Annotated in this window: 199 protein-coding genes (1 of these 199 cut by a window edge); 122 read left to right on the forward strand and 77 right to left on the reverse strand. The window is 31.8% G+C overall.

The genetic code is table 11. From position 1 onward, the window contains the following. Nucleotides 1-131 precede the first annotated feature (131 nt). Together J8L88_RS14125 and J8L88_RS14130 are read right to left on the reverse strand one after the other, a co-directional pair. Entirely contained in the window at nucleotides 132-647 is a 516-nt protein-coding gene (locus tag J8L88_RS14125; protein WP_118385631.1) for an N-acetyltransferase, read from the reverse strand. After that, complete coding sequence (locus J8L88_RS14130; protein WP_027391959.1) at nucleotides 644-877, reverse strand: hypothetical protein; 234 nt, start codon at nucleotides 875-877, stop codon at nucleotides 644-646. Before J8L88_RS14130 ends, J8L88_RS14125 begins: the two co-directional genes overlap by 4 nt. Nucleotides 878-1,043: 166 nt before the next feature. On the opposite strand from J8L88_RS14130, the gene J8L88_RS14135 reads away from it, so the two are divergent. Further along, nucleotides 1,044-1,454 (forward strand): Lrp/AsnC family transcriptional regulator, encoded by a 411-nt coding sequence (locus J8L88_RS14135; RefSeq protein ID WP_118385630.1) that lies wholly within the window; start codon nucleotides 1,044-1,046, stop codon nucleotides 1,452-1,454. A 112-nt stretch (nucleotides 1,455-1,566) separates the two neighbouring features. On the opposite strand, the gene J8L88_RS14140 is transcribed toward J8L88_RS14135, so the two are convergent. Further along, nucleotides 1,567-1,995, reverse strand: a complete 429-nt coding sequence (locus J8L88_RS14140; protein ID WP_118385629.1) for a VOC family protein — start codon at nucleotides 1,993-1,995, stop codon at nucleotides 1,567-1,569. A gap of 418 nt (nucleotides 1,996-2,413) precedes the next feature. Beyond that, entirely contained in the window at nucleotides 2,414-2,869 is a 456-nt protein-coding gene (locus J8L88_RS14145; RefSeq protein ID WP_118385628.1) for a hypothetical protein, read from the reverse strand. 160 nt (nucleotides 2,870-3,029) lie between these two features. Here J8L88_RS14145 and J8L88_RS14150 point away from each other — a divergent pair, with 160 nt between their 5' ends. The 3 genes from J8L88_RS14150 to J8L88_RS14160 are packed head-to-tail and all read left to right on the forward strand — an operon-like array spanning nucleotide 3,030 to nucleotide 4,636. Further along, nucleotides 3,030-3,707, forward strand: a complete 678-nt coding sequence (locus J8L88_RS14150) for a DUF4386 domain-containing protein (RefSeq protein WP_211061034.1) — start codon at nucleotides 3,030-3,032, stop codon at nucleotides 3,705-3,707. Then, on the forward strand, nucleotides 3,704-4,156 hold the full coding sequence (locus tag J8L88_RS14155) for an MBOAT family O-acyltransferase (RefSeq protein WP_118385627.1): 453 nt from the start codon (nucleotides 3,704-3,706) through the stop codon (nucleotides 4,154-4,156). The genes J8L88_RS14150 and J8L88_RS14155 overlap by 4 nt, the downstream gene beginning before the upstream one ends. 12 nt (nucleotides 4,157-4,168) lie before the next feature. Beyond that, nucleotides 4,169-4,636, forward strand: a complete 468-nt coding sequence (locus tag J8L88_RS14160; protein WP_211061035.1) for a nuclear transport factor 2 family protein — start codon at nucleotides 4,169-4,171, stop codon at nucleotides 4,634-4,636. A gap of 17 nt (nucleotides 4,637-4,653) precedes the next feature. Here J8L88_RS14160 and J8L88_RS14165 read toward each other — a convergent pair whose 3' ends face one another. From J8L88_RS14165 to J8L88_RS14240, 16 genes are all read right to left on the reverse strand, one after another. Then, the gene (locus tag J8L88_RS14165) at nucleotides 4,654-5,235 is read right to left on the reverse strand and encodes a Crp/Fnr family transcriptional regulator (RefSeq protein ID WP_118385626.1); all 582 of its coding nucleotides are present in this window, start codon (nucleotides 5,233-5,235) and stop codon (nucleotides 4,654-4,656) included. Nucleotides 5,236-5,333: 98 nt separating this feature from the next. After that, a complete protein-coding gene (locus J8L88_RS14170; RefSeq protein WP_118385625.1) occupies nucleotides 5,334-5,975 on the reverse strand; it encodes a DUF998 domain-containing protein in 642 nt (213 codons plus the stop codon). 519 nt (nucleotides 5,976-6,494) lie between these two features. Then, the gene (locus J8L88_RS14175; RefSeq protein ID WP_211061036.1) at nucleotides 6,495-7,145 is read right to left on the reverse strand and encodes a suppressor of fused domain protein; all 651 of its coding nucleotides are present in this window, start codon (nucleotides 7,143-7,145) and stop codon (nucleotides 6,495-6,497) included. A gap of 81 nt (nucleotides 7,146-7,226) precedes the next feature. Further along, nucleotides 7,227-7,967: a hypothetical protein gene (locus J8L88_RS14180; protein ID WP_211061037.1), complete on the reverse strand. Its 741-nt coding sequence runs from the start codon at nucleotides 7,965-7,967 to the stop codon at nucleotides 7,227-7,229. Nucleotides 7,968-8,046: 79 nt separating this feature from the next. Continuing rightward, nucleotides 8,047-8,604, reverse strand: a complete 558-nt coding sequence (locus J8L88_RS14185) for a hypothetical protein (RefSeq protein WP_118385622.1) — start codon at nucleotides 8,602-8,604, stop codon at nucleotides 8,047-8,049. Nucleotides 8,605-8,730: 126 nt separating this feature from the next. Further along, the gene (locus J8L88_RS14190) at nucleotides 8,731-10,755 is read right to left on the reverse strand and encodes a DUF262 domain-containing protein (protein WP_211061038.1); all 2,025 of its coding nucleotides are present in this window, start codon (nucleotides 10,753-10,755) and stop codon (nucleotides 8,731-8,733) included. A 313-nt stretch (nucleotides 10,756-11,068) separates the two neighbouring features. After that, complete coding sequence (locus J8L88_RS14195; protein WP_211061039.1) at nucleotides 11,069-11,476, reverse strand: DoxX family protein; 408 nt, start codon at nucleotides 11,474-11,476, stop codon at nucleotides 11,069-11,071. A gap of 85 nt (nucleotides 11,477-11,561) precedes the next feature. Further along, a complete protein-coding gene (locus tag J8L88_RS14200) occupies nucleotides 11,562-12,065 on the reverse strand; it encodes a Crp/Fnr family transcriptional regulator (protein ID WP_211061040.1) in 504 nt (167 codons plus the stop codon). Nucleotides 12,066-12,288: 223 nt separating this feature from the next. Then, entirely contained in the window at nucleotides 12,289-14,049 is a 1,761-nt protein-coding gene (locus J8L88_RS14205; protein ID WP_211061041.1) for a hypothetical protein, read from the reverse strand. Next, nucleotides 14,042-16,255, reverse strand: coding sequence for a DUF4175 family protein (locus J8L88_RS14210; protein WP_371813670.1), 2,214 nt, complete (start codon nucleotides 16,253-16,255; stop codon nucleotides 14,042-14,044). Before J8L88_RS14210 ends, J8L88_RS14205 begins: the two co-directional genes overlap by 8 nt. Beyond that, nucleotides 16,255-17,553, reverse strand: a complete 1,299-nt coding sequence (locus tag J8L88_RS14215; RefSeq protein WP_211061042.1) for a BatA domain-containing protein — start codon at nucleotides 17,551-17,553, stop codon at nucleotides 16,255-16,257. The genes J8L88_RS14210 and J8L88_RS14215 overlap by 1 nt, the downstream gene beginning before the upstream one ends. 1 nt (nucleotide 17,554) lies before the next feature. Continuing rightward, nucleotides 17,555-18,451 carry a DUF58 domain-containing protein gene (locus J8L88_RS14220; protein ID WP_211061043.1) on the reverse strand — a complete coding sequence of 299 codons (897 nt, stop codon included), beginning with the start codon at nucleotides 18,449-18,451 and terminating at the stop codon, nucleotides 17,555-17,557. A 12-nt stretch (nucleotides 18,452-18,463) separates the two neighbouring features. Then, complete coding sequence (locus J8L88_RS14225) at nucleotides 18,464-19,465, reverse strand: MoxR family ATPase (RefSeq protein WP_211061044.1); 1,002 nt, start codon at nucleotides 19,463-19,465, stop codon at nucleotides 18,464-18,466. 14 nt (nucleotides 19,466-19,479) lie between these two features. Continuing rightward, a complete protein-coding gene (locus J8L88_RS14230; RefSeq protein WP_118385613.1) occupies nucleotides 19,480-20,100 on the reverse strand; it encodes a DUF4159 domain-containing protein in 621 nt (206 codons plus the stop codon). A 199-nt stretch (nucleotides 20,101-20,299) separates the two neighbouring features. Continuing rightward, a complete protein-coding gene (locus tag J8L88_RS14235) occupies nucleotides 20,300-21,616 on the reverse strand; it encodes a TldD/PmbA family protein (protein ID WP_118385612.1) in 1,317 nt (438 codons plus the stop codon). Between the two features lie 31 nt (nucleotides 21,617-21,647). Then, the gene (locus J8L88_RS14240; protein ID WP_027391978.1) at nucleotides 21,648-23,288 is read right to left on the reverse strand and encodes a TldD/PmbA family protein; all 1,641 of its coding nucleotides are present in this window, start codon (nucleotides 23,286-23,288) and stop codon (nucleotides 21,648-21,650) included. 538 nt (nucleotides 23,289-23,826) lie between these two features. Between J8L88_RS14240 and J8L88_RS14245 the strand changes: the two genes are divergently transcribed. Continuing rightward, nucleotides 23,827-24,408, forward strand: a complete 582-nt coding sequence (locus tag J8L88_RS14245) for a uracil-DNA glycosylase family protein (protein WP_211061045.1) — start codon at nucleotides 23,827-23,829, stop codon at nucleotides 24,406-24,408. A 3-nt stretch (nucleotides 24,409-24,411) separates the two neighbouring features. Here the strand turns inward: J8L88_RS14245 and J8L88_RS14250 are convergent, their stop codons facing one another. Further along, entirely contained in the window at nucleotides 24,412-24,930 is a 519-nt protein-coding gene (locus J8L88_RS14250) for a DinB family protein (protein WP_211061046.1), read from the reverse strand. Nucleotides 24,931-25,343: 413 nt separating this feature from the next. On the opposite strand from J8L88_RS14250, the gene J8L88_RS14255 reads away from it, so the two are divergent. Continuing rightward, a complete protein-coding gene (locus tag J8L88_RS14255) occupies nucleotides 25,344-25,565 on the forward strand; it encodes a hypothetical protein (RefSeq protein ID WP_027391981.1) in 222 nt (73 codons plus the stop codon). Between the two features lie 65 nt (nucleotides 25,566-25,630). On the opposite strand, the gene J8L88_RS14260 is transcribed toward J8L88_RS14255, so the two are convergent. The 6 genes from J8L88_RS14260 to J8L88_RS14285 form a co-directional block, all read right to left on the reverse strand. Further along, nucleotides 25,631-27,469: a YfiR/HmsC family protein gene (locus tag J8L88_RS14260; protein ID WP_211061047.1), complete on the reverse strand. Its 1,839-nt coding sequence runs from the start codon at nucleotides 27,467-27,469 to the stop codon at nucleotides 25,631-25,633. Continuing rightward, complete coding sequence (locus tag J8L88_RS14265) at nucleotides 27,466-30,171, reverse strand: TonB-dependent receptor domain-containing protein (protein ID WP_247666486.1); 2,706 nt, start codon at nucleotides 30,169-30,171, stop codon at nucleotides 27,466-27,468. Before J8L88_RS14265 ends, J8L88_RS14260 begins: the two co-directional genes overlap by 4 nt. A gap of 126 nt (nucleotides 30,172-30,297) precedes the next feature. Next, entirely contained in the window at nucleotides 30,298-30,708 is a 411-nt protein-coding gene (locus J8L88_RS14270; protein ID WP_211061048.1) for a response regulator, read from the reverse strand. After that, nucleotides 30,674-31,126, reverse strand: coding sequence for a response regulator (locus J8L88_RS14275; RefSeq protein ID WP_027391984.1), 453 nt, complete (start codon nucleotides 31,124-31,126; stop codon nucleotides 30,674-30,676). The genes J8L88_RS14270 and J8L88_RS14275 overlap by 35 nt, the downstream gene beginning before the upstream one ends. A 170-nt stretch (nucleotides 31,127-31,296) precedes the next feature. After that, nucleotides 31,297-31,698 carry a two-component system response regulator gene (locus J8L88_RS14280; RefSeq protein WP_027391985.1) on the reverse strand — a complete coding sequence of 134 codons (402 nt, stop codon included), beginning with the start codon at nucleotides 31,696-31,698 and terminating at the stop codon, nucleotides 31,297-31,299. Between the two features lie 46 nt (nucleotides 31,699-31,744). Further along, nucleotides 31,745-32,170: a response regulator gene (locus J8L88_RS14285; protein ID WP_027391986.1), complete on the reverse strand. Its 426-nt coding sequence runs from the start codon at nucleotides 32,168-32,170 to the stop codon at nucleotides 31,745-31,747. Nucleotides 32,171-32,391: 221 nt separating this feature from the next. Between J8L88_RS14285 and J8L88_RS14290 the strand changes: the two genes are divergently transcribed. Together J8L88_RS14290 and J8L88_RS14295 are read left to right on the forward strand one after the other, a co-directional pair. Beyond that, nucleotides 32,392-33,624 (forward strand): hypothetical protein, encoded by a 1,233-nt coding sequence (locus J8L88_RS14290; protein ID WP_247666487.1) that lies wholly within the window; start codon nucleotides 32,392-32,394, stop codon nucleotides 33,622-33,624. 2 nt (nucleotides 33,625-33,626) lie between these two features. Then, nucleotides 33,627-34,637 (forward strand): metal-dependent hydrolase, encoded by a 1,011-nt coding sequence (locus J8L88_RS14295; protein WP_211061049.1) that lies wholly within the window; start codon nucleotides 33,627-33,629, stop codon nucleotides 34,635-34,637. A gap of 53 nt (nucleotides 34,638-34,690) precedes the next feature. On the opposite strand, the gene J8L88_RS14300 is transcribed toward J8L88_RS14295, so the two are convergent. Together J8L88_RS14300 and J8L88_RS14305 are read right to left on the reverse strand one after the other, a co-directional pair. Continuing rightward, nucleotides 34,691-35,191: a DUF1761 domain-containing protein gene (locus J8L88_RS14300; protein WP_211061050.1), complete on the reverse strand. Its 501-nt coding sequence runs from the start codon at nucleotides 35,189-35,191 to the stop codon at nucleotides 34,691-34,693. A gap of 57 nt (nucleotides 35,192-35,248) precedes the next feature. Continuing rightward, complete coding sequence (locus J8L88_RS14305; protein WP_211061051.1) at nucleotides 35,249-35,848, reverse strand: LysE family translocator; 600 nt, start codon at nucleotides 35,846-35,848, stop codon at nucleotides 35,249-35,251. Between the two features lie 301 nt (nucleotides 35,849-36,149). On the opposite strand from J8L88_RS14305, the gene J8L88_RS14310 reads away from it, so the two are divergent. The 4 genes from J8L88_RS14310 (at nucleotide 36,150) to J8L88_RS14325 (ending at nucleotide 40,097) form a co-directional block, all read left to right on the forward strand. Then, entirely contained in the window at nucleotides 36,150-36,635 is a 486-nt protein-coding gene (locus J8L88_RS14310) for an acetyl-CoA carboxylase biotin carboxyl carrier protein subunit (protein WP_118385603.1), read from the forward strand. A 51-nt stretch (nucleotides 36,636-36,686) separates the two neighbouring features. Continuing rightward, nucleotides 36,687-38,129, forward strand: coding sequence for an acetyl-CoA carboxylase biotin carboxylase subunit (accC, locus tag J8L88_RS14315; protein WP_118385602.1), 1,443 nt, complete (start codon nucleotides 36,687-36,689; stop codon nucleotides 38,127-38,129). A gap of 3 nt (nucleotides 38,130-38,132) precedes the next feature. Continuing rightward, nucleotides 38,133-39,674, forward strand: a complete 1,542-nt coding sequence (locus J8L88_RS14320; RefSeq protein ID WP_027391993.1) for an acyl-CoA carboxylase subunit beta — start codon at nucleotides 38,133-38,135, stop codon at nucleotides 39,672-39,674. Between the two features lie 66 nt (nucleotides 39,675-39,740). Further along, nucleotides 39,741-40,097, forward strand: coding sequence for a hypothetical protein (locus tag J8L88_RS14325; protein ID WP_211061052.1), 357 nt, complete (start codon nucleotides 39,741-39,743; stop codon nucleotides 40,095-40,097). Nucleotides 40,098-40,223: 126 nt separating this feature from the next. Here J8L88_RS14325 and J8L88_RS14330 read toward each other — a convergent pair whose 3' ends face one another. Further along, on the reverse strand, nucleotides 40,224-41,114 hold the full coding sequence (locus J8L88_RS14330; protein ID WP_211061053.1) for a hydroxypyruvate isomerase family protein: 891 nt from the start codon (nucleotides 41,112-41,114) through the stop codon (nucleotides 40,224-40,226). 328 nt (nucleotides 41,115-41,442) lie between these two features. Between J8L88_RS14330 and J8L88_RS14335 the strand changes: the two genes are divergently transcribed. The 7 genes from J8L88_RS14335 to J8L88_RS14365 are packed head-to-tail and all read left to right on the forward strand — an operon-like array spanning nucleotide 41,443 to nucleotide 49,073. Then, nucleotides 41,443-43,134, forward strand: a complete 1,692-nt coding sequence (locus tag J8L88_RS14335) for a GMC oxidoreductase (protein ID WP_211061054.1) — start codon at nucleotides 41,443-41,445, stop codon at nucleotides 43,132-43,134. A gap of 10 nt (nucleotides 43,135-43,144) precedes the next feature. Further along, entirely contained in the window at nucleotides 43,145-43,783 is a 639-nt protein-coding gene (locus J8L88_RS14340; protein ID WP_211061055.1) for a gluconate 2-dehydrogenase subunit 3 family protein, read from the forward strand. A 25-nt stretch (nucleotides 43,784-43,808) separates the two neighbouring features. Further along, on the forward strand, nucleotides 43,809-44,795 hold the full coding sequence (locus J8L88_RS14345) for a sugar phosphate isomerase/epimerase (protein WP_118385598.1): 987 nt from the start codon (nucleotides 43,809-43,811) through the stop codon (nucleotides 44,793-44,795). Between the two features lie 18 nt (nucleotides 44,796-44,813). Then, nucleotides 44,814-46,046 carry an MFS transporter gene (locus J8L88_RS14350; protein ID WP_027391999.1) on the forward strand — a complete coding sequence of 411 codons (1,233 nt, stop codon included), beginning with the start codon at nucleotides 44,814-44,816 and terminating at the stop codon, nucleotides 46,044-46,046. Between the two features lie 2 nt (nucleotides 46,047-46,048). Next, on the forward strand, nucleotides 46,049-47,194 hold the full coding sequence (locus J8L88_RS14355; RefSeq protein WP_027392000.1) for a Gfo/Idh/MocA family protein: 1,146 nt from the start codon (nucleotides 46,049-46,051) through the stop codon (nucleotides 47,192-47,194). A gap of 6 nt (nucleotides 47,195-47,200) precedes the next feature. Then, a complete protein-coding gene (locus tag J8L88_RS14360; RefSeq protein ID WP_118385596.1) occupies nucleotides 47,201-48,253 on the forward strand; it encodes a sugar phosphate isomerase/epimerase in 1,053 nt (350 codons plus the stop codon). A gap of 16 nt (nucleotides 48,254-48,269) precedes the next feature. Next, nucleotides 48,270-49,073, forward strand: a complete 804-nt coding sequence (locus tag J8L88_RS14365; RefSeq protein ID WP_211061056.1) for a DUF1080 domain-containing protein — start codon at nucleotides 48,270-48,272, stop codon at nucleotides 49,071-49,073. Here the strand turns inward: J8L88_RS14365 and J8L88_RS14370 are convergent, their stop codons facing one another. The 12 genes from J8L88_RS14370 to J8L88_RS14425 form a co-directional block, all read right to left on the reverse strand. After that, a complete protein-coding gene (locus tag J8L88_RS14370; RefSeq protein ID WP_035084520.1) occupies nucleotides 49,074-49,955 on the reverse strand; it encodes a carbohydrate kinase in 882 nt (293 codons plus the stop codon). Nucleotides 49,956-50,124: 169 nt separating this feature from the next. After that, nucleotides 50,125-51,402 carry an argininosuccinate lyase gene (gene argH / locus J8L88_RS14375; protein WP_211061057.1) on the reverse strand — a complete coding sequence of 426 codons (1,278 nt, stop codon included), beginning with the start codon at nucleotides 51,400-51,402 and terminating at the stop codon, nucleotides 50,125-50,127. Beyond that, nucleotides 51,399-52,463, reverse strand: a complete 1,065-nt coding sequence (locus tag J8L88_RS14380; protein ID WP_211061058.1) for a M20 family metallo-hydrolase — start codon at nucleotides 52,461-52,463, stop codon at nucleotides 51,399-51,401. The genes argH and J8L88_RS14380 overlap by 4 nt, the downstream gene beginning before the upstream one ends. Nucleotides 52,464-52,465: 2 nt before the next feature. Continuing rightward, on the reverse strand, nucleotides 52,466-53,248 hold the full coding sequence (gene argB / locus J8L88_RS14385; RefSeq protein WP_211061059.1) for an acetylglutamate kinase: 783 nt from the start codon (nucleotides 53,246-53,248) through the stop codon (nucleotides 52,466-52,468). Beyond that, nucleotides 53,245-54,195: an N-acetylornithine carbamoyltransferase gene (locus J8L88_RS14390; protein WP_211061060.1), complete on the reverse strand. Its 951-nt coding sequence runs from the start codon at nucleotides 54,193-54,195 to the stop codon at nucleotides 53,245-53,247. The genes argB and J8L88_RS14390 overlap by 4 nt, the downstream gene beginning before the upstream one ends. Continuing rightward, nucleotides 54,188-54,976, reverse strand: coding sequence for a glutamate 5-kinase (gene proB, locus J8L88_RS14395; protein ID WP_118385591.1), 789 nt, complete (start codon nucleotides 54,974-54,976; stop codon nucleotides 54,188-54,190). The genes J8L88_RS14390 and proB overlap by 8 nt, the downstream gene beginning before the upstream one ends. Continuing rightward, nucleotides 54,960-56,156 carry a glutamate-5-semialdehyde dehydrogenase gene (locus J8L88_RS14400; RefSeq protein WP_211061061.1) on the reverse strand — a complete coding sequence of 399 codons (1,197 nt, stop codon included), beginning with the start codon at nucleotides 56,154-56,156 and terminating at the stop codon, nucleotides 54,960-54,962. Before J8L88_RS14400 ends, proB begins: the two co-directional genes overlap by 17 nt. A 2-nt stretch (nucleotides 56,157-56,158) precedes the next feature. Next, complete coding sequence (locus tag J8L88_RS14405; protein WP_027392010.1) at nucleotides 56,159-57,298, reverse strand: aspartate aminotransferase family protein; 1,140 nt, start codon at nucleotides 57,296-57,298, stop codon at nucleotides 56,159-56,161. A 6-nt stretch (nucleotides 57,299-57,304) separates the two neighbouring features. Further along, nucleotides 57,305-58,099, reverse strand: coding sequence for a pyrroline-5-carboxylate reductase (proC, locus tag J8L88_RS14410; protein ID WP_211061062.1), 795 nt, complete (start codon nucleotides 58,097-58,099; stop codon nucleotides 57,305-57,307). Between the two features lies 1 nt (nucleotide 58,100). Further along, nucleotides 58,101-59,078, reverse strand: coding sequence for an N-acetyl-gamma-glutamyl-phosphate reductase (gene argC, locus J8L88_RS14415; protein WP_118385588.1), 978 nt, complete (start codon nucleotides 59,076-59,078; stop codon nucleotides 58,101-58,103). Further along, nucleotides 59,075-60,265 (reverse strand): argininosuccinate synthase, encoded by a 1,191-nt coding sequence (locus J8L88_RS14420; RefSeq protein ID WP_118385587.1) that lies wholly within the window; start codon nucleotides 60,263-60,265, stop codon nucleotides 59,075-59,077. The genes argC and J8L88_RS14420 overlap by 4 nt, the downstream gene beginning before the upstream one ends. Further along, nucleotides 60,253-60,894: a GNAT family N-acetyltransferase gene (locus J8L88_RS14425; protein WP_118385586.1), complete on the reverse strand. Its 642-nt coding sequence runs from the start codon at nucleotides 60,892-60,894 to the stop codon at nucleotides 60,253-60,255. Before J8L88_RS14425 ends, J8L88_RS14420 begins: the two co-directional genes overlap by 13 nt. 889 nt (nucleotides 60,895-61,783) lie before the next feature. On the opposite strand from J8L88_RS14425, the gene J8L88_RS14430 reads away from it, so the two are divergent. From J8L88_RS14430 to J8L88_RS14495, 14 genes are all read left to right on the forward strand, one after another. Continuing rightward, on the forward strand, nucleotides 61,784-62,497 hold the full coding sequence (locus tag J8L88_RS14430) for a FadR/GntR family transcriptional regulator (RefSeq protein ID WP_118385585.1): 714 nt from the start codon (nucleotides 61,784-61,786) through the stop codon (nucleotides 62,495-62,497). A gap of 325 nt (nucleotides 62,498-62,822) precedes the next feature. Next, entirely contained in the window at nucleotides 62,823-65,969 is a 3,147-nt protein-coding gene (locus tag J8L88_RS14435; protein WP_211061063.1) for a SusC/RagA family TonB-linked outer membrane protein, read from the forward strand. 85 nt (nucleotides 65,970-66,054) lie between these two features. Next, complete coding sequence (locus J8L88_RS14440) at nucleotides 66,055-67,548, forward strand: RagB/SusD family nutrient uptake outer membrane protein (protein ID WP_035084532.1); 1,494 nt, start codon at nucleotides 66,055-66,057, stop codon at nucleotides 67,546-67,548. Continuing rightward, the gene (locus J8L88_RS14445) at nucleotides 67,548-69,965 is read left to right on the forward strand and encodes a polysaccharide lyase 6 family protein (protein WP_247666488.1); all 2,418 of its coding nucleotides are present in this window, start codon (nucleotides 67,548-67,550) and stop codon (nucleotides 69,963-69,965) included. The genes J8L88_RS14440 and J8L88_RS14445 overlap by 1 nt, the downstream gene beginning before the upstream one ends. An 18-nt stretch (nucleotides 69,966-69,983) precedes the next feature. Further along, nucleotides 69,984-71,534, forward strand: a complete 1,551-nt coding sequence (locus J8L88_RS14450; protein WP_211061064.1) for an IPT/TIG domain-containing protein — start codon at nucleotides 69,984-69,986, stop codon at nucleotides 71,532-71,534. 35 nt (nucleotides 71,535-71,569) lie between these two features. Beyond that, entirely contained in the window at nucleotides 71,570-73,834 is a 2,265-nt protein-coding gene (locus J8L88_RS14455) for a heparinase II/III family protein (RefSeq protein WP_211061065.1), read from the forward strand. Nucleotides 73,835-73,837: 3 nt separating this feature from the next. Then, nucleotides 73,838-74,206 (forward strand): cupin domain-containing protein, encoded by a 369-nt coding sequence (locus tag J8L88_RS14460; protein WP_027392020.1) that lies wholly within the window; start codon nucleotides 73,838-73,840, stop codon nucleotides 74,204-74,206. Between the two features lie 4 nt (nucleotides 74,207-74,210). After that, the gene (locus J8L88_RS14465) at nucleotides 74,211-75,485 is read left to right on the forward strand and encodes an MFS transporter (protein WP_027392021.1); all 1,275 of its coding nucleotides are present in this window, start codon (nucleotides 74,211-74,213) and stop codon (nucleotides 75,483-75,485) included. A gap of 71 nt (nucleotides 75,486-75,556) precedes the next feature. Continuing rightward, nucleotides 75,557-76,318 carry an SDR family NAD(P)-dependent oxidoreductase gene (locus J8L88_RS14470; RefSeq protein WP_027392022.1) on the forward strand — a complete coding sequence of 254 codons (762 nt, stop codon included), beginning with the start codon at nucleotides 75,557-75,559 and terminating at the stop codon, nucleotides 76,316-76,318. Between the two features lie 18 nt (nucleotides 76,319-76,336). Continuing rightward, a complete protein-coding gene (locus tag J8L88_RS14475) occupies nucleotides 76,337-77,341 on the forward strand; it encodes a sugar kinase (protein WP_211061066.1) in 1,005 nt (334 codons plus the stop codon). A 1-nt stretch (nucleotide 77,342) separates the two neighbouring features. Continuing rightward, the gene (locus J8L88_RS14480) at nucleotides 77,343-78,023 is read left to right on the forward strand and encodes a bifunctional 4-hydroxy-2-oxoglutarate aldolase/2-dehydro-3-deoxy-phosphogluconate aldolase (RefSeq protein ID WP_211061067.1); all 681 of its coding nucleotides are present in this window, start codon (nucleotides 77,343-77,345) and stop codon (nucleotides 78,021-78,023) included. Nucleotides 78,024-78,198: 175 nt separating this feature from the next. After that, nucleotides 78,199-79,395 carry a T9SS type A sorting domain-containing protein gene (locus tag J8L88_RS14485; protein WP_211061068.1) on the forward strand — a complete coding sequence of 399 codons (1,197 nt, stop codon included), beginning with the start codon at nucleotides 78,199-78,201 and terminating at the stop codon, nucleotides 79,393-79,395. Between the two features lie 106 nt (nucleotides 79,396-79,501). Beyond that, the gene (locus tag J8L88_RS14490) at nucleotides 79,502-80,623 is read left to right on the forward strand and encodes a T9SS type A sorting domain-containing protein (RefSeq protein WP_051335990.1); all 1,122 of its coding nucleotides are present in this window, start codon (nucleotides 79,502-79,504) and stop codon (nucleotides 80,621-80,623) included. A 29-nt stretch (nucleotides 80,624-80,652) separates the two neighbouring features. Beyond that, nucleotides 80,653-81,474, forward strand: a complete 822-nt coding sequence (locus J8L88_RS14495; protein WP_211061069.1) for a heparin lyase I family protein — start codon at nucleotides 80,653-80,655, stop codon at nucleotides 81,472-81,474. A gap of 43 nt (nucleotides 81,475-81,517) precedes the next feature. Here J8L88_RS14495 and J8L88_RS14500 read toward each other — a convergent pair whose 3' ends face one another. Together J8L88_RS14500 and J8L88_RS14505 are read right to left on the reverse strand one after the other, a co-directional pair. Beyond that, on the reverse strand, nucleotides 81,518-82,372 hold the full coding sequence (locus J8L88_RS14500) for a DUF5777 family beta-barrel protein (RefSeq protein WP_211061070.1): 855 nt from the start codon (nucleotides 82,370-82,372) through the stop codon (nucleotides 81,518-81,520). Nucleotides 82,373-82,403: 31 nt separating this feature from the next. Then, complete coding sequence (locus tag J8L88_RS14505; protein WP_211061071.1) at nucleotides 82,404-82,787, reverse strand: hypothetical protein; 384 nt, start codon at nucleotides 82,785-82,787, stop codon at nucleotides 82,404-82,406. A 163-nt stretch (nucleotides 82,788-82,950) separates the two neighbouring features. Here J8L88_RS14505 and J8L88_RS14510 point away from each other — a divergent pair, with 163 nt between their 5' ends. From J8L88_RS14510 to J8L88_RS14550, 9 genes are all read left to right on the forward strand, one after another. Beyond that, a complete protein-coding gene (locus tag J8L88_RS14510; RefSeq protein WP_247666489.1) occupies nucleotides 82,951-83,280 on the forward strand; it encodes a hypothetical protein in 330 nt (109 codons plus the stop codon). A gap of 12 nt (nucleotides 83,281-83,292) precedes the next feature. Then, nucleotides 83,293-83,832, forward strand: a complete 540-nt coding sequence (locus tag J8L88_RS14515) for a YceI family protein (protein ID WP_118385579.1) — start codon at nucleotides 83,293-83,295, stop codon at nucleotides 83,830-83,832. A gap of 281 nt (nucleotides 83,833-84,113) precedes the next feature. Then, nucleotides 84,114-85,013, forward strand: coding sequence for a hypothetical protein (locus J8L88_RS14520; protein WP_027392030.1), 900 nt, complete (start codon nucleotides 84,114-84,116; stop codon nucleotides 85,011-85,013). After that, nucleotides 85,006-86,469, forward strand: a complete 1,464-nt coding sequence (locus J8L88_RS14525; RefSeq protein ID WP_027392031.1) for a radical SAM protein — start codon at nucleotides 85,006-85,008, stop codon at nucleotides 86,467-86,469. Before J8L88_RS14520 ends, J8L88_RS14525 begins: the two co-directional genes overlap by 8 nt. Then, nucleotides 86,462-87,253 carry a class I SAM-dependent methyltransferase gene (locus tag J8L88_RS14530; protein ID WP_118385577.1) on the forward strand — a complete coding sequence of 264 codons (792 nt, stop codon included), beginning with the start codon at nucleotides 86,462-86,464 and terminating at the stop codon, nucleotides 87,251-87,253. The genes J8L88_RS14525 and J8L88_RS14530 overlap by 8 nt, the downstream gene beginning before the upstream one ends. Continuing rightward, complete coding sequence (locus tag J8L88_RS14535) at nucleotides 87,250-88,626, forward strand: B12-binding domain-containing radical SAM protein (RefSeq protein WP_211061073.1); 1,377 nt, start codon at nucleotides 87,250-87,252, stop codon at nucleotides 88,624-88,626. The genes J8L88_RS14530 and J8L88_RS14535 overlap by 4 nt, the downstream gene beginning before the upstream one ends. Before the next feature lie 27 nt (nucleotides 88,627-88,653). Then, nucleotides 88,654-89,640 carry a glycosyltransferase family 2 protein gene (locus J8L88_RS14540; protein ID WP_211061074.1) on the forward strand — a complete coding sequence of 329 codons (987 nt, stop codon included), beginning with the start codon at nucleotides 88,654-88,656 and terminating at the stop codon, nucleotides 89,638-89,640. Between the two features lie 28 nt (nucleotides 89,641-89,668). Further along, entirely contained in the window at nucleotides 89,669-91,351 is a 1,683-nt protein-coding gene (locus tag J8L88_RS14545; RefSeq protein WP_211061075.1) for an ABC transporter ATP-binding protein, read from the forward strand. Next, nucleotides 91,348-92,400, forward strand: coding sequence for a glycosyltransferase (locus J8L88_RS14550; RefSeq protein ID WP_211061076.1), 1,053 nt, complete (start codon nucleotides 91,348-91,350; stop codon nucleotides 92,398-92,400). Before J8L88_RS14545 ends, J8L88_RS14550 begins: the two co-directional genes overlap by 4 nt. On the opposite strand, the gene J8L88_RS14555 is transcribed toward J8L88_RS14550, so the two are convergent. After that, nucleotides 92,373-93,476, reverse strand: a complete 1,104-nt coding sequence (locus J8L88_RS14555) for a glycosyltransferase family 4 protein (protein WP_211061077.1) — start codon at nucleotides 93,474-93,476, stop codon at nucleotides 92,373-92,375. The two genes, J8L88_RS14550 and J8L88_RS14555, sit on opposite strands and share 28 nt — an antisense overlap. A gap of 211 nt (nucleotides 93,477-93,687) precedes the next feature. On the opposite strand from J8L88_RS14555, the gene J8L88_RS14560 reads away from it, so the two are divergent. Next, on the forward strand, nucleotides 93,688-94,821 hold the full coding sequence (locus J8L88_RS14560; protein ID WP_211061078.1) for an SGNH/GDSL hydrolase family protein: 1,134 nt from the start codon (nucleotides 93,688-93,690) through the stop codon (nucleotides 94,819-94,821). A 38-nt stretch (nucleotides 94,822-94,859) separates the two neighbouring features. Next, nucleotides 94,860-95,993, forward strand: coding sequence for an SGNH/GDSL hydrolase family protein (locus J8L88_RS14565; protein WP_211061079.1), 1,134 nt, complete (start codon nucleotides 94,860-94,862; stop codon nucleotides 95,991-95,993). 6 nt (nucleotides 95,994-95,999) lie between these two features. Here the strand turns inward: J8L88_RS14565 and J8L88_RS14570 are convergent, their stop codons facing one another. The 14 genes from J8L88_RS14570 to rpmH form a co-directional block, all read right to left on the reverse strand. Beyond that, nucleotides 96,000-96,680, reverse strand: a complete 681-nt coding sequence (locus tag J8L88_RS14570) for a sulfotransferase (RefSeq protein WP_211061080.1) — start codon at nucleotides 96,678-96,680, stop codon at nucleotides 96,000-96,002. 55 nt (nucleotides 96,681-96,735) lie between these two features. Continuing rightward, nucleotides 96,736-97,278, reverse strand: coding sequence for an adenylyl-sulfate kinase (gene cysC / locus J8L88_RS14575; RefSeq protein ID WP_211061081.1), 543 nt, complete (start codon nucleotides 97,276-97,278; stop codon nucleotides 96,736-96,738). A 56-nt stretch (nucleotides 97,279-97,334) separates the two neighbouring features. After that, nucleotides 97,335-97,493 carry a DUF5989 family protein gene (locus J8L88_RS23570; RefSeq protein WP_256439425.1) on the reverse strand — a complete coding sequence of 53 codons (159 nt, stop codon included), beginning with the start codon at nucleotides 97,491-97,493 and terminating at the stop codon, nucleotides 97,335-97,337. A gap of 2 nt (nucleotides 97,494-97,495) precedes the next feature. Continuing rightward, nucleotides 97,496-97,903, reverse strand: a complete 408-nt coding sequence (locus J8L88_RS14580) for an SxtJ family membrane protein (RefSeq protein ID WP_211061082.1) — start codon at nucleotides 97,901-97,903, stop codon at nucleotides 97,496-97,498. Continuing rightward, nucleotides 97,890-99,641 carry a carbamoyltransferase N-terminal domain-containing protein gene (locus J8L88_RS23780; RefSeq protein ID WP_211061083.1) on the reverse strand — a complete coding sequence of 584 codons (1,752 nt, stop codon included), beginning with the start codon at nucleotides 99,639-99,641 and terminating at the stop codon, nucleotides 97,890-97,892. Before J8L88_RS23780 ends, J8L88_RS14580 begins: the two co-directional genes overlap by 14 nt. A gap of 3 nt (nucleotides 99,642-99,644) precedes the next feature. After that, nucleotides 99,645-100,631, reverse strand: a complete 987-nt coding sequence (locus J8L88_RS14590) for a hypothetical protein (RefSeq protein WP_211061084.1) — start codon at nucleotides 100,629-100,631, stop codon at nucleotides 99,645-99,647. A 77-nt stretch (nucleotides 100,632-100,708) separates the two neighbouring features. Beyond that, a complete protein-coding gene (locus J8L88_RS14595) occupies nucleotides 100,709-101,215 on the reverse strand; it encodes a nuclear transport factor 2 family protein (protein WP_211061085.1) in 507 nt (168 codons plus the stop codon). 158 nt (nucleotides 101,216-101,373) lie between these two features. After that, nucleotides 101,374-101,508 (reverse strand): hypothetical protein, encoded by a 135-nt coding sequence (locus J8L88_RS23670; RefSeq protein WP_256439426.1) that lies wholly within the window; start codon nucleotides 101,506-101,508, stop codon nucleotides 101,374-101,376. Nucleotides 101,509-101,562: 54 nt separating this feature from the next. After that, the gene (locus tag J8L88_RS14600; RefSeq protein WP_211061086.1) at nucleotides 101,563-101,979 is read right to left on the reverse strand and encodes a hypothetical protein; all 417 of its coding nucleotides are present in this window, start codon (nucleotides 101,977-101,979) and stop codon (nucleotides 101,563-101,565) included. After that, nucleotides 101,969-105,685 carry a DUF6443 domain-containing protein gene (locus J8L88_RS14605; RefSeq protein WP_211061087.1) on the reverse strand — a complete coding sequence of 1,239 codons (3,717 nt, stop codon included), beginning with the start codon at nucleotides 105,683-105,685 and terminating at the stop codon, nucleotides 101,969-101,971. The genes J8L88_RS14600 and J8L88_RS14605 overlap by 11 nt, the downstream gene beginning before the upstream one ends. Nucleotides 105,686-105,688: 3 nt before the next feature. Next, nucleotides 105,689-109,225 (reverse strand): RHS repeat protein, encoded by a 3,537-nt coding sequence (locus J8L88_RS14610; RefSeq protein WP_211061088.1) that lies wholly within the window; start codon nucleotides 109,223-109,225, stop codon nucleotides 105,689-105,691. A gap of 9 nt (nucleotides 109,226-109,234) precedes the next feature. After that, a complete protein-coding gene (locus tag J8L88_RS14615; RefSeq protein ID WP_211061089.1) occupies nucleotides 109,235-110,386 on the reverse strand; it encodes a hypothetical protein in 1,152 nt (383 codons plus the stop codon). A 369-nt stretch (nucleotides 110,387-110,755) separates the two neighbouring features. Further along, complete coding sequence (carB, locus tag J8L88_RS14620) at nucleotides 110,756-113,608, reverse strand: carbamoyl-phosphate synthase large subunit (protein WP_118385563.1); 2,853 nt, start codon at nucleotides 113,606-113,608, stop codon at nucleotides 110,756-110,758. 109 nt (nucleotides 113,609-113,717) lie between these two features. Continuing rightward, entirely contained in the window at nucleotides 113,718-113,876 is a 159-nt protein-coding gene (gene rpmH, locus J8L88_RS14625) for a 50S ribosomal protein L34 (protein WP_081414554.1), read from the reverse strand. Between the two features lie 174 nt (nucleotides 113,877-114,050). Between rpmH and J8L88_RS14630 the strand changes: the two genes are divergently transcribed. Both J8L88_RS14630 and J8L88_RS14635 read left to right on the forward strand, forming a co-directional pair. Further along, nucleotides 114,051-114,566 (forward strand): DUF2892 domain-containing protein, encoded by a 516-nt coding sequence (locus J8L88_RS14630; RefSeq protein ID WP_211061090.1) that lies wholly within the window; start codon nucleotides 114,051-114,053, stop codon nucleotides 114,564-114,566. A gap of 148 nt (nucleotides 114,567-114,714) precedes the next feature. After that, the gene (locus J8L88_RS14635; protein WP_211061091.1) at nucleotides 114,715-115,539 is read left to right on the forward strand and encodes a redoxin domain-containing protein; all 825 of its coding nucleotides are present in this window, start codon (nucleotides 114,715-114,717) and stop codon (nucleotides 115,537-115,539) included. A 23-nt stretch (nucleotides 115,540-115,562) separates the two neighbouring features. Here the strand turns inward: J8L88_RS14635 and J8L88_RS14640 are convergent, their stop codons facing one another. From J8L88_RS14640 to J8L88_RS14650, 3 genes are all read right to left on the reverse strand, one after another. Continuing rightward, nucleotides 115,563-115,931, reverse strand: a complete 369-nt coding sequence (locus tag J8L88_RS14640) for a sulfite exporter TauE/SafE family protein (RefSeq protein ID WP_211061092.1) — start codon at nucleotides 115,929-115,931, stop codon at nucleotides 115,563-115,565. 70 nt (nucleotides 115,932-116,001) lie between these two features. Further along, nucleotides 116,002-116,949: a lytic transglycosylase domain-containing protein gene (locus J8L88_RS14645; protein ID WP_211061093.1), complete on the reverse strand. Its 948-nt coding sequence runs from the start codon at nucleotides 116,947-116,949 to the stop codon at nucleotides 116,002-116,004. A 72-nt stretch (nucleotides 116,950-117,021) separates the two neighbouring features. Beyond that, entirely contained in the window at nucleotides 117,022-117,681 is a 660-nt protein-coding gene (locus J8L88_RS14650; protein WP_211061094.1) for an alpha/beta hydrolase, read from the reverse strand. A gap of 294 nt (nucleotides 117,682-117,975) precedes the next feature. Here J8L88_RS14650 and J8L88_RS14655 point away from each other — a divergent pair, with 294 nt between their 5' ends. Continuing rightward, a complete protein-coding gene (locus J8L88_RS14655) occupies nucleotides 117,976-118,278 on the forward strand; it encodes an N-acetyltransferase (protein WP_027392050.1) in 303 nt (100 codons plus the stop codon). Between the two features lie 139 nt (nucleotides 118,279-118,417). Here J8L88_RS14655 and mtaB read toward each other — a convergent pair whose 3' ends face one another. Then, on the reverse strand, nucleotides 118,418-119,731 hold the full coding sequence (gene mtaB, locus J8L88_RS14660; RefSeq protein ID WP_211061095.1) for a tRNA (N(6)-L-threonylcarbamoyladenosine(37)-C(2))-methylthiotransferase MtaB: 1,314 nt from the start codon (nucleotides 119,729-119,731) through the stop codon (nucleotides 118,418-118,420). Nucleotides 119,732-119,867: 136 nt separating this feature from the next. On the opposite strand from mtaB, the gene J8L88_RS14665 reads away from it, so the two are divergent. Continuing rightward, nucleotides 119,868-121,493, forward strand: coding sequence for an ABC transporter substrate-binding protein (locus tag J8L88_RS14665; RefSeq protein ID WP_247666490.1), 1,626 nt, complete (start codon nucleotides 119,868-119,870; stop codon nucleotides 121,491-121,493). A 116-nt stretch (nucleotides 121,494-121,609) separates the two neighbouring features. Beyond that, entirely contained in the window at nucleotides 121,610-122,692 is a 1,083-nt protein-coding gene (locus J8L88_RS14670; protein ID WP_108803785.1) for a hypothetical protein, read from the forward strand. A gap of 64 nt (nucleotides 122,693-122,756) precedes the next feature. Here the strand turns inward: J8L88_RS14670 and J8L88_RS14675 are convergent, their stop codons facing one another. The 3 genes from J8L88_RS14675 to J8L88_RS14685 all read right to left on the reverse strand — a co-directional run bounded on the left by J8L88_RS14675 (nucleotide 122,757) and on the right by J8L88_RS14685 (nucleotide 124,957). Beyond that, nucleotides 122,757-123,935, reverse strand: a complete 1,179-nt coding sequence (locus tag J8L88_RS14675; RefSeq protein ID WP_211061096.1) for a GlmU family protein — start codon at nucleotides 123,933-123,935, stop codon at nucleotides 122,757-122,759. 107 nt (nucleotides 123,936-124,042) lie between these two features. Next, nucleotides 124,043-124,294, reverse strand: a complete 252-nt coding sequence (locus J8L88_RS14680; protein ID WP_027392055.1) for a type B 50S ribosomal protein L31 — start codon at nucleotides 124,292-124,294, stop codon at nucleotides 124,043-124,045. Between the two features lie 189 nt (nucleotides 124,295-124,483). Beyond that, nucleotides 124,484-124,957 (reverse strand): hypothetical protein, encoded by a 474-nt coding sequence (locus J8L88_RS14685; protein WP_211061097.1) that lies wholly within the window; start codon nucleotides 124,955-124,957, stop codon nucleotides 124,484-124,486. Nucleotides 124,958-125,191: 234 nt separating this feature from the next. Here J8L88_RS14685 and J8L88_RS14690 point away from each other — a divergent pair, with 234 nt between their 5' ends. The 9 genes from J8L88_RS14690 to J8L88_RS14730 all read left to right on the forward strand — a co-directional run bounded on the left by J8L88_RS14690 (nucleotide 125,192) and on the right by J8L88_RS14730 (nucleotide 134,313). Further along, on the forward strand, nucleotides 125,192-125,722 hold the full coding sequence (locus tag J8L88_RS14690) for a DUF4199 domain-containing protein (RefSeq protein ID WP_211061098.1): 531 nt from the start codon (nucleotides 125,192-125,194) through the stop codon (nucleotides 125,720-125,722). Between the two features lie 110 nt (nucleotides 125,723-125,832). After that, a complete protein-coding gene (locus J8L88_RS14695; protein ID WP_211061099.1) occupies nucleotides 125,833-126,360 on the forward strand; it encodes a DUF4199 domain-containing protein in 528 nt (175 codons plus the stop codon). Nucleotides 126,361-126,479: 119 nt separating this feature from the next. Further along, nucleotides 126,480-126,989, forward strand: coding sequence for a DUF4199 domain-containing protein (locus J8L88_RS14700; protein ID WP_211061100.1), 510 nt, complete (start codon nucleotides 126,480-126,482; stop codon nucleotides 126,987-126,989). A 1-nt stretch (nucleotide 126,990) separates the two neighbouring features. Continuing rightward, nucleotides 126,991-127,938, forward strand: coding sequence for a glycosyltransferase family 2 protein (locus tag J8L88_RS14705; RefSeq protein ID WP_211061101.1), 948 nt, complete (start codon nucleotides 126,991-126,993; stop codon nucleotides 127,936-127,938). Between the two features lie 143 nt (nucleotides 127,939-128,081). Further along, a complete protein-coding gene (locus tag J8L88_RS14710) occupies nucleotides 128,082-129,809 on the forward strand; it encodes a phospho-sugar mutase (RefSeq protein ID WP_211061102.1) in 1,728 nt (575 codons plus the stop codon). Nucleotides 129,810-129,840: 31 nt separating this feature from the next. Next, nucleotides 129,841-131,667 carry an ABC transporter ATP-binding protein gene (locus J8L88_RS14715; RefSeq protein ID WP_027392062.1) on the forward strand — a complete coding sequence of 609 codons (1,827 nt, stop codon included), beginning with the start codon at nucleotides 129,841-129,843 and terminating at the stop codon, nucleotides 131,665-131,667. Nucleotides 131,668-132,646: 979 nt separating this feature from the next. Continuing rightward, complete coding sequence (locus tag J8L88_RS14720; protein ID WP_369899416.1) at nucleotides 132,647-133,186, forward strand: RNA polymerase sigma factor; 540 nt, start codon at nucleotides 132,647-132,649, stop codon at nucleotides 133,184-133,186. A 31-nt stretch (nucleotides 133,187-133,217) separates the two neighbouring features. Continuing rightward, a complete protein-coding gene (locus tag J8L88_RS14725; RefSeq protein ID WP_211061103.1) occupies nucleotides 133,218-133,859 on the forward strand; it encodes a hypothetical protein in 642 nt (213 codons plus the stop codon). A gap of 10 nt (nucleotides 133,860-133,869) precedes the next feature. Beyond that, nucleotides 133,870-134,313: a hypothetical protein gene (locus J8L88_RS14730; RefSeq protein WP_147404251.1), complete on the forward strand. Its 444-nt coding sequence runs from the start codon at nucleotides 133,870-133,872 to the stop codon at nucleotides 134,311-134,313. A 43-nt stretch (nucleotides 134,314-134,356) separates the two neighbouring features. Here J8L88_RS14730 and J8L88_RS14735 read toward each other — a convergent pair whose 3' ends face one another. Further along, nucleotides 134,357-135,430 carry an oxidoreductase gene (locus J8L88_RS14735; RefSeq protein WP_211061104.1) on the reverse strand — a complete coding sequence of 358 codons (1,074 nt, stop codon included), beginning with the start codon at nucleotides 135,428-135,430 and terminating at the stop codon, nucleotides 134,357-134,359. 76 nt (nucleotides 135,431-135,506) lie between these two features. Here J8L88_RS14735 and J8L88_RS14740 point away from each other — a divergent pair, with 76 nt between their 5' ends. From J8L88_RS14740 to J8L88_RS14780, 9 genes are all read left to right on the forward strand, one after another. After that, on the forward strand, nucleotides 135,507-136,715 hold the full coding sequence (locus J8L88_RS14740; RefSeq protein WP_211061105.1) for an RsmB/NOP family class I SAM-dependent RNA methyltransferase: 1,209 nt from the start codon (nucleotides 135,507-135,509) through the stop codon (nucleotides 136,713-136,715). Between the two features lie 20 nt (nucleotides 136,716-136,735). Further along, nucleotides 136,736-138,553, forward strand: a complete 1,818-nt coding sequence (locus J8L88_RS14745; protein WP_211061106.1) for an endonuclease — start codon at nucleotides 136,736-136,738, stop codon at nucleotides 138,551-138,553. A gap of 156 nt (nucleotides 138,554-138,709) precedes the next feature. Further along, on the forward strand, nucleotides 138,710-142,375 hold the full coding sequence (purL, locus tag J8L88_RS14750; protein WP_211061107.1) for a phosphoribosylformylglycinamidine synthase: 3,666 nt from the start codon (nucleotides 138,710-138,712) through the stop codon (nucleotides 142,373-142,375). Nucleotides 142,376-142,544: 169 nt separating this feature from the next. Further along, nucleotides 142,545-144,944: a M14 family metallopeptidase gene (locus tag J8L88_RS14755; RefSeq protein WP_211061108.1), complete on the forward strand. Its 2,400-nt coding sequence runs from the start codon at nucleotides 142,545-142,547 to the stop codon at nucleotides 144,942-144,944. Nucleotides 144,945-145,219: 275 nt separating this feature from the next. After that, nucleotides 145,220-146,992 carry a long-chain fatty acid--CoA ligase gene (locus J8L88_RS14760; protein WP_118385542.1) on the forward strand — a complete coding sequence of 591 codons (1,773 nt, stop codon included), beginning with the start codon at nucleotides 145,220-145,222 and terminating at the stop codon, nucleotides 146,990-146,992. A 193-nt stretch (nucleotides 146,993-147,185) separates the two neighbouring features. Further along, nucleotides 147,186-147,641: a MarR family winged helix-turn-helix transcriptional regulator gene (locus J8L88_RS14765; RefSeq protein WP_027392072.1), complete on the forward strand. Its 456-nt coding sequence runs from the start codon at nucleotides 147,186-147,188 to the stop codon at nucleotides 147,639-147,641. A 19-nt stretch (nucleotides 147,642-147,660) separates the two neighbouring features. Next, nucleotides 147,661-150,066: a 3-hydroxyacyl-CoA dehydrogenase/enoyl-CoA hydratase family protein gene (locus J8L88_RS14770; RefSeq protein ID WP_211061109.1), complete on the forward strand. Its 2,406-nt coding sequence runs from the start codon at nucleotides 147,661-147,663 to the stop codon at nucleotides 150,064-150,066. A 15-nt stretch (nucleotides 150,067-150,081) separates the two neighbouring features. Beyond that, nucleotides 150,082-151,272, forward strand: coding sequence for an acetyl-CoA C-acyltransferase (locus tag J8L88_RS14775; RefSeq protein ID WP_027392074.1), 1,191 nt, complete (start codon nucleotides 150,082-150,084; stop codon nucleotides 151,270-151,272). A gap of 32 nt (nucleotides 151,273-151,304) precedes the next feature. After that, nucleotides 151,305-153,122, forward strand: a complete 1,818-nt coding sequence (locus tag J8L88_RS14780) for an acyl-CoA dehydrogenase family protein (RefSeq protein ID WP_027392075.1) — start codon at nucleotides 151,305-151,307, stop codon at nucleotides 153,120-153,122. Nucleotides 153,123-153,234: 112 nt separating this feature from the next. Here J8L88_RS14780 and J8L88_RS14785 read toward each other — a convergent pair whose 3' ends face one another. Next, the gene (locus J8L88_RS14785; protein ID WP_108803766.1) at nucleotides 153,235-154,026 is read right to left on the reverse strand and encodes a hypothetical protein; all 792 of its coding nucleotides are present in this window, start codon (nucleotides 154,024-154,026) and stop codon (nucleotides 153,235-153,237) included. Between the two features lie 747 nt (nucleotides 154,027-154,773). Here J8L88_RS14785 and J8L88_RS14790 point away from each other — a divergent pair. Together J8L88_RS14790 and J8L88_RS14795 are read left to right on the forward strand one after the other, a co-directional pair. After that, nucleotides 154,774-157,068, forward strand: coding sequence for a starch-binding protein (locus tag J8L88_RS14790; protein ID WP_211061110.1), 2,295 nt, complete (start codon nucleotides 154,774-154,776; stop codon nucleotides 157,066-157,068). 225 nt (nucleotides 157,069-157,293) lie between these two features. Then, complete coding sequence (locus J8L88_RS14795; protein ID WP_245591187.1) at nucleotides 157,294-158,088, forward strand: CBM9 family sugar-binding protein; 795 nt, start codon at nucleotides 157,294-157,296, stop codon at nucleotides 158,086-158,088. Nucleotides 158,089-158,135: 47 nt separating this feature from the next. Here the strand turns inward: J8L88_RS14795 and J8L88_RS14800 are convergent, their stop codons facing one another. Further along, the gene (locus J8L88_RS14800) at nucleotides 158,136-159,938 is read right to left on the reverse strand and encodes a glycoside hydrolase family 15 protein (RefSeq protein ID WP_027392078.1); all 1,803 of its coding nucleotides are present in this window, start codon (nucleotides 159,936-159,938) and stop codon (nucleotides 158,136-158,138) included. A 92-nt stretch (nucleotides 159,939-160,030) separates the two neighbouring features. Between J8L88_RS14800 and J8L88_RS14805 the strand changes: the two genes are divergently transcribed. The 30 genes from J8L88_RS14805 (at nucleotide 160,031) to J8L88_RS14950 (ending at nucleotide 190,041) form a co-directional block, all read left to right on the forward strand. Continuing rightward, complete coding sequence (locus J8L88_RS14805) at nucleotides 160,031-162,244, forward strand: bifunctional alpha,alpha-trehalose-phosphate synthase (UDP-forming)/trehalose-phosphatase (RefSeq protein ID WP_118385539.1); 2,214 nt, start codon at nucleotides 160,031-160,033, stop codon at nucleotides 162,242-162,244. A 46-nt stretch (nucleotides 162,245-162,290) separates the two neighbouring features. Next, nucleotides 162,291-163,418, forward strand: a complete 1,128-nt coding sequence (locus J8L88_RS14810; RefSeq protein ID WP_371813675.1) for an MFS transporter — start codon at nucleotides 162,291-162,293, stop codon at nucleotides 163,416-163,418. 61 nt (nucleotides 163,419-163,479) lie between these two features. Continuing rightward, on the forward strand, nucleotides 163,480-164,661 hold the full coding sequence (locus J8L88_RS14815) for a nuclear transport factor 2 family protein (RefSeq protein WP_118385537.1): 1,182 nt from the start codon (nucleotides 163,480-163,482) through the stop codon (nucleotides 164,659-164,661). A gap of 215 nt (nucleotides 164,662-164,876) precedes the next feature. Further along, nucleotides 164,877-165,548, forward strand: coding sequence for a DUF6624 domain-containing protein (locus tag J8L88_RS14820; RefSeq protein ID WP_211061111.1), 672 nt, complete (start codon nucleotides 164,877-164,879; stop codon nucleotides 165,546-165,548). 138 nt (nucleotides 165,549-165,686) lie between these two features. Beyond that, nucleotides 165,687-166,619, forward strand: coding sequence for an NAD-dependent epimerase/dehydratase family protein (locus J8L88_RS14825; RefSeq protein ID WP_211061112.1), 933 nt, complete (start codon nucleotides 165,687-165,689; stop codon nucleotides 166,617-166,619). Between the two features lie 13 nt (nucleotides 166,620-166,632). Further along, on the forward strand, nucleotides 166,633-166,968 hold the full coding sequence (locus J8L88_RS14830; protein WP_211061113.1) for a n-acetylglutamate synthase: 336 nt from the start codon (nucleotides 166,633-166,635) through the stop codon (nucleotides 166,966-166,968). A 115-nt stretch (nucleotides 166,969-167,083) separates the two neighbouring features. Continuing rightward, a complete protein-coding gene (locus J8L88_RS14835) occupies nucleotides 167,084-167,644 on the forward strand; it encodes a hypothetical protein (protein WP_027392089.1) in 561 nt (186 codons plus the stop codon). Between the two features lie 157 nt (nucleotides 167,645-167,801). After that, entirely contained in the window at nucleotides 167,802-168,185 is a 384-nt protein-coding gene (locus tag J8L88_RS14840; protein WP_211061114.1) for a VOC family protein, read from the forward strand. Nucleotides 168,186-168,372: 187 nt separating this feature from the next. After that, nucleotides 168,373-169,509 carry an AraC family transcriptional regulator gene (locus J8L88_RS14845; RefSeq protein ID WP_211061115.1) on the forward strand — a complete coding sequence of 379 codons (1,137 nt, stop codon included), beginning with the start codon at nucleotides 168,373-168,375 and terminating at the stop codon, nucleotides 169,507-169,509. 93 nt (nucleotides 169,510-169,602) lie between these two features. Beyond that, nucleotides 169,603-171,243, forward strand: a complete 1,641-nt coding sequence (locus J8L88_RS14850; RefSeq protein WP_211061116.1) for a serine hydrolase — start codon at nucleotides 169,603-169,605, stop codon at nucleotides 171,241-171,243. Between the two features lie 256 nt (nucleotides 171,244-171,499). After that, nucleotides 171,500-172,063 carry a Crp/Fnr family transcriptional regulator gene (locus J8L88_RS14855; RefSeq protein ID WP_211061117.1) on the forward strand — a complete coding sequence of 188 codons (564 nt, stop codon included), beginning with the start codon at nucleotides 171,500-171,502 and terminating at the stop codon, nucleotides 172,061-172,063. Nucleotides 172,064-172,128: 65 nt separating this feature from the next. After that, nucleotides 172,129-172,500 carry a hypothetical protein gene (locus tag J8L88_RS14860; protein ID WP_118385527.1) on the forward strand — a complete coding sequence of 124 codons (372 nt, stop codon included), beginning with the start codon at nucleotides 172,129-172,131 and terminating at the stop codon, nucleotides 172,498-172,500. Between the two features lie 245 nt (nucleotides 172,501-172,745). Next, complete coding sequence (locus tag J8L88_RS14865) at nucleotides 172,746-174,416, forward strand: DUF4832 domain-containing protein (protein ID WP_211061118.1); 1,671 nt, start codon at nucleotides 172,746-172,748, stop codon at nucleotides 174,414-174,416. A 99-nt stretch (nucleotides 174,417-174,515) separates the two neighbouring features. Further along, complete coding sequence (locus J8L88_RS14870; protein WP_211061119.1) at nucleotides 174,516-175,223, forward strand: DUF3667 domain-containing protein; 708 nt, start codon at nucleotides 174,516-174,518, stop codon at nucleotides 175,221-175,223. 54 nt (nucleotides 175,224-175,277) lie between these two features. After that, nucleotides 175,278-176,141, forward strand: a complete 864-nt coding sequence (locus J8L88_RS14875; RefSeq protein ID WP_027392097.1) for an alpha/beta fold hydrolase — start codon at nucleotides 175,278-175,280, stop codon at nucleotides 176,139-176,141. Between the two features lie 166 nt (nucleotides 176,142-176,307). Then, on the forward strand, nucleotides 176,308-176,742 hold the full coding sequence (locus J8L88_RS14880) for a DUF1801 domain-containing protein (RefSeq protein ID WP_211061120.1): 435 nt from the start codon (nucleotides 176,308-176,310) through the stop codon (nucleotides 176,740-176,742). 90 nt (nucleotides 176,743-176,832) lie between these two features. Continuing rightward, a complete protein-coding gene (locus J8L88_RS14885) occupies nucleotides 176,833-177,210 on the forward strand; it encodes a DUF2200 domain-containing protein (RefSeq protein WP_035084569.1) in 378 nt (125 codons plus the stop codon). A 28-nt stretch (nucleotides 177,211-177,238) separates the two neighbouring features. After that, on the forward strand, nucleotides 177,239-177,964 hold the full coding sequence (locus J8L88_RS14890) for a DUF2071 domain-containing protein (protein ID WP_211061121.1): 726 nt from the start codon (nucleotides 177,239-177,241) through the stop codon (nucleotides 177,962-177,964). Between the two features lie 233 nt (nucleotides 177,965-178,197). Continuing rightward, a complete protein-coding gene (locus tag J8L88_RS14895) occupies nucleotides 178,198-179,151 on the forward strand; it encodes an SDR family oxidoreductase (protein WP_211061122.1) in 954 nt (317 codons plus the stop codon). Nucleotides 179,152-179,178: 27 nt separating this feature from the next. After that, a complete protein-coding gene (locus J8L88_RS14900; protein WP_211061123.1) occupies nucleotides 179,179-179,691 on the forward strand; it encodes a hypothetical protein in 513 nt (170 codons plus the stop codon). A gap of 1 nt (nucleotide 179,692) precedes the next feature. Next, the gene (locus J8L88_RS14905) at nucleotides 179,693-180,604 is read left to right on the forward strand and encodes an AraC family transcriptional regulator (RefSeq protein WP_211061124.1); all 912 of its coding nucleotides are present in this window, start codon (nucleotides 179,693-179,695) and stop codon (nucleotides 180,602-180,604) included. 224 nt (nucleotides 180,605-180,828) lie between these two features. Then, the gene (locus J8L88_RS14910) at nucleotides 180,829-181,707 is read left to right on the forward strand and encodes a sialidase family protein (RefSeq protein ID WP_211061125.1); all 879 of its coding nucleotides are present in this window, start codon (nucleotides 180,829-180,831) and stop codon (nucleotides 181,705-181,707) included. Nucleotides 181,708-181,781: 74 nt separating this feature from the next. Then, on the forward strand, nucleotides 181,782-182,429 hold the full coding sequence (locus tag J8L88_RS14915; RefSeq protein WP_211061126.1) for a DUF2459 domain-containing protein: 648 nt from the start codon (nucleotides 181,782-181,784) through the stop codon (nucleotides 182,427-182,429). A gap of 307 nt (nucleotides 182,430-182,736) precedes the next feature. Continuing rightward, a complete protein-coding gene (locus J8L88_RS14920; RefSeq protein WP_211061127.1) occupies nucleotides 182,737-184,497 on the forward strand; it encodes a type VI secretion system Vgr family protein in 1,761 nt (586 codons plus the stop codon). Nucleotides 184,498-184,517: 20 nt separating this feature from the next. Next, nucleotides 184,518-185,447, forward strand: coding sequence for a hypothetical protein (locus J8L88_RS14925; RefSeq protein ID WP_211061128.1), 930 nt, complete (start codon nucleotides 184,518-184,520; stop codon nucleotides 185,445-185,447). A gap of 4 nt (nucleotides 185,448-185,451) precedes the next feature. Then, complete coding sequence (locus J8L88_RS14930) at nucleotides 185,452-186,015, forward strand: hypothetical protein (protein WP_211061129.1); 564 nt, start codon at nucleotides 185,452-185,454, stop codon at nucleotides 186,013-186,015. Between the two features lie 7 nt (nucleotides 186,016-186,022). After that, the gene (locus J8L88_RS14935; protein WP_211061130.1) at nucleotides 186,023-187,369 is read left to right on the forward strand and encodes a hypothetical protein; all 1,347 of its coding nucleotides are present in this window, start codon (nucleotides 186,023-186,025) and stop codon (nucleotides 187,367-187,369) included. A 272-nt stretch (nucleotides 187,370-187,641) separates the two neighbouring features. Continuing rightward, entirely contained in the window at nucleotides 187,642-188,049 is a 408-nt protein-coding gene (locus tag J8L88_RS14940; protein ID WP_211061131.1) for a hypothetical protein, read from the forward strand. Further along, a complete protein-coding gene (locus J8L88_RS14945) occupies nucleotides 188,046-188,345 on the forward strand; it encodes a hypothetical protein (RefSeq protein WP_027392110.1) in 300 nt (99 codons plus the stop codon). The genes J8L88_RS14940 and J8L88_RS14945 overlap by 4 nt, the downstream gene beginning before the upstream one ends. A gap of 649 nt (nucleotides 188,346-188,994) precedes the next feature. Next, nucleotides 188,995-190,041: a beta/gamma crystallin-related protein gene (locus J8L88_RS14950; RefSeq protein ID WP_211061132.1), complete on the forward strand. Its 1,047-nt coding sequence runs from the start codon at nucleotides 188,995-188,997 to the stop codon at nucleotides 190,039-190,041. Nucleotides 190,042-190,284: 243 nt separating this feature from the next. On the opposite strand, the gene J8L88_RS14955 is transcribed toward J8L88_RS14950, so the two are convergent. From J8L88_RS14955 to J8L88_RS14970, 4 genes are all read right to left on the reverse strand, one after another. Next, complete coding sequence (locus J8L88_RS14955) at nucleotides 190,285-192,030, reverse strand: hypothetical protein (protein WP_211061133.1); 1,746 nt, start codon at nucleotides 192,028-192,030, stop codon at nucleotides 190,285-190,287. A gap of 78 nt (nucleotides 192,031-192,108) precedes the next feature. Beyond that, nucleotides 192,109-193,353: a DUF4249 domain-containing protein gene (locus tag J8L88_RS14960; protein ID WP_211061134.1), complete on the reverse strand. Its 1,245-nt coding sequence runs from the start codon at nucleotides 193,351-193,353 to the stop codon at nucleotides 192,109-192,111. 2 nt (nucleotides 193,354-193,355) lie between these two features. After that, a complete protein-coding gene (locus tag J8L88_RS14965; RefSeq protein ID WP_211061135.1) occupies nucleotides 193,356-196,121 on the reverse strand; it encodes a carboxypeptidase-like regulatory domain-containing protein in 2,766 nt (921 codons plus the stop codon). Between the two features lie 4 nt (nucleotides 196,122-196,125). Continuing rightward, on the reverse strand, nucleotides 196,126-196,845 hold the full coding sequence (locus J8L88_RS14970; protein WP_211061136.1) for a hypothetical protein: 720 nt from the start codon (nucleotides 196,843-196,845) through the stop codon (nucleotides 196,126-196,128). A gap of 515 nt (nucleotides 196,846-197,360) precedes the next feature. Here J8L88_RS14970 and J8L88_RS14975 point away from each other — a divergent pair. The 9 genes from J8L88_RS14975 (at nucleotide 197,361) to J8L88_RS15015 (ending at nucleotide 205,227) form a co-directional block, all read left to right on the forward strand. Beyond that, entirely contained in the window at nucleotides 197,361-198,701 is a 1,341-nt protein-coding gene (locus J8L88_RS14975) for a M28 family peptidase (RefSeq protein ID WP_118385509.1), read from the forward strand. Between the two features lie 45 nt (nucleotides 198,702-198,746). Further along, nucleotides 198,747-199,685 (forward strand): alpha/beta hydrolase, encoded by a 939-nt coding sequence (locus tag J8L88_RS14980; RefSeq protein WP_211061137.1) that lies wholly within the window; start codon nucleotides 198,747-198,749, stop codon nucleotides 199,683-199,685. 10 nt (nucleotides 199,686-199,695) lie between these two features. Continuing rightward, a complete protein-coding gene (locus J8L88_RS14985) occupies nucleotides 199,696-201,336 on the forward strand; it encodes a M1 family metallopeptidase (RefSeq protein ID WP_211061138.1) in 1,641 nt (546 codons plus the stop codon). Then, the gene (locus J8L88_RS14990; protein WP_211061139.1) at nucleotides 201,336-202,145 is read left to right on the forward strand and encodes an arginase family protein; all 810 of its coding nucleotides are present in this window, start codon (nucleotides 201,336-201,338) and stop codon (nucleotides 202,143-202,145) included. Before J8L88_RS14985 ends, J8L88_RS14990 begins: the two co-directional genes overlap by 1 nt. A gap of 5 nt (nucleotides 202,146-202,150) precedes the next feature. Beyond that, on the forward strand, nucleotides 202,151-202,447 hold the full coding sequence (locus tag J8L88_RS14995; protein WP_035084572.1) for an ankyrin repeat domain-containing protein: 297 nt from the start codon (nucleotides 202,151-202,153) through the stop codon (nucleotides 202,445-202,447). Between the two features lie 29 nt (nucleotides 202,448-202,476). Then, nucleotides 202,477-203,202, forward strand: a complete 726-nt coding sequence (locus J8L88_RS15000; RefSeq protein WP_211061140.1) for a sulfite exporter TauE/SafE family protein — start codon at nucleotides 202,477-202,479, stop codon at nucleotides 203,200-203,202. Between the two features lie 85 nt (nucleotides 203,203-203,287). Next, nucleotides 203,288-203,455 carry a Lacal_2735 family protein gene (locus J8L88_RS15005; RefSeq protein ID WP_035084574.1) on the forward strand — a complete coding sequence of 56 codons (168 nt, stop codon included), beginning with the start codon at nucleotides 203,288-203,290 and terminating at the stop codon, nucleotides 203,453-203,455. A 21-nt stretch (nucleotides 203,456-203,476) separates the two neighbouring features. Continuing rightward, nucleotides 203,477-204,010: a CIA30 family protein gene (locus J8L88_RS15010; RefSeq protein ID WP_051335999.1), complete on the forward strand. Its 534-nt coding sequence runs from the start codon at nucleotides 203,477-203,479 to the stop codon at nucleotides 204,008-204,010. 86 nt (nucleotides 204,011-204,096) lie between these two features. Then, entirely contained in the window at nucleotides 204,097-205,227 is a 1,131-nt protein-coding gene (locus tag J8L88_RS15015; RefSeq protein WP_211061141.1) for a glycoside hydrolase family 26 protein, read from the forward strand. A 31-nt stretch (nucleotides 205,228-205,258) separates the two neighbouring features. Here the strand turns inward: J8L88_RS15015 and J8L88_RS15020 are convergent, their stop codons facing one another. Next, nucleotides 205,259-206,896, reverse strand: a complete 1,638-nt coding sequence (locus J8L88_RS15020) for an ABC-F family ATP-binding cassette domain-containing protein (protein WP_027392118.1) — start codon at nucleotides 206,894-206,896, stop codon at nucleotides 205,259-205,261. A gap of 350 nt (nucleotides 206,897-207,246) precedes the next feature. On the opposite strand from J8L88_RS15020, the gene J8L88_RS15025 reads away from it, so the two are divergent. The 9 genes from J8L88_RS15025 (at nucleotide 207,247) to J8L88_RS15065 (ending at nucleotide 220,287) form a co-directional block, all read left to right on the forward strand. After that, entirely contained in the window at nucleotides 207,247-208,116 is an 870-nt protein-coding gene (locus tag J8L88_RS15025; protein WP_211061142.1) for a hypothetical protein, read from the forward strand. Between the two features lie 117 nt (nucleotides 208,117-208,233). Beyond that, nucleotides 208,234-208,812, forward strand: coding sequence for a YdeI family protein (locus J8L88_RS15030; protein ID WP_027392120.1), 579 nt, complete (start codon nucleotides 208,234-208,236; stop codon nucleotides 208,810-208,812). A 115-nt stretch (nucleotides 208,813-208,927) separates the two neighbouring features. Further along, complete coding sequence (locus tag J8L88_RS15035) at nucleotides 208,928-212,224, forward strand: amidohydrolase family protein (RefSeq protein WP_211061143.1); 3,297 nt, start codon at nucleotides 208,928-208,930, stop codon at nucleotides 212,222-212,224. Nucleotides 212,225-212,254: 30 nt separating this feature from the next. Further along, nucleotides 212,255-212,716 carry a DUF3291 domain-containing protein gene (locus J8L88_RS15040; protein WP_118385502.1) on the forward strand — a complete coding sequence of 154 codons (462 nt, stop codon included), beginning with the start codon at nucleotides 212,255-212,257 and terminating at the stop codon, nucleotides 212,714-212,716. Further along, entirely contained in the window at nucleotides 212,688-214,091 is a 1,404-nt protein-coding gene (locus J8L88_RS15045) for an amidohydrolase family protein (RefSeq protein WP_233557563.1), read from the forward strand. The genes J8L88_RS15040 and J8L88_RS15045 overlap by 29 nt, the downstream gene beginning before the upstream one ends. 58 nt (nucleotides 214,092-214,149) lie before the next feature. Beyond that, nucleotides 214,150-215,166 carry a pirin family protein gene (locus J8L88_RS15050; protein WP_211061144.1) on the forward strand — a complete coding sequence of 339 codons (1,017 nt, stop codon included), beginning with the start codon at nucleotides 214,150-214,152 and terminating at the stop codon, nucleotides 215,164-215,166. Nucleotides 215,167-215,296: 130 nt separating this feature from the next. Then, entirely contained in the window at nucleotides 215,297-217,390 is a 2,094-nt protein-coding gene (locus tag J8L88_RS15055; RefSeq protein ID WP_211061145.1) for a response regulator, read from the forward strand. A 3-nt stretch (nucleotides 217,391-217,393) separates the two neighbouring features. Next, the gene (locus J8L88_RS15060; RefSeq protein WP_211061146.1) at nucleotides 217,394-219,457 is read left to right on the forward strand and encodes a response regulator; all 2,064 of its coding nucleotides are present in this window, start codon (nucleotides 217,394-217,396) and stop codon (nucleotides 219,455-219,457) included. Between the two features lie 8 nt (nucleotides 219,458-219,465). Further along, nucleotides 219,466-220,287: a DUF1853 family protein gene (locus J8L88_RS15065; RefSeq protein WP_211061147.1), complete on the forward strand. Its 822-nt coding sequence runs from the start codon at nucleotides 219,466-219,468 to the stop codon at nucleotides 220,285-220,287. 11 nt (nucleotides 220,288-220,298) lie between these two features. Here J8L88_RS15065 and J8L88_RS15070 read toward each other — a convergent pair whose 3' ends face one another. Continuing rightward, nucleotides 220,299-221,762, reverse strand: a complete 1,464-nt coding sequence (locus J8L88_RS15070; RefSeq protein WP_027392127.1) for a hypothetical protein — start codon at nucleotides 221,760-221,762, stop codon at nucleotides 220,299-220,301. A gap of 38 nt (nucleotides 221,763-221,800) precedes the next feature. Continuing rightward, the gene (locus J8L88_RS15075; RefSeq protein WP_027392128.1) at nucleotides 221,801-222,931 is read right to left on the reverse strand and encodes a VWA domain-containing protein; all 1,131 of its coding nucleotides are present in this window, start codon (nucleotides 222,929-222,931) and stop codon (nucleotides 221,801-221,803) included. Nucleotides 222,932-223,135: 204 nt separating this feature from the next. Between J8L88_RS15075 and J8L88_RS15080 the strand changes: the two genes are divergently transcribed. From J8L88_RS15080 to J8L88_RS15090, 3 genes are all read left to right on the forward strand, one after another. Further along, on the forward strand, nucleotides 223,136-224,602 hold the full coding sequence (locus J8L88_RS15080; RefSeq protein WP_211061148.1) for a M28 family peptidase: 1,467 nt from the start codon (nucleotides 223,136-223,138) through the stop codon (nucleotides 224,600-224,602). 24 nt (nucleotides 224,603-224,626) lie between these two features. After that, the gene (locus J8L88_RS15085) at nucleotides 224,627-225,772 is read left to right on the forward strand and encodes a serine hydrolase (RefSeq protein WP_211061149.1); all 1,146 of its coding nucleotides are present in this window, start codon (nucleotides 224,627-224,629) and stop codon (nucleotides 225,770-225,772) included. Nucleotides 225,773-226,039: 267 nt separating this feature from the next. Beyond that, on the forward strand, nucleotides 226,040-226,393 hold the full coding sequence (locus tag J8L88_RS15090; RefSeq protein WP_035084578.1) for a hypothetical protein: 354 nt from the start codon (nucleotides 226,040-226,042) through the stop codon (nucleotides 226,391-226,393). Nucleotides 226,394-226,404: 11 nt separating this feature from the next. Here the strand turns inward: J8L88_RS15090 and J8L88_RS15095 are convergent, their stop codons facing one another. Then, nucleotides 226,405-226,638, reverse strand: coding sequence for a hypothetical protein (locus J8L88_RS15095; protein WP_027392132.1), 234 nt, complete (start codon nucleotides 226,636-226,638; stop codon nucleotides 226,405-226,407). Nucleotides 226,639-226,752: 114 nt separating this feature from the next. Here J8L88_RS15095 and J8L88_RS15100 point away from each other — a divergent pair, with 114 nt between their 5' ends. Further along, nucleotides 226,753-227,526: an MBL fold metallo-hydrolase gene (locus J8L88_RS15100; protein ID WP_211061150.1), complete on the forward strand. Its 774-nt coding sequence runs from the start codon at nucleotides 226,753-226,755 to the stop codon at nucleotides 227,524-227,526. 17 nt (nucleotides 227,527-227,543) lie between these two features. Next, nucleotides 227,544-230,686, forward strand: partial view of a hypothetical protein gene (locus J8L88_RS15105; protein ID WP_211061151.1) — the 5' portion only. The gene runs 76 nt beyond the window's last position; 3,143 of the gene's 3,219 nt are visible here — the first part of the coding sequence; its start codon is at nucleotides 227,544-227,546; its stop codon lies beyond the right edge, outside the window.

The raw sequence follows: 230,686 nt of genomic DNA on the forward strand, positions 1-230,686 counted from the left end.
CTACAACTGTCTCTAGTTGCCAACTAGCGATAGCAGGGTTTTCTTATTCATTATCGGAAATAGTTCATTTCCTTTATCCTAGTTTTTCATAAATCAATTCCTGTTCATCGATTTTAAATAGTATTGAATACTTATATTTTTTTTGAGAAAACTATATTTTCATACGCTTTTCCATTGACAAGAAAGTTTAATTCTCCTATATTTTTGAATTCATTTCTTTCATAGAATCTAATGGCTCTATTATTTTTTATGTAAACCGTAAGCCACATCGTATCTAATTGTAATGCTTTTATTCTTTCTTCAACAAAAGTTAGAAGTTGCTGTCCAATTTTTAATGGAATAAATTCATTTTGAATAAAGATTCTTTCTAATTGACAACTATTTTGAGAGGCAATATTTTCATTTTTTGCGTTTACCACCAATTTTGCATAACCAGCAGGTAAATCATCTACATAGATAATATAGAAAAGGTTTTTAGGATTGCTTATATCTCGTTTCATTTTAGAAACTGAAAAATTCTCGTTTAGATATTTTAATAAGTTGTTTTTATCCTCTATATAATGCCCATGAGATTCGGCCCAGGTTACTCTTCCTAAAAGTGCTAAAATCGTTATATCCGTTTCTTTAGCTTTTTCTATTCTAATCATTTTCCATCCTTTTTAATTGTCAATCGTCTTAAATGATATCCATGCAGAAATACAGCAATAGTGCATCCTACAATTATTGGAGTTGCACTAATTATTGTGCCGTATAAAATGTAGACTGCATTAGCGATTAACGAGATTAGTCTTAGTTTATACTCACCTTTAGTGGACATTGAGTATAAGTTTATAACTAAACCTCCATAACCAATACAATCAATTAAAAATGGATTCATGTTTTATCTTTTTTCTATTTGAATATTTAAAATTGGAAACTACCTATCCAAAATCAACAAAACAAATATAGAACGTAAAAATTCATTTTTACATTACAATCAAATTAATTGAACTATATTTACATTCGATTGTATCGAATAACACATAAAATAATTTTGATTACAAATGGATATATTAGACAGAAAAATATTAGAAATGCTGCATATCAATGCTAGAGAAAGCTTTGCTACTATTGGAAAAGAAGTTGGGTTGTCTGCTCCCGCAATAGGTAAACGTGTTAGACAAATGGAAGAAGAAGGCATAATCGAAGGTTATGTTTTAAAGGTGAATCACGAAAAATTAGGTATTGAGACTAAAGCATATATAACATTAGTAATGCACCGAGGACCTGCAGGAACATCTGATGCTATAAAACAAATAAGTACGATGGAAGAAGTACAAAGTTGTGATAGAATTACTGGTGATGATTGTTTATGCATTTTAGGTTATTTTAGAAACAATAAGCATCTTGTTTCCTTTCTTGAAAAAATCGCTGAGTATGGTGCTTCTAAAACGAGTATTATTTTAGAAGTATAATACATTTCTTATGAAGGGTAAAAGGGATGTATTCTTTTAGAAATATCATATTAACTTTAATGGACAGAAACGTTCGGTTTTATTGGGTTATGGTTTTATCATTCTTAATTTTTTAGTTTGTTGAAAGATAATTTACCATCCATTGCACTCCGAATTTATCAGTAAATGTTCCAAAGTATGCTCCCCAAAATGTATCCTCTAATGGTGATGTTATTGTTCCTCCTAATGAAAGCCCATTAAACAACTTAATAGCTTCTTCTTTACTCTCTGGACTGATTGATATATAATAATTATTTCCAAACGTTAGTGATTGTCCGTTGGATTCAAGTACATCAGTCCCCATAAGGAAATTCCCAGGTCCTATTGGTAATCCAACATGCATTACTTTTCTCTTGTCTTCTTCCGACATTAAATCATTTTCAGGCATATCTCCAAAACGTCTTATTCCACCAACGAATTCACCACCAAATACAGATTTGTAAAAATTAAATGCTTTTTCAGTGGTCCCCATAAAGCTTAAATAAGTATTGATTGTTGCCATATTCTATTTTATAAGCAATTAATATGCAATGTTTTACAAATTATTTCATTATGTATTTAAGTTACTAATTTAGCAAATACAATCTCAATTCTTTGTTCTTGGAGCATTAATTTAACTTCTATTATTAGTTATTTAAAGATCTGTCTATTTTTATAAATCAAAAATGATAGCCTATAAAAAACCAAAAATTGTTTACGAATTTATGCGATGAAATTGCAGTCTCTCCCCACTTTGTTTCGGGAATATCATTGACGTAATATCTCTAAGCTGACGTTAAGTTTACAACTAGTGTACCACGCAACTTTAAGCATATCATTTATCAAAAATGTATCAAACAAGATTTAAGACTCTTTAGTGTGTTTTATCACGAATATTGCCACTAGTTAGAAACTAGCGGGAGTGAAGGTCGCTAATTTCTTTAATGAATTGGAATAGTGCTAAGAAAAGTCCAGATTATAAACAGAAATTGTAGAGGAATTCTAAACCATAAATATGCCAGACCGCTTCCGTCAAATGTTCCTTTTTGGTAATTTATATTATTTATTGAAGCATAAATATTAGCTGGTAACATTAGTAGAAGAAAAATAATTAGTGTCCAACCAGATATATATTTCAATCGCGGAATAAGAAGGCTTATTGCAAGTAAAATTTCAAATACACCTGTTAGATGAACGAATACCCCTTTATATGGAATAAATTTAGGTATCATCATAGACATTCCTTTGGTAAATATAAAATGTCCAATTGCTGTAAACACCAACATTATCGACATTGCAATTCTTCCTGATAATGCAAAATCATATTCCTTGTTTATAATTTTGATAGCAAACAAGGAAATTACAAAACTTGATAAAAGTATAATTAAAGGTTTCATATAATAAGATTATTGAAGTACAAAAGTCAACAAGGAATTCCTAAAAAAAATTGACTTTGGTTAAGTAATAGGTTTCTTATTTATTTCACTTCTTAACCAAAGTCAATTTATAACTTTATAGATGGCTATAGATTTGTATTACTATGTAAAATACAAAACTATGAAAGCAATGACCAAAGCTTCGGGGATTGCATACCTATTAATTTTCATTTCCGGTTTCTACGCAAACTTTGCAATTCTAGAAAATCTGGTAGATTTAGATAATAGTGAACAAACAACCTTGAATATTATAAATGATTCCATTCAATTTAGACATGGGTTGATTGCTTTTTTTATAATGCTAATTTCAGATGTGTTTTTGATCTGGTCATTATTTAAAATCACAGAACCAACTCAAAAAATAGTACCATATATAGCTTCCTTATTTAGAGGTTTACACGCTTCATTTTTTTTAGTTGCTCTAGTCCAATTAAATAAGATCTATACTATTACTTCTGGCAAAACAAACTCTTCAGAGTTACAAACTAGGGTAATTGATTTGTTCAAAAAATTCGATGAATTTTGGACTATCGGTCTTCTATTTTTTGGAATCCATTTATTATCACTTGGTTTTTTGGCTTTTAAATCTAATTACATAAATAGATTTATTAGTTTTTTATTGATTATAGCCGCTTTAGGTTATTTTATTGATGGATTATCAAAACTATTTTTAGTTAGCTATAATGAATATCAATCTTATTTTCAGGCAATTGTTGTTTTTACTGGTGTAATTGGTGAGTTGTCATTTACGATTTGGTTATTGGTTAAAGGCTTTTCACAAAAAACCTTTAATATATGATATCTTTAAATAACTATGTAAAAAAGCGAAATGGTGTTCCGCTTGGACATTCGAATTCTTTAGGTAATATGTTTAAAAGGTCTTTGGGCGCCAACTCTTTTGATTTGTTTTGGGTACACTGGAATCCAATATGGAACTACTACCTCAATAAATATATTTATAAACCATTAAAAAGAGTATGTCATTCGTATGTAGCTCTAGTCTTAACGTTTGGTTTTTCAGGATTTGCACACGATTTAGCTGGTCTTTTAATTTACACAGAATTATCTTTCCTATTTACCATTTGGTTTATAATTATGGGAGTTTTAGCAGCTGTTTTTAAAAGGAATAAGATTTATTATAAAACACAAAAGAAAGAAGTTAACTATGGTTTTAATGCAATATTAATTGTCAGCAGTTTTTTACTAGCAAAGTGCATACTAAATGGAATTTATTTTTTTAATACGTAACCAATATCAATTATGAAAACACTTATTAAAATATTAATAATCTCGATACTCATACTTTTTACAACAACTCAAACTATAGCGCAGAATGTTACTAAGGCGCATAAGGACTCATTAGAAATTGGAGTCCAAAAATACTATGATGTAAACCTTAAGACATTTCAAGCTAATTCTACAATAAAAGATATTGACTTAATTTTTGAGCTTTTTACTGATGATTTCACATATGTTCATCCAAAATATGGAGGTATTTATTCTAGAGAAAACTTGTACAACGGTTATGTTCGAAATCAAAAAAATGGAGCGTATAATGGAGAAATCGTGGATATTAAAATAAAGAATAAAATTGTTGGACTCAATGTTGTCATGGTTAAAAGAAGCTATATGTTAAAAAACAATGGAAGAATTGAAGAAGGAGAACCGCAAGTGACACTTTTTGAATTTAGAAAAGGTAAAATCTCTAAAATATTTGAATATTGGTAGTAAAGTAAAAACAACTATTAGGATCTATTTTTCATAATCCTTTTTCTAATTCTACTTAATGATTCTGGTTTTACACCGATGTAACTTGCTAAATAATATAATGGAACTCTATTTAACAGCTTTGGTTTATCATTAAGTAAACTTACATAGCGTTGTTCGGGTGAAGAGATTAAATAAGCAGCCAAAGAATCCTGTTGTTTGCCCAAGTCTTCTTCTACTGAAGTTCTACACAAGGCTTCATACTTTGGCACTTTTTCTATAAGCTCCTTTTCTTTATCCTTATTTAAAACAGCAAGTTTACAATCTTCTATACATTCAAAATAGTGTTTAGCAGGAGATTGTTGATGCAGACTTGTAAATGAAGCGATTGATGTGCCTTCCTCGTAAAAATTAGTTGTTATTTCATTACCATCGATGATATAATATTTACGAACTAATCCAGATAAATTTTGATATGATTCTTTTGAGACTTGACCTTCTTTTAATAATATTGTCCCTTTCTCAAAGGTTTTGATTGGAATACAATCTTCAACTATTTTAGCTTCTTCATCAGAAATCTCTATTGCTTTTCTAATAAGTTCTACTATTTCACTAAACATTATGCTATTTTTATCTTATTTCAGTTTTATAGCCAAATTAAAAATTTGGCGGTCTTTGTTAAAAGTTCTAAAATTTTGGTCAAGAACTGAGCCCTGAATTAATTATAGCCCTTGTTACTTATTGGTTTTTTATTTTTTATTACAATAGCACAAAAGATTACCCATATAACAAACACCAACTCTACCATTCTTTGATAAAGTCCGATATATTCAGATTTTGAGTTAGAAACTAATATATATACAAGCAACATACTAATTGCGCCAAACACAATTGATTGTAAAGAAAACGTATTATTGAGCCCTTTTTTTAATTCAAATCCAATTAAAATCATAAAAACAGGAACAAATAAATAAGTTAGTATACCCACAAAATTATGAATTAGCTGAGAAGAACTAGGATCAATTAATTCTTTATTACAACCAATGTCACAAGGAAATATTCCAACAACTACTGTAGCTAACCCATAAAATATTCCGATTCCGCGAAATCCTATTTTCAGTAGTTTAGACGGTGGAAAATATCTCACTCCAAGAAAGCAAAATAAAGCAATAAGAATACCACTTGGAATATAACCAAATATTCTAAAAAAAATTCCATATTTAGTATCAATTGCATAAGATTCACTTATATATTGACTGAATATGTTATAATTTTCAATTAGAAATCCACCTAAAATAGAAGAGACTACAAAAAGACTAACTCCTAGTATTCCTATAAAAAAAGTGATTTTATTGTTCATTCACTATTATTTTAGGTCTCTTTTATGCACTTGCAGGTAAGGTCTTCGTATATGACTAGTTCCAGCCCAGGTACTTAGTACTAGCTACACGAAAAATTAATTGTTTTTATAAAACTAGTAATTTTTTAGGTAGGAAGCCTGATATTAGTTCTATGTGTTTTTATTAGCAGTTGATTCAATTACACCTGACCAATCTTGAGATCGAATCCGGATATTTTCTAAGATTAAAGTAAAACGGATAGTTTTTGACTTTAATTAGTTTATACCTATCGTAATGCAGCGAGTCCAAATTTATTTGAAATCTGCGATTAGTTTCACATTTAAAGAGGCTCAAATTGTAGTCCCAGCTGTTGTTAGATTATAACTAGTGTGCTACGTAATTTAGATATATCATTTATAAAAAATGTATCAAATAGGGTTTAAGACTCTTGGTTATGTTTTCTCATGAGTATTGCCACTAGCCGAAGATTAGCGGTAGCGAGTGGAGCAAATGAACTATACGAATTGTTAGCAGTTGTATTATTTTCTTTTTAGGTCAGTTATCAATAATGGATTTTCTTTTTTTAACCTATCTAGCACAATCTTAGTTTCACCAGTCTTAGGGTTTTGCTTCAATTGCTCATATTCTTCCGTTGTAATTCCTACCATCTGTAAAAACTGAACATTTCCATTAGGTGTCTTAATTGTTCCCATTTCAGGGTCTTCAACGAAAGCAATTGCGGTAATATTAGTTTCCGTGTTTAATCTAATAGGTCCATTTGCAGGTATAAAATGATATTCTTCAAACCATTTTTTACTATTAAAAACATATTTTGCAAGATTTTGCATTAAGGAAATCACCCATTTAGGATCTTCGTTATCTTCCTCAAATGGGATTAGTCTAAATGTAAACTCAAATCCCCATCCACTAAATTCCTCTTCACAATTATCCAGATCATAGTACAAGTTAGACATTCCGTAAGACACAAAATGATAATGGTTATTTTGATTTTTACTTTCATAAATACTAACTCCATCTAATGGATCTTCGCCACCAAGCATATATTTGATAACTGTTCCATAATGTTTAGGTTCTTGGTTTGGGTATAGTTTTTCTGTCAATTTATCCAAACTTAACCACCCAACAGCTTCATCTTCTTCAAATTTTCTTTTATATTCTTCTTTAGTCATTTCTTGTTATAACTACTAACGTTTTATATATGTTGTATTTACTTCCCAAAGGGAGGATATGAACTATACAAACTGTTACACCTAGTTTTCATTTTTTTTGAATTTCAAAATAGATTCATTTTTAGGATTGTAAAGATGAAGTTCTTTACCGTCAAGTTTTACAATTTTTATGAATTCAGTTTTGTTTTCACTTTCAATGACAAGAGTCTTTTTATCTTTTTCGATTTTCCAAATACCAATAAGTTCTATATCAAGTGGTGCATTGTTTATGAACATTCCATCTTTTTTGAATTCGTAATTAACGACCTCATCTTTATTGTGTTTAAGTATTACCCCACTCTCTTTTCCATCTTTTATTCGTCCATTATAAAACCATTTTCCAAGTAAGTTTTTCGCAATTATTTTTAAGCCTTCTATTTTATCTAGTGAATTCTGTTGAATCTCAATAGCAGCCTTTTGGTCAGATTTTATTAATTGCCATTCTCTATTTTTCTGTTTGAATATGATTTGATTTTTACTAATCTTTTTAATTATAACTTCATATTTATAACCTTTTGATGAACTGAATTCGTAAGTACTTTCGCTAATTAAAGACCATGTTCCGCTTTCTGATTTCCCCATTACAATTTGAGTATAATTATTTTGGTCGAATGAAAGAGTCATGTCTTTAAAAAATTCATTAGCCATTTTAAGTCCTTGTTCATCTATTTCAATATGGTCAGGGATTTTTTCATATTTCCATTTTCCTGCTAAAAAATCCTTCTGCGCAAAAGAAAATGAAGTTATTAGTAGTAGCGTTAAAATTAATAATCCTTTTTTCATGTTGTTTATTAAGGTTAGGTGTAACGTCCATTCTATGATGCGTTTGCATCCTCGGGATGCTTATACATTATACAAATTGTTAGCAATAGATTTTGTTATATTTATTTAGTAAATAATCTTCATTATCATCTTTTCCATAAGCATCCGCTTCTGTTATATGTCCGTCAATTCCACTAATTCGTGTGATCATTTTACCTTGTCTGAAAACTATTTGAAGTCCATGCTCTTCTTCCCACTCACAATTACATTTTATACTCACATAAATATCCTTATCAGACCATATTCTTCGCTCTACGTGAATCTCATTAAAAGTTATGTAATTCCATATTTCTGTTTTATTCTTTATGTCAAGAAACTCTTGAAATTCATCTCGATATTCTTCTTCAATTCCATTTACAAATTCAATACAACTTTTATGTATCAAATTCGTAATGGTTTCATAGTCCTCTATTTTTGTCAAATTCTCTAATGCACTATCAGCTTCTGTTATAAAATTCAAGTCTTTTTCAGGAACAAATCCAGTGAATGTAACAGGTAATTCCTCATTTTTTAAAATAGGGGCTTTTAAATTCCCACCATACCACCATTCATCAAATTCTTCATCCTGTTCAAGTTTTCCCACAATGTTCGAGTTCATTGATTTGTTTTTCAAATTATTACTAACGTGTTGTATATAAAAAGTAGGAGGTTGTGAAGTAATAAACTTTAGTTCAAGTTCAAAGTTTGACGAGAACCACAAAACTTGATTTTATTATTATACCTCCTATTTTTTATATACGTTGTTGGCAGTAGTTAAGTCTGCTAACTTAATTTTTTCTTTTTCAAGTACAAACCCTAGATTTAAAAACTCAATTTTTTGTTTAATGTTTCCAATCGGTAATTCCCATCTTTTTTCTAAGAAGCTTAATAGCCTTATTCCACGTTCTAATATTTGAGTTGCAGTCCATTCTGTATTTTCCGTTAATTCATTTTCAGAATATGAACCAAATCTAAAGCCAACCGTATTTTCTGAATTTGCTATTTTGTCTTTAAAGCATTTATTCTGAAAACTAGAGTTCTTGGGTTGTGAAAGTGGAACTAAATTTCCAAGAGAATGTCTTAAAATACGTCTTTCTTTAGAAGTATATTTAGAGAAATGTTTTTTCCAACATTCTTTTCGTCCGTTTTGCGGAAAAATATGCTCTACCGTTTTATAATCACTATCGTTGAATTGATCCCAGTTTAATTTTTCTCTTTTTGTTTTAGATTTTTCATAAAGAGTTAAATCATATTCATATAAGAAATAGTGAATACCATCCCATTTGTAAAAACCATTGTTTTTAAAAGATTTTCTTATATCTTTTTTGTTTTCGGAATCATTATATGATTTATTGTTTCTATCTACTATTAATTGAATTAATTTGTCTGATGATATTTTATTTTCAATCAAATCAGTTGATAACATAACAAAGTTTGCGTGTTGAAGTGAATATCTATATAAATAGGTCATTGTTTTAATGAAAGAAAACCTCTCAAGTGCTTTTAACAATTTTACTCTTTTCTTTTCTGATTTTTCTATTTCGAAGAAAACCATTATCAAAACAGCAACTGTAGTGATTGAACGTCTATTCAATTTGCTTAACCATTTAGTTTCCTCTAGTGTGAAATAATTTTCAAGTTTAGGGTTGAAAATTTTATACCAAGTCTCTACCGATTTTTGTAAACTATTGACGTATTCATAAACATTTTTAATAGTTATTCCTGTTGGTAAATTATCGCAAAGGATATTTTTGGTTACAAAATGTTTTTCTAATAAAAATATCGGATATTCTAGATTTTTTCTTGTTCTTCTTGACATGAGAAAATATTGAAAAGATATCTCTTCTGTAAAATCAGTTTTAACTTCATCAAAGATTTTTCTTCCAAAATAGATTAAGAAATGATTACGTAAAAATTGGTCATCATCTAATGGTTGGTTTTTGTTTCTACCTAAATTATGATATATAGATTTCCAACATTCATTCACTCTTTTACGAAGTTTATTTTTCTCTGATTCTGAAACTTCAAATTTAGTAGATAAATATATAAGCCTATTTTTTAATAATTCTAAATATGATAGAGGTTTTCCTCTATTATTCATTGTTTCAAATGCAATAAAAACATCGATATCTGATGATATTGAATATGAATTAAAAAGAAAATTTTGAGTTAATTTTTTATATATATCTTCAATCTGTTTGAAATTTAAAAGGGAAAGTTGTTCTATAAAATACTCCTTCGCTTTTTCTAAGTTATTTGTGTAAATAGTTTCAGGCTCTGAGGAGAACTCCTCTAAATTTTCTTTAAATATTTTTAACTTTAAATAATCATAGCTTGGGTTATCTTTTTCATATCCAAAGATATACGATCTTGAAATTCCTTCATCTTTTGATTCATAAATATATTTTTTTCGAATTTCATTGACTGTATTATAATTTAATTTTTCGTTTTCTGGAATAAACTCTGTAATAGCTTGGATTAAAATTATTGATGTTGTTAATCTTTGCTGTCCATCTACTATATAAAGTGGTCGGTAGCTTTTGGATTCAATAATCCATAAATCGTCATCCCATTTTTTATATTGTCCTTCGGATACCTCTTCTACAGTCAATACTCCTATATAATGATTTTTACCTTTATCTAGTTGTACCAAATCAGCCCAAAAATCTTTTAGTTGCTTATTAGTCCAAGCATATCCTCTTTGATAATCAGGTATCCTATAAATTCTTTCAGTAAATAATTTAGATAAAGATTCTAATGATGACTCCATATAAGTTTTTTGTAATTCTGATTATGGTTAAATTTAATATAAAGTTACTACACAAAATTTAAATTGGTAGTAAAAGAAATTAATAAAGTTTCTTTATTTAGGGAATTACTGCCAACGTCTCGTATAAGAAACGTAGGGCAGGTGATAAGCAATACGTTTCGTGTTGGTACTAAGCTAAATATAACATTTTGCTTTTATCTTTTTTGTTGAAAATGTCAAATTTTATATTTGGCGACTTTATGAACAAGCATAGGCTTTCAAATTAAGCCTAAACCGCCCTATGTTTTTTTATACATTGTTAGCTGCTGCCTTTTTATTTTTTTGGTTCAATAGGTATTTTCTTTAATCTTCCCCAAGCCACATAAACTGCCATTCCGAGAATCAAGAAGTTGAATATTATGGAAGAGTATTCCCCTCTGTAGGTATGCAAAACAGAAGCTAAAAGCATAATTATTGAAATTCCAATACCTGCGTACGCTGTTAGTTTTGGTTTTATACGTAGCAAAGCAGGTAGGACAAATCCAATTCCACCCAATAACTCACTTAATCCTATAAATCTAATTAAAAATTCAGGTGTATCAGTAGTCCAAGGAAGCGAAATGGATAATTCACTAATGGGTTGGCTTAATTTCATTAAACCTGCCATAATGAACATAATAGATAGTAGTACTTGTACTATCCAAAGGGAAATGTTTAAAATTCTATTTTTTGTACTTGCCATAATTTTGCTTTTTAATTTATAAGTGCAAAGTTGAGAAGTATTTATGCAATGAAAATTAAGGTATCTTAAGAAATGAGTTCGCTAATTACTTTTTTGAAATATTTCTTCTTATTTCACTTAAGTATTCAGGAGTAACACCAATGTAAGCAGCAATTAATTTTAAAGGAAGTCGGTTAGTTAAAGAGGGATAAGTATGTAAAAAGTCAATATATCTTTCTTCAGAATTGGACGCTAGTTGACTGATTAATCGCTTGTTTAAGGAAATGATTGAATTAGTCAGTTTTTTATAGAAATTTTCTTGAATCGAACTTTCAATGTCATTAATATTCTCTAAATCTTCAAAACTTATTTTTTCTACAATTGAATTTTCTATTGCTTCAATAAAAGTTTTCGAAGGAACTCCGTTTACCAAACTATCTAAGTCAGAAATATACCATCCTTCTGGGGCAAATTGAATAATATGTTCTTTCCCATTTTTATCGATTACATAGCTTTTTAAGCAACCTTTTATAACTTGATAGGCACTTTTACAAACATCACCTTCATACAGAATTATAGTACCCTTTTTTATTTCAGTTTTTTGTTTCAATGAAGATTGTGTTTTGGTTGTAGGTAACATGCGGATATAGTTACCTTATTAAAAGTATATTTTCATTTGTAAATGATTACAAACACTTACAAATGATTATTACTAATACTTATCTTTCTTTGTTAAGATCTAAAAATAGGGTAAAATTTCCCTAAAATCCAAATAAGATATATTCTTTTTATCAAGAAATCAGCTTTTATAAAATAGGGAAATAAGCATCTAGTTAGGTAGTTTCTATTTTGGGCACTAGCCATAGATATCCCATACAACATAGAAAGAAGATATATAACCCTATTGGATTTATGGGTGCTACAGGAGCCCTTGTTGCTGTGGCTGTAGGTATGGATCGATCAAAGAAGCGACTGTTTTGTTGCATCTTATCATATACCAACTGTGATCGCCAAGCGATGGTATCCGTCACATAATACTCCAATACCGTAGTGCTGTCTTGTGCAATCGAGATTTGGTGCCAACCTAGCTTTTTAGGATAGGTGGTTCCCTGCCAACGATTGGGTATGTGTATGTCTTGCTGCATCGCTATGCGATATCCATCTGCTATTATTACTTCTGGTGTAGCTACTTTGGTTCTAAGCGTAGCAATATAGGGTTGATCTTTTATCGCTAATAATTGGTTGGTATCCCAATCTACCTCAGCAATTTCTTTTTTAGCAATTGCTGTAAGTATTCCTGCCCATAGTTGTTGATACTCTTGGGTATTGCCATCCAAAATCAATTCATAAGTACCCCCTATTACCGTAGTGCCTACTTTTCCTTTTCCTATATATTTATATCCAGAAATGATCTTCTTATCTGTATTGCGATGTACGGCTAGAATCTCTGTTTGATTATTAAAAACAAAGGGATAAGTTGTTATCTTGGTTTTTGGTGCAATAGGCAGCTTCGTTTCTGTACGTTTTACCGATATATAATCAAATCCTGCAAATCCTTTTCTGGATCTAAAGGAGGTTTCATCGGGCTGGATAAACACGCCCAATCCTTGTTGTCTTACTGCATTCTCTAACGCTGTGGTCGCATTTCTTCCAAGATTCTTGATGGTATTAGCATCTAAGATCACCAGATCAAAGGGACTCAGGTTTTTCTCAGTAAAAGCACCCATCGGTGTTCGGTCTCTATTAAAATACTCGAACTTAAACTTTCCTTTGGTTATTTTACTCTTTACCAATACCTCGTGGCCCATTTCGGAGAGGTAATTTTTTAGATACTTGGTCTCAAACGTAGGAAAGTCATTAACGATCAACACTTGTAATTTTTTACGATCCTGCACCTTCATTGGAATTGGATCCTTAGCTACTATTTTTCCTGTAGCGTCTTTTTCGGTTACCCAAAAGATATAGGTACCACTCGCTTTTAATTTGGCACGTAAACTAAAAGATTGTTCTGCATCTGCAACCAAGTTAATAGAATCCAGGCCATTGCCTTCAGGTCCTTCTAGTACCAATCTATTTCCTTTTATTGGATTGTTATAGATCCCTTCTAGTCCAAACTCTGCTCCTACTACTTTTTCTTGATCATATGTATATCTAATGATTCCTGTGGGAATATCTCCAGACACATACTGTACCTGATTATTCGCTAGCTGCCAAAAATCAAAAGGCGCTACACCAGATCCCAATACAAAAACGGTATCAGAAGTTGTTGCTTTCCCAAAAATGGGTTGATTCTCTATATAATCAACCGTCTGTAATCGTTTATATATTTTTTTTAAACTGTCTAACTGTGATCGCTCATATCCTGGAGTTAGTAGTGCTACTTTGGTGTTTTTAGGCAGTATCGATCGAGCAGGTTTTAGCGCGATGATCGTTATAGATATCACGGCAAGAAGCGCAACCGTGATTCTGATCCAAAACTTTGGTTTTCCCCAGAGAGATAATTCTTTCCAAACAAAAACTAACCATAGTACCAGCGCACCACACCCAATCTGCCACATCCAATTACTATGTAAAAAAGTAATATTCTCAATCATGAATTTCTAACTCTTTTACTAATAAATCATTTATTTCGCTCGATTGCTGTGCTGTTTTTACAGGATTTGGTGATACTGCTGGTAGTGCCATAAATAGTCCTTTTTGCAATGCAATCAATGCTTCTTGTGGGACTGTTACATCTTCAGAAATCCATTTTAGCTGTTGTAATGTTTCTAGGTATTTTCCTGGATCTTCTATCGCTTTTATGGCTAGCTCATTTCCGGCTTTGCCAAAAAGTTTTTTATCATCCTCCGTAATCCCCGTTTTTTCTGAGATGAGTGCTTCTAATCTAGCGATCGATTCACGTATTGCGGGATACAGATCTTCTTGTTCTAGTTCTTCTGTTTTTCTATACCCAGGTACTTTATCAGTTTCGCCCGTCAATCGTTTATCTTCTTTGATGGGTGGCGGATCAAAACCGATGCGATGTACATAAATACGCGCACTGTTTTTTATATCCTGGATTAGTTTTAGCGCTCTGTTCTGATAAGGCAATGATTTTTCTGGTGTGTATAATCGTAAATACAGTTCTGCATCCCACATTTCATTCAGTGCTTGGCGTAACTTGCTCTTTAGTGATTGCGTAAAGAGTGTAGACTCTTCTGGATCATCATGATTATGTAAATATTCTTCTAGAGGATCTTCCTTTTTTTCTTTTTCCTCTACCAGATTATGTTCATTATGACTATCGTGTTTATGGGTGTATTTTGCTAATGGATCTTCTTCCTCGTGTCCTTCTTCATGACCGTGTTCTTCTTCGTGCTCGTGCTCATCATCATGTTCATCACCTTCTGACTCTGATTCATCTCCCATAAATTCCGCATACTTAAGGCGCAATACTTTCTGATCAAAACCTAACTCGTTACTTCTGGATTTATACTCTTGGGTAGTCATTTTAGATTTGTCCTTAAGAAGTTTTTCGGTATCTATAATCAATTGTCGTTGGCTTCTAAAATAATCTGGCATCAGGTCTACTCCCATCGTTCCTTCTACCGCAAAAGTATCGGAAATGGTATCCTTAATTACTGCAAAAAAGGTTTCGCTTCTGGAAATATTGGCTTTAGGTCTTTTGCGATCCAAAGCTTCTACATAAAAATACAGCTCATCACCTGGTTCCATATTCATCTGATCTAGGTCAATCCTTTTGGATAGGTTTAGATTTTTATTTCCTGTAGTTACGTTGCTAAAATTGAGTTTCTCTTCTCTAAATTTTACCGATTCACCAGAACCTTTGCTCACTGTAGCAATAATATAGGCATCTTCAATCCCATAATCATCTTTAATTTCTGTGATAAAGGATACTTTTTTAGATTGCTCATAATCAAAAGAAGTAAATTGTTTTATTCCTTTAATGGCCACAGTAGGACTCTTATCTTTTGTCACTTCGATAGCATACAAATCTGACACATACGAGTTGTTTTGGTGATCTGTAAACTTAAAATTATAAAATCCAGAAGTGCTAAGCACAGTGTTCCCTTTATATACTCCATCGATCTGTTCCATAGCATACCTATTGTCTGCACTTTCTATAGTCACTTCTTTAATCTCTTTATCAAACTGTATCTGCCAAGATATGCGCGATCCTTCTACCGCTTTGATATCCATTGTGGTTGTTTTGGCAGCAGGAAGTTGTGTATATCGTGGATATGTAATAAGTAGTTCTTGCTTTAGAATTTTTGGCGGTGCTGTTGAAATCTCAGTAGAATCCGTGGCTGTAAAAACAATGGTTTCTGGAATAGTTTTGGGCTGCTGAGATTTTTGTATTGCTCCAAATAGATCAAATTTGTATAACACAAAACCGATCAACACACATACACTTACCAATACAATTCCTCTAATCAAATGATGCGGAGGTTTGATGGTTTTTAGCTTTGTGATCAATACATCCTGGATTCTGTGTTGCTGTATTCTGGCTAAACCAGATAAATGTTCTTCTGATGCTAATAGCAGACTCGTACTATATTCTGTACCCTCTAAATGCAGATCGATATAACTAGCAATATTTTGTAAACTCTTTTTCCATGGTTTTATGATCATTGCAGCAATACTTGCTACCACAAGTAGCGCAATCACAGTCCATAAAACACTAGAGGAGACAACATATACAAGAATTGCAGGACCTGCGGCATATAAGACCACTTCTAACCAAAGCATCAGTTGCCATCGTTGTCTAAATCCAACTAATATATTATATCCTGATCTCACTATTGTTTTCTATATTTTGCGATACTTCGTTCTGCTATCAATCCAATTGCTACTAATAACCATAACCATTTAGAAATATCTAACAATTCATATTGTTTTTTATCTCCTGCACTCACAGAAGTTATGGGTTCTAATTCTGATATATCAATACTTCGCATATCATAGTTACCGATATCCAATTTTTCTTCTTTATAAAAATCAAACAATTGTAAAAGTTGTTCTGACAGGTGTTTATCAATACTATTCTCTCTATTCAACGGTTCTGTGAGGTAAAAAATGGTGCTCGAAGTCCCTGCTTCAATAATAGTATTAGCAAATGTATCTGGACGATATACCAATAATTTTGTTATCGTATTAGGAGCAATCGCTGTAGATAACCAAACTACCAAATCATATTCTAAATACGCTATGTCTTCTGTTGCTGTTCGTATTTCGATATCTATAGTTCTCTTTAGATATTTTGATATTGCATTTAGCGATGCTTCAATATATTTTTTTTGAGTTTTTAGACTATCTGTATACACCAACATCACCTTCGCTGTTCGTTCCGCTGTAAGTGCTACTGTTTGCTCTTTTCCTTTAGCCGAAAAGAGTAAACTATCATTTGTTATAGTATACCCGAGTGTATTGCTATTCTTCGCTACTCTTTCTTTACTAAAAGATGCTACATTTTGATCACTTGTAATTGACAGTATTTCTACTGTATCTTTTGTTTTAGTTACGCTGAGGACTCTTTCTACAGGTTCGTTACTATCCAATGCGATCCAAGTACTATTTTTAGAAATCGTTGGTCGAGCTCCTTTTAACCCGGTTATCTTTGCGCTTGTAAAAACAACAATACTATCGGAACGCAATGTTTCCATATCTTTTGCTAATTGCCAATAGTTAGGTGTTTCGTCATTTTTAAAATCAAACTCATCTTTATCCAACTCAGGGAAACCAGTCTGTAAGAGTCGCAGCGATGCTCCACTCTCTAGAGTATCTACAATGGTTTGTATCCTCTGATCTTGTACCAACGTAGGCTCTATGATATATGTTATTGGAGTCGAATTCGCTCTTTTCTTAATTTGAAATCCAGCAATTAGGAAAACTAACATTGCTATTAATACCATTCTAAGAATTAGTAGTAATAATTCATTCAATTGGATGCTTCTGGATTGTTTAGAGTCTGATTCGCTTAATAATTTAGTACTACCTACTTTTATTGTTTTTCCTTCTTTTTTACTCCAAAGGTGTATGGCCAAAGGTACCAAGAGTCCTAATAATGCCCATAAATATGTAGGATATAAGAAAGACATATCAGATTAGATTATTTCGTTTTTTAAGGAACACTTGTAACGCCTCTCCGATATGATCATTTAATTTAAACATATGATAACTAATATCGTTCATCAATAAAGTATCTTTTGTAGTACTGATCATGGCCTCTAAAGCCTTTAAGTATTCTTTTTTAGCGGTCTTCGTATCTATTTTTAGCTTTGCTCCTGTCTCTAAATCCTCGAATGTTACAGTTCCTTTATAAGAAAACTCTAATTCATTATTTCCCATAAGATGTAATACCACCACCTCGTTTCTAGGGGTTTTTAATCGTTTTATAAAAGAAGTTAACTCTTCATCATGCTCGTATAAATCTGTTATAAAAAAAATGAGTTCTTTATGATTGCGGTCATGTAAGCTTTTTGATGCATTTGGATTCGCAGGCCACTTGCCTTTATTCTCTATATTGGCCAGTTCTAATAAAAAGCGATTGTAATGCTGTTTCTGGATTTTAGGATATAAATCATATAAACGATCTTCGTTTAATCCAAACAATCCAATAGCATCGCCTTGTTTTTGAGACATATATCCTAATGAAGCTACTAATACTCTGGCATAATCCATTTTAGAAAGTTCCTGCTCTTTGTGTAACATAGAGTTACTAGCATCCAAAATAAATTTTATAGAAATATTGGTTTCTACCTCCGATTGTTTGATATAATATCGCCCTGATCTGGCCAGCATTTTCCAATCCAGCAATCTTAGATCATCTCCTGGTTCATAATTACGAAATTGCGTAAACTCCATTCCCGAACCTACATTACGACTATTGTTTAATCCAGACAAATACCCATCGACTAATACCCGCGCGATTAGCGATAAGCCAGAAACGCTTTTAATAAGTTCTGGTTTTAATAATTGATGATAATCCTGTCTCACGCGCTTCTTTTTCTAAGCTCCTACTTTTATATCTTCTAATAGATGATGTGTTACATTATCAGAAGTAATCCCTTCTGATTCTGCTCTAAAATTAACGATAACTCTATGTCTTAAAACGGGAATAGCCACGTGTTTAAGATCCTCTAAAGTCACCGATAATCTTCCTTGTGCTAATGCTCTTGCCTTAGCTGTTAATATCATTGCTTGACCAGCACGTGGTCCTGCTCCCCAATTGACCCATTCCTTTACATAAGAATTCGTTGTTGTTTCTGGTCTGGTAGCTCTTATAACTTTACTGACAAAAGAGATCAGATCATCGCTTATAGGGACTTCTCTAACCAAATGTTGTAACCTAATAATATCGTCCCCCGAAATTACTTTATTCAAGGTTTCTTTTTTCGAACCTGTCGTATTTTTTAGAATTGTTGTTTCGTCTGACTCCGTAGGGTATCCAATTTTTATGTACAATAAAAAACGATCTTGTTGTGCCTCTGGCAGTGAAAATGTTCCTGATTGTTCTATTGGATTTTGCGTAGCAAGAATAAAAAATGGTTTGTCTAATTCATATGTTTTTCCAGAATAAGTTACTTCAAACTCTTGCATTGCTTCTAACAAAGCCGCTTGTGTTTTTGGTGGTGTACGATTGATCTCATCCGCCAATATGATATTAGAAAAAATAGGTCCTTTATTAAATTTAAAAAACTTCTTTCCTGTGCTATAATCTTCTTCTAGTATCTCTGTACCAATAATATCAGACGGCATTAAATCAGGCGTAAACTGTATCCTCTTAAAGTTTAAATCAATGGCTTGAGCCAAAGTTCTAATCATTAAGGTTTTGGCTAAACCAGGAACTCCTTCTAATAGTGCATGACCACCTGCAAGAAAGGTAATTAATAGTTGTTCTATAGTTTCTTCTTGGCCTGTAATAACCTTCCCTATTTCCTTCCTTAATTTCTGAAGTTTTTCGGTAAGAATATGTACTTCTTGTTCTATATCTACTAACTCTTTATCCATATGAATTCTATCTTTTATGATGTTAATGCATACATCACGATATTAACACCAAATCGGGTATTGTCTATTTTATACCACCGTTTATTTCTAAAATCATAATCCCATTCGCAACCATAATCCTTGTTACTGAATAAAACTCCTATCCTTCCGTTAATAACTATTGCTTTTAAATAATCATGTACAATATCATCTCCCCATCCATTTAATTCCTGAGATGTAGTTGGAGGTCCATCTTCAAACTCAAAAAACACCTTATAAATTTCGTGATTATTAGGTATCTTTTTTAACGCTTGTGGACCGAAAATATCCCCCATCTGCCTAACAAAAGACTTAGAAAATAACCCATCAATATCGTGATTACAATCATCTGCAAAAACAAAACCACCGTTGTTTACATACTTTTTAAAGTTTTCTCTTTCCTTTTTAGTGAACTGTACTAACTTATGTCCAGAAATATAACAAAATGGGCTTTTGAAAATTTCATCACTACTTAATGAAATAATCTTCTCCTGAGTATCTACCTTTAATGTAGTATACTCCACAAGAGAATTTAACAGGTTAGAAGGCATCCTTTGGTCTACATCCCAATCTCCTGATTCGTATTGTAATCGTGTAAAGAAAAATTTATTGCTCAATATGAAATTAACTAGGTATACTAACGAAACAATATAGATCATTAAATACTAAATGATCTAAAATTAAAGTTAATTAGGATTCTCTTAAACCAATTACTACCATTAGAGCGCAATTAAAAAATATGTGATTTACACTATACATTTTAACTACGCTCTATCTGATAGTTTCTAATTTTTAGTTAAGACAGTACTTATAAGATTATACTGCATCAGAAAGACTGGTAAAGGTAAAGTCTCGTATCTTCATATAAGGCACCAGATTTCCGTCAATCCTAACCTGCTTCCCTAGAGTTTCTAGGTTATTTAGCATAATGATTGGGCTCTCGTTAAATCTGAAATTCTTAACTGGATATTTAATCTTTCCGTTTTCTATATAGAAAGTTCCATCTCTGGTTAGTCCTGTGTATAATAATGTTTGTGGATCTACAGTTCTGATATACCATAATCGCGTAACTAAAATACCTTTCTTAGTTCCTTTGATAAGATCTTCTAATGAAGCATCACCGCCTTGCATAATAAATCCATTAGGAAAAGGAACAGGATCTACTCCTTTTTTCTCTGCCCAATAACGACTATATGCTAGGTTTTTCACTACTCCATTTTCTATCCAACTTGTCTTTTTAAGTGGTTGTCCTGAACCGTTCCAAGTTCCTGTAGGCACTTCTGGATTTAAAGGGTCTGACCATATATTCACTCGCTCATCTACGATCTTTTCTCCCATTTTGGTTCCTCCTCCTTCTTTAGACATAAAACTACGTCCTTCATCTGCCGTACGTGCATTAAATGCAAACGCCATATTACCTAAAAGACCAACTGAAGCTGCTGGCTCTAAAATAACCGTATATTTCCCTGGTTCTATTGCCTTTGCTTCCTTAGACATTACTGCTTTATTGATCGCTACGTTTGAGGCTTCTACTGCATCAAACTTAGAAATATCATTGTAATCTCTAGTCACCCAACCAGATCCAGTACCATCATTACTACGCATAGTTACTGTAAAACTAGCATCTGTAAATTGGTTGTATGCAAACAAACCACTAGAGTTCATCATTGCGCTAAAACCTGCGGAGTCGTTAAAAAACCCCGCTGCAGTAACATCCTTAGCAGCAGCTGGTTCGATACTGCTATTAGCAACTTCTGCACGATATTCTGGTGATACCTTTGCTGTGGCTTCTTTATATGTAATCGATTTATCGTATGTCTGTGGTCCCAGTGGGGCCATAAATTCTGGATTCTCTGGAGAGAGTTTTGCCAGTTCTTCGGCTCTTTTTACCACTTTTTTTAATGATTCATCATCAAATTCATCAATCGTAGCTGTACCCGATTTTTTTCCAAAATTAGATTGTACAACCAAGGTTTGATTCGATCTGTGTCCTGCTGTAGACACTGTATTTCTAGCATAACGGATATTACCGCTTTCGCTTCCGCTTAAATTTACTTCACAAGCATCTGCAGTAGAAAAGCTCAATGCCTTTTCCATAATCTGTTTTGCTTCTTCTTTGGAATATATTGCCATGATATTTTTTATTTGTAAATAAGACTGTGATTTAAATTTTTCTACCTGTGTTGATCACATTCACACCATTAAAACGTGTAGTAGAACTTCCGTGAGATACAGCACTTACTTGTGAAGGCTGTCCTTTACCATCAAAGAATGATCCGAACATTCGGTAATCATCTTTGTCACATATCTTAGCACAAGAATTCCAGAACTCCTGTGTATTAGATTGATACGCTACATCATCTAGCATACCTACAATTTTTCCGTTTTTGATTTCAAAAAATACAGTTCCACCAAATTGGAAATTATATCGTTGCTGATCTATAGAATAAGAACCTCTACCTGCTATGTAGATTCCTTTTTCTACATCTTTGATCATATCGTCTATAGAATACTTCTCTTTTCCTGGTTCTAAAGAAACATTAGGCATACGCTGGAATTGTACATCATTCCAACTCTGAGAATAACAACATCCATGAGATTCTTTTTGGTCTATCATATGAACCTGATCACGTATTGCCTGGTAATTGGTTAATACACCGTTACGAACTAAATCCCATTTCTTAGTTTTTACTCCTTCATCATCATAGCCTACAGCTCCTAAGGATCCTACTTGGGTTTTATCTGCTACTAAGTTTACAATATCACTACCGTATTTAAAGTTTTTAGTCTTCCATTTATCTAAGGTAGCAAAACTTGTTCCTGCATAATTGGCTTCATATCCTAAAACTCTATCCAACTCTAATGGATGTCCAACAGATTCGTGAATTGTTAACCCTAAATGATTTGGTTCTAGTACTAAATCGTATTTACCAGCTTCAACAGATTTAGCAGTTAACCTTTGCTTCGCTTGCTTAGCTGCCAATGTTGCATCTTCTATAATATCATAACTTCCACGATATAGTTTGAGACCTTCAGGGCCTTTTAATTTTTCTGAAGCTAATCCGTCCATATACTCATACCCCATACCCATTGGAGCACTCATTGCTTGGCGTGATTTAAATTTACCAGTACCTTTATCAATTGCGGTAACTGTAAATGTTGGCCAGATACGATGTACATCTTGATCAATATATGATCCATCTGTAGATGCAAAATATTTCTGTTCATTTACCATAAAGAGTCCAGAATTAACATAATTAGCTCCGTTCTCCAATGCTGCTGCATTTGCCGATAATAGTAAGTCTACTTTTTCGGAAACTGGTACATCTTTAAAATCCTTTTTTATAGGAGTTTTCCAAGATACTTCTCCATGTGATTTTACTGGAGCCAGTTTTACTTCTTCTTTTTGAAATTTAGAATTTGCTTTTGCTATTGCTACTGCTTGATCTGTAGCTTTCTTAATTCCGTCTTCGGTAACACTATTGGTAGATGCAAATCCCCAAGTACCATTAACAATTACTCGAATTCCGATACCAAATGATTCTGTATTAACTACGTTTTGTACTTTATCTTCTCGAGTAAATACATATTGGTTTAAATACCTACCTATTCTGGCATCGGCATATGTTGCTCCCAATGATTTTGCAGTATTGAGTGCAACATCCGCCATCTTTTTCTGAATGGCAATATCCATTCCCGGATTAAGCAATGCTTCTGCGGGAATATCATTTCCCAGAAGTAATGAAGGCATCATTAAAGCGCCTGCTCCTAATCCTGTGTATTGAATAAAATCTCTACGTTTCATAAACCTCTTTTTTGATTGAGTGAATATTAAAATAAGTCTGATGAACTTTTTCCTGTAAAAAATACTTTAACTAATCAATTACTAGAAGAGATTACTAAAGTTTTGTTACAAGACTAACTTCCGTTAGCTTTAAAAGTAGAAAAATAATATTAAACTTCCATACTCTGAAAGAGGACTACGATTAAATCCACAACGTAGGATTCCGCAAAGTAGCTCTTTCAACCAACCAACCATAAACAACTGACAAACAATTAATTAACTTTGTTTTAATAATTAAATAATTCTCAAAGAAACACACCAAAAACAACGAAAAAATCATTAAAAACACACATACTTAAACTTTTGTTAAACTTTTAAGCTCTTCCTTATTAAATACACAAAAACACGACTAAATAGATCATATTGAATAATACAAACCACAAGTTAGGGCAATACGTTCTAAAAACGGAGATGAATGTATTGTCTTTATAATAAGCTTATTATTAACATGAACTGTTAGAACATTTTGTAATTTAACCTTCTAAATTTCCAACACTATATGGATACTCTTTTATCTTCAATTTCAAAATGTGACGTATGCGCCCAAAAATTAGAATTAGGTCCGAGACCTATTATTTCTGCTAATACACGAAGTAAAATTGTAATTATAGGACAAGCTCCAGGAAGTGTTGTTCATAAATCCGGAATTCCTTGGGATGATAAAAGTGGACAAAATTTAAGAGCGTGGATGGGAATTGATAATGACACTTTTTATAATTCTGAAATCACAGCTTTAATTCCAATGGGTTTTTGTTACCCTGGAAAAGGAAAATCTGGTGACCTACCTCCTACTAAGGAATGTGCTCCATTATGGCATCAAAAATTACTAAGCAATATGAAGGATGTAGAACTTATACTATTAATTGGTACCTATGCACAACAATATTACTTAGGAAATAAACTTAAAAGAACACTTACAGAATCTGTGAAAAATTATAAAGAATACCTACCTAATTATTTTGTACTACCACATCCATCGCCAAGAAATAATATATGGCAAGCAAAAAATGAATGGTTTAAAAAAGAGGTAATTCCTGAATTACAGAACAGTATTAAATCTATAATTACCAAACGAAATTAAATTTTATAAATATCTTTCTTTTATAATATCCATATGCCAAATCTCATGACCAATTATGGTAAAAGCTGCAGCTCTAGCTGACATATCACCACCATTAGCGTTACCGATATACATCAACTGATCATTACTAATACTATTTAGGAATGAAATAGAATTTTGTCTTACTATTTTGAATTCACCAATCAATTCGCTCATAGATTTTTGATTTGCTCCTGAAGGATCTATATAAATATTTTGATCATAACCTGCTAAAGGAGTTAGATCATTTCTGGCAATACGAAAACACCTATACATAAATATGCGTTCGGTATCTATTAAATGTTGTAAAACTTCTTTAATACTCCATTTATTAATATCATATCTATATTCTTGTTTTTCCGGAGGAATAGACTCAAAAAAAATAATTACATCATCTTTTCCTATTTCGAAACCTTTTATTATACTAACTTGTGGAGACAACTTTTTAATATATCTACCATAATATTCATCATATTCTTTGGGCTCCAAATCTGTACTATTCATTTTTCTTGATTTATAATATACATACAATGATATCAAATCATATTAAAAGAATAGTAGTCCAGTTTTTATAAACTGAAGATTCCAGTAATCTTTATTTTTAATAAAATGTTTATCGCTTTATTTAAAAAAAATAACAAATCACCGAAATCAAAAAACAGATAAAAACCTAAAAAACAATGTATTTAATTCGTTAAATATTTGAAGTAAATACAACATTTGCTAAAAAAACATCTATTTATTAAAACTGAGTATAATGATCATTTATCATTTCATTTATTTCCGTTATATATAAGAGACAATAAATGTCGATTTTTTTTATATATTTACCCCAAAAGTGTTAAATTAAAGACTAAATAGTTTATTTTTTATAAAGTAGTCTAAAACATTTTTATTATTACAATAAATACTGAGTTATGGAATTAATGGAGAAAGCACGTGAGTTTGAGGGCAGAAGTATGAGCAATATGTCCACTAGTGATCGAGTTGAAGCATCAAGAGAAGCAAAAGATCTCGTTTTGAGTCTTAATGAAATCTACAAACAAAATAAAGATCCGGAAATCATGGAAATGATGAAGATCATTACTGCTAAAAAACAAAAAATAGAAAAAAGACTTAAGGGTAGACCTGAAGTTTAGAAAAACTACATACCTCATAAGTAATTATAGATTACAGTTACTTATGAGGTACTATTTATGTATTGCTATTCGGGAATTGTAAAGTAAAAAGTAGTTCCCTTTCCTTCCGTTGATTCTAACCAAATTGCGCCGTTGTGAGATTCTACAATTTTCTTGCAGTGCGCTAATCCTATTCCAGTACCTTGATATTTTTCTCTAGAATGGAGTCTTTGGAAAATTGCAAAAATCCTATCTTGGTGAATTTTAGGAATACCTATTCCATTATCCTTTACCGAGAACTGCCAATATTTTTTGGAAGGTTCGTCTTTTCTTCCTTTTTTAATTGCCTCTATATGAATTTCGGGGATGATACCTTCTTCTGTAAATTTAATCCCATTACTAACCAAATTTTGCAACAATAATCTTAGCTCTAAAGGATTTCCTTTAACAACAGGCAACTTTTTCGAATAGATTTTAGCATTAGTCCTTTCTAAAATATTAGTGAAATCGCCTTTTAGTTCGTCTAAAACTGTATTCATATCCACTTTTGTAAACTCTCTAGTTCTTCCTAATCTAGAATATTCTAATAAAGAATCAATCAGTTTCTTCATCCGAATACTAGCATCCTTTATAAAATTCAAACTTTCCTTTCCTATGTCATCAAAAACACCTCCATAATCCTCTGATATTAAACCTATAAAACTGGAAATTGTATTTAAAGGTTCTTGCAAATCGTGACTAGCGATATACGCAAATTGTTCTAGTTCTTTATTTTTTGATTCTAGCACTAATGATTGCTCGTATATTTCTTTATTCTTCTCCTCTAAGGAAGCATTCAATCTTTTTTTATTAAGATAACTTCTATAGATAAAAAAACCTCCAATTAGAATTAGAGCGATCAACGCAATTAAGTACCAATTAATCTTTTTTTGATTATCTAGCTCCGAACGTTGTTCTTCTAAAATCTTTTCCTTTTCCTTAATTTCTTCATTCTGTTGTTCTAAATATTCTTGTTGTTTTTTAATCTCTTGAATACTTGTTTCTATCTTTTTTTCCTGATTTTTAATAAATGCAACCTGATCCTGAATATTTTTCTCTAACTCTTTTTCTATTAGGAGTTTTTCTTCGTATTTTTTTTCTTGTATTTTACTTTCACTTGATAGCTTTTCAATCCAATTATTTCTATCTACAATACTCCCTTGGATTGTATCAATAGCCCTTGCTTGATTTGATATTTTTTCTTCTTGTTGTTTTATTTGTTCTTCATTATCCCTAATAGCAACCTTCTGCTCCTCATTCTCATCTAAAGCTTTTTCTAAAGATTCTTCTGCCGTTTTAAATAAACCTTTCCATTTTTGAGAAGAGGTAATTGCGTATTGTTCTAATGAGGGAGCTATTACAAAACCTTCATTTTTAATTCGACTTACATTAATCTCGTATTCAAAAGAATCCCCAACATTAACCATGTTGACCATAGAAGAATTATAAAAGTAATCTTCTGTAACTAGTAATATATTTTTTTCTGAAATTTTGCCAAGAATATAATTTATATCATAATTATACTTATTATGAACATATAACAACTGAACATCTTTAATACTTTTCACAAATTGAAAACGAACAATTTCTACCGGCTTTCCAAAAATCTTTCTTTTTTGAGCCATTGATTTTAGGTCGATAATTGTTCTATCTGGCCCCAAAACCCCTATTTTAAAAGTATCTATCTTATCTATTTCTGGCCAGCCTACTTGTTGCGCAAAATTGTATACGAATATAGCACGTTGTACTCTTTTCACTTCTTCATTAGCTGTCTCCTGAGCAATAAGGTTGTTAGCCCCAAATGCAGAAAACCAGGCTAAGAATGCAATTAAAACATATTGCCTATTCAATTGAATACATAAAAAACTACACAAATTATTATTCATAACTTTAACAATAACCGAAGATAATAATTAGCACCATTAACTCCGAATTGTTGTACTCTTCTACTGTAAACAAAATTGCCGTTACTAGTATTTGCTGAATGTTTATGTCTATCTGGATAGACATTAAAAATGTTGTTCCCTCCTAGTGTACATTTCACATAATCGTTAATCTGGTAAGAAACCGCTAGGTCGGTTGTTAATTTTGGAGAAAATGTTTGATCACGAGATTCTATATTTCCGGTATAATTATTTAGCACCCAATTCGATTGATCTCCATCATCTGGATGTACAAACTTTACTTCTCCAAACAACGTATTGACCATTTGCAGCCTAAACTTACCAAACTCATATGACAACAAAGAATTTATCTTATAATTAGGCTGTGCAGATTCTACCCTAGCAATCTCTTCTCTATTAAACAACACGTCTTCTTGTCCTACTAAAGAAGGAGATACTTTTATATTTCCTTTTACTTTAGTACTTGTAATATTACCACCTAAAGAGGCTCCCAGTTTACCAATTCCCAGGTCCGTTTTATAATGTATTGCAACATCTCCACCTGATGTTTTAGAATCAATAGCATTAGTGAAAAATTGGGCCGCACCTACTCCAAAAGGTTCGAGAATTGTTTCATACCCTTCAGCAAATCTCCCGGAAAGCACTATTCTATCATCAATATTAATTAAGTAATAATCAAAGGTATAAGTGAAATTATCATTTAATTTCCCACTAATTCCAGCGCTAAAATGTTTTGACAATTCGGGCTTTAACTTGTCAATCTGAAATGCTTCTGTAGCTACTGCACTTTCATTATTAAACGTTCCTACTTGAATACTTTCGCCGTTTACGAACTGCGTACTAATATTTTGGAAAAACACTTGATGCAATGATGGTGCTCTGAAACCTGTAGAAAACCCTGCTCTAACACTTACATTATCATTAATCCTATATCTACTAGACAGTTTCCAGATAGCTTGTCCTCCAAAATCATTATAAGCTTCATATCTTGCTGCGGCTTTCACCAATAATTTGTCTGAGATATTAGTCTCTACATCAAAATAAGCGGAACTATTTGTTCTAAAGCGATTTAATTCATTTTCTGGTTGAAAACCCGGAAACACCTGAGCTCCAGCTGCTCTAGGAAGCTCATTTCCAAACTCATCAAAATATGTACTCTCACCATTGATATATGATGCCTCCTCACCTGCTACGATTTGATAATTTTCCACTCGTAATTCCGCTCCAAATGCTATGTTAACTCCTTTTAACCAATCAAAGGTTTTAGAAATATCCAAATTGGTGGTGTTTTGTTGATACTCGAACCCACCCGCATAAAAAGTTCTAGGCGAAGCAACACCTAATGAAGCGTTGTTAGAATTATTCACCGTGTAATCTAAGCTATTGATACCGATGGAGTGACTAAAATCTACATTCCACCCATTCTTAACTCCCCTAATTCCACCTGCAACGACATCATCCTGAATATCAGTTAATATCTGGGGCGAAAAACCATTAGGAAATAACTCTGGCACTACTCTATCCTGATCCTTTGGAAAACGGTAAAATCCAGCCGCCATACCTTCTCTATAATTTCTTCCTCCTTGTAAGTAAAATGTTGCTTTTTCGGACATCTTGATTTCTCCATTAAATGCCAACGTAAGGTTTTGTGTTTCTGCACTTCCAATTTCCATAACCCTATTCCCGGAATACCCTGTTTGATCAAAGAAATTATTTTCTTGGATTAACCTCTGATCTTCTGCTAAATCATCTGTATAAACCGTTCCTGTATAATCTCCTGCTCTATTTATTGATTCTCTATCTCTATATTCTGCAGTCACATTAATATAACCTTCCTTACCAATTTTTAATCCAAAATTAGCCGAAGAATACGTAGTAAAACCATCTCCTTCTGTCGTAATACCAACCCTATTATCTATATTAATAACTTCTGTTTGTTTCTTTAAAATAATATTTATCACACCTGCTATTGCATCTGATCCATATTGAGAAGTTGCACCATCACGTAATATTTCTATTCGTTCTATAGATGCTATAGGAATCGCATTAAAATCAGTCCCCACTGTACCCCTACCAACAGTTCCATTTACATTTAACAACGAGCTATTATGCCTACGTTTGCCATTCACTAATACTAAGATTTGATCAGGTCCTAAACCACGTAAAGTTGCTGGATCAATATGATCCGTACCATCCGCTATGGTTTGATTGGTAGAGTGAAAAGATGGAACTAAATAATGTAAAATATGGCTTAACTCTATTTGTGAGGAATTAGTAATCTCCTGAGGAGAAATAATATCCACAGGTGCCGTTGTTTTAAGTAAAGATCTTGGTTTTGCTCTGGAACCAACTGAAATGGGTTGATCTATAGAAAACCCTGTTTCTAGTACAAAATCCAACTGGGCAGTTTCTCCAACTTTTACCATTGTAGTCTTGGAAACTGAGTTATACATCACAAATCCAGCGGTAAGAACATACTCGCCTTCTTCTACATCAAACGTATAGTTTCCATTTACATCTGTTGTAGTATTTTGATTAGTCCCTTCTATACTAACTCTTGCTCCCGGTAAACTACCAAATTGATCGGAAACATTCCCGGAGATAGTTGCTCTAGATTGTGATAAAGTTATTTGGCAAAAAAAGAGTATTGAGGCGATACAGGATATAGTCTGTAATCTAACCATAAAGGTAATTTTAAATTTATTTACAACTAAAACGTTTGTGCTATTAAACCGTTTGTGCAATATAAATAATAAAAAACAAAAGTTTCTTAAAACTAATATCCTTTGGTGGATTTAGAGACCAAATAATTATTCTATCGAAGTCAATTCTTTATTAAAATACTTCTGTCTGATAGCATCTACACCAACTCTAGACAACATTTTACCACTAAATTCTTTAATTTGATCGATAGATCTTGCTAATTCTTTATCTTCTTTTGTCAGTTCTGCGCCAATCATTAAAATGATGGTTGTATTCTTTAAAGAGTTTTCTAAGTCTTGAAATTTTGATAAAAATTCCCAACCATCCATTACCGGCATGTTAATATCTAAAAAGATAATCTCCGGAACTATTCCTGATTGGATAATCTGTAAAGCCTCTAAACCATTTTTAGCGATCAATATGTCATCAACATATCCAGTTTTTGAAAGTACAATCTTATTAAAAAAAATGGTTGCATCACTATCATCGACTAAAAGTACTTTTGCTATTGTTTTCATTGGAGTGGGGTTTAAAAAAATGTCTTTTAACTACTTTATTTAATGTTGGGAATGATAATGGCTTATTAACAAGATCTTTTACAAAATGATTTTCTTTGGACTTCTCTACATCTCTAACATCAGAAGATGTGGTAAGTATTATAATCTTAATACCTTCTATCACTTTTTGATTTAGTTTGGAATACTCAATTAAGAACTCCCAACCATTCATAGCAGGCATATTAAGATCAAGAAAGATTAGATTAGGTTTTAATTCGGTTCCTTTATCAACATCAGCTAAGTATTCCAAAGCAGCCTTTCCGCTTTGTCGTACCCTTATTGAATTGAAACTATCATGTTTTGATAAAATCTTACTATTGAAGAAATTGGTAGGTTTATCATCATCAATCAATAAAACACAATCAATTGGATTATACATAATATATTTTTGTTGGTTTCGAACAAAAGAACCACATCAATACAAGAAAACTAATCTTAATAAAATTTTAGATAAGTATTTTACGATAAAATACAAAAACAAACGATAAAGCGCATTTTTAATTTAAAATAGTACTTTTGAAAAAGATAATTGGAATACCATATATGATATTATTTTATAGCATTCTTAAAATACTTAGAAATAATATCTAGAACAACTTCCTTAGTTAACATCTTATCTCTGAACTCCATAACCTGCGGAAAAGATTTTAGTTTTATCTCTTGCTCTTCACTTAACTTGGCTCCTAACAACACTACTATTATTGTGTTCTTACAAGAATCTGACAATGTATCATATTGCTCTAGAAACTCCCACCCATTCATTATAGGCATATTCAAATCCAAGAAGATTATTTCTGGAATAGAAGCTGTCTGAATATTTTCCAGTGCATTCTCACCATTAGTAGTTAAAACAACTTCTTCAACACAATTTGTTTTTAAAATTATTGTTTTATTAAAGAAATTGGTTGCTTTACTATCATCAACTAAAAGAATCTTTTTTAACTTATTCATTTAAGCAAAAATATAAAAACACTTAAACAATAAAGGTGATCTTAACTCAACTTTTTATCACACGTTTAGAAAAATGTTTTTGCATTACATTATCTAATAAATCTAATGATAATGGTTTATTAATAAAATCATCCACTGAATGATTCTTTATCGATTCATTAACATCATCAGGGTTAGAAGATGTTGATAATAAAATTACTTTAATTCCTTCGGTAATAGCTTTGTTCAGTTTCGCAAACTCTATCAAAAACTCCCATCCATTCATGGCTGGCATATTGATATCTAAAAAAATAAGATCAGGTTTTATTACTTCTCTATTTTCTACTTTAGAAAGGTATTCTAATGCAGCTTTCCCACTCTGCACTGTATTTACATTATCAAAACTATTATGTTTTGTAACTACCCTTTCATTAAAGAAATTTGTGGCCTTATCATCATCAATTAAAAGCACACAAGTGACTGATTTCCCCATAAAATTTTCCAATTACAATCAAAAAAACTAAACTTATTTGAAATATGCATCATAAAATCAGACTTTTCATGGCATTTTTCGTTTAAAAACGTGATTTACACGACAAAACAACATTAAATGTTTTTCCGTATCCAACTTACGGTATTAAAGCCTTTTAAAATTGTAAAATTAAAATTGACAATCGTTTAACAAACTACTATTAAAAATAAATGTAAATTTGAATGCTATTCAGACAACAGTTTGTCAAAAACATTGGTAAGGGATTTATGCTTGACAAAATAAAAAATAGTTGTAGAACAACTAAACTTCATTATTCAATATTTCAGAGTACTAATGATGTTCCTTCTAAAGATTGGAATAGTGTAAATAATGAAAATAATCTTTTTCTTACACTAAACTATCTTAACACTTTAGAACAGACATTATCAGAAACTATTGGATTTCGATATGTTTTATTCTATGATCAAAATATCCCTGTAGGAATTGCTGTAACACAACTTATAAAATTTAACACTGAAGATTTAAAGTTTCAGGAGTTCCCTTGTCGAATAAGTGACGCAATCAAAAATACTTTTATGAAAAGTATGGATGTGAGAGTACTTATCTGCGGAAATCTTTTTTCTTGTGGAGAACATGGTTTTCTATATGCACCTCACATTAGTTCTAAAGAAGTGTTTGAAAGTTTATCAGATGCGTTACGAGAAATTCGAAAATCAGAAAAATCAGAAAAGCCATCATTTATATTATTAAAAGAATTTTGGCCTTCTTCATTTAATCAAAGTGATTATATTAAAAGACAAGATTTTAGAGAGTTTAGCATCGACGTCAATATGGTATTAAAAATACAACAAGACTGGAATAGCTTTGATGATTATCTGGATAGTATGAAAACTAAATTTAGAACAAGAGCTAAAAAGGTTTTTAAAAAGTCTGCTGATATCATTGTCAAAGATTTTACGGATGAAGATATTAATACATATCATAAAGAAATAGACGCCTTATATCTTTCTGTTCTGGATAAAGCTGATTTTAAAATTGGAAAACTTAATGCAATTACTTTTGAAAATTTAAAAAAGACGCTTCAGGATTCGTTTATTTTTAAAGCGTACTTCTTAAAAGATACCCTTGTTGGTTTCACCACTTCTTTTATTCTTAATAAAATTGTAGAAGCAAATCATATTGGTATTGATTACAAATACAATAAGTCTTATGATATTTACCAACGTATGCTTTATGATTATGTAGATCTTGCTGTATCTAAAAAAGTAGACGAATTAAGATTGGGTAGAACAGCAGAAATCATAAAAAGTTGCGTAGGTGCAAAACCCGTAGAAATGAAATTATATGTTCGTCATGGAAATTCAATTTCTAACAAATTATTAAAACCTTTGGTTGATTTCATTTCTCCCAGCGAATATGAAGTAAGAAATCCGTTTAAACTTCAGTTAAGTTAATAATGGATTCATTAACTCAGATTGTACTCGGTGCTGCTGTTGGTCAAGCTGCTATAGGAAAAAAAGTAGGAAATAAAGCTATGCTTTGGGGCGCAATTGCTGGAACGATTCCTGATCTAGATGTTTTAGCTAAATTATTTTTTGACAGCGTTACTTCTAATGAATTGCATAGAGGTTTTTCACATTCTATTTTGTTCAGTATACTTATGGCTCCACTTCTGGGATGGCTAGTGAGTAAAATATATAAAAACAAAGAAGCAGATTGGAAAGATTGGACCAAGCTTATGTTTCTTAGTCTATTTACCCACCCTATTTTAGACGCATTTACGACTTGGGGAACACAATTATTTTGGCCTTTAGATTATAAAGTGGCTTTTCATAATATTTTTGTAGCAGATCCTTTATATACTGTCCCGTTTTTAGTTTTTGTACTCATAGCTATGTTTTATAAACGTACAAATCCTAAAAGAAAGTTTTTTAATAATCTAGGATTGTACTGTAGTAGTTTTTATATGTTGCTTACTTTGGTATTACAACAAATTGCAGAATCTAATTTTACCACTAATTTAGAAAACCAACATCTTACATATAATCAAATACAAACTCGACCTACTGCATTAAATAGCATTTTATGGACAGCCAATATAGAAACTGACGAATCCTTTCTTATCGGATATTATTCCTTACTTGACGAACCAGATATTATTAATTTTACTGAGTTTCCTAAAAACCATTATTTACTAGGTGAAGCAAAAAATGATCCTTTAATTCCGCGTCTAATTAAATTAAGTGAAGGTTGGTATACGATCGAATCTGATACCGATAAATTATACTTTAATGATCTTAGATTTGGACAATTAGGAATGGGTAAAGATGCGAGTCGTTTTGTCTTTAGCTACGAATTGTATTATGATCAAAATGGTAATTTACAAGCTAAAGAACGTGAACGTAATGTGGAAGAAGCTTCTCCTATGCTTAAAAAACTCTTTTCTCGCATACTTGGGAATAAATAAAAAAAAGAGGATTAATAATAGGTATAAACCCTCTTTTTTTATTGTTAAATACATTAGGTAAACTCACAAATAATGCCTCCCATTAATGCTAGGCACACAGTCCAATACCCAACATTTACTAGTATATACTTCACTTCCTTTCTTTCGAATAAAGCATTTGTTCCCAACACAGGTAAAACTAAAAATATTCCAGCCATTGCACCGTGCAAAGCACCATGCTTAAATGTTCTAAAGTTGGTTCCATATTTATTCATAAAATCCTGAGTATACTGATAGATTTCTGTCCCTTCCTTAGTTAAGTCCGGCTCATTCATTAAGCTCTGAAAAAAACCATTTTGATGTATTACCATAGTCGGAAGAGAAGAAGCCAACATAAGGCTTAGAATAAGAGAAACAATAAAAATTACAGCCATGTTCCCTCCTTTTAAATCTTCTGTTGTAAATCCACAAGCATTCATCCAAGCAGTACCGAAAACCTTTGGGTTATACCATATAAACCCTAATACTATAGGTACAAGAGCAGCGATTGCAACTATTAATAAATTAAATTCCATATTGGTTTGTTTTTTAAGTTGTTACTCAAATATAGCAAAAATGAATTTTATCAAATATTACAAAACTAGGTAGGCTAAACGGAAAGAAAAGATTAGCAAAACTACTCCAGTTATCCTAAAGAATATTTTCAATCTATAAGGAGATATGAATGGCTTAAGCTTATCTGAAAGAAAAACTTTCAGTAAATCTATAGTCAATATACCGGTTAGAACAGCTGTCAAAAAAACTAAAAACGCTATGGAATCTGAATATTTTTCATGTCCATATTTAAACACTGCAATCCAAACAATAAATACAAAAGGATTAAAAAAATTAACGCTAAATCCTTTGATAAAAAAAGAAGTCCATTTTTTAGAATTAATAGATATATCATTAGTAATTACAGCTTTTTTAAGCAGATAATTAATTCCCAATCCAAAAAGTATAACACTTCCTATAATACCAATCCAAAATTGATTCTGAGTTGCTGTCATAAAAGTAGAAAGTCCATAATAACATAATAAAACACATATGACATCACTGACTATAATACCAAAAGCAACAGAAAACCCTGCTTTCACACCATACTGAAAACTACTATTGAGTAACAAAAAAAATACTGGACCAACAAAAATGATCATCGCTATACCAATAAAAAATCCTTCAATAAATGACATACATTAAAATTGTTCCAGAACATACATAATTATATATGTTATGTAAATATAGATATAATCGTCTGCTTTTTTAACCAACTATTTTAAGAATATAAAAGTACAAAGTGATCTCTCTGAAACCACAACAAAACCTTTTTGACACCTTTTTACAACCCTATTCTTTAAATATTTCAACCTTCTCTTTTTTTTTCATTTTCTTAGAAAAGACACCCTTTATCAAACATTTTTTAAAAATTTCACAAGAAATACCTATGATGAATATAAATACCTATATTTATCGACCAAATTGAATGGTTTATTTATGAGTACAAACTATAAAGTAAAAGTAAATAAGGACTTTGAAACTAGCTTATCTGAAGATACTATTTTGAAAGCCAATATTATTGAAACTTCCAATTCAAAATTTCATGTTATTAACAATAATCAATCCTATCATACAGAAGTTATAAAATCTGATTTTGTTAATAAGAACTATACAGTAAAAGTAAATTCTAATATCTATGAGGTCGATATATCTAACTCATTGGATATGATGATTTCGGAAATGGGTTTTTCTATTGGTGCGTCGAAACAAGTAAACTCTATAAAATCTCCAATGCCTGGGTTAATTATAGATATACAGGTAGAAATTGGTCAAACCGTTAAAGAAGATGACTATTTACTAGTTTTAGAAGCAATGAAAATGGAAAACATTATTACTTCTCCAAGAGAAGGAACTATTAAATCCATAGCTATCTCTAAAGGAGATGCAGTAGACAAAGGAAAATTATTGATTGAATTCGAATAAAACCTCAAAGTAAGTTTAAATCAAAAGACATATCATAAGTTCTAATACATTATGAAAAAAATACTTGTTGCAAATAGAGGAGAAATTGCCATTAGAGTAATGAAAACCGCTCAAAAAATGGGAATTAAAACAGTGGCTATATATTCTACTGTAGATCGAGATGCTCCTCACGTAAAATTTGCTGATGAAGCAGTTTGCGTTGGTGAAGCACCTTCTAACGAATCCTACTTGTTAGGTTCCAAGATTATTGCATTTGCCAAAGAATTAAATGTGGATGCAATACATCCTGGTTATGGATTCTTAAGTGAAAATGCTGATTTTGCAGAGGAAGTAGAAAAAAATAACATCACTTTTATAGGACCAAAATCCAAAGCTATTAAAGTTATGGGTAGTAAGCTTGCTGCTAAAGAGGCAGTAAAAGCATATGACATACCTATGGTCCCAGGTATTGATGAAGCAATTACTGATGTTGATAAAGCTAAAAAAATTGCACTAGAAATTGGGTTTCCCATTCTAATAAAAGCTTCTGCTGGTGGTGGTGGAAAAGGAATGCGTGTAGTAGAGAAAGAAAGCGAACTAGAATCACAAATGCAACGTGCTATAAGTGAAGCTATTTCTGCTTTTGGTGACGGATCAGTATTTATCGAAAAATACGTAGCATCTCCAAGACATATTGAAATACAGGTGATGGCGGATACTCATGGAAACGTTATTCATCTTTTTGAAAGAGAATGTAGTGTACAACGAAGACATCAAAAAGTAGTGGAAGAAGCTCCTTCTGCTGTCTTAAGTCCAGCTTTGAGATCCGCAATGGGCGAAGCTGCTGTTAGAGTTGCACAAGCCTGTGATTATGTTGGCGCAGGAACTGTAGAATTCTTATTAGATGAAAACCATAATTTCTATTTCCTAGAAATGAATACTCGTTTACAAGTAGAACATCCTGTAACAGAACTAATAACGGGCACTGATCTTGTAGAGCTACAAATAAAAGTAGCAAGAGGAGAAGAACTTTCTATTAAACAAGAAGATTTAAAAATAACTGGACATGCATTGGAATTAAGAGTATATGCAGAAGATCCATTAAATGATTTTTTACCTAGTGTAGGGCACTTAGATACTTACACAATTCCGACAGGTAATGGTATTAGAGTAGACAATGGTTTCGAAGAAGGAATGGATATTCCTATTTATTATGATCCTATGTTGTCAAAATTAATCACTTATGGTGATAGCCGAGAAGAAGCTATTCAATTAATGATTAAAGCCATTGATCAATATCATATAGAAGGTGTGCAAACAACCTTATCCTTTGGCAAATTTGTGTGCAAACACGAAGCGTTTGTATCCGGTGCTTTTGATACTCATTTTGTAAAAAAATATTACACCCCAGAAGTGTTAAAATCCGAAATGGAGATAGAAGCAAGAATAGCAGCGCTCACAGCCCTAAAACAATATAAAAAAGATCAACAAGTATTACGTTTACCAATTCGCTAACATATGAACTCTAAAATAAAAACTTTACAAGAAAAAATTGATCTAGCACATTTAGGTGGCGGTAAACAACGTATTGAAAAACAACATCAAAAGAAAAAATTAACCGCTAGAGAACGTGTAGATTATTTCTTAGACGAAGGATCTTTTGAAGAAATCGGAATCCTAGTTACTCATAGAACAACCGATTTCGGAATGGAAAAAGAAATCTATTATGGTGATGGTGTAGTAACAGGTTATGGTACCGTACATGGAAGATTAGTATATGTATTTGCTCAGGATTTCACCGTTTTTGGAGGTGCACTATCGGAAACACACGCTGAGAAAATTTGTAAAGTAATGGATCTGGCAGTCAATGTTGGAGCACCTATTATTGGATTAAATGATTCTGGTGGAGCTAGAATTCAAGAAGGAGTGCGATCCTTAGGTGGTTATGCTGATATTTTTCATAAAAATGTACAAGCTTCCGGAGTAATTCCACAAATTTCTGCTATTATGGGACCTTGTGCCGGTGGAGCAGTTTATTCTCCAGCTATTACCGACTTTACTATTATGGTAGAAGATACTAGTTATATGTTCGTAACTGGACCAAATGTAGTGAAGACTGTAACCAATGAAGAAGTAACTTCTGAAGAATTAGGTGGAGCTAGCACACATTCCTCAAAATCGGGAGTAGCTCATATAACTTCATCAAATGATATAGAATGTCTAGAAGATGTAAAAAAGTTACTGAGTTATCTTCCTCAAAATAACCAAGAAACACCAAAAGCTCTTTCCTATGAATTATCTGATGAAAAAAGAGAAGTTCTAGCAGAAATAGTACCGGATAACCCAAATAAACCTTATGACATGCATGAGGTTATTGAAGGAATTATTGACGAAGATTCTTTTTACGAGATTCATAAAAATTATGCTGAGAATATCATCGTAGGTTTTGCCAGAATTGGTGGAAGAAGTGTTGGAGTTGTAGCTAATCAACCTATGTTTTTAGCAGGTGTTTTGGATGTAAATAGTTCTAAAAAAGCTGCACGTTTTACACGTTTTTGTGATTGTTTCAATATTCCATTACTTGTTTTGGTTGATGTTCCGGGATTCTTACCTGGTACAGATCAAGAATGGAATGGAATCATAGTACATGGAGCAAAATTATTATATGCACTAAGTGAAGCAACAGTTCCAAAAGTAACGGTAATAACCCGTAAAGCATATGGTGGTGCTTATGATGTAATGAACTCTAAGCATATTGGAGCAGACCTTAATTTTGCTTGGCCGACTGCAGAAATAGCTGTAATGGGGGCAAAAGGCGCCAGTGAAATAATTTTCAGAAAAGAGATCAAAGCTTCGGATAACCCTGAAGCAAAACTTGCAGAAAAAGAAGCTGAATATGCAGATAAATTTGCAAATCCATATAGAGCAGCACAACGAGGGTTTATAGATGAAGTAATTCTTCCAGAAGATACTAGAAGAAAACTAATTAAAGGATTTAGTATGCTAGAAAAAAAATCTGTTGATCATCCAAAAAGAAAGCACGGTAATATTCCTCTATAATATGTATAGGTAGTTTACATAACATTTTTCTATTTTTACGATATTATAAAAATAGATGAAGACCCCATGAATAATAGACAGCTTACTAAATTTGCAATCTATGCAATTGCTGTACTTTGTGCAGCACTTATTAATGAGTTCGTGATTAAGTATGTAAAAAAGCATATTCATGAACAAGGATATCTTTTGGTAATCATAGATATGCTAATAGTGGTGTTAATTTTTGCACCGGCTTTTGCGCTAGTTTCTAAATACACTAAGAAACTATCCAAAGCCTATTTAAAAACATCTAAGAAAGTTTCAAGTAGCAAAAATGGAAATCTATTAGGTTTTACCGTAGCAATAATTATTCTGTTTATTCTTTTTGCCTATTTACGGCATAATATTAATGTGGTTCAGGATTTAAAAACTATTATACCATAGTTTACAAAATTACCAATCTGAGCTTGTCGGAGACTATATAATCTTTGTTTTATTAATTTTACTTCGACAAGTTAGGTGTAACAGAAATGGAAGCATTACTTTTTATTAGATGGTGATAATACAAGGTTAAACATCACAAATCGTTATTCCTTCTTTTAGAGCCTCTAAACTATCTTGATACGTCGGAATAAACTCTTGAGCTACATAACCTGTAAACTTATTAGCTACAATAGCTTTCATAATAGCTGGATAGTTTAGTTCTTGAGTGTCATTTATCTCATGTCTTCCCGGAACACCACCCGTATGATAATGAGAGATATAATTTTTATATTTATTAATGGTAGCAATAATATCTCCTTCCATAATTTGCATATGGTAAATATCATAGAGTAATTTAAAATTAGTAGAACCAATTTTATCAACCAATTGAACTCCCCAAGGCGTATGATCACATTGATAATCTTTATGATCTACCTTACTATTAAGTAATTCCATTACTAAAGTAACATCATTCTTTTCTGCATGTTTTACAAGTGGTTCTAATCCCACAGAACACTGTTCTAACCCTTGATCAGAAGAAATACCATTCCTATTACCCGAAAAAACGATAACCTGTTTTATACCCGAGTTAGACGCTTGTGAAATGAGATTGAAATATTTTTTCTGAAGTTCCTCATGATTCCTAGGATCATTAAACCCTTTAGTAATACTAGCAAAGGTATCTGTTGCCAAAGAACACTTAAGTCCTTTTTTTATAACAACTTCCCATTCATCCGGTTTTAAAAGATCTATCGCCTTAATGCCTATATCGTTTGATTTTTCTGCAAATTCTTCCAATTCGATATTACCATAACACCACCTACATACCGCGTGATTTATATTTCCTTTCAAACTGTTTTGAAAGGAATTAGAAATGTCTCCTGATATGGACTGCGGTATTACAACACCTCCAAGACCAATAGCACCAATACTAAGAGAAAGATTCTTAATCGCTTTTCTTCTATTTAATTTTGACATTAGCTTTGAATTTTTTTTTAATGTATCACTAATTTAATTAATGATTTGTTAATTGTATTGTTAAAAAACAAACAAACTTCTTATATTAGAACCTGAATTTGATGATATTAATTTTATAACTATTAATTATTATCATTTTTAGCTAAAACACCTTTCTTCCAGAACAAGAAGAAAACAGACAAACAAAACTACTATCAGAGCTAACAATAGTGCTTGTAAAATCACTATATGAGTTATATAAATTAATAGAAGTCTAATACTATTTCTATTGATTTATCCTATTCATTATTATTTAATTTATAGACTGTCTGTAAACATCAAAAAAAGTATGGAACAAGAACCTCAATATGACGCAATTGTCGTAGGAACAGGAATTAGTGGTGGCTGGGCTGCCAAAGAGCTTTGTGAGAAAGGGCTTAAAACACTGGTATTAGAGCGTGGCCGTATGGTTACCCATATCGATGATTATACCACTGCCAATGATGATCCTTGGGATTATGATTTGAAAGGTGAACCTTCAAGATCTGAAATCGCCGAACAGCCAAAACAACATCGTACAGGATACGTAACTGATAAGGCGCATCGTCATTTCTTTGTTAATGACCTAAAACACCCCTATAATGAAACCAAACGTTTTGATTGGATACGAGGCTATCACGTTGGAGGTCGATCATTAATGTGGGGAAGGCAAAGTTATAGATTATGTGATTTTGATTTTGAAGCAAATAAAAAAGAGGGGATTGCCGTTGATTGGCCAGTTCGTTACAAGGATATTGCTCCTTGGTATGATAAAGTAGAAGAATTTATTGGTGTTAGTGGAGAAAAGCTAGGATTAGAACAACTACCAGATGGACAATTTCTTCCTCCAATGGAACTAAATTGTGTAGAAGATCACCTAAAAAAGAATATTGCTGAGAATTATGAAGATAGACTTTTAACTATTGGAAGAACTGCACATATTACTGGCACCAAGACGTTTGAAGGAAGGATGAATTGTCAATACCGTAATCGTTGTATGAGAGGTTGTCCTTTTGGAGCATATTTTAGTAGTAACTCCTCTACTCTACCAGCGGCAGAGAGAACTGGAAATATGACTTTACGTCCTAATTCTATTGTTCATCAAGTATTATATGATGATAAGACAGGAAAAGCAACTGGGGTAGAAGTAATAGATACGATCTCCAAAGAAAAGATACAATTTACTGGCAAAGTTATATTTCTATGTGCATCAGCAATTGCTTCAGCGAGTATATTAATGCAATCGAAATCAGAACGTTTTCCGAACGGAATGGGTAATGACTCTGGAGAATTGGGTCATAACATTATGGATCATCACTTTAAAGCTGGTGCTTTTGGAAAATATAATGGGTTTGAAGACAAATATTTCAAAGGTAGAAGACCTAATGGAATTTATATCCCTCGTTTTAGAAACATAGGAGGAGAAACTGACCAAAAGAATTTTAAACGTGGATATGGGTATCAAGGAGGCGCTAGTCGTTCTAATTGGGAAGAAACTATTGCCGAGCTTGGGTATGGTAAAGAACTAAAGGATAAAATTTTAGAACCTGGTGGATGGCGTGTTGGACTTATGGGATTTGGCGAATGCTTACCATATTACGAAAACAAAATGAGTTTAGATTATAATAATTTAGATGAGTGGGGATTACCAACAGTAACATTCGATGCAGAGTTTAAAGAAAATGAACTCGAAATGCGAAAAGATATGATAAAACAAGCAATGGATATGCTTACCAAGGCTGGTTTTACAGATATACAACCTTGGGACGATATTGGAGCTCCTGGTTTAGGAATTCACGAAATGGGAACTGCTAGAATGGGTAAAGATCCAAAAACATCAGTTCTAAATGCAAACAATCAAATCCACGCAGTACCTAATGTATATGTTACTGATGGAGCATTTATGACTTCTGCCAGTTGTGTAAATCCATCATTAACCTATATGGCATTTACCGCAAGAGCTGCAGATCACGCAGCAACACAAATCAAAAATAACGCTTAATCTTAGTACTATGAACAGAAGAGAAGCATTAAAAAACATAGGGTTATCAGCTGGATATATTGCCGCTACCCCAACAATACTAAGTCTATTACAAAGCTGTCAAAAAGAATATGTATTGGATTGGACTCCAGAGCTACTATCAATAGATGAAGGAAAAGCTTTAGAACAAATAGTAGATCTTATTCTTCCGGAAACGGATATTCCTGGCGCAAAATCATTACATGTACCAATGTTTATTGACAAATTTATCAATCAAGGTGTAGAAGAAGCTGAGGAAGCACAAATGTTTAAGTACGGTGCAGGAGTTATCTTAGATGAACTGGGCGTTAACGAAGAAAAAAATGTTGACGATGTAACCATAGAAGAATATGATGCATTGCTAGCTAAATATTTAAAAATTTCTAAAGAAAAACGAAAAGAATACTGGGAAGAAATGGCCATGATAAAAACTCCTGAAGATTTAGAAAAAATATCTAAAGAAGCAATATCTTTTACTTTCCTTTCTTCTGTAAGAGATCTATCTATTTATGGATTTAAAACATCAAAAGAGATTGCAGAAAATGTACTTAACTATCTACCTGTACCTGGAGAATATATTGGTTGTGATTCTGTAGAAAACCTAACCGGCGGAAAAGACTGGGCTTTATAAAAATTACCTAACTAAACTTAAAATTATGTACAAAACCATCCTTAAAGGGCTTTTATGCTTGCTAATCATTAGCTCCTGTAAGAAAACTACTAAAGAAAATACAACAATCGAACAAGAAGAAGAAAAAATCATAGAAGAGCCAAAAGAATCAGTACCTTTTTTCGAACTATCACTAGCGCAATGGTCACTTCATAAAGAAATACAATCTGGGAAATTAAATCCCATGGATTTTGCAAAAAAAGCAAAAGAGTTAGGTTTTTCTGGAGTAGAATACGTTAGTCAATTATATTCATACAAGGATGCAAAAGATCCTAAACTAGCATTACAACAACTTTTGGATTCTTTAAAATCAGAAAGTAACAAACATAATGTACAGAACCTTCTGATTATGGTAGATGGAGAAGGAGACTTAGCGGTAATTGACGAAAAAGAACGAAATCAAACTGTAGAAAATCATAAGAAATGGGTAGATGCAGCTCAGTTTTTAGGATGTCACTCGATACGAGTAAATTTATTCGGTACAAATGATCCAAAAAAATGGGTAGAAGTTGCTACCGATGGGTTGACTAAATTATCAGAATATGCGGCTACTAAAGATATCAACGTAATTGTAGAAAATCACGGATATCTTTCTTCTAATGGCTCTTTACTTGCAGAAGTGATGCGAAATGTAAACAAACCAAATTGTGGTACGTTGCCTGATTTTGGTAATTTTTGTTTAGAACGCGAAGGAGGCGAACGATGGGGAGCTAAATGTGTTAAAGAATATCCTAAATACAAAGGAACTGAAGAATTAATGCCATTCGCAAAAGGAGTAAGTGCTAAATCCTATGATTTTGACGAAAATGGAAATGAGACTACCATAGACTACAAAAAAATGTTAGAGATTGTTAAAGCATCAGGATATCAAGGGTATATCGGTGTAGAATATGAAGGTGATCGATTAAGTGAAATTGATGGAATTATCGCTACGCGTGATTTATTAATTAGCCTTTCTAAACAACTAAATTAACCAACTACTATACTAACTATGAATAAATTTATTCAGTTTCAGTTATCCTTACTAATGTTCTTAGAATTCTTTATTTGGGGTGGCTGGTTTGTAACCATGGGTATTTATTTACCAAATTCTTTAAACACAAGTGGCGGAGAAATAGCTATGGCATATTCTACGCAATCTTGGGGAGCTATTATTGCTCCATTCATCATTGGGCTAATTGCTGATCGTTTTTTTAATGCAGAACGTATCTTAGGAGTACTACATCTTATCGGAGCAGTCTTAATGTATCAAATGGCGAATGCTACGGATTTTTCTATTTTCTATCCATATGTATTAGGTTATATGATTGCCTATATGCCAACACTTGCTCTAGTAAACTCTGTATCATTTAATCAAATGACAGATCCTGCAAAACAGTTTTCATTTGTACGAGTTTTTGGAACTATAGGATGGATTATTGCAGGTCTTGTGATTAGCTATGTCTTTCATTGGGATTCCGCAGAAGGGGTTGCTAATGGAATGCTAAAAAACACCTTTCTAATGACTGCTATAGCCTCTGCTATCCTTGGCGTATTTAGTTTCACTTTACCTAAAACACCACCTAAAATTGGTAAAGATCAAAAAGTAACAATTTCAGATATTTTAGGATTAGATGCAATAAAGCTTTTAAAAGATAAAAACTTCTTAATGTTTTTCTTAGCATCCATACTTATATGTATTCCTCTTGCATTTTATTATCAGCATGCTGGGCAATTTTTAGGAGAAATAGGTGTTGCAAATCCGGCTGCAAAAATGACCATTGGTCAAATATCTGAAGTACTATTTATGTTACTTCTACCATTTTTCTTTAAAAAATTTGGATTCAAAAAAACAATATTAGTAGGAATGTTAGCTTGGACAATTAGATATTTATTATTTGCCTATGGTAATTCAGGAGAGCTTGCTTTTATGCTTATTGTTGGTATTGCCTTACACGGTATTTGTTATGATTTCTTCTTTGTTTCGGGACAGATTTATACCGATTCTAAAGCTGGAGAAAAGTTCAAAAGTGCCGCGCAAGGCCTTATTACTCTAGCTACCTACGGATTAGGAATGTTAATTGGATTTTATGTTGCAGGAAAAATTACGGATACAAACCTGATTTCTGAAGGGCAGCATAATTGGAATAGCATTTGGATATTCCCAGCTATTTTTGCTGCTACAGTAATGATACTATTTGCTGTTTTCTTCAAAAACGAAAAAATAGAATATAAAGAAAACTAATTATGTCAAAACTTAAAATGGGAATGGTCGGTGGTGGCACTGGATCATTCATTGGTGATGTTCATCGCAAAGCCGCTGGTATTGATGGGATGATTGAATTAGTTTGCGGAGCTTTTTCTTCTAGTAAAGAAAAAAGCCTTATCTCGGGAAAAGAACTAGGGATATCAGATAAAAGAATATACGGCGACTTTGAAGAAATGATTGTTGAAGAAGCAAAGCTTCCAGAAGAAGAACGAATGGATTTTGTAGCTATTGTTACTCCTAATCATATGCATTTTCCACCCGCAAAAATGGCTTTAGAACATGGATTTCATGTAATTTGTGATAAACCTCTTTCTCTAACATTAGATGAAGCAATTGAATTAGAAAAAGTAGTCACTTCTTCCGGAAAAGTATTTGCATTGACACATAACTATACCGGGTATCCAATGGTGAAGCAAGCAAAAACTATGATTGCGAAGGGAGATCTGGGAAACATCCGAAAAATCAATGCTCATTATTTACAAGGATGGCTTTCTACTGCGGTAGAAAAAACCGGTCAAAAACAAGCTGCGTGGAGAGTAGATCCTAAACGTTCTGGTATTGGCGGTGCTTTAGGAGATATTGGAACGCACGCAGAGAATTTAATAGAATATATATCAGACATTAAAATTAGTTCTATTGCGGCCGACCTTACGGCTTTTGGGGATGGACGAAGTCTAGATGATGATGGTAATATATTATTACGATTTGAAAATGGTGCTAAGGGAATCATGTCTTTTTCTCAAATTGCAACTGGAGAAGAGAATAACTTAGGTATTAAAGTCTATGGTACTAAAGGTAGTATAGAATGGTATCAAGAAAATCCAAATCAGCTTATTGTAAAATGGCTAGATCAACCCAAACAAATATATACTCCTGGCGGTAATGGAACATATCCAGAATCATCAGAATATGTTAGGATTCCGGCAGGACATCCAGAAGGATATTTAGAAGGATTTGCAACAATTTACAGAAGCTTTGCCAAAGAATTAATAAATTTCAAGAGTAAAAAGAGGATTTCTCAGCATTTAGATTTCCCAACAGTTATTGATGGTGTTAGAGGGATGAAATTCATCTATGCTGCTGTAGAAAGCAGTAAAAATAATGCTAGCTGGACTAAAATTTAAAAAATTATGAAAACGATAAAAGGACCGGCAGTATTTCTTGCACAGTTCATGGATGATAAAGAACCATTTAATTCATTAGATGGATTATGCAAATGGGCATCTGATTTAGGATATAAAGGAATACAAATACCCACTTGGGAAACTCGGTTAATTGATCTAAACACTGCAGCAGAAAGCCAAACATACTGCGATGAATTAAAAGGTAAAATAGCCGATTATGGTTTAGAGATAACGGAATTATCTTCACATCTTCAAGGACAGCTAGTTGCAGTGCATCCTGCTTATGATTTAATGTTTGATAACTTTGCACCTGATAATTGCAAAAATAATCCTAAAAAACGTACAGAATGGGCTGTTAATCAAGTTAAGAATGCAGCAACCGCTAGCAATAGACTAGGAATTAAGGCACACGGCACATTCTCAGGTGCATTATTATGGCATACCATGCATCCATGGCCGCAACGTCCAGCAGGATTAGTAGAAATGGGGTTTGAAGAATTAGCTAAACGTTGGTTACCTATACTTAATCATTTTGATGAACAAGGTGTAGATGTTTGCTATGAAATTCATCCTGGTGAAGATTTACACGATGGAATTACTTTTGAAAGATTCCTAGAAGCAACAGGAAATCATAAACGCGTAAATATATTATATGATCCTAGTCATTTTGTTTTACAACAATTAGATTATATAGAGTATATTGATCATTATCATGAATTTATAAAAGCTTTCCACGTAAAAGATTCAGAATTTAATCCTACAGGAAAAAAAGGAGTTTTTGGAGGATATAGTGATTGGATAGATCGAGCTGGACGCTATCGCTCTCCTGGAGATGGACAAATTGATTTTAAAACAATATTCTCTAAACTGACGCAATATGGTTGTGATGTTTGGGCAGTTATGGAATGGGAATGTTGTATCAAATCCCCTGAGCAAGGAGCCAAAGAGGGCGCCCCATTTATTCAAAATCATATTATAGAAGCCACCGAGAAAGCTTTTGATGATTTTGCTGGAGCAGAAATCGATAAAGAACAACTAAAAAAAATATTAGGACTATAACCAACAGAACATCATTATGAACAAAATCATATATCCACTTTTAATTTGCGCTATCATTTTTTCCTGTAATGAACAAAAAAAGGAAGTAAACACTGTCTCTAAGATGGATACTGCAAAAGATGAACAACCTCCTACCCCTAAAAAAGAAATCACCGATCCTAAAGAAACTGAGGTATGGGAACCAGAACCTAAAGCAATTTCTTTTGATAAAACCAATATTCCTTCAGATGCAATTATACTTTTTAACGGAGAAAACTTAAGTCAATGGATCTCGACAAAAGATAGCACTACTGCCGGATGGACAATCAATACTGATAAAACAATGACGGTAAAACCCGGGACGGGAGATATTCAGACGAAAAATAATTTTGGAAGTGTCCAATTACATCTAGAATGGAAAGCTCCTAATATTGTAGAAGGAGAAGGCCAAGGAAGAGGAAATAGTGGCGTGTTTTTTCAAAATAAATATGAAATACAAATTCTGGACAGTTATCAAAATCGTACCTATTCTAACGGACAAGCTACTTCTATTTATAAACAACATATACCTTTAGTAAATGCTACCAAACCGAATGATCAATGGCAGACGTATGACATTATATTTCATCAACCAGAATTTACAAATGGTAAAAAAGTGAAATCAGGATCATTTACTGTAATTCACAATGGAGTCTTAGTACAAGATCATGTAGAAATATTAGGTAGTACAGAATATATTGGTCCTCCTAAAAATGTTCCACATGGCAAAGGGCCTATAAAATTACAAGATCATAGTAATCCAGTACACTATCGAAATATTTGGATTAGAGAATTGAATTAACTATTGACTTTTTATAAAATCCTGAACCTCTCTATCACTAAAAACAGGATTAGCACCTGCGCTACCCGCTACCATAGCTCCGATCGCACAAGCATAATTTACAGATAATTGAGGTTCATTTTTTTCTACTAATTTAGATATTAACGTTGCTAAAAAAGAATCTCCTGCACCAACAGTATCTACTACTTTTATAGTATATCCATCATTATGATAAAAAGAATTATTATAATATAGCGTTGCTCCTTTTCCTCCCTTGGTAATACAAATTTGAGAAGTATTGGTATATGCCGCAATTGACTTAATCTGCTCTTCGAGAGTGGATTCTTTTATTCCAAAATGAATACAGATCTCATCCAATTCTTCATCATTCAACTTAATAAAGTCTGCTCTTTTCATTAAATCATTAAGTAACTGTGCGTCGTAATGTGGTGGTCGAAGGTTGACGTCTAAAATTTTAAACTTGGCTTTATTAAGAAGTTTAAACAAAGTATTTCTTGAAACATTATTTCTAGCTGCTAAACTTCCAAAAATAAAAGCATCCGAAATATTCACTTCTTCATCCGCTTTTTGAGTATTTTCTATAAAATCCCAAGCAACCGGACGACTAATCTCATAGGAGGCTGTTCCTTCTTTATCTAAAGAAACCAAAACTTCTCCAGTATGATATTGATAATCCTTTTGAATCGTATCTAACGATAATCCCTGTTTATTTATATATTGGATAATGTCTTCCCCTAAGTCATCGTTTCCTACTTTAGTAATAATCGAAGCATCTATCCCTATAGTTTTTAATCGTAAAGCAACGTTTAACGGTGCTCCTCCAATTTTTTTATGATTAGGAAATATATCCCAAAGCACTTCTCCGAAACAGGTGATTTTCATGATTTTTAAATTTAAACTAATATATTAATTATTAAAGTATCGTACATAAAAAACAACCCTCAGCGGTTAACTACTCCGCTGAGGGTCTAGGTTGAAGCTAAAAAAATTAAACTAACTCAACTTACACTCAATTAACTGCTCCAACTTCTCTTATATACTTTATATCTATTTAAACAGATTCTAGCTTTTTCTTTATATCATCTAAACACAAATTATTAATACTACCTAAATGACTATGCTTTGTATTCTTCTCTGGCTTATAATTGCCATTTTCAATATCTAATCCTATTTTTACATAGGCATCTCTAAAGGACATTCCTTTCATCACTAATTCATTTAATGTGTCTACACTAAACAAATAATCATATTTATTATCATCTAATATTGTTTCATTAATCTTCACATTTTTCAAAGCATAGATAGCCATTTCTAATGATGCCTTCAGGTCCTGAATTGCAGGGACAATTCCTTCTTTAAGTAATTGTAAATCTCTATGATATCCGCTAGGTAAATTATTAGTCAATAAACTTAATTCATAAGGTAATGCTTGAATTTTATTACACTTCCCTCTAATTAGCTCAAATACATCAGGATTCTTCTTATGTGGCATAATACTAGAACCAGTTGTAAATTCTGAAGGGATACTCATAAAATCAAAATTCTGACTCATATATAAGCAAACATCCATCGCCAGTTTAGATAATGTTCCTGCCACACTACTCATTGCAAAAGCTGTAGACTTTTCGGATTTGCCTCTACTCATCTGAGCTGCAACTACATTATATTTTAAGATTTCAAAACCAAGTTCTTTAGTAGTGAATTCTCTATCTATAGGAAATGAACTCCCATATCCTGCTGCACTCCCTAATGGGTTTTGATCTACAACTTTTAATGCTGCATTTATAAAATGTAAATCATCTACAAAACTCTCTGCATAGGCAGAAAACCAAAGTCCAAATGAAGATGGCATCGCAATCTGAAGATGCGTATATCCCGGTAACAAAACTTCTTTATATAATTCTGCAGCATCTAATAAATTCTCAGACAACTCTTTAATTTGGGATTTTATTTGCAATAATTCATCTTTCAAGTATAAATGCATTGCTACTAATACCTGATCATTTCTAGATCTAGCAGTATGAATTCTCTTTCCAGCATCTCCAATTTTTTTTGTTAGTTCGAATTCAATCTTAGAATGTACATCTTCAAATTGATCTTCAATTATAAAAGTCCCATCTTCGATCTGCTCAGCCAATATTTTTAGTTCTATTTCAATTGTAGAAATATCCTTATCAGTCAGTAATTCTATCTTGTGTAACATCTTAGCATGTGCTAATGTCGCTCGAACATCATATTTAGCTATTACTAAATCTAATTGTCTATCGTTACCGACAGTAAACAAATCTATTTTTTGATCTGTTGGTAATCCTTTATCCCAAAGTTTCATACTATTCCTTCTAAAATTTTAATATACAGCTCTACGCCCTCCTTAATCTCATCTACATAAATAAATTCGTCAGCCGAATGCGATCTTGTAGAATCTCCAGGACCTAGTTTTAAAGATGGACAACTTAACACCGATTGATCCGAAAGTGTCGGCGAACCGTAGGTCGTTCTCTCTAAAACAATTCCTGATTTTACAATTGCATGATCTTTTGGTATTGATGAGGAACCTAAATGCAAGGATCTAGGTTGTACCTCGACATTATTTGGCATTGCTTGTTTAACTATTTCTAAAACCTCTTGATTTTTATATTTATCATTCACCCTAATATCAATTACAAGATTACAATGAGATGGAACCACATTATGTTGATTTCCTGCATTGATTTGGGTAACGGTCATTTTAACTTCTCCTAAAGTTTCAGATCCATTTTCAAACGTATAATTCTTAAACCATTCAATTACTTCTAGTGTATTATAAATAGCATTATCATCATTAGGATGTGCTGCATGACTAGCTGTACCTTTTACAGATACATCCAATACCAACAAGCCTTTTTCTGCAATTGCTAATTGCATCAATGTTGGCTCTCCAACAACTGCAAATTCTACATTTTTTAGATACTTCAGAATACTTTTCAACCCTAAAGGCCCACTACTCTCTTCTTCTGCGGAAGCTGCAATTACAAAATTATATTTTAAGTCATCTCGATCATAGAAATAGGTAAATGTAGCAATTAATGACACCAAAGAGCCTCCCGCATCATTGCTCCCTAATCCATATAATTTACCGTCTTCGACAAATGCTTTAAAAGGGTCATTGGTATAATTACCATTAGGCTTTACAGTATCATGATGAGAGTTTAATAATATTGTAGGTTTGGTTTCATCAAAATTTTTGTTGTATGCCCAAATATTATTGTTCTCTCTTTCAAAAGGAATATTATATTTATTAAACCAATCTTCTATCAACAATGCTGTTTCTTCTTCTTCTGAAGAAAAAGATTGAGTTTCGATCAGTTCATGTAATAGCTCAATAGCTTTATTCGTTAGTTCTTGTATCATTTTTATAGACTTAAAGTCGTATGTTTTATCGTATTATCTTTTATAAAATCTGCATTTGCTATATGTACTTTACGTACGTTCTTTTGTAATGCATCAAAACAGTTCTTCAATTTTGGTAACATCCCATCCGAAATTGCCTCGGAATCTCTTAGCTCTGTATACTTCTCTAAATCAATATATTCAATAACAGATTCTTTATCATCTATGTCCTCCAAAACTCCTTTCAATTCAAAACAATAAAATAATGACACATCAAAATATGTTCCCATTGCTGAAGCAACTTCTGAGGCAATGGTATCCGCATTAGTATTAAATAATTGACCATTCTTATCGTGTGTTACAGCACAAAAAACTGGTGTTATTCCTAATTCCAAAAACCCTTTGATAGTCTTACCACTTACATTTGTAACATCACCAACATATCCATAATCAACAAATTGTGGAGCTCTTTTATCCGCAACAATTACATTTGCATCTGCACCTGTTAACCCTAACGCATTACAATTATATTTTTGCAAGCCAGAAACGATGGTCTTATTCAATAAACCTGCGTATGTCATTACTACAATATCTAAATTATCCGAAGAAGTAATTCTACGACCATCGATCATTTCCGTCTTAACTCCTAATTTTGAAGCTAACTTCGTTGCTGATTTACCACCACCATGAATCAATATTTTGGGCTCTTCAATTTTTGAAAAATCTTCCAAAAATGAATCCAAAACATGTTTGTCTTCGATAATATTACCGCCAATCTTAGCTACTAACAATTTTTGTTTTTTCATCCCTTAGTTTTTTCTAGAATTTTCTTTAAAACCAATTGAGCAGCATATGTTCTATTATTTGCCTGTTCTATCACAATGGAATTATCACTATCAATTACCGCATCATCTACAACTACATTTCTTCTTACTGGTAAGCAATGCATGAACTTAGCATTATTAGTTAATTTCATTTTTTCTTCAGTAATTTTCCAGTTTTGATCCTGAGATGTTTTTCCATACTCGGCATATGAGCTCCAGTTTTTTACATACACAAAATCTGCGTCTTTCAATGCATTTTCTTGATTGTAATCAATGGGCACCTCATTAGTAATATGATTGGCTAACTCAAATCCCACAGGGTGGGTAATTACAAAATCTGCTTCCATTTGCTGCACCATTTCTACAAAAGAATTTGCAACTGCCTGCGGTAAGGCTTTCGGATGCGGTGCCCATGATAATACAATCTTTGGTTTATGTATTGGTTTATTTTCCGTGATCGTTATTGCATCAGTTAATGCTTGTAGAGGATGACCAGTTGCACTTTCCATATTAACTACAGGAATAGTTGCATGTACCATAAAATTTTTTAGTACATTTTCTTTATAATCATCTTCTCTATTTTCTAGTTTAGCAAATGCTCTAATTGCTAATACATCACAATATTGAGAGACTACTTGGGCTGCTTCTTTTACGTGTTCAGAATTACCTTGATCCATTACTGTACCATCACCATATTCCAGAGACCAACCTTCTCCCGTAAAATTCATTACAATTACATTCATCCCCAAGTTTAAAGCAGCTTTTTGAGTACTTAAACGCGTACGTAAACTAGGATTAAAAAACAACAAACCTATTGTTTTATCAGCTCCTAAAATCTTATTAGATAAAGGGTTTTGTTTTAATTCAATCGCTTCATTCACCCAAGTATAAAGTGAATCAACATCTTTTATTGAAAAGTAATTATTCATTATACACTGCTTTAACTATTTTGGTAAAAGGAACTTTCTTATCTATCGCATCTACCATAAAATTATCTTCTAACCCATTTACAATCCAAGTTTCTATGGCTTCATTTTGGGTAATACTCGCTGCCTGCACTTTGGATTGCATTCCTCCAGTTCCGTGTGTAGAGATAGAGGAAACAATTTCATCCGCTAATTCTTTCATATCATACACCTCATCTATTGTTTTAAAGGTTTCATTCTCTATTGATTCTTTAGTACAAATACCATTGGTATTTGTAGCTATCACTAATAAATCTACTTCTAATAAACAAGCTGTCAATGCTGCCAATTTATCATTGTCTCCAAATTTAATTTCATCAGTAGCTACAGTATCATTTTCATTAATGATAGGTATGTAATTATTAGCCAATAATACATTTATTGTATTTACTATATTTCTCTTAGATTGTTCTCTTTCAAAATCGGAGTAAGACAATAAACATTGGGATGTTAGTAATCCAAGATCTCTAAAACTTTCTTGAAAAATCCTCATTAAATGAGGCTGTCCAATAGATGCCAATGCTTGTTTTACATTAATTTCTTTCCCATTACTTTCTAAATTCACAAATTGTTTAGCCACAGCAATAGCACCAGAACTAACAATTACAAATTCATATGCATCTTGTAAAGCAACAATCTGTTTACCTATATCTTCTATCTTACCTCTAGATATATGATCTGTTCCTTTGGTTAAAACATTAGACCCTATCTTTAGTACGATACGCTTTTTATCTGATCTGTCCATCACCATGTATATACCATTTATTAGTAACCAAATGCTGTAATCCTATTGGACCTCTTTGATGCAATTTATCTGTACTTATTGCTAATTCTCCTCCTAAACCTAATTGAAAACCATCGGTAAATCTTGTAGAAGCATTATGATATACTGCGGCGCAATCTACGTTGGTCATAAAAGTCTCAGCTTCTATCTGATTTCTTGTAATAATTGCTGCAGAATGTCCCCCGCTATATTCATTTATTGTAGAAATTGCTTCTTGCGCATTCTCTGTTTCTCCAATAACTATCTTATAATCCAAAAATTCTTCTTGCCAAATACTGTTATCAGATATAGGTAAAACTTCTTCATATTTGGATAAAGAAGTATCCCCTAATATTTCTACATTGAAATTTTTAAGAGTTGTAATAAGGTTTTTCACGAAATCTTCCTTATTAGGAAGATTCTTATCAATTAGAACTTTATCCACTGCATTACATGCTGAAATTTTATCAGTTTTTCCATTAATAATATTATCCAAAGCCAATGCCTTATCCGCTTCATTATGGACATAGACAAAGTTATTACCTCTTCCACTAACAATTACAGGGCAAGTAGCGTGTTCCTTTACAAATGCAATTAATCTTTCTCCTCCTCTAGGGACAATTAAATCCACATTTTGCGTTGGTTTTTCCAGAAAAGATTGTGTCTCTAGTCTATTATAATTTAAGTATGTAATCCAATCTAAAGAGATAGTCTCTTCCTTTAGTGCTTGATGCCAAAGTTTTGCTATTGCAAGATTAGAGTGTAAGGATTCTTTTCCTCCTTTTAGTAAAATTTTATTTCCTGATTTAAATGCAATTCCAGCTGCTTCAACTGTTACATCTGGTCTTGATTCATAAATAATCAATACTGTCCCAAAAGGTGCTGTTTTATTGTACACTTGCATACCATTATCATGAGTAAATCGGAATCGCTCTACCCCAATTGGATCTTCTTGATATGCCAATTGCTTGAGAGCAGCAATCATCACTTCAATTTTATGGTCATCCACTTTTAAACGGTCACGCATTGCAAGATCACTCCCTTGATAAGATTTAAGATCTATAAGATTTTCATTTAGTATTTCATCCCGGTTTTGATCCACTAAAATTGCCATCTTTTTCAATACTGAATTTCTTTGTGATATATCTAACACTATGCTCATAATCATATCTTTTGTAACACCAAAATATCTTGTAACGCTTTAATGAATTGGTCTATTTCAGATTTTCCAATTGTTAGTGGCGGGAGTATTCTTAACAACTTCTTATTCATCGCTCCACCAGTAAAAATATGCTGATCATAGATCAGTTTTTTTCTAAGGTCTCCTACTTCAAACTCAAATTCTAAACCTAACATTAGCCCTCTACCTTTTACTTTTTTGACTCCAGGAAGACGAAGTGCTTGAGAAACAAAATAATCACCAGTTAGTCTAGCATTATCTATTAAGTTTTCTGTCTCTAATATTTCTAAAACCGAAGATGCTGCTATACAAGCAAGATGATTTCCGCCAAAAGTTGTACCCAACAACCCATAACTAGGTTTTATATGTGGTGCTATCATAATTCCACCTATAGGAAAACCATTTCCCATACCTTTAGCAATTGAGATAATATCTGGAGTAATTCCATGATGCTGATGTCCAAAGAATTTACCTGTCCTTCCGAATCCAGCTTGTACTTCATCTAGAATAAGAACTACGTTGTTTTCTTTACACAACTCTTCTAATCCCTTAAAGAATTCAGTAGTTCCTTCATCTAAACCTCCAACTCCTTGTATAGGTTCTATAATTACGGCACATACATCTCCTTTTTTTAATTCAGTTTTTACAACTTCTAAATTATTTAATGGTAAAAAAGTAACTTTTTGTTGTTGATTTAAAGGAGCATTGATCTTTTCATTATCTGTCGCAGCAACTGCTGCAGAAGTCCTACCGTGAAAACCATTCTGAAAAGAAACAACTCTCGATTTCCCTGTGTAAAAAGAAGCCAATTTTAATGCGTTTTCATTTGCTTCAGCTCCAGAATTACATAAAAACAACTGGTACTCTTTGTATCCAGATAATTGGCCTAGTTTATTTGCCAATTCTGATTGCAAACTATTATGAACAGCATTCGAATAAAACCCGATTTTTTCTATTTGTTCTTTTAATCTTTTAACATAATGTGGATGCCCGTGACCTACTGAAATTACTGCATGTCCTCCGTATAAATCCAAATATTCTACACCATTTTTATCAATAACAATACTGTCATGCGCACTAACAGGTTCGACATCATAAAGTGGGTATACATCAAATAGTTTCATAGCACTTTATTTTATAGTATTAATTTTCTCATAAGAAGCCATTACCCCTTTTATAACGGATGAGCTCAATCCCTGATGCTCCATTTCATTTAACCCTTCTATTGTACATCCTTGTGGCGTAGTCACTTTATCAATTTCTCGTTCTGGATGGGTACCATTTTCCGCCACCAGGGTTGCCGCACCTATGGCTGTTTGCACTGCTATTATCTGGGCTTCGTGTGGATGAAATCCCATCTGGATTCCTCCTTGTATCATTGCTCTAAGAAATCTTAAAAAGAAGGCGATCCCACTAGCTCCAAGAACAGTCGCCGCTTGCATCAGTCTTTCTTCAATTACTAAGGTCTCTCCAATAGTGTTAAACATCTTTTCTACAACCAATAATTCTTCTTTAACATTATCATTAGCTGCAATACAAGTCATCGATAATTTTTTTGACGCTCCAGTGTTGGGCATTACCCGAACTACTTTATTACTAGGAACTACCTCATTAATTTCTTCAATAGAAGTACCTGTAACTGTTGAAATTAATATTTGATCATTACTTAATACATCTTTAATCTCTTGTAAAACAGCATTCAACTGTCGAGGTTGCACACATAAGATTACCCATTTAACATCTTTTATAGAAGTAATAATATCTTGCGATGTTGATACACTTAGCTTTTCTTCTACTTCTTTTAAATTATATTTTGATTTATCTACTACGATAATATTTTTCGCTTCAAATAAATCACTATTTGCCAATCCAGATATTATAGATTTACCTAGATTACCTCCTCCTATGATCGTTATTTTATTCATCTTAAAATGCACTTGCTTTTAATTCTAAACCTATTTTTTCTTCTAATCCAAACATTAGATTCATATTATGAATTGCCTGTCCAGAAGCTCCTTTAATCAAATTATCAATCACAGAAGTAATTAATAACATCCCATCTTTTTTAGTAACATGAATAATACATTTATTTGTATTTACTACTTGCTTCAAATAAATTTCTTGATCTGATATAACTGTAAATTTTGCATCCTTATAAAAAGAATTGTAAAGTTCTTTAGCCTCTTCTTCGGATCCGTCATATCTAGTATACATTGTAGCATAAATCCCTTTACTGAAATTACCTCTGTTGGGAATAAAGAAAATTGGAGATTCAAAACTAGTTTGCAATTGTTTTATACTCTGATGAATCTCATCCAAATGTTGATGTGTAAAAACCTTATAACTAGAAAAATTATTATCTCTCCAACTAAAATGTGTAGTACCGCCAGGCATTACTCCAGCTCCCGTACTCCCAGTAGTAGCATTTACGTGAACGGTATCTATTAATTTACCCGAAAATGCAAGTGGTAATAAACTTAATTGAATGGCTGTTGCGAAACATCCTGGGTTTGCTATGTACTGCGCAGACATGATTTTGTCCTTTTGTAATTCTGGCAAACCATATACGAAATCTTTATTTTGAAATTTATGATCCCTCTCTAACCTAAAATCATTTCCTAAATCAATGATTTTGGTGGTCTCAGAAAATGTATTTGTTTCTAAAAAAGCTCTAGATCTTCCATGCCCAAGGCACAAAAACAAAACGTCTACATTTGGATTGATTGTATCTGTAAATGAAAGAGTGATATCTCCTAATAAATCAACATGCTGTTTACTAACAGGTACACCTGCATTAGTCGTGCTAAACACAAAATCTAAATCAACTTCTGGATGGTGAACCAACAATCTTAATAATTCACCAGCTGTATATCCAGACCCTCCTATAATTCCTACTTTTATCATGACTCACTAGGATTTACATTGTGATATATCTTATTTGCATTCCCATAGATTTTTATAAAACCTTTAGCATCATCAGAAGTCCAAGAATTATTCATCTCACCATACTGACCAAAATCCGATTTCATCATATCAAACTCTGACTCGATTCCTTCTAAAGTAAAATGATAAGGTTTTAATTTTACGATTACGTCACCTGTAACTGATTTCTGAGAATCATCGAGAAATACTTCAATATTTCGCATTACAGGATCCAAATAATTACCTTCATGCAATAACATACCATACCAATTAGCTAATTGTTCTTTCCAATATTGTTGCCACTTTGTCAACACATGCTTTTCAAGTAAATGATGGGCTTTGATTATTACCAGAGGTGCTGCTGCTTCAAAACCAACTCTTCCTTTTATACCTATAATAGTATCTCCTACATGAATATCTCTACCTATAGCAAAGGCGCTTGCTAATTCTTCTAACTTCTGAATGTTTTTAACTGGTTCATCTTTGATTCCATCTAAACCAATTAATTCTCCTTTTTCAAAATTTAACGTGATCGTTTCTTCTGTTTCTTTTTTCAGTTGACTTGGATATGCATCCTCTGGCAAAGCATTTTTAGATGTAAGTGTCTCTTTACCTCCTACACTCGTTCCCCAAATACCCTTATTTATAGAATATTGCGCCTTTTCCCAACTATAGTGTACCTGATGTTTTTTAAGAAATTCTACTTCTTCTTGTCTAGAAAGTTTTAAATCTCTTATAGGAGTAATAATTTCAATTTCTGGAGCCAATGTCTGAAAAATCATATCAAATCTAATCTGATCATTTCCTGCACCCGTACTTCCGTGCGCGATATATTTTGCTCCAACTTTTTTTGCGTAATTAATTACTTCAATTGCCTGAAAAATTCTTTCAGCGCTTACAGACAAAGGATATGTATTATTTTTTAATACATTACCAAAGATTAGATATTTAATAGCTTTCTGATAAAACTCGTTTAATATTGTTTTATTTACATGAGAACTACTTCCTAACTCATACGCTCTTTTTTCGGTTTGTATGAGCTCTTCATCAGAAAATCCGCCTGTGTTTACTAATATTGTATGAACTTCTAATTTTTTTTCATGAATTAAATATTTTACACAATACGAGGTATCCAAACCTCCACTATATGCTACTACTACTTTTTCCATAACAACAACTGTTTATTGCTTGCTAGCATTGTTTGTTTTATTTTCTTTAATCTTTTTAATACTTTTTTATCGTACCATTTTTCTTTTTTCTTCACTTCAGTAGAAGGGTCATATAACATACCAGTGCATAAACACATTTTATGATCTTTAGCTTTTAATATATCGTAGTTTGTACAAGTCTTACATCCAGCCCAAAATTTAGGATCATTGGTTAATTCTGAAAATGTAACTGGTTTATATCCTAAATCTGAATTTATTTTCATCACGGCTAGTCCTGTAGTAATTCCAAAAACTTTAGAATCAGGATATTTTTTTAAAGAATAATTAAAAGTAAATTCTTTGATTCTTTTGGCTAATCCCTGATTTCTATAATCGGGATGTACAATAAGACCTGAATGCGCAACATATTTTTCATGACCCCAAACCTCTATATAACAAAAGCCTGCAAACGTTCCATTACACAATGCTATAATTGCATTTCCATTTTCCATCTTTCCTTTAACATAATCAGGTGTTCGTTTAGCAATACCGGTACCTCTTACTTTAGCAGAATCCGATATTACATCACAAATCTCCTGAGCGTATTCAAGATGATCATTAGTGGCTATGATTATTTCTATCTGTTTCATCCGTTTGTTTCTATAACTCTTTCTTAATGCCAGATGCAATTATGAACAACTTTTCTATTGATAAAAATTCATTTTGTACATGAATTATAAATATCAAAAAAGTGTCAATACTTAAAATTTAAAAGATATGATTCCTGAGAAGATGCGAATGTAGTTTATGTCAAAAACCAATTATAAAAGAATATTCTTTTAAAAGGAATTAATAACTAAATCGAAAAAAGGAATGTTTTTCTAAGGGAAGTAGGACGCACCTACTTCATAATAATTTTAAACCCCCAAGGGGCGACGAAAACGGCGTATAGATGATATATTAATATCAACTGATTTGTTCAAGGATTGAACTTTAACTTCTCTAATAATAAATGTTGGCGTTTTCATAATAGTAACTCTAAATCGTCGGCCGTAGCCCCTTTCGTTAACTAGATGGTACAATATTACGCAAAAATAATTTCTAGTTTGAAATAAAAAAACCAATTTATCAAAGAATTATCATTTTAATAAAATCAACATCCCAATTCCTTATAAATCCTAAAAAAACAATAATAAATTTACATTTTACTCATTATTAATGATTTAATAATACCTTAAAACAAAATATAATTTATGATGATTAAATAAATAATTTGTTCAACTACATAATATAATAGGTAATAATTCTAAAAAAACCGAACTAAAGGGGTATCACAACAAGCTACCCCATAAATAAATATGTAGTTTATAAAATACCGATATCACAAAACGAAAAGCATATAGAATGTGTTTTTAGTTAAAAAACATTACTTTTTTTAAACTTTCATAAGATTTTTAACATATAAATTTTGTGATAATAAAAAAAAACAATACTTTTGGTTAACCAGATTGGTCAACCAGTTAAAATCAAACCCAGTATATGCGATTAAAAACAGAGAAGGAAACGGAAGTTATATCCAACTCCAAGAAAGGTTCCGAAGATATAATTATTTCTAAAATTAGGGAATTAATTGTTTCTAAGCAACTTGAACCGGGTGATAAGCTTCCTGCAGAAAGAGTTCTTGCCGAAAAGTTAGGTGTAAGTAGGAATCAATTACGCCAAGCAATTCAACGATTAGAATTCTATGGGTTGGTTAAAAAATATCCCCAAAGTGGGACAAGAGTATCGAATATAGGAGTTACCGCACTTAACGGAATGATGACTGATATTTTACAATTACAAGAACCTGATTTTAAATCCTTGGTAGAAACAAGATTGATACTGGAAACAAATGCTGTAAGATTAGCTGCCACAAGAAGATCAGATGAACATTTACGTCAAATACAAGCAGCACATGAAGCCTACAGTGAAAAAGCAATTAATGGTCTAAATGCGGTAGAGGAAGATTTAATGTTTCACCTTAAACTTTCTGAAGCTAGTGGCAATAGTGTTATTAACTCTTTAATGTTAGTAATTACTCCAGAAATCATTACCCACTTTGTTGCCAACAAAGTTTGTAATAAAGATGAAAATCATTTATTAATTAAAGAACATCAAGCTATTATAGATGCCATTATAGATAAAGATCCAGATAGAGCGGTTGCTAAACTAGAAGAGCACTTTAAAGATTTATATAAATTTTGTTATGATTAAGAAAATCAAAAAAAATAAAGGAAATAAATCTAATACCAATCGAATATGTAACACAAACAATAAAAACTAAAAAAAGGGACAGCTACCACACTAATCCCTTTATTTTCGAAACTTTACTTAGTTTAAAAAGTAAAATCATTACTATAATTACTTATAGATAGATAAAAACAAAGATATAAAAAATAGATAAACGTCATTCCGTTTATGATTTTTTATGATTTGTTTATAAAGTAAGTAATTACAAAAAATAGGTTTTGCTTTTAAAATTGAAAACAAATCAATTAATGATTTAAACTAAAGCATTAAAAAACAAAAATAATTACTTATGTATTTCAAAAAGATTATAGCAGTCTTCCTGATTGTTCTATCTCATTGTACGTTGCTTGCTCAAGATAGCATTACATTAGAAGGAACAGTAACTTCTCGGGAAGATGGAATACCAATACCGGGAGTTAATGTATTGATATTGAAATCCAATACGGGAACTACTACGGATTTTGATGGATTTTATCAACTTAAGGTAAACAAAGGTGATGTCGTTTCATTCTCTTTTACCGGAAAGAAAACCATAACAGTGGCAATCGATAATCAAACTACACTTGATATTGCTCTAGAAGAAGAGGCATCCGAACTAGAACAAGTTGTCGTTATAGGATATGGAGTTCAGAAGAAATCTAGTTTAACAGCTTCTGTATCCAAATTAGAAAACACCAATTTAGATGAATTGCCTTATTCTGATGTTTCTAATAGTATAAAAGGTAAAATTGCCGGAGTTCAGATTAGAAATACCACTGGTAATGTTGGTGATGAACCAGAAATAATAGTAAGAGGTATTGGATCTATAAGTCTTAGTTCTGCTCCACTTGTTGTTGTTGATGGATTCCCTTTTGATGATGGACTTCAATTTATAAATCCAAGTACCATAGAATCTATAGAAGTATTGAAAGATGCGAGTTCTACGGCAATATATGGATCCAGAGGAGCGAATGGTGTTATCCTTATAACTACTAAAGAAGGAAAAGCAGAAAAAACTTCTTTTGAGTTCAAATCCCTCTCAGGTTTTAAACAAGCTGCAAGAAGTATTGATATCATAGATGCAATTGCATTCTCTGACTTAGACCGAAGTAGAGATCAATTAGTAGAAAATTTTAATGCTCAGCAAGAAAATAGAGAACCTAATTTTGTAAATTATGATAATGTTCAAATAGGAAAAAGAACCATTGCTCAAAACATTGGTGGTCCTACTAACTGGCAAGATGAAGCATTGAGAAACCCTGCTAGGATTGACAATTATCAGTTAAATGTTTATGGAGGTGGAAGCAGAACAAACTATTTAATATCTGCAAACTATATTTATAACGAAGGACTTAGAAAAGATAATGATTTAGAAAGATTAAACTTATCAGCTAGACTTAAATCTAAATTGTCAGACAACTTAAGTTTTGATTTAAAAATAAATCCTTCTTATACACTTACAAGAAGATCTTCTATTAATTTTACAGATACAGGAAGATATGAAACTTGGATTCCTGTTAGACATAATCAATATACATCCGATTTAACAGGACAACCTGTCGGAAGTTTTGCACACGCTTTACATTTTAGAAACCTTAATTTTGATTATGTAGATCCAGTAACTGGTTTAACAGAAAATACAGGTAATATAGAAAACCTATGGTCTTCATCTAACTTTAATCCTATATCTAGACAAGAAGCCAGCAGACGTAATCGTTTTGAATATAGATTACTTGCTAATGGTTCTGTGAAATGGAAAATAGCTCGAGGGCTTACTTTAAGATCTTCATTAGGTGGTTATGTGAGATACCGTACAGGAGAAGAATATTTTGGTTCAGATGGTGATAGAGATGGAGAAACAGAAGGAATTTTAGCAGATCAACTTACTGTTAAGTACATAAATGAGAATACATTAAACTACAACAGAGATTTTAATGGTCATGATATTGGATTATTATTAGGTATTACCTATGAGAATACGACAGAACGTCTTAGCAACCTTAGAATAACTAATTTTGATGATGAAACTATAACGACTCTTAACGGTGGAACAATTATAGATCTAGATAATACATTTACTTTAAAAGATAAAACCGTATTATCTTCATACTTAGGAAGGATTAATTATGCTTATAAAGATCGTTACTTAGTATCTTTAGCAGGAAGAGCCGATGGCTTCAATAAGTTTGGAAAAAACAACAAATATGGATTTTTTCCTTCTGTATCGGTAGGATGGAATGTAGCTAACGAGAATTTCTGGAGAAATAGCATTGGTAATACAGTTAATAACCTAAAGTTAAGGTCTAGTTGGGGAATTAGTGGATCTGCTCCTGCCCTATTTGATTTCTTAGCACCAACCATAGTAGATTTCGGAAATTACAGTATAGGAAATACTGGTGGTGTAACAACGGGACAAGGTGAAGTAGACTTTTTACAAGGAAACCCTGATATTACCTGGGAAACAAACACTGAATTTAATAATGGTATAGATCTAGGTCTTTTCAATGGCGCTGTAAACCTTACTGTAGATTATTATTATAAATTATCTGAAAAACTTCTCTTAAGACAACAAATTTCTAATTCAACTGGTTTTGATGAGCAATGGAATAATATTGGAAAAGTTCAAAACTCAGGATGGGAATTTGATTTATCTACAAATCTTGGAAGAGGAAAATTAAAATGGCAAGGAAGTGCTAATATCTCATTTAATGAAAATAAACTTATTTCATTCGGTGGATCTGAAAGAATAATTAACAATGGAGAGCGGACTGATCAATATATTACTCGTGTAGGAGAACCATATATTCAATTTTATGGATATCAAACTGATGGTATTTTTCAGAATGCCGAGGATTTAGCGAATAGTCCAAGTGGTATTGCTGATGCAGTTGGAGGACTTAAAAGAGTAGATGTAAATGGTGATGGAGTTATTAATGAAGATGACAGAACTGTAATTGGTGATCCATTTCCTGACTTTATTTGGGGTTTCACTAACACATTTACATACGGAAACTTAGATCTTAATTTCTCTTTCCAGGGATCTCAAGGAGGTGAAGTTGTTTGGGGTGAAGCATTTTATAATGAAGTTGCTCGATATGGAGCTACATATGCAGAGGACCAATGGTTTAATGAAAATATCCCTGCTAGCAGACCTGGAATTAGAATTGGTGTTCCATGGTTAGAAACAGACTATGCTGTTCAAGATGCTTCTTATATATCATTAAGAGAAGTAGTACTAGGATACTCTATACCTACTCATTCGACTAAGAAAATGGGATTAGAAAAAATGAGAATTTATATCTCTGGACAAAATTTATGGTATCAAGCTGCAGATGATTATTTAGGTAATAATCCTGAAGGGAACACAGATAGAAACAATGTTTTAATCAGAGGGTATCAAAGAGGAGTTACACCAGTGCAAAGGCAACTAGCACTTGGATTAGATATCAATTTCTAAAAAGCAATTAATGATAGTCTATTTCATTTTTAATTAGCAAAAGCTAATCCTAATAAATGAAATAACAGACTAAAAAATATACACAATGAAACATATTTTTAAACTTCAAAATAGATTCATAAATTTTAATATTTATGCATTGTCATTGACATTATTGATGGTGTCTTGTGATCTAGAAGAAGAAGTAACTTCTTTTAGAACAGATGACAACTTCTATCAAGACCAAGAAGAGTTAAATAGAGGAGTAATTGCTTCATATTCTAGTTTATATGATGTGATGGAAGTAGAATGGAATATTACAGAACTTCGTTCTGATAATACATTTACTAATCCAGATAGATCTCCAGAATCAGATGCTCCTCGTTTTACATTGGATCGACTTACAGTAGATACCAATAATTCGATAAATCAAGCTTACTATGCTAATTGTTACAAAACAATAGCTTTAGCTAATAGAATCATAGCTAACATCGATGTTGCAGTTGATGAAGACTTAAGAAATCAATATGAAGGTGAAGCCAAATTTCTTAGAGCGTTAATGCATTTTAACTTAACAAGGTTATATGGTAGTATTGTGATTGTAGATAGAGTTTTAATTGGTGAAGAAGGTTTTCAATTATCTCGTAGACCTCAATCAGAAGTATATCCTTTTATTATTCAAGACTTAGAAGATGCAATCGCACTTTTACCAGAACAATATGATGATTCAGAATTCGGTAGAGCAACAGCAATAGCAGCAAGAACTATATTAGGAAAAGTTCATTTAACGAATCCTGATAGAGATCTAGAAGCTGCAATTACTCAGCTAGAATATGTTAGAGACAGAGGAATAAATGATCTAGTTACCGATTATGATAACCTGTTTGAACCAGGTGATGAATTAAACAATGAAGTAATTTTTTCTGTTCGATATGAACAAGGACTTATAGGTTTAGGTTCTCCTTTTCCGAACTTCTTTGCTCCTTTACAAAGTGATGGAAACGTAGTTTTTGGTAATGGTGATGGACTTAATGTACCTACAGAAGATATATCCGATTTATATCTAATAAATGATTCAAGAAAACCTTCATCCATGGCGGACAGTTATATTGCAACTAACGGAACTGAAATCTTTAACAAGCACGTTACTAAATACAATTCGGCATTTAACGCACTAGATGATGGTGATGTAGATTGGCCAGTTACAAGATTTGCTGATGTGCTATTAATGCTTTCTGAAGCATATGTAGACGCTAGAGGAATTTCTGAAGCCTTAATCGAACTAAACAAGGTAAGAACGCGTGCTGGTCTAGATGATCTATTAGAAGCTGATGTAAACTCTAGCTTTGCTTTTAAATTAGCCTTAGAAAATGAACGACGTCTTGAGTTTGCTTTCGAAAATCATAGATTCTTTGACCTACTAAGAACTAATAGAGCTTTGACTGTAATAAATGAACATTTTACAACAGAGTTTGCTTATAACAATCCAGACAATCCTGATCTTGATGCAAGTCCTATTTCGGATTTTCAATTACTATTACCAATACCACAAAGAGAAATTGACCTAAACCCTAATTTAGCTCAAAATATAGGTTATTAATGATTATAAATAAGCAACATATCATTACTACAATAGTATCCATTCAACTATTCTTTATTGGATGTACATGTTTTGCTAATGAGATTAAAGTAGCAACTATTGATGAATTCAATAATGCTATAAAATCTGTAAAAGCAGGAGATCGTATAATATTAAAAAATGGAGAATGGAAAGATGTAAAATTAGTAGCTAAAGGTGAAGGAACATCAGAAAACCCTATTATTATAGAAGCAGAAGAATCCGGTAAGGTAATCCTTACCGGAGATTCCAACCTAAAAATAGCTGGAACTCATTTATTAATCAAAGGGTTGTGGTTTAAGAATGGTTACACTTCTGGAAAATCAGTGATTTCGTTTAGAGTGAATTCTAAGGAATATGCAAGTCACTCCAGACTTACTGATTGTGCAATTACATATTACAATCCAAGTAAAAAATCTATCGATTATAAATGGATAAGTGTTTGGGGTAAAAATAACAGAATAGATCACAACTATTTTGTAGGGAAAATTAACTCTGGCACTACTCTAGTTGTATGGTTAAAGGGAAAAGAGCATATAGAAAACAACCATCGAATTGATCATAATTATTTTGGAGAAAGACCTACTTTAGGTTTTAATGGTGGGGAAACTATTAGAATTGGAACTAGTAAAAATTCATTATTATCTTCCAGAACAATTGTAGAGGATAATGTTTTTGAAAAATGTAATGGAGAGTTAGAAATTATTTCTAATAAATCAGGTAACAACGTATATCGTAACAATCTCTTTTTAGAAAGTGAAGGTGTCTTAACATTAAGACACGGAAACAAGTGCCTAATAGAAGGTAATGTATTTATAGGAAATCAAAAACCAAATACTGGTGGTATAAGAATTATAAATGCAGGTCATGTTGTTAGAAATAACTTAATGATGAATCTTACAGGTGATGGTTTTAGAGGGCCAATAGTTGTAATGAATGGCGTACCTAATAGCCCTGCAAATAGATATCATCAAGTTAATGATGTAAAAATTCAGAACAATACTATCATAAATTGTTCTCCAATTCAACTTTGCGCTGGTAGTGATGAAGAAAGGTCATTAACCCCAATAAATACAACCTTTTCTAATAATATCATATACAATGATAAAAATGGTGATATAGCAACAATACATGATAAAATAGATGGATTTAATTTCTATGGGAATATTTTAGATACTCAGAAAAATTTTGATCAAGAAGGCTTTACAAAAATGAAAGTAAATTGGGATACATTTGAAGATATTCTTTACATCCCAACTGAAACGAACGAAGAATTAATCAAAAATTCGAAACCTGAAGCTAAATCACCTAAACTGGATATTACTGGAGCAAAAAGAACTACTTTCATTGCTGGTGCTTATAACCTAGGAAATAATAAGTTCCCTAAGGCATTGGTTCTTAGAAGTGGAACCTCTTGGGACTCTAAAACAAAACCTGAGAAACTTGTGGCTACATCAGAAATCATTGAAGTAGAACCAGGTTTAGGAACATTACGTAAGGCATTAAAAAAGGCTTCTTTCGGTAGTATTTTAAAATTAAAATCTGGAGAATACATTCTAGAAAAAGGAATAAAAATTACAACAAACATTACTATTCAAGGAGATACTAACGGTAAAAAACCTATATTAAAAGTAAAAGAAGGTTTAGATAAAAACCCAACGTATTTCTTTAGAGTAGAAGGTGGTAATAGTTTACACTTAAATAATTTAGAAATTTCTGGAAACTTAAAAACACCTATAAAATATGCTGTAGTCTCTCCTGACAAAGGTGTCGCCGAATTATACTCTGTATTTATTGACAATTGTCATATTCATGGTTTTAGAAATAAAAAAGGGGGTAGTTTTTTCAAAGGTTACAAAGGAACTTTTGCAGATACTTTAAGTATTGCTAATTCAAGAATTGAAAAATCATACCGAGGAATTAATCTTTCAGAAGAAAAAGAAAGTTTCGGAAAGTATAGTGCTCAAATAGTACGTATTAATAACACAATTTTTAAAGACATAGAACAATGGGCTTTAAATTATTATCGTGGAGGAACTGACGAATCTACTTTAGGAGGTAATCTTTCTGTACAAAACTCTGTGTTTAGTAATGTGGGAAATGTAGAAAAAGGTACCGTGCTTAGAACCAAGGGGATTGTAACAGTAAACATCAAAAATTCAGTTTTCGAAAAAAGCTACAAAGTAATTAACCCTGTTAACTTAAATGGAAGCAAGAATACGATAAGTAACTGTGTCGTTTTTGATTGTGGCACTGTAAAAGCAACAAAAGGAGCATCTGAAAAAAATGTAATATATAAAAACCCTAAATGGGAAGATAAAGAAAAATTCATTCCAAGTGAAAAATCGCCATTGCGAAAAGAACAACATATTGGACTGAAATGGGATACTAAAAAATAAAATTAACACAATAGAATTATGAAAAATTACGAAGCATCTTTTAAGAGAATCTTAGCAGGTCTATTGGTTTTCTGTTTAATGTTGATATTTGTAATATCCTCGTCTTGTGATGCGGATATCGAAGTGGATCAAACTGTGGAAGAAATAGAATCTGCAACTCCAATAATCTCTAGTTTTTCTCCATCTAGTGCAGAAATACTTGAAGAAGTACTTGTAGAAGGGGAATTTCTTCAATTTGTGGATAGAGCAACCATAGGTGGAATACCTACCGAAATTAAAAGTAAAATTAGTGATACTCAAATTTTACTAAGAATCGACCCTGCTGTTATTTCTGGGCAAATCGTACTTATCAATGATTTAAGTAGACAAGGTGCAGAAAACTTGGAATTTACAGCTACTTCTACCGAAAGTTTAACCGTATCGTATCCTGTACCATCAGTAACGAGTGCAATCCCTAGTGAGGCTACAGCAAATGATTTACTAATCATAGAAGGAGCTAATCTTGGTGTAGTATCAAGTGTTACTTTTGGAGGCGTAGCTGGTGTTATATCTTTTCAAGAAAATGATGTAATTGTAGTAACTGTGCCAAACCCAGGAACTCTAGATCCTGTTGCTATTAATTTAACTTATAACAGTAATAGCGGAGAAATTGCACAGGAATTAAGTTCTTCTTTCTTAGTTAACATACCGACACCAGAACCAGATAATGTGCCTAGAATAATGGCTAGAGATAATATGGTAACAATCACAGGAGCTAATATCAATTTTACAACATCTGTTACAGTCGATGGTATTGAAGCAACAATTACTACGTCTCCTACTGATTTAACTTTTATGGTTCCATCTGGAGTAACAACAGGCATATCTGAAGTTATCATTACAGATACAGAAATGCGTCAAACTGTGTTTAATATACCATACATCAACGGACCATATTACGAATATTATGATTTTGATACGAAAGCTTTAGAAACTGTAAGAGATAATAAGAATGGTGATCCTACTGAAGTGGTTTTATCATTAGGAGAAGACGAAGCAGAACAACCAAGATTCCCAGGAATGACAGAATCTTTTGGAAGTAGATATTTACACTTAGATTACCCTAAAGCTACTACTAGTACTTTAGCCTCTATATATTGTTATGATTTTAGCGATGATTTTGGAACCGAAGAAATGGGAGAAGAATCAGCTGCTTTATTAGATCCAGCCGGTAGATTTGGCGGAAACCCTGTATTACATTTCTGGATGAGAATTAATGGAGCAAACTGTAGAACAAAAATATATCTAGGAACTTCAAGTGCTCAGCGTAGAGAATCTAATGGTCCTCTTTTAGACACAGGAGGAGAATGGGTATTAGTTGCTGTAAGACTTAATGGTTTTATGGATAGTGCAGCAGATTTTTCAAGATTTCATTTCCGTCTTACAGCAGGTAGCTCTTCTGATAATATACCAAGATCAGCTGATTACGATTGGATAATTGTAACCGACAGAGTATTAACAGAGTTTGGAGCTGTAGATTACTCAGCAGCTTCCATTACAGATGAGACTAACTGGAAAGATCAAGGTTAAAAAACAATAAATAACGAATTTTCATAATATTATAAATGATCCAATCACCTTTACATACTATTCGGTTAAGGTTAGGCATTCTTTGCCTAACCCTAACTCTTAGTATTCTAAGTTTTGGCTGTACCAAAAACGAAAACACAGCATCAACCAAAACAGAGATTAAAAATCAAAAACCAACACTTTCTTTATCTACTTCTGAAGCTAATGAAATAAAAAAATTACTAAACACTAATGATGTTTTAAAAGTCTCCTTTGAACAACATAAAGAAAAAGCAGACAAAGCAATTAAGAATGGTATTGAAGTGCCTATTCCAAAAGATCCTGGTGGTGGATATACACATGAAAAACACAAACGTAATTATGGAGAAATGTATTCTGCAGGAATTTCATATATAATTACTGAAGACACTAAATACTCCAAGTTTGTTACTGATATGTTATTAGCGTATGCTAAAATGTATCCTAGTTTACCTTTACATCCAAAAAGTAAAAAAAATCACCCAGCTGGAAAGCTTTTCTGGCAAGGATTAAATGAAAGTGTTTGGTTAGTTAATTCAATACAAGCATATAATCTGGTAAGTGATGTAATTTCTGAAGAAAATAAGAAAATAATAGAAGACCAAGTTTTTAAGAAAGTAGCAGAATTTATTAGTGTTGATTCTAAAAAAACCTTCAATAAAATACATAACCATGGAACCTGGGCAGTAGCGGGCGTAGGTATGACAGGATATGTTCTCAAAGATCAGGATATGGTCGACCGTGCTTTATACGGTAGTAATAAAGATAAAGAAACAGGTTTTCTTAAGCAGATAGATATGCTTTTTTCTCCGGAAGGATACTATTCTGAAGGTCCTTATTATCAGCGATATGCTATGATGCCTTTTATGCTTTTCGCTCAAGCTATCCAGATCAATCAACCTGATCTTAAAATCTTTGAATACCGAGATCAATTATTAGGTAAAGCGGTAACCACAGTATTGCAACTAACTGACGAAAATGGTGCATTTTTTCCTTTTAATGATGCATTAAAAGAAAAGAACTATTTAACCAGTGAATTGATATTTGCCAGCAATATTGCCTACGCCTACTATAAAGACAGCTCGCTACTGCCTATTACTTTAGCACATGAAAAAGTCAGCATATCAGGTGCTGGACTTGAGGTAGCTAAAGCTCTGAAAGATTATAAACCAAAATCGTACGAAAAAAAACCGCTACTAATTACAGACGGAAAAGATGGAAACGATGGAGGTTTAGCATTATTACGTATGTCTAATGGTAAAAAAGACAAAAAACTTACCACCGTTTTTAAATTTGCTTCTCAAGGGATGGGACATGGTCATTTTGATCGACTGTCTATATTTCTGTATGATGGAAAACAAGAAATTTTACAAGATTATGGCGCTGCAAGATTTTTGAATGTAGAATCAAAACAAGGAGGAAGATATCTACCAGAAAACAAAACGTGGGCAAAACAAACTATAGCGCATAATACAGTTACTGTAGATGAGTCTTCTCAATTTGGAGCTAACGTAAAAGCATCGAGTAAAGTAAATCCAAAACTTCTTTTTTCAAACTTGAAAGATAATAACCTTCAAATTGTTAGTGCTAAAGAAGAAAATGCATACCCAGGAGTTCATATGCAAAGAACACTGGCCTTAGTTAAAAATGAAGCTACAGAAAGACCTCCTTTCGTTATAGATGTATATGCAATTACTGCTAAAGAAGCTCATCAATACGATCTAAACTTTATGTATCAAGGACAAGTAATGGAAACTAATTTTGAGTATCTCAAAGAAAATACATTAGATCCACTTGGAATTAAGAATGGATACCAACATCTATGGAAACTAGCCGAAGGTAAGAGTGATCAAAATTTTGCAACGCTAACTTGGTTAAACCAAAATAGCTTCTACTCTATCTCAAGTCTTATAGATAAGGAAAGTAATATGGTCTTTGCGAGTCTAGGAGCTAACGATCCTAATTTCAATCTTAGAAATGAAGCGTCATATATGCTAAGAGAAAAGAACAAGAAGGATCATGTTTTTGTAAATGTTATAGAACCTCACGGGAATTTTGATCCAAAATTAGAATCTGTACAAAATCCACATTCTGATGTTAAAAATATTGAAATGATCTATTCTGATAATAACTATACTATCGTAGAAGTGACATTCAAAAATAATGAAAGTTATACACTAACGGTCGTTAATCAAGAACACGACCCACACAAACAACATGAATTGACTATTGGTAATAAAACATATCAGTGGACAGGCAATTATAATTTAAAAACTAACTAAACAATGAGCTACTCAAAAATTAAGAGTGAAGTATTCTTTGTAACCAAAGACAAACCATGGGAACAAGCCGCAGAAGGTATTACACGTCAAATGATCGGATATGATGTTAATATAATGATGGTTAAAGTAAACTTCGAAAAAGGGGCAATTGGATACATTCATGACCACTTTCATTCTCAAACTACATATGTTGAATCTGGAAGTTTTGAAGTTACTATCGGAGATGACAAAAAAGTATTAAATGCAGGTGATGGATTCTTTATTCCGCCTAATGTTCCTCATGGAGCAGTATGTTTGGAAGCTGGAGTTCTTATTGATGTATTTAGTCCAATACGCGAAGATTTTTTAGAAATTTCACACGAAAAGAAGTAATTAGATGACTAAGCTAAAAGGATTACGTTGGTGGATCATTGTGTTAATTTTCCTAGCAACGGTTATTAATTATATCGATAGAACTGCATTTGCACTTTTATGGCCCGAAATGGGTAAGGATTTAGGGATGGATAACTCCGATTATGCTCTAATGCTTAACTTCTTTCTCGCTGCATATGCCATCGGTAAATTTGCTTCCGGAAAATTGTATGATGAAATAGGTACCCGTTTAGGATTTACAGTTTCTATTATTGTATGGTCTGTAGCTTCTGTCTTTCATGCATTTGCAAGAGGACTTGTTAGTCTTTCAATTTTTAGAGTATTACTAGGTTTAGGAGAAGCCGGAAATTGGCCAGGAGCTGTAAAAAGTAATGGTGAGTGGTTTCCTATAAAAGAACGTGCAATTGCTCAAGGTATTTTTAATGCCGGTGCTTCTATAGGAAATGTAATTGCACCATTTATTATCATATTCTTATACACACAATATGGTTGGAAAACCACCTATATCATCTTAGGTTTTGTTGGTATATTATGGGTAATTCCTTGGTTATTTATTAATAAAGCCAAACCAGAAAAGCACCCATGGATTACTGATGAGGAAAGAGCACTTATCATAAAAGATAGAATAGAAAAAGTTGAGCCAGAGAATGAAGTAAAAGAAAAAGGGTTAAGTATTGGCCAAATATTAAGCCATAAAGAATCTTGGGGAGTTCTATTCTGTAGATTTTTTATAGAACCAATATGGTGGTTTTTTGTAGGATGGATGCCTATTTATTTAGGTGCAAAATTTGGATCTGACATTGAAGAAACTAAAAGTATTTGGATTTCCTATTTAATGGCAGCTGCGGGTAGTATAATAGGTGGTATGTTTACAAAAGCTTTAATGAAAAAGTTCTCTGTAGATGCATCAAGAAAAATAACAATTGCGTTAGGAGGTATTCTAATTTTAATCGCATTTGTATCCATCATTAACTTCGTTACAGACCAGAACTTTATGATGTTCATATATCTTGCGGGATTAGCATTATTCGGATTCCAATTTGCGATTGGAAACATCCAAACGATTTCTAGTGACTTATTTAGAGGTCCTTCTGTTGGAACACTAGCAGGATTAGCAGGAACTGTAGCGGCAGTATCACCAATGATTATGAACTGGTTTGTCGGTCAGATCACCACAAGTTCATACACCCCAGCATTTATAGCAATATGTGTTTCTGTAATACTTGGGGTCTTATCTATTTTCTTGTTTATCAAAAAAATAGGACCTGTAAGAAAATAATACACCAGTATAAATTGGTGTAAATTAAAATTAATCAACTATCAATAATTTATAATTAATAAAAAGAAAAAATGAGTTTAAAAGGAAAAGTTGCCATTGTAACTGGTGCCACCGGTGGAATTGGTTTTGAAGTTGCTAAAAGATTAGGTAACGATGGATATACTGTAGTTTTAAATGGTATAGAAGATGATAAAGGAGCTGAAAGAATCAAAGAACTTACAGCGCTAGGAATAACTGCCGAATATTACGGATTCGACGTTACAAACGAAGAAGCAGTTACTTCTAATATTGTAGCTATTGGAGAGAAATATGGAAAAATAGATTTACTGGTAAATAATGCTGGTGGATTAGGAGGAAGATCCAGATTTGAAGGTATGACTACAGAATTTTATCGATCTGTAATGGCCTTAAATCTTGACTCTACATTTTTTGCATCTAGAGCCGCTATCCCATTTTTGAAAAAAGGAGAAAACTCCTCAATCATTAACTATACATCTAATGCAGGATGGACTGCAGGAGGTCCTGGAGCAGGAATTTATGGAACATCAAAAGCTGCGGTTAATGCAATTACTAGAGCGTTAGCAAAAGATTTAGCAGAATATGGAATTAGAGTAAATGCGGTATCACCAGGTACTATAGATACTCCATTTCATGCTCAAATTAAATCTACAAAGCCTGAGGTTTTCGCATCATGGAAAAACAACATTATGTTAGGAAGATTAGGACAACCAGAAGATGTAGCTTCTGTAGTTTCTTTCTTAGCAAGTGATGATGCTGCTTTCATAACAGCCGAGACTATCCAGATTGGTGGTGGACAAGCATTAGGTATTTAATATAAAGAGACATATAAAATGAAAAAAGTAGTAACCTTTGGAGAAGTTTTAATGCGTATTGCTCCTTTAGGGAACAAAAAATTAAAACAATCTAACCAATTAGAATACTACTTTGGTGGAACCGAGGCGAACGTAGCAATATCACTCGCTCAATTCGGGAACAATACACAACATATTACAGCAGTATCCAACGATTTTGTTGGTGATGCAGCAAAGAGCTACTTGCAGAAACTGGGAGTAGATACTGGTTTGATTATTGACTCGCGTCATCCTCTGGGATTATATTTCCTGGAGGTTGGTGCAGTCATGCGATCAAGTACTATAGCGTATAACAGATCTAACTCCGCTTTTTGCAATATAAATCCCGAAGAAATTAATTGGGAAAAAGCTCTAGAAAATTGTGATTGGTTCCACTGGACAGGTATTACCCCTGCTTTATCCCTAAATGCATTTAAAGCACTAAAACAAGGATTAGAACTTGCAAATAAAAAAGGAATTACAATATCCGCAGATCCAGCATATAGAAGTGGTCTCTGGAATTATGGTCATGAAGCAAAAGATATACTTAATGAATTGGTAGCATTGTCCAATATTTTTATTGGAGGTCCAAATGAAATTAATGAACTTCTAAACACTAATTTCTCCTTTACTAATGATGATTTTATCGAAGCCAGTAAACTTCTATTACAAAGATATCCTAATATTAGAGGAGTATTTGATAAAACAAGAGTTTCTCTTAATGCAAGCTGGCATAAGATAAAAGCTAGAATGTGGAATGGAAACGAATTTTCGGAAACCAATGAATTAGAAATAACACACGTTGTTGATCGAATTGGTACTGGTGATGCTTATGCTGCAGGATTAATTCAAGGTCTATTGCACTATGATGATATAAAAGCATTGCAATTTGCTAATGCATCTTGTGCTTTAAAGCATACTATAGAAGGAGATGCTAATCTAGTAACAGAAGCTGATGTACTAAGTATCATTGAAGGTAATATATCAGGACGAATAAAAAGATAACATGGCACAATATACACGAATTGAAGTTGCACAAGTAATGGGAAACACAGGAGTTGTTCCCCTATTCTATCATAAAGATATTGATATTGTAAAAAAAGTAATCAAAGCAAGTTATGATGGAGGTGCGCGAGTATTTGAATTTACCAATAGAGGTGATCACGCGCAAGATATATTTACAGAGATATCAAAGTGGGTTGAAAATGAATTACCTGGTATGATTCTAGGAATTGGATCTGTTGTTGATCCAGGTACAGCATCATTATTTATACAAAAAGGAGCCAATTTTATCGTATCCCCTATTCTAAACCCTGAGATAGCAAAAGTTTGTAATCGCAGAAAAATTGCGTGGCTTCCTGGTTGTGCAACACTTACCGAAATAAATTATGCAGAGGAGTTGGGAGCAGAAATAGTAAAAATATTTCCTGCAGCGCAAATCGGAGGAGCTGATTTTGTAAAAGGTATAAAAGCACCTTGCCCATGGACAAGTATAATGCCAAGTGGAGGAGTATCACCAGAAGAAAAAAACCTTACAGATTGGTTCAATGCAGGGGTACACTGCGTAGGAATGGGATCTAAGCTTATTGCGAAAGATGAAAACGGAAACTTTGATTACAATAAAATAACTGAATTAACTAAGAGTTCATTAAGAATTGTTAAAGATTTAAAGCGTAATAATCAATAGTTTTTATGCATTTATCAATCTAAAGGCTCGTTCCAAATAACAAATTGCTAACAAATCAATTGAATTACATGATTTTCAACAAAAATTGTGTTAAATAAAAATAAATCTATATATTTGGTTAACCAATTTGGTTGACCAAATATAAATTTCACCCAATTATCAAAACAAGACAATCATGAAAAATTTATTACTTACCTGTATGATGTTAACTATGAGCTTTGCATTTGCTCAAATTCCTTCGGGATCTGGGGTATATCTTAACAAACTAATTGTTAGCCCTAATGGAGATGATCTTACTAATGAATATATCGAAATTCGTGGTACTCCTGATGCCGTGATTCCTTCTGATTTATATCTAATTAATGTTGAAGGTGATGGAGAAGCTAGTAGAGATGATTACGGAGAAGTTGGTGAAGTAATTCAACTAGGTGATGGAACAAGAACTTTTGGTTCTAATGGCTTTTTAGCGATTGTAGCCAACTATACAGATGAAAATACTAATGTGGTAACAACAAATCCGTATACTAGTGTTATTGCAACAGGAACAACCATAGTGACTATAGAACTTATTGGAAATGATGTTACAGGTTCTTCTAGTAGTAATGTTTCTTCATTTACACCAGATATCGGTTATGATGGAAATTTCGAAGATTGGAGTGCTACATATATGTTAGTACAAGCTCCAAGTGACCCAAGTGGTGTTGATATCGATGCAGATAATGATGGTGTTATTGATGCAACTGGAGATCATACAATGTGGACTCGTTATGATTCTGTTAGCTTTTTAGATGAAGATGATTTATTAGATTCAGGAGACAATGGTGAGTTTGGATATGGCCAAATTATAGTTGTTAGAGATTTAGCAGAAAACTCTAGTAATGGTATTTTCACTGATACAGGAGCAACTGTAATAGAAAACACAGGTAGTAATGTACATTTCTGGGGAAGACAAGGAACCTCTACAGGTTTTACTACATCGGATTGGATAGCTGCCTCATTTGATGGAACAGGTCCTAATTGGGAATTCTCAGGTAACACTGCAAGAGTATCACCTGCAGAATTTGCAAGCTATATTATTCCTAGTGAAATATATGGAGCCCTAAATCCTACGGCTGCTACTCTATCTATAACAGAACAAGAATTAACCGACGATATTTCATTTTTCCCAAATCCAACTACTAACGTAATTAATATCAGCTCTAAAAATGATATTATTTCATCTATAGAAGTAGTAAACGTAACTGGTCAAATATTAATTCAAAAAGAAAATGATTTAGACGTTATTGATTTAACATCTTTCTCCACTGGATTATATTATATGAATATCTATGGTGATGGAACTAAGATTACCAAAGCGATCGTTAAAAATTAAAAAATACTTTTTAAACAGTTTGATTTTAATTTGAGTTTAGATAATATCCTTGCATATTTTTGCAAGGATATTCCTATTAAAACCTAAATTTAATACCCCATAGATAATGAAACCTTTTACAATAATTTTTATTCTATTTATAAGTTTTGGTACTCAAGCTCAGATAACATTAGATGCTGACGGTCCCGGCAATACCTATGAACTTATTAATAGCGTTTTTGCACCAACAAGCGGAAATGTCATAGAAGCACCCGGAATTACTGGTAGTACTTGCGATAACCATTCTACCTATTCTGGTACAGATGGAAATCGTCATATTGATGAAGTATTCAATACAGACTTAGGGGTTAATGTATTTAGATTTATCATGCATGTTAATGAAGATATTGATCGCGACAAATGTTCCACTACAGATCGCCAGCGCAATGAAATTAAAACTTACGCTCCTTCTCCTGATAATCTTAAAGGAGTAATAGGAGAAACTGTGGAATACAAATGGAAATTTAAAATAGATGCAAACTTTCAACCTTCCGGAAGTTTTACTCATTTTCATCAATTAAAATCTGTTGGAGCAGATTCTGCAGAAGAAAGTCAGCCGCTGATTACCTTAACTGCTAGAAAGGCAAGCCCGGATCGATTAGAATTAAGATATGCACCTACTACTTCACAATCTACACTTACTACAGTCGATCTATCTGTATTAAAAGGAAATTGGGTTGAAGTTCTTGAAACTGTTACCTATGGAGAAACTGGAAATGCTTCTTATAGCATTATCATCACTAATGTAGATTCGGGATCAGAAATATTAAACTACTCTTCTTCTTCGCTTAGAATGTGGAAGACAAATGCAGATTTTATTAGACCAAAATGGGGAATCTATAGAAGTTTAAATTCTGCCTCAGATTTAAGAGATGAAGAAGTATTGTATGCTAACTTTTCCGTAACTGAAAACCCTACGCTCTCTGTACCAACAATATCAGAAAAAGAATTGTTTGATGTATTTCCGAACCCTACTAAAGCAGTAATAAGTTTTAATTTTTTCGAGAACACAAACGACTACACAATATCAGTTATAGGTGGGTCAGGAAAAATTGTCAAGAAACCACAAGAATTAAAAACTACTGATCAGTTAGATATTAGTGATCTTTCTAATGGAGTCTATTTTATAAAAATTATTGATAAGCAAACTAATACCTTTTCTATAAAGAAAATTGTAAAAATAGATTAATAGAAGTTTAAAATAAAAAACAACATATTATGAAATTTACTTTTGTACTATTTACTCTTTTGACATACATTTCTTCTTATGCTCAGGTTTCTCTTACTGCTGATGGCCCAGGAAACACCTATGAGCTTATTACTTCTAAATTGGCTCCAGGATATAATCCTATAGAAGCGCCAGGTATGGTAAGAAAAGATTGTGATAACCATCTTAATTATGGTAAGCACATTAGTGAAGTTTATGATGATGAACTCGCTAAGAATGTATTTAAATTTGTCATTCATGTTAAAGAAGACAATGACCGTTGCAAAACTTTTGATAGACAACGTAATGAAATAAAAAGCTATAAATCATCACCAGATAATCTAAAAGCTACGATTGGGGAAACTGTAGAGTACAATTGGAAATTTAAGATAGATAAAAACTTCAAGCCATCTAAGAACTTTACGCACCTCCATCAATTAAAATCTGTAGGAGAAACAGAAAAAGCAAAACCTATTATCACCCTTACGGCTAGAAAAGGAAGTGTTGATAAATTAGAGCTTAGACATTCTAGCGGAAAAGATCAAAATACACTTAAAAAAGTAGATTTGGACTTATTAAGAGGTAATTGGGTAATGGTTACAGAAAAAGTTACTTACGGAAACCTAGGTAAAACCTCTTACGATATATCTATCACCAATATAAAAACAGGAAAAATAATTTTGGAATACCAGAGTACTAACCTACAAATATGGAATGCAGGTGCAGAATTCGTTAGACCAAAATGGGGAATCTATAGAAGTTTAAAAAACGCACAAAACCTTAGAGATGAAGAAGTACTATTTGCAGATTTTTCTATTAAAGAAAGTAAATAGTTGACCTTAGCAGAATTAATCACCTATAAAAATATTTTTCGCTCTACAGATCAAAGACTCTACTTAAATTAAACCCAAAGAAAAAATCACCATCTCCCCAATCTCCAGATCCTTGACCTAAGAAACCATTTTCAAACATAGGCTGTGCATTTGTAAAATGAACCTGAAATACATGACCTCCTGTTTCTATATCAAAACCTATTGATAATGGATTTTTAAAAGTAGAAGTACTACTTCTATTAAAATGATATCCGTAATCTACATTAAGACTAAAACGTTTCGTTAATTTGTAACGACCTCCTACTCCCATAATAAACTGAGAATTATCCTGATCATCAAATCTAACAAAATTTTCATGTAAATAAGACGGTGCTAGTTCTAATGAAAGTCTTTTACTTACCTTTCTAGAAATTAAAACTTGAGACACATAAGATAATCTATTATTAAATTCTAATTTAGGTAATTGATTTTTTTCTAAACCTGTATTAATCGTTAATAAATTATATCCAACAATAGTAAAAGGGAATCCGTTTTTTTTCTGTCTTGTTAATCTATACTTAATATGAGCTCCATAGGTCTTTTGAAATGAGCTACGAGCAATCCCAACATTTAGTCCATCTGTTATACCATAAATAAATTTAAGTTGAGTTACGGCTTGATCCAATCCAAAAAAATCATCAATTCCATTTTCTACACTACCAAAACGGTGAGCAACTACAAAAAATAAACTACGTTTATTAACCAATTTTGTAGATTCAAAATTTACAACCTTAAGTCCCTTAAAAGTAGATGTAACATAATTATCTTCTTGAACATCCGACTCTAACTCATTTAACAAATCATCTTGAGCAAGTGTAATATATGGTAGTAAAAATAAAATGAATAAGAGTTTTTTCATGAACGAGGTTTTAAAATACTATAAAAAGAAATTATTTAATAATTGATGCTTGGTCTAACTTAACTACTTCTAGAAGTTCGTCATAACCGATGCATCTGCCCTTTATGATATATTGTGAACGTAAACTAGATGCAGTAATATTGTGATCAGTATCAAAAGTGCAATACGCAGCTTCATTGAGCATTAAAGAATTAGTTTCTATCTCTGTCACTTCTCCTTTAACAACAATTGTTTTATTTAAATACTTTTTAGAAGCTGTATCTGAGCTTTCCGAAAATTCTCTTACCAAATCAGTAGCATCAACCGTAAATTCCGCTTTTTCCTCCTGAATATCCCTATGAGATTGATACACATATTTATATCCAACAAAAGCCGCAATTCCTAAAATTAAAATTACTATAAGTAGTTTTTTCATTGTGTATTTTCCGTTTAAACTTGTTTTAAAAGTATGAAAATTATCCACCTAATGAAACATATTTTTGCATATCAATTAAATTTGATCTAATTTTTACCTTCCAAAACTAGAACTCAATAGGCAATTTATGAAAATAAATATTTTAAAATTTTTGATTTTTTGTATGATTTTATTCAACATAAGTTGTGAAAATGATAGCGAAAAAGATTTAATAGATATTACACCTGTTACGTTGGTTACTTATAACAATAATGTAAAGGCTATCGTTGATAGTAACTGTACTACTTGTCATAATGATCCACCGATTAACTTTGCTCCTATGCCACTTTTAACTTTTAATCAGGTAAAGGAGGCTGTGGATAACAGAGGGTTACTAGAGAGAGTTTCTTCAGAAGATATTAGTTTTTTGATGCCTTCTGGAGGTCCAAGGTTACCACAAGCGACCATTGATATTATATTACAATGGAATACTGATGGATTATTAGAACAATAAAACCATATACCCATGAAAAATATCTTATTCTTTTTATTAGTATTTATTTCAGGATCTATTCTTGCGCAAGGAAAATTTATTACCAAGAAAGGTACTATTAGTTTTGAAGCTTCTGTGCCATCTTTTGAAGAAGTAAAAGCTAAAAACAGTACCGTAACTGCCATTTTAAATACTGATAACGGTGACTTTGCTGCTTTAGCCTTAATAAAAGGTTTCAGGTTTAAGAATGCTTTGATGGAAGAACACTTTAATGAAAACTATATTGAATCTGACGATTATCCCAAAGCAACTTTTAAAGGTAAGCTTGTAAACTTTGACATCAGTAATATTCAAAATGAATATGCGATTAAAGGAACATTATCATTACACGGAAAAACAAAGGAAATCGAGGTAAAAGGCGTAGTCAATAAAGATGGTGATGATACAATTTCTATCGCTTCATCTTTTATAACAAAACCTGAAGAGTTCGACATTAAAATTCCAAGTATCGTTAGTAAAAAGATCGCTGATGATATTTCGGTGTCGCTAAATTTTATTTTAAAAAAGAAATAGTTTTTTAATATTTCAATTTTTCAACTTGAAATATTCCTTTTTTAAATCTAATTTTTCCTTTTTAGTACATTTTTATTGAATGTCTGTATCATAATCTTGTTTATTAGCGCTAATAAACTGTTTGAATATGGTTTCATTCAAAAAACCATATTATTAATATATAATCAGGAGCTATGTAAATAACTATATAATCAACATATTCAGATTCAAACACACTAATTAATTATTAAAAAATGACATAATATTATTTTTAATAACGTCTAATTAAAACTCAACTCTCGGTGAAATCTCTTAAAACGTTGCTATATTTTTCCATTTTTAAATATCCTCTTTCAGCCGAAGAGATTTATTTGTTTTCTGCTGCCTCTGATCAAAGTGAAATCAAAAACGAACTTGAATATCTCAAAAAAAAGGGAGTTATTTCTTATGATAACAGTTATTATTTTCTAGATGGAAACTTACAATCTGTTTCTCGTCGTATAGAAGGAAATAAAATGGCTAAATCTGTTATGCAAAAAGCAATTAAAAAAGGTACTTTAATTGCTAAGTTTCCTTATGTAAAAGCTGTTGGTATTTCTGGCGCTTTGTCAAAAAATTATCATGATAAAGATGGTGATGTTGATTTTTTTGTGATTACAAAATCAGAACGTCTATGGGTTGCAAGAACGCTATTAATGTTGTACAAGAAAATATTCTTATTCAATTCCAGAAAGTTCTTTTGTATCAATTACTTTATAGCGGAAAATTCATTAGAAATATCAGAAAAAAACATATTTACGGCTACCGAATTATTAACGTTAATTCCGGTTTCTGGAGATTTCACTAGTTTCTATAGACAAAACCAATGGGTTTCTAACTTTTTACCCAATTTAGAAATAGGTAAATCTTCCGTCAAAAATTTAAAAAGCAAGCCTCTAATAACTAGAATTATAGAATTAATACTAAACACTAAAATCGGAAATAGTTTAGAACGTATTTTTCTAAAAATGACATTAAAAAAGTGGAATACTAAATTTAAGACTTTACACAAAGATGATTTTGACATAGCAATGAAATCAACGGATGGGGTATCCAAACATCATCCTAGAAATTTTCAGAAAAAGGTCATTGACAGGTTAAACAAACGGTACAATGAATTTCAATTAAAATATAATATAGAATTAGAAAAAGAGCATGCTTGATATTTTGTTTTCACATTCTTATTACTACCCTTTAGATCTTAAACAATGGAAGAATCAAACACCTTATCCTCCATTAGGAACTATATACGCTGCTTCTTTAATGCGAGAAAAGGGTTTTACGGTTGATCTTTTTGACACCAACCTAAGAGATAACCCATATGACATTGAAAAAGAAATCATAGAAAAGAAACCTAGATTTATGGTTTTATATGATGATGGCTTTAATTACTTGACAAAAATGTGTCTAACTACTATGCGTGAAGCCGCTTTTGAGATGATGAGAATTGGGAAAAGCCATAATTGCACTATAATTGTCAATAGTTCTGATGCTACAGATCATTATCCTAAATATTTATACAATGGTGCTGATTATATTATCCAAGGAGAAGGAGAATTGGCTTTATTAGAACTTATTTCGGCTCTTAAAAATGAGCAGCCAATAGAAAAAATTAAAAGCCTTGTATATAAAAAAGATGAAAACACTGTTACTAATCCTAAACGAGAAGTTTTAAAAAAACTAGATGAGTTACCTATGCCCGCATGGGATCTTGTGGACATTAATTCTTATAAAAAAGTATGGCATGATGGAGGTAAAGAATTTACTCTAAATCTTGCTACTACCAGAGGGTGTCCATTTAAATGCAACTGGTGCGCTAAACCAATTTATGGAAATAGATATAATACGCATTCTCCAGAATATATAGTAAATCACATACAATATTTACAGAAAAACTATGATGTCGAACGTTTCTGGATGTGTGACGATATTTTTGGTTTAACTCCAGGATGGGTGCAGAATTTTAATCAAGAACTAAAAAACACAAATACTACACTAAAATATTACATCCAAAGTAGAGTTGATTTATTACTTAAAGAAGATACTATAGATGCTCTTGCTGAATCTGGATTACAAGAAGTTTGGGTTGGAGCAGAAAGTGGTTCTCAATCCATCCTCGATGCTATGGATAAAGGAACTAAAGTAGAAGAAATATACAATGCCACAACGTTACTAAAAGATAAGAATATACGAGTAGCATTTTTTATTCAATTTGGTTATCTCGGTGAAACCAAAGATGATATTTCTAAAACTATAAAAATGATAAAAGAACTAGTTCCAGATGACCTAGGTATATCCGTATCTTATCCACTTCCGGGAACTAAATTTTATGATAAAGTAAAAGATGATCTTCGATTCAAAGCAAATTGGACAGACTCGGATGATTTAGCCATGATGTTTAAGAGTACTTATAATTCTAAATACTATAAAAAACTACATAGATATGTACATAAGGAATATAGAAAAAGTCAAGGACTACGATTCCTAAAAGCTACTCTAAAGAGTCCTTCTAAAATTTCTACTAATACACTAAAACGAATATCATATTTACTGTATTATTTCCCAAGTGCATATATGGATGCTCAGATTTTAAAAAGAATGGAACATATTAATGAATGAGAGTTTTGACATAGCGGCGATAACCTATGATACTACTTTTACTCATAGTAAAATTGGCAAACTCCAAAGAAACTTGGTGTTTGATCATTTGACAAAAATGCTTCCGCCAAATCAAAAATTAGATATTCTAGAAATTAATTGTGGTACTGGTCATGATGCAATATGGCTAGCTGAACAAGGACATCGTGTTATTGCTACAGATATATCATCAGAAATGATTTCAATCGCTAAATCGAAGCAACATAACCAGATCAAAGATCTAGAGTTTCTACAACTAGATATTAACAAGCTAAGCACATTAAATTCTGAACAACCTTTTGATTTGATATTTTCAGATTTTGGAGGATTAAATTGTCTTTCTCCAGATCAATTAAAAGAGTTTTTTATAGCCGCTCAGGCAAAATTAAAACCAAATGGCATAATCGTAGGAGTTATTATGCCTAAGCAATGTTTGATGGAGAATATTTATTTCACGATGAAAGGTAAATTCAAACAAGCTTTTAGACGTAATACTGATAATGTAGTCATAGCAAATGTCGACGGAGTCGATGTAAATACTTGGTACTATAATCCAAAAATGATACAGAAAATATCTAGCAAATTATTTAAAACAAATGAATTAAAACCCATCGGATTATGGATCCCTCCTTCTTATCTTGAATCGTTTTTTAAGAACAAGTCGGGAATTTTAAAAATCTTATCAAATCTGGATATGTTTTTCCGTCGTTTCGCATTCCTATCAAAATATAGTGATCATTATCTAATCTCCCTCATCAAAAAATGAGTATAGTTCTTACCCACGCATATTATCTAAGTACAGATCCTAAGGAACAAAGGATCATGAAACCCTATCCTCCTCTAGGACAGCTTTATATTTCTGGATACTTAAAAGAGCACGGTTTAGAGAATTATGTTTTTGACACAACATTTAGCTCTAAAAAAGAGCAACTAAGTTTTATAGCATCCAAGAAACCAGATGTAGTAGCTATATATGCAAATCTAATGACTAAAGTAGAAGTCATTAAACTTATTAAAACACTAGTTACAGAAGCTACGTACGGTTTCCCAAAAATAGTACTAGGAGGTCCTGATGTTACTTATAACACCGAAAATTACTTAAGATCTGGTGCTCAATATATCGTAATCGGTGAAGGAGAAGAAACGTTATATGAACTCCATCAAGCGATTAAAAACAAAACCGATATACACGCAGTTTCAGGAATTGCATATTTAGATAATGACAAAGTAGTAAAAACTACTGCCAGAATAAAAATGAAAGATTTATCAGTGCTTCCACTCCCAAACCGAGAAGCTATTGATATGCAAAAATATCTTGATACTTGGAAAAATAACCATGGACAAAGTTCTATGACCATTAGTACTCAGCGTGGTTGTCCATATACTTGTAAATGGTGTAGTACAGCAGTTTATGGACAGAGTTATCGAAGAAGACCTGCTAATCTTGTAGCACAAGAATTAGCTATGCTTAAAAGAGAATACAATCCTGATACCATATGGTTTGTTGATGATGTATTTACAGTAAGTCATAAATGGTTAGCAGAATTTCATAAAGAAGTGATACAACAAGATGCTATTATTCCTTTTGAATGTATTACCCGAGCAGAACGTTTAAATGATGAAGTTTTACAACAGTTAAAAGAAGCTGGTTGTTATCGGATATGGATTGGTGCAGAAAGTGGTTCACAAAAAATAGTGGATGCAATGGATCGAAGAGTTAAAGTAGAAACAGTAAGAGAAGCCATCCAGAAAACTAATCAATTAGGTATCGAAACAGGAACTTTTATTATGGTAGGATATCCTGGTGAAGATGAAAAAGATATCGCAGAAACCATACATCATCTAAAAGTAGCGAACCCTACTCATTTTACAATCACTGTTGCTTATCCAATAAAAGGAACTTCTCTATATAATGAAATCGAAAATGATATCACTATACAACCGGATTGGAATACCTCAACAGATAGAGACATTGATTTTAAAAGAACTTATCATCGTAAATTCTATGATTTTGCTGTAAGAAGAATTGTTAATGAAGTAAACTATTTTAAAAACAGAAATAACCTAAAAGAAAAATTAAAATTAAAAGTAAAATCGATAGCCGCTTTACTACTAATGAAATATTATAAATTGAGATAAAATTCTTTATTTAAAAATGGATGATATATGATTAGTGTTGTAATACCAACCAGAAATAGATTAGAATCTTTAAATAGAGTATTAGATTCTCTATATAAACAGGCTCTAAAACCTAAAGAAATAATCATTATTGACTCCAGTGATCAAGCTTTTACAACTAAAGATCTCATTACACCACCTAATACTATTAATTTAATTTTGGAGCGATCCACTCCTTCAGTTTGTGAACAAAGAAATATCGGTATTAAATTAAGTTCAAATCCTATTATTTTATTAAGTGATGATGATTTAGTCTTCGAAGAAGAATATACATTAACATTATATGACTATCTGAAAAAAAATCCCTCTAAAAAAGCTGTTAGTGGAATAATTTTAGAAAAAAATACAAAAGATGAATGGGCATATGCCAATGAGATTTCTGATGTAAAACTAATTTATAATTGGTTCTTTGGACTTTCTATCTTTTCTGATTTATCTAAAAGTAAAAGAGGCAATATTCTTGTTAACCGAATAAAAACTAAATTATCTAACAAAGGAAACCAAATCTCAAAAGCAGGATGGCCTATTTTCGTAAACTGGAATAAAGATGAAAATGATTTTCCTTTTTTTTCATTAATGGGTGCAATGATAAGAAAACCTGAAGAAGATTTATTTGATCCCGTTTTCGTATTTAATGGTATTGGAGATAATTATGATGCCTGTATTAAATTAGGTTTCAATATTACCATTTTAAAAAAGACAAAAGCCTTTCATCACAAGGAAATAACGAATCGAATCAGTCCAAAAGAAGGTTTCTATTACCGAACTTCAGCATTACATTATATACTACTTAACAATTCTAATTTCTCAAGTTCAAATCGTTTATTTTTACTTTGGTCCTTGATTGGAGTTTTAATTCCAAACTTTCTTAAAATGAATACAGAAATGATAAAATATAATCTGATATTAATCTTCAGGATATTATTTAAAAAAAATCTATATCAACAAGAAACCCTTAATAATATCAGCACATAACAATAATTAAAACATTTCATTTCAAATTTTGAAAAAATTAATTGAACATATAAAATATCTAATTCCTCTATCTAAAAGGAAAAGACTTCCCTTTTTCTTTTCTATTTCTATTGTCAATTCAATTTTAGACTTCATTTCCATCGCGTTTTTAACACCATTTATTCTATTAATAATTGATAAAAAGAAAGTAGATGATTTTTTGGTTTCCCATTTTGGTATTACTTATCAAGAAAAGCATATACTATATGCCCTTATAATTCTAATAGTTTTTTATTTACTAAAAAATTTACTCCAAACTAAAATTGTATCCCGACAATCAAAATACCTCTACTCTATTGGTACTTTGTTATCTAAGAAACTAGTATCCAGTTTTACCTATGGAAACTATGAAAAATATTACCTCATCGATAAAGGAGAATTAATCAGAGATTTTCATAAACTTCCAACTATTTTCGTAACTAATATTCTTATCCCGATTTACCACTTAACATCAGAAATAATTATAATATCTATGATTATGATAGCAGGATTTATTCTTAATCCTTTGGCAACTATTTTTTCTATAATTTTTGTCTCTATTTCTGCACTATTATTATTGTTTTTGCGTAAAGGCAAAACACAACGCTTTAATGAAATCATTTCTAAATCATATAGAGACACCTTAAATAATTTAATGAATATCTTAAACGGAATCATTGAAATAAAAAGTTCTAAATCAGAAAGAGATTTCATTAATCGATTTGGCAAATCCTATGAGGAACAAAATGACACGCTAGCATCCTTAAGCACTTTTAAACAAAATAATGTACGATATCTAGAAGTAATGACAATTATTTTTATTTCATTTTCTATTGCTTTTATATTATTAAACTCCAGTTCAATGAAAGATCTGGTATTACTTTCTTTTTATGGAAGTGCCGTTATTAAAATTATTCCGTCATTCAATAAAATCATTAACGCATACATAGATTTAAAAAGTAACAAACATGCTGTTGATATTTTAGCCTCTTACAAATTTGACCAACCTAATGAACTAAATGAAAATCTGTTCGAAAATTCTTTACGGTTAGAAAACATTAATTTTAATTACCCTAATAACGATTTAATTATATCTAACTGTAACATAGAAATAAAGAAAGGTGACTTTATTGGAATTATGGGCAAATCTGGTTGCGGAAAAACGACCTTACTACATATTATCTGTAGAATGCTTCCATTTAAATCTGGTAAGATCATATTAGATAAAAATGTTATTTCGAATACAGCATCGTTTCCTTTCGTATATATGTTATCGCAACATTCATTTATTTTTCAAGGAACATTGATTGAAAATATAACAATGAATAAAAAAGAAGATGTTGATTATAACTATATAAATCACCTCTTTGATAGTTTTGATCTAAAAGATTGGTTTCTAAATTTAGACGATGGTTTTGATACTGTATTAAACATTGATAGTAAAAGTATTTCTGGTGGACAAAAACAACGTTTAGCTTTGATTAGAGCCTTATATACAAAACCCAAAATTCTATTACTTGATGAAGCTACAAATCAACTAAATGAAGATTTAGAGATAAAAATTATGAAATATTTAAAAAGTAGAACAACAGAAAATGAATTATCGATAGTTGCTGTTTTTCATAATAAAGACCTCTCTAAATTTGCCGAGAAACATTACACATTTCAAAACAGCAATCTCATAAAGGGATGAAGAAAAAGTTGTTATTTATTACGCCACTATTTCCAGGGAACAAAAATGAGGATACTATCGTTCCTTTTATTTATCAATTCTGTAATTACTTAGATACTAATTTTGATGATCTAGAAATAGATATAATTACACTCCGATATCCTATTAAAAAAGAGGAATACAATATTAACTCTATTAAAGTGTATGCAATTGGAGGTGGATTTAAAACCAAATGGAATAGTATATTGGTGATTAGTAAAGCCTTTATAAAAGGTGCCAAACTTTTTGGCAGAAATGACTATGACGGAATCCTATCTTTCTGGTATAGTGACACCGCTATTGTTGGTAAGTTACTTAGGATATTTTTTAGAGTTAAACATTTTACTTGGTTGCAAGGACAAGATGTAAAATCAAATAACAAATACTTTAAACTCTTCAGGCCATCCGCAGATCGACTTATTGTAGTGGGAAAAAACCATCAAAAGGTTTTAAAAAAACATTGGGGTATTACCGCTAAAAAAATTGCCAATGTAGCTGTAGATACCAATAGCTTTCCGGAACTGAATATTGGATCAAGAACCATTGATATTATTGGTGTAGGAAATTTGGGCGCATTAAAAAATTATTCTTTATTTATTGAAATTATTTTCGAATTAAAGAAAGCGTTGAATACTATAAATGTTGTTATCTGTGGGGATGGAGAAGAAAAAGAAATGCTTACTACTAAAATTAATGCACTAGGACTAAGAGAAAATATTACATTAATGGGGTATGTACCCAATAACAAGGTTCGAGATCTTTTAAATAATAGTAAACTGTTATTACATACGTCACAATTCGAAGGGAATTCTATGGTTGTTCAAGAAGCTCTGTATAGTGGTTGCAAAGTAATTAGTACATTCCCTTTATCAGAAAACATAACGAACTTTTTCTATGAAGATAATAAAGCGGATTTAATTAAAACATCAATGGATTTATTAAATAAAAATCAAGAAACTCAAAGGATTAGGCATTTTAAAATTGAAGATACCGCAGATGTAATCTATTCTTGTTTTTTTGATTCTAAATAATGAAACGTTTGATAAATATCTTCAGCTATTGCTTTATGAGTCAATTTATCTTCTACACATTGCAATAATTCTGATTGTTTTTTAGAATAATCTATAGTTTTTGTTTCACAAAATGCATTAAATAGTTCTTCTCCATTACCTGGTGCAAACAATAAAGCACAGGCTCCATTATTAGTCATATAATTAAAAGACGGAATACTAGTTACAATCGGAACACAACCACACGTCATTGCCTCTGCAAGTGCAAATCCACTACCCTCATAATGAGATCCCAAAACAAAATACTCATGAGTTTGATATAATAACTCGATTTCTTTTCTATCTAATTTCCCTATAGTATTAACTGCTTGCTTTAAAAGTGTACTTGAGCTTAACAATTCATTTACTTCTTCTAATAATTCAAACTCATTATATACCATCGTTAATGTAGCCAAAGGTTCTTTAACCAGGTATTTTTGAAAAGCACTCAAAACAGTAATTGGATCTTTATTCTTATCCAATCTCCCGACCCATAAAAAAGATTCCTTTTTTCTCTTAATCTCTGGGTTGAATGTAAAATTGGCAGCACCTTCCATTACTTCGAAAACTTTATTATTATCAAAAACTCCAGACGCTACCCAATCTTTGGCATTTTCTTTTCCTGTAAAAAAATAACCATCTATATATTTATCAGCCCAAGTATATATTAATTTCTTTAAACCTTTGGGCGCTTCAGCATATCCTTGAACTTGAACCAAAATTATTGATTTCTTACGTAATTGTTTCCTTAGAAAATAACTATACCTCCCATATCCCATTCCATGTATTAAAATATAATCTGGTGCTAACTTATTTATGAAATTATGGTACAAAAAAGGAATATTATATTTTTTCAGTTTCTTCCCTTTATAAAAAAAATACTGTACCCCTTCTTTTTTCATGGAAAAATTAACTGCAATCCTATTCAATGAAATTGTTTGTATTTTATCCTTCAAATACGGAAGGTACCCTAAACTATAATTAAACTTTTTAATTAATAAATCTGGTTTTTTTATCTTCTCTGAGTAGTAATTTAAATCTAGAAAAACCTTATTCATACACAAAAACTAAAAATTTAATCATAACCAAATCTTTCTTTACTATAATCTATGATTACTAAATACTTTTTTTAAAATCACTAGATATTAAAGATTATGACTAAATTTAATTAAATATCTAATAATAAACTCTTGAGACTTATATTAAATTCTATTTGTCGTTTTTTTATAAAATCAACAATTGTTTGACCTATAATTCTTCTTTACAAGTATGAGAAAAAAAATTAAGGATTTCATTATCATTATCTTCATATCATTCCTTTTATTAGTAATATTAGAAGTCATCCTTGGTTTTTTTTTCAAAAACAGAAAATTTCAACATCAATCTAATAAAATAGACCGTGTCTTAGCATCCAATTCATATTCTGAAAAAGATATTCCTTTTATAAAACAGTTTTACAATGATTACCATAAGCTAACCTATGAATGGGATCCATTTACGGAATATAAACTTAAACCATATACAGGTAAAGCAATAAATATTGATATACAAGGTAATAGAAAAACTATCAATGAAGACACTATCATAACTGATTCTACATATACTATCTATTGTTTTGGTGGTTCTACTATGTTTGGCGAAGGAGCTAGAGATATAATGACAATACCGTCATTATTATCCAAAAAATTAAAAGAAAAAGCGCCAACAAAAAAATTTCATATTACCAACTACGGTGTTCCCGCTTATAGCAGATCACAGGAAACTGCACTATTAATAGAAGCTTTAAAAAAAGGAAAAAAACCCGATATTGTTGTTTTCTATGATGGTTTTAATGAAGTACTTTTAAAACATCCTAATTATTTAAAAAACGTTCGGGAACCAATAAAACAGTCATATGATGCTATCAAAAAATCTAACAAACAATTCATATTAGCACTTAAATCAAGTAATGTTAATATGGGTGTTAAAAAACTACAAAACAAATTAAAGCACGTAGAAAAAGAAAAATATGATGTCATCATAAACGACTCTATACTTGATGAAATTATAAAAGGATATAGAAATAATATTAAAATTACGGACGCTATCAGCAATCAATATCGTTTTAATATCTTTAATTACTTACAACCATCTGTTTATACCAAGAAATTAAGAACCGAATATGAAAACCTTCAATATAACAAACATGAAGGTTTAGATAAGGTGTTTAATAAGTTATATCAACAATTGACAACTGATTCAATATTACAAAACTCAAATAATTTTATTAATATCAGTAACTGTTTTGACACTAGTAAAGAAAATATATTTATTGACAATTGCCATATTTCTGAATATGGTAATTCTATAATAAGTGAAATTATTGCTAATGATATTATTACATCAATTAATAATATCAACTAGCTTAGGACTTATATATCATCATTAGAACATCTCATTCAATGAATCATAATTTATTTAAAAAGAAGTACTTAATCTCTTTATTTAAAAAATTGATTTTAATATTTGGCTTTACATTCCTTCTTTTGGAAGTAGTACTAGCTATATATACGAAGAATAGCAACCTTAATATTGAAATCCCCACATACTCTTTAGAGAATACTCAGAGCTTTTGGTATGACATTAATAAAAATTTTGGAACCTCTCATCTCCCAAATAATAATTATAGGCAAAAAAAAACATGCTTTGATGTAACTTATCAATCCAATTCCAAGGGTTTTAGAGATCAAGAAAGAGCTATAAGAAGTTCTAATAAGAGAGTATTGGTTCTTGGAGATTCATTTATCGAAGGTGTAGGTGTGTCTAGAGAATTCAGACTATCAAATCTATTAGAAAATGAAAAAAAAATACCACACTTAAATTTTGGAATGGCAGGCAATTTTGGATCTACACAATATTACATATTATATAAAACATTAGCTAGTTCTTACACTCATGATGCCATTTTAATAGGTGTTTTACCTGCAAACGACTTTATTGATGATGACTATGAAATAAACTTAAAAATTAATTCGGACCGATATCGACCATATCTCGTCGGAGACTATCCGCATTATTCATTGACCTATCATCTGGATAGCATCCATAAGTCAAGAGTGCATAGTAAAAAACTTAAACCTATTAAAAAAATATTTAAAAATTTCACATATTCATACAACGTTCTTTTATATGCTAAATCAGTATTAAAACAATCTATAAAAAAAGATAATAAAATAGTATCTGAAGATGAAATTCCCGGATATTTTAATTATTCAGAAAAGCAATTAAATCGCCTAAAGTATTCATTAGAACAGATTAAATCAATAGCTGGAGAAAGAGAGGTTATGGTTTTTACAATTCCAGTATTAAGAGATATTCAAAATTACAAAAAACATAAAAATAATCCTTTAGGTAAAGAAATGTCCGCTTTTTGTGAATCTATAGGAATCAAATATTTGGATCTTCTTTTAGAAACAGATAAAATTTCCATAAAAGATTCTGAAGAACAGTTTTTAACTTGTGATGGGCATTGGAGTAAAAAAGGAAATGTTTTTGCTAAAAAACATATCCAATCTTTTTTTGATTATTACAATTAATATCTATTACATATTAATCAATTGATTAAACAACTCGTATTCTTCTGGATATTTAGATGTATCAACATCAATGTACTGTGAGTTATTAATAATTTTTCCTTCTTTTATATTAGCACTAGGATCACCACTGGTACCTGTAAAATTAAATGTTTCATATTCCGATTTAAGTGGTGTATACATCTCTAAAAACTCACTTATTTTATCTAAAATTACATTTGGTGTACGCACTAACTCCTCAGAATTTATAACTAAACACTGATCATTAGATAATTTTTCTCTCAGTTTTATTAGGTAAGACATCCGATCATGATAATATTTTTTTGATTTATCATCTGACCATGGTGTATAATGTTTTTTAGTAAGTGCCATAATACTAGCTACTGATGGATCAGGAGGTCGTGTCAGAATAATCACTTTAAGATTCTTTTTTTGAAAAATCTTTGGATTTGGAGTTTTCGAATTATGATTTATTTGATCTACATAGGTTTTTTTTAAAAAATTAACAGACCTATTCTTTAATAAGGTCTTAGATTTCATATAAAGTAATTTTAAATTACTCTCATATATCGCGTTACTTTCTCCAAGTCCCACCATAGTAGGGTGTGATAAAAGAATATGAGTCAACAAAGAAGACCTACTCCTCATATGCCCCATTACGAAAAGATAATCCGTTCTTTTAGTTTCCATTATAGTGTGTGAGTTTATACCTAGTATATATCATATTCTAAAAAAGTAGCTCTATTTATAATTTTTTAGGTTCTGTTTTAATAAAACTATGCTCTATCATTTTTTTTAATGAGCTCTGATAATTTATTTTTTCAGTTGGTATATGTAAGTCTACCTGTTTAGGAGGTTCGTATGGATCATCAATCCCTGTGAAATTTTTTATTTCTCCTTTTAGCACTTTTTTATATAATCCTTTGGGGTCTCTTTCTATACAACCTTCAATAGAACAATCAACATAAATTAGTTTAAAATCAAAACCTTCATTTTCTATAAGTTTCTTAGCATCTAATCTATGGTCATTATACGGAGCTATAAGAGAAACAATAACACTGATTCCTTTCTTAAGATAAGAGATCGATAGCTCGGCCGTTAAGATTAACTGTTTATGTCTATCTTCTTTACTAAACCCTAAATCACAGTGCAATGCCTTGCGCAGATCATCTCCATCTAAATGAAAGACTTTATTTTCTATACTTGAGTAGTAATTTGTTAAACCTTTTCCCAAAGTAGTTTTTCCACTACCCGACAAACCCGTTAAAAGAATAAAAACTGGTTTCAATTATGTTACTATTTTATTTTAATTATTAAAATGATCCCTCTTTTTATATGTGGTTTTTAAAATAAAGAATAGACAAAGGGTGATACAACAGAATTCTCTGTAAAAACTAATAAAGCTCCTAATAAAACTAAAACAATAATAATTGGGATCAACCAATACTTTTTTTGATGCATCAAAAACTTCAAAAACTCTAAAAATATCCCTGATTTATTCATTGCTAATATAATTTTTCATAATCGATACTTTCTTTTTTATCTATCCATCCAGTAGTCGCTTTTTTCTTATTTGTAATTCTTAAAACAAACGTAATTGGAAAAAAAAGTAAGTAATAGACTATCCCTAAAATAACAAAAGAACTGATCTCTCCCAAAATATTACCAACAAATAACCAAACGAATAGAAAAGGATAAAACAATATCGGCAGCAAAATTGTAATTATTGAAACTACCATAAAACTAATGGCTGCATTAGTTTGTTTTGCATTAAATATAAATCCATCTTTATATACAGAGACACAAAAAATTAACAATAATAGTACTAATACCAATCCTCCAAATTGTCGTTGCTTTCTTTTAGCATTACTATTATCCTGAACAATATCTATAACACCACTAATCCAACTCATACTTTATTTGTTTAGAAAGTGTTTCACTCACATTCCTATTTCTTTCTTTGTATATTATATAATTACCTAATACCAATATATCCATTTCAGTCTGAAAAAAACATCTCAACGCATCTAACGGAGACGCAACTATAGGTTCGCCTCTAACATTAAATGATGTATTAATCAATACAGGGCAAGACGTTTTATCTTCAAAAGAAGAAATTAATTGGTGTAACAATGGGTTTTCTTCTGAAGAGAGCGTTTGAACTCTAGCTGTGCCATCTTCATGAATACAAGAAGGTATTTTTTCTTTCTTATCACTTCTAAATGTAAAAAGCATGTATTTAGAAGATATACTATCCAAAAACCAATCTTTAGCTTTTTCTTCTAATACTATGGGAGCAAAAGGTCTAAACCCTTCTCTTTTTTTGATTCTCATATTCACATGCTTTTTCATATCACTATATAACGGACTTGCCAAAATACTGCGATTACCCAAAGCTCTGGGTCCAAACTCCATTTTACCCTGAAACCAACCTATTATTTTTTTGCCTTTAAGCTGATCCGAAACCTCTTCACATAACTCCTTATCATTTACTAAACTATAATCAATCTGATGTTCCTTTAAAACAGCTTCTATAGCATCATTACTATAACCAATTCCTAGATATGCTTGTTCTGGTAATGTATTATCGATATAAGTTCTTTCGTTTTTTAAATAATGATACCATCCCACGAAAGCCGCTCCCATTGCTCCTCCACCATCTCCTGCTGCTGGTTGCACCCATATATTTTTAAATATATCTTTAGTAAGCAACTCTCCATTTGCTTTACAATTTAGCGCTACTCCTCCTGATAAACATACATTGTCTGATTTAGTTATTTTCTTTGTATACCTAAGTAATTTTACCAAAAAGTCCTCGGTAACTGATTGTATAGAACTTGCTACATCACAATAAAACGATGTCATTTCTTCACTTGGTTTTCTAGCTAATTGTCCTAAAACGTCGCAAAATGCCTTGTTAATTGTAGTTTTTCCTTTATCGAATGAGAAATATTTAAGATCTAAATGTATTTCTGCCTGATCTGTAATTGTAACAAAATGTTTTAGAATTAACTCCTTATAAATCGGTTTACCATACGGAGCCAATCCCATTAGCTTATACTCTCCAGAATTAATTTTAAAACCACAATACTGTGTAAATGCACTGTATAAAAGCCCAAAAGAATGTGGGTAATGTTGTTCTTTTATAATCTTTACTTCATTATTGTTACCTAAGCCTATAGTGGTACAAGCCTTTTCTCCCACTCCATCTATCGTAACTATAGCACTTTCGGAAAAAGGTGAAGAAAAGAAAGCTCCTGCTGCGTGTGCTTCGTGATGTTCAGAAAATAAAACGTTACCTGTAAATGCTAATTCCTTTTTAATAATTGCGGGAATCCAAAGTTTGGTTTTTGTCCAAGATTTAATAGATTTTCTAAAAAAAGAAAAACCAAAAGGTGTGTTAGCTTGAATAGAATTAATAATCCTATCAAATTTTAAAAAAGGTTTCTCATAAAAAACGATTAGTGATATCTCTTCTATCCCTATGCCTGCTTCTTTTAAACAAAACTCAATAGCCTTTTTAGGAAAAGAAGGATCATGTTTTTTTCTAGTAAAACGTTCTTCTTGAGCAGCGGCTATAATTTTACCATTTTTAAGTAAGCAAGCTGCTGAATCATGATAAAACGCTGAAATTCCTAAAATATAACTCACACTCTATTCGTTTGATAATAATTCCTCTTCTAAAAAAGTGCCTAAAACCTTTTGACCATACTCGTTTAAATGAGGATCGTTAAGATAATAAAGTCTTTTCTCTTTCGTATCTTTTTCTCGTAATTGTTCTAATGGGTTTAGTAAAGTCACATTTTTATATTGTTGTATATCCAAAGAAGCTTTTTCAAAAAAACCATATTCCATTTTCTTAAATTCAGTTTCATCAGAAAACTTTGCTCCCAATTCACGCATATTATTGAAATAAAAAGAATTTAACTGCGAACAATGTGGGACAAAAACAATAAAGACTTGGACATCAGTTGGGATTCCTTCTATAAATTCTTTTAATTCATCAATCCAGATAGCATATCGGTGTTGAAAACTCCCTTCTGCTGTTACTGATTTATATAAGTATGCTGAATCCGACTTAAAATATAATTTGCTTCGCTGATTATAATCCTTTACACTAAATCTTTGATCATTAAACGTCTTATTAATTGGTGCAACGCTCGATTTAAAATGCCCTAACCGATAATTGACATAAGAACTACTCAGAAACATATCGGATACATCCCAGTATACATTTCTTATCAAGGGTAATTCTTTATAATTGGTCAAGTGATCAACATCTATAAGATCATTCCCAACATATACCTGATAGATAATATTTTTTGGCTGATATTTCTGTATTCGTCGATTTACGAAAGTATTAACCTGCTTCACACCTATTCCCTGTACGCCAGAATTTATAAATGTTTTATCACTAGAACTTCTGAGATACTCAACATAATTATCTGTTGTGGCAGAAAAAGAATCTCCAAACACTAAATAATCTATATCCTTAGATTCGATATCATTAGCTCCATTTAGAGAAGTAAACTCTGCTTTATAAAAATCAATAACAGAAAATCGATACGATAGCTCAAAAAGAAGAAACACAATAATCAGAACAATCATTGTTTGATATAACCATCTTAAAACTTTCTTCACACCTTGGGAAATTATCTAATTATCGTTTCTAAATCTCACATGCTTGTAACATAATCAGCAGCATAAATTGAAAAACATCAAAACCGTAAAGACTTCTTTTTCTCAAAATCTTCTTTAGTAATCGGCTTACCGTTAATTGTGGTGGTATCCCAATCTTGTGTTATTTTCCATACACCATTGATCTTTTTAAGTGCAATATGGAATTGTCCATACAAGTATTGTGTCTTATTATCCGCAGTAATCCCTATTTTATAAAAACCAACTTCATACGAAGTATCGTCATTGGTATGCCTACTATCGAACCAGAAATCAAGTTTTATTTGTGTATTACTTTCTTTAGAAGCTTTTAGACGTTCTACATTCTTACTCTTAAAAACATTCTTAGTATCAATACCTTTTGGTGTAACACGTAATACCTCATCTGCATATATCGCGTTTAATGATACTGCATCTAACGCTTCATACGCTTTCTGGAACGGTTTCCAAACCGTTTGATCAATTTGCTTTTGGATTTCCGAACTATTCACCTGTCCGAGCATAATCGAACTAAATAACATAAAAACAGGAATAAAAAATCTAATCATAATATATGTATTGGTAAAAGTATAAAGTTAAAACTTTCTTTAGTTTTAAAAACATAATCACTTACAAACAAAAAATCCCGCTATAACAGCGGGATTTAAGATTCTATATTTTATTAAAATTACTTACTTAAGTACATCTTACGTTTTGAATATAGATCTTAAAACTGATCATCTTTAAGATCATCAATAAATAAAATACTTTCTCCAGTACTCTTCATCTCTGTGTCTTGTCCTGAAATAGGTTTACACAAAAAGTGTGAAAATATGGAAAGATATCCAAAAACAATTGACATAAAAAAACCAGCTACATCCCTGTAACTGGCTTCTTAATTATTGTTACGTTAAATTTAACTATTTAAACTTTGATAATCACTGAGTATAGGTTGTGAGATTAAATTCATTTTAAAACCAGTTGATTCAAATTCAATATCACCTCTATCTGTTTCTATTATATATTTCCATTCCATCATCTTTTTGTTAGGAGTTAGTCCTAATTTTTCACGTCTAATTTCTACAATGAAAATCTCTAAAAAATTTTCAAAAGATAAAGACATTTTAAAATTAGAAATATTTTCAAACTTTAACTCACAAGGGGATACTAAAAATTTAAAAGTTTCATCATTTTGTTTTTCCCATTTAAAAATATAATCTAAAAACAATGTAAAGTTGTAGTTCTCATCAGGGAATTTTATTTGATATAACCTAGAATCATGCCAGCCCATTATATCAAAATCGGCATCTGTCCATTTATCCTTAATTTCCATTATTATTTTGTTTTCTTTTCTCTAAAGTTTTTCTAACTGTTCTAATATCTTGTTGATTCATTGATTCTGCTTTTTTTGATGTTCGAGAAAGGTTAGTTTTCCCTGTTTCTGGATTGGTATTTACTTTATATGATTGTTTATGTGGAGTATCCACTCCTCCGTGAGCTCTTCCTTCTAAATCATATCTTACTAACCCATTTGAAGTTTGTACATGAACAGAGTATTTTCCATCATTTAGATTGTTTTTTATGTCTGATGCTTGATTTGTCAGAGGCTTTTTCCCTGAAGGGAGCGAAGGAACTTTCTTTTCAATAATAGCTTCTGTCAAAAATATTACCGCTCCAGCTGCTAGTCCTCCTAGTTCTGCTTCTGACATATTAGGTACGTCTGCGACCGTTTCTGCTGCGCTAATTATTGCATTCTCCGTTTTATTTTCAATACCTGTAACTTCAGATAACCCAGGAATAACATCATGAGCTAATTGACCAATATTATTTAGGGTGTTTGAAGCAATTTCGGGCAATGTTTCTATCGGGTTACTAACCAGATTATGCATTGCTGTATTAAAACTACGATTGAAGCTTCTAACAGTCTTATTCCATCCTTTTAAAAAGTCACCACAACATCCTTGAGGCATCATTCCATCAGGATCCATAAAGAAAATGGGGCTATTAAACGCATAATTATACGGAGAGTGCCTTCTCATTTCCTCTGCAAGAGGATCAAGGTTCATCCATCGTCCTAATGAAGCATCATAATTCCTAGCTCCAAAATCCATCCATTCTAAACCAAGTTCATCTTGTTCTTCTTTCCCCCCAAAACCGTAGTTATGTTTCCTACCAGTAATGGTGTTATTGTATCCTTTATGTTGTAGTCCAAAGGGATAATAATTCTTTTCTTCTATGATTTCGTTCTCCATAGAACCGGGTATTAAATCAATATCACCATCTTTGTTTTTATCTGAATAAGACAATCTAATATTTCCTAAATGATCTTTATATTGGTATACATAATCATATCCACTAGTACTATTAGGCTCTAAATATCCTTCAGGATGATTAAAGAATTTAAGTTCTTCATCTGGTTGAGGGCAACCAGCACAGCTAGGAACTATATTTTTCTCATATATAAAATTCCCTGCGTATGAAGTAGTATTCGATGCACCCGTATTATAAGTAATTGTTTTACTTAACTTAGTTCCTACAGCATCATATATATAACTTATAGAACCAATAAGAATGGGTATAATTCCAGAATTATCACTAAAACTTATGCTAGTTGGTAAGTTTAAATGATTATAATTAATATTGGTGATATCTTTATTTTTATCTACAATCATATTTCCATTCTCATCATAAAGATAATCATTACCATTGGTATTTCCATCTTTAAATCCTTCTGTGACACTACTAGCATCTGTAACATAGGATAATTGATTCCCTTTTTGATAATCATAAGTTAAATCATCCATTATACCAAAACTTCCAGTACTTGTATTGATAAGTCCTTTTCGCTCTAATGCTAATATATTACCATTTTGATCATAGGATACAGCCTCTAAATTGTACTTATCTGTATTATCAGTAGCTTTCGTTATTCTGTTTAGCGCATCATATTGATACTTGTAGGTTTTTTGTGAATTATCCTCGGATGCAGTTTTCCAGTGAATCTGACTGATATTACCATTATAAAGTGGAGTTACATCCGTTGTTGAGCGGCTATAATTAATCTGCATTCCGAACAAATCCCCTGTGTCTAAAGTAACAGTACTTATATCCCTAAAATTGTCTTCTTCTCTAATACTATGATTATTAATACCACTTAACCATCCTTGTATGTTATACCGATAATCAACCGTCTGCAATGGTTGGTTCTCTGCGTTACCAACTTTTTTCTGTTCTAATTGACCTATACCATTGTACTGATTGCTTGCAATCAATTCTGAGTTTGATGCCCCATCTGCAATAGAAGCACTAAATGTATTGGTACTACTGGCAATAATATGAACACCTGGTTTTAATATAATAGTATTGTTTGCTAATAACGCAGAATTATCTTCAGGAATTTCGGCAATAATAATTTCATCGTCTTCTGCAGTTGACAATGGTAATGTATGATCACCAATTCGCTGATGATGTGCTACTAATCTCGCAACATGATCATAGGCAAACTCATCTATAGTAACAATAGGTGTTTGATCATCTTTTTGATGATAATTCCTGGTTTTTATCGGTTTTCCTGTAAAATCTAATTGATTTTCGATAACATCTAACGTATTTAGATATTGATTATATGTAGCTACTGCTATCGGACGCCCCTTATCATCATACGTGGTTTTGGTCTCTATCCAATCATTAGTATTCAATACTCTTATTTTACTGTAAGTAGCTAAACTTCGAACAGACGAAGACGTAATAGCTTCTGTAATTAAAGGATATTCTACGGTCGTAATTTCACTTACTATATCCATGTCATAGTGATCGAAGTAATTAACCGTTAGCACCTCTAAATTAGTCGTTGGAAATACTGTATTAGAATATTGAATCTTAGTACCTACTACTGTCCAAGTAGAAGATGCATTAAAAACCTCGTTTAACTCTGTATAATTATTTACCTCTTCCTGCATCGCTAATTGATCTAATACACTACCATGGGTATAAATACCTGTGTAGACCACTCGATCAAAGACATCATACTTAGTAAATAACCATTTCTTATTTGTTCTAAGATTAACATCTTGTGTTAGTATTGGACGATCTAAGTTATCATATACGATGTATTCCCAATCTTTTCCCGGGATCTTTTTCATACGTAAGCGCTGTTTATGATCATATAGGTATTGGTAACATAAATCATCAATATCAGTTTGCGATAAGGTTTCTTTTTCTGAGGCTAAAGGCGGAATCACATAGGAAAGATTATCATGCACATCATATACATAATAGGTATCATGGCTCTCTCCATTATTATAGGCTCGTTTTAGAACTACCTGACCTTTTGGGTTGGTATACTCTTCGGTTGTATGATTTTTGCCTAAAGAAGGCTCCCAGTTTTCATCTTTAGTAGTTTTTTTATACAGTCTATTATCAGGAATTATAAAGCTTGGATGCTTTCTCAAATAAGAACCGTATGTAACTATATCTGATTCATCATGATAATCAACACTATAGGATCTGATATTATCTTCTACAGTATTAAATCCATTTTCATACTCAATTTCTCCTTGAGAAAATGAAGTTCGTTGTGATCGATCCATCGGTAAACGTTCCTTTTTCACTTCGTTTAGTGGCGAATTCTGGAAAGTTATAAAACGTCCTCTACTACCAACATCGGTATGGGTATCAAAATGATATTCTTGCGCGTATGAATCTGCATTTATTTCATAAGCTCCATTGTTATTTGGGTCACCAAACGGTAAATATATTATACTTTCTCTACCATATCCATCATATTGATGATACGTGATGATGTCTTCTTTACTCCCTCCGGCTCGCACTGCATTTTCCTGTAGTATTCTACCTAATCCGTCGAAATAAGAAATCGTTTGAATTTTATCATCATCTCCAGATGTCGTTGCCTGTATTTCTGTAAGAGGCACCTGATACACCTTCGTATTAACATAATTTCTATCGGTACTCTGTGCGTTACTTATTGCTCCAATCAATAAGCAAGCGATAACACTAATGTTTTGCATATATCTTTTCATGACTTATTGATTTTTATAGTTATACTCATACTCTTGTAACACATTCCCTTCAGCATCTTTTATATATTGAAGCCTATTATATCCGTCATATACATAATAGCTTGTATATCCTTTTGGATCTGTGGTACTTGTAGTACCAATTAGAGTATCATAGGTAAAGGTGGTAATCATTCCATTAGGGAAATCATTTATCAAGGTGCTCAACGCTTCTCTTAATTCTTGTTCGGCACAAATGTTTTCGGTACAACGGTCATTATCTGCATTGGATAGATTTTTTAAGGTCGTAATTGTATTTTCTGGAATATCGTTATATGCAATATTCTTTAACACAGCAATTGGATATTGTCCTTGATATCCCCATATATAAGATGTTATCGGGCTATTTTCTTTTTCCTGCACTTCTATTGGATTTAGATCATCATCGTATTGCAGTACCTTACCTGTAATAAAGGTTCCATACCCTTCTTTATAGATTTCGGCGTATTCTGGTAATACTCGATTGTTACTATACTCTTTAAAACGAATTATTTTTTTACTTTCTAGTGAGCCCCAACCTTTGTTTTCAGTTAAGACCAATTCAGAGATACGATTTTGATTAGTCCTGTTTAAAGTTTCGATCAAAGGCCTTTGTTCATCTGGAATATTGAAAGAGCTTAATGCATCGATATCATCAGGATAATAGTTATCCACAGTTTGATATGCAAATGTATTAGAGTAGCTGCTGATATATTTACTAATTCTTGTTTGATTCAGCGTGTTACTATTATAACGATAGACTGTGGAATCTTTCATTGATTCATTAGTTTCAGGATCATACTTTATTTTAACGTTACTATTTAGTACATTCCAAAAAGAGGTTAATTCATATTCCAGGTAAACAGGTTTAATAACCCTTCCTATAAGGCCTTCGGGAATAGTTTGATCATAAAGAATTCCAATCTTGTAAGCTTGTTGAATATGAGGGTTTACCGTGGAGTAATAGTTTTTCTCTTCTTCTTCTTTAATAAAATCTCCATCTTGATTACGATAAGTAATTTTTGATAAAAGATCACCCCTTAAAGGATCCAGATTATATGCAGGAGGAAACGGAAATTCTCTTAAATATATTGGATCAACGACCATCCCATATTGATATTCTGTTTTACCGTTTTCTTTGTTTCCTTGGTATTCTGTAACCATTCGATACCCCGTATAACTTCCATTAGGTTTTGCTAAGGAAACCGAACTATTAGAAGTATATTTATGTCTTTCGTGTACAAATTGGGCAGGTCCGGTGCCTGTACTATTAATAAGTGCACAACCTGTTCCTGTAGTGAGGCCCCTAAAATAGGGAATCGAGGCTAGCTTTCCACTAGGTTCACCGTTAGAAAACTCATACTCATATTTTGTTGATATCAAATCATGATCACTTTCTGTTTCAAATAGTATTTCTTTTACTCGTAATCCACCCGTTAAGACTTCTTCAAATTGGTTTGTATTATTATTATTGATGGTTTCCCAAACCGTTGTATAGACTTCAAAAAGAGGTACTCCATCATATCTAGTTAGGTCAGGAGGAGAAGATCCAACAGTTTGAATACCTCTAACCGCAGTAAGGAAATACCTTCCGGCTTCTAAGCTGTATGATCTTGTTTTATCATCTCCTACCCAAGCAACATCAATTGAGGTAGGCGTATCTTCATGATTTGTAAGTATCATTATCCAAGGGCAATCATCAGGTTCATTTTCATCTGCTGCACAAGGAATATTAATATGGAACTCTACTTGCTGTTCTAATTGCAAATCAAATACAAACTCATATTTTAGATATTGAGGTGCATCAAGAGTTACTTGGTTTTCAGTTTGTAGATCAGTAAAAAAGTATGATTTTTTCACCAATTCATCATTCTCTACAATTACACCTAAATCAGGTGTTTTCTTAACACGATTACTTTCATATATATATGTTTTAGATCCTCCTGTTGGATAAGTGATTTTATTTAATGTCCCGTATTGAGAAGCTTCTTCATTTACATTTCTATCAGCTTCTCCTACAGTCTCTAATGTTGTTTGGTTATAAAAACCATTTTGATTATGTTTAAAAATAGCGGTAGCGATTAAATCCTCATTAGAGTTTTTTCCATTATGATATCCCCAATAATCTTGAGCTGTAGAAAAACGATGAGGTAATTTATCTGGTTGTATATAATCAAAACTATGACGTTGATAGTTATTAGTATCAATAGTATTATCCGAATTAATTTCGTATTGATCAATTGATTCTAAAAACAATCTTTTAGTAGCGTTTCTAAAAGCATCTGTCATATCATCTCCAATATAAAATGGATACCCTTTAAAATCGAATTTATACCATCCTAGATTTGAGTTTTGTTCATAAAAATGATTAAGCTTAAAATGTTTGATTTTTTTATCGTGTTGGTCATATAGTTCAATTTGTTCTAATGCCTTTGACCTATATAGATCTTCACGGAAATCACTTGATTGTGTAAAAACAACTTTTCCTTGGTCGAATATAATTTCTCGTAACCAAACCTCATCATATAACGACTCTAAAAAAGAATGATTGATCCCAGATCTTGGAATACGACATAGCGTATTAGGGCTTGTCGCTGAATTTAACATATGAACGATTTCTTTTTCCTCAGAAATTCGCTGTATGGTTCGGACACTAGTATTTAAATCATAGTTGAAATTAACAGATTCTTCTGTAATAGGATCAAAGATACGTTTAAGATACCATGCAGCTATATTTTTCCTAGTTTCCTGCGGTTCAGAAGTATTACTATTACTGACTCCATAGTTTCTATAACTAAATACGTACTCAGTGTCAATTCCTCCCCGTATTTCTACAGAATGATCTTCTGGATTTTCTGCATCCCCAAAGTAAAATTCAATACCTTTTTCATTCGTTACTTTAAAAGATGTAATCACGTTATAACCAATATCATCAGGTATTGAAAAAATAGGTTCAACTTTAAGGTTGCTATGTTCTTCAAAAACAGGTATGTTTGTTTTTTGATCAAAATAGAAACTGCCCGAATATCCTAAAAAATTGAAATTGAATATATCCGGCTCATAATCCCTACGCTGATTAAGATATTCTAATATTTCTTCTTTTTCTTCGTTCAAATTAAAAGGTAATCTTTCTCTTAATGTCTCTACTGTTAGATTACTTTGAGTATTTAAATATCCAAACGGAATATCATCTGGCAATTGTCTTTTTTGTCTGGATATCATTCCTCCGGCGTTTAAAGACCAGCCGAGACCTACTCTTGATGAAATTTGATCTAAAGTGACTCCTCCTGCGTGGTATGATAAAGAAATGGGAACAGTGAATCTTTTCTGTTCAATATTGCAAATGGGTATCCCAACGCTGGGAATACCTGTAAAAAGAGATACCGGTGTATCGATATATTGTCCTAATGATGCAACTTCAGGTGAGGGAGGCAAGTTATCGGTAAGTGGTATTTCTTGCCCACTTACATGATAAAAACCAAAACACAATGCTATTGTGGCGACTATATTTTTTAATGTATTCATAATCTTGTTCTACTTTTGATTGTTTTCCTTAAGTAATAGTTCTATTTTTTTCACACGCTCTTCTAGCTCCAGGTTCTTTTCTTTCTGCTCTTTCAATTTCTTCTCCTGCGCAATGGTATATAAAGTCAATTCTTCAATTTTCTCTAGAAGTTTAGCATTCATTTCACCAAGTAGAATGCCGTTTTCAGCTACCTGTGATGCTGATGGGATATTTATTAAATGACCTTTGGTAGTAATATGATCTTCTACTTGTTGTAAGGTTGGGAGTTCATACGAATCTTCGAATACATAGTCTGGCCATCCTGTTAAATCAACTTTTACTTCTTTGGTATGGATATTACCGTTTACAGCTAGTTTAGCGTCTGGTGTATATGTTCCAATACCAACATTACCAGTGTCTACACTTAGTGCAACATCTCCATCTTTTTTAACAATAAAAGGCATTTGATTAATTGTTTGGGAATAAACATAAAAATCTCCTTCTGATAGATTGTATCCTGAATAATCCACATGTGCAACACCAATTCTTATTCTTTCATTACTAGTTGGCGTTTGGAAACGTATTTCTGGCCATTGAGATGATGAGATTTTAAGATAATGTCGAGAGTCTAATTTTCCAATTATTGCATCTCCAGAAACGTCAAGTAGTTTAGTAGGATTTGATGTTCCAATCCCTACATTACCGCCATTAAAATAAGTGTTACCATTGGATGCAATCAAAAATTTATTCTCAAAACTAGAATTCCTTCCTGTAATATACCCATGTTCTTGTCCATTAAGACTCACTAGAGAACTTCCTCCTTTTTGTACATTAATAAATTCTTGACCAGCTATGGAACCATTCACATCTAATTTCCTGCTAGGATTACTTTTTCCAATACCAACTTTACCGTTAGAAGTCAATGTCAAAATGTCAACCCAAGAAGTAGCATTATGCCTTCCTTGAAAATTTAGTAATGTCTGTCCTCCCGGATCAGTATTAAGAATCCTATGACCAAATCCAGATCCCCAACTAGAAGTATCCCATGTAATTGCCTTATTTACCGAATAATTAGCATTCAAATTATCAAAATTTGTTGTTTGCCCAACACCTCGTATACTCCACAATAAAATAAAGAGAAAAATTAATGACTTTTTCATAATTCCAAAATTGGTATTCATATAGATAATTATTTTAAAAATATATTTTAAGGCTAAATAAAAACGTGCAAATATAGTATGAATAAGATAATTGCAAAGCACAAAATCACTGGCTGTTAACAACTTTTAAAAGCGGTCTGATTCCACTTTTATTTAGATCACCGATAATTAAATTCTTCAACTTAAATGCTAACAAAAACTATACGCTCTTAATATTATTTTCTTCCTCTTAATTTCGTTTTATATAGGTAAGTGTCATGAGGTTTGCATATGTTACCATCAAAATCATTTTTTTTTAGAAAAAAAAGTAATCTAAATTTTAGAAGAACACTTTGCAAACAAAAAATCCCGCTGTTATAGCGGGATTTAAAATTCTATATTTTATTAAAATTACTTACTCAAGTACATCTTACGTCTTGAATATAGATCGTAAAACTGATCATCTTTAAGATCATCAATAAATAAAATACTTTCTCCAGTACTCTTCATCTCTGGTCCCAGTTTCTTATTTACATTCGGGAACTTATTAAATGAAAACACAGGCTGTTTGATTGCATATCCATCCAAATGTGGTTTGAAATCAAAATCCGTAACCTTCTTCTCTCCTAACATTACCTTAGTAGCATAATTTACATATGGTTCTCCATACGCTTTCGCTATAAAAGGTACTGTTCTAGAGGCTCTTGGATTTGCTTCTATAATGTATACAACATCATCCTTTATAGCAAACTGTATGTTAATCAATCCAACAGTATTCAATGCCAATGCAATTTTATGCGTATGATCCTTGATTTGTTGCATAACAAATTCTCCAAGGTTAAATGGTGGCAAGGTAGCATTAGAATCTCCCGAGTGTATCCCACAAGGCTCTATATGTTCCATAATACCAATGATATACACATTCTCTCCATCACAGATTGCATCTGCTTCGGCCTCTATAGCTCCATCAAGGTAGTGATCTAATAATAATTTATTATTCGGTATTTTGCGCAACAAATCAACAACGTGTTCTTCTAATTCTTGTTTATTGATCACAATTTTCATTCCTTGACCACCAAGTACATAAGATGGACGCACCAATATTGGAAAATCTAAACGATCTGCAACCTCTAAAGCTTCATCAGCAGTTTCGGCAATATCAAACTCTGGATAAGGAATGTTATTTTCTTTTAATAAAGTAGAAAAACTACCTCTATCCTCTGCTAAATCTAGTGATTGATAGGTTGTTCCAATAATCTTAATTCCATATCGATCAAGCTTTTCTGCAAGTTTTAAGGCTGTTTGCCCTCCTAACTGAACAATAACACCTTCTGGTTTTTCATGTCTTATGATATCATATATATGCTCCCAGAAAACAGGCTCAAAATATAATTTATCCGCTGTGTCAAAATCGGTAGAAACTGTCTCAGGATTACAGTTAATCATAATTGTTTCGTACCCGCATTCTGCAGAAGCCAAAACTCCATGAACACAACAGTAATCAAACTCAATACCTTGACCAATACGATTAGGACCAGAACCTAATACTACAATTTTCTTTTTATCTGTTACAATACTTTCATTAGCAACAATAATCTCTCCGTCGGCTGTCTGTGTTTCCGCTTCGAAAGTAGAGTAAAAATATGGAGTTTGTGCTTTAAATTCAGCAGCACAAGTATCTACCAACTTATACACTCTATTGATTCCTAACTCGTCTCTTTTGTTGTATACTTCACTTTCATAACAACCAAGCATATGAGCGATCTGTCTATCAGCAAATCCTTTTTGCTTAGCTTCTAGAATCAAATCTTTGGTTAATGATTGGATTGTATACGTTGAGATTTCTTTTTCTAATAAATATAATTCTTCATACTGCTTTAAGAACCACATATCTATTTTAGTAATCTCGTATATCCTACTAAGCGGAATACCCATTTGGATTGCATCATAGATCACAAAAACTCGATCCCAACTAGCGTTGGTAAGTTTTTCTATTATTTGATCGTAATCTTTATATCCTTTCCCGTCTGCTCCAAGACCATTTCTCTTAATCTCTAGAGACTGAGTAGCTTTATGCAAGGCTTCCTGAAAAGAACGTCCAATTCCCATTACTTCACCTACGGCCTTCATCTGAAGCCCTAATCTTCTATCCGATCCTTCAAACTTATCAAAATTCCAACGAGGTATTTTTACTATTACATAATCTAATGTTGGTTCAAATAAAGCCGACGTAGATTTTGTAATTTGATTATCCAATTCATCCAATGTATAGCCAATTGCTAATTTAGCCGCTATTTTTGCAATAGGATATCCTGTAGCTTTAGAAGCTAATGCCGAAGAACGAGATACACGTGGATTAATCTCAATTGCTATAATATCTTCATTTTCATCTGGACTTACAGCAAACTGCACATTACATCCTCCTGCAAACTCTCCTATACTTCGCATCATATGAATTGCCATATCACGCATACGTTGATATGTTTTATCACTAAGAGTCATTGCTGGAGCAACGGTAATAGAATCACCTGTATGAATCCCCATAGGATCCATATTTTCGATCGCACAAATAATTACCACATTATCATTAGCATCTCTTAATAATTCTAATTCATACTCCTTCCATCCTATCAATGCTTTATCAATCATTACTTCGTGGATAGGAGAAGTCTCTAACCCTCTAGTCAATAATTCATCAAACTCTTCTTCTTTATATACAAAAGACGCCCCAGCACCTCCTAGTGTATAAGAAGCTCTTATTACTAAAGGAAAACCAAACTCCTGAGCAATTTCTTTCCCTTTTAGGTAAGATCCTGCAGTAGCTTGTGGCGCCATTCCGATTCCGATCTTAAGCATTAGCTCTCTAAACTTCTCACGATCTTCTGTTATATTAATGGCATCTATATCTACACCTATTATCTCTACATCAAAATCTTTCCAAATTCCTTTCTCATCTGCTTCAATACAAAGATTTAAGGCAGTTTGACCTCCCATAGTTGGCAGTACCGCATCTATGTTTGGATGATTTTTAAGGATTTCGATAATAGATTTAGTATTCAATGGTTTCAGATATACATGATCTGCCATTGAAGGATCCGTCATTATAGTTGCCGGATTAGAATTTATCAATATGGTTTCTATTCCATCTTCACGTAAAGAACGTAAAGCTTGTGATCCGGAATAGTCAAACTCACATGCCTGGCCAATAATGATTGGTCCTGATCCAATGATCAATATACTTTTGAGTTTTTCGTTTTTTGGCATTTTGGTGTTGGTATTGAAATTTAAAAAATAATTTAGGAATCAACTAGATATAAAAAAAGGCGTTACTCCTAAAAGTAACACCTTAAATATTTTCGTCGCACTACAATCATTAGTGCTTATGTCTTAATTCTGAAGAAACAGATAGCTTCTTTCTGCCTTTAGCTCTTCTACGAGCAAGGACCTTTCTACCATTAGCAGAAGCCATACGCTCTCTAAAACCGTGTTTGTTTTTTCTCTTTCTCTTCGATGGTTGAAACGTTCTTTTCATTGCTATCTATCTTTATATATCTTCTTGAAATCTCTTTTTTGTAAAACTAGTTGGAATCTCATCCCAAAACTGCGGGCAAATATACGAAGAGTTTTTACTTTCACAAACCTAAATATCAAAATATTTATAATTGTTTTTATTACCTTTGCCGCGACAAAAAAAATAATACATTTTATGTACAACAAAAACATTAAATTAGTAATTGCAGCATTAATTGTTGGTACTGCCATTTGGCAAATGATAGAAGGATATATTGGAAATGGAATTATGCTGATTTTACTAGCCTCGATTTTTGTCTTTTTATATTTTAAAAACGAATTAATTTTACTTTCATTCTTAAGATTACGTAAACAAGATTTTCCAGGAGCAAAAAAATGGTTAGATAGAATTAAGAACCCTGAAAGTACTCTTACCACTAAGCAACAAGGATATTACAACTATCTTTTAGGTATTATGTTATCACAAACAAATATCACGCAAGCAGAAAAATATCTCAAAAAAGCTATAAAATTAGGGCTATCCATGAATCAAGATTTAGCCGTTGCTAAACTTAATCTTGCAGGTATTGCCATGACCAAAAGAAGAAAAAGAGAAGCTCAAAATTTACTTACCGAAGCTAAGAAATTAGATAAGCATGGTATGTTAAAAGAGCAAATCACTATGATGAAACAACAAATGAAAAAGATTTAGGCACACTAATTGTTCTTATAATTACGTTATCTAGTAGTTCAAAGGGTAAAATAAGGGCAGTACTAAATCTAATAAATAATGTTTTAAGACACTAAAACTGTTATTTTTAAAGACTTTATAGTACATTAGCTCGCGTAATAAAGTTGTAATGAAGAAAATATTAATTCTAGGAATACTTTTTTTATATATAGGAAATGTTTTTGGACAGCTAGAAAGAAAGATTCCTTTTTCAATTGCTGTTGCAGCCCATATCAAAAAATATAATTTAAAAAGTAATGAAGCATACAAGGATCAAGATCTAGAATATGCTAAATTCTTATTTGATTCACTTGTTCAAAATCATCTGGTTGGAACTTATATGGATGATTTTAAGATGAGTCCTTTAAAAGGAGAACCAATCTCTTTTAAAGAAATTGAAAAACCTATATTCTTAATTACATATGCCACTTGGTGTGTTCCTGGTATTGGAGAAATACCAGCATTGAATGACTTATCCGATAAATTTCATGATCAAATAGATTTTATTGTCTTATTCTGGGATACTAAAGAAAGATTAAAAGAAAAAGTTGGAGAGTATAGCGAAAACATTCAACTATTATATGTTAATGAACTTACTAATCAAAATTCCTACATCATTAACAACCTGAAGCATTCTCTTGGATTCCCTATGATGTACTTTATGGATAGCGATAAAAAATTGTTAGATATTCGTAAAATTGTTACTCATCATTCTAGCGAAACTCTCAGTAACTCTTATACAATACATTATAATTCTCTATCTAAAGGGGTTTCTCTTTTAATAGCTGATCTTGATGCCAAAGGTGCATTAGCTGTTCCTGCAGAGGAAGATAAAAAAGAGCTTAAAGTTAAAGGTGACTCAAGAACACAAGAAGAGCGTGATATAGATGAAGAATATGAGCGTTATAGACGAGAGAAAGATTCTTTAAACAATCAGCGCGGTAATAATAAATAAAAGATCGTTAATAAATTTATTCTCTATTTTCCAAAAATCATTTTTAATGCTACCAGTAAAAGAATCCCACCAAAGATTTTTTTCAAAGTCGTTTGATTTAGAGAAACTGCAAACTTACTTCCCAAATAGCCTCCTACAATAAAAGTAATCGCCATTATAGCAGCGAACTTCCAATTTACGTGACCTTCTTTATAGTAGTTAAAAGCCGCCAATAAAGTTACAGGAACAGAAAGTACCGCAAGACTTGTACCTTGCGCTTGATGCTGTGTAAATCCAACCCATAATATCAACAAAGGTATCATTACTACACTACCACCAATACCCATAGTGCCGCTAAGAAAGCCAGCCAATAACCCTATAACTACTAATGAAATAATTGTCATTGTATCCATACTACAATTTTACAATAATTGTAGATATGGCAATATAAAATGTAGAAATAATTTAGGTAAACACTAGATATTATTGTCCTAGTCCAGTTTTATAATACCCTTCTCTTGGAATTTTAATTAAATACTCCTTTCCGGTACCATTATTAAGATGAGCTTCACGCAACCAAGGGTTATGTAATTTCAAAATCTTATAATTGATATTATATTTAGCTGCGAACTCATTAAAATCTACTATTGGCTCATCAACTAAAACATTAAAAGTAGGAATATACTCGTATAAATCATTTTTAGTAAAGTTAAACCCATACTTTTTAGGATTACTTAGGATCTCTTTTACTGCTGTAATTCTAAAAACATACCTTCCTGTTTCCTGACCTAAAAGAAGATCGTAATATGTAGTAGCATTTTGTCTTTTTAATTGCTTATTTATTCCTCCAGGACCAGCATTATAAGCTGCTGCTGCCAAAGTCCAGCTTCCAAAACGCTTTTTAGCATTCTTTAAATACTTACAAGCAACTCTTGTTGACTTTTCGATATGATAACGTTCATCTACATTGTTGTTTACTTCTAAACCATATTCCTTTCCTGTATTTTTTAATATTTGCCAGAAACCGGTAGCTCTAGCTGGAGAAACAGCCTGAGTTAAACTACTTTCTATAACTGCTAAATATTTAAAATCATCTGGAACGCCTTCTTCTTTCAATATTGGCTCTATAATCGGAAAATACTTATTCGCTCTTTTAAAAAGCAATAAACCATTCGATTGCCAATAGGTGTTAACCAACAACTCCCTATCCATTCGTTCTCGAATATCTGGATTTTCTACAGGAACTAATTCTCCTGCAAAATTCATGTTATCAGGCATAGGAACTGCATAGACATTGTAGTCGTTAATCAATTTTTCTTCTAAAAGTTCCTGGGCAATTGGCTTCTGAGGTTCTTGTTGTGTAGCATTTACTAAAATTCCAAAGGTAAATAGCACACCTAAAAAAACTAACATTTTTTTTATCATCTTCATCTTTAAGTAGGTTTTATTGGGGAATAAATTCTTAAGTTTCCAAAATAATGTAAAATATTGGAATATTGGCTATTAATTCTCAATTATTTCTGGAAGATGCTTGTTAAACCAACGCGCTCTATTAATAATCATCACATGAGTTCCCTTTTCTACAGTTATACAGTTATCAATGTAAGAGATCGGAAAAACGATATCTTTACTACCATGTATATGAACAATTCCATCAATAACCTCTTCTTGATCCCAACAAACTATCTTCTCGATTGCCCAATCCAAATAGGTTTTGTCATTTACAGATAAATATTTTTGATACATCGCAGCTCTCTTTTTTGCAAAATCACCAAACGCCAGTTTCTCCCAATTATCTATTTTAGAAACTAATGATGTTGGCATCAACTTATACGCTTTTGTCTTTCTTACTAATCGCATTCGCTTAGGGAGTTCATGTTTTGTCTTAACACTAGAAATAACAATTAATTTACTAACATTAAGATACTTACTCATCTCTTGAACCATAATACCACCAAAAGAAACACCAATAAGTACACATTTCTTATGTTCAACTTCTTCACACATTCGTTTTGCGTAAGACTCCATTGATTCATTTTTTTTGGGAATCTTCCACGGAATGGTATATGTTTTATATTTTTCTTCTGAGAGATTTATATATTCAAAAATAGATACGTCTGCAGCCATACCAGGAACAAAATAAACATGGGTAACTTCCTTCATACTAGGTATTTTAACAATGGTTTATACGTTTTAAAGTTCTAATTTTCTTATCTTTGCAGCTCAAAACTATAGTAATACTTTATCAGAAAAAAGTAAACAGGATATTAAATTATTGTAAAAGGGAAAATTTTAACTAACAAATCTTAGTTAGGCTAAGTAAGGAATACTAAAATTTAATCTACACAATATCTTAATTTTTTATAATTATTATCAGATTTCTGACAAAGAAAAATTATGAGTTTTAGAACCCATTTTAATTTTTATCAATAGTAAATTAAAAAAAATATGGAGAACATGAGCGATGTGGAATTAGAAATAGTAGACAACGAATTTTTAAGACAATTCGAAACTACTATTGAAGGTCAAAAATCAAAGATCGAATATGCTCAACAAGAGAGAAAAATATTCCTTACTAAACTCGTGATGAGCGAGGAGCAAATGGAAAAGGGATATTCCGAAGAATTTATAGTAGCTGTTTTTAATATTATCGAAGAACGTAATATTAGACTTGTTCCTACAAGCCCTATTATCGCAAAATTCATGCGAAAGAATAGAAGAAAATACAAAGATTTACTTCCTGTTGGAATCAACATATAGAAGTATCTTTAGAAACATAAAAAACCTGCTATTCAGCAGGTTTTTTATGTTTCTATAAGTACTAATTTCATCTAGTATAGACAAAAAACAACTTGTTTTAGCTTAACAATCATACATGCTTTTGAATCCTTAAAATGTATTACTTTAAAAACTCAAACCGCACCAAACCATCATCATCAATATCTGTTAGCTGTACTCCACATAATGTATTTACATAAGAAGGATCCCAAGGCATCTTTACCTTTACATAATTCTCTGTAAACCCATGAATATATCCTTCTTTATTTTCTGACTCAAACAATACAGTTCTTTCTGTTTTCAATTGGCTTTCATAAAAAGCTCTACGTTTTTTAACAGACAAACCTCGCAACATTTTACTTCTCTTCTTTCTAACATCTTGTGGAACTACATTATCCAATGAAGCTGCTACCGTATTCTCTCGTTCAGAGTAAGTAAACACGTGTAAATAAGAAACATCCAATTCGGACAAGAAATTATAAGTGTCCAAAAAATGATCATCTGTTTCTCCTGGAAAACCAACAATCACATCAACCCCAATACATGCATGAGGCATTACTTCTTTTATTTTCTGCACACGATCTACATACAAATCACTTAAATACCTACGACGCATTAACTTTAATATTTCGTCATTACCAGACTGTAATGGAATATGAAAATGAGGTACAAATGTTCTTGATTTTGACACAAAATCAATCGTTTCATTCTTTAAAAGATTTGGTTCTATAGATGAAATACGAAGCCTTTCTATACCATCTACTTCATCAAGAGCTTGTACCAATTCATAAAAAGTATGTTCGTGCTTTTTATTACCAAACTCTCCTTTTCCATAATCACCAATATTAACTCCAGTAAGTACTATTTCTTTAATACCTTTTTCTGAAATCTCTTTTGCATTTTTCAACACATTGTTTAATGTATCACTACGAGAAATACCTCTAGCCAATGGAATCGTACAATATGTACACTTATAATCACATCCATCTTGAACCTTTAAAAAAGCTCTCGTACGATCACCAATAGAATAACTACCTACATAAAAATCTGCTTCCTCTATTTCGCAAGAATGAACTTCTCCAAACTCATTCTTAGACAAATCATTAATATAATCAGTAATTTTAAACTTTTCTGTAGCTCCTAATACCAAATCCACTCCATCTACTGCAACTAACTCTTCTGGTTTTAACTGAGCATAACAACCAACCGCTGCCACAAAAGCATCCGGATTTACCTTTTGCGCCTGTTTTACAATCGTTTTAAATCTCTTATCAGCATTTTCTGTAACAGAACAAGTATTTATTACATAAATATCAGCATTTTCAGAAAAATCTACACGATCAAAACCTTCATTATTGAAATTTCTGGCAATGGTAGAGGTTTCTGAAAAATTCAGTTTACAACCCAATGTATAAAAAGCTACTTTCTTTCTCATTACAATTATCACGTCATTTCTGCAAAGACAGAAATCTATTTATATTTACACTTGTTTTTAATCAAAAGATCCCGACCTTCGTCAGTATCTTAATTAAAAGCCGTCAAAGATACCAACAATAATCCGTTTACTAAAATTGAAAATCAACCAATCAACTTATATAATTCACTATTTAGCAATAGTTTACCTCTGCACACTATGCTTTTCTTGCGGAACCCCTTCTGAAGAAAACAAAGATCATCTAGTATTTAGATATAATGAATACTCTAACACACTTACCTTAGATCCAGCATTTGCTCGTAACCCATCTATTATTTGGCCTACTAATCAATTATTTAATAGCTTAATTCAACTTGATGATTCTTTAAACATACAACCCGATATAGCCAAAAACTGGAAAATTTCTGATGACAATTTAATTTACACCTTCACATTAAGAAACGATGTAAGGTTTCATAAACATGCTGAATTTAAAACTACAGATAGTACAAGAATCGTAACTGCTAATGATTTCGAATACAGTTTTGATAGATTAAATGATCCAAAAGTAGCATCTCCCGGAAACTGGGTTTTAAAAAATGTAGACACGTACAAAGCAGTCAATGACACAACATTCCGGATACAATTAAAAAAGCCATTTCCAGCATTTTTGGGTTTAATGAGTATGCGCTATTGCTCAGTAGTTCCAAAAGAAATTGTTGAATTTTACGGAAGTGACTTCAGAGCGAATCCAATTGGTACTGGACCATTTAAATTTAAATTATGGGAAGAGAACGTTAAATTAGTCTTACGTCGTAATGAACTATATTTTGAAAAAGACAAGAACGGGAAACAATTACCATACTTAGAGGCTGTAGCTGTAACATTTTTACCAGACAAGCAAACAGAATTTTTACAATTTGCGAAAGGAGAAATTGATTTCTTAAATAGTCTGGATGCATCGTATAAAGATGAATTATTAACTCCAAGTGGAAAACTTAGAGATAAATATAAAGATCAAGTAAACTTATCCAAAGGACCATATCTAAACTCCGAGTATCTTGGATTCTACTTGGATGGAGATAAAGATGAAGTAAAATCCGAACTACTACGCAAAGCTATTAACTATGGTTTTGACAGAGAAAAAATGATTACGTATCTAAAAAATGGTGTTGGAACTCCTGCCACGAATGGTTTTATTCCAAAAGGTTTACCCGGTTTTAATAATCAAAAGGGATTTACCTATAACCCAAAAAAATCTCGTAAACTCATTAAAGAATATATCAAACTTACAGGAAACCAAAACCCAACCATTAGCATTGCTACTGATAGCAATTACCAAAGTATTTGTGAATTTATACAACGTGAACTAGAAAAGATTGGACTTAACATTATAGTTGATGTGATGCCGCCATCCACCATCAGAAAAAAGAAATGGAGCGGAGAATTAGATGTATTCAGAGCGAGTTGGATTGCGGATTACCCAGATGCCGAAAATTTCTTATCACCATACTATAGCAAGAATTTTACACCTAACGGTCCTAATTACACACATTTTAAGAATGAAACTTTTGATCGATTGTATGAAGAAAGTTTTTCTATTAAGGATATAAAAATACGGGAAGCGTATTACGCGAAAATGGATTCGATTGTAATCGCCCACGCTCCAATTGTGCCTTTATATTACGACCAAGTAGTTCGTTTTACTAGGAAAAATGTGAAAGGATTAACCAATAACCCTCAAAATTTCTTGGTTCTAAAACGCGTTTGGAAAGAAAAATAACTCTTTTATAATCCCTCCAAACGAAGGCTAAAAACACTTTATCGGCTAAAAAACACACTTAATCGATGTTTTTTATTATATTCGCCATCAATTAATATTATTTTAACCAAAATCTTATGAAAAAAACCTATGTATTTGCATTAGCATCCTTAATGCTAGCAGCAGTATCTTGTAGTGACGATGACTCTAACCCAGGAATCGTAACAGTTACTCCGGATCCAACAGAAGAAATCTCTCTTAATCCTGATGACGTATCTGGAGGTATTATCATTGACAACGGAACGCAAGTTTCTGGAAATGCACCAACACCTACCGGAACACTACCTTTTAGCCTAGACGAAACTTCGCAATCTGGTTTTCAGAAAAATGGTTTCGACATTACTTTTGATGCACCATCTAATTATGCAGGAGCATATATTCAAGTACAGTCTGAAGATGGAACTGCTGCCGATGAATACTGGGATGTTTCTATCCCTGGTAGATCAAATGTAACTTCCAGTGAAGAGAAAAGAAAAGGATTATTTAGCGAGCAAACAAACAGATTAAATGATCAAGAAATTGAAATTGATGTAGATTTTGAAGACAACGTATCTGCTGGTACTTTTTGCTACCTAATTTGTATTTATGATACCGATGGAAATATTAGTCAGCCAGTAGAAGTATGTGTAGAAGTAGAAGCGTGGGGAGGAAACCCTAACTTAATTGGTACTTGGAACTACACAAAAAGAACTAGAAATGGAGTTACAGAAGATACTATCGGCGCAGAAGAATGTGATGAAACTACTGTATTTTGTGCAAATGATACAGAATTATTGGTAGAAAATGCTTATTGTGATACTCTTTTATCACTTCCTATAACATTTAATGCTGATGGTACTTATACTTATGTAGAGACAACCAATTACACCAATTTGGATTACGAAGCTACAAGAGAAACTTGTACAGCAACTTTCGAAACTGAAGCTGAAGAATTATATAGTTCTAGAGGGAATTGGGCATATGATGAAGAAGAAGGAAAATTAACTTTAGTAGAGTTTGAATATACAGAAACTGTTAATGGAGATCCTTCAACAGGTATCGAAGAAAACGGATATCTTTTATTTGATGGTAAAGCAACTGTAACTGACAGTCTTATTATCGAAGGAGATTATGACGATGACCAGGAGACTTACACTGCAGAATTTCATTTTAATAGATAACATTTCTTTTATCTAAATACTATAAAACTAAAACCCCATCTTTTTTATTAAGATGGGGTTTTTATCACTCATAACTCTTTCGCCATATTTTTGTTTCTTCAAAAATATGTTCTAAGATTTTTTGATCCACTTCCGTTAATTCGATTTTACGTCTAGCCATCACTACTTTTGCTACTTCAAAAGCTTTTTTGGTCAAATACGTAGTAAAACCACTGCTTCCTCCCCAACTATAACTAGGTACAAAATTACGTGGAAATCCACTTCCGAATACATTAGCATTTACTCCTACTACCGTTCCTGTATTAAACATCGTATTAATACCACACTTAGAGTGATCTCCCATCATCAACCCACAAAATTGTAATCCTGTTTTAGCAAAACCTTCAGTTTCATAACTCCATAATCGCACTGGAGCATAATTATTTTTAAGATTCGATGTATTGGTGTCTGCACCAAGATTACACCACTCTCCTAATACTGTATTCCCTATAAAACCATCATGCCCTTTATTAGAATATCCAAATACAACAGAATTACTAACCTCTCCTCCTATTTTAGAATGAGGTCCAATTGTAGTTCCTCCATATATTTTAGCACCCATTTTTACAGTAGCATGATCACACAACACAAAAGGTCCTCTGATTAAACTCCCCTCCATAATCTCTGCATCCTTACCAATATAAATAGGTCCTGCAGTAGCATTGAGCGTAGTAAACTCTAATTTAGCACCTTCTTCTAAAAAAACTTTTTCTGGTGCAATTACATTATTACTTTCTGGTATCGCTTGACTTTCTCTATCCTTAGTCAACAAATCAAAATCTTCTTTGATTGCCCGTTCATTTTTAGAAAAAATATCCCAAGTATATTTAACAGTAAACACATCGTAATTATATTGTATCACTTCATACACATCAAAATCTACCTCTTGATCTTCTTTTGCATAAAAAGCAATTGGCTCATCATCATAAAAAATAGCTTGATCTGGCTCTAAATTTGAAACCATCCTTACCAAATTTTCTGTGGGAAGAAATGAAGCATTTATCATTACGTTCTCCTCTAATTCTACCATTGGATATTTCTCACTAAGATAATCCTCAGTAATCGTAGAAGTAGCATACCCTAAATGTTTTTCCCATTTCTCTCGAATGGTCAAAATCCCTATTCTAATATCAGCAACAGGTCTGGTATACGTAAAAGGAAGAAGCGAGTTTCTAGAAGCTCCATCAAAAAGAATATAATTCATAACTCTAAAAGTGAAAAATTTGTATTGCGAATCAAAAATACGGTAACGTATAAAAACAAAAAAGCCTTTCTGAAAAGAAAGGCTTCTTAAAATCGTTATGTACTAAATTACTTTTTGAATTTAGCATATTTGTTTTTGAACTTGTCGATACGTCCTGCAGTATCAATAAGTTTAGATTTACCTGTATAGAAAGGATGAGAAGTTCTTGAAATTTCTAATTTCACTAACGGATACTCAACACCATCAACTTCAAGTGTTTCTTTAGTATTCGCAGTAGATTTAGTTAAAAAAACCTCATCATTTGACATATCCTTAAAGGCAACTAGTCTATAATTATCTGGGTGAATATCTTTTCTCATTATATTATATTATCATTTTCGAGGTGCAAATGTAAGTATTTTTTATAAAATAGCAAGATTAAATAAAATAATTTATTTGAAAAAACTTAGTCAACTATTTATGTAAAATATCAGAAAGCGATCAGTAAACTCATTAATTATAAGAACTTAGAACCCTTACTCAAAAAAGCAATTGATAATTTTCTAATATTAACCATTTTCCTTTATTACTTCACAAATTAAATGAGATAAAAAAGAGAAAAGCGAGGTAGAACTTGTTTCTGCCGCACTACAATCATCTTCTTCACTCTTTAATAAATCTATATTTCTAGATTTTGAGGCTTCAAAATATTCAAAAATAAAATTTCTTAATTCATTTTTAGATAAATCTAATTCTACAACATAGTAGTAAAGTGCAACAAATTCTGGAGTTTGTTGACTTAAAAGTTCTTGTTCTAATTGTGTCTCTTCTTCTGAAGTCCATTCCGAAGATTTTGTTCGTACTTCTTCTATAAATTTAGCATAGGCAGGAGAAGGAATAACATCTTTCACAAAAGCATCAACGAGGCTTTTTATTTTTAATTCTTTTTCTTGTTCAGAAGGCTCTTCTCTATTCTCATCAATAGAACAAGAAGTAAATAACACAAGGAGAAAGCTTGAAATATAAAGTAATTTTGTTTTCATGCAAACAATATTTTGGGAGTTAAAAAGCTAGAAAAAACAGCTAAACGGCAATTACACTTTATTATCTTTGACTTGTAAAAAATAACAAAAACGATGGTTTAACCGTAATTCTATAACGTAAATATAGTCTTTTTTTAACAAATCTCCATTTGAAATACAGAAATTAACTAGCTTGTTGTTAACATTTTACTATATTTGGGTATCAAAAACGTTAAATAAACTCAAAAAAAGACAATGAAAAGTAAGAGTATTCCTATAAAAAAATATGTTTTAATTTATGGTATTGTTTTAGGGTTTTCTATAATTACTTATAGTATTTTGACTTATTTAACTGGGAATTATACAGTAAAAAACCTATTTCATTATAGTATACTTTTTTTACTCACTATCTCCTCTATTATAACTGGTCTAATTTTATTCAAAAAAAACAATGAGGGTTTTATAAGTCTTGGAGAGGCATTAATAATCGGTATAGGAATCACAGTTTTTGGTGGAATAATAATTACTCTTTGGGAAATATTACTTATAAGAGTAATAGATCCTGAAATCATTACTCAATTAGAAGATAAACAAATAAAGAAAATAGCGGAAAAAGCTAATGATTTTACCCAAGAAAATATTGAAAGAAAAATAGAAATAACTAAAAAGTTTACCTCTCCCTTGATAATGTTTATTACTGCTTTTCTTGAAGACATAATAGTTGGGTTTACGATGTCATTAATAACAGGCCTCATTATCAGAAAAAAAAGAGATCCTTTTAAGTAAAACTACTCCACAATAAATTCTCTACATCAATATTTTTCCGAGCAAAATGTAACAAATTCGTAAATTTGTGTACTTATGTGTTATATCTAAATAACCAAAACTATATAATTATGGAAAAATCTGTTAAATCTAATGCGATATCTCTTGGAGTTATTTTAGGAGTAGTCCTATCACTTGTAACTGTTCTTGCCTATACTGTATACCAAGGAATGTATACCAATTGGATGGCCGGAATTGGATTATCGCTAATGATCATCGTCTTTGGTATCGTATCTGCAGTAAAAAGTAGAAAGTTACTTGGAGGTTTTATTGACTTCAAAAAAGCATTTACTTCTTATTTAATAACTGTTGCCATAGGAACATTAATTAGTACAGTTATAACTATCTTGATATATGTAGCAGTTGATCCAGATGCAGCCACGGCGATTAATGAACAGGTTATAGAATCTACCGTTGGTTTTATGGAAAAATTCGGAACACCAGAATCTGAAATTGAGAAAGCAGTAGCTAAAATGGAAGAAGAAAATCAGTTTAGCCTTGTTAATCAAATAAAAGGTTGGTTCTGGGGAATGCTTATATACATCATTATTGGGTTATTAGCTTCTTTAGCAATAAAAAAGAAAGAGCCTTTATACTAGAACATACATAAAGTAAAAAATACAATTGGATTGCCGTTTAGGCAATCCAATTTTTTTATGTAATTTTCTATAAATGGAATACCTATATTTGTCAACCAAATCATTTTACTAAATTATCAATGGGGGTTTCTCATAAAAATTTTCTTACTTACATTCTTGGTGTAGCTATATTAACAGGTATTGCCAGAGTAGCTTTAGATTATCTATCCAGAATACTAGACATCTCTCCTATCCTCTATTATCTTACTTTTTTGATTGCGTTGATATTGGAGATTGTTATCATTATATATGTAATCAAAAAGTATAAAACACATAAAAGTGTATTAAATATTACTGATGCATTAAAGGTTGGAATTATTATAATGGGTATAGTTGGCTTGTGTTATTGTTCTATGGCATATATATATGATGTATATATAGATCCTGATTTTCAAACTAATATGACATTACGTTTTACAGAACAGTTTACTCCCGAGCAATTGGATCAGGTGAAACAAAATTTAGAAAACCAAGATAGTAGTAAATCCTATATCGGTGTCATTATGTATACCATATGGTTTATATTTATTGGGACTGTGATATCATTAATTGCAGGTTCTGTTTTTAAAACTAAAGTAGCATCATCATAGTATGGATATTTCTGTAGTCATACCATTGCTTAACGAGCAAGAATCACTTACTGAACTTTATAATTGGATTGTAAAAGTGATGCAATCTAACAAATATACGTATGAAATTCTTTTTATTGACGACGGTAGTACCGATAAGTCTTGGGATACTATTACCTCTTTATCAAAAAAAGATCAAAATGTAAAAGGAATACAATTCCTTAAAAACTATGGTAAATCGCAAGCGCTACACGCAGGTTTTGCAGAAGCGCAAGGAGATGTAATCATTACTATGGATGCAGATCTACAAGATAATCCAGAGGAGATTCCGGAGATGTATGATATGATCATTAAAGATGGATACGATTTAATATCTGGTTGGAAAAAGAAACGGTATGACTCTGTAATTGCTAAAAATTTACCTTCTAAACTTTTTAATGCAGCAGCAAGAAAAACATCTGGTTTAAAATTACACGATTTTAATTGCGGATTAAAAGCATATAAAAATCAAGTAGTTAAGCAGGTAGATGTTCATGGAGAAATGCATCGTTACATACCCGTATTAGCAAAAAATGCCGGATTTAATAAAATCGGTGAAAAAGTAGTTCTACATCAAGCTAGAAAATACGGGAAAACTAAATTCGGGATGAACCGTTTCGTAAATGGGTTCTTAGATTTGATCACCATTTGGTTTATGTCACGTTTTGGAAAACGACCTATGCATTTCTTTGGTCTGATTGGTACAATTCTTTTTATAATAGGGTTCTGTTTTTCATTATATTTAGGGATAGATAAACTCTTTATAGAAAAAACAGGAAGATTGATAGCCTCGCGACCAGAATTTTATATCGCTTTGACATCGATGATACTAGGAACGCAGTTTTTCTTAGCTGGCTTTCTAGGAGAAATTATGTTAACCAGCAAACGTGATAAAGAACGATATCATATTTCTGAAAAAATACATTTATAACCCTCTATTGTATAATAAAAATATAAACGAACACCCCTTTTATCATTAGATTATTAAATAACTTAAATTTAACGTGGATCTTCCTTTTTACAGGAATTTTCTAACAAAATTAAATAATACTTTTATCAACAAAACCTAAACAAATGCAAGTTTCAGAATCCTTAATCCACACTAGAGTTGAAGAATGGTTATCACCTGTTTTTGACAAACAAACGCAAGAAGAAATTGTAAAACTACAACAACAAGACTCTGATGTATTAAAGGAGAGTTTTTACAAAGACTTAGAGTTTGGAACTGGTGGTATGCGAGGTATTATGGGAGTAGGAACAAATCGCATAAATAAATACACCTTAGGAAAAAGTACACAAGGGTTGAGTAATTATTTACAGAAACAATTCCCTGGTGAACAAGCAAAGGCAGTAATCGCATACGATTGTAGAAATAATAGTGATACACTGGCACAATTAGTAGCCGATGTATTTTCCGCTAATGGCATACAAGTTTATCTATTTTCTAGTTTGCGACCAACACCAGAACTTTCGTACGCTGTAAAAGAATTAGGATGCCATTGTGGAATCGTACTAACTGCTAGTCATAACCCTCCTGAGTATAATGGATACAAAGTATACTGGCAAGATGGAGGACAATTAGTACCACCACAAGATGGCGAAATCATTGCCGAAATAAACACTCTGAATTATGCTGATATTAAGTTTGATGCAAATACAGAACTTATAAAAAAAATAGATAAAGAAATTGATACTCCTTTTATAGAGAATAGTGTAAAGAATGGAAGTTTTGCTGCTACACAAGAAGCAAAAGATAATACGACCATTGTATTTACCTCATTACATGGTACGTCTATCACGGCAGTTCCAGAAACTTTGAAGAAGGCAGGATACAGCAATGTACATATTGTAAAAGAACAGGAAGTACCTGATGGTAATTTCCCAACTGTAAAATCTCCAAATCCAGAAGAGCCAGAAGCACTTGCAATGGCAACAGCACTTGCCGAAAAAGTGAATGCCGATATTGTAATCGGAACAGATCCAGATTGCGACCGACTAGGGATTGCTGTTAGAAATACTAACGGAGAATTACAATTACTTAACGGAAATCAAACCATGATTGTAATGACTTGGTTTTTATTAAAACATTATAAATCAAAAGGAATAAAAGGAAACGAATTTATTGCCTCTACTATCGTATCCACTCCAATGATGAAAAACCTTGCAGCAGCATATGAGGTAGAATACAAAGAAGTACTTACTGGTTTTAAATGGATCGCTAAACTTATTAAAGACTTCCCTGACAAACATTTTATTGGTGGTGGTGAAGAGAGCTTTGGTTTTATGGTAGGTGACTTCGTTAGAGATAAAGATGCCGTTACCTCTACCCTTCTGGCCTGTGAGATTGTTGCGTACACAAAATCTCATGGAAGTTCATTTTATAAAGAGCTATTAAACCTATATGTTGATCACGGCTTTTACAAAGAAAACCTTGTTTCTCTTGTGAAAAAAGGAATAAAAGGAGCTGAGGAAATCAAGCAAACAATGATCGATTTAAGAAACAATCCTCCTACCGAGATCGCTGAAGAAAAGATTGTATTAATTGAAGATTATCAAACAAGCATAGCAACAAATACTTTAGATAAAACTGAACATTCGATTGAAATCCCAAAATCTAATGTATTGATTTTTTACACTGAAGCAGGAAGCAAAATAGCTGCAAGACCAAGTGGAACCGAGCCAAAAATTAAGTTCTATATGAGTGTACAAGAATCTATTGACGATTTGTCAGCTTTTGATACTGTGGAACAAAAACTGAATACTAAAATAGCAGCAATCAAAAAAGATTTACAATTAACTTAAATGACGGTTATTACCGTTTCTAAAATAATTAATGAATTACTTTAAACAAATCCTTCGCTTTGCGAAACCTTATAAAATATATGCAATATTAAATATCATATCAAATATTTTCTATGCGCTATTTGGAACACTTGCAATGGTATCTTTATTCCCAATGTTAAATGTTCTTTTTGACCAGACTAAAAGAGTTAGTCAAGAGCCTGAATGGAATGGTATTTTAAACATTAGAGAATACGCGGAAAGTTATCTTAACTATTTTGTTACTCAAAAAGCAGAACAAGGAAATGATGATGTACTCCTATTTATGGTTGTATTAGTCATTACTATGTTTTTCATGAAAAATATCTTTAGCTATTTAGCTATGTATTTCATTACGTTTTTAAGAAATGGAGTATTAAAAGATATTCGAAATGAATTATATCAAAAAACAATAGACCTTCCTCTTTCCTACTTTTCAGAAAAAAGAAAAGGAGACACTATCGCCAGAATTTCTACAGACGTATTGGAGATTCAACATTCCTTTTTATCAATATTAGAATTGATAGTAAGAGAACCGCTAATGATTATATTCACTATATGTGCGATGTTATTAATTAGTGTGAAGCTAACGATATTTGTTTTTATTTTTATTCCAGTTTCAGGTTTTTTAATTTCCTTAATCGGAAAAAAACTTAAAAAACACTCTGATAAAGTTCAGAAAGAGCAAGGGTACTTTCTATCCATAGTAGAAGAAACGTTAGGAGGATTAAAAGTTATTAAAGGGTTTAATGCCGAGAATATTTTTGGGAAAAAGTTTCAAGAATCTACATTAAGGTTTTACAATTTTTCGAATTCACTATTAAATAGGCAAAACCTAGCATCGCCTACAAGCGAATTTTTAGGAATTACTGTAATAGCTATACTATTATGGTATGGTGGTCAAATGGTACTCGTTGAAAAATCATTAGATCCAGGTCTTTTTATTGTCTATATGGGACTTGCATATAACATTCTAACTCCTGCCAAAGCTATTTCTAAAGCAAGTTATGGTGTAAAAAGAGGAAATGCGGCAGCAGAACGTGTATTAGAAATTCTTAATACAGAATCTCCATTAAAAGATAAAACAGAAGCTACAACTAAAAACGACTTTACTACTGATATAAAGCTAGAAAATATTTCATTTAAATATGAAGAAGAATATGTTTTAAACGATTTTAACCTTACTGTCCCAAAAGGAAAATCAGTAGCCTTAGTTGGTCAATCAGGTAGTGGTAAATCTACTATAGCAAACTTAGTGACCCGATTTTATGATGTAAACAAGGGAGCTATAAAAATTGATGGTACTGATATTAAAGATATTACCAAAAATTCTCTTAGAGGATTAATGGGCTTAGTTACTCAGGACTCTATTTTATTTCATGATACTATTAAAAATAATTTGCTAATTGGTAAAGAAGATGCGACCGATGAAGAGATTATTAATGCTCTAAAAGTTGCTAATGCTTGGGAATTTGTAAAAGAAAAACCGGAAGGACTTAATTCCGTTATTGGCGATAGTGGTGATAAACTGAGTGGTGGGCAGAAACAAAGGCTTTCTATTGCAAGAGCAGTACTTAAAAATCCGCCCATAATGATTCTGGATGAAGCTACCTCAGCATTAGATACAGAAAGTGAACGTTTAGTTCAATCTGCCTTAGAAAATATGATGAAAAATAGAACGAGTATTGTAATAGCACATAGGCTATCAACTATACAAAATTCTGATTTAATCGTTGTAATGCAAAAAGGACGTATTGTAGAACAAGGAACTCACGAAGAACTTATTGCTAAAAATGGTGCATACCAAAAACTAGTTACCATGCAATCATTTGATAATTAAAATCCAGATTATCAAATACATATAAACAAAAAAGAGCGTCTCCACGCTCTTTTTCTTCACACAAATCATCTTAATTTAGGGGCTTAATCTAAAATTAAAACTCACTTTTATAAAAACCTTCATTTTGGGGGAAATGAAAGTACTAACTCATTTTCACAGTGTAAAGATAGAACTATTTTTGTATAACGCAAACAAAAAATGTATTTTATCTGTAAAAAAATGCTTTTTAACATTTAAAGACACGTAAAACAATTAAAAAGTAAGTAAAAACCTACTTTTTTGTTACTTATCAAATACATATTATTTAATTATAGTATATGAAGGCAAATATGCGTATAAACAAAAAAGAGCGTCTCCACGCTCTTTTTCTTCACACAAATCATCTTAATTTAGGGGCTTAATCTAAAATTAAAACTCACTTTTATTAAAATCTTTCATCTTGGGGAAAATGAAAGCGTTAACTCTTATTTACAATGTAAAGATATTATAATTTTTTAAACTCGCAAACTTTATGTGCTTTTTATCTATAAAAAATGTATTAAAACATAAAAATTAAATCAAAAATAACAATAAAGTAGTATTTTTCTTACTTTAGTAATAAAAAAATAAGAAACTAAAAAAACAATGAAAACAAAAAAAAGAGTGCGGAAACACTCTTTTAATTGAAACAAATCATCTTAATATAGGGGCTTAATATAAAATAAAAACTAAAATTATTTTTTTGAACTCTACATTTAAAAAATGTGAAAGTATCTTTTCTAAATTACAATGTAAAGATAATATATTTTTTTAATAAAACAATTTTATTGTGTATTTTACCTAAAAAATATATTGTTTTAACCTAAACAATATAATTATTCCTACAAATTTCTTACAAATAAAATAATTCAACATCATATTAAACCTTTTTTTGTTATTTTAGTCTAATAGTAAACTAGCGTATACTAATCATTACTTAAATCATTATTTACTATTGAATATTCAAGAAGAGGACTTACTTATAGCGTTACAAACAGATAAAGACATAAATAATGCCTTTACTAAGCTTGTATCTATGTATAAGCAACGGTTATACTGGCACATAAGAAATATGGTCAAAAATCATGACGACACCGATGATATCCTACAAAATGTCTTTATAAAAGTATATAAGAACATTTCAAAATTTAAAGGGGATAGTAAACTATATTCTTGGATGTATAGAATTGCAACCAATGAATCAATCACCTTCTTGAACCAAAAAGCAAAAAAGTATAATATTAGTAATGAAGAACTACAACAACAACTTATTGAAAACTTAGAAGCCGATGTATATTTTGAAGGAGATGAAATCCAACTTAAGCTACAAAAAGCAATAGCATTATTACCTCAAAAACAACAACAAGTATTCAATATGAAATATTTTCAAGAATTAAAATATAAAGAAATCTCTGAAATCTTGGAAACTAGCGAGGGAGCTCTAAAAGCTTCTTACCATCTAGCGTCTAAAAAAATTGAAGAATATTTAAAAACTAATTAAACCTTTTTACATTTACAGCGTCCTAGATATAGTGAAAAAAAATAATTTACATAACAAAAAAGGAGGATTTAAAGTTCCCAGTGATTATTTCGAGAATTTCGAAGAGAAACTTTTTGAAAAAATTTCTAAAGATGATCAAGTCAATTCTGCACTCCCCAATAAAGCTAACTCTGGTTTAAAAGTTCCAGAAAACTATTTTGATAAGCTTGAGCACGATATATTTAAAAACGTAAATTCTGAGAATCAGGAATCCTCTATACTTGCTGGTAGTATCAAAACAGGATTAAGCGCTCCTGACAAATACTTTGAAAATGTAGAGAACACTATTCTACAAAAAACAATAAATACCAATCAAGAATCTAAAATAATATCACTTTTATCTCGGAAAAACATTTTATATATCTCTGGTATAGCTGCTATGATAGCTATTATAATTTCTATATCAATAAATAAAGGACAAGATTCTTTTAGTTTTGATTCTGTTGATATAGTAGATATTCAAGAATATTTCGATGAAGGAAATGCAGAATTTAGTGATTCTGAAATTGCAGAATTATTAGACGAAGAAATTAACCTAACGAATACATTTAGTGACGAAGATATTACTGATGAAGAATTAGAAAACTATTTATCAGATGAAGAATTAGAGGATGAAATTATATATGTTGAATAAAAAAGAGCACATGAAAAAGATATTACTACTATTTATTATCGTTTTTACTATTAACTTCTCTTTTGGTCAAAGAGGACCTAGAGGAAAAGTAAAAGCTTTAAAAATAGCTTACATAACGGAACAATTAGATCTAAGTAGTAAAGAAGCTCAAGAATTTTGGCCTATTTATAATGAGCATGAAGAAACTATGGAAAACCTTAAAAGGACAGAACGTAAGTCTCTTAGAGCCATTAAGGAATCTAATGGTTTCGAAAATCTAACTGAAACACAAGCAAAGGACTTTTTAAATAACTATATAAAAGCGGAAGAAAAAAAACACCTAATGCGTAAAAAACTAATTACCGATTTAAGACAGGTGATTCCGCATAAAAAAATCCTAAAACTGGTAAAAGCAGAAATGGACTTTAATAAACGTTTATTAAAACAACTACGAAATAGACGTCAAGGAAAGTAAAAAAACAATCTATTATCATAAAAAAGTAAATGAACTCTATTGATCATTTACTTTTTTTGCTTTTAAAAATCAATTTTGCCATTCTATTTTTACCTGCTGCAATCGCTATACTATCATTAATAAATCGTATTGTATAAAAGCTTTCTGCGCTTATATCTTTCCAGGTATTTCCGGAGTCATTGGAAATAGATATTCCTGTAAAACCAACCGTAACAATCTCTTTTCCCTCACTATTAGGTACATAACGGACACAACTCTTATAACCCGCTCCTACCCCATCTGCAATTAAATTCCAAGTTTTTCCTCCATCAGTAGTAACGGCTTTATTTTTTTGATTTGCTTCTGGCTTTGTATAATCTCCTCCGAATATTATTCCAATATTCTTATCATAAAAGTCCAATGAATACGCTCCTTTAGTCTCTGTACCTTGAATTATCGGAGTTTCTGAAACACTCCAAGTATTACCTTTATCAGAAGAATAAAATACTCTAGATTTAATTCCTCCTGAAGCCATCCAAACATCATCCTCTATTATTTTTATATTTCCGTTACTTGCAGCAAATGCAGCTTCTCCTTTTGCAGTCTTTGGTAATACATCGCAAGAAACTTTATTCCAGGTTTCTCCCCCATCTTTGGTTCGTATAACTGATAAACATCCATCGGTAGGATCCCCCATTGCTATTCCATCGGTATTATCCCAAAATACCATAGAATCATAAAATACTTTATCGTGATCCTCTTTGTATACTAATTTTGGTTCCCTACTTTGCTTGTTAACCTTATATAATAATGCTGGCGATTCAATACTTAATACAAAAAAATCGGTCTTAGTTTGCGCAATAGCTCTAAATTGAATTTTTCTTCCCTCAAAATCTAAAACTGAGATTTTTTTATTCTTTACGTTAAACTCATTATCAATATCAAAAGTTCCATATATCCCATTACTACCAGCAAAAATTAATTGATTATCACTTATATCGACAGCTCTAATACTAACAGAATCATTATAAAAAGGTGACACCTCGACAGCAGAAAAATTATGATTAACAACTATAGGTTTTTCAGAACTACAACTAAAAAGAAGTATCAAAGTAATTAATGATAGTAAAAATCTCATACCCAATATTTTTAAACCAAATATAACACTATTCTAAAGCAAAGGATTACCTTTGCAAACCCTAAAAAAATAAAGGATGCGTTTACATAGAAATCTGGTCTTTGCTGTAATTGATGGACTCAATGAAATTTTTAATGAAGAAGCTTATGCGGATAAGGTAGTTCAGAAATTACTAAAACGAGACAAAAGATGGGGTTCTCGCGACAGAAGTTTTGTTGCAGAAACCGTTTATGACATTGTACGATGGAAACGTCTTTATGCAAAGATTGCTGATGTTTCGGAACCATTTTCAAGAGAAAATCTTTGGAGGATTTTTGCGGTTTGGGCGACACTTAGAGGAATTACTTTACCCGATTGGAAACAGATTGTTCCTACACCAACAAGACGTATCAAAGGTCGTTTTGACGAATTAAGTCAAATTCGCAAGTTTAGAGAATCTATTCCTGATTGGATGGATGAATTAGGCGAAAAAGAGCTTGGAAAAAAATGGGAAAAGGAAATTGCTGCTTTAAATGAACAAGCACCTGTAGTACTTAGAACTAATGCATTAAAAATATCTAGAGATAAACTTAGAAGTATTCTTGAAGATGAAAATATAGATACCGAATTTATAAAAGGATATTCATCAGCGCTTCAGCTCACAGAAAGAGCTAATGTCTTTTCTACAGAAGCTTTTAAAAAGGGATTCTTCGAGGTACAGGATGCTTCTTCTCAATTGGTAGCCGATTTCTTAGATGTAAAACCTGGTCAACGAGTAGTAGACACTTGTGCCGGAGCAGGAGGAAAAACACTACACCTGGCTGCTTTAATGGAAAATAAAGGGCAAATAATTGCCATGGATATCTATGGCAATAAGTTAAAAGAACTTAAAAGAAGAGCAAGAAGAGCAGGTGCTCATAATATAGAGCCAAGAACTATAGAGAGTTCTAAAGATATCAAGAAACTACATGCCAAAGCAGATCGCGTTTTAATCGATGCTCCCTGTAGTGGATTAGGTGTTTTAAGTAGAAATCCAGATGCTAAATGGAAATTGCAACCAGAGTTTCTAGATAAAATTAAACAAACTCAATCACAGATTTTAGAAAGTTATTCTAAAATGGTTAAACCAGGTGGAAAGCTGGTATATGCAACTTGCTCCATACTTCCTTCTGAAAATCAAGATCAAGTTAAAGCTTTCTTAACTAAAGAAATAGGAAAAGATTTTACTTTTATAAAAGATAAAAAAGTGCTTTCTTCAGAATCTGGATATGATGGATTTTACATGGCATTGCTAGAAAGAAAATAACTCAACTTACGTAACAAACAATGAAAACAAAACTACTTCTTATTGCACTTTGTACATTTTATATAGGATATAGTCAAGTTCCTACCGGATATTATAATTCTGCTACTGGATCAGGATATACGCTAAAAACACAATTAAAAAATATTATTGATAGTGATAATGATGGATTATCTCCAGAGTTTCAATCAACAGATCCCGGATATAGCGGGCTGTACACTACATATGTAGCGTCAGATTCTGACTCATATTATGAAAATAACGGAAGTGTACTAGATATGTACTCAGAAAACCCGACAGGAGCTGATGATTACGAATATACTCACTTTACAGATCAAGACCCTGGATCTGGAGGAACTTCAGAAGGAGAATTTTACAATAGAGAACATATAATACCACAATCTGTTTTTAATCAAGTAACTCCTCAACGTTCAGATGCTCATTTTGTGGTTCCTTCTGACAAATTCGTAAATGGTGCTCGTGGTAGTTTACCATTTGGAAGAGTGGAAACAGCTAACTTAACTACCACAAATGGTTCTAAAAGAGGGAATAATGTAAATTCAGGATATTCAGCAGGATATGCAGCTACCGTTTTTGAGCCAATAGATGAGTTTAAAGGAGATATTGCCAGAATGCATTTTTACTTTGCCACTCGCTATGAAGATAACGTAGCTGGTTATTCATATACCATGTTTAATGGAACAAGTGATCAAGTTTTTGATCAAACCTTTTTAAACATTCTTATAACTTGGCATAATCAAGATCCTGTATCAACAAGAGAAATCGACAGAAATAATGCAATTTTTGGAAGACAGAGTAACAGAAATCCATTTATTGATCATCCAGAATACGTAGAAATGATATGGAGTACTGTAATTGATTCAGAAGCTCCAACATCACCTACTAACATAATGGTATCTAATGAAACTTCTAATAGTATCGACTTGTCTTGGACAGCTTCTACAGATAATATAGCCGTAACTGAGTATGATATATATGTAAATAGTGTTTTTAATAAATCTGTTTCTTCTACAACAACCACAGTAGGTGGTTTAAGTTCAGAAACAACATATGCTTTTACAGTATTGGCAAAAGATGCTGCAGGAAACGAATCCTCTCAAAGTGCTCCTGTGAACGGAACCACATTAACTGGAGGAACTGGCGGAACTGCTTGTGCTACAGAAACGTTTGGTAATATTGGAGCCGCTTCTAGTTCATATTCCGAACGTACTTGGACTGGTGATGACGGAGGAGAATGGACCGCTACGGATGCCAGAACAGACCAGACATTAACTGCAAGTGCAATTACTATTAGAAATGGTGAACTAACTTCTTCTTCAATTTCTGGAGGAATTGGATCACTTACTGTTACTACGCTAAGAGCCTTTAGTGGTGGTACAGGAACATTTACTATTAGAGTTAACGGAACTGAAGTGGGAACAATACCTTATAGCGATGTTCAAGAAACGACTACTATTAATAACATCAATGTAACTGGAAATATTATAGTTTCTTTTACTGATAAAGCTACAACTAGTGACCGAGTAATTATTGATGATTTATCCTGGACCTGCTATGATCCAACATTAGGGGTGGATGATCTTGATCTGGATAACCTTATAACGGTATATCCAAACCCTTCTTTAGATAGAAGACTGACGATAGACATTTCAAATAGTGTAAATAATGAAGTAAATGTTTATGATATTACTGGTAAGCGAATAGTCTCTAAAAAGAATATTGACGAAACCATTCAATTAAATAATTTACCTCAAGGTGTGCTGCTCTTAGAAATTATTTCTTCTAAAAGAAGTATTACCAAAAAGGTAATCATACGATAAAACGAAAAGCGGCTAGAAAAGCCGCTTTTTTTTATTTTTAATCGTTGTTTAAAATTTAGTGAATAACTCTATCATTACGATAAAGTTTTATACAATACTTTCTTAAGAAAAGTAGTAAATTTGCAGCTTATTAAAAACAACACAAAGTCTGGGAGCATGATCCACTTCTTCGGAAACCAAAATGAGAAAGTATTTGCAGTACAAACCACTGACGAAATCTCAACAGAAAACATCAAAAAATTAGTATGGTTATTTGGCAACCAACCTAAAATCTCAACGGCGTCTATTGACGCTTTTTTTGTTGGTCCACGGGCCGCTATGATAACTCCATGGAGTACCAACGCAGTGGAAATCACTCAAAATATGGGGATATCGGGAATTATCAGAATTGAAGAGTTCGAAGCGGTTACTGAAAATTACACTGATTTTGACCCTATGCTTTCGCAAAAGTATTCTAATTTAAACCAAGATATTTATACCATTGATATTGAGCCTGAAGCCATTCTAGAAATTGATGATATCGATGTATATAATAAAGCAGAAGGTTTAGCATTAAGCGCAGAAGAAGTAGTGTATTTAGAAGAAGTTTCTGAAAAAATCGGAAGAAAACTTACAGATTCGGAAGTCTTTGGTTTCTCTCAGGTAAATTCAGAACACTGTAGACACAAAATATTCAACGGTACTTTTATCATCGATGGAGAAGAACAGCCAACCTCTCTTTTTAAATTGATAAAGAAAACTTCAGAAACAAATCCTAATGATATTGTTTCTGCATACAAAGATAATGTAGCTTTTATAAAAGGTCCTAAGGTTACTCAATTTGCGCCAAAAAGTGCTGACAAACCAGACTTTTATCAAGAAACACCTTACGAAAGTGTAATCTCACTTAAAGCTGAAACACACAATTTCCCTACTACAGTAGAACCATTTAATGGCGCTGCTACAGGTTCTGGTGGAGAAATTAGAGATCGTCTTGCAGGTGGAAAAGGTTCTTTACCGCTAGCGGGAACTGCTGTATATATGACCTCCTATTCTCGATTAGAAGAAAATCGTCCTTGGGAACAGTCGGTCGAAGAAAGAAAATGGTTATATCAAACTCCAGTAGATATTTTAATCAAAGCTTCTAATGGAGCTTCAGATTTTGGTAACAAATTTGGGCAACCCTTAATTACTGGATCTATATTAACTTTTGAACACGAAGAAGATGCTCGTAAATTAGGTTTTGACAAAGTTATTATGCAAGCTGGTGGTATCGGATATGGTAAGAACGAACAAGCACTAAAGGACAAACCTGAAACTGGTGATAAAATCGTTATTCTTGGTGGAGAAAATTATCGAATTGGTATGGGTGGAGCTGCAGTATCTTCTGCAGATACTGGGGAATTTAGTAGTGGAATCGAATTAAATGCAATCCAACGTTCTAATCCAGAAATGCAAAAACGTGCTGCCAACGCTATTAGAGGTATGGTAGAAAGTGATACAAATACTATTGTTTCTATTCATGATCATGGAGCTGGAGGTCATTTAAATTGTCTTTCTGAATTAGTAGAAGAAACAGGAGGAAAAATTGATCTTGATAAATTACCTGTTGGAGATCCTACCCTTTCTGCAAAAGAAATTATTGGTAATGAATCTCAGGAGCGTATGGGATTAGTCATTGGGCAAAAAGATATTGACACTTTAGAACGTATAGCTGATCGTGAACGTTCTCCAATGTATCAAGTAGGTGATGTTACAGGTGATGATCGTTTTACTTTTCAATCAAAAACCAAAGGTGATAAACCAATGGATCTTGCACTAGAAGATATGTTCGGTAGTTCTCCTAAAACGATCATGAATGACAAAACAATTGATCGTAATTATAAGGAGATATCTTATCAAAAAGAAAATATTCATGACTATCTAGAACAAGTATTGCAGTTAGAAGCTGTTGCTTGTAAAGATTGGCTAACAAACAAAGTAGACCGTTGTGTAGGTGGAAAAGTTGCCAAACAACAATGTGCTGGACCCTTACAATTACCACTTAATAATTGTGGAGTAATGGCTTTAGATTACACCTCTAAAGAAGGTATCGCTACATCTATTGGACACTCCCCTATTTCTGGACTTATTAATCCCGAAGCGGGAAGCAAAAATTCTATCGCAGAAGCTTTAACCAATATCGTTTGGGCTCCACTTAAAGATGGATTACAATCTATTTCTCTATCGGCAAACTGGATGTGGCCCTGTAAAAATGAAGGTGAAGATGCCAGATTGTATAAAGCAGTAAAAGCAATTTCCGATTTTGCTATTGATTTAGGAATCAACGTGCCTACTGGTAAAGATTCTCTTTCGATGAAGCAAAAATATCCTAATGAAGAAGTAATCTCTCCGGGTACTGTAATTATTTCTGCAGCTGCCAATTGTAATGATATTACTAAAGTGGTAGAGCCAGTTCTTCAAAAAAATGGTGGAGATATCTATTATATCAATTTATCACAAGACAATTATGAATTAGGTGGTTCATCTTTTTCACAAATAACAAATAAAATTGGTTCTAAAGCTCCTAATATTAAGGATGCTCAAAGTTTTAAAAACACTTTTAATACTATCCAACAACTAATAAGAGAAAATAAAATAGTTGCTGGACACGACATTGCTTCTGGAGGGTTAATTACTACACTACTTGAATTATGTTTTGCAGATATTAATCTGGGAGCAACCTTAGACCTTTCTAAACTTGGAGAACAAGATACTATCAAGTTACTATTTGCTGAAAACGCTGGTATTGTATTCCAAAGTGCTAATAATTGTAATATAGAGACCGTACTTTCTCAGAATAACATCCAGTTTTTCAATATTGGTACAGTAACCAATAAAGCTTCATTAGAAATTAAAAATGTAGATGATTCTTACAATTTTGATATCGAAAAACTTAGAAAAACTTGGTTCAAGACATCCTATTTATTAGATCAAAAGCAAACTGCCAATAATCTAGCAAAAGATCGTTTTGAAAATTTTGAAAATCAAGCTTTACAATATAGTTTCCCTAAACATTTTACAGGACAGCTTCCAGTAATTACTAATGATCAACCAAGACCTAAAGCTGCTATCATCCGTGAAAAAGGAAGTAATTCTGAGCGTGAAATGGCAAATGCTATGTATTTAGCAGGTTTCGATGTTAAAGATGTTCATATGACTGACCTAATATCTGGTCGAGAAACATTAGAAGACATCCAATTTATTGGAGCTGTAGGTGGATTTTCTAACAGTGATGTTTTAGGTTCCGCAAAAGGTTGGGCCGGCGCTTTTCTTTATAACGAAAAGGCAAATACTGCACTCAAAAACTTTTTCAAAAGAGAAGATACCTTATCCGTAGGGATTTGTAATGGGTGTCAATTATTTATGGAATTAGAAGTAATCAATCCTGAGCATAGCGAGCATGGGAAAATGCATCATAATAATTCTCATAAACACGAAAGCAATTTTACTTCTGTTAAAATACAAGAAAACAATTCGATTATGTTATCCACATTAGCAGGAAGCACATTAGGAGTATGGATTTCTCATGGTGAAGGGAAATTTAACCTTCCTCTTTCTGAGGATCAATATAACATTGTTGCTAAATATGGGTATGAAGGATACCCTGCAAATCCTAACGGGTCAGATTATAACACTGCTATGATGTGCGACACATCTGGACGTCATTTAGTAATGATGCCACATATAGAACGTTCTACATTTCAATGGAATTGGGCAAATTATCCCGAAGGAAGACAGGATGAAGTATCACCTTGGATAGAAGCTTTCGTAAATGCTAGAAAGTGGATTAAAAATCAATAGTTATACGAATTCAGCACATTATTAGTTTAATCTGTTTAGGGTTTATTATAGTCTAACTGTTATATATCTATACTAGTTAGATTGATCAATGGAATATTACGATTGAAGATTTAATCAGTATTTTTATCCCATTGCTATTAACTATTTTAAAACCTAAACACCTAAACCCTTGAAAAAAAAAATTATTTTCCTGTTTTTTTTGGTCTCGGCCACGATTATAGCGCAAACAAAACCGTCATATAGCAGAGCAAAAATTATTTATAATACTTCAGCTAATTTTAAGATCTTAATGGACGCTGGAGTACCAATGGACCACGGACAACATAAACGAGGGATGTTCATTATTTCCGATTTTTCTAATGAAGAGATTCAGACTGCAAAAGATCTTGGGTTTAATGTAGAAATTATAATTGAAGATGCAGAGGCCGATTTTATACGAAGAAATGAGATAGCGAAAAATCAAAAAGCGATTCAGAATTTAACATGTCCGTCCGGAAACGGAACCGTTAACAACTACCCAACTCCATCTAACTTTTCTCTTGGATCTATGGGCGGATATCTAACTTATCAAGAAATGTTAGATAATCTTGATGCCATGCGAGTACAATACCCAACATTAATTTCGGCAAGAGCGGACATCGGTACATTTGTTACGAATGGTACACCTGATAATTCCGTTTCTCCATCCATAGGAGGAAATACAATACAATGGGTGCGTATTTCTGATAACCCTGATGTAGATGAAAACGAATCTGAAATATTATATGATGCCATACATCATGCGAGAGAACCTGCAAGTTTATCGCAACTTATCTATTATATGTGGTATTTATTAGAGAATTACAATACTGATCCTGATATTAAACAAATTGTAGATAATACTGAGTTATATTTCGTACCTGTCATAAACCCAGACGGATATCTTTATAATCAAGTAACAAATCCAAACGGAGGTGGATTATGGAGAAAAAATAGATTCAATACACACGGGGTTGATAATAACAGAAATTACGACCACTATCCTAATGGAAATTCTACAGGAGCTACTTGGGGAGGTCCAGGCTCATCTAGTAATACAAATGATCAAACCTATCACGGTACTAGCGCTTTTTCTGAGGTAGAAAACCAAGCAATGAAATGGTTTACTGAACAACACGAGTTTGTCATTGCTTTAAACAACCATACTTTTGGCGAGTTATTATATTTCCCATATTCCTATGCTGCCAATACGCCAACTCCTGATGAGGATATTTTTATTGCAATAGGAGCCGAACTTACTTCTCAAAACGGTTATAACCCATTAAGAGACGCTCCATTTGCTGGTGATAGTGATGATTTTATGTACGGAGGTGTATCATCATCTCACAATAAAATATTTTCTTTTACTCCAGAAGTTGGTACCGCCTTCTGGCCTGCTTCTAACCAAATAGATGGGATCTGCAAAGAAATGATGTATCTAAATCTTACCGCTGCAAAAATGACTAACAATTATGCACAATTAGCAAGTACAGGAAGCCTTTTTGTAGGAGAAATGACTTCTTTTAATGCAGAGTATACACTAAAAAGACTTGGTATAACTGGAAATGGAAACTTTACTGTAGCTATTATACCAATATCAAATAATATTACTAGCGTTGGTAACACTAAAACGTATAACAATACCCAAATCGGAGAAGATATTACAGATAATATCCAGATCAACGTTGATAATACAATAAAAGTTGGTGATGAGATCTCTTATACTATTGAAATAGATGGAGGTACGATTACTGAATCCATAAATGTCATTAAAAAATATGGATCATTACAGAGTATTGTAAATAATGACGCTAATAGTTTAACAGATTATACGCAATCTGGATGGTCCACAACAACAACTACATTTGTTTCTGCCAATGCATCAATAACTGAATCTCCTACTGGAAACTATGGCGCTAATGAAAACAAAACAATTGAACTTACCCAAAGTATCGATCTTACCACAGCGGCTTTTGCTAATGTTCAATTTAATGCCAAATGGGATATCGAAAATAATTGGGATTATACTCAATTTGAAGTTTCTATCGATAATGGATCTTCTTGGACTCCTCAATGTGGAAAATTTACCAACTCGGGAAGTACAAATCCAGGTCAACCAACAGGAGAGCCTCTATACGATGGAACTCAAACGGATTGGATATTAGAAGAAATTGATCTTAGCGATTATTTAGGAGAAACGATTAAAATACGTTTTCAATTTGTTTCAGATAGTGACATCGAAAGTGATGGATTCTTTTTCGATGATTTAATAATAAATGGTATCAATGAAAATGTATTAACTATTGAAGAAAATTTATTTTCAGAATTCAAAGTTTTTCCAAACCCCGTAAAAGATCTACTACAAATATCAGCAACTTCTTCCTCCAATTTCAATCTACATTTAAGAAATGTCATTGGACAAAAGGTTGCTACAAAAAACAAAGTTTCTGGAAATCAAGAATTTGATATTTCAAAATTAAATGTAGGATTGTACTTTTTAACGATTGAAATGGAAGAAAACGTCAAAACTTTTAAAATTCTAAAACAATAATTATTCAATTAAATCCCATAAAACTTAAGGAGTTATCAAAAGATAGCTCCTTTTTTTATATATTAGGGTTGTGTATTGTTAGATTTTTTATAATTTGCGAAACTATGCGCGCATAGTAATTTTCAAAAAATTCTCTATAGAATAAAAAGTACGAGAATTTTAAGAATATAAAATAAATTTTGTGCAACTTTATAATAACGGTTAACTATCATTTTTCTTAAAAATACAGTTAACTGAAGGTCTTTTAAACAGAGTAAAAATATCTGAAACAACGTATGAATACAATTACTAGATTATTTGATTTTCCGCATTATCAATTAGAAAAATACAACTTAGACAAAGCTTTAATTACGAAATATAATGGTGAGTGGGTTGCAACTTCAACTAAGGAGTATGTAGATAAAGCAAATCAGATCAGTCGTGGTCTATTACGATTAGGAGTTAAGCCTAATGATAAGGTCGCAATTATTTCTTCCAATAATAGAACGGAATGGAATATTGTGGATATTGGAGTTTTACAGATCGCTGCACAAGATGTACCTATCTACCCTACTATTTCCCAAGAAGATTACGAATATGTTCTAAATCACTCAGAATCTGTTTATTGTTTTGTATCTGATGATGAAGTTTTACAAAAAGTAAATAACATAAAAGGCAATGTTCCTTCATTAAAAGGAGTATATTCTTTTAATGATCTTGATGGATGTGATAGCTGGAATAAAGTATTAGAACTTGGTAAAGATGATAGTAATCAAGAAGAAGTAGAAAAAATAATGGCTTCTGTTAAAGAAGACGATTTAGCTACATTAATTTATACTTCTGGAACCACTGGGAGACCTAAGGGTGTAATGCTAAGTCATAAAAACATTGTATCTAACGCTTTACATAGCTCTACGAGATTTGCAGATTTTGGAGGAGAAGTTAAAGCATTGAGTTTTTTACCGGTTTGCCATATTTATGAAAGAATGTTAATGTATCTATACCAGTATAGAGGTATTGGTATTTACTTTGCAGAATCTCTAGAAACTATAAGTGACAACTTAAAAGAGATACAGCCGGATATGATGACTGCTGTTCCTAGACTTCTAGAAAAAGTATATGATAAAATTATTGCTAAAGGAGCTGACCTAACTGGTATCAAAAAGAAATTGTTTTTCTGGGCGGTAGAGCTTGGTCTTGAATATGAACCATATGAAGCAAATGGTTGGTGGTATGAAAAGAAATTAGGTATTGCCAAAAAATTAATATTTAGTAAATGGCAAGAAGCATTAGGAGGAAATCTTAAAGTAATAGCTTCCGGTAGTGCTGCTTTACAATCCAGACTAGCTAGAGTGTTCAATGCTGCAGGTATTAACGTAATGGAAGGTTATGGATTAACCGAAACGTCACCTGTAGTCTCCGTTAATGATATTAGAGACAGAGGGTTTAAAATTGGTACTGTTGGAAAAATGCTTCCGGATACCGAAGTAAAAATTGCAGAAGACGGAGAAATTCTTGTAAAAGGTCCTCAAGTTATGATGGGATATTACAAAGATGAGGAAAAAAGTAAAGAAGTATTAAAAGATGGATATTTTCATACTGGAGATATAGGAGAAATAGATAATGAAGGTTTCTTAAGAATTACAGACCGTAAAAAAGAAATGTTCAAGACTTCAGGTGGAAAATATGTAGCGCCTCAAGTAATCGAAAACGCAATGAAACAATCTCGTTTTATTGAACAAATAATGGTAATTGGAGATGGAGAAAAAATGCCAGCTGCATTTATCCAACCAAATTTCGAATTTGTAAAAGACTGGGCAAACCGAAAAGGCATATCTATTGGAACTACTAATGAAGAAATTGTTAGTAATCAGATAGTAATTGATCGTTTCCAAGAAGAAGTAGATGAACATAATGAAAAATTTGGAAAATGGGAACGCATCAAACGATTCGAACTTACATCTGATGAATGGAGTATTGAAGCGGAACACCTTACCCCTACAATGAAATTAAAAAGAAGAGTGATCAAGGCAAAATACCAAGATCTATACAGTAAAATTTATGGCTAATTCAATTCACTGATTACAAATGTATAGTGTAAAACTTTAACTTTAAATCAGTAAACTCCTCATTTTATGAGGAGTTTTTTTATTAATTCAATAGAAAAACGTAAATTACATACTCTTTTTTTGATTTTTTACACAATTTATTATGCGTGCATAGTAAATTTTTCTTACCTTTACTGCATAACAAATTTTCTGAATGAGAGAAAAAACGATTGATTATGCACTACGAGCTACATGGATGGCAGTTGCCAAGATGTATAACGAAGAAGCAGGTAAAAAAGGTAGTACAATGGCAACAGGTTTTGCTTTAATTAGCATTGATCCTGAAAATGGAACACCATCTACCTCATTAGGCCCTAAAATGGGTATGGAAGCCACCAGTTTATCTAGAACTTTAAAAACTATGGAAGAAAAAGGATTAATCTTTAGAAAGAAGAATCCTCAAGACGGCCGTGGTGTTTTAATTTATCTAACACCTTTCGGTGTAGAAATGAGAAATTTTTCAAAAGACGTAGTTTTTACATTTGATCATGCCGTAAGAAAACATGTTTCTAAAGAAAAGTTAGATACTTTCTTAGAAGTATTTCAATTGATCAATGATCTCATTGCTACGAAGAAAATATACACAAAACAAGAATCTATAACATCTTAACAACCAGAAGTTAAAAAAAATGAAAAGAGTCATTAAAAAAGTTGCAGTAGTTGGTTCAGGAATTATGGGATCCGGTATTGCATGTCATTTCGCTAATATAGGCGTCGAAGTACTATTGTTAGATATAGTACCAAGAGAATTAAACGACAAAGAAAAGGCCAAGGGTCTTACATTAGAAAGCAAAGTGGTTCGTAATAGGTTAGTAAATGATTCACTAACCGCCGCTCTTAAGTCTAAACCCTCTCCTATTTACAGTCAAAAATTTGCAAATCGTATCACTACAGGTAACCTAGAAGATGATGTTGCAAAAGTAGCAGACGTAGACTGGATCATAGAAGTAGTAGTAGAAAGACTGGATATCAAAAAACTAGTTTTTGAAAACCTAGAGAAACATAGAACTCCTGGAACACTAATAACTTCCAATACCTCAGGTATACCAATAAAATTTATGAATGAAGGAAGAAGTGAAGATTTCCAGAAACATTTCTGTGGGACACATTTCTTTAACCCGGCACGATACTTAAAATTATTTGAGATCATCCCTGGCCCAGATACTTCTACAGAAGTTCTTGAATTCCTAAATGGATATGGAGAACAATTCTTAGGGAAAACATCTGTGGTAGCTAAGGATACTCCAGCATTTATTGGAAATAGAATTGGTATCTTCAGTATAATGAGCTTATTCCATATGGTTAAAGATATGGGATTAACCATAGAAGAAGTTGATAAATTATCTGGCCCTGTAATCGGACGTCCTAAATCTGCTACTTTTCGTACAGTTGATGTCGTAGGTCTAGACACTTTAGTGCACGTTGCCAATGGTATTGCTGACAATTGCCCAGATGATGAGCGTCACGAATTATTTAAACTTCCTGCCTTCATTAATACAATGATGGAAAATAAATGGTTAGGAAGCAAAACAAAACAAGGTTTTTACAAAAAGAATGTATCGCCAGAAGGGAAAAAGGAAATTCTTTCTTTAGACCTAGATACTCTAGAATATAGAAGTAAAAAAAGAGCTTCATTTGCTACTTTAGAAATGACCAAAACTATTGACAAGGTAGTAGATCGTTTTAAAGTTTTAGTAGCTGGAAAAGATAAGGCTGGAGAATTTTATCGTAAAAGTTTTGCTGCATTATTTGCATATGTATCGAATCGTATTCCTGAAATCACAGATGATCTTTATAAGATTGATGATGCAATGAAAGCTGGATTTGGATGGGAACACGGTCCATTCCAAATATGGGATGCAATTGGTGTAGAAAAAGGAATCGAAATAATGAAAGCAGAAGGGTACGAACCAGCTGCTTGGGTACATGATATGATCGCTTCAGGAAGTACTTCTTTTTACACTGTAAAGAATGGAGCTACTAATTATTACGACATTCCGAAAAAGGAACAAGTAAAAGTTCCTGGACAAGACGCATTTATCATTCTTGATAATATTCGTAAATCATCAGAAGTTTTCAAAAACAGCGGTGTTGTAGTAGAAGATCTTGGCGATGGAATCCTTAATGTAGAATTCCAAAGTAAGATGAATACTATAGGTGGTGATGTACTTGCAGGATTAAATACAGCTATTGATATGGCTGAAAAAAACTTCCAGGGATTAGTTGTAGGTAATCAAGCCGCTAACTTTTCTGTTGGAGCAAATATCGGAATGATTTTTATGATGGCTGTAGAGCAGGAATACGATGAGCTAAATATGGCTATTAAGTATTTCCAAGATTCTATGATGCGTATGCGTTATTCTTCGATCCCTACAATTGTTGCTCCTCACGGCATGGCATTAGGTGGTGGATGCGAAATTTCATTGCACGCTGATAAAGTAGTTGCTGCTGCAGAAACCTATATGGGATTAGTAGAATTTGGTGTTGGTGTAATCCCTGGTGGTGGTGGATCAAAAGAAATGGCTTTAAGAGCTTCAGATCTTTTTAAGAAAGATGATGTAGAACTTAATGTATTACAGGAACATTTCTTAACTATTGGTATGGCTAAAGTATCCACTTCTGCTTACGAAGCATTTGATACAAACTTACTTCAAAAAGGAAAAGATATAGTTGTTGTTAATAAAGATCGTCAGATCGCTACAGCGAAAGCATATGCAAAATTAATGGCAGAACAAGGATATACACAACCTGTTAGAAGAAAAGATGTAAAAGTCCTTGGAAAACAAGCACTAGGTATGTTTTTAGTTGGAACAGATTCAATGGAAGCAAGTAAATATATCTCAGAGCATGATCATAAAATAGCAAATAAGTTAGGATATGTTATGGCTGGAGGAGATTTATCAGAACCTACCCTTGTAACAGAGCAATACCTATTAGATCTAGAGCGCGAAGCTTTCTTGTCTTTATGTACAGAACGCAAAACGTTAGAGCGTATTGAACATATGCTTAAGAAAGGTAAACCTTTAAGAAACTAGAAAAAAGAAAAAGAAATGAAAACCGCATATATAGTAAAAGCATATAGAACAGCCGTAGGAAAAGCGCCTCGCGGAGTGTTCAGATTTAAAAGAACTGATGAGTTAGCTGCTGAAACAATTCAGCATATGATGAAAGAGCTACCACAATTAGACAAAAGCCGTATTGATGATGTTATTGTTGGTAATGCTATGCCAGAAGGATCTCAGGGTCTTAATATGGCACGTTTAATATCATTGATGGGATTAGAATCTATTGATGTACCAGGTGTTACTGTAAATAGATTCTGTTCTTCTGGAATTGAAACCATAGGTATGGCTACTGCAAAAATACAAGCTGGAATGGCAGATTGTATTATAGCTGGTGGTGCAGAAAGCATGAGTTCAGTTCCTATGACTGGATACAAAACAGAATTAAACTATGATTTAGCAAAGTCTGGTCATGAAGATTACTATTGGGGAATGGGAAATACTGCAGAAGCGGTTGCCAATCAATTTAATGTTTCTAGAGAAGATCAAGATGAGTTTGCTTACAATTCTCATATGAAAGCTTTAAAAGCGCAAGCAGAGGATCGTTTTCAGGATCAAATTGTTCCTATCAATGTTGAACAGATTTATGTTGATGAAAATGGTAAAAAAGCTAGCAAATCATACACCGTAAATAAAGATGAAGGACCACGTGCCGGAACTAGCAAACAAGTATTAGGTAAACTAAGACCTGTATTTGCAGCTGACGGAAGTGTGACTGCTGGTAATTCTTCTCAAATGAGTGATGGTGCAGCTTTTGTAATGGTAATGAGTGAGGATATGGTAAAAGAATTAAACCTAGAGCCAATCGCAAGACTTGTAAACTATGCTGCAGCCGGTGTAGAGCCTAGAATTATGGGAATCGGTCCTGTAAAGGCTATTCCTAAAGCATTAAAACAAGCTGGTTTAAAACAAGATGATATCGATCTGATTGAACTTAATGAAGCTTTTGCTTCACAATCATTAGCGGTAATGCGTGAGCTAAACATCAATCAAGATATAGTGAACGTAAATGGAGGTGCTATTGCTTTAGGTCACCCACTTGGCTGTACTGGAGCTAAACTTTCTGTTCAGTTATTTGATGAGATGCGCAAACGTGATATGAAAGGTAAATACGGAATGGTAACCATGTGTGTTGGAACGGGACAAGGTGCTGCAGGTATTTTTGAATTTTTGAACTAAAAAAAATAGAATAAAGAAATAACACTAATAAAATGAGTACAGAAACTTTAAATAAAGACATTCTTAGAGGAGGACAATTCCTTGTGAAAGAAACGAAAGCTGAAGATGTATTTACTCCAGAAGATTTTTCTGAAGAGCAAAAGATGATGCGTGATAGTACCAAAGAATTTGTAGATAGAGAACTTTGGGCACACTGGGAAAAATTCGAATCAAAAGATTATGCTTTTACTGCAGAGTGTATGAAAAAAGCCGGAGAACTTGGTCTTCTTGGTGTTGCCGTACCAGAAGCATATGACGGTCTAGGAATGGGATTTGTTTCTACAATGTTAGTATGTGATTATATATCAGGTGCTACAGGATCATTTAGTACTGCTTTTGGAGCACATACAGGTATCGGTACTATGCCAATATCATTATATGGAAACGAAGAGCAAAAGAAGAAATATGTTTCGAAATTAGCTACTGGAGAGTGGATGGGAGCATATTGCTTAACAGAACCAGGCGCAGGATCTGATGCAAATTCTGGAAAAACAAAAGCTGTATTATCAGAAGATGGTAAACATTATTTGATCTCAGGTCAAAAAATGTGGATCTCTAATGCAGGTTTTTGTAATGTAATGATTGTTTTTGCTCGTATTGAGGATGACAAAAATATCACTGGATTTATTGTAGAATATGATCCTAACAATTCTAACGGTATCTCATTAGGTGATGAAGAAAAGAAATTAGGTATCCACTCCTCTTCTACTCGTCAAGTTTTCTTTAGTGACACTAAGGTCCCTGTAGAGAATATGTTATCAGAAAGAGGTAATGGATTTAAAATTGCGATGAATGCTTTAAACGTTGGACGTATCAAATTAGCAGCAGCTTGTTTAGATGCGCAACGTAGAGTAATTGGAGAAGCTACTAAATATGCTAATGAGCGTATTCAGTTTAAAACTCCAATTATGAATTTTGGAGCAATCAAATCTAAGATCGCTGAAATGGCTACGAATACCTATGCAGATGAATCTGCAAGTTACCGTGCTGCAAAAAATATCGAAGATAGAATTGCTATCCGACAAGCGGAAGGAAATACACATCAAGAAGCTGAATTAAAAGGAGTTGAAGAATACGCTATCGAGTGTTCTATACTAAAAGTAGCTGTTTCTGAAGATGTTCAGAATACTACAGATGAAGGTATTCAAATATTTGGAGGAATGGGATTCTCTGCAGATACTCCTATGGAATCTGCTTGGAGAGATGCTCGTATTTCTCGTATCTATGAAGGTACTAATGAGATCAACCGTATGTTAGCTGTAGGTATGCTAGTAAAGAAAGCAATGAAAGGTCATGTAGATCTTTTAAATCCTGCTATGAAGGTTGCTGATGAATTAACAGGAATTCCTTCTTTTGATACTCCTGATTACTCTGCTTTATTTGCAGAAGAAAAAGAGATCATTGCAAAATTAAAGAAAGTATTCTTAATGGTGGCAGGAGCTGCTATGCAGAAATTTGGTCCGCAATTAGAAGAGCACCAACAATTATTAATGGCTGCCTCTGACATTCTAATTGAAATCTATATGGCGGAATCTACAATTCTACGTACAGAGAAAAATGCTAAGCGTTTTGGAGAAGATTCTCAAGAGATTCAAATTGCAATGTCTCAATTATACTTATATAACGCAGTAGATATCGTTATTAAAAAAGGAAAAGAAGGAATCGTTTCTTTTGCTGAAGGAGATGAGCAACGCATGATGTTAATGGGACTTAAACGTTTCACTAAATATGCGAACCAACCAAATGTGGTTGCATTAAGAACAAAAATTGCTGATAAAGTAGCTGCCGAAAACGGATACTGCTTTTCATAACAATAATAATATATCCGTTCCTAAGGATTAAAACTAGGAAGTTGTTTAATTTTGATTTAAGAAACCGTCTTTCTGTTGGGGAAAGACGGTTTTTTTATTTATCAAATTTTATCTACCCTCTACATCCACGTAATACTCCAAAAAGGAAATCATCAGCAGCTTGCGCATATTCATCTCCACAATTACGATCAAAAGGATTCGTACTTCCACCTAATACACGTCCGCATTGATCATGATCTAAACAATCTTTAGTCCAAGCACTAGCGATAGAAAAAACACCCGGACAACCAGAACCGCAACGGCCTAAACAACGATCACCATTTACTAATTCACGATCTCTATATATTTGGCCTTCATTATCATCGTACACAGCAGTAACATATGTATTTTTTCTAATACAAGTTATTCCATCATCATTACCTTTCACTAGATTGGTTTGGTTCCCTTTAAAAACAATTTTTTCGTAACTATAATTACTTGGAGATTTAGCCCAATATTCTAGTAATTTCAATAAGGTGAATTCTGCCATCGTAAAATCATCCACAGAACCATCCTTAAATAGATATGCAGAGATCTCCTCTCCTATCATTAATAATGTTTCTTTTTCTTTACTAGATAACACAACATTCTTACCATCGATTTCAATAAATTCTGTATCATAATCTATTGAAGCGACTAGCCTTACATCATTTATCGCTACTTTAACAGTATAATAATTCGATTTTTCTACAACTTTATATGCTATCTGGAAACCGTTAAGTTCTTTTTTCCCTTCTAATTGATCTTCTTGATGAATTTCTAATCCAATTGTTTCATCATTATTGGAGTCCTCTTGATTATCACAAGAGTTTAATAAAAATAAAAACAAAAAGATGTTTACTAAAAATTTAAATTGAATTTTCATGATTTGATATATTTAAGTTAGTTACACTAAAATACTTTACTAATCTAAATTTCTTACTACCAAATGATTATCAAAACATTAATCTAATTTAATATTATGGAAATATCACATTATAGTTCATTAAGAAATTTTTAAAAAAACAATAAATAAGTACGCTAATAATTCATTAAAAGAGCCTCAAATTTTTACAAATACAATAAACAACTGTTAATTATATGTTGTTTTTCAATATATTATGTGAAATAACAAGAATTTATCAACACGAAAACGTTATAGTAACTTTTCAGAAGATAAGAATTGAATATTTCGTAATAACTTAGTAGAAATTTAACACAAGAAACACTTTTACAAACTAAAACTTATGAATTATGAAATCAATTTCCCCTCCTCCGAAAATTTCGAAATTATTTGAGCTACTCTAATTAAATAAAATAGTTCTATTAACTAATCAGTCAGAATAAATAGAACCTGTTTTTTTTGAATAAAAATTTTGAAAAAATCACTTATCTATAGTCGTCATAATTACTGTTTTTATAATTAAGAGCACCAAACTCTTGATTATCTTTTCATTAAAACAAACAAAGTAAGTTTCGCTGGTTGTCAGACAAACTTCTATTTTCTTGTATATATACGTCTTTCCATAAGTTATTTATTTCATATTCTTATTTAACTAAGAACGAAAATTTGCGAAAAAAACTTACTCACTTATTACAAACTACTGTTTTCAACAGAACAAAAAATCTTAAAATGAAAAGAAAAAACCTCTTAAAAATCCTGGTAAGCTTTTTATGTTGCTTACCATTTTTACAGTTACAGGCACAAGATGAAGATGTAATGTTTCAGGCTTTTGACTGGAATGTACAAAACCAACCTGCAGGTCAAACTTGGTATGATGTTGTTTCTAGTGTTAGAAATACCATCAGTGATGCAGGAATTGACCTAATCTGGATGCCTCCTCCAAGTAATTCTGCCGCCCCACAAGGATATCTGCCTAGAGAGATTAATAACTTCGATAGCGCCTATGGTACTACTAATCAACTGAAGTCATTGATCGATCAATATCATAATTTAGACATTAAAGTAATAAGCGATATTGTAGTGAATCATCGAGTAGGTACTAACGACGCAGTTACATTTACAAATCCGGCTTGGCCAACATTTTATATTACAGCCGATGATGAAGGTAGAAATTTTGTAAATGGTCCCGTAGAGTTTAGTATTAATAATGATTTTGTACCTGGATTTGATTTAAAAGCAGATGGTTCTAGTGGAGGATTTGCAGCTGCCAGAGACTTAGATCACAGAAATCCAGCAGTAAGAGCAGAGATTATAAAATGGATGAAAAAGTTACAAGATGATCTTGGTTTTGATGGATGGAGGTATGATTTTGTTCACGGATATGATCCTATATATAATAAAGAATACAACGATGCTACAAACCCTTACTTTGCGGTAGGAGAATTACTAGAAAGTAGCAGAGTACAAACGAATAATTTTGTGAATAGAACGCAAGGTTCATCTTCTGCTTTTGATTTTAACACAAAAGTAAGTTTACAAAATGCGATTAGAGATAATAATTTATCTTATTTAAGAGATGGTCAAGGTAGGCCTTCTGGTATGATGGGTATCAATCCATCTAAATCAGTTACTTTTCTTGATAATCATGATACTGGTTTCGCACAACAATGTTGTGGCTCAAATTTTGTTTTTCCAGGTGGAGAGACAAATCTTAGAAAAGGATATGCTTATATTTTAACACATCCTGGAAACCCAATGGTATTCTGGACTCATTTCTTTGATACTGGCGCAGGCGTACAAAATGCTATTAAGGATCTTATTGCAGCAAGAAAAAGTGTAAGAATTCACTCTGGATCTACTATAAGTATTGATGAAGCAAGAGGAGATTTATATGCCGCTTACATCGATGGAAGATCTGGAACACTAGCAATGAAGCTAGGATCTGGTAATTGGTCTCCTAACGGAAGTGGATGGACACTACAAACTTCTGGTACTGATTATGCAGTATGGACACAAGGCGCAAATACTGGTGGCGGAGAAACGGTACCTCCTTATACTGTTAACTTCTTTAAACCATCAGGTTGGGGATCTAACATCAATGCTTATGTATTCGATTCAGGAGCAAACGCTACACTTCCTGGGACTAGTGATTGGCCTGGAAACAATATGACGAACATTTCAGGAACAGATTGGTATTCTTTTACCATTACTCCTCCTGCAGGTGTTTCTGCAGCAAATCTTAGAGTCATCTTCAATGATGGAAATAACCAAACTGATGATCTTTCGAGAAGTACCAATGGATGGTACCGAGGAAATAGTTGGTCCGACAATTGTCCTAGCGATTGTAGTGGTAGTGGATCAGGAACAACTAATGATGTAACATTAAACTTCCAAAAACCTGGCGGTGGATGGGGTACTAATACCAACATGTACTTATATAATAAATCCACAAACCAAACATTGTCTGGAACTGCAGGTTGGCCTGGAACAATTATGAACAACTTAAGTGGTACATCTTGGTGTAGAAAAACGTTTACATTACCTAATGGAGTCGCTACAAATAATGTTGGAGTGGTTTTCAATAATGGAAATGGTCAACAAACAGTTGATCTCACAAGAGGTACCGATGGATGGTTTATAGTAACCGGAAGCAGTAATGGAAAAAGAACCGGAACTTGGTCTAATAACTGTACTAATAATTGTCCTTCTAACAGAGCAATGGAATTAGCTGATACAGCTGATAAAGAGAATACTTCCATCATAGAGAAAAGTATTGTTACTCTTTGGCCAAATCCAATTAAAGATAGAGGTACATTAAGCGTAAATACATCAGAAAATGGTGTTTTAAAAGTTAGTATCTCTAATATTTTAGGTCAAACTAAAACTATATACAGCCAAAACACGCAAGTAGGGAATCAAACTATAGAAATTAATTCAAGTGATATGCGAGAATCTGGCATCTATTTTGGTACCATAACATTAAATGGTAAAAAACTTAAAAGAATTAAAATTGTAAAACAATAATTTTTTTGTCCTAATTACTTACCAATAATTATCACAAGTTGATATGTTAGTCAAGAAGCGGTCGTTTTAATAAAACGACCGCTTTTTTAACCTTATTTAATTCTGATATCTTTTCTATTAACTTTACAAAATCTTAACTTTTATATATCGCCAATAAAAAGCGTATTGTTTTTAATATCTTTCCACTCTTTAAAAATTCAATTTATTAACTATAATACTCAAACTTTGAAAAAAATAGCTTTCATTTTATCTCTAATTATATTGATATCTTGCAAAAATCAAGAACCAAAAAGTTCTGATAAAACAATTGCAGATTCAACAGAAAAAACTGCACTTCCAAAAAAAGAAAAAAAAGATCATCAAATTCGAGATATTAAAAAAGCAGAAATAGCTCCCAACGTAGATGGAGATATGGATGATCCAATCTGGAATCAAACGAAATGGTATCCAATGGATCAGAATTGGATTGGGGAATTTCCAGATATCAAAGATTTCTTTGGTAGGTATAAAATGACTTGGACTCCAGAAGCTTTGTACATTTTAGTAGAAATTAAAGATGATATTTTATATGATCAATATAAAGACCCACTTAAATTATGGTGGGATGATGATTGTGTTGAGATATTTATAGACGCCGATAATTCCGGAGGAGAACATCAATACAACAACAATGCGTTTGCATATCATGTAGCATTGGATGGTAATGTTGTAGATCTAGATTCACAGAAAAAACCATTACTTTATAATAATCATGTAAAAATGAAACGTACAACAAAAGATGATGTTTCTATATGGGAATTCGAACTGACCGTATATGATGATACTTACCAAGAAGGCAAAGCCAATGATCCTGTGGTTTTATCTAAAGATCAAAAATTAGGTTTCGCTATAGCCTATAACGATAATGATACGAGTAAAGAAAGAGAAAATTTCATGGGTTCTGTCTTCGTACCTGGCGAAGATAAAAATCAAGGCTGGATTAATGCTGATATCTTCGGTACTATAGTTCTTATTGAGTAAAATAAATCTCTAAAAATATAGAAAAGGAATTTTCCGTTGTGATACTCTTATAACATTGTTTCCATCAATTGTTCATCTTTAGATACATCTTCAGAAAAATTAACTGCGGTTTCAATAAGTGCTAAATGAGAATATGCTTGCGGAAAATTCCCTAACAATCTTTTAGACTTAAAGTCTATATCTTCACTAAAAAGCCCTAAGTGATTGCTATAAGATAACAATTGATCAAACATTGCTTTTGCTTTTGCTTTCTCTCCTATTTTATTTAAACTATTGATAAACCAAAAACTACAAATAGTAAATGACGAAGAAGGCAACCCAAAATCATCTTTATTCTTATAACGATATAATAACCCATCATTACATAATTCTTTTTCTGTAGCTTTTACAGTACTTATAAATCTTGGATCCATTGGCTCTATAAAACCATAAGATTCCATTAATAACGTAGAAGCATCTAAATCAGAGGATCCGTAAGATTGGGTATAAGCCTGTACCTCTTCATTCCAAGCATTCTTATAAATATCATTATAAATCCGATCTCTAAGCTCAATCCACCTCGTATTATTTTCTGTTTTACCAATAAGCTCTCCTATCTTAATAGCTCTATCTACAGCCACCCAACATAACAATTTAGAGAATGTAAAATGTCTTTCTTCTGTTCTAAATTCCCAAATACCTTTGTCTGGTTTTTCCCAGTTTACATTTACAATATGAACAATACTCTTACTTATGGTCCATAAACTCTCACTATCATCTACGGCGCAATCAAATTTCACGAATTGTTGGTAAATTACATTCATCAGAATCCCATAAATATCATTCTGTTTTTGATGAAAAGCAGCATTACCAATACGTACGGGACTAGAATTTTTATAACCGCTTAAATGATCCAATGTTTTCTCCGTAAGATCCTTTTCGCCATTAATACCATACATAATCTGGATCTTTTCATCTTTATCTGGTATAATATCTATAATAAACTGAAGAAAACGTTGCGCTACCCTTTTATGTCCTAAATCAGAAATCACTTTTATTACCATAGAGGCATCTCTAATCCAACAAAAACGATAATCCCAGTTACGAACTTCTCCTATTGTTTCGGGTAAAGATGTAGTCGCAGCAGCCAAAACAGCTCCAGATTTTTCATAACTAAGCAATTTAAGTACCAATGCACTTCTTAGAATCTGATCATTGTAAACTGCATACGAAGTAGTTTTCTCACTCCAATTCATCCAGTACACACGTGTTCTCTGTAATTTAAGATAACATAGTTCTAAGGATTGCTTTAGAATTTTTTCGTGATAACTGATTAAAAAATAAGCATTACCAGATAAAACTATCTCTTCTGAATTTAAAATAGCTTCTAAATCTAAATCCGAATAAAGGTATAAAGTATCATATTTATCTTTATCTGTTATACTTTTTATATATTCATCAGTTTTTTTAGAATAAGTTTCCTCTTTGGCATACTCCAATCTAGGATTATATCTAACTCTAAAAGATGGCTTTCCTGAAATCAATTTAATATATCGTATGATATCAGCAGGTGTATGATAAGTACCATCTTCATTCTGATATCTAGGCATAAAATCTATACTTTCGAAAGCATCTGTACCATTATTAAATTCGGTAACTAAAATATTTGTTTTGGCGATATACTTTTGGGAAATAGTATATTCATCTGAAACTAAAATTTCAAAAGAGCCTCCTTTTTTTTCATCTAAAATTTTTGCAAAAACTGACGAAGAATCAAAATTTGGCAAACAACACCAATCAATTGCTCCTTGTTTAGAAATCAACGCTGCACTTTTACAATTCCCTATAATTCCGTAGTCCAAATTGTCCATATAACCTCAAGTTCTTTTAAATAAACGTACCTTTATTCACTGAACCGAAATTTAATCAATCAAATTTAGTCAACCAACTTTCGCCACCCTTTATGAGCAAAACTATCATAATCTCAAATCGACTACCCTTACAATTAGAAATTGACAATAATTCTATTAAAACTACTCCAAGTGTTGGAGGATTAGCAACAGGAATGAAGTCTGTGCACTCCGGAAGTGATAGCATTTGGATAGGATGGAGTGGTCTAACCGAAGAACAATTAGACACTGAAAAAAGAAATTTAGTTAATAATGCACTAAAAAAACATCAATGTGTTGGTGTACCACTTACAGAATTAGAAATAGATGGATTCTATTATGGTTTTAGCAATAATACTTTATGGCCATTATTTCATTATTTTATGGAATATACAGAATTCAACAAAGACAGTTGGGAAGTATATCAACAGGTAAATCAAAAATTTGCAGATGTAATAATAGAAAATCTCGGAGAAAATGATACTATCTGGGTACACGATTATCAACTATTATTGCTACCTGAGATGATTCGCAAAAAGAAACCGAACGTAACTATAGGTTTCTTTTTACATATTCCTTTCCCATCTTATGAAGTCTTTAGAACGATTCCTTGTAGAGAAGAACTATTAAAAGGATTACTGGGTGCCGATCTTATTGGTTTTCACACCTATGATTATGAACGTCATTTCCTGAGTTCAGCCCAAAGAATTTTAGGATTAGAAATTAACTTCAATAATGTTCATATAGATAATAGAATAGTAAAAGTAGATTCTTTCCCAATGGGAATTGATTATGATAAATTTCATAATGCCGCTACTATTCATAATGAAAAAGAGAAAAAAGATCAAACAGAGATACAGCAAAAGATAGATGAACATTTAATAAGTGGTGATCGAGCTAAACTTATCTTATCTATTGACAGACTAGATTACACCAAAGGAATAGCCAACAGATTAAGAGCTTTTGAATATTTTCTGGACAAATACCCTCAATTTAAAGGTAAAGCAAGACTTGTAATGCTTGCAGTTCCATCTAGATCAAATGTTCCACAATATCAACTACTAAAAAACGAAATTGACCAATTGGTAGGTAGAATTAATGGAAAATTTTCCGAAGTTAGTTGGACACCCATTTGGTATTTTTATCGTTCTATGCCTTTTGAAAACTTGATTGATTTATACACTTCTAGCGAAGTTGCTTTACTTACTCCTATTAGAGACGGAATGAACCTTGTAGCAAAAGAATATATAGCCTCTAGAGTAGATCAAAAAGGTGTTCTTATTTTAAGTGAAATGACAGGAGCATCAAAAGAAATGAGTGAAGCACTTATTATCAATCCTAATAACTTTGAAGAAATAGCAGATACACTAAAATTTGCTTTAGAAATGCCGGAAGAAGAGCAAATAAAAAGAAATAAAGCACTACAAAAACGGTTAAAAAGATATAATGTAGAGAAATGGGCAAATGATTTTATGGAGTCTTTAGATGCAACTAAGACTACTGCTAAGAAATACTCTTTAAAAAAACTGACGCCTTCTATTAAAAAGGATTTATTTAATGATTATAATACTTCAAAAAATAGAATTTTATACATTGATTATGATGGTACTTTAGCACCTTTTGAAAAAATTCCTGAGAATGCAAAGCCAACTCAAAAAATATTTGATATTTTAGATACGTTACAAAGTGATGATCGTACCAAAATAATTTTAATAACTGGAAGAGATAAATTCACCTTTAACAAGTGGTTTGGTCATAAGGATTATACCTTAATTACTGAACACGGCGCTTGGCTAAAAGAAAACAATAAAGATTGGGAACTTTTGGAACGAGTTAGTAATGGTTGGTTCGAATCAATCGCCCCAGTTTTAGAATCGTTTACTGATAGAACACCGGGTTCTCTTATAGAAGAAAAAAATTATTCATTAGCTTGGCATTTTAGAAATGTAGATCCTGATTTAGGAAAATTAAGATCCATGGAACTAAAAACAACCATACAACATCTAATAGCTAATCACAACCTAGAGATTCTAGAAGGTGATAAAGTATTAGAAATAAAAGTTAGTGGCATTAATAAAGGTAAATCAGCGTGTAAAATGCTAACTGAAAAAGAGTATGATTTTATCTTTGCCATTGGAGATGATTGGACAGATGAATACATGTTTAAAGAATTACCTTCTTCTTCGTATACAGTTAAAGTTGGACTTAAAAAGACGATTGCTAAATATTATGTAGAAGATACAAATCAAGTTCACGAATTATTAAAAGAATTTAATAACCAATCATAAGAACACATATCTGAAACCAAAATTTTATATACTTCCGGTAATAATTATTGCGCAGTTTTTCTGTACTTCACTGTGGTTTGCAGGTAATGCGGTAATTGATGATTTTGCCGCTCAATTTAGTGTAGCATTTAATATTCTTGGATATCTTTTATCCACTGTACAATTCGGATTCATTGTTGGTACACTAACCTTTGCCTTACTTACTATAGTCGATAGATTCCCTCCTTCTAAGGTGTTTATGATTTCGGCAATTCTAGGAGCACTTTGTAATATTGCCTTGTTAATACCTAATATTACCGTATTAAATGTATTAACAGCTAGATTTGGTACAGGTTTCTTTCTTGCAGGAATCTATCCTGTAGGTATGAAAATAGCATCTGACTACTATAAGGATGGATTAGGAAAAGCCCTTGGATATTTAGTAGGTGCTCTAGTTCTTGGAACCGCGTTACCACATTTGTTAAAAGAACTTTCTTGGAATAGCGATTATAAAATTGTAATACAATCTACAAGCCTTTTAGCTGCTATTGGAGGAATTTTAATCTTTATTTTTGTTCCTAACGGTCCTTATAGAAAACCTGTTTCTAAACTTCAATTAGGTGTAATAACAGAGCTTTTTGGGATTGTTAGTTTTAGAAAAGCTGCTTTAGGATATTTTGGGCATATGTGGGAATTATATGCTTTTTGGGGGTTTGTTCCGATATTATTAAAAACATATGTAGAACAACACAGAATAGGAATTCCCATTTCATTTTGGTCATTTATCATTATCGCAGTAGGTTTTTTCTCTTGCATCATTGGCGGATATATTTCTTTAAAAACGGGTAGTAGAAAAGTAGCTCGATATTCACTTATTATTTCTGGACTATTTTGTATTACCTCTCCCCTATTATTCCAGTTAAACACAGAAATCTTCTTAGGATTATTATGTCTTTGGGGAATGGTCGTTATTTCAGACTCTCCTCAATTTTCGACTTTAGTTGCGGCTGCAGCTCCTCCAGAATTAAGAGGAACAGGACTTACTATTGTTAATTGTATAGGTTTTGCTATTACCATCATAAGTATTCAGTTACTTTCATATGCAGTTACCAAAATTGATCCTATATATTTATTTCTATTTTTAGCAATTGGTCCAGCCATTGGATTATATAGTTCAAGAAAACAATTACTATAAACTCTTAACAAATACTTAAGAAAATACTTGATAATTCAGTGTACTTTAGAAAACAAAACCGATGCAAAAACATCTCTCATTCATACTACTATTACTTGTTTTTGTAGTATCCGCACAACCAAGTACTGAAGTCTATTTGTTTGATATTTTCGTAAATGGAGAAACATTAGAGCTAAAAAACAAACGAAACATTTCTAATAACGAAGGATATGACAATCAGCCTTCCTTTTACAATGATAATATTGTACTTTTTGCTTCTACTAGAAACAAACAAACCGACATTGCCAAATATAATATTAGAGATAATAAGATAGATTGGATTTCTGAAACAGCAATAGGTAGCGAATATTCGCCTACTAAAATTCCAAATCAAAAGGCAGTATCCGCTATCAGATTAGACACGACAGGCACACAGTTATTATATCAATATGACTTTAAAAATGGAAAGCCAACCGTTCTTATAAAAGATCTAATTATCGGTTATCACGTTTGGTTTAACCAAAACACATTAGTTTCTTCTGTGTTAGAAGATGGAGGATTATCATTAGTGGTTTCTAATCTAAAGACAAAGGTAAATAAGACTTTTCAGAAAAAAATAGGCCGATCATTGCATAAAATACCCAATACGCCACTGATTAGTTATATTAGTAAAGAAAATAAAGAATGGGAAATAAGGTCGTTAAACCCAATTACCGGTGAAACTGAAAAAATAATTAACACAATACCTGAAGCTGAAGATATGTGTTGGTTGATCAATGGAACTATTCTAATGCCAAAAGGGAATACTATTTTTAAGTTCAACCCTAAAACGGATACTCGTTGGAGTATCTTTCATACATTTCTTGATAACGAAATTGCTAATATTAGCAGAATTAAATCCAACGAAATAGGAACAATGCTCACTTTAGTATCAGATGTTTCACCAGAACAAATTGTACAAAAACAACTAGATGCTTATAACAAACGAGATGTTAATGGCTTTGTAGACACATATTCGGATAACATAAAAGTGTATAATTATCCAAATGAATTGATATATGAAGGTAAAGAAAAATTAAAAAGAGGGTATGCTTCTTTTTTTGAACAAACTCCAGACTTACATTGTGAAGTGAAAAAACGGATTGTTTATGGTAATAAAGTAATTGATGAAGAATTTCTGATTATGAATGGTCAAAAGAGAAAAGCTGTAGCGATTTACGAAGTAGAAAACGGAAAAATTGCGAAGGTTACTTTTATACAATAATCTCATCTATTTTTTTTACATTTTTTCACAAATCAAACCGGAAAACGAATACTCACCATAGAACTAATAAAAACCCCAAATAACAGGAAAAATAAAAACTCTCCTAAATAAAATTATTGTTTTATACTATTAAAGTTGTACTCAACCAATATTCTCTATTAATATCTGTAACTAATAATGTTATCTAAAGTCCTTAGTTATAATTCTAGTATACTATGAGAAAAATAATTTTATTATTGATTATAAGCATATTGCTTACTAATTGTACACAAGACAAAAGTATCTCTGAAGAAGATAAGAAACAGATCATATCAGAACTTAATGTTATTGATATTCTTGATCAAAAATACGCCGGTATACCTCCTACAGCATTAAGAGAAAAACATGGTTACGAAAAAGCTTGGGAGATTTTTGAACGTCAAAGAGATAGTATTGGAATAATAAATAAACAAAAAATTAAAGAATTATTTAATAAATATGGTTATCTCGGAGAACGCAAAGTTGGACAAAAGGCATCGACAAGTTTTTGGCTTCCAATTCAACATGCAGATAACGACATCCCTTTTCAGCAAGAAATGCTGACAGCGATGGAGAAAGAAATTAAAAACGGAAGTAATGACAAGTATCACTACGCGATGTTAGAGGATAGAATTCAAGTGAACCTAAATAAACCTCAACGTTTTGGCACCCAATTAACATACAATAAAAATGGACAAGCGATACCAAAAAATGGTTTGCTAGATTCTACAAATATAGATAGCATAAGAAAAGAATATTCTCTTCCAACTTTAAAGAAATATTATAATGAAATGACAAAGTCGCATTTTGAAATGAACAAACAAATGTTTCTTGAAAAGGGAATTACAAAACCCCAGTTATATCAATAAAACATAATGAAATGTAATGAAATGTAATAATAATTAGTTCAATTACGATTATCAAAACCTTTTACAAACGTTACCTATATCATCAATTAACATTTTAAAGAGTATCTTACAAAGTATTGAACGCAAATTAATACTACTATGCAGGTAATTTTAGGTGCAAATGGAATAATTGGAGAGGAATTGGCCAAAGCATTACGATCCAATTACACGAAAGAAATTAAACTAGTTGGACGGAACCCCAAAAAAGTACATATAGATGATATTTTGTTCAAAGGTGATCTGTTACAAGCAAAAGATGTTCATAACGCTGTAGAAAATGCCAAAATTGCGTATCTAACTGTAGGGCTCCCATACCGATCTAAGATTTGGTTAAGAGATTGGCCTATCATCATGAAGAATGTAATATCTGGTTGCAAAAAAAACAACTGTAAACTTGTATACTTCGACAATACATATGCATATTCCCAAGACAGCAAAATTCAAAAAGAAGATACTCCCCTGCAACCAAAAGGTAAAAAAGGTGAAGCAAAAAGAATAGCTGCAGAACTTTTATTGAGTGCGATTAATAACAAAGAAATTAATGGAGTAATATGTAGAGCACCTGAATTTTATGGCCCCGATAAAACAAAAGGAATAACGAACACACTTATTTTTGATGCGCTAAAAGCCAATAAAAAACCAAAAGTATTTTTAAAAGATAATGTCTTAAGGACCTTTATTTATACTCCTGATGCTAGTAAAGCAATGGCTTTGATTGGGAATACTCCAGATACATATGGTCAAACCTGGCACCTTCCGTGTGATGAAAATCGATTAACATACAAAGAAATCATAGAACAAATCTCGTTACAATTAGATAGAAAAATAACATACAATATATTAGGAGTATTTATTCTAAAAATAGCATCATTTTTTAATCAAAATATCAGAGAAACTCAGGAGTTATTACCTAGGTATAATATTGATAATATTTTTGATTCTTCTAAATTCAAAAATAGATTTCCTGATTTTAAAATAACTTCTTATCAACAAGGTATTAGCAACATAATTAAAGATTATAAAATTAAGTAAAAGAATAGAGAAAATGAACTACCATAATAAGTCATTTCGTCCAACACAAAATTCAGAAAATGGGGAAACAACAGAAGAAACAATTTTTAAATATAAACAGGAAGGTACAATCTTAACTTCGGAATATAGTGGTGGTCAAATTAAAAAAGGACACCTAATTGGATTAGTGGATGAAAACGGAAATATCGAAATGCGTTATCATCAAATAAATAACAACAAAGAGTTAATGACTGGAATCTGTTTTTCGAAACCAGAAATATTAACTAACGGAAAAATACGTCTTCATGAAACTTGGGAATGGACATCTGGAGATAAATCAAAAGGAAAATCCACTTTAGAAGAAATATAAAAAATACCTAAAGTATAATCTGTTTATAATAAATCTGATCTTTTATTATAAATATAAAAAAACAGGGTAACATTTTTAGCTATAAAGCTACTTACAATAAACCTTGTTATATCTCATGAAAAATACAATCATACTGCTAATCATAGTTCTAACTTCTAACTTAGTACAGGCACAGTTTATAAAACAAAAATCTATCAATGCTCAAATTGGTTACGGATTAAGTGCTCCCTATAATAGTGTTGATCAAGTTGTTAATAATGGTTTTTTTATACAAGGAGAATTTGTACTTAAAATTACTTCCTGGGTTGAGTTCAAACCTTATGCAGGCTTTATAACAACTAGTTCTAATGGAAAAGATATAAATGATAACCCAACCGATGAAAAAGCCGAGACAAAAGCTTTTTTACTAGGTGGAAAAGCAAGATTGAGAGCACCAATTCCTTGGGTAGCACCTTATGCCGAAATTGGGATAGGAACTTCTATCGGGAAATTTGAAACAGTAACAGCATTTGATAATATTGATAAAAGTGGAGTGATTTATCACATTCCTTTCTCATTTGGATTAGAGCTAGGAAAAAACCATAATGTAGATTTAGGCTTTGCCTATTATTTTCAACCATCCGTTGCGCAATACGTTGGAGCATTTACCCTAGGTATTACATTTCCATTAAATTAAAAAATGAAAGCTAACGATATAATTCTCTGTGTCATCAATTTTTGATACCTTAGAAACCATACTATTTTCTAAAAGATATTAGTCCCCAATAGGATATAACTCAATTATAATATCAATTTATAAAGTACAATATAATCATACAAAATTATAACTCATTATGAGACTAAATGCTGGGATTCTGACTAAAAAACTCAATGAAACAAAATCTTTCTATACTAAAAATTTAGGCTTCCAAATAAAGTTTGAGAATGAGTTTTATCTTCTGCTCAAGACTCCCAATGAAAGAGACACTTTGAGTTTTTTATTACCAAATCATCCAACTCAACAATCCTTTTTTCATAAACCTTTTCTAGGAGAAGGAATGTATCTAACAATTGAAGTCGAGGATGTAGATACCTTTTACGCTGAGATAAAAAACAAAGGAGTGGAAATAAAAGTAGATTTAAGAGATGAACCTTGGGGCGAAAGACATTTTGCTATACAAGATCCAAACGGTATTGGAATTGATATTGTAAGATATACAGAGCCTATTGATAATTAATTATCATTAGGTGGTATAGCAATTAGAATTTGAACCAATAGTTCTCTAATTTGGTTACATTGCAATGGTAACCATCAGTAATATCCATAAAAGTTAATAAATCAAGTAACATTACACCGCATCGTAAGACGTATATTAAAATACAATCAAAATCTAAATCTAAAATATCAGATACGGAATACAATTAATGTGTGAATTCAATTTAAATATTTTTAATCTTCTTATAATAGCATCTGTATTTATAGGAACTACGTTTGGACTACTATTAATTCTTACTAAGCGGATAAACAAAAAAGCCAATGTATTACTTGGGTTACTTACGTTTATCATTGTTTTATGGAATATTTGGATATTAAGTTTAGATTTTCAGATAACCAACTATCTCCCAAATTTTTATTTAATACCATTACAGTACTCTCTAGCTCTAGGACCATTATTATATCTATATGTAAAAAAAATAACCAACTTTAATTATCGTCTTTCTCAAAAAGATATCCTTCATTTTTTTCCTTTAGTTATAGAACTCATTATACATTTTGTAATTAGTCGTGATGCACTAATAAATAACACCATTGGTATTGAGACGATTACATATCTTCAATTAATGCCTATTGTACAGTTTCTTGCTATTGTATCTATTGTTACTTACTGTATATATGCACTAAAAGAAATTAGAACTTATCATAGATGGTTAAACAAAAATTACAGCAATAATGATGCATATAGCTTAAGGTGGCTATATCGATTAATTATCATATTTGCCATACTTTGGTTCTTATGGACACCTTACACTATTATAGATTATGTACTATTTAATTTCCAGTTAGGACTAGCTGATTATTATCCAATTTACGTGTTATTATCAATTGTTACTATTTGGATTAGTGCTGAAGCTTTTTTAAGACCAGAAGTAATTTTATTGGAAACCAATAGGAATAATAATAAGAAAGAAAAGCCATCCGAAGAAATCTTTAAAAAAGCATCTTGGTTAAAAGAGCAAATGATAACCAATCGTTTTTACCTAAATTCAGAATTGACATTAAAATCCTTAGCTGAAAATCTGGATATGCATCCCAATATTTTATCTAAAGTGATCAATGATGGTTTAGACAAAAATTTCTCCGATTTTATAAATGAATATCGTGTAAACGCTATCATAAAAAAATTGAATAGTGATGACTATGATCACATAACGTTATTAGGTTTATCTTTTGAATGTGGCTTTAATTCAAAAACAACTTTTAATAGAGTATTTAAAAATATCAAGGGAGTTACCCCTCTACAGTATAAGAAATCAATAAAAAACAATGCTGGTCATTCTTAAATGAGTCCCAATATATAATATGGAGCTTTTGGAAGTCCCGATAAGTCTATGTTTGTGGAATAATTCAATTATCAATCAAATATAAAATCAAAAATGAAATCAAATTATTTAGTACTTATTATTTGCTTACTAATAGCTTGTAATACTAGTAAAAGTTCAACTCCAGAAAATTCTCAAACAAGAGAAACTGAAAAGCTACATTTTTCTAAAGTTGACTTCAAAAAAAGTCTCCCTACATCAGATAATTATATCAAAAGTTTTACATTAAACAAGGATGCTTTTCTGAACATTCATTTTACTTTAGAACAACCGCTTATAGAGAGCCTTAAATTATTAGCTCCTACCCTATCCCAAGATCAATTATTAAACAAAGGGAATTTTCAATTTTCATTCTTAGTCAATGGTAAAAAAGTTCACGTAGAAAATCTAAATAAAGGTGCAGGAACTATAGATGCTAAAACAACCAAACTTAAATATATGGTTCCCTTACTCTATCCTAAACAGATTGATTTTTGGGGTTGGTTCACGTGGTTAAGGTTCATGAAATTAAGTGGTGGACAAGATATATTGACAGAAGGCAATCATTCCTTAACAATCGAGGTAAGACCTTATTTAAAACAGGAAACAGTAAAAGTAGGTGCTGTTTTAGCTAAAGGGACTATCTCCATTAAAGTAGCTAAAATCCAAGTAGATGAAAACCTAATACCTGTTCAAAAAATCCAATCAAATAGTGGTTGGGAAATATCGAAAGATAGTTTCGATAATCGCAAAATAGAAGCGTTAAATAGAAAAATTGCTGAAAACAGATTCGAAAACATTAATGGAATCATAGTTATAAAAGAAAATAAACTTCTAATAGAAGAATATTTTAATGGCGAACATAGAAATAGTCTACACGATTCTAGATCTGTAGGAAAATCATTTGCTTCTACAATGTTAGGAATTGCTATACAAGATGATTTCATAAACAATGAGAAGGTTTTTCTAAAAGATTTTTACAATTTAAAATCCTTTAAAAATTATAGTAAAAAGAAAGATTCAGTAACCTTAAAATCTCTTCTAACAATGAGTTCAGGATTTCTTGGAGATGATAACGATTATAGTAGTCCCGGAAATGAAGAAAACATGTATCCAACAGATAACTGGGTTAAATTCTCTTTGGATTTACCCATGGAAAAAAGTAAAAAAATAGAAACCGATTTCACTTACTTTACCGCAGGAGTAGTTATTCTGGGTGATATCATTCATAAATCTGTTCCTGATGGATTAGTTTCTTATGCGGATAAAAAACTTTTTAAACCACTTAATATCACTAATTATAAATGGCAATATACTCCTCAAAAAGTTGGTAATACCGCGGGAGGAATACAACTACGAGCCATTGACTTTGCAAAATATGGACAATTATACAAAAACAAAGGTACATGGAATGGTAAACAAATTATAACCAAAAAGTGGGTAGAGAAAAGTTTATCAAAACAAGTGTCACAAGCAGCTGCAGGTATAAAAGATGGTTATTATGGGTACCTTTTCTGGAATAAAACATATAATGTTAATGGAAAAGACTATGAGGTTTCTTTTTGTAGTGGTAGAGGCGGAAACAAAATTTTTATATGTAAAGACATTCCTTATGTAATAGTTATAACTTCTTCTGCATATAATAATCCTAACGCACATCCTAATGCAGACAAAATAATGAAAGAATACATATTACCTGCAATCATTAATAACTAATAAAGTTAGCAGATATACTATAGAAACATAAGGCGGTTTATAAATATTCTTTAAGGTTTTACTAATTAATAAAACCGTCTTATGTGTTTTTAGACAACAAAACACAAGCTAATGCAACATGTGATTGTAATGAAACATCAATTTACATAAATAATGATCTGGCCATGTATTAAGAAAAAGCTATCACACATTAGAAGTTTAACAACATTTATCTTACACTAATGTATATATTTGATATTACTAGTCATTAAACAAAATGGAAAAATTAAAAAACTGCATTCTAAGTCAAATAACTATTGAGAAAAACTCAATGGATACTATTCTTTCAGTTTTTGAACCATTAGAAATTACAAAAGGAGAATTTTTTCTAAAATCGGGAAGGGTTTGTCGACATATGGCTTTCATCGAATCTGGTTATCTAAGAATGTATGACATCGCAGATGGAAAAGAAATAACACTATGGATTGGTAGTAGTGATAAATTTATCACTTCGCTTTCAAGCTTTATTTTCCAAACAACGAATAACTGGAACATACAAGCAATTACGGACTGCAAACTGTATGTAATTAACCGAGAAAATCATTTTAAACTGAATAAAACCGTGCCTAAATGGTTAGAGTTTGATAATATGCTCTTGGCACATTCTTTTGCATTATTAGAAAAAAACATGTTTGCTCAATTACATACTACCGCAAAACAACGATTTAGAAGTTTACTAAGTGAAGAACCAGACCTTTTTAAAAATGTTCCATTACAATATATAGCATCTATGTTAGGAATTACTCCAGAATCATTAAGTAGGTTAAGAAGAATCAATTAACTATCATTTGTCAAGAGAGATTAAACTTTGTTTATAGAAATTTGCTAAAACAAAATCTCATTCAAATGAACAAGCTACAAAATGCCTTAAGAATCAATGCCTTTTTCTCGAGTACATCAGGCATTATTTTGATTATATTAAATCAACAAATTGCAAAACTATTCGGTACCAGTAACACTACCGTTTTTTGGATAGTGGGAATCGTATTGATTTACTTTGCTTTGACCATCTGGTTCGAAATCAAGAAGCAACGAAAATCAGCAATCATTTGGATTATAACACAAGATTATATCTGGGTGCTTGTTAGCATACTACTCGTTACATTTAATCCTTTTCAAATTACCAAAACAGGGAACTTAATAATCAGTATTATTGCGTTAATTGTTTTATATATGGGCGTAAATCAAATGATCAAACTAGATTCAATCAACAAGTAACTTCCCGTAAGCCCAATAGATAAAACTAATCACTTTTGATAATAATTGTTCTAAAAGGTTCTATTTCCTAAAAAATAATAATGATTTTTTTTTAAAAAACGTATACTGTACTAGCTAAGTGTACGTTTTTTAAATAGAAACAAAATATAAACTTAATCGGAAGTTCATTAGTTTTAATTCCCATTCTAACCCAACCAAGATGTTAGAATTTATTTTGACTATTTAAAAAGATAAATTTAACCATTATGAAAACCTACAATATGACTAGTCTCTTAAAAAATATAATTGCATTCGTGCTACTCTTATTTAATTGTACATTAGTATTAGGGCAATCGATTAACTATACAGCGTCTACAGATATTATAGCAAACCCTGAAAGGGGATTACAAAAATATTCTATTACATCCAGTGAGTACGCAACGACTGCGGATTTTAGCAACTTATCTGTTAGCACTTTAAATAATTGGAAGACAAGTACGGACAAAGTAACTGTTGTATACCGTTATTTTCTTTTAGATGCATTCTTAAATTCAGATATTAACACTACTTTTTTAGATAATATACAGGGGGATTTTGATAATGTAAGAACTGCTGGTCTTAAAATAATTGTGAGATTTTCTTATTCTAATTCACAAGGAACTTCGGCACAGCAACCAACCAAATCACAAATATTAACGCATATTTCTCAACTTTCTACAGTATTAAACACCAATAAAGATGTTATTTTTTCTGTTCAAGCGGGTTTTATTGGTACTTGGGGAGAATGGTATTATACAAACTCTACAGAATTTGGTACCGATGGTAGTATCTCAGAAACTCAATGGGCTAATCGCAAAGAAATAGTAGATGCAATGTTAGCAGCTACACCAATAGAAGTTCCCATCCAAGTTAGATATGCCGCTATTAAAACTACGATGTATGGTGATACGCAACTAAATGAACAAACCGCCTATCAAAATAACGAAAATGCTAGAATTGGATTTTATAATGATGCGTTCTTAAATGATTTTGGTGATCAAGGAACCTACGGAGTGTCATCGCAATGCGAAAATCCTGTTGGAGCAATTGATTACTCTTATATTTCTAACGAAACCAAGTATTTACCAATGACGGGAGAGACTAATGGTATAAATACTTGCGATAATGGTTTTAGAACGAGCGGCGCTAATGCTTTAAATGAATTAAATTTAACCAATTGGACAACCATAAACAGAGATTACTATACACCCTTTTGGACTCAGGCAATCAACTCTGGTCATTATGATGATATTGTAAAAAACGTCGGATACAGATTTGTTTTAAATTCATCAACGATAACGACTAACAATAGTGATTTTGACCTAAGTTTAGATATCACAAATGTCGGTTTCGCAAGACCTTTTAAAAAAAGAACTGTATATCTAATTTTGAAAAATACAGCTACAGATGAAATCATTACAGAAGTGATCGACACAGATATTAGAACTTGGGAATCTTCTGTTTCAATAACACAAAATTTTGATTTAGGGTTAACCGGAACATTTCAATTATATCTTTGGATGCCTGATACTGAAGCATCATTAGCATCTAATTCTGATTATAGTATTCAACTTGCAAACACAAATACTTGGCAATCTGAAACAGGCTACAATAACCTACTACAGACAATATCTTTAAACAACACACTTAATGTTGATGATTTTTCGATTACAGACAATTTCTCAATCTATCCAAATCCGGCATCCGATATTATTACAATAAAATTAAAAAAATATGATAGTGCAGAACTTGAAATTTTTGATATTAACGGCCAATTAATCAAAGAATTATCTGTATCTCAAGATTCTCAGTTAAATATTTCTGACTTATCAAATGGTGTGTATTTTTTACGTTTAAATAAAAACAAATTAGTTACTCGTAAATTGATAAAAAAATAAACATTATATTTTGTAATAAATCGTAATCACCATCAGTAGATCGTAGTCGTTATACGTACTGTTAATGAAACACAAGATTCTGATTATTCGAAGAATATAATGTTTAAAAAATCTAATAAAAACATAGAACAAAAGGATAAAGCGAATTCCAAGTTAAAAAGAATTGATAAACACTATTTATATGCCGAAATTCAAAGTATACTTAATTTAGAAAAAGGGTTTTTATTAACCGTAAAAAACCTCTTGATTAAACCAGGGCAATCTGTTCGAGAATTTATACATGAAAATAGAGAAAAGTATGTAAAACCGATGCTATTCTTAATTCTCACTTCTGTGATTTTTACATTTATTATAAATTCATTAGATATAAATTTTAGTCTTTTTAACATTGATAAAGTTCGAGGTTTCAGTGGAAAGATCCGGTCCAAGGAAATTGGAGATTGGACTCAAAACAACATTGGATATTCTCAACTTGCAATGGGTGTTTTTATTGGATTATGGATAAAGTTATTATACCGAAAATCGAATTACAATTTCTATGAAATACTAGTTCTTCTATCATTCATTTTAGGGGAATCCTTTATTATTTTAGGAACTTTTATTCTTTTAACGACAATTTTAAAAAGTCCAATTATAGGAGTAATTGGTATTATTATGTATTTTGTTTACATCGTTTGGGGAATTGGCCAATTTTACGGAGAGAATCGGATCATAAATTATCTAAAATCACTTTTAGCATATGTATTAGGTAATATTACTTACATGATGCTAATGGCATTATTAGCTTATATTTTTAAATTTATATGATTAAAATAATACCCCTCTTATAAACTATATATCTAAAGAACATTTAATAAACCAGTGCTCAAAGAACATCTTTATCATATCAAAACTGATGACAATGAACTCATAGCTCTTTGGAAATTGAGTTCTAATAATATATCTGGTAAACATATATTTTTAACTCACGGGACATTTTCTAATAGAAAAATATGTGACGGTATAACATCATATTTAATTGAAAAAGGATTTACCTGTTGGATAATGGAGTGGAGAAATCATGGAAAAAGTTCAAAAACCAAAAAAGAATTTAATTTTGAAACCATTGCAAAATTTGACATTAAATCAACATTCAATTTTCTTTTCAATATCCAAAACATAAAAAAAATAGATTGTTTAACTCATAGTGGTGGTGGTATTATCTTAACAATGTTTTTGATTAACAACCCGAGTTATAACCCAATGATTAATAGTATTACTTTATTTGCTGTACAAGCATTCGGAGCTGGAGAGACATTGAATAGTAAAATAAAAATAGTATTAAGCAAATATATAACCGCTTTATTGGGAAAAGTTCCTTCGAAAGCTGCAGGTTCTACAGAACAAAGCGAAAGTTATTATACCATGAAACAATGGTTTGATTGGAATTTAAAAAAGAACTTTATTGGAGCAAACGGCTTTGATTACTTAAAAAGGATGAATAGTATCAATGTGCCAATTTTATCAATTTGTGCACAAGGTGATGACTTTATAGCGCCAAGGAAAGGTTGTGAAAAGTTTCTCAATGCATTTGATAACAAACAGAACAAACTTCTTTTCTTCTCAAAAGAAAATGGAAATTTAGAAAACTATAATCATAGTCGTATTTTAAAATCTCAAAACTCAAAAAAAGAAATATGGCCCATTGTAACAAACTGGATTACCCAAAGAAAAACTGTTACTTGATACTACAGAATTAATTATTAAATTAGAAATATAAAAACCTAAAGAATAAAACTAACACTGATAAACAAAGGGTTGTAAGTATTTATAATTAATTATAAGTAGCGAAATAGTAACTATACGATCATTTTGGGTAGACATTTCGAAGCAACTTAAAATAATTAAGAAAATGGCTAAAAATAAAACCACAGAAACAGAAGTAAACGTCTACGATTTTATTGAATCATATGTAGATAACGATCAAAAGAAAGCTGATAGTCATAGATTAATAGAATTAATGAGTGAATGGTCAGGTTTTGAACCTAAGATGTGGGGACCAACTATAATAGGTTTTGGAAGCTATCACTATAAATATGCAAGTGGTCATGAAGGTGATGCTCCTTTGCTAGGATTCTCACCGCGTAAAACACAATTTTCACTCTATATTTATTCAAATACAGAAAAAAATGATGCTCTCCTGACGGATTTAGGGAAATTTAAAATGGGGAAAGCTTGTATTTATTTTAAAAAACTAGCTGATTTAAATATCTCAATTGTTGAAAAACTGAGTATGGAAACAATCGCATATTTAAATGAACATCATGAATGTGCTTGTAGAAATTAATAACAATTGTAAGCCAACACTATTCAAAAATCTATTAAATCACATTTTATACTCACACGTTAGTACCAATTAATTTAAAATCAAATAAAAATGAAAGTTACTGTCGAAAAAAATGAAAAGGTTGCCAATATGATATTTGCGTCCATTTACCCACTTTACCTTAATAGGTTGGAAAAAAATGGTAGAACAAAAGAAGAACTCGACCAAGTAATTAAGTGGTTTACTGGTTTTGATGATGATGCTTTACAAATGCTTATTAATGAAAAAGTAACCTTTAGAACATTTTTTCAAAAAGCTAAAATAAATTCAAACGCACACTTGATTAAAGGAGTCGTTTGTGGTTATCGAATTGAAGAAATAGAGGATGAGTTTGAATTATATAAGCAATGTAGGCGCATGGAAAAGCTGATTGATGAATTAGCGAGAGGTCGCAAAATGGAGAAGATTTTGCGAAAAGAAAAGAAATAAAAACTGATATTAGCTATAACCATAGAAAATGAAAATCCCGAAAATAAAAGGAATAATCGACAGGCGCATTCTTATCAATTATCAAGTTGACAAGGAGATCTTGGAAAATTATTTACCGAAACCTTTTAGACCCAAACTTATTAATGGAAAAGGTATTGCTGGAATATGTTTAATTAGACTAAAAGAAATCAGACCTAAAGGATTACCAAAACAAATAGGAATTTCCTCAGAAAATGGAGCTCATAGGATTGCAGTTGAATGGAATGAAAACGGAAAAGTAAAAGAAGGTGTTTACATTCCAAGAAGAGATACTTCTTCTAAAGTAAACTCTTTAGCCGGAGGTACTATTTTTCCGGGTGTTCATCATCTTGCTGAATTTACGGTTAATGAATCAGACGGAAATTATGATGTAGCATTTATTAGTGATGACGATACCTCTTTATCAATTGAAGCAAGTGAAACAGACAATTGGAACGAAGAAAGTGTATTTGATAATCTAAATTGCGTCTCAGATTTTTTTGAAAATGGATCAATTGGTTATTCTCCTGACAAAAATGACTTTGACGGATTAGAGCTTAAAGCATATAACTGGAAAGTATCCCTCTTAAATGTAAAAAAAGTTCACTCTAGTTTTTTTGAGAATAAAACTATTTTTCCAAAAGATTCTATAAAATTCGACAATGCACTTTTAATGAAGAATATTAAACACGAATGGATTGGATTAGAAAAAATAAAAGCATCTAAATCTATCTAAAAAGCGGTTTATAGCTGTCTCGAAATAACTTATAAACAACATACCACAATAAAGTATAAAACAATGTTTAATCAGAATAGTTCGATTACTAAAATCTACTACTATTTTTAAGTTAATCCGTTGTATAATTAAAGAAAACCAAAAAGTATACGTATTTCGAAATTCCGTATAAGATTCCAACACATCATTGTACTGATCTTTGCTCTATTATTTTAAATAAAAAAAAGATCAACATGAGTATCAAAAACCAATTTGGAAAAAAGGGATGGACCCCTGATAGAATCACATCACTTAAAGATAAAACATTTGTTATCACGGGTACTACAAGTGGTACGGGATATGAAGCAGCAAAAATATTGTTATCCAAAGGAGCAAAAGTAGTAATGCTTAATCGTAATCCAAAAAAATCAGAGGACACTATCGCAACATTAAAACAAGAACTTAGTGATACTATAGATGTATCCAATATACGTATGGATTTGGCAGAACAAGCTTCGGTAAAAAAAGCAGCAGAAGAAGTTCTTAAGACAGTTCCGCGAATCGATGCGTTAATGTGCAACGCGGCCATTGCTCAAGTACCAAAACAAACCTTAACCGTTGATGGTTTTGAAAGTCAGTTAGGTGTAAACCACTATGGTAACTTTTTACTACAAGCGTTACTTTATCCAAGAATTGAAGAATCTAAAGGACGTATTGTGACTGTAGGTAGTATGGGATATAACTTAGGGATTAAAACCATACAATTCGACGATATGAATTGGGATCAAAATTACAGTCCTAATGGAGTATATAGCCAAAGTAAATTGGCGCAAATTATGTGCGTCTACGAATTACAAGATCGATTGAAAAAAGCAGGCAAGACCGATGTTAAAGCGTATGCTTGTCATCCAGGAGCTTCCAGAACATCATTAATCAAAACTAGTGGTAGTCTAGTTACTAGATTCGTGTGGCAAATAATGAAGTTGACTCCAATGGTACAATCTGCAGAAAAAGGTTCGTATCCCGAGTTAATGTGCGCCACAGAAGATGATTTAGATCAAAAAGGATTTTACGGACCTACAGGAAGAGGTTATTTTAAAGGTCCTGTTGGCGAATGTTCGTTAGAACCACACGCAAAAGATAAAACTGTAGCAAAAAAGTTATGGGAAGTGTCTGAAAAAGCGATAGGGTTAAAATGGAATTTATAAACTATATAATTGAAAAAAAAATAAAACATGGATATTCTAAAAACATCAACAGACTGGGCAAAAGCTGAACTTTTTTCGACACCATTTTTCATTCTTTTCGGAGTAATATTTATAGCTGCAAGCTTAGGTTTTTGGCAATTGGGAAAAACCGACATGGCAAGAGCTTACATAATTCCAACAGTGGTAGCCGGCTCATTATTGGTAATTATTGGGTTAGGGTTATTTTTTACTAATAAATCAAGAATTACAGAATTTAAAAAAGCCTACAATAGCGATACTACAACTTTTGTTACTTCAGAACTCCAACGTACCCAAAGCACTTTAAACGAATATAAAAACGTTGTTTTTACTGCTGTTCCCATAATTATAGCAGCTTGTGCCCTCTTCATTTTATTTATTAATACACCCATTTGGCGTGCTAGTATGATTACCACCATTGCCATGTTAGTTGTTATTTTATTGATTGACGGCACTGCCCATGCGAGAATTGATGTTTACCAGAAACAACTATTAGCAGTAGAAAAAGAATTGAAAAAATAAGATGAAACATTTTAAAACATTATCAGCTTATCTAGAATATCTGGAACTGCCTAGACCAGAACATCCTATGCTAAGTGTTTTTTCTTCTATTGGAAATAATTTTTTGCCGTGCACTAAAAAGAGTTCTCCTCCAATTACCAATGATTGTTATTCTATTAGTTTAAAAAAAATTGTAAAAGGAAGTTTAACATATGGGCGTACCAAATATGATTTCACCAATGGTGCTCTATTTTTCATCTCACCAAGACAAGTATTACAATGGGATAACAACATGATTTTTGAACAAAAAGGATTTTCCATCAACTTTCATGAAGATTTTCTGAAAGGAACTGAATTAGCACATCAGATCAAAAAATATGGATTCTTTTCATACTCAGTCAATGAAGCGTTACACCTATCACCCAAAGAGGAAAAGTTGATCGAAGACATTGTAAAAAGTATTGATATAGAATACCAAAATAATCAAGATAGATTTAGTAAAGACATCATCATTTCCCAACTAAATACTCTTTTTAAATATACCAATCGCTTTTACGAGCGACAATTTATCAATCGAAAAGATTTTTCTAACCATCTCCTAGAACAATTTAATAAACAACTGGAAAGCTATTTTGATTCAGAACAATTGCAAAAAAATGGAATCCCTAGCATTTTACAAATTGCCAATAAACTCTCAGTTTCGCAGAGATATCTAAGTGATACGTTAAAAAAAGAAACAGGAAAAACTTCTACCGAACATTTACACTTATACCTAATCAATGAAGCTAAAAATATTTTGCTGAACCCTAGCAAAACCATTTCAGAAGTAGCCTATGAATTGAGGTTCGAATACCCACCTTATTTTTCACGACTATTCAAAAAGAAAGAAGGTGTCAGTCCTACGGAATACAGAAAAAAGTATAGAATTAATTAAATCAGCTAATGCAACTTAAAGTATGTAATAGAGATGATTGTTATAATAAAAAGTAATATCAAAATACAAATCATAAAGTATAGAAATCAATTAGAATTAGTAGACAAACAAGAAAAAGTTTAAATTGTACATCAAGTTTTATATACAATTCGTTGTGTAACGCAAAACCTTGAAAAGAAATAAATTACTAATTAATCTTTAAGCATATTATGAAATCATCTATTTTGAAAAAAATAATTTTCACTTTCTCCTGTATTATAATATGTAGTGCATCAATTGCACAAGATAATGACTGCAATTACTTTGGTTTATCTAAACCCAAAACAATTCCGCAAGATTTTAATCCTGAAATATTAAATTTAAAAGGGAGCTTTAAATTTAACGTTGAAATTAAAAAATGTGATGAGATCTATTTCACCACTATTGATTCAAAAGAAAACATCTACATATCAAAAAAAAATAATGGAAAATGGAGTGAACCAAAAATTGCATCTTTTTCGGATCCAAAGTATAGTGACGCTGATCCTTTTTTGACTAAAAAAAGGGATAGAATATATTTTATTTCTGAAAGACCAACCAGCCAAAATGATGAAAACACGGATTGGAATATCTGGTATGCTAATAATGAAAATGGTATGTGGGGAAAACCCAAGCCACTTCCTGAACCTATAAATTCAAAAGAATTTGATGAATATTTCTTCTCGATTTCAGATAAAGGAAATGCTTTTTTCTCATCTAACAGAGCTGATGGTCAAGGTTCTTTTGATATTTACACTGTAAAAGTATTAGACAATAATACGTTTTCGGAACCGAAGAATGTAGGTCGACCATTGAGTACAGAAAAATATGAATTTGACCCATATATTTCAAAAGATGAAAGTTTTATAATTTTCTCAATCAACGAAAATGGTAATAGCAGTCTTTATTATAGTTATAGAAATAAAAAAAATAATTGGACAGAACCTCAAAATTTGGGAGATCAAATTAACATCACAAATCAGGATTTTGCGCCATCACTTTCTAAAGACGGAAAATTTATTTTTTATTCAAATAATGGAAAATTAAAATGGGTTAGTTCTGAAATAATAAGGATCCCTAACTAGAATATCTCACAATATTACTTATACATCATTATGGTTTTGTATCACTGTTAAATAGAAGCTTGATTTAATAAAATATGAAGATTGTAAAAAAATTATTAAAATGGCTTTTATTTATTTTACTAATTCCAATTTCCTATTTAATAATATCATTGATTCTATCTGCTATAACAATCAACTCAAAAACAAGTAATAACGATTTAAGTAAATCTATTTACTTAAGTACAAACGGAGTTCATTTAGATATTATATTACCAGAAAAAGATATAGATAGTATGCTCTTATCAGGCATCAAATATGAGAATCTAGAAAAATACATATCATTCGGTTGGGGAGATGAAAACTTTTATATTAATACACTAACATGGGGAGATTTGACTTTTAACAATGCATTCAAAGCAATGTTTTTGAAAAGTTCGACATTAATGCATGTAACTCGATATAAACAAAAACATTCAGATTGGGTTGAAATAAAAATAAATGAGATTGAATTGCAAAAATTGAATACTTATTTATTAAATACCTTTGAGAGAAATGAAAAAGGAATGAAAATTTTATTAAAAAATAAAGGGTATTCTTCTAAGGATGACTTTTATAAATCTAAAGGAAGTTACTCTTGTTTTAAGACTTGTAATAGCTGGGTAAACACTGGATTTAAAGAAAGTGGGTTGAAATCTTGTCTTTGGACGCCATTTGATTTTGGGCTTTTGAATAAATACCAATAAAAACAAGTTAACCCTAAACTCCCGAAGATAATACTCTAGAAATTAAGCTAAATGATCAGTATGCTTTTTATTTGATGTATAGTTTGTTAAACTAAACAATCATGATTACCATATTATAAGAGACATTGTAAATCAATTAAAAACCGTAGTCATAAACTGTAAGTAAAATGTAAGACAATCTGTTATTAAACGAAAAATAGCGCAACTTATCGAAAACAAGGAATAATATGGAAAAAATAGAGTTAATTAGGTAACAATAATACTCGCAAAAGCACTAATCTATAGAACCTAAAAAGAATAATTGTTTATGGCACTTCAATCAAAATTAGATATCTACATCGGAGATACGCCTATTACTTCATTTAAAAAATTTTCTCTTCGACAAAAAATTACAGAACACCACGATTTTGAATTGATATGTAGGACAGATGTTTTAGAACAACTATCAGGTGAGATGGTATCTCAAACTAAGAACTTTTTAGGGGAATCCTTTGTGGTACAAATAAAACCATTAGGGTTTATAGGTGGTTATAAAGAATTAGCATTTAAAGGTATTGTAACTTCTGTAAATAGTACCAAGGGATTTCAAAACAGTACAGGTGACAGCGTTGTAATTTCTGGTAAAAGTAGTTCTATTATAGCGGATGATGGCCCACATTATGCATCGCATAACGATGTTCCTCTATCTGATATTTTACAAAAAACATTTCAGGGATATGACATTTCTATGCTAGCCCTTTCTTTTGATCCTACTAAAACAGATGCTTTGCATTATAGCGTACAGCAAAATGAAAGCTCTTATGAATATGCAACTCGTCTTGCTGCCCAATATAGCGAATGGTTCTATTATAACGGGAATACATTAGTTTTTGGAAATGCAAAGTATGATACCGTTCCTTTATCTTACGGAATTGATTTACAAGAGTTTTCTCTTGAATTGGCTCCAAAACCTAATAAGTATAAATACTTCACTAATGATTACTTAACTGATGAACAACACGAGAAATCAACAGCAGAAGTGAATACCGGTGTTAATGGATATAATCAGTTCACTAATGATAAAAGTGAAAGTATATTTTCTAAAGAAACTGCTGTTTATATTAACTCCTACGATGATACCAAATTAAAGCAACGTCTCGATACACATGTAATACAACAGAAAAAAGCTACCATAGTAAATCAAGTAATCGTAAAGGGAAAAAGTGATAATCCTGGTGTTAACTTAGGAGATGTAGTTACAATACAAGATGATATGACAGGATATGGTTCATTTAGAATCATCAAAGTTACTCATACTGCCTCAGAAAATGGTAAATACTATAATGAATTTGAAGGAATTACAGCAGAGTTAGATGTATATCCCAATACAGATATGATGGCATTTCCTAAAAGTGAAACTCAGGTAGCTACTGTAATGGAAAATGTTGATCCAGATGGATTGAGTAGAATTCGTGTTCAGTTCCCTTGGCAAAAACCATATGGAGAGCTAACACCTTGGCTACGAGTCGTTTCCCCACATGCAGGTGGCGAAAAAGGATTTCATTTTATTCCTGAAAAAGGAGAAGAAGTTCTTATTGGTTTCGAAGGAGGAAATGCAGAACGACCATATGTAATGGGTAGTATGTATACTGGTACCGCACAACCGGGAGCTTTTCAGAGTGATGCAAATGATATCAAAGCAATTCAATCCAGAAGCGGTACGAAATTAGTATTAGATGACAAAGAAGGTTCTACAACCATAACGGATCAAGGAACTGCTGGTATAAAACTAGATGGGAACGGAGTAGCAGTAACAAATGCTCAAGAAAGAAATGAAGTCAATATAGCGGATAAATCTTCTCTTTTTATAATGGATAAAGAAGGTAATATTGTCTTTGAAGGTAAAAAACAATTCCAAATAATAATAGGAGAAAGTTCTTTGATTATGGATAAAGAAGGAAACATTGCCATTAATGGTAAAAATATTATTATTAATGGTAAAGAAAGTGTTGATAATAGATCTAGTGGTAGTCAAGTCTTACTAAATAAAAATGCAAAAGTAACAGGAAGTAAAGTAGATATTAACTAATCTGAGTTTTACCACTAAATATGTCTGAAAAAAGAAAAAGAAAAAGTTTTTTGTTAGATGATGAAGAGACTAATTCATCTGTTATTACAAATCAAAAAATTGAAGTCTCTGGAGAACGACTTAAATACAGAACTGTTCAGTCAAACTCAACCAAGATAGAAGATGAAATTAGGAGTCACTCAGAATTAAAAAAGCAGTATAATATAGACCTAAACCTTCCTGATAATCGAGTAGCAGTACTTCTTAATGATCTACACTATGAGTTTATGCCACCGGTAATGGATAAGGTCTATGAATTTGTTTCTAAAACCGAACATATCAGAAACAATATACAGTTTAGTTTAGATACCAACGGTAGATTGAATAAAATACTTAATCGAGAAAAAGTATTTCAGAATTGGACTGATCTAAAAGAGAATGGTCTTAAAGATATTGATTTCATTAAAAATCTAAAAAAAGATAATCCAGCTCAATATAAAAATATTCTTAGCGAGGGTGATCTACAATTCGCCACTACTAATAATAAACTAGAACTGGATTACCAAAGAGATTTATTGTATTTAGTTTTATTTGACAAGCATATTAAAGCTGTTGATCTAAGTAACATCCCTTCAGAAGAATATATATATACCTCTCAGTTATTTCCAAAAGTTCAGATACCAATGGAAATTAGGTACGATGTGATAGAAGAAAATGAAAAATCTATTACCTTAAGAAAGGTAGCAGATAGCATATTAGATGATACCTTATTAAAAAAGATAGAGGAACAATATAATATATTACACAAACCTTTAATTAAATATAGTTTTACAGAATATAAACTTACATTTAGAACACGTTATACTGTTGATAAAAATACCAGAATTATTAATGATGCCGAATTAACAATCATAGAAGATGTAGAACATAATATCCAGAGTACGTGTAAATATAGTGTAAGAAAATTGTAAATAAATGGAACAAAAAGAATTTGAATTTAAAGCATTTATAATTGAAAACTACTATAAAATGTGGCTGGTTTTCGCAGTGTTATTACTTATTATAATTGTTGTTCCAGGCTTTTTATTAGCAGATTATTTTTTACCGGAAAATACTGCAAACACATCATTAATTTCTCAGTTATTAGTTCTTGCAATGATAGGAATCCCCTTAATGATATTATTATTTACTATTATAAATGGTATATTTTTTAAGAAGCTACATATTTCTTTAGGAAAAGGAATCAAAATAAAAAGAAATAAAAAAGTTCTATATCAACTTAACAAAGATGAAATAACCAAATTTATAATAAAAAGCAATGATGACAAAACACTCCAGAACAGGTTTAGAACTTTAGAAATCAATACAAATCAAGATAAAAAAATTAAGATTATAAGTAGAGATAAAAATCAAGAAGGTGTTTTTAATGATTTTTTAAAGGCATATATCCTGTATTATAATTTGAATAAAGATCATGCCCAAAAAGTATCTATAAATACTTTAGGTGACTATAAATTAATTTTTGATCTTAAAAATTAGTTGAACTATGAGTAGCTATTTACCACAAAAAACTTTTGCAATTTGTACTATGCAAATGAGTCCAACAAAAGGACAACTTTTAGCAGATGAGGGAGCAAGAAAATTGTCTGTTATTCATTCTAAAAAAGATGCTGTTCTATTAACAAAAGTAGATTTAGTATTAATGAACGATTTTGGTTGCCAAAATAAATGGCAAGGGCCTGCGGTAAAAGCTGGTTTCTTCGCAGGGTTAGTTGCAGGAATAGCTATAGCAGCAGCAGTAGCTTTTAGTGTTTGTACTTTTGGCGTGGGTGCGATAATAATTGGTGCTTGTGCAGTTGCCGCTGCTGCGTACACTTATTCAGCTGCTAAATCAAATAGTACAAAATGTAATAATTTATTAACAGCTTGGCAAAATCCTCACCCAACTGTAAAGTTTGATCAAATAGAAGCTGTAACCCAAACTTCTTTCATTACCTGTGGTGCTGGCGGAATGCTTCAACCTTTTATTAGTCCATCGGCAGCAAATTCTGCAGCTAAAAGAATAGCTTGGGCTAATCGAGGAGAGGTTGGTCTATCTGGTGTTATTTCTTTTATGTTTGGTACTGCAATTGGATACGCCGGTGCTTCTACGGGAATTGGCGCATTTGCTGGAGGATCTTCTATGTTAGGCGCTACAGGGTCTGGATTGTTAGCTGTAGGAAAAGAAGCTTTAATAGGAATGGGAGGTGCTTACTTAGTTTACGCTCCAATAGCACATGGTGAAAAAAAAGGTATGCGTAATTGGTTTAAAAGCGATGCAGGGGATACAACTTATGACCGTCTTATTAAAAATCACGAAGAAAAGGAACAACCTGAATGGTTTGAATTCACTTATGATTCTCCAGATGATGATTATAATCCAACAGCACTTGGTAAACCTGCAGGAGAAACATTAGATAGATCTGTAGAATTGTTTAGAATAAATCAAAATGATAGATATATTGATCGAATGATGAATGTGGAGGGTACAAAAGCAGAACAGCGCGCAGCAAGAGAAGCAATTGCTAAAGAAATGTCAAAAACCAAATCTGGAGCAGAAGCCGTAAGAGAAATGCGAAGAAAAGGTAGTGGAGAAATTTTGCCAAGAACAAAAACGCAAACAAAAGGAAATAGAGCCACTTCAGCTCATAGAAGCAATGCCCGAACAGCGAGATCTCAGGCAATATGGGGAACTAAAAACAAAGGATATTCTAATGGAATAGCTTTTAATGGTGTTGCTTTAATGTTACCCTTATTGGTAACTCCTTTAGATGAATATACAATAAAAGCAGCAGCAGATTTTGCCGAGGAAGATATTGCCAATGGTAGTTCTATATCTTCAACCACTCATTAGATATGTAAATATTTAATTTGATGCCTATTTAATGTTTAGAAAAAACAATCTAAATTTACTTATAAAGATAGGATACGGTTGTAGTATTCTAATATGAAGTTTATTATTAATACTTGTGCTTATATCCATCTTTTCTAACAACCTTAACTTTAGCTTTAAATTGCTTTATCTTATAATCCTGATCATATTATATACAGTATATCTAAAGGTTATCGTCGAAAAATATTATATCAAATTTTGTAAATAAAGAAATCTCTTTAAAAATAGATAAAGTGATAACTACAGAAATACTTAAAAAAGTTTTTAACTATAATGGTATGGGTGCTAATGTTTATAGAGACTATATCACTTTTTTCAACGAAGAACTTGCCAAATACATAACAATTAGCTCTATAGGCTACAAACCTACATATGACATCATATCCAATTGGAAAAACAGAATGATTACCGTTTTTATGAACACCGAAAATATACATAAGGAATATAATTATAATGAAAAGAAGAAAATAAGCAATGTAAAAATTTTCAGGTTCGTAAAAGACCGCCATAACTTAGAAACAACATATAAACAAAGTGTTCACGAGTTTGTTGCTAATAAAAGACAATTAGAAGGGCTTTTGATAATTTTTATACCGCTGTTTATAAGTTTTTTCTGTATTTATTTAATAATTCAATTATGAAAACTACACAATTACTTTTTTTAGGTTTGGCTTTTTTTATTATCAGTTGCTCAGAATCCATTACTACTACCGTAGCTAAGCAAGCTTGTCAATGTATTGAGAATGATACCGCTAAAGACACTAGAGTTTGTACTAATAAAGCTATTATTGATAACAAAGAGGTTTTAGAAAATGAGTATAAAGAACAAGGCATTTCTTTACTAAATGAAAACAAAGAGGTGAATCCATTTTATTTTCAATTAATATACATGACAATGTTACAAAGTGAATGTCCTGAATTAACTACAGGTAAATAAAAACTTATCTTAAATGTTATATAATATTAAAGGCTAATAATAATGACAGTTAAACAAAACCTAGATAAAATATCAGGAATTACATATCATATAAAATCTATAAGGAATATTCATAAAAACGAACTCAATATATTAGTCGATACTCCTTTAAAAAAAGAAAAATATATTTATTGTTGAATATACCAAAAGTAATTAAACCAATTTGGTATACTTATTACCCTCTACACATTAGAAACAACCTATATATTCCCCATTCTACTATCATAAGATCAAATCATCAGTTTACGATGTTTTTTGATAAATACACTAAAAAAGCATTTAGAAAAACAAAAATAAAGTCTTACAATTAAACGATTCAATTAATTTTTGACGGATCATTACCACCTGCTTAATCCAATCAAATTTCCCTGTCGGGAAGATATAATCATTTGCCGGTTTCATAATAGCACTAACTTCCATTTATTCAGATCTTTGAACCAACAAATAACAATATTTTTTTAACCAAAGTAAGGAAGGAATATTCTGTTAATTAAAGATCACTAAGTATATTATTTTGATCATAATAAAAGATTGATCAAAGTTAAGTTACTTTATATACAGAGACATAAGAACAGTTTATTTCTTCTTTACTTCTAATACACAAATAATTATGTCTGTAACAGTTTACGAACACAAAAATTTTAAAGGAAATCACGCCACTCTCGAAACAGGTAAATATCCTGTTATTCCGATTGGGATCGACAAATTAAGCTCTGTTAAAGTAAAACCTGGGTCTTATGCTGTTTTTTTTATTACCAGAGGTTTCAGAGATGGCTCATTTACTCTTTTCCCAGGAGAATATCCGAATTTTGGTTCAATGGATAATAAAATTGACTCTGTAAAGGTATTCGATCATGACTCAAGTATTTTTCCTACTATCAGCTTCTATAGCGATACTCATTTTAGAGGGATTCAACAAAATTTAGCTGGTACTGGGCAGGTTACGAACTTTGATTCTCCTTTTATTAAGCACGATATTTTTTCGTCAGTTAAAGTACCTGAGGGAGTAACTTTAACAATTTTCAAACATTCGAACCGCCAAGGTCCTTCTCTTACTTTACATGCTGGAGAGCACAAAGATCTAGGAGTTTTTGGATTCAATGATATCGCTTCTAGTGTACAAATTGTACAGAATAATTTAGAAGTAACTAATATTGAATACACCAATTCAGTAACCAGAGACGGAGAACCAATTATTATAGATAGTATTGCTCAAAATGGATCAAGCTTAGAACAGCAAGTCAATTTAACATTAGAAACCGCTTATGAGGAAACTTTCACAAGATCGTTTAGTAACTCTACACTTTTCGGCCTAGAAATTAGTACGACTGCTAACGTAGGAGTAGAATTAGGTCCATTAAGTGCTAGTGTAGAACAAACGGTAACAACAACCTTTGAGAACACCTTTACTTTTGGCAAAGAAGAATCTAAAACAAAAACCATTAATATCTCTAAAGAGCTTAATGTGAGCGTTCCGCCAGAAAACATTGCAAAAGCGGTAATGACGCTTACTCCTCAGCAAGTTACGATAGATGCTATTTACACTCTAAGACTAAAAGGAACTAACCGAACAACTAAACAAAACGTAACCATTGAAAGTAAAAGTGCTTCTCTAGGGATGGTAATCGTAGAAAAGTTTAAACCTATATCGAAGTAAATCAAAAATAAATATGAATCGCTAAACTAAATAAATCTCATCTGTGATTCATATTTTTATTAAACCCTGATGGAAATATCATATTTCCATCAGGGTTTAATAAAATAAATTGTTAGAAAACTAAGAATAGTATACTAATAGAACAATACAATAAAGGAACAATAATATGTTCTTATAAATTTGTCAAACTAGATTAGATGAATATCGTGTACTACGGTCTAGCTAAAAAATACTCGTAACTATTTATTCTACTTTTATATATTCTTTAATAGATATAGGTTTACCATCATCTGTAAACCCTTCAATACATATTTCAAAATCACCAACAACATCTGAAGTAAAAAACTTCAGAATAGTATTATCTTCTTTTGTGGTATTGTTTGGTTTCCACAATAATTGATTTCTATAATCAGGAATGCGTGCATAAGTAGTATCATTTTGATCATATTGTTGTGTAAAATATTTTTTCGTTGCTTGAGGTCTTGATAAAGTAGTCTGTAATAGATAACCTTTGTTTAAGCCTTCTACATAATCTCCTTTTAAAGTTTCAAAAATTAATATTCCTTCAAAAATTTTAGTCCCCAAAAAATACCGATCTCTTACAAAACTAATACGCTGAATCTTTCTAGCATCATATTCCAAAATATACTCATGATCTTGTTCTACAATGCCATCTACAATAACAAGTGGTGGAAAATTATAATCCTCTTGAGTGGGATTATTTCCTCTAATAACGAATACCTTTTCTCCCTTTTTATTTGTTCTAGTCCATACATTATTTACAACTTCTATAATCGTTTCTTTTACGGTAGGAAACCTTGTGTATTCATCTAGATTGAATGTTTCGTCAGGACTACCATAGAAAGGAACAGAACTTTCATATTTCTGTATGGTATCTGGTTTTACATTAAAATAACTATTTTCAATCTGATTATAAACACTCTGCTGGATGATATCATCTTCAAGTTCCTCTGTAATCCTAAATTTATAAAAATCAAAGTTAGGATAACTAAATACAGGGGTTGGACTAAGTCCAATTTTATAATCATTCTTATTCTCTCCTAGAATCTGAATTATAAAGTTATTTTCCTCATAATTTTTATCTAGATTAAAAATAAAGCTTCCGTTTTCGTCAGTAGCTATAATTTTCACATCATCTGTTCTTCCCGGAACTGACAATGCCACATCAATATCTATAATTGGTAAAGTAGGTTCTTGAGGTATAATTTTACCATAAATCAATTCTCCACGCATTTCGGGTAAAAAGACTGAAGACTTTATGGATTTTGACTGATTTTTGACAGATTTAGTATCTAATATCAAAAAGTCATCTGATGAGAGTGGTTCTGAAGAAACAAAATGGTCTTTTTTTCTAACAGAGACAGAATAATTACCTTTTTTCATGCCAGAAAACGCTTCACTTATTGTTAATACCACCAAATTTCTTTTATTCAAAATCTGCTTATCAACATTAACGTTTAGCTTTTTGTTATTTTTCCTTTCAATCCGTTTTAATGGTATTGAAGTTACAATAGAATCATCTGATTCATTTTCTGCAAGAATGGCTTTTTGATTTACTTGATATGGGTTTATTATACTTAGATCACCCTGAAACAAAAGATTATTTTTAGCATTTAGCATCCACTGCGTATATCCAATCAATTTATAGTTCCCAGAAGGAACAGATACAGGAAGAAAAAAATCTCCTTGTCCTAAGCCATTTTCAAGTTTGACTTTATGCTTAAAAACAGCTTTATTACTTTCGTCAATAAGTTCTACATATGCAACTTTGCTAATATCACTTAAATGATCATTATGAACATTCAAACAATATAAACTATAATACAAATATTCTCCTGCTAATAACACTGTAGCATTGTAATGTATAAAAACCTTTTCCTGAGATACTTTATCGTACCCCGCCAAATCTTCTACTGTTTTTAAAATGGATTGACGTTGTGCCTGAAGACTAGACCAGAATAAAAGCATACTATATAAAAGAAATCTTATATACACAGAAATAATTTTACATTAAACATTTATTATTTATAACCACTTTAACCAGGTTTAATCTATCCAAAAATCTGGAACAATACTTTGTCCAAATTCAGTACAGTCACCACATCCACGTCTTACAAAGGCAAAGAATCCGTCTATTGGATTAGAATTGCGATATTCTTCAAAAAACCTGAATTCTTCTGCTTGTATAAAACCTAGTAATCGTATATTATAATTTTCAATAGTTTCTTCTTCTCTGAGCACTGGTATTATCCGATCACAGCCTGGAGAAAATTGAGGAAGATCTGATATAAGGTCGCTTCTATCAAAAAAAATACGTTTTGACGATACAGAAGAAACATCAAAAAACCCCAATACATTCTCACCAGTATTACTTTCTGAAATGATGTTTCCGGCAATGAATCCAGATTGAACCTGAGAGAAAAAGCTTTCGGATTGAGAAAATCTATTTAATGTTTCATAGAATTGATTCGCTTCTCTGGATTGCACATATTGTCTAACCAGAATACTATAACGATCAGCAACACTTATATCTTCAGCATTTATAAACTTTACAGGAAATTCTGTAACTCGGTCTTCAGTAAATGTGGTAGTATTCGTTATAATAATCTCATTAGATACCCTTGTATTATAACACACTCTTTCTTCTATAGGCCTGGGAGTATATTCTATAGTCTCAATCATTAAAGTTTCATTACCAATCAAAACATCTCTCAAATCTCTGGGAACCCATAACGAAGCTACAATCCTATATGTCTCTTCATACTCGTAACGATAGTAAACTGAATTACCAGTGGGGTCGAAACTATCAATTAATATACCTACGCCTTCCAAATCATCATCATTAAACATTCGTTTTGGATATAGATTATCAATAGCTGATTCTTGTGGTAATGTAGCGACAGCTGAAATATATGATTTTCCATTTTCCGTCTTAATTGATAGTCTATATTCTTTTCCTAATTCTGCATTAAACGCTTCTATAGAAGTATATATTCCGGGAGAAGTTTCATTAAAGAGGTATTCATTATCATGATCATCCAGTATCTTAACTTCTGCATTCTGCTCCTTAAGTGGACCGTCTTCCTCAAATCTATAAGTCCTTGATAATACAAGTTGTTGATTTTTTAATTCATTAGTTATAGTAGCGTTAATAACCAGGATACTCTCAAAATCTTCGGTTTCAAAATCGAAAGGTTCTACACAATTAGATAGTACCATACAAGAAAGAAAGAAAAATAATACGCTCTTCATACGCATACTCATCATTATTTTTTCAAAGAGTTTCATCATCATTAAAATTTAAAATTATAAGTAATAGAAGGTACAGGAACAGAAAATATTGAACTTTTTAATCCTTTAACCTCTCCATTTTCTGTTACAAAGAATACTGAAAATGGATTGTCACGTCCTAATACATTATAAACTGATATCGTCCAGAAACTGTGAGCCAGTTTTTTTCGTTTATGATTTCCTTCAATATTAATTCCAATATCTAATCTATAGAAATCAGGTATTCTAAATTTATTTCTATCGCTAAACACTGGATATTCTGCTCCATTAAAAACAAAGTTGCCTACAGGAAAGGTCACTGGTCTACCTGTCTGGTATACGAAATTAGTTGATAGACTAAATCGCTTCGTTAATTTATAATTAGCAACAAGGCTAAAATCATGTGGTTTATCAAAATTTGATGGAAAGAAATCTCCATTATTAACCTGTTCTTCTCTAAATGGGCTATCCAATTGAATAAAAGACCTCGAATACGTATACCCTAACCACCCATTAAATCTTCCACTTTGTTTTTTAAACAAAAACTCAACTCCATAAGCCTTTCCTTTTCCTTGTAAAATAACAGTTTCGATATTTTCATTGAGAAGTACCTCTGCTCCTGTTTTAAAATCTATACTATTATTAGATCTCTTATAAAACCCTTCTAAGCTGATCTCATAAGCAGCATTATCAAAATTTTTATAGACCCCTAATGAGTATTGTTGAGAACTTTGAGGTTTTATATTAAGATCAGAAAGTTTCCAGGTATCAATTGGAGATGCTATCGTATTATTAGATAAAGTATGTATATATTGATATGTTTTATTATATGCGGCTTTTACAGACAAATCTTCGTCTAACAAATACCTTCCTGATATTCTAAATTCTGGTCCTCCATACGTTTCAATCACTTCATTTTTGTCAAAATTTAATGTCTCTATAACTGTACCTTCATCTCTAGGTGCTCCATCCTCATAAACATTTTGACTTCCTTCTCCCAAGGCATTAAACATAGAATATCTAATTCCAGCATCTAGGGTTATTTTATCCGTAAGCGCTATATTTCCTGAAAGAAAAACAGCAGATTCCAGTCCTCTTTCTTTTTGTATTTCCACCGGATCTATTATAGACTCAGGTCCTTTTGGTTTTATACTCCCTGGATTTACAACATATAATTTACCAGACAAACCGTAATCAAACTTTATATGCTTGTTATAAAGATGCTTAAACTGAAACTTTAATTCTGTTTCATCTATACTATATCCAAGGTCAAAGTCATTATTTGTTTCTCCATCAAACACTATATCAAAATCGTATCGGCTGTTAGTAAAAACTAACTTACCAGTATTCTTATCATTAAATCGATGGTGCCATCGCAATGATAATGCTCTATTACCATATACATACAAAGAATCTGAAGTTATCCTAAAATCATCTCTGCTCCAATATCCCATTGCTTCGATTTTAGAGTTCTCATTGATTTGATGATTATATTTAGCAATTACATCATAAAAAGAAGCTTCGCTATCCTTTAGAGATTCTTCATCTAATGACTTCAACACCCAATTTGCATATACACCTCTTCCTCCTAGCATTAGTCCGGATTTTTCTTTAAGAATAGGAGTTTCTATAAGTAGGTTTCCTGTTATGGGTCCAATAGAACCTTCTCCTCTAAATTTATCTACGCTGGCATTTTTTGTGGTTAGATCAAAAACAGAAGATAGCCTTCCTCCATATTCGGCAGGAATACCATTTTTATATATACTTACATCTCCTAATGCAAAAGGATTTAGTGCCGAAAAAATTCCAAAAAAGTGTTGAGGATTATATATCACAGCGTCATCTAGCAAAATTAAATTCTGATCTGACTTCCCTCCTCTTACACTATAACCGGAAGCTCCTTCTCCAGCAGTGGTTATACCTGGAAGTGTAGTAGCAACTTTTAGGACATCACGTTCTCCTAATGCTAAGGGAATATTCTTGGACGTTTGGACATTAATCTCTGTTTTAGTTACTACTTCTTCTACATTTTTGTTCACTTCTGCCTCTAGAATCACTTCATCCAATTGCTCTATACTTTCATTAAGTGAGAAATTTAATCTACCATTGTTATATAGTATTACTCGCTTCTTAACATTTTCCATTCCCATAGCATTAACTTCTATAAGATTAGATCCTTTAGTCAATTCTACTTCATAAAACCCATTATTATCGGTTTCTACATCTACGTCTTTTCCGTTTACAACAATAATAGAATTCGGTATCGGTTTGTTGCTTTGTCTGTTTATAATATGCCCTGATAACTTAAACTTCTTATTAGAATTATTCCTGATAGCTTTCCCAATCCTTACAGTTTCAATTCTTGCTGTCGAAGATTTAGGAACAGCTGCAAAAACTGCAGAGATATTTTTATCATTAAGCATTTCGGAAGAAAAGTTATTTACTCCTTTTTTTCCAAAAAAACCATCTGGCAAAGTATCATGAATTACATTGTTTAAAGTAAGAACAATATCACTCTCATTAATAATATGAAAATTAACAATCGTGTTCTTGAAGATATCATTAAGTACTACCTCTACCGGCACATCTTCATAATCCTCCGATATTTTTTTATATTCTTCAATCCAAGGATCCTGAAAATAAAAATTATAATTTGTTTGCTCTTCTATTTGAAGTAAAACAGTTTTTAAGTTAGTATTTGCAAAGGAAATAGTTATCAATGAATCGTTTCTCTGAGCTACCACACCTTGAAAACTTAACAAAATAATAAGTAGTAAACATTTCTTCATAACTTTAAAAACTGTGTTTTGATAAAGATGGGGAATGGGCAATTTGTTGGAATAACTTCTTCATAAAAGCATCATAATCTGATTCTTTTAAAACATTATAATCATCGTAAAATGATTTGATTTCTTTTCTATAGAATGGAAAGAATTTAATAACATCTCCTTTTGACTTAATATTTCTACAGCCTGAATCTATACAAAATAGATATCTGGATTTGTCTAAAAACTTATAATACAATCGTTGTCCTTTTATGTGTTCTCTTCTTCTTTTCTTGTGCTGTTTTAATAATGAAAAAGAAGAATTCTCAAATAATACTTCAACAAAACCTGAGGTAGTTATCCCATCAATTGATAAATCTTCTATTTTTATAAAATGAGAATCCTCAATAGTAAATTTTTCAATTTTATCGTAAATCAATTGTAAGATAGATGCAACTGACCCTGATTTTAGTTCGATTAAAAAGTTCTGAGTTTCTAAATTGTATTTTATTCCAATATTATAATAGGTCTGGGAATCGTATGTAACGGAACCTCTTAATACTTCGTCTGAACTAAAAAAAGCATGTTTGTTGTCTAATATTTTGTTTCTATCAAAATCGATATACTGCTTTCCGTTATATAATCCGGTACGCTCATTTCCGATTACTTTATCAAACCACTCATAACTGCGATTTTTATCCTGCATCTGCCCAAAAACAAATACGTTTAGAAACAAAAAAACAATCATACTATTTATTTTATTTACTTTACCCATATTCCTCGTTACTGTATCTTTTGAATACTATCACCTTTTAAGCACTATTCTTGAAATTGACAATAAAATGATCTTTCGAGATTAACCTATTTAGAAAGCACACTTTTTTAAAATGTAACTGATCGTTTGAACAATTAGCAAAATGTAGTAATGCAATAAATACTCAAAGACCTCCAAGAAAATATTTAACCTGTAGTCAAGTATTTCTTTTCGAAATATATCTCTATTCATAAACGACATAGGTAAACCCTATCAAAATTTACCAATGCCGAAGAACGCTTACTAATAATTAGAAAAAGAACCTATAAACAAGATTTTCATAACGAATACTTTAAACATGCAGAATTCATAAATCATAGTATTCCAAATAAAAAGGGTATAATGAAATAACAGAATAAGATTGATGATATTCGTTCATCTTATAAATTTGTTAAGGAGCAGTAGTCAATGATACCTTTTACTTAAATTAGGCGATCAAATTAATACACATGAAGACAATTTTCACCTCAACACTCTTTTTATTTTCTATTATTTTAACTGCTCAAACCGATCAAAGAATATATGATATTATTGATGCTGTTTCTTCGGAAAGAATTGAAACAGATATAAAAAAATTAGCTGGATTTGGCACCAGACATACCTTAAGTGATACGATATCCGAAACTAGAGGAATTGGTGCTGCAAGAAGATGGATCAAATCAGAGTTTGATAATATCTCTAAAAGTTGTAACAATTGCTTAGAAGTATTTTATCAAAAAGATTTGGTAAAAAAAGGAGCTAACCAACGTATCGTTAAAGATGTAATGGTAGTCAATGTAGTAGCAATACAGCGTGGTACAAAATACCCTAATCGGTTTATTATGATGAGTGGTGATATCGATTCACGTATTACTGATCCTACTAATTTTACTGATGATGCTCCTGGAGCTAATGATAATGCAACTGGAATGGCCGGAGCTATAGAAGCCGCCAGAGTTTTATCCAAATATAAATTCGAAAATAGCATTATCTATGTTGGTTTATCTGGCGAAGAGCAAGGTCTCTTTGGAGGAAAAGGATTAGCAAACTTTGCAAAAACAAAAAATTGGGAAATCATTGGAGTAATGAACAATGATATGATTGGAAATATCAAAGGGGTAGATGGTGTTATCGACAATAGAACATTTAGGATTTTTTCAGAGCCTACGAATCTCACTGATGATCAAAAAACAGTAGAAAGAAGACGTTTTTATGGAGGTGAAGTAGATGGAATATCCCGTCAGTTAGCTCGGTATATTCATAAAACTACTAAAACATATATGCCAGAAATGAATCCTATGATGGTTTATCGTTTAGATCGTTTTGGTCGTGGTGGCCATCATCGTCCATTTAATGATGCTGGTTTTGCTGGAATCCGTATTATGGAAGCGCACGAAAATTATACGCAACAACATCAAGATATAAGAGAAGAAGACGGTATTAAATATGGAGATGTAGTTGAACATGTTAATTTTGAATATGCCGCAAAACTCACAGCTGTAAATGTAATTAATATGGCGAGTATCGGTTGGGCGCCTCCCGCTCCTACTGAAGTTAAAATCGGAGGGATTGTAGAACCATCAGTTAAATTTAGATGGAAAAAATCAGATGACCCTAATATCAAAGGATATAAAATTTACTGGAGAGATACTACTTCTCCTACTTGGGATCATAGCCGATTTGTTGGCAGTGTAGACAACTTTACGTTAAATGGTATTGTTATTGACAATTACTTTTTTGGTATATCTGCAGTAGGAAAAAATGGTCATGAAAGTCCAGTAGTATTTCCATCTGGGATATTTAGAAAATAAACTATTTCTAAGTATATTAACCTTGCAAATTTAACCACACAATTCATGAAAACCTTAAAGATTATAGCTGTTTTTGCACTTCTTTGTATAATTTCTTGCAAACAAGAATCTTTCAAAGAGAAAACATTCATATCCAATGATATTGCCTCATTATTCCCTTCTGAAACAAAAGGAAAGGTTATAATACATGAAAATTTTAAATCAGAACACGTAATCCCAAGAAATGTAGAAGTATTTCTTCCGGATGGATATGATGCTAATTCCAAAAAGAAATACAATGTATTATATATGCATGATGGACAAAATGTTTTTAACTCAAAAACATCATATACAGGCATTGATTGGGGTGTTGATGAAGCTGTTGATAGTTTGATTAAGATCTCAAAGATTAAAAACACGATCGTTGTTGCTCCTTGGAATACGGTAAAAAAACGGTTTTCTGAATATATGCCTAAAGCTCCTTCTGAAGCAACCAGTAGTGCAGAAGTGAAAGCTGCTTTAAAACAAAATACGGGTTTTGATGATTTGTATTCTGATCAATATCTGAAATTTTTAGTAGAAGAATTAAAGCCTTTTATCGACAAAACATATAATGTTTATACTAAGATGGAAAACACTAGTATAATGGGATCATCTATGGGAGGATTAATTTCATTGTATGCGATCTGCAAATATCCCGAAGTCTTTGGTGCAGCAGGATGTGTATCAACGCATTGGCCGGTTCCTGTTTTAGGAGAAGCATATATAAAAACCCTACCTTCTACCCTTCCAGATCCTACAACTCATAAAATATATTTTGATTTTGGAACAGAAACGTTAGATGCCCAATATGAACCCTATCAAAAACAGGTAGATCAAATGATGATAGATAAAGGATATACCAAAGGTGAAAATTGGATTACTAAAAAATTTGAAGGTGCCGCGCATGATGAAAAGAGTTGGAATAACAGAATACATATTCCACTAGAATTTTTATTACAATAAATTAAACAAAATGAATAAGTTTTTCTTTACGGTCTGTATTGTTTGCGGACTATCACCAATATTCTCGCAAACCTCACTTTTTGATGAGCATCAAAAATTTACAAGACAAGATTCTTTAAGAGGTTCTATTACTCCAGAACGCGCTTGGTGGGACCTCACCTATTATCATTTGGACATATCAGTGAATCCTGATAAAAAATTAATAAAAGGAAAAAATACAATTCATTATAAAGTATTAGAAAACCATAATGTACTACAAGTGGATCTTCAACCACCATTAGTTATAGAAAAAGTAATACAAGATGGAAAAGAACTAAAAGTAACCTCTGAAGAGAATGCCCATTTCGTTACACTTTCCAAAAAACAAATAAAAGGAAGCGTCAATTCGATAGATGTTTATTACAGTGGTAATCCAAAGGAAGCCGTTCGTGCACCTTGGGATGGAGGAATTTCGTGGAAAAAAGACAGTAACGGAAAACACTTTGTTGCTTCCTCTTGTCAAGGATTAGGAGCGAGTGTCTGGTGGCCTAATAAAGATCATATGTATGATGAAGTAGATAGTATGTTAGTAAGTGTTACCGTTCCAAAAGGGTTAATGAATGTGGGTAATGGAAGACTTCGTAAAGTAGAAGAGCGCACGCTCAATACTAAAACATTTCATTGGTTTGTGCAAAACCCTATCAATAATTACGGTGTAAATATCAATATTGGTGATTACGTACATTTTGGAGAACAATATGATGGAGAAAAAGGCAATCTTGACATGGATTACTACGTATTAAGGGATAATCTTGAAGATGCTAAAAAACAATTTAAAGATGCTCCAAAAATGATGAAATCTTTTGAGCATTGGTTTGGACCATACCCTTTTTATGAAGATAGTTTTAAATTAGTAGAAGCTCCATATTTAGGTATGGAACATCAGAGTTCTGTAACCTACGGAAATAAGTACGTAAATGGCTACTTAGGCAATGATTTATCTGGTACTGGTTGGGGATTAAAATTTGATTTCATTATTATACACGAATCCGGTCATGAATGGTTTGCTAATAATATTACCTATAAAGATATCGCCGATATGTGGATTCATGAAAGTTTTACTGCGTATTCAGAAAACCTATTTTTGGATTATCACTATGGTAAACAAGCTTCTTCCGAATATGTAATAGGTACACGTCAAGGAATTAGAAATGATAAGCCAATTATTGGAAGATATCACGTAAATAACGAAGGATCTAGTGATATGTATTATAAAGGAGCTAATATGTTGCACACCTTACGTCAACTAATAGAAGATGATGAAAAATGGAGATCTATTTTAAGAGGATTAAATAAAGATTTTTACCATCAAACCGTTACTACGAAACAAATTGAAGATTATCTAAGTAAAAAAACCAACATTGACCTAACAGCTTTTTTTAATCAATATTTAAGAGATACAAGAATACCTACTTTAGAATATAGTTTTGACGATAATGGATTAAAATACAGATATATTGATATTGTTGAAGATTTTGATATGCCCGTGCGTTTAAAAATAAACGGAAAAGATCAATGGGTACAGCCAAATACAAAGTGGCAAACGCTAAAAGTAAAAACAAATGAAATTGTAATCGATCCTAATTTTTATATAAATACCAAATCTATATAATGAAAATTTATTTTCCTCAATGGCAAGGATCTGGAACCGGTAAAAATATAGAAGATGGAGCCAAAGCCATCTTAGAGTATCTTAATGATCCAGAATTTGTTCATATCCCATTATCAAAAATAGCAGCTGGAAAAAATGGAGAAAGAAAACATCATATTAATAATTATGATGCAATCACAGATCAATTGACTTATCTAAAAACACAAATTGACCAAACACAACCAAACACAATCAAAACCATTGGTGGGGATTGTGGATTAGAAATTGTTCCTGTCTCTTACCTTAATCAAAAATATCCTAATCTAGGTGTAATTTGGTTTGATGCACATGCCGATATAAATAAACCTTGTGACTCCCCTAGCTGTAACTTTCATGGTATGCCATTAAGAACATTATTAGGAGAAGGATCTGATCATATGAACCCTTTATTGTTCTCTACAATTAAAGCGTCGCAAATACATTATGTCGGCTTAAGAGATATTGATGATACAGAACAAAGTAGAATTGATAAGGGAGAAATTTATGCCCCAAAAAATATAAATATTACAAATTTGATCGAAACTTTACAATCAAAAAATATTACAAAACTATATATACACTTTGATTTTGATTGTCTAGAACCCAATGATTATAGTAAAACATATTATCAGGTAGCTGATGGTGTTACCATTTCAGAATCTGAAACTTGCATAAAAGCATTACAAGAAAATTTCACTATCGTTGGTAGTAGTGTTCTAGAATCAATTACCACAGATATTTCTGAATTACACCCTATTGAAAAAATTATTAATTTATTAATGAATACCTAAAAACTATGTCAGGAGGTAATTGGAAAGATATGCTATTAGCATCTCAAACAGGTGATCTAGAATTGGTGAAATACTACGTCAAAATAGGAGTTGATATTAATTACCAACATCCGGAAGCTATGACAACACCACTTATCGAAAGTCTTAGGTTTGGAAATCTTGACATTGCTAGGTTTTTATTAAAAAATAACGCAGATGTACATGCTAAAGAAGGGTTTAGTGGAGATACTGCATTGTCAGTAGCAACCGAAAAGCAAGATCAAAAGGCTATAAACTTATTACAACCTTATCTAAAGCCATAAATTAACACCTAAAAGTCAATTCTTAATAAATGACCACATATATTATATCATTTATAGCTGCCATTATACTCGGGATGTCTAAATCTGGATTAAAAGGAATGGGAGTTCTTATTGTTACATTAATGGTATTAGTTCACGGAGCTAAAGCTTCAACCGGTATTGTGTTACCTCTTTTAATTTTTGCGGATATACTCGCTGTTATATATTATAATAGACACGCTCAATGGAAATACCTTATCAAATTTCTTCCTTGGATGATCGCTGGCGTATTGGTTGCTGTGTTTGTTGGAAAAGATCTTAGCGAAGATGTTTTTAAAAAAGGAATGGCAATTATCATAATCATAAGTGTTATTATTATGTTTCTTTGGGAACGTTATGAAAAGAAAAATATCCCAACCGCTATTTGGTTCGCTGGATCAACTGGTTTCTTAGCTGGATTTACTACAATGATTGGGAATTTGGCAGGTGCATTTGCGAACATATTTTTTCTTGCCATGCGCATTCCAAAAAATGAATTTATCGGAACCGCTGCGTGGTTATTCTTTATAATCAATTTAATCAAGTTACCTTTTCATATTTTTAGTTGGAAAACGATTACCTACCAATCAATATTTACTGATTTATATTTAATCCCAGGAGTTATACTAGGGTTTATAATTGGGCTAAAAGTGGTGAAACTTTTTAAAGATCATCAGTATCGAAAGTTTATTTTGATCATGACAGCTATCGGAGGAATCGTAATTCTATTTCGATAATTTAAATCCCATATCCATGTTATTTAAGATAACTTTCTCATATGTTTAAAGCCTTATGCATTACCTTTATAAGAAAAGGTTAGCTATGTTTACATTATTTAAGAAAAAATCAGAGAAAGAACAACTTCAAAAAAAGTACCGCTTGTTAATGGAAGAATCCTATAAGCTTTCCCACACGAATCGTAAGGCAAGTGATAACAAACAAGCTGAAGCCGAGGAAATTTTAAAACGAATAGAACAACTTTCTGAGTAATACAAACGTTTTAAAGCAAAAATGATCAGTCATATAACATCATATATATTTACTCTTTTAATGACATCTTCCTTACTTATTTTTGATTTTAATAAAAATAGCGATTTATCAAATTGGACCATAGTAAATGATGTCATTATGGGTGGTGTATCTAATAGTACTCTAGAAATTAATCCTGATGGAAATGCTGTTTTTTCTGGTACTGTTTCTTTAGAAAACAATGGTGGATTTTCATTGGTTCGGTATCGTTTTGAAACTTTAAAAGTACAAGGATATACTAAGGCCATAATCAGACTAAAAGGAGATCCAACTACATATCAGTTTAGAGCTAAAACTAATTCTAATGATCGATATTCTTACATAGCAATTTTTGAGACTACCGGTGAATGGCAAACTATTGAAATCTCATTATCCGAAATGTATCCGGCATTTAGAGGAAGAAAATTAGATCTTCCTAATTATCAAACTGAACAAATGCAAGAAGTTGCTTTTCTGATTGGCAACAAAAAAGAAGAAAAATTCGAACTAGTAATTGATATAATAGAATTAAAATAAACAACCACTAACTCTTCTATTCATTTCACTTTCAACAACTTCATCTGTAATGACATCACTTTTTACACGACTGATTGAGAAAAAATATGAATAAAGGCTTTGGGATACTTTTTTTGAACATTCTAGTTTTTTTTAGCTGTTCTACTGATGACCAAATTCTATATGACCCAAATGCCGAAAGAAATCCTCCAGTAATTGCGCACAATGGTATTTTCGCTGACGCTGATTTATGTCAAGAAGCAAAGGATTTATATACTAGATTAATTTCTTCTACACAAAAAGGAATTGCTTTTGGAAGGCAAGAAGCTTTCGGAACAGGCAACAATTTTCCCATGCCTGATAAACTTGATAATGATTTTTTTGAAGTTGCTAATGATCATCCAGCGATTGCTGGTTTTGACTTAGAACTTATATCGCTTCAAAACACCTTAGTGATTGACAATTTTATAGAAAAATTTACTAATGCGGTAGTAGAGGCGCATGAAAATGGAAGTATTATCACAATGAGTTGGCACGCAGTAAATCCAAGCCATATCCAAGGTTTTGATCGAAGAGATACTGTAGTCCAAGACATGCTAGAAGGTGGAGAATTTAGAGACCTTTTTTTAGAGTCTTTAGGAAAAGTAGCTGCTCTTTTTAAAAATTTAAAAGATTCAGAAGGAAAACCAATACCGGTATTATTTAGACCTTGGCATGAAATGAATGGTGATTTCTTTTATTGGGGCGAAGGCTTTAGAACTACACAAGAGTATATTCAACTATTTAGAGATACAATTACCATTCTGTCAGAAGACTTAAACGTTCATAATTTGATTTATATATATTCTCCCAATTGGGTCTCAGACCCTTCAGAGTATATGAGAAACTATCCTGGTGATGCCTATGTAGATATGTTTGGTGTTGACGTATATGACTTTATGAATGGGAGATTTTTACAAAACTCACTAAATAATTTGCAAATAGTAGAAAGTATCGCAACTGACAAAAATCGTCTTTTTGCACTTACGGAAACCGGATTAACTAATATAACTCAAGATACTTGGTGGACAGAAAGTCTTTATAAAGCAATTCGCAGTAGCAGTATTTCGTATGCTATGGTATGGCGTAATGATACACCTTCCTTTTTTCACGTTCCTTTTTTAACGCACCCCTCAGTTAATAATTTTAGAGATTTTGTAGAAAAAGAGACCATTTTATTAAGTAGCGAAACCAAATAAAAAAATATCATTTTATATTGATTCTAAGAAGTTATGCTTTTAAATCTATTTCTTTTAAACTCTCCATTCTATTTCTTTCTAAGAAAGCATCAATAGTTTCGAAATGCTCAATTACTCTTTTATTTTTAAACTCAAACACCTTATTAGATAATCCTCTTAAAAAATCTCGATCATGCGACACCAATATCAATGTCCCATCAAAATTTAACAGTGCTTCCTTAAGAACATCTTTGGATCGTATATCTAAATGATTCGTTGGCTCATCTAAAATAAGAACATTTACAGGTTCTAAAAGTAACTTAACCATTGCCAATCTAGTTCTTTCTCCTCCAGAGAGTACACCCACCTTTTTATCAATATGATCGCCACTAAACATAAACTGACCTAATATATTCTTAATTTGTGTTCTTACATCTCCTTTTGCAACTTCATCGACAGTCTGAAAAACAGTAAGATTTGGATCCAATAATGATGCCTGGTTTTGAGCAAAATATCCAACTTTAGCATTATGTCCTAGATCACATTGACCTTCAAAATCAATTTCTCCCATAATTGCTTTGATCATAGTAGATTTTCCTTCACCATTTCTACCTACGAAAGAAACTTTTTCTCCTCTCGCAATAGACATACTGGCATCTTTAAAAACTACATGATCATCATATTTCTTGGATAGTTCTTTAGCTATAACAGGATAGTCTCCAGAACGTGCAGATGGTGGAAATCTTAGTTTCAATGAAGAAGTGTCTATTTCATCTATTTCTATAATATCAAGTTTCTCCAGCATACGTTCTCTAGAATTTACCTGATTTGTTTTAGAATACGTTCCTTTAAACCTTTCTATAAATTGTTTTGTATCAGCTATAAATTTTTGTTGTTCCTGATATGCCTTTAATTGGTGAGAACGTCTTTCTTCTCTTAACTGAAGATAATGCGTATAATTAGCCTTATAATCATAGATTCTTCCCATAGTAACCTCTATTGTTCTATTGGTTATATTATCTATAAATGCCTTATCATGAGAAATCACAATAACTGCCTTCGCCTTATTGAGTAAGAAATCTTCTAACCATATCACAGATTCTATATCCACGTGATTCGTAGGTTCATCTAATAATATAAGATCTGGTTTTTGCAATAATATTTTAGCAAGCTCAATTCGCATTCTCCATCCGCCGCTAAATTCACTAGTTGGCCTTGTAAAATCTTCTCTCCTAAAACCTAGTCCTTGTAATGCCTTTTCTACTTCTGCATCATAATTTACCTCTTCTATTGCATAAAATTTTTCTCCAAGATCTGTAACTTTTTGGATGATTCCCATATATTCATCCGAATCATAATCTGTACGAGTTTCTAATTCTTTGTTCAATTGATCCATTTGATGCTGCATATCATGAATTTGACCAAACGCTTTAGACGCTTCTTCAAACACTGTACAATCATCATCTGTTAACAAATGCTGTGGTAAATAAGCTATCACAGCTTCTTTGGGACAACGTACATTTCCTCTGGTAGCTTTCTGTACACCTGCAATAATCTTCATCATAGTAGATTTACCTGCTCCATTTTTACCCATTAGGGCAATCTTATCATTTTCATTAATCACAAAAGAAACATTACTAAATAATGTCTCACCACTAAACTCTACAGCAATTCCATCAACAGAAATCATATTATCATATTTTTAAAGGTGCAAAACTATAAAAAAGCAGGTCACTACAAAGAAATTATATGAATATCAATTTCTACTACCTACTTTATCATTATTACAAATTGAAAAAAAAGATAGAACTATAGAAATCCATATAACCTTAATAATTAGGCATATTAATTAATATTAATGGAAATCTAACTATAAACCACCGGCCAACAAGGGAAAATAACCCTAAAAATATCGGGGTAACAACTACTCATAAATAGCTATTTACTCATTTTAAAACAACCACTTACATACTAATTTTGTTTTCAGAAAGACAATTCCGGAAGCCTTTCATTAATTAAATACTCTTAAAACCAATAATTATGAAAAAATCAATTTTTAAAACACTTGCCATTGCATGTACCTTTGGTATTGTGTTTGTAGCTTGTGAAAACAAAGAAGATGAGTTACAAGATGAACAATTACAGGAGTTACAGGAAACTCCTACCAAAAATGCTGCATACTTAGATGAATTAAGTGAAACTTCTTATGAGGTAGCAAAAATTCAAAAAGATGGGCACGAATATCATTTTATTGCATTAGGTGATGAAGATGAAATGATTGTAGCAGAGACATTATACGGAAATGCTTCTAAAAATGCTGAAGAAAGTCTGCATAGCATAGAACAATCTCCTTTTAATCTTTTTATTGCATTGACATCTAATTCTGTGTCCGTACCAGAACGCGTAGCAAAAACAGCGAAAGGTTTAGAATTAGAACAATCTGGTAGAAATATTAAAAAAAATGGTGCTTTATTAGAGATCAAAGATCCAAATTACGCAGAAGCTATAGACCAAAAAGCTTGCTATGATATAGGAGCTACTGATTTTAGAAATATTTATTGCGGTGGAGTTCCTGTTGTATCAACACCAACAGATATACGCTTCTGCGATAATGGATTATGGACTTCATTAACACGTAATTCTTATTATGGTGGTGATTGGAAAGAATTAGATGATACGTATACGCGTACTAACGTAGTTTGTGGATTAACCAGATTACAATTTTATGCTTGGGAAAACACAGCTTCTTGGCCTTTTAGCGATTGGAAATGGGTATTAAAATATCAGGTAGACTTACCGAATGGATACTGGTATTACTATTACTATACTTCTACAAATACTGAGAGACAAGTAAAAAGAACACGACCAACTAGTAGTGGGTCTTTTAGAGCCTACACTAGATTCTATTAGACGAACATATTACACAAAATAGTGAAACCCATTGTACATTTATGTTAATGTATAATGGGTCTTTTATTTCACTAAAATTAGTAACTTTCCGTTTAAAATTAAAACCCTACCAATCTCATGATTACCAAACCAGAACTATACTTTAAAAATGATCAAGAATGGCGTCGTTGGCTTCATGAAAATCATACAAGTTCTGAAGGAATATATTTGATTTTTTATAAAGTAGAAAGCAAACAACCAAGTATGCGTTGGGAAGAAGCTGTAAAAGTAGCACTCTGCTATGGATGGATTGATTCTACGGTAAAAAAACTCGATAATGAAAAAAGAAGACAGTATTTCTGTCCTAGAAAACCTAAAAGTGTTTGGAGTAAAGTAAACAAAACATATATCATGGAATTGATCAAAAACAATTTAATGCAGGATAGTGGTCTAAAATCTATTAGTATTGCAAAAGAAAATGGATCTTGGACAGCATTAGATAATGTAGAAAATGGAGTCATCCCAGAGGATTTACAAAAAGCATTTAATACTAATAAAATAGCATACACCAACTATTCTAACTTTGCCCGAAGTTATCGAAAAAGTTACCTTTACTGGCTAAATCAAGCCAAACGTCAAGAAACTAGAGATAAAAGGATTTTGGAAATTATCAAATTTTGTAAAGCTAATATCAAAACTAGAGATGGTGGTAGATAAACCAAATACTAAGAAATACCACTTTTGATCCCATGATTCCCTACATTCCATTAACAACACTTTAAGACATTTTGTTGTCTAATTCATTATTTTCGATTCAGATAAATCAAATACCATGCACAAACACATCATAACTACCCTATTCTTAGGGCTGTTTCTAATATTTAATACCCAAGCACAAAAAGACAAAAAAGAAGATAAATGGGATGTTTCTAATCCTAATGGTCAGTTTAATTATAAAGATCATAGTTTTACGACTGATGAGGGTACCTGGATGAATCTAGATGTAAGTCCCGACGGAAAAACTATTGTTTTTGACCTTATGGGAGATATTTATAGCATTCCTATAACGGGAGGAAAAGCCAAAACCTTACGTACAGGAATTCCTTTTGAAGTACAGCCTCGTTTTAGTCCAGATGGATCAAAAATATCTTTTACTAGTGATGCAGGTGGTGGAGATAATATTTGGACAATGAATTTGGATGGAAGCAATCCCAAGCAAATAACTAAAGAAAAATTCCGATTACTAAATAATGCCTATTGGATGCCAGATGGTAATTATATCGTTGCTAGAAAACACTTTACATCACAACGGTCTTTAGGAGCTGGAGAAATGTGGCAATATCATATTACGGGAGGATCTGGAGTACAACTAACGAAAAGAAAGAATGATCAACAAGACGTAAACGAACCTAGTATTTCATCTGATGGAAAATATATGTACTATAGTGAAGACGTTTATCCTGGCGGTTTTTTTCAATACAACAAGGATCCAAATAAACAGATTTATGTAATCAAACGATACGATTTTGAAACTGGAAAAACCACAAGAATAACTGGTGGTCCTGGAGGAGCTGCAAGACCACAAATTTCAAGAGATGGAAAAAAACTAGCATTTGTAAAACGAGTACGAACTAAGACAGTATTATATATCCATGATTTAGAAACTGGTGAAGAATGGCCCATTTATGATCAATTAAATAAAGATCAACAAGAAGCTTGGGCAATTTTTGGGGTTTACCCCAATTTTAGTTGGATGCCAAATAACCAAGAGATTATATTTTGGTCAGCAGGAAAAATTCATAAAATAAATATGGAGAACTCTAATGTAACTAATATCCCTTTTACTGTAGATGCTACTCTAAAAATAGCTGAAACTGTACATTTTAATTCCCCAGTATCTCCAAAAGAATTTACCGCTAAAGTTATTCGTCATGCTGTTACCTCTCCTGATAAAAAAACATTAATATTTAGTGCTTTGGGGCATCTATGGAGTAAAAAATTACCTAAAGGAAAACCACAGCGATTAACAACGCAGAATACTGATTTTGAGTTCGAGCCAAGTTTTTCTCCTGATGGTAGAAACATAGTATTTGTAACCTGGAATGATGAAACATTAGGTGCTATTTGTAAAATTCCAATTACTGGAGGAACTCCTATAAAACTAACATCCGGAAAAGGTATCTACAGAACTCCTTCATATAACCCTTCTGGTAGTTTAATTACATATCGAAAAGAAGGAGGAAATAATGACCAAGGAAGAAGTTTTAGTAAAAAAACTGGTATTTATACCATGTCTTCTTCCGGAAGTAATTCGAAATTGGTTTTAAGAGAAGGAGAATATCCAACTTTTACGAAAGATGGAAAACGTATTTTCTATCAAACAGGAGGAACTTACTTTGGAAGTCTAACGAAAGAATTGAAATCAGTAGATCTTAATGGACAAGATAAAAAATCGCATATAAAATCAAAATACGCCAACCGATTAGTTCCGAGTCCTGATAATAAATGGATCGCATTTACACATTTGCATAAAGCCTATATAGCTCCTCTAATTATTAATGGAAAAACAATTGACTTAGACAATAAATCAACCTTAGTACCCGTGTCACAAATTTCTAAAGACGCTGGTATCAACTTACATTGGTCTAAAGACAGTAAACAAATATTCTGGACACTAGGAGATGAATATTTTTCAAATAATATTAAAGATAGGTTTATCTTCTTACCAAACTCTCCAAAAAAAGTAGGAGAAATAACCAGCAATGGGACTCCTATTGGTTTAATTACAAAAACAGATGCTCCAACCGGAAAAATTGCCTTCACTAATGCACATATCATCACTATGGAAGGTGACAATGTAATTGAGGAAGGAACTATTATCATAAATGGAAATACGATAGAAAAGATTGGAAAAACAAGTAATATTAGCATTCCACAAAATGCAAAAGTATTCGACGTTAGAGGAAAAACAATTATGCCTGGTATCGTAGATGCACACGCACACGTTGGAGCATTTAGGTATGGATTAACAACGCAGAAGCATTGGCAACTATATGCTAATTTAGCTTTTGGGGTAACAACTGCTCATGACCCTTCTGCAAATACGGAAACTGTTTTCAGTATTTCGGAACTACTAAAAAGTGGAAAAATGGTGGGACCTAGACTCTACTCTACTGGTTTTATATTATATGGTGCGGACGGGGATTTTAAAGCAGTTGTAAATAATCTCGAAGATGCCAGATCTTCCATTCGTCGAACAAAAGCTTTTGGAGCTAAATCCGTAAAAAGTTATAATCAACCTAGAAGGGATCAGAGGCAGCAGGTTATGCAAGCCGCTCGTGAATTAGAAATTAATGTCGTTCCCGAAGGAGGTTCTACTTTTTACCACAATATGAGTATGATCATGGATGGACATACAGGTGTAGAGCATAATATACCAGTAGCGCCAGTTTATAAGGATGTATATGAATTATGGAAAACTAGTAAAACTGGATATACACCCACATTAATTGTAAACTACGGAGGAATGAATGGAGAATATTTCTTCTACCAAAAAGGTAATATTTGGGAAAATGAAAAATTATTAAAATACACACCAAGATCTATCGTAGATGCTAGATCTCGTCATAGAACAATGGTTCCCGATGAAGAATATGAAAATGGACATATTTTGGTTTCTAAAACTGCGACAAAATTGACCAATGAAGGTGTCAAAGTTAATTTAGGAGCTCACGGTCAATTACAAGGTCTTGGAGCTCATTGGGAACTATGGATGCTTCAACAAGGTGGTATGACCAATATGCAAGCATTGCAAGCTGCAACCATAAATGGTGCTAATTATATCGGTGCAGGTAATGATATAGGATCGCTTAAAGAAGGAAAACTAGCGGATTTAATCGTTCTAGATAAAAACCCTTTAGAAAATATTCGAAATACAGAAACAGTAAAATATACTATGGTTAATGGAAGATTATATGACACAGAAACCATGAATGAAATTGGAAATACAACAAAAGAAAGAACGAAATTTTGGTGGGAAAATTCTAAATCTAACAAAGCTTTTCCTTGGCACGAAACGGCTCAGAGTTTTATGAAACCAGGTTGCGGGTGTCATCTAGGTCATAATTAAAAAGAAAATAGACAATCAAAAACAAAAAATATGCAATTAGCACAGGTAAATATTGCTGAAATGTTAGCCCCTATTAATGATCCTATTATGGCTGATTTTGTAAATAATTTAGATCGCATCAATGAATTAGCCGAACAAAGTGATGGTTTTGTATGGAGGCTAAAGGGTGACGAAGGAAATGCGACTGCATTAACAGTTTTTGACAATCTTTTTTTGATCATCAATATGTCCGTTTGGGAAAGCATGGACGCACTATTTAGCTTTACGTATAAATCAGATCATGTAGCAATATTAAAAAGGAAAAAAGAGTGGTTTCATAAAATGCCTAGAATGCATATGGCATTTTGGTACATAGAAAATGGTCACGAGCCTTCTCCAGAAGAAGCTAAAGAAAGACTATACTATTTACAAGAGCACGGAGAAACTCCGTATGCATTCTCATTTAAAAGTAAATTCACAAAAGATGATGCTATCAATTATCAAAAACTATAAAATAGCCTTATGTGTAATTACACTTCTAAGCACTTTAAGTTGCTCTAAAAAGGAAAAAAAACATTACGATATTGTAATTTCTAATATAAATCTGGTAGAGATTGAAAATGGAAATATTACAACTAAAACTGTATTTATCAATAATGGAAAAATAATAAAAATAACGTTATTAGATAGTGTTGACACCTATAGAGCAAAAAACAAAGTAGACGGAACGAATAAATACCTTCTACCTGGATTTTGGGATAATCATATTCACCTTAGAGGAGGAGATTCTTTGGTAGAAGAAAACAGGAATTTACTTCCTCTATTTATTGCTAATGGAATAACAACTGTAAGAGATGCAGGTGGAGACTTAACATTAGAAATTTTAAAATGGAGAAAAGAAATAAGTGATAACACATTGGTTGGACCAACTATCTATACTTCTGGTCCTAAGCTAGATGGATCAAATGCCACTTGGGCAGGTTCTTTACCTATAGAATCATCAGAAGATATTACCAAAGCATTGGATTCTTTAGAAAAAATCCCTTCAGATTTTGTAAAAATATACGACAGCAGAATTTCTAGGGAAAATTATTTAGAAATATTAAAACAAGCCTCGGCTAGAGGCATCATATCTTCAGGTCACATGCCGTTTACAGTAGAGCTTAATGAAGCTGTAAATTCTGGTATCGGAGCAATTGAACATTTATATTATGTCTTAAAAGGGTGCTCTTCTCAAGAATCCGAAATCACTCAGGCCATTATTCGTAAAGAATTAAGTTTTTGGGATGCTATGGATGATTTAATCATAAGTTATAATGATTCAATTGCTCAACAAACATTTAAAGATCTAAAGAAAGCGAACACTTATGTTGTTCCGACATTACACATCGGAGACATCCTAAGTTATCTGGATGAAGTAGATCATAGTAATGATCCTTATCTAAAAATTATAGGGAAAGGAATTATTAAAACCTATGAAGGTAGAATCAAACGTGCATTAACGGCATCTGATGAATCTAAAAAATCAAGAAAAGAATTAAATACCTTTTTTAAAGGTTTAACTAAATCCCTGCAAGATGCTGATGTAAAACTTTTGGCAGGTTCGGATAGTGGTGCTTTTAACTCCTACACATATTCTGGAATTTCATTACATAAAGAACTAGAAGCAATGGTATCAGCCGGTTTAACCCCTTTAGAAGCAATACAGACCTCAGCATATCACGGATCTCATTATCTTAAAAAAAATGAAGTTTCTGGTACAATTAAAATTGGAAAAGTTTCTGATTTAGTTATTCTTAATAGTAACCCGATACAAAATATTAAGAATACTAAAGATATTTATAAGGTTATTAAAGGAAATAAAGTTTATGATCCTAAAAACATGTAACTTGATTAACTTATAATAATATATCTGATTTTTTTTAGGTCCAGAAAAACAACTATTTATGGATGCAATCAAAAAAATAAAACCATTAGGATTTACCTGGGAAACTCCAGATCCATTTTTATTCTGTGCTTATCATGAAGATCAATACCCTAAAGGAAATGAAGAATTAGGTCCAAATGCTTCTCTAGAAGGAAGAAATATTGGGCAAGATTTTATTATCAAAGATGGTTGGAGAATGTATCACGGTAGTAAAGTACCTGGTTTTCCTGCGCACCCACATCGCGGATTTGAAACTATAACAATTGTGCAAAAAGGACTCGTTGACCACTCCGATTCTTTAGGAGCAGCTGGACGTTTCGGTAATGGCGATGTGCAATGGATGACTGCTGGTAGAGGTGTGCAACATTCTGAAATGTTCCCTCTATTAAATTCCGAAGAGGAAAACCCCTTTTTACTATTCCAAATTTGGCTTAATCTTCCTAAAAGTAAAAAAATGGTAGCCCCACATTTTAAAATGCTTTGGAGTGAAGAAATACCCAAATTAAATATCGCTGATGAACATGAAAGGACAACAGAAATAACCTTAATTTCTGGAAAAATAGAAAATCAAAATGCTGCAGATCCAGCTCAGAATTCTTGGGCATCCAATTCAGAAAACGAAGTTTTAATAGCTACTATAAAAATGGCACCGAATGCCCAATACACATTTAAGAAGGCATCAGAAGGAATAAATCGTTCTATTTTCTTTTTTAAAGGAAATGAAATTGAAAGTGATGGATATAAAATCCCAGTAAATCATGAACTTGTTACTATCGCCAATAAAGAACTAACAATAAAAAATGGTGATAAAGAATCTCATTTCTTACTTCTTCAAGGAAAACCAATTAACGAACCTGTTGTTAAACAAGGTCCTTTCGTAATGAATAGTCAGCAAGAAATTAGAGAAGCCATTATAGAATACCAACAAACTCAATTTGGTAAATGGCCTTGGCCTAGCTATGATCATGTACATAATAGGTCTAAAGGACGTTTTGCCTTGTATCCTGATGGAAGTCAAATTATTAAAGACTCTTAAATACTCAAAAGCAATACTTTACACCTTTACAACTATAGTTTTAAAAGTAGTATCCTTTTAAAACTACTATTAAAATACTATCTTTATTAAAGGGAAAGAAAAAAGTTAAGTATTTAAACTGTAAATTCATATGCTAAAAAAAGTACTGTATTTCTTCCCAATCTTCCTTTTATTTTTATCTACATTATCATGTTCGAAAGAGACAGTTATCAATGACTTAGAAAAAGAATGGTTAGAGAAAAATGATAGTATTACTGTTGCCATATATCCATATTACCCGCCATATCAGTTTGTAAATGAACAAAATGAAATTGATGGTATTTTCATCGATTATTTAAAACTGATTGAGCAGAAAATTGATTACAAATTTCAAAAAAAACGTTATGATCATTGGCCCAAATTAATACACGATGTAAAAAACAATACCGTTCAATGTATATTAGAAATCCAAGAAACTAAGGAAAGAAAATCATATTTAAACTTTTATGCCCCATTATTTAAGTCCCCTCATGTAATTGTAACTAGAAGGGATGCTAATTTTGGAATTAACATTAATAGTTTAACGGATAAAACTATTGTATTACCTGAAGATTATGCCATTACAGAAATTTTAAAGCGTACTTATCCAAATTTTAATATTGTAACTGAAAAAGATGAACAAACCTGTTTAATTAAATTAAACTCTGGAGTCTATGATGCTTACATAGGACCTAAAGCTTTGGTTAATTATTATATAAGGATAAAGAAATTAAATGATATCGAAATAACTTCGGACACTAACTTAGATTATGAACCCGGTTTTGCCGTTAATAAAACTAACACAACACTACATAACATTTTTTCTAAAGTACTATCCAATATAACAAAAGAAGAAAAAGAATCAATCTTAAATAATTGGTACTATAGTAATGTTACCCCTTTTTATCAAACTCCTACTTTCTGGATAATGGTATTCTTAATTACATTATTATTGTTCATTTTAGGAGCTTCTTTCAATGCGTATTTAAAATATAAAATTAAACAGAAAACCGAAGAATTAATAATTGCAAAAGATATTGCTGAAGAAAGCAATCGCCTAAAAACAAATTTTATCTATAATATTCCACAAGAAATAAGAACTCCTATGAATGGAATTATAGGACTTTCAGAATTTTTAAATGATAACAATTTAAGTGCAAAAGAGCGACAAAAATATACACAAATGATTATTGGAAATAGTAAAGAATTACTATCAATTATCGATAACATTTTAGAAATTTCTCAATTACAAACTAAAAGATTTACTCTTAGGCTAATCGAAATCGATCTTCGAGATGTATTTCGTACATTAACTTCTCAATATCAAGTAAAAGCAGAAGAAAAAAATATTAAAATTAATATTAAAAGTGAACTTACAAATTCAGAAAATTTAGTTTTAATGGATCGTCCAAAACTAAACAAGATTCTGAACGTTTTTATGGATAATGCAATTAAATATACCGATAATGGATCTATTGATATTATGTACTCCATAATAGATGATTTTTTATCTATTTCTATTAAAGATTCTGGTATTGGGATTGAAGAAAAAAAGAAAAATAAAATAATTAATAGCCTAGATCCAACAAAAAACTCTATAAATCTAATCGAAAAAAATATTGGATTAGGGTTAGGACTTACTATTGCTAAAAAAAATGCTGATTTTATTGGTGGTCAAATTACAGTAATAAGTAAGGAGCATGAAGGAACCACGTTTTTATTAAAAGTTCCATATAATCAAGTCAAAAAGAATAGTTCAAATACAAAGAGGACGGATGATAAAAACTCCATTAAGAAAGAAAAGAATATCATATTAATCGCTGAAGATGGTGAAACTAACTTTTTATTCCTTAAAACAATTCTTACCAAAATGAACGATTATGATTTTACAATCTATAGAGCAAAAAATGGTCAAGAAGCTGTAACCATTTGTGAAGAAAATGAGAATATTGATTTAGTTCTTATGGATATTAAAATGCCGATTATGAATGGATATGATGCTACCGCCTATATCAAAAAAATGAGACCCAATTTGCCTATCATCGCTCAAACTGCTTATTCCATAGAAGACGATGTACAAAAAGCTTTGGATGCTGGATGTGATGATTTTGTTTCTAAGCCTGTAGATAAAAAAATATTAAGACCGATGTTAAATAAGTATTTCCCATTATTTAAAAGTAGAAATAAGACTTCTAACACTCCATAATATATGCTAAAAAAGATAACTAATATTTTTGTTTTCTTCTGTTTAATTATCGGAATAACATCTTGTTCTAATCAAGATATTCTCGACAAAAATGAAAGAGAGTGGCTGTTACAACAAGATACTATTTCCGTTGCAGTATATGCGTACTATCCTCCTTATCAATTTATAAATAAAAAAGATAGTATCGATGGTATTTTAGTAGATCACTTCGGTCTTATTGAAAACAAAATTGGTTATCGTTTTCGAAAAAAATATTATACAAATTGGTCAAACTTAATCGAAGATGCTCAAAATAAAAAAATTGATATCGTATTGGAAATGCAGGAAACTGCTGGACGAGAAAAATATCTAAATTTTTACACTAAATTTTTCGAAACTCCTTTCGTTTTAGTGGTTAAAGAAGAGGTCGATAGCACATTAAAGCTTAATGATTTTCTAGATAAAAGGATTACAGTCCCAAAAGGGTACTCTATAGACGACTATCTTAAGCAAAATTATCCCGATTTAAATATTAAGAATTATCCTGATGATATTACCTGTTTACTTAAATTACAATCAGGAGAAGCGGATGCATATATTGGCGGAAAGGCATTGGTCAATTATTTAATAAAGTCTGAAGGTATTACTGGGTTAAAAGTTATTACAGAAATTGATTACAGTTACATCCCCAGCATAGCTGTTACTAAAGACAATAAAATATTAAACGAAATAATCGCTAAAGCCACACGTACTATTACTGATGAAGAAAAACAAGAAATACTCGACAATTGGCTTTTTGATGTTGTAAAACCATTTTACAAAAAACCAAAGTTTTGGATCATTTCATCAATTACATTCTTCGCCGCTCTGGCAAGTATTATTTTAGTACATTTTTATTTAAAGTTTAAAATCAAACAAAGGACCAAAGAACTTCAAATTGCTAAGGATAAGGCCGAAGAGAGTAATAGAATTAAAACTAATTTTATTCAGAATATCTCGCATGAAATTAGAACTCCTATGAATGGGATTATGGGCTTTTCAGAATTATTGAAATCTGGAACAATAACAGAGGAAGAAAGGCAAGAGTATACTAAAATTATTATTGAGAGTGGTAAAGATTTAATTCACTCCGTTGACAATATTTTGGAAATTTCTGTATTAGAGACTAAACAAAGTAAAATTAGATTTACACCAACGAATTTGGAAGAATTACTTCTAGAATTAATCTCCGAATATTCATCTAAAGCTAATGAAAAGAACTTAAGTATTGAGTTAGATCACAAAATTCCAAAAGAAAAAAGCACAATTATTACAGATCAACCAAAACTATATAAAATATTGAGTGGCTTAATTGATAATGGTATTAAATTCACCCATACTGGTTCAATAATAATCTTTTCTTATCTTGTACAAGATTATGTTGCTATATCCATAAAAGATACCGGAATAGGAATAAAACCAAAAGATCAAGATATTATTTTTAAGAGTTTCTCACAATCAGAAAAAGAAATCTCTAAAAATTTTGGAGGTCTTGGGTTGGGCCTAGCGATTGCTAAACAATATACCGACTTAATCGGAGGAAATATTTCCTTTATAAGTAAAGAAAACGAAGGAAGTTCCTTCTTACTAAAAATTCCATATACCCCAATGCAGAATAACGCAGAACTAGCTACTAAAAAAAAAGGAGAAATAATTCCAGAAAAACATGTCATACTAATTGCTGAAGATGGGGAAATCAACTTCTTATTTTTAAAAACAGTTTTAACTAAGATGATTGATTTCGAATTTGTTATTTACCGTGCGAAAAACGGAAAAGAAGCTGTAGAAATATGTGAAGGAAACGAAAAGATTAATTTAGTTTTGATGGATATCAAAATGCCTATTATGGATGGTTATGATGCGACAAAGCGCATAAAAAAAATGCGCCCAGATCTTCCAGTTGTAGCTCAAACAGCATATTCCACCGAAGAAGATATAGAAAAAGCATTTTCAGCAGGGTGTGATGACTTTCTTGCTAAACCAGTAGATCAAAAAATATTGAGACCAATATTAGATAAGTACATTTCTATATTTAGAAATAAACAATAGTATAAATAATGTCTTTTGAACATCAGTATGCTGGTTTTATAAACAGCAACCTATTATGGAAAGATAACAGTCTTTTTGAACTTTCTCAGTTTGATTTACGCAACTCAAATAGTAATTCTTTCGAAGAGTTTTCTATTAACATTGCACCTAATGAAGTATTAGGAAAAAGAATTGAACACTTTTTTGAACATTACATCCATAGTACTAATGATTATAAATTGATATTAAAAGGTCTGCAGATATTCAAAAACAAGATAACTATTGGAGAATTAGATTTTATAATAGAAGATTTACGTAAAAAAAACATTTTACACATTGAATTGGTTTATAAATTCTATCTATACAACCCTAAAAAAAGTTCTATTATCTTAGAAAGATGGATTGGTCCTAATCAAAAAGATAGTTTATTAGAAAAAGTAACCAAATTAAAAGAAAAACAATTACCGCTACTCTATCATTCTGAAACTGTATTAAAACTTCGAGAACTAAATATTGATCCAAACAGAGTACTACAAAAAGTGTGTTTTTTTGGAAATTTATTTGTTCCTCTATCCTATCTAAACAAGAAACTTACTGATCTAAATAATAGTTGTATACAAGGATTTTGGATACATGAAAAAGATTTTACATCAGATAAGTATGGCTCTCGACAGTATTTCATCCCAGAGAAGAAAGATTGGGTCACACACCCAAAACATAATAGAGTTTGGAACTCTTATATGGCAATACTAGAAGAGCTTCAAATACAACTGATCAAAAAAAAATCTCCATTACTTTGGATAAAAAGTAATGAAGATTCTTTTACCAAGTGTTTCATTGTTTGGTGGTAATAATTTTATGATTATAAGTCATTTATATAACTACCGTATAAATCCTTAAACCTAAAACCTTCAGACAGTCGATATTTGCTTAATTTTTTATGTTCCACTAACCCCCATAACAAGAATTCTTTCATAAAATAGCTGTCTTTTTCATCTATATCATCTTGATACTTTTTAATGAGATTGTTTAACGGAATAATTTCATCTAATTTTTTCTTATAGTCTTCTTCAGAAATTTCATCCAAAAGCTCAAAACCGCTTTGTTCAAAAAACCAGTCAATCAACTCTTGATATGGGCTTCTCTCACTCTCTCTTTCTAACTTCTCAATTTTTGGAAAAAAATCGGCGAATAATGTTTTAATAGAATCAGAGATTAAAGTATGAGCTACAGATGCTGCTCCTTCTTGCTCACCTTCATATACTAACTCTACTTTACCTGTTATTGCCGGAACTACGCCCATAAAATCACTAAGTCTTAAAAAAGTGTATTCGTCTCCAGATTTAAGAGCTCTATACTCTGCAGTACTTAATAAATTTTCGTATGCAGTAATACTCATTCTAGCACTTACACCACTTTTAGCATCGATGAATTCACTTTCTCTAGCCTGAAAACTAATTTGTTCTAATAAATCCTTGGCTAAATCAGGCACATAGACCAGTGTACTTTGTCTAGAATCTAACTTTGCTTCTTGCTGAGTAATTGTTTTAGCAATCTCTATACTTTCTGGATAATGCGTTAGTATCTGAGAACCAATCCTATCTTTTAGAGGAGTTACAATACTACCTCTATTAGTATAATCTTCTGGATTTGCAGTAAATACAAACTGCATATCTAACGGCAATCGAAGTTTAAATCCTCTAATTTGGATATCTCCTTCTTGTAAAATATTAAATAATGCCACCTGAATACGAGCTTGTAAATCAGGTAATTCATTAATTACAAAAATACAACGATTGGCTCTTGGGATCATCCCAAAATGAATAACTCTATCATCTGCATAACTTAGCTTTAGATTTGCAGCTTTGATTGGATCTACATCACCAATAATATCTGCTACCGTAACATCAGGAGTAGCCAATTTTTCGGCAAACCGATCATTTCTATGCATCCAAGAAACAGGTGTGTCATCACCTTTTTCTTCAATCAATGTAACTGCATATCTTGATATCGGGTTAAACGGATCATCATTAATCTCTGATCCAGTAACAACTGGAATCCATTCGTCTAACAAATTAATCATTTGTCTTGCTAGACGAGTTTTTGCTTGACCTCGCAAACCTAATAAATTAATATTGTGCCTAGATAATATTGCTCGTTCTAACTCCGGAATAACAGTATTCTCATATCCATGAATTCCTGTAAAAGTATCCTCATTATTACCTATTTTAATTCTCAAATTTTCTCTAAGCTCGTCTTTTATACTTCTACTATGATATCCCGATGCTTTTAGCTCACCAAATGTTTTTATATTTTTAAAATCCATATTTTCTTTTCCGAAATATTCTTTATTTATTATCTTTTTTATCCTTTAATTCTTTTTTTTCTATTCGCTTCGTAGTCTTCAAAAATCATCTCACCAAGCCCTTTTAAACCAGTATAAAAAGCTTTACCTTGATTCGCATGGGTAAACTCTCTTACAAACTGCATTAAATAAGGATCCTGTGCGATCATAAACGTAGTAATAGGTATATGTAACTTTCTAGCTTGCTGTGCCATCATATAACACTTATTCACAATATTGCGATCCAACCCATTACTGTTTTTATAATACTGTCCATCTGGCATTCTTAAACAACTAGGCTTCCCATCGGTAATCATAAAAATTTGCTTATTTGTATTACGCTTTCTTCTTAACATATCCATAGCCAACTGCAATCCCGCAACAGTATTCGTATGATAAGGTCCAACTTGTAAATATGGTAAATCTTTAATTGCAATTGGCCAAGCATCATTTCCAAACACCAAAATATCTAAGGTATCTTTCGGGTATCTTGTCGTAATAAGTTCTGCTAATGCCATTGCCACCTTTTTAGCAGGAGTAATTCTATCCTCGCCATACAATATCATACTATGACTGATATCAATCATCAATACAGTACTCATCTGCGCCTTATACTGTGTTTCTTCTACAACAAGATCATCCTCAGTAAGGTGTAAATCTCCGATACCATGGTTAATCTGAGCATTTTTTAAACTTTCTGTAATTGATATTCTTTCTAATCCATCACCATATTGATAATTCCTATATTCTCCGGCGTGTTCGTCTCCTCTTCCTGTATATTTAGTTCTATGGTTTCCTGATCCACTACGCTTTAAATTACCAAAAATTTGATCTAATGCTCTTTTACGAATTGCTCTTTCTGTCTTAGCTGTAATAGACATTCCGCCTTTTCCATCAGGTTTGATTTCCTCTCGGATATATCCTTTTTTCTTTAAATCCTCAATAAAATCATCTAATGTGTATTCTTCTGTGGTAAGTTTGTATTCTTTATCCAATTCTCTCATCCAATCCAAAGCCTCATCTAGGTCGCCAGAAGTGTGAGTAATAATCTCCTGAAAAATATCAAAAAGCTTATCAAATGGAGATTGCTCAGGTGCTTCATAGTTTTTAAAAGCGAACCCTTTTTTTAAAAATCCCTTTTTCTCTTTCATTATATAAATTTAGCATATTTTGTAAAAGATATATACTGAACTCAATGCTAATAATAGATAATTAACAAATGTTTTGGAATTGTTCTGGCTTAAAGACACTTTTATCTAAAAACAATAAACACTAAACAATTCTTATCTTTGAGACATCAAGTATATTTTTAAGAATATATTCTTATAATAATCAAAAGTCATCTTACTCAGTTTATGAAGAATTCATTCCTATTGTTACTCTTTCTTTTTCCAATTATAAATTATAGCCAAAATGATATCGAAAAAGTAAAAACTACAATTTCAAAAAGTGAAATTGAAGGGCACATTTATTTTTTGGCATCTGATGAACTAAAAGGTAGACAAACTGGAACTGCTGAGAATAAAATAGCTGCTCAATATCTAGCTAATATGCTACGTTCTTATGGAGTAAAACCCGTTACAGAAGATAAAAGTTATCTTCAGAAAGTCGTACTTAATTCAGTATCTCAATTTGATAAAGCAGAATTGAAAATAAAAAATTTTAGTACTTCAAAAATCGTAACAATAAATAAAACGAATACATCCTATTCTGGTTCATTGGCATTTGTTAATTATGGTTTCGAAAAAGACTATGCTAATGTAGATGTAAAGGGTAAAATAGTTGTTTCATATTCTGGAACAAAAGAAAATAGTAACCTAAGATTTGCCTTTTCTAAAACACAAGAGAAAATCAAAATTGCAAAAGAAAAAGGTGCCATTGGCATTATTGAGCTTAATAATATAGATAATAGAACTTGGTCTCAATTAGATCATAGTTTTAATGGAGAAAAAATGTATGTTTCTGAAGAAGACACATCTAATAATTTCACTTATTTATGGGTAAATGACCAAAAAGAAGAAATTAGTAAATTCTTTACAGACAAAAATGAGGTGAATGGATCAATTAATATTCAAGGTATCAAGAAAGGTAACATAACTACTCAAAATGTTGTTGGAATGGTTGAAGGAACGGATCCAAAACTTAAAGATGAATACATTATTTATTCTGCTCATTATGACCATGTGGGTATAGGGAAAGCTGTCGATAATGACTCTATTTATAACGGAGCAAGAGATAATGCAGTTGGAACTGTTACAGTATTGTCTGCAGCGGAAAATATTGCTAAGTATCCAACTAAAAGGTCAGCTTTATTTATATTGTTTACCGGAGAAGAAAAAGGGTTACTAGGTAGCAAATGGTATGTAGAAAACCCCTTGATTCCTTTAAATAAAATGGTATACTGTTTTAATAGTGATAATGGTGGATATAATGATACTAGTATAGCCACAATTGTTGGTCTAGAACGAACTACTGCGTCGGATGATATAAAGAAGGCTGCAACTCCTTTTGGACTCAAAGCAATTGATGATCCAGCTCCTGAACAAGGGTTATTCGATAGATCAGATAATGTACATTTTGCTGCTAAAGGAATTCCTGCTCCAACATTTAGTATGGGGTTTACAGCTTTTGACGAAGAAATAACAAAATATTATCATCAGGTAACCGACAATCCCGACACCTTGGATTATGATTATCTTTTAAAATTCTTCCAATCCTATGTGTTGGCGTGCCGAAATATTGCTAATAACCCTAAAACACCTTTCTGGGTAGAAGGTGATAAATACTATGATGCTGGTATAAAATTATATAACAAAAAATAAATTGTCATTTTATAATCGGTTCATATGAAATCAATTGTTTTAATTAGTTTTATAAGTCTACTTATGATATCCTGTAGTCAGCAAGATCCTTTAGAGAAAATCTTAAACTCGGATACACCACAAATAGCAAACGTAAGTAAGAATATAGAGAAATACGAAGTTCAGATTTTATATAGTCAAATCAACCGAAATAAAAAAGGTCAAGTAACATTTACGGATTACGAATTTAATGTTTCAGATAGCACCTATTTTTATCCAGCAAGCTCAGTTAAATTCCCAATTGCTTTACTTGCTTTAGAAAAATTAAACACGTTACAAAAAAATGATATCCCTATTTCTAAAGAAACTAATTTTATTACAGAACAAGATTCTGCATACTCCTCTATAGATAAAGAAATCATTAAAATTTTTGCAGTAAGTGATAATCAAGCCTACAATCGATTATTTGAATTTCTTGGACAAGATTATATCAATCAAAAGCTAAACTCTAAAAATATCAATAGTAGAATATCTCATCGGTTATCGACTAATAATGCTTCTAATACTAAATCTCAATCATTAATTTTTAAAAAAAACATACAAGATAGTATTCCATTATATAAACAATCAGGTATAGAAAATTTACCTAGTGCCGAATTAGCATTAAAAGATGTACTAAAAGGTAAAGGTTATATTCTTAATGATTCACTAATCTCAACTCCAAAAGATTTTTCACAGAAAAATTATCTTCCGTTAAGATCATTACACGGGCTAATGAAACGTATTCAATTTCCTGATACATTTACTCCAAAAGAACGTTTTAAAATCTCAGAAAGGGATCGTGATTTTATAATTAAAGCGATGAAGACACTTCCATATGAAGCTGGCTACGATAAAAAAGAATACTACGATGGATATGTTAAGTTTTTTATGTTTGGTGATACAAAAAAAGATATTCCTAAACATATAGAAATCTACAATAAAGTAGGATATGCTTATGGTTATCTTACCGATTGCGCATATTTTAAAGACACAAAAAACAATGTAGAATTTATATTATCGGCTACAATACATGTAAACGAAAATGAAATCTATAACGATGATAATTATGAATATGATAAAATCGGAATTCCATTTCTAGCGCAATTAGGAAGAATGATCCATGACTTAGAAAAACAAAAAAGTAAATAATTTCGTTTCTAAAACGACTTTTCTTTAACAATTTCTCAAAATAAACCCTTAATTACCCGATAAAATCTCAAACTTTAAGAAATATTGATCTTTTTTTAACAAAATTATATATTCAAAAGACATCTAATGAACTAATTTTATAATCCCTTAGTTTTAAGAACGTTTAAGTTTAGTACAAATAACAACAAAATATGGTTACACATTTTATAATTAAGTAACTATATACAATACAATAAGTATAGTATATAGTTTTAAAAACAAGAACATATGAAACAATATATACTATTCTTATTATTATTTACCTTCGGCTTATTATACCCTAATAATCTTTTTATAACATCAAATTCTTCAATGATAATTCAAAATCAGATTGATAGAAAACTATCTGAAGATGAAGAAAAAAAACGTGGATTAGATTTATTAGCCACAGAAATTATTGAACAAATTGATGAAATTGATTTAAGAAAAATGGCTCGATCTGCCATTTTTGAAACTTCTTATGGATTTAGATGGAAAATGGTCAATCTTCATACAGGAAATATTATTATCATAAAAGTTGATAAGAATTTTAAATTAATTTCCGCCAGAAATAGTAAGAAAAAGAAAATAATGACCCCCTAAAATATAGATCGCTAGGCTAACATTGTTTTTAAATTTTCATAATCTTCTAAATACTCCCAATAGATAATTCTATCAAATGCATATTTGATCAAAATATACTTCTCGCTTACAGACAATATTCGATCTACCGAAACCAATTTTTTAGACGGAGATTTTACCTCAACTTCTTCTATTATTTCTTGATTTCTTGCATCAAATCCATGCACGATAGTATGATTATGCAAAGTAAGTTCTATAAATTTCATATTATTAGTATTTAACCTCTTCAAATGTAGGTATTTTCTAACTTAACACCCCTTTAAGAGTTTCGCATTTTCATTTTCTTAACTTTAGCTTTTTAATTAGATAATCAATCAAAAATGTTAAAAAGATTTTTCCTTTTAACTCTTATAATTTTTAGTGTTTCTGGTTTTTCTCAAAAAAAAATATCGGTCATCTATACAGGGAATATGGGTGTTTATATTTCTAATGGAGAATCTTCCGTATTAATCGATGGATTACATTCTAAATATGGAGATGATTATCTTTTTCCTCCAACCTCCTTGATTAATAAAATACATACAGATTTACAACCAAATGTTATACTATTTACACATCATCATGGAGATCACTTTAGTACATTACTTTCTAATGATTATTTAAATTTTAATAAAAAAGCTGTTTTATTTGGGCCTAATCAAATAACAGAAAAAATAATTCCTTTTAATAATCGATTATTTACAATTGCTACTTCAGATTACAAAAAACAGACCATAAAAATCAAAAAACTTGATATCACAGGTGTAAAAATCAATCATGCAGGAAAAAGACATACAACCGTAGAAAATATAGGTTACATTATTGATTTTAAGTCAAAAAAAGTTCTACACGTTGGTGATACCAATTGGATGAATGATATTAATTTATTTAACCGATTAAAATTGGTAAATGATGGTATTGACATTGCAATTCTTCCTTATTGGATGTTATTAGATAATAATGCAAGTCAACTGATCAAAAATCATATTAACGCCAAACAGATTATCGCTACACACATTTCACCTAAAATAAAGAAACAAGAATTACAGGATTTAAAGAAAAAATATCCTGAGGTACATTTTTTAACAATACTAGAAGAACAAATTCAATTATAATTAACTCACTCTATAAAATGAAAAGATTACTATTTCTATTATCTCTTACCCTAATATCCTCTATTTCTGCACAAGAATTTTCTATGGATTATGTAAAAAAAATACATCCACGTAATATTGGTCCGGGTGGAATGAGCGGACGTGTTACCTCTATTGATGTTGTTACCTCTAATCCGGATATTATGTATGCAGGAACAGCCTCTGGAGGGTTGTGGAAATCTACATCTGGTGGAATTAAATGGAAACCTATTTTTGACAAGGAAGTTACCGCTTCTATTGGTGCAGTTGCAATTCAACAATCAAACCCTTCTGTAGTTTGGGCAGGAACAGGAGAAGGTAATCCTAGAAATAGTCTTAATGGAGGTTACGGAATTTATAAATCTTTAGATGGTGGTAAGAACTGGAAATTGATGGGGTTAGAAAAAACTCGTCATATCCACAGAGTAGTAATAGATCCAACCAATCCTAATATTGTATATGTTGCGGCTATTGGTTCTCCTTGGGGAATACATCCTGAAAGAGGAATTTTTAAAACAACTGATGGAGGAGAAACTTGGAACAAAGTTCTTTCTGCAAATAATAAAACAGGAGCTGCAGATCTAGTAATGGATCCTACCAATCCTAATAAATTAATTGCTGCTTTATGGGAACACAAACGTGACCCTTGGTTTTTTAAATCAGGAGGTGAAGGTTCTGGATTATATATTACTCATGATGGAGGAAAAACTTGGCAAGAAAGAACTGATAAAGATGGATTACCAAAAGGTGATCTAGGACGAATTGGAATTGCTATAGCTAGAAATAAGCCTAATATTGTATATGCATTAATTGAGGCTAAGAAAAATGCCTTATATAAATCCGAAGATGGTGGCTTTAATTGGAAAAAAATTAATGATAAAAACGACATTGGCAATCGCCCTTTCTACTATTCAGAAATATATGTAGATCCTCAGAATGAGAATAGAGTATATTCTGTATTTACCTATGTAAATGTATCTGAAGACGGTGGAAAAAATTTCAAGCAGTTAATGCCAGCTTATGGTGTTGATAATGGAGTGCATCCAGATCATCATGCTTGGTGGATACATCCGCAGGATGGTAATTTTATGATCGATGGTAATGATGGAGGTTTAAATATTACACGAGATGGTGGAAAAACCTGGAGATTTATAGGAAATCTACCTGTTGCGCAATTTTATCATATTAATGTAGATAATGAGTATCCTTATAATGTTTATGGAGGTATGCAGGATAATGGTAGTTGGAGAGGTCCAGCATATGTGTGGAAAGCTCAAGGAATTAGAAATTCTTATTGGCAAGAAATATCTTTTGGAGATGGATTTGATGTAGTACCTGATAAAGATGATTCCAGATATGGATGGTCTATGAGTCAACAAGGTTTTGTTAGCCGTTATGACTGGATGACCGGTAATAATTATACAGTTAAACCTACACATCCAGATCCTGAAGTAAAGCTCCGTTTTAATTGGAATGCTGCTATCAATATTGATCCTTTTGATAATAACACATTATATTTTGGAAGTCAATTTGTACATAAAAGTAAAGACAAAGGGTTAACTTGGGAGGTAATTTCTCCTGATCTATCCACCAATGATCCAGAAAAACTAAAACAAGCAGAAAGCGGTGGTTTAACAATGGATGCTACTGGAGCAGAAAATCATTGTACTATTTTAGTAATAGAACCATCTCCTTTAGAACAAAATATGCTATGGGCGGCAACAGATGATGGACGTGTTCACATTACTCAAAATGGTGGTGCAAATTGGACTGATATTTCTAAAAACATTAAAGGGCTACCTAGTGGTAGTTGGATAGTTCAGATCAAAGCTTCCAATAAGAAAAAAGGAGAAGCTCTTTTAGTAGCAAATGATTATAGAAGGTTTAATTACACTCCGTATGCGTATAGAACCGTAGACTATGGTAAAACTTGGGAGCGCATCGTAGATAATGGTGATGTTCAAAGTTATGTTTTGAGTATTGTAGAAGATCCTATTGAGAAAAATTTACTTTTTCTAGGAACAGATGATGGATTATACATTTCCTTAAATGCAGGTCGCAAATGGACAAAATGGACCTCTGGTTTCCCTACAGTTTCAGTAAAAGACTTAGTAATACAACCTAGAGAACATGATTTGGTGATAGGAACGTTTGGTAGAGCTGCTTGGGTCCTAGATGATATTAGACCCTTACGTGCTCTAGCCAAAAATAAAAACATTCTTACTCAGAAATTACAATTATTTAATCCTCCAACTGCATATCAAGCTGCCTATCAACAACCAACAGGAAGTCGTTTCGGTGCTGATGCCTTATATAACGGTGAGAATCGTGATTTTGGCGCACATATTTCCTTTTTTGTAACCGTAGAACAAAAAGAAGCGTCTAAAAAAGAAAAAGATAAAAAAGATGAAAAAGAAAACAATGAAGAGGAAATAGATGAGAATGAAGAAAAAAAGGTTAAATGGGATTCTATACATCTAAAAATATATGATGGTGATCGACTTATCAGAACGCTTAAACAAAAAACTCCGGATTCTACTGGAATTCATAAAATGCGATGGTTTATGGATGAAAAAGGAGTAGATCGACCATCTAGAAAAATCCAGAAATCTAAGAGAGAACCTGGAGGGGTTACAGTTAAACCAGGGACTTATAAATTACTAATGGAATATGGTGATCAAAAATCAGAATCTAGTATCGAAGTTAAATCTGATCCAAGATTACAGATTTCTCAACAAAATATAAATGAAATATACGATGCTTCCAAAAACCTAGAATCTATGAGACAAACCGTCGCTGATGCAGTTAAGCAATTGGTAGAAAGTAAAGAAGTAGCTTCTAAATACCAAAAAGAACTTAAGAAGTTAGATAAAAAGAAGTTTAAAGATCAAATTAAGTCTTCTAAAGATATTATTAAAAAAATTGATTCTACCATAGCTATTTATTTAGGCAAAGAAGATAAAAGACAAGGTATTACTCGTAATCCAGAAGTAACTGTGATGCAACGCTTAGGTACTGCAGGATGGTATACAGGAAGCAGACAAAATGGCTTAACAGTTACCGAAAAAACTTTGATAAAACATGCTAATGATGCATTAAAAGAAGCTTTAGATAAAACAAATTCTTTCTTCATAGAAGATTG

This window comes from Aquimarina sp. MMG015 (genome assembly GCF_018100855.1).
Lineage (GTDB): Bacteria > Bacteroidota > Bacteroidia > Flavobacteriales > Flavobacteriaceae > Aquimarina > Aquimarina latercula.

Bases quoted from the DNA above. Each gene is read 5' to 3' on its own strand.
- J8L88_RS14550 (WP_211061076.1), top strand. From the start codon at position 91,348: ATGAAGAAAAAGTTGTTATTTATTACGCCACTATTTCCAGGGAACAAA.
- J8L88_RS14140 (WP_118385629.1), bottom strand. From the start codon at position 1,995: ATGGCAACAATCAATACTTATTTAAGCTTTATGGGGACCACTGAAAAA.
- J8L88_RS14455 (WP_211061065.1), top strand. From the start codon at position 71,570: ATGATCCAATCACCTTTACATACTATTCGGTTAAGGTTAGGCATTCTT.
- J8L88_RS14685 (WP_211061097.1), bottom strand. From the start codon at position 124,957: ATGAAAACAAAATTACTTTATATTTCAAGCTTTCTCCTTGTGTTATTT.
- J8L88_RS14890 (WP_211061121.1), top strand. From the start codon at position 177,239: ATGAAAATCCCGAAAATAAAAGGAATAATCGACAGGCGCATTCTTATC.
- J8L88_RS14995 (WP_035084572.1), top strand. From the start codon at position 202,151: ATGTCAGGAGGTAATTGGAAAGATATGCTATTAGCATCTCAAACAGGT.
- J8L88_RS14800 (WP_027392078.1), bottom strand. From the start codon at position 159,938: ATGGACAATTTGGACTACGGAATTATAGGGAATTGTAAAAGTGCAGCG.
- J8L88_RS14915 (WP_211061126.1), top strand. From the start codon at position 181,782: ATGAAGATTGTAAAAAAATTATTAAAATGGCTTTTATTTATTTTACTA.
- J8L88_RS14640 (WP_211061092.1), bottom strand. From the start codon at position 115,931: ATGGATACAATGACAATTATTTCATTAGTAGTTATAGGGTTATTGGCT.
- J8L88_RS14645 (WP_211061093.1), bottom strand. From the start codon at position 116,949: ATGAAGATGATAAAAAAAATGTTAGTTTTTTTAGGTGTGCTATTTACC.
- J8L88_RS14350 (WP_027391999.1), top strand. From the start codon at position 44,814: ATGAATAAATTTATTCAGTTTCAGTTATCCTTACTAATGTTCTTAGAA.
- J8L88_RS14565 (WP_211061079.1), top strand. From the start codon at position 94,860: ATGAATCATAATTTATTTAAAAAGAAGTACTTAATCTCTTTATTTAAA.
- J8L88_RS14785 (WP_108803766.1), bottom strand. From the start codon at position 154,026: ATGAAAATTCAATTTAAATTTTTAGTAAACATCTTTTTGTTTTTATTT.
- J8L88_RS14445 (WP_247666488.1), top strand. From the start codon at position 67,548: ATGATTATAAATAAGCAACATATCATTACTACAATAGTATCCATTCAA.
- J8L88_RS15085 (WP_211061149.1), top strand. From the start codon at position 224,627: ATGAAATCAATTGTTTTAATTAGTTTTATAAGTCTACTTATGATATCC.
- J8L88_RS14300 (WP_211061050.1), bottom strand. From the start codon at position 35,191: ATGGAATTTAATTTATTAATAGTTGCAATCGCTGCTCTTGTACCTATA.
- J8L88_RS14450 (WP_211061064.1), top strand. From the start codon at position 69,984: ATGAAAAATTACGAAGCATCTTTTAAGAGAATCTTAGCAGGTCTATTG.
- J8L88_RS14815 (WP_118385537.1), top strand. From the start codon at position 163,480: ATGCAAAAACATCTCTCATTCATACTACTATTACTTGTTTTTGTAGTA.
- J8L88_RS14695 (WP_211061099.1), top strand. From the start codon at position 125,833: ATGGAAAAATCTGTTAAATCTAATGCGATATCTCTTGGAGTTATTTTA.
- J8L88_RS14975 (WP_118385509.1), top strand. From the start codon at position 197,361: ATGAAGACAATTTTCACCTCAACACTCTTTTTATTTTCTATTATTTTA.
- J8L88_RS15060 (WP_211061146.1), top strand. From the start codon at position 217,394: ATGCTAAAAAAGATAACTAATATTTTTGTTTTCTTCTGTTTAATTATC.
- J8L88_RS14365 (WP_211061056.1), top strand. From the start codon at position 48,270: ATGAACAAAATCATATATCCACTTTTAATTTGCGCTATCATTTTTTCC.
- J8L88_RS14405 (WP_027392010.1), bottom strand. From the start codon at position 57,298: ATGAAACTATTTGATGTATACCCACTTTATGATGTCGAACCTGTTAGT.
- J8L88_RS14340 (WP_211061055.1), top strand. From the start codon at position 43,145: ATGAACAGAAGAGAAGCATTAAAAAACATAGGGTTATCAGCTGGATAT.
- J8L88_RS14130 (WP_027391959.1), bottom strand. From the start codon at position 877: ATGAATCCATTTTTAATTGATTGTATTGGTTATGGAGGTTTAGTTATA.
- J8L88_RS14465 (WP_027392021.1), top strand. From the start codon at position 74,211: ATGACTAAGCTAAAAGGATTACGTTGGTGGATCATTGTGTTAATTTTC.
- J8L88_RS15080 (WP_211061148.1), top strand. From the start codon at position 223,136: ATGAAGAATTCATTCCTATTGTTACTCTTTCTTTTTCCAATTATAAAT.
- J8L88_RS14835 (WP_027392089.1), top strand. From the start codon at position 167,084: ATGAAAAATACAATCATACTGCTAATCATAGTTCTAACTTCTAACTTA.
- J8L88_RS14880 (WP_211061120.1), top strand. From the start codon at position 176,308: ATGGCTAAAAATAAAACCACAGAAACAGAAGTAAACGTCTACGATTTT.
- J8L88_RS23570 (WP_256439425.1), bottom strand. From the start codon at position 97,493: ATGAATAAATCAGGGATATTTTTAGAGTTTTTGAAGTTTTTGATGCAT.
- J8L88_RS14155 (WP_118385627.1), top strand. From the start codon at position 3,704: ATGATATCTTTAAATAACTATGTAAAAAAGCGAAATGGTGTTCCGCTT.
- J8L88_RS14775 (WP_027392074.1), top strand. From the start codon at position 150,082: ATGAAAACCGCATATATAGTAAAAGCATATAGAACAGCCGTAGGAAAA.
- J8L88_RS14765 (WP_027392072.1), top strand. From the start codon at position 147,186: ATGAGAGAAAAAACGATTGATTATGCACTACGAGCTACATGGATGGCA.
- J8L88_RS14955 (WP_211061133.1), bottom strand. From the start codon at position 192,030: ATGCTTTTATTCTGGTCTAGTCTTCAGGCACAACGTCAATCCATTTTA.
- J8L88_RS14400 (WP_211061061.1), bottom strand. From the start codon at position 56,156: ATGAGCATAGTGTTAGATATATCACAAAGAAATTCAGTATTGAAAAAG.
- J8L88_RS14930 (WP_211061129.1), top strand. From the start codon at position 185,452: ATGGAACAAAAAGAATTTGAATTTAAAGCATTTATAATTGAAAACTAC.
- J8L88_RS14985 (WP_211061138.1), top strand. From the start codon at position 199,696: ATGAATAAGTTTTTCTTTACGGTCTGTATTGTTTGCGGACTATCACCA.
- J8L88_RS14760 (WP_118385542.1), top strand. From the start codon at position 145,220: ATGAATACAATTACTAGATTATTTGATTTTCCGCATTATCAATTAGAA.
- J8L88_RS14850 (WP_211061116.1), top strand. From the start codon at position 169,603: ATGAAATCAAATTATTTAGTACTTATTATTTGCTTACTAATAGCTTGT.
- J8L88_RS14370 (WP_035084520.1), bottom strand. From the start codon at position 49,955: ATGAAAATCACCTGTTTCGGAGAAGTGCTTTGGGATATATTTCCTAAT.
- J8L88_RS15030 (WP_027392120.1), top strand. From the start codon at position 208,234: ATGATTACCAAACCAGAACTATACTTTAAAAATGATCAAGAATGGCGT.
- mtaB (WP_211061095.1), bottom strand. From the start codon at position 119,731: ATGAGAAAGAAAGTAGCTTTTTATACATTGGGTTGTAAACTGAATTTT.
- J8L88_RS14670 (WP_108803785.1), top strand. From the start codon at position 121,610: ATGAAAAAAACCTATGTATTTGCATTAGCATCCTTAATGCTAGCAGCA.
- J8L88_RS14360 (WP_118385596.1), top strand. From the start codon at position 47,201: ATGAAAACGATAAAAGGACCGGCAGTATTTCTTGCACAGTTCATGGAT.
- carB (WP_118385563.1), bottom strand. From the start codon at position 113,608: ATGCCAAAAAACGAAAAACTCAAAAGTATATTGATCATTGGATCAGGA.
- J8L88_RS14825 (WP_211061112.1), top strand. From the start codon at position 165,687: ATGCAGGTAATTTTAGGTGCAAATGGAATAATTGGAGAGGAATTGGCC.
- J8L88_RS14580 (WP_211061082.1), bottom strand. From the start codon at position 97,903: ATGAGTTGGATTAGTGGTGTTATAGATATTGTTCAGGATAATAGTAAT.
- J8L88_RS14710 (WP_211061102.1), top strand. From the start codon at position 128,082: ATGCAAGTTTCAGAATCCTTAATCCACACTAGAGTTGAAGAATGGTTA.
- J8L88_RS14700 (WP_211061100.1), top strand. From the start codon at position 126,480: ATGGGGGTTTCTCATAAAAATTTTCTTACTTACATTCTTGGTGTAGCT.
- J8L88_RS14860 (WP_118385527.1), top strand. From the start codon at position 172,129: ATGAACAAGCTACAAAATGCCTTAAGAATCAATGCCTTTTTCTCGAGT.
- J8L88_RS14255 (WP_027391981.1), top strand. From the start codon at position 25,344: ATGGAATTAATGGAGAAAGCACGTGAGTTTGAGGGCAGAAGTATGAGC.
- J8L88_RS14905 (WP_211061124.1), top strand. From the start codon at position 179,693: ATGAAACATTTTAAAACATTATCAGCTTATCTAGAATATCTGGAACTG.
- J8L88_RS14790 (WP_211061110.1), top strand. From the start codon at position 154,774: ATGAAAAGAAAAAACCTCTTAAAAATCCTGGTAAGCTTTTTATGTTGC.
- J8L88_RS15010 (WP_051335999.1), top strand. From the start codon at position 203,477: ATGATCAGTCATATAACATCATATATATTTACTCTTTTAATGACATCT.
- accC (WP_118385602.1), top strand. From the start codon at position 36,687: ATGAAAAAAATACTTGTTGCAAATAGAGGAGAAATTGCCATTAGAGTA.
- J8L88_RS14355 (WP_027392000.1), top strand. From the start codon at position 46,049: ATGTCAAAACTTAAAATGGGAATGGTCGGTGGTGGCACTGGATCATTC.
- J8L88_RS14125 (WP_118385631.1), bottom strand. From the start codon at position 647: ATGATTAGAATAGAAAAAGCTAAAGAAACGGATATAACGATTTTAGCA.
- J8L88_RS15020 (WP_027392118.1), bottom strand. From the start codon at position 206,896: ATGATTTCTGTTGATGGAATTGCTGTAGAGTTTAGTGGTGAGACATTA.
- J8L88_RS14730 (WP_147404251.1), top strand. From the start codon at position 133,870: ATGAAAAAGATATTACTACTATTTATTATCGTTTTTACTATTAACTTC.
- J8L88_RS14440 (WP_035084532.1), top strand. From the start codon at position 66,055: ATGAAACATATTTTTAAACTTCAAAATAGATTCATAAATTTTAATATT.
- J8L88_RS14820 (WP_211061111.1), top strand. From the start codon at position 164,877: ATGAGAAAAATAATTTTATTATTGATTATAAGCATATTGCTTACTAAT.
- J8L88_RS15005 (WP_035084574.1), top strand. From the start codon at position 203,288: ATGTTTACATTATTTAAGAAAAAATCAGAGAAAGAACAACTTCAAAAA.
- purL (WP_211061107.1), top strand. From the start codon at position 138,710: ATGATCCACTTCTTCGGAAACCAAAATGAGAAAGTATTTGCAGTACAA.
- J8L88_RS14555 (WP_211061077.1), bottom strand. From the start codon at position 93,476: ATGAATAAGGTTTTTCTAGATTTAAATTACTACTCAGAGAAGATAAAA.
- J8L88_RS14195 (WP_211061039.1), bottom strand. From the start codon at position 11,476: ATGGCAAGTACAAAAAATAGAATTTTAAACATTTCCCTTTGGATAGTA.
- J8L88_RS14895 (WP_211061122.1), top strand. From the start codon at position 178,198: ATGAGTATCAAAAACCAATTTGGAAAAAAGGGATGGACCCCTGATAGA.
- J8L88_RS14305 (WP_211061051.1), bottom strand. From the start codon at position 35,848: ATGTCATTTATTGAAGGATTTTTTATTGGTATAGCGATGATCATTTTT.
- J8L88_RS14560 (WP_211061078.1), top strand. From the start codon at position 93,688: ATGAGAAAAAAAATTAAGGATTTCATTATCATTATCTTCATATCATTC.
- J8L88_RS14570 (WP_211061080.1), bottom strand. From the start codon at position 96,680: ATGGAAACTAAAAGAACGGATTATCTTTTCGTAATGGGGCATATGAGG.
- J8L88_RS14275 (WP_027391984.1), bottom strand. From the start codon at position 31,126: ATGTATAATCCAATTGATTGTGTTTTATTGATTGATGATGATAAACCT.
- J8L88_RS14235 (WP_118385612.1), bottom strand. From the start codon at position 21,616: ATGGCAATATATTCCAAAGAAGAAGCAAAACAGATTATGGAAAAGGCA.
- J8L88_RS14175 (WP_211061036.1), bottom strand. From the start codon at position 7,145: ATGACTAAAGAAGAATATAAAAGAAAATTTGAAGAAGATGAAGCTGTT.
- J8L88_RS15055 (WP_211061145.1), top strand. From the start codon at position 215,297: ATGCTAAAAAAAGTACTGTATTTCTTCCCAATCTTCCTTTTATTTTTA.
- J8L88_RS14655 (WP_027392050.1), top strand. From the start codon at position 117,976: ATGAGCGATGTGGAATTAGAAATAGTAGACAACGAATTTTTAAGACAA.
- J8L88_RS14885 (WP_035084569.1), top strand. From the start codon at position 176,833: ATGAAAGTTACTGTCGAAAAAAATGAAAAGGTTGCCAATATGATATTT.
- J8L88_RS14845 (WP_211061115.1), top strand. From the start codon at position 168,373: ATGTGTGAATTCAATTTAAATATTTTTAATCTTCTTATAATAGCATCT.
- J8L88_RS14605 (WP_211061087.1), bottom strand. From the start codon at position 105,685: ATGAAAAGATATATGCAAAACATTAGTGTTATCGCTTGCTTATTGATT.
- J8L88_RS14150 (WP_211061034.1), top strand. From the start codon at position 3,030: ATGAAAGCAATGACCAAAGCTTCGGGGATTGCATACCTATTAATTTTC.
- J8L88_RS14145 (WP_118385628.1), bottom strand. From the start codon at position 2,869: ATGAAACCTTTAATTATACTTTTATCAAGTTTTGTAATTTCCTTGTTT.
- J8L88_RS15070 (WP_027392127.1), bottom strand. From the start codon at position 221,762: ATGGATTTTAAAAATATAAAAACATTTGGTGAGCTAAAAGCATCGGGA.
- J8L88_RS14295 (WP_211061049.1), top strand. From the start codon at position 33,627: ATGGATTCATTAACTCAGATTGTACTCGGTGCTGCTGTTGGTCAAGCT.
- J8L88_RS14530 (WP_118385577.1), top strand. From the start codon at position 86,462: ATGAATGAGAGTTTTGACATAGCGGCGATAACCTATGATACTACTTTT.
- J8L88_RS14240 (WP_027391978.1), bottom strand. From the start codon at position 23,288: ATGAAACGTAGAGATTTTATTCAATACACAGGATTAGGAGCAGGCGCT.
- J8L88_RS14430 (WP_118385585.1), top strand. From the start codon at position 61,784: ATGCGATTAAAAACAGAGAAGGAAACGGAAGTTATATCCAACTCCAAG.
- J8L88_RS14510 (WP_247666489.1), top strand. From the start codon at position 82,951: ATGATTTTATTCAACATAAGTTGTGAAAATGATAGCGAAAAAGATTTA.
- J8L88_RS14490 (WP_051335990.1), top strand. From the start codon at position 79,502: ATGAAACCTTTTACAATAATTTTTATTCTATTTATAAGTTTTGGTACT.
- J8L88_RS14470 (WP_027392022.1), top strand. From the start codon at position 75,557: ATGAGTTTAAAAGGAAAAGTTGCCATTGTAACTGGTGCCACCGGTGGA.
- J8L88_RS14190 (WP_211061038.1), bottom strand. From the start codon at position 10,755: ATGGAGTCATCATTAGAATCTTTATCTAAATTATTTACTGAAAGAATT.
- J8L88_RS14945 (WP_027392110.1), top strand. From the start codon at position 188,046: ATGAAAACTACACAATTACTTTTTTTAGGTTTGGCTTTTTTTATTATC.
- J8L88_RS23670 (WP_256439426.1), bottom strand. From the start codon at position 101,508: ATGTCAATTGTTTTTGGATATCTTTCCATATTTTCACACTTTTTGTGT.
- J8L88_RS14480 (WP_211061067.1), top strand. From the start codon at position 77,343: ATGGCACAATATACACGAATTGAAGTTGCACAAGTAATGGGAAACACA.
- J8L88_RS15050 (WP_211061144.1), top strand. From the start codon at position 214,150: ATGGATGCAATCAAAAAAATAAAACCATTAGGATTTACCTGGGAAACT.
- J8L88_RS14335 (WP_211061054.1), top strand. From the start codon at position 41,443: ATGGAACAAGAACCTCAATATGACGCAATTGTCGTAGGAACAGGAATT.
- J8L88_RS15075 (WP_027392128.1), bottom strand. From the start codon at position 222,931: ATGAAAGAGAAAAAGGGATTTTTAAAAAAAGGGTTCGCTTTTAAAAAC.
- J8L88_RS14310 (WP_118385603.1), top strand. From the start codon at position 36,150: ATGAGTACAAACTATAAAGTAAAAGTAAATAAGGACTTTGAAACTAGC.
- J8L88_RS14735 (WP_211061104.1), bottom strand. From the start codon at position 135,430: ATGAGATTTTTACTATCATTAATTACTTTGATACTTCTTTTTAGTTGT.
- J8L88_RS14425 (WP_118385586.1), bottom strand. From the start codon at position 60,894: ATGAAACAGATAGAAATAATCATAGCCACTAATGATCATCTTGAATAC.
- J8L88_RS14690 (WP_211061098.1), top strand. From the start codon at position 125,192: ATGAAAAGTAAGAGTATTCCTATAAAAAAATATGTTTTAATTTATGGT.
- J8L88_RS14600 (WP_211061086.1), bottom strand. From the start codon at position 101,979: ATGGAAATTAAGGATAAATGGACAGATGCCGATTTTGATATAATGGGC.
- J8L88_RS15045 (WP_233557563.1), top strand. From the start codon at position 212,688: ATGATGCTATCAATTATCAAAAACTATAAAATAGCCTTATGTGTAATT.
- J8L88_RS14215 (WP_211061042.1), bottom strand. From the start codon at position 17,553: ATGTCTTTCTTATATCCTACATATTTATGGGCATTATTAGGACTCTTG.
- J8L88_RS14920 (WP_211061127.1), top strand. From the start codon at position 182,737: ATGGCACTTCAATCAAAATTAGATATCTACATCGGAGATACGCCTATT.
- J8L88_RS14280 (WP_027391985.1), bottom strand. From the start codon at position 31,698: ATGAATAAGTTAAAAAAGATTCTTTTAGTTGATGATAGTAAAGCAACC.
- J8L88_RS14615 (WP_211061089.1), bottom strand. From the start codon at position 110,386: ATGAATACCAATTTTGGAATTATGAAAAAGTCATTAATTTTTCTCTTT.
- J8L88_RS14830 (WP_211061113.1), top strand. From the start codon at position 166,633: ATGAACTACCATAATAAGTCATTTCGTCCAACACAAAATTCAGAAAAT.
- J8L88_RS14635 (WP_211061091.1), top strand. From the start codon at position 114,715: ATGAAGAAAATATTAATTCTAGGAATACTTTTTTTATATATAGGAAAT.
- J8L88_RS14705 (WP_211061101.1), top strand. From the start codon at position 126,991: ATGGATATTTCTGTAGTCATACCATTGCTTAACGAGCAAGAATCACTT.
- J8L88_RS14185 (WP_118385622.1), bottom strand. From the start codon at position 8,604: ATGAACTCGAACATTGTGGGAAAACTTGAACAGGATGAAGAATTTGAT.
- J8L88_RS14330 (WP_211061053.1), bottom strand. From the start codon at position 41,114: ATGTCAAAATTAAATAGAAGAAAAGCGATTAAGAATCTTTCTCTTAGT.
- J8L88_RS14495 (WP_211061069.1), top strand. From the start codon at position 80,653: ATGAAATTTACTTTTGTACTATTTACTCTTTTGACATACATTTCTTCT.
- J8L88_RS14900 (WP_211061123.1), top strand. From the start codon at position 179,179: ATGGATATTCTAAAAACATCAACAGACTGGGCAAAAGCTGAACTTTTT.
- J8L88_RS14170 (WP_118385625.1), bottom strand. From the start codon at position 5,975: ATGAACAATAAAATCACTTTTTTTATAGGAATACTAGGAGTTAGTCTT.
- J8L88_RS14160 (WP_211061035.1), top strand. From the start codon at position 4,169: ATGAAAACACTTATTAAAATATTAATAATCTCGATACTCATACTTTTT.
- J8L88_RS14500 (WP_211061070.1), bottom strand. From the start codon at position 82,372: ATGAAAAAACTCTTATTCATTTTATTTTTACTACCATATATTACACTT.
- J8L88_RS15100 (WP_211061150.1), top strand. From the start codon at position 226,753: ATGTTAAAAAGATTTTTCCTTTTAACTCTTATAATTTTTAGTGTTTCT.
- J8L88_RS14650 (WP_211061094.1), bottom strand. From the start codon at position 117,681: ATGAAGGAAGTTACCCATGTTTATTTTGTTCCTGGTATGGCTGCAGAC.
- J8L88_RS15065 (WP_211061147.1), top strand. From the start codon at position 219,466: ATGTCTTTTGAACATCAGTATGCTGGTTTTATAAACAGCAACCTATTA.
- J8L88_RS14265 (WP_247666486.1), bottom strand. From the start codon at position 30,171: ATGGTTAGATTACAGACTATATCCTGTATCGCCTCAATACTCTTTTTT.
- J8L88_RS14325 (WP_211061052.1), top strand. From the start codon at position 39,741: ATGAATAATAGACAGCTTACTAAATTTGCAATCTATGCAATTGCTGTA.
- J8L88_RS14250 (WP_211061046.1), bottom strand. From the start codon at position 24,930: ATGAATAGTACAGATTTGGAGCCCAAAGAATATGATGAATATTATGGT.
- J8L88_RS14990 (WP_211061139.1), top strand. From the start codon at position 201,336: ATGAAAATTTATTTTCCTCAATGGCAAGGATCTGGAACCGGTAAAAAT.
- rpmH (WP_081414554.1), bottom strand. From the start codon at position 113,876: ATGAAAAGAACGTTTCAACCATCGAAGAGAAAGAGAAAAAACAAACAC.
- J8L88_RS14260 (WP_211061047.1), bottom strand. From the start codon at position 27,469: ATGAATAATAATTTGTGTAGTTTTTTATGTATTCAATTGAATAGGCAA.
- J8L88_RS14180 (WP_211061037.1), bottom strand. From the start codon at position 7,967: ATGAAAAAAGGATTATTAATTTTAACGCTACTACTAATAACTTCATTT.
- proB (WP_118385591.1), bottom strand. From the start codon at position 54,976: ATGGACAGATCAGATAAAAAGCGTATCGTACTAAAGATAGGGTCTAAT.
- J8L88_RS14245 (WP_211061045.1), top strand. From the start codon at position 23,827: ATGGATACTCTTTTATCTTCAATTTCAAAATGTGACGTATGCGCCCAA.
- J8L88_RS14925 (WP_211061128.1), top strand. From the start codon at position 184,518: ATGTCTGAAAAAAGAAAAAGAAAAAGTTTTTTGTTAGATGATGAAGAG.
- argC (WP_118385588.1), bottom strand. From the start codon at position 59,078: ATGATAAAAGTAGGAATTATAGGAGGGTCTGGATATACAGCTGGTGAA.
- J8L88_RS14345 (WP_118385598.1), top strand. From the start codon at position 43,809: ATGTACAAAACCATCCTTAAAGGGCTTTTATGCTTGCTAATCATTAGC.
- J8L88_RS14205 (WP_211061041.1), bottom strand. From the start codon at position 14,049: ATGATTGAGAATATTACTTTTTTACATAGTAATTGGATGTGGCAGATT.
- J8L88_RS14965 (WP_211061135.1), bottom strand. From the start codon at position 196,121: ATGAAGAAATGTTTACTACTTATTATTTTGTTAAGTTTTCAAGGTGTG.
- J8L88_RS15095 (WP_027392132.1), bottom strand. From the start codon at position 226,638: ATGAAATTTATAGAACTTACTTTGCATAATCATACTATCGTGCATGGA.
- J8L88_RS14780 (WP_027392075.1), top strand. From the start codon at position 151,305: ATGAGTACAGAAACTTTAAATAAAGACATTCTTAGAGGAGGACAATTC.
- J8L88_RS14285 (WP_027391986.1), bottom strand. From the start codon at position 32,170: ATGGGGAAATCAGTCACTTGTGTGCTTTTAATTGATGATGATAAGGCC.
- J8L88_RS14855 (WP_211061117.1), top strand. From the start codon at position 171,500: ATGGAAAAATTAAAAAACTGCATTCTAAGTCAAATAACTATTGAGAAA.
- J8L88_RS14165 (WP_118385626.1), bottom strand. From the start codon at position 5,235: ATGTTTAGTGAAATAGTAGAACTTATTAGAAAAGCAATAGAGATTTCT.
- J8L88_RS15040 (WP_118385502.1), top strand. From the start codon at position 212,255: ATGCAATTAGCACAGGTAAATATTGCTGAAATGTTAGCCCCTATTAAT.
- J8L88_RS14390 (WP_211061060.1), bottom strand. From the start codon at position 54,195: ATGAATAATTACTTTTCAATAAAAGATGTTGATTCACTTTATACTTGG.
- J8L88_RS14960 (WP_211061134.1), bottom strand. From the start codon at position 193,353: ATGATGAAACTCTTTGAAAAAATAATGATGAGTATGCGTATGAAGAGC.
- J8L88_RS14610 (WP_211061088.1), bottom strand. From the start codon at position 109,225: ATGAATACATTAAAAAATATAGTCGCCACAATAGCATTGTGTTTTGGT.
- J8L88_RS14675 (WP_211061096.1), bottom strand. From the start codon at position 123,935: ATGAATTATATTCTTTTTGATGGAGCTTCTAGAAACTCGCTTCTTCCT.
- J8L88_RS14320 (WP_027391993.1), top strand. From the start codon at position 38,133: ATGAACTCTAAAATAAAAACTTTACAAGAAAAAATTGATCTAGCACAT.
- J8L88_RS14420 (WP_118385587.1), bottom strand. From the start codon at position 60,265: ATGGAAAAAGTAGTAGTAGCATATAGTGGAGGTTTGGATACCTCGTAT.
- J8L88_RS14870 (WP_211061119.1), top strand. From the start codon at position 174,516: ATGTTTAAAAAATCTAATAAAAACATAGAACAAAAGGATAAAGCGAAT.
- J8L88_RS14460 (WP_027392020.1), top strand. From the start codon at position 73,838: ATGAGCTACTCAAAAATTAAGAGTGAAGTATTCTTTGTAACCAAAGAC.
- J8L88_RS14535 (WP_211061073.1), top strand. From the start codon at position 87,250: ATGAGTATAGTTCTTACCCACGCATATTATCTAAGTACAGATCCTAAG.
- J8L88_RS15015 (WP_211061141.1), top strand. From the start codon at position 204,097: ATGAATAAAGGCTTTGGGATACTTTTTTTGAACATTCTAGTTTTTTTT.
- J8L88_RS14485 (WP_211061068.1), top strand. From the start codon at position 78,199: ATGAAAAATTTATTACTTACCTGTATGATGTTAACTATGAGCTTTGCA.
- J8L88_RS14865 (WP_211061118.1), top strand. From the start codon at position 172,746: ATGAAAACCTACAATATGACTAGTCTCTTAAAAAATATAATTGCATTC.
- J8L88_RS14630 (WP_211061090.1), top strand. From the start codon at position 114,051: ATGTACAACAAAAACATTAAATTAGTAATTGCAGCATTAATTGTTGGT.
- J8L88_RS14715 (WP_027392062.1), top strand. From the start codon at position 129,841: ATGAATTACTTTAAACAAATCCTTCGCTTTGCGAAACCTTATAAAATA.
- J8L88_RS14505 (WP_211061071.1), bottom strand. From the start codon at position 82,787: ATGAAAAAACTACTTATAGTAATTTTAATTTTAGGAATTGCGGCTTTT.
- J8L88_RS14525 (WP_027392031.1), top strand. From the start codon at position 85,006: ATGCTTGATATTTTGTTTTCACATTCTTATTACTACCCTTTAGATCTT.
- proC (WP_211061062.1), bottom strand. From the start codon at position 58,099: ATGAATAAAATAACGATCATAGGAGGAGGTAATCTAGGTAAATCTATA.
- J8L88_RS14840 (WP_211061114.1), top strand. From the start codon at position 167,802: ATGAGACTAAATGCTGGGATTCTGACTAAAAAACTCAATGAAACAAAA.
- J8L88_RS14805 (WP_118385539.1), top strand. From the start codon at position 160,031: ATGAGCAAAACTATCATAATCTCAAATCGACTACCCTTACAATTAGAA.
- J8L88_RS14270 (WP_211061048.1), bottom strand. From the start codon at position 30,708: ATGAAAACAATAGCAAAAGTACTTTTAGTCGATGATAGTGATGCAACC.
- J8L88_RS14770 (WP_211061109.1), top strand. From the start codon at position 147,661: ATGAAAAGAGTCATTAAAAAAGTTGCAGTAGTTGGTTCAGGAATTATG.
- J8L88_RS14380 (WP_211061058.1), bottom strand. From the start codon at position 52,463: ATGATACAAGAACTAACGAATAAAGCTATTGAGCTATTACATGAACTG.
- J8L88_RS15090 (WP_035084578.1), top strand. From the start codon at position 226,040: ATGAAACAATATATACTATTCTTATTATTATTTACCTTCGGCTTATTA.
- J8L88_RS14475 (WP_211061066.1), top strand. From the start codon at position 76,337: ATGAAAAAAGTAGTAACCTTTGGAGAAGTTTTAATGCGTATTGCTCCT.
- J8L88_RS14225 (WP_211061044.1), bottom strand. From the start codon at position 19,465: ATGGATAAAGAGTTAGTAGATATAGAACAAGAAGTACATATTCTTACC.
- J8L88_RS14680 (WP_027392055.1), bottom strand. From the start codon at position 124,294: ATGAGAAAAGATATTCACCCAGATAATTATAGACTAGTTGCCTTTAAG.
- J8L88_RS14515 (WP_118385579.1), top strand. From the start codon at position 83,293: ATGAAAAATATCTTATTCTTTTTATTAGTATTTATTTCAGGATCTATT.
- J8L88_RS14290 (WP_247666487.1), top strand. From the start codon at position 32,392: ATGCTATTCAGACAACAGTTTGTCAAAAACATTGGTAAGGGATTTATG.
- J8L88_RS15025 (WP_211061142.1), top strand. From the start codon at position 207,247: ATGAAAAAATCAATTTTTAAAACACTTGCCATTGCATGTACCTTTGGT.
- argB (WP_211061059.1), bottom strand. From the start codon at position 53,248: ATGAAAAAACAAAAATTGTTAGTAGCTAAGATTGGCGGTAATATTATC.
- J8L88_RS15035 (WP_211061143.1), top strand. From the start codon at position 208,928: ATGCACAAACACATCATAACTACCCTATTCTTAGGGCTGTTTCTAATA.
- J8L88_RS14740 (WP_211061105.1), top strand. From the start codon at position 135,507: ATGCGTTTACATAGAAATCTGGTCTTTGCTGTAATTGATGGACTCAAT.
- J8L88_RS14745 (WP_211061106.1), top strand. From the start codon at position 136,736: ATGAAAACAAAACTACTTCTTATTGCACTTTGTACATTTTATATAGGA.
- J8L88_RS14540 (WP_211061074.1), top strand. From the start codon at position 88,654: ATGATTAGTGTTGTAATACCAACCAGAAATAGATTAGAATCTTTAAAT.
- J8L88_RS14950 (WP_211061132.1), top strand. From the start codon at position 188,995: ATGTCTGTAACAGTTTACGAACACAAAAATTTTAAAGGAAATCACGCC.
- J8L88_RS15000 (WP_211061140.1), top strand. From the start codon at position 202,477: ATGACCACATATATTATATCATTTATAGCTGCCATTATACTCGGGATG.
- J8L88_RS14980 (WP_211061137.1), top strand. From the start codon at position 198,747: ATGAAAACCTTAAAGATTATAGCTGTTTTTGCACTTCTTTGTATAATT.
- J8L88_RS14970 (WP_211061136.1), bottom strand. From the start codon at position 196,845: ATGATTGTTTTTTTGTTTCTAAACGTATTTGTTTTTGGGCAGATGCAG.
- J8L88_RS14935 (WP_211061130.1), top strand. From the start codon at position 186,023: ATGAGTAGCTATTTACCACAAAAAACTTTTGCAATTTGTACTATGCAA.
- J8L88_RS14435 (WP_211061063.1), top strand. From the start codon at position 62,823: ATGTATTTCAAAAAGATTATAGCAGTCTTCCTGATTGTTCTATCTCAT.
- argH (WP_211061057.1), bottom strand. From the start codon at position 51,402: ATGAAACTTTGGGATAAAGGATTACCAACAGATCAAAAAATAGATTTG.
- J8L88_RS14595 (WP_211061085.1), bottom strand. From the start codon at position 101,215: ATGATTAGATTTTTTATTCCTGTTTTTATGTTATTTAGTTCGATTATG.
- J8L88_RS14135 (WP_118385630.1), top strand. From the start codon at position 1,044: ATGGATATATTAGACAGAAAAATATTAGAAATGCTGCATATCAATGCT.